We start from the raw sequence: 226,409 nt of genomic DNA on the forward strand, positions 1-226,409 counted from the left end.
GCATGGCCGCGGCTAAGCTCAACGTCTTCCACTGGCACCTGACGGACGACCAGGGCTGGCGCTTCGCCTCCAGCCATTATCCGAAGCTACAACAGCTGGCGAGCGACGGGCAGTTTTATACCCAGGAGCAGATGAAGCAGGTCGTACGCTACGCAACTTCGCTGGGGATCCGCGTGGTGCCGGAAATTGACCTGCCGGGCCACGGCTCGGCGCTGGCCGTTGCTTATCCGGAGCTGATGAGCGCTCCGGGGCCGTACCAGATGGAGCGCAGCTGGGGCGTATTAAAGCCGCTGCTTAACCCGGCTAACGAAGCTGCCTATAAGTTCGTTGATACCCTGATAGGCGAAGTTACCGCCATTTTCCCCGATGCTTACCTGCATATCGGCGGGGATGAAGTGGACGACAGCCAGTGGAAAGCCTCCGCTTCTATTCAGCAGTTTATGAAACAGCACCAGCTGGCGGACTCCCACGCGCTACAGACTTATTTCAACCAGCGGCTGGAGAAGATCCTCGAAAAACATAAACGGCAGATGATGGGTTGGGATGAGATTTATCATCCCGATCTGCCGAAAAATATTTTGATCCAGTCGTGGCAGGGGCAGGACTCCCTGGGCGCGATTGCGGCCAACGGCTACAAGGGCATCTTGTCCACCGGCTTCTACCTCGACCAGCCGCAGTCTACGGCGTATCACTACCGCAACGAAGTTCTGCCGAAGGGGCTGAACGGGGTCGATAAGTTAAGCGAATCCGACAGCGCCCAGAGCTGGTTCTTCAGCATGCCGCGCCTGAAAGGCAGCCCGGTAGAAGGCAGCTTTACGTTGGTGAAAAACGACGGCGGCTGGCGCGGATTTATCGACTTCAAAGGCAAGTCACGCCGCGAGGTACATGAAATAAAATGGCTCACCCCGACTCAGGCGACCTTTACGGTTGATACCTGGATGGGTGAGACGCGCCCGGTAGTCACGCTTGAAGGCGATAAGCTTGGCGGCTACTTCCTGGTCGGCAATGTGCGTTATCCGGCAACCGGGCAAAAGCTTGAGGGCGTGCCGGACGGTAAACAGCCGGCGGTGCCGACGGACGCGCAGATGAGCAACATCCTCGGCGGTGAAGCCGCGCTGTGGGCGGAAAACGTTATTTCTCCGCTGCTGGACATCAAACTTTGGCCGCGCACTTTTGCGGTGGCCGAGCGCTTATGGTCAGCTAAAGACGTTACTGACGTAGAGAACATGTATCAGCGTATGCAGGCGATTGACGCCTGGTCCACGGTTTCCGTCGGGCTACGCCAGCATACCGAGTCGGTGGTTCAGATGACTCGCCTGGCCGGTACGCCGGATATTATGCCGCTGCAAATTCTCGCTCAGGCAGTCGAGCCCGCGCAGTATTACACGCGCCAGCACCTCAAATTCCAGGCCGGGAATTACAACCATTTCGAGCCGCTAAACCGCTTTGCCGATGCGCTGGGGCCGGAAAGCGGGCAGGTTCGGGCGATTAACGGCTGGGTAGACAAGCTGATTGCCGACCCGGAAGACAGCAACAGCGCCGAAGCCTTGCGCCATATCTTTACCCGCTGGCAAAGCAATACCCCGGACGTGCTGGCGCTTATCGAAGGCAACTATGTGCTAAAACCGCTCAAACCGGTGGCCGAGGACGTAGATAAGCTGGCCGGGTTAGGCTTAAGGCTGACGGATCTGGTGGCGAAGCAGGGGTCGCTAAACAATGACGAACTGAAGGCTATCCAGACTCAGCTGGACGGTGCGGCGCAAACGCGTGATGAAGTGGTTATTGCGGCGGTTTATCCGCTGGAAAAACTGCTGCGTGCCGTCGTGAAGTAGGGGCAAAAAAAGCCCCGCAAAGGCGGGGCCAGAAGCAAAAGCGCTGCGGCGAATTAGCGGCGAACGGCGATGGCTTCGATTTCGATTTTCACGTCTTTTGGCAGACGAGCGACTTCTACACATGAGCGTGCCGGGAAAGTGGCTTTATGCTCGGTGAAGAACGCTTCATACGCGGCGTTTACGGTAGCGAAGTCGTTCAGGTCTTTAACAAACACCGTGGTTTTCACGATATCGCCCACTTTCAGGCCTGCGGACTCAACGATCGCTTTTACGTTTTCCAGAGACTGGCGCGCCTGAGCGGCTACGTCTTCCGGCACGTTGCCGGATTTTGGATCAACCGGGATCTGACCGGAAGTGATAATCATGCTGCCAAGATCGACGCCCTGGACATAAGGGCCGATAGCGGCCGGTGCGTTTTCCGTGCTAAGAGTGCGTGACATTCTTTCTCCTCAGTATTAGATACAAAGCTCGCGACCATTATAGGGATGGCCGCGAGCTTGTCATCAGACGAACATCAATCAACCAGCACAACGTGACGGGCGAACTCTTTTTCGCAATATTTGCACTTCAGACTGATATCGTCGGCACGTTGTTTAACCGCAAATGAAGAGGCAACCGGCTCGTTATGGCTGATGCAATTACTGTTCGGGCACAACAGCACTTTCTCAATGCGGTCCGGCAGGCTCGGGTTGCTTTTGCCAACCACTTCGTACTCGTCGATGCGGTTCACCGTCGCGTGGGGCGCATACAGCGCTAACTGGTTAACCTGCTCGTCGGTCAGGAAGGTATTCTCTATCTTGATCAAATCTTTACGGCCCAGCTCGCGGGACGGCAGGTTCAGGCCGATGGTGATACGCTGGTCGGTTTCGGTCAGTTTGAACAGCGTCAGCAGCTTAAAGCCCACCTGCGCCGGAATATGGTCGATAACGGTGCCGCGCTTGATGGCTTCAACCTGTAATTTATTATCGTGCGTCATCTTATTCTCCTCTCACTTAAACCAGTTCGCGATTCAAAACCAGCGCCAGTAGAGCCTGGCGGGCAAAAATACCGTTACCGGCCTGCTGGAAATACCAGGCATGCGGCGTGGCGTCTACGTCGGTGGTTATCTCATCCACGCGCGGCAGCGGGTGCAGCACCTTCATATTGGCGCGCGCGCCTTCCAGATCGGCGGCCCGCAGGATGAACTGCGCTTTCACGTTGGCGTATTCGGACGGATCAAGACGCTCTTTCTGCACCCGGGTCATATAGAGAATATCCAGCTCGCCAACCACGTCATCAATCGACTCGTGGCGGCTCCAGGCGATCCCTTTTTCATCCAGCATATCCAGGATGTACTGCGGCATTGCCAGCGCGTTAGGGGCGATAAAGTAGAAGCGGTTGCCGTTGAACTTCGCCAGCGCCTGGGCTAAAGAGTGCACGGTGCGGCCGTATTTCAGGTCACCAACCATGGCGATGTTCAGGTTTTCCAGGCGGCCCTGAGTTTCCTGAATGGTAAATAAGTCGAGCAGGGTTTGCGTCGGGTGCTGGTTGGCGCCGTCGCCCGCGTTAAGCACCGGAATATCGCCGGAGAACTCGGTTGCCAGGCGCGCCGCGCCTTCCTGCGGGTGGCGCATAACAATGGCGTCCACATAGGTGCTGATGACCGAAATGGTGTCGGCCAGCGTTTCACCTTTTTTACCCAGCGAGGTATTGCTGCTGTCGGAAAAACCGACGACCGACGCGCCGAGACGGTGAATCGAGGTTTCGAAGGAGAGGCGGGTACGGGTGGAAGCTTCAAAGAAGCAGCTGGCGATAACTTTATGCTTCAGCAGCTCCGGCTGCGGGTTAGCTTTCAGCTTCGCGGCTGTTGCCAGCACCAGTTCAAGTTCTTCACGACTGAGATCATTGATGGAAATGATGTGTTTTTTAAATAACGGGTTAGTCATGCTTCTCTCCTGTTCTCGGGCGACGGGCAAAAAAAAGCCCCTCAATGAGGGGCCTTAGCAATTTGGGAATGTAGAAATTCGATGCTGCAACGGGAAGAAAAACGCCCAACGGCGTCTGCTTTCAGACGACCTGGTGCGGCATTTTTTTGTACACAGTGGACCATGCTTCCTCCCGGCAAATTGTGGCGCATTATACGCGCGTCCGCGCACTCTGCAAGAGGCAAAATCACACTTTTTCGCAGCATTGCAATCGGTTGCTGCCGGGTTAATTCAGCCCGAGGGTTTGCATAATACGGCGATGAACCAGCGGCGTTTTGCGCACATCCCGCGGCGCAATCCACACCACGCTGCTGCCCGACACCACGCCCAGGATCTCCGTTATTGCGTGATGATCGAGTATTTTTGCCACCGCTCTGCCGTAGCCGGAGACGGTATGGATCATAATAAACTCGCTATTATGCTCAACGCTGATGACCATCTCGGCCACCGATCGCGCCGCGCTTGGCTGAGGCTGGGCCATGGGGTTCAGGGCATAGATCTTTTCTCCCTTCGCATTACTCCTTTTAATCACGCCCAGCAGCTTGAGTAGCCGGGAAACCGTTGACTGGCTGATAGCTTCAAAACCGTGCTGTTTTAAATCGCAGCGCAACTGCTCCTGGGAGCGGTAGCTTTTGTGGACGATTAACTGCTGGCACAGCTCAAGCTGCCGCTGTTCCTTTTCTGACGATACGCGGGAGATCCTCATCTCATTCACCATTTCTATAATTACAGGCGCGTTATGTTTACCGCATAAATAGATTTAACCTTTTGATAGAGCTTTGTTTTCTGACTGCGCCGAATGAAAATGCAGAGTTAAACGCCACATTTGTGGCGTTTAAGCGGTTCAGGCTATCTGTAATGCGCCACTCAGTATCAGTTTTAGCGTCCAGGCGGCGACGGCCAGGATAACGATGGCTATTGCGAATTCGTAACTTTTCAGCAAAGCCTGACCCTGGGTTTTTTTCTGCCACAAGAACACCAGTATTCCCGGCGTGAACAGCAATGAGCTGAGCAGCATTGAGTCGCCGGCTGCGTAGCAAAGCCAGAAGCCATAGAGTGTAGCCACCACGCCGAGAATAATGCCGCCGGTACGTGACTCTCCCTTGCCGTAGCGCTCGCCGGTCCAGGCCAGTTTCAGGCCGTAGGCCGCGCTGAACAGATAAGGCGGCAAAATGGCGGCCGTAGCGATGGAAAACAGCGCCTGGTAGCCCGCGGCATAGAACAAGGTGAGGATCAGGAACAGCTGGATCAGACCGTTGGTTATCCACAGTGAAAATGACGGCGAGTGGCGAGCATTCTCTTTGGCGAAAATCTTCGGAAATATTCCGTCAATTGCCGCAACCCTGGGTAGTTCTGCCGCGAAAAGCGTCCAGGCCAGTAATGCACCGGCGAGGGATAAAATCACGCCGCCAGCGACGAATTTAGCGCCCCAAACCCCGACCACGCTTTCCAGCACGCCCGCCATTGATGGGTTTTTCAACCCGGCCAGCGCCGCCTGGTCAAGCACGCCCATCGACAGCACGCTAACCAGAATATAAATCACCAAAACGCCGAGCAGGCCAATCACCGTTGCCTTGCCGATATCGGCTCGTTTTGCCGCGCGGGCGGAAACCACGGTCGCTCCTTCAATACCGATAAACACCCAGGTCGTGACCAGCATAATGCTTTTCACCTGCTGGAAAATTTCCGGCCGCGTGCCGTCAATCACCATCATGCGGCCCCAAAAATCGGCGGTGAACACGCCGATGCGGAAGGCAATCAGCACCGCGACGATAAACAGCAGCAGGACGGCAACTTTCACCACGGTGAGGATGGTATTGATATAGGCAGCTTCGCGCACGCCGCGCAGTACCAGAGCGTGAACCAGCCACAGTACAATTGACGCCCCGATGAATGACGGCAGGTTGTTACCGTCGCCGAACACCGGAATGAAGAAGCTCAGGGCGCTAAACAGCAGCACCGCGTAGGAGACGTTGCCGAGCCAGGCAGAGAACCAGTAGCCCCAGGCTGACTGGAAGCCGATAAAATCCCCAAATCCTGCTCTGGCGTAGCTATAAACCCCGCCGTCGAGATCCGGGCAGCGGGCGCTGAGATTCTGATAAATAAAGGCGAGACAGAGCATGCCTACGCCGGTGATTGCCCAGCCGATCAGCAGTGCGCCGGGTGAGGCAACTGAGGCAAAGTTTTGCGGCAGGCTAAAGACCCCGCCGCCGATCATCGAGCCAATAACCAGCGCTACCAGCGCGCTGAGTCCGAGCTTCTTCTCACTAGTTGCGGGCGCGTCTGTGGCGCCAGCATGGGTAACATCTGCCATTTTCCTATTCTCCCGCTGCGCTGGGCAGCACCTGGGTACAGCGGGCGGCAAGAAGGCTCCCACCGCCCGACGGCGTTACTCTCCGAGCGTGGCGACCATGACGGCTTTGATGGTGTGCATGCGGTTTTCCGCTTCGTCGAAGACGATGGAATGCCCGGACTCGAAGACTTCCTCGGTCACTTCCAGCCCTTTCAGGCCGTAGGCTTCTTCGATCTCTTTCCCGACTTTGGTGTGTTCGTTATGGAATGCAGGCAGGCAGTGCATGAACTTCACATTGGGATTGCCGGTTGCATCGAGGACGCTTTGATTAATCTGGTATGGCGTCATCAGGCTGACGCGCTCGGCCCAGGCTTCTTTTGGCTCGCCCATTGAGACCCAGACGTCGGTGTAGAGGAAATCAGTACCCGCTACCCCTTCCGCCACGCTGTCGGTCAGCGTGATGCGGCCGCCGGTCTCTTTGGCGATGGCGCGGCATTGCTCTACCAGGCCAGCCTCAGGCCAGAATGCTTTTGGCGCGACGAGGCGAATATCCATCCCCATTTTGGCCGCGCCGACCATCAGTGAATTCCCCATGTTGTTGCGGGCGTCGCCGAGATAGGCGAAGGACAATTCATTGAGTTTTTTGCCCGGCGCATGCTCCAGCATGGTCATCAGGTCGGCGAGGATCTGGGTTGGGTGGAACTCGTTGGTCAGCCCGTTCCACACCGGCACACCGGCGTACTCGCCCAGCTCTTCGACGATATCCTGGCCGTAGCCGCGATACTCGATGCCGTCATACATCCGGCCCAGCACGCGGGCGGTGTCTTTCATCGACTCTTTATGGCCGATTTGCGAGCCGCTTGGGCCGAGATAAGTCACCAGCGCGCCCTGGTCAAAAGCGCCAACCTCAAACGCGCAGCGGGTGCGGGTGGAGGTTTTCTCGAAGATGAGCGCAATGTTTTTACCGCATAGCGTTTTTTTCTCAGTACCCGCTTTTTTGGCGGCTTTAAGGTCGCGGGCGAGATCGATGAGGTACAGAATTTCTGCAGGTTTAAAGTCGAGTAATTTCAGGAAATTGCGATTTTTTAAGTTGATAGTCATTTTTGTTATCCTTTGAAAAAAGAGTTTGTTGACCCTCACCCCGGCCCTAAAAGGGAGAGGGGGAAATGCGGGCGACTCTGTTTTGTTCTCTTGTTTTATTCCCTCTCCCCTCAGGGGAGAGGGGCAGGGTGAGGGGCAATCACTATTCGCGAATCAGCGTGCCTTTCTCGCCCGCCAGAATCGCCGCCCCGTCCTCCAGCAAACCAATCCCGGCAATACCGTGGCAGCGGGTAACAAAGTCGCTACAGGCGGCAACCTTCGGCCCCATCGAACCGGCGTCGAAGGTCATCTTGTCCAACTCGGCGGGCGTTACCTGCATCAGCGGGCGCTGGTCAGGCGCACCCCAGTTCAGGTAAACCGCATCGGCATCGGTCAGGATCAGCAGGGCGTTGGCCTCTATCTGGCGAGCCAGCAGCGCGGCGGAAAGATCTTTATCAATCACCGCCTCGATGCCGTGGTAGCCGTCGGGTTTTTCCACCACCGGCACGCCGCCGCCGCCGTTACAAATAACCAGGTGATCGCGCTGAATTAGCGCCGTAATGGCATCGCTTTCCACGATGCGTTTCGGCTGCGGGGAAGGCACTACGCGGCGGAAATACTGGCCATCGGCTTTAACCGACCAGCCCTTATCGCGCACCAGGGCATCCGCCTGCTCTTTGCTGTAGACCGGGCCGATATACTTGGTCGGGTTGCTGAAGGCCGGATCCTGCGGGTCGACCTCTACCTGAGTCAGCAGCACGCTAACTTCGCGGTCCGGCAGATGATTTTTCAGCGATTGCTGAAGCATGTAGCCAATCATTCCCTGACTTTCCGCGCCGAGAACATCCAGCGGATAAGGACTAACGTTTTGATAAGCGCTGTTTTGCAGGGCCAGGAGGCCAACCTGCGGGCCGTTGCCGTGCACCAGCACCACGCGCCAGTTTTCGGTCAGTTGGGCGATGGTTTTGCTGGCCCGCTCGATATTTTTACGCTGCAGGTCGGCTTCCAGCGGCTCACCGCGTTTTAGCAAAGCGTTGCCGCCGAGGGCGACCACCAGGGTCGGTTTCAGTGTCATATACGGCTCTCCACTTAAATTCCGTCACGTTCCAGCGGGCAGCTCATGCAGCGTGCGCCGCCGCGCCCGCGGCCTAATTCGTCGCCAGGAATTGGCAACACGGTGATCCCGGCTTTGTCGTATTTTTCGTTGGTCCAGATGTTGCGCTCGTAGCCAATTACCACGCCCGGGCGGATGGTCAGCACGTTGTTGGCGTCATTCCACTGCTCGCGCTCGGCTTCGAAGGCGTCTCCGCCGGTGGTGATAAGCTTGACCTCGCTGATGCCCAGCGCCTGCTCGATGGCGTGTACGAGGCTGACTTCCTGATGGCGTTTAATACCGCCCTTGCCGTCCGGGGTGAGCGTCCAGCACTGCACGTCTTTGCGCACAACTTCCGGGTAGACGGAGAATGTGTCGACATCGAGATGGGTCATGACGGTATCGAGGTGCATGCAGGAGCGGTGTTTTGGCAGCTCAACCGCAATCACGCGGGTCGCCTGTTGATGTTTGAATAATGATGCAGCGAGGAACTCAACGCCCTGAGGTGTGGTACGCTCAGACATGCCAATTAATACTGAGCCGCGGCCAATCACTAATACATCGCCGCCTTCAAGCGTGGCGTGGTCGTAATTAATGTTTTCGTCGCCGTAATATTTAATGAAATTGCCGTCGGTAAATGCCGGGTGCCAGCGATAAATTGCCCTTAAATTATTTGTCTCGCGCTGGCGAGCTGCTTTAGCCATTGGGTTAATTGAAACGCCGTTATAAATCCAGCACGATGTATCGCGGGTGAATAAATGATTTGGCAGCGGCTTCATAATAAAGTCGGTTGCCGCATGAGTATCCACCACCATATTTTTAATCTGGGCTGGAATTTCTTCGTAAGTTAGCCCGCCGGAAAGGCGGCGGGCTAACTCGCGGTGCGGCATATCCGCCAGCCAGCCGCGCACGTCGGCGGCGAAGGCTGGCCCAAGACGGTAGTCTGAAACCTGAGTATTCAGCAGCCAGTCCCTGGCCTCTGTGATGTCCAGCGTTTGTGTTAGCAGGTCGGTTAGCAGCAATACCTCCACGCCTTCGCGGCGCAAGGTGTTGGCGAAAACATCGTGTTCTTCGCCCGCCCGCTCTACCGAAAGAACGTCGTCAAAAAGTAATTCCTGACAATTTGAAGGGGTAAGTCTTTTCAGACTGAGGTTTGGGCGATGCAGCATAACGCTGCGCAGGTGGCCTATTTCGGAACCGACATAATGCTTATCCATGACTATTCCCTTACATTATTTGAGGATGAGTTTTCCCATGGCGCAATTAATATTGCGTCGCAACTTAAATAATTCGGTTGGTTGTCTTCGGGGCGTATATTAGATTTTATTAAGCCGTTTAATGTGATCTTCATCACGCGATGACGGTGGGTTTTATTTCTCTTTTTATTATTTGATAAACGTCAGGAAATAGCTTTTATATTTATTTTGCTTACTGCATAACTACTCAATAAACAGCCTGATAATATCTCTGTTGTTAATGGTTTGTAATTGGTCATCAATTTAACTTAAGGTTATCGATTTGATTTTATTGTGTTTTTTATTTTTATGTGCATGGTTATGCACGTGGTGGTTTATTTAATCCTGAAAGATGGGGGAAACAAGAAATAGTTATTGTGATTTTTTCGTGGATACCCGGTTTGGAAACTGTGAGCGAGCAGGTTTTTTTCTTTTTACTTAACGGGAAACAACGGATTAGCGAAGAGGCTCAGCCTTGTTCAATTGAGGTTATGTCTTTTTACTGCATAAAAAATCCGGCCAGCGCAGCAGTTATGCAACATCTTTTGCAATAAACATGCGCTAAGAAAAAAAGCCCCTCAGACGAGGTGACGTCGGAGGGGCCAGGGAATAACCCTTAGAGCGAATAAATTATTCAGCCAGCGTGGCGACCATCACCGCCTTGATGGTGTGCATGCGGTTTTCTGCCTGGTCAAACACCACGCTGTGGGAGGATTCGAATACTTTGTCGGTAACTTCCATACCGCCGTGCAGGTCGTACTCCTGGGCCATTTGCTTGCCGAGCGTGGTCTGGTCGTCATGGAAGGCAGGCAGGCAGTGCAGGAACTTCACCTGCGGGTTGCCGGTGAGCGCCAGCATTTCGCCGTTGACCTGGTAAGGGCGAAGCAGGGCGATGCGTTCGGCCCACTTCTCTTTGGCTTCACCCATCGACAGCCAAACGTCGGTATAGATAAAGTCGGCACCTTTTACGCCTGCGGCAATATCTTCCGTGAGGGTGATTTTACCGCCGGTTTGGGCGGCCAGCGCTTTGCACTCTGCCACCAGATTTGCGTCGGGCCAGCAGGCTTCAGGGGCCACAAGGCGCAAGTCCAGCCCTGTCAACGCGGCGGCTTCCAGCATCGAGTTACCCATGTTGTTACGTGCATCCCCGGCGTAAACCAGCGTCATCTGGTGAAAGCTTTTCCCCGGCAGATGCTCCTGCATGGTCAATAAATCCGCCAGCAGCTGGGTGGGATGATATTCATTGGTCAGGCCGTTCCACACCGGTACACCGGCGTAGCTCGCCAGGGTTTCAACTATTTCCTGACCATAGCCGCGATACTGAATGCCGTCGTACATGCGTCCCAGCACCCGTGCGGTATCCTTAATTGATTCTTTATGCCCAATTTGGCTGCCGCTTGGGCCGAGATAAGTGACGCGAGCGCCCTGGTCAAAAGCGGCAACTTCGAAAGAGCAGCGAGTTCGGGTCGAATCTTTTTCGAAGATGAGCGCGATGTTTTTCCCAGTAAGTTGCTGAGTTTCAGTTCCTTTTTTCTTGTCGTTTTTCAGCTTAGCGGCCAGGGCCAACAGTTCATGGAGCTGGGCAGGCGTAAAATCGAGCAGCTTAAGAAAATTTTTCTGATAAAAGTGACTCATTTTTTCCTCGCATGGCAGAAGCCTTTATTGAATTAAAATTCAATTTATATGTATGAATATTCAATTGCAACCCCGAGCGTTAAAACTTTGCGATGAAAGGTGGAGGCAAACCCCGGCGTGTGTGAAAATGAGAGCATCTGCCGACTTATTTGAGGAAAGGGCCATGGCAAATCCAGAACAGCTGGAAGAACAACGCGAAGAAACTCGCTTAATCATTGAAGAACTGCTGGATGACGGCAGCGATCCTGACGCGCTGTACACCATCGAGCATCACCTTTCTGCAGATGATTTTGAAACCCTGGAGAAAGCGGCCGTTGAAGCTTTCAAGCTGGGCTATGAAGTCACCGATCCTGAAGAGCTGGAAGTGGAAGAGGGCGATACCGTCATCTGTTGCGATATCCTTAGCGAATGCGCGCTGAACCGCGAGCTGATTGATGCTCAGGTTGAGCAACTGATGAACCTGGCGGAAAAATTCGGCGTGGATTACGACGGCTGGGGCACTTACTTCGAAGATCCGAACGGTGAAGACGGCGAAGAAGGCGGCGACGAAGATCTTCTGGACGAAGACGACGACGGCGTGCGCCACTAAAAGTAAGCGGCGCAGCGGCATTCAGCCGCTGCGCTTCAGGATATCGCCATGAACTACCAGCAACTCCTCTCCCCCGTTAAGCAATTCCTGCACTGCCCGACTCCCGATGCGTGGACTGAAAAAGCCCGCCAGCCCGAAAATTTGCCGCTGCTGCTGACCGACCATATGGTCTGCGAACTCAAAGCAGCGCAAACCGCGATGCTGCTGATCCGCAAATATGTTGCCGATAAAGAAAGCTCGCAGGCGCTGCTGGCCTGGCTACAGCCTTACGAAGCCTTTACCTTCCGCGACGGCGACGAGCCGGACTTTCTGTCTATCCACAAAGGGATTGGCAAAAGCGTGATGCCAAAAACGCAAAGCCCCTGGGGGCAGCAGCTTATCGACAGCATGGTGCTGCTGATTAAAGAAGAGCTGCACCATTTCTGGCAGGTGCGGGAAATCATGATTGCCCGTAACATTCCGTACGTGAAAATTACCGCCAGTCGCTATGCTAAAGGTTTGTTGAGCGAAACCCGCACCCACGAACCGCTGATGCTGGTGGACAAGCTTATCTGCGGAGCCTATATCGAAGCGCGATCGTGCGAGCGGTTTGCCGCCCTGGCGCCGCACCTTGACGATGAGCTACAGCGTTTTTACCTGTCGCTGCTGCGTTCTGAGGCCCGTCACTATCAGGATTATTTAAGCCTGGCGGAGCAAATTGCCGGAAACGACATCAGCGAACGTATTGGTTTTTTTGGCGAAGTAGAAGCCCGGCTTATCCAGAGCCGCGACGAAGAGTTTCGCTTCCACAGCGGGGTGCCCGCAGAATAAGAAGGATGTTGTATGAACTGGACCCACGTCATTATTGCAGGCTATGTCGGCGCGACAATTGCCGTAGTGGTCGGCGTTTTTCGCAAGAAAGGCTGGGTGGGGAAAGCCGGTGCCGTCGCGATTGCGCTGGTCGCTATTATGGCGTGGAATATTTTTGACGTTAAATACCTGATCCCGCGTGAAAAGGCCGGATCTTCGCAGAGCGAGCTGGCCGGGCTTGATGCCGCGATGAACCAGATGCCGGTCTACCAGGTGCTGAAGGAGCAGGAACCGGCGCTGTGGATGTCTATCCGCCAGCAGGCGATTGAGATGCACAAGCAGGGGAAAACCGAGCAGCAGGTGATTGACACTATCCAGCCGCAAATCCTCGCCGTGGAGATGAAGCGTCTGCAAAATGCCGCCGATGAAAACGTGGTGGCGTTTATGCAAATCAATATGCAGCAAACGGCGATGGTGCAAAAGAGCAGCAACGAGGCCTGCTTCCGCTTCCTGTTCCCGGATGTGAAGGGCGGTATCAACTCGATGAGGCTTCTGCCGCGCGAGGTCACGATGCGCCGTATGGAAGTAGATGCCGCCATGATGCGCTCCGCCTACGGTCCTGAAAAACACACCGTAACCGACGCCGAGCGCCAGCAGGCCAGGCAGGATATCCAGCCGATAGTCCAGCAGCTGATGAAGCGCTACGGCGGCGATTTGCATCTGATGTCTGACCCGCACAAAGCGGTGGGCCAGGAGGGCATCGTCTGCGATCAGGTTCAGGAACTGTGGCGCAACGTTCTGCAACTGCCACCGGCCAGAGCGGCAGGCATTATTCGCCTGTCCGTAGCCGGGGAATAGCCTTCGGGCGCAGCACAAATCGCTTGAGGCTTGAACAGTAACGCGCTTATCGCTAAGGTAAGCGCGTTTTTTTACCTTCCTGGAACGCGCCATGATTACCATCGCCCTTATCGACGATCACCTTATCGTCCGCTCCGGCTTTGCCCAACTGCTTGGGCTGGAGGCGGATTTTCAGGTTGTGGCCGAGTTTGGCTCGGGCCGCGAGGCGCTGGCCGGGCTGCCGGGGCAGGGCGTTCAGGTCTGCATCTGCGATATTTCGATGCCGGACGTTTCCGGGCTTGAGCTTCTCGCCCAACTGCCGAAGGGCATGGCGACTATTATGTTGTCGGTCCACGACAGCCCGGCGCTGGTGGAACAGGCGCTTAACGCCGGGGCGCGCGGCTTTTTATCCAAACGCTGTAGCCCGGACGAATTGATTGCGGCGGTGCACACCGTAGCGACCGGCGGCTGCTACCTGACGTCGGACATTGCCATGAAGCTGGCCGCCGGACGGCAGGACCCGCTGACTAAGCGCGAACGCCAGGTGGCAGAAAAACTGGCCCAGGGCATGGCGGTGAAAGAGATCGCCACCGAGCTTGGACTGTCGCCGAAAACGGTACACGTTCACCGCGCAAATCTGATGGAAAAACTCGACGTCAGCAACGACGTAGCGCTGGCTCGCCGCCTGTTCGACGGCTGGTGATGCAGTCTTTCTTCTCGCGGCTGATAGCCGTTATCGCCAGCTTTTTTATCTTCTCCGCCGCGTGGTTCTGCCTGTGGAGCATCAGCCTGCATTTAGTGGTAAGACCCGAACTGGCGGTGCTGCTGTTTCCCTTTGGCCTGCGTCTGGGCCTGATGCTGCAATGCCCGCGTGGCTACTGGCCGGTACTGCTCGGTGCGGAATGGCTGATGCTGGGCTGGCTGGCTCAGGAAGTGGCGCTGGCGCACCTGCCGCTGCTGATGGCCGGGGGCGTGCTGACCCTGCTGCCCGTGGCGCTTATCTCCCGCTATCGCCACCAGCGAGACTGGCGGACTTTGCTGCGCCAGGGCGGAGCGCTTATCGCCGCCGCGCTGCTGCAATCTTTGCCGTGGATTGGGCGGGGGCATGAGTCCCTGAACGCCCTGCTGTTAACCCTGACCGGCGGCCTGACGCTGGCCCCGACCTGCCTGGTTATCTGGCACTATCTCACCAGCACCGTCTGGCAGCCGCTTGGCCCGGCGCTGGTTTCCCAGCCGGTGAACTGGCGCGGTCGCCATCTGATTTGGTATCTGCTGTTATTCGCCGTCAGCCTCTGGCTTCAGCTGGGGCTGCCCGCCGAGCTTTCTCGCTTTACGCCGTTCTGCCTTGCGCTGCCGATTATCGCCCTGGCCTGGCACTACGGCTGGCAGGGGGCGCTTATTGCCACCCTGATGAACGCCATTGCTTTAATCGCCAGCCAGACCTGGCACGATCACCCGGTCGATCTTCTGCTGTCGCTGCTGGCGCAAAGCCTCACCGGGCTGCTGCTGGGGGCGGGGATCCAGCGCCTGCGCGAGCTGAACCAGTCGCTGCAAACCGAGCTTGCCCGCAACCGCCGCCTTGCCGAGCGGCTGCTGGAAACCGAAGAGAGCGTGCGCCGGGAAGTGGCTCGCGAGCTGCACGACGATATTGGTCAGACGATCACGGCTATCCGCACCCAGGCCGGAATAATGAAGCGCCAGGCCCCGGAAAACGATGGCGTGAAACGCAGCGGGGCGCATATCGAACAGCTCTCGCTGGGCGTTTATGACTCGGTACGCCGCCTGCTCGGGCGGCTGCGACCGCGCCAGCTGGACGATCTCTCCCTCGAACAGGCGGTGCGCTCCCTGCTGCGCGAAATGGAGCTGGAAAGCCGGGGCATAGTCAGCCATCTCGACTGGCAAATTGACGAGCAGATGCTCAGTGAGGGGCAGCGCGTCACGTTGTTCCGGGTTTGCCAGGAAGGGCTGAACAACATCGTCAAACACGCCAGCGCCAGCGCGGTCACGCTCCAGGGCTGGCGCCAGGAAGAGTGGCTGATGCTGGTGATTGAAGATGACGGCAGCGGCCTGCCGCCCGGCTCGGGGCAGCAGGGCTTCGGGCTTCTCGGGATGCGCGAGCGCGTGACGGCGCTGGGCGGCACCCTGGCTATTTCCTGCACTCACGGCACGCGCGTCAGCGTCAGCCTGCCGTTGCGATACGTCTGAGGGGCGATGATGTTGAGTTTCCTGAAAGTACCGGCCAGCGCGCCTTTGCTGGGCGATAAAAATGAAATCGACGCCCGCTATCGCTACTGGCGGCGGCATATCCTGATAACCATCTGGCTGGGTTACGCGCTGTTTTACTTCACCCGCAAAAGCTTTAACGCCGCCGCGCCGGAGATCCTCGCCACCGGCGTAATGGAGCGCACCGACATCGGCCTGCTGGCGACGCTGTTTTACGTGACCTATGGCCTGTCGAAGTTTCTTTCAGGGATAGTCAGCGACTTCTCCAACGCTCGCTACTTTATGGGGCTGGGGCTGATTGCCACCGGCATCGTCAACATCCTGTTCGGCTTCTCGACTTCGCTATGGGCGTTCGCCCTGCTGTGGGCGCTTAACGCTTTCTTCCAGGGCTGGGGCTCGCCCGTTTGCGCCAGATTGCTCACGGCCTGGTACTCCCGCAGCGAGCGCGGCGGCTGGTGGGCGGTGTGGAATACGGCGCATAACGTGGGCGGGGCGCTTATTCCGATTATTATCGGTGCGGCGGCGATGAATTATGGCTGGCGCGTTGGGATGATGATTGCCGGCTGCCTCGCGATTATTGCCGGGCTGTTTCTCTGCTGGCGGCTGCGCGACCGGCCGCAAACCGTTGGCCTGCCCGCCGTGGGCGACTGGCAGCACGACGAGCTGGAAATGGCTCAGCAGCAGGAAGGCGCGGGGCTAACGCGCAAAGAGATCCTCTATAAATACGTGCTGGCGAACCCGTACATCTGGCTGCTGTCGCTGTGCTACGTGCTGGTGTACGTGGTGAGGGCGGCGATAAACGACTGGGGCAATCTCTATATGTCGGAGACGCTCGGCGTGGGGCTGGTCAAGGCTAACTCGGCGGTGACGATGTTCGAACTTGGCGGGTTTATCGGCGCGCTGGTTGCGGGCTGGGGGTCGGACAAGTTGTTTAACGGTAACCGCGGGCCGATGAACCTCATTTTTGCCGCCGGTATTCTGCTCTCGGTTGGCTCGCTGTGGCTGATGCCTTTTGCCAGCTACGTGATGCAGGCCGCCTGCTTCTTTACCACCGGCTTCTTCGTGTTTGGCCCGCAGATGCTTATCGGCATGGCGGCGGCGGAGTGTTCGCATAAAGAGGCTGCGGGCGCGGCAACCGGGTTTGTCGGGCTGTTTGCTTACCTCGGGGCATCGCTCTCCGGCTGGCCGCTGGCGAGGGTTATCGACATCTGGCACTGGAGCGGGTTTTTCGCGGTTATCGCCACCGCCGCCGGGATTTCGGCTCTGCTGCTGCTGCCGTTCTTAAACGCTCAGGCACCGCGTGCCGCCAGTGAAGCGTGATGCATCTCACCTTTTTGTGCCAAACAGGGCAAAACTAAGAAATATTCCCGGTTGCGCCTGGACGCTGTCTCAGGCCAGTTGACGCGCTGATTTCTACAATGCCTGCCATCAAGCAGGTATTCAAATCAGGAGTCATCCATGCTGGCCTTTTTAAACCAGGTGCGTAAGCCAACCCTGGATCTGCCGCTCGAAGTGCGGCGCAAGATGTGGTTCAAACCGTTTATGCAGTCGTACCTGGTGGTCTTCATCGGCTACCTGACGATGTATTTGATCCGCAAAAACTTCAACATCGCGCAGAACGACATGATCTCAACCTACGGGCTGAGCATGACGCAGCTGGGGATGATCGGCCTCGGATTCTCCATCACCTACGGCGTGGGCAAAACGCTGGTTTCTTATTATGCGGACGGCAAAAACACCAAGCAGTTCCTGCCGTTTATGCTGATCCTCTCCGCCATCTGTATGCTCGGCTTCAGCGCCAGCATGGGCGCTGGCTCGGTTAGCCTGTTCCTGATGATTGCCTTCTACGCGCTGAGCGGTTTCTTCCAGAGCACCGGCGGGTCGTGCAGCTATTCAACCATTACCAAATGGACTCCTCGCCGTAAGCGCGGCAGCTATCTGGGCATGTGGAACATCTCCCACAACCTCGGCGGCGCGGGCGCGGCTGGCGTTGCCCTGTTTGGCGCTAACTACCTGTTTGACGGCCACGTTATCGGGATGTTTATCTTCCCGTCCATTATCGCCCTGATCGTCGGCTTTGTTGCCCTGCGCTACGGCAGCGACTCCCCTGAGTCTTACGGCCTCGGCACCGCCGAAGAGCTGTTTGGCGAAGAGGTGAGCGAAGAAGACAAAGAAGCCGAAGATAATTCCATGACCAAATGGCAGATCTTCGTTGAGTACGTGCTGAAGAACAAAGTTATCTGGCTGCTGTGCTTCTCCAACATCTTCCTTTACGTGGTGCGCATCGGCATCGACCAGTGGTCCACCGTGTACGCTTTCCAGGAGCTGAAGCTCTCCAAAGAAGTGGCGATTCAGGGCTTCACCCTGTTTGAAGTGGGCGCGCTGGTGGGCACGCTGCTGTGGGGCTGGCTGTCGGACCTGGCTAACGGGCGCCGTGCGCTGGTTGCCTGCGTTGCGCTGGCGCTGATTATCGCCACCCTGGGCGTGTACCAACATGCCAGCAACCAGTACGTTTACCTGGCTTCGCTGTTTGCTCTTGGCTTCCTGGTCTTTGGCCCGCAGCTGCTGATTGGCGTGGCGGCGGTTGGCTTCGTGCCGAAGAAAGCTATCGGCGCGGCGGACGGCATCAAAGGCACCTTCGCCTACCTGATTGGCGACAGCTTCGCCAAGCTTGGCCTGGGCATGATTGCCGACGGCACGCCGGTCTTCGGCCTCACCGGCTGGGCTGGTACCTTTGCCGCTCTGGATGCGGCAGCGATCGGCTGTATCGTGCTGATGGCAATAGTCGCGGTATTTGAAGAGCGCAAAATTCGCCGTGAGAAAAAGATCCAGCAGCTTAAAATCGCTTAAGTGTGTTGTTGGTGACTTACTGCCCGGCATAACGCCGGGCTTTTTTATGCCTGCCGCCCGCCAGATTGCGCACAGGTCTGGCGTATTACTGAGGAAAGTGATTGCGGTATACTGCATGAAGTCCATGAAAAAATATTGCCGGTTGCTGACGGCAAAATAAGCTTAGGCAGTCGGGAATCTTACTTCATGATTTGGTTAATGTTGGCTACGCTGTGTGTGGTGTTTGTTGTAGGGTTTCGGGTGCTTACGTCTCATTCCCGGCGGGCAATTCGTCGGCTGAGTGAGCGGCTGGGGATCGATGTGGTGCCGGTTGAATCGATGATCGATCAGATGGGGAAAGCGCAAGGCGACGCGTTTTTGCAGTATTTGCATCGCCCCGATGAGTCTCATCTGCAAAATGCGGCTCAGGTCCTGCTTATCTGGCAAATCGTGATTGTGGACGGCAGCGATCAAAATTTACAGCAGTGGCACCGTAGGCTGCAAAAGGCCAGGCTGGCGGCTCCGGTGACCGATGCTCAGGTGCGCCTTGCGTTGGGGTTTCTGCGCGAAATAGAGCCAGACTGGCCGGAGATTAACGCCTTCCAGATGCGCTATAACGGTTATTTCCAGCCGGAAGACGGCGTACACTGGCTGCATTGATGCCAGCAGCCCGGCAGAACGTTGTTTTATATTAAAAGCGCTGTGATTACAGCGCCTTGAGCATAGTTACTTCGCAGTCCACATGCCCGGTACAGCCGAGCGGAGCAGGAATATGCTCGAACCCCAGATGCTCGTACAGGCCAATGGCTTCTTTCAAAAACGCCGTAGTTTCCAGATAGCAGCGGGTAAACCCTTCGGCGCGGGCAAACTCCAGCGCCTGTAACGCGAGCTTTTTCGCCAGCCCTTTACCGCGAACCACCGGCAAGAAATACATTTTTTGCAGCTCGCAGATATCCGGCTCGCTACATGACAGCGGGGCGACGCCGCCGCCTCCCACCACTTCGCCATCAATCTCAACGACCCAATAAGCATGCTGAGGCTTGCTATACAGCTGGTACAGCTCATCAAGGTTAGGGTCGGCAACGGTATAGCCTTTGTCGGCGGTCAGGCCGTATTCGGCAGAAACCTGACGAATAACCCGGGCGATGGCCGAATTATCTTCGGCGGTAATCCGGCGCAGCTGGAGCTTCACGTCAACCGGAGCAGTGGTGTTCATCATGTGACTCATAAGCTTAGGAAGGATAAAGGGAGTTAATAGCACTTCATGAAGTAGGGTGCAAGTTGCGCAAAAAAAACGCCCCGCACGGAGATGCGGGGCGGATAGAGCAGCTTAACGATTACAGGGCGGCGATAACGGCCTGCTGTTCAATCAGCTTAGCTTTGGCGTCTGCAAAACCTTCGAGACGCTCGCGCTCTTTGGCTACTACGTCAGCCGGGGCGCGGGCCACAAAGCCTTCGTTAGAGAGCTTGCCTTCGATTTTGCCAATTTCGATTTCGATTTTAGCCACTTCTTTAGCCAGACGCTCAATCTCAGCGGCTTTGTCTACCAGGCCTGCCATCGGGATCAGCAGTTCTGCGCCGTCGATAATTTTGGTCACGGAAACCGGGCCTTTATCGTCAACAGGCAGAATAGTGATGCTTTCCAGGCGAGCCAGGTTCTGCAGGAAGGTGCGGTTGTCGGTTACGCGACGAATCGCTTCATCGTTGCAGCCGCGCAGCAGCACTTCCAGGCGTTTACTCGGCGCGATGTTCATTTCGGCACGAATGTTACGCACGGCGGTGATGACATCCTTCAGCCATTCGGTATCGGCAAAGGCCGCTTCATCAACCTGAGAAGCATCATAAGCCGGGAACGCTTGCAGCATGATGGTATCGTCGGTGATGCCTTTCAGCACTTTCACGCGCTGCCAGATGGTTTCTGTGATGAATGGAATGATCGGGTGCGCAAGACGCAGCAGGCCTTCCAGCACGTTCACCAGCGTGTTGCGGGTGCCGCGCAGCTCGGCTTCAGTGCCGCCGTTCATGACCGGCTTGGTCAGCTCCAGATACCAGTCGCAGAACTGGTTCCAGGTGAACTCATACAGGATGTTAGCGGCGATATCGAAGCGGTAGCTGTCCAGCGCTTCGCGGTACGCTTTAACGGTGCGGTTGAACTCGGCCAGGATCCACCGATCCGCCAGGGAGAGCACCAGCTCGCCGCCGTTGAAGCCGCAGTCCTGCTCTTCGGTGTTCATCAGCACAAAGCGGCTGGCGTTCCAGAGCTTGTTACAGAAGTTACGGTAGCCTTCCAGGCGCTTCATATCCCAGTTGATGTCGCGGCCGGTAGAGGCCAGCGCCGCCAGGGTAAAGCGCAGGGCGTCGGTGCCGTGCGGCTCGATGCCGTTCGGGAATTGCTTCTCGGTGCGCTTGCGGATTTTCTCCGCCAGCTGCGGCTGCATCATGTTGCCGGTGCGTTTTTCCAGCAGGTCTTCCAGCGAAATGCCGTCAACCATGTCCAGCGGGTCGATAACGTTGCCCTTGGACTTGGACATCTTCTGGCCTTCGTCGTCGCGGATAAGGCCGGTCATGTAGACGGTCTTAAACGGAACCTGCGGCTTGCCGTCTTCATCTTTGATGAAGTGCATGGTCAGCATGATCATGCGGGCAATCCAGAAGAAGATAATGTCGAAGCCGCTGACCATCACGCTTGTCGGGTGGAAGGTGCGCAGCGCTTCGGTGTTTTCCGGCCAGCCCAGGGTGGAGAAAGTCCACAGGCCGGAGGAGAACCAGGTGTCCAGCACGTCTTCGTCCTGGTTCAACGCTACGTCGTCGCCCAGGTTGTTCTCGGCGCGAACTTCCGCTTCGTTGCGGCCAACGTAAACGTTGCCTTCCGCGTCGTACCAGGCCGGGATACGGTGGCCCCACCACAGCTGGCGGGAGATACACCAGTCCTGAATGTCGCGCATCCAGGAGAAGTACATATTTTCGTACTGCTTAGGCACGAACTGAATGTCACCTTGCTCAACGGCTTCTACAGCTACTTTTGCCAGCGGAGCGGTGCGCACGTACCACTGGTCGGTCAGCATAGGTTCGATAACCACGCCGCCACGGTCGCCGTAAGGTACGGTCAGGTCGTGAGGTTTGATTTCGTCCAGCAGACCCAGTTCGTCGAACTTAGCCACCACGGCTTTACGCGCGGCAAAACGTTCCAGCTTCTGGAATTCTGCCGGGATGTCGGACGCGTAAACGTCGGACTCTTCGCCGTTGGTATCAAACACTTCTGCCGCTTCGCGGATATCGCCGTCGAAGGTCAGAACGTTGATCATTGGTAACTGGTGGCGGCGGCCAACTTCGTAGTCGTTGAAGTCGTGCGCAGGCGTAATCTTCACGCAGCCGGTGCCTTTTTCCATGTCGGCGTGTTCATCGCCAACGATTGGGATGCGGCGGTTAACCAGCGGCAGGACGATGAATTTGCCAATCAGGTCTTTGTAGCGCGGATCTTCCGGATTAACGGCCACGCCGGTGTCACCGAGTACGGTTTCCGGGCGGGTGGTGGCGACAACCAGGTAATCTTTACCGTCAGCGGTTTTTGCGCCGTCGGCCAGCGGGTAGCGCAGGTGCCACATGGACCCTTTGGACTCGCGGTTTTCAACTTCCAGGTCGGAAATTGCGGTGCGCAGTTTCGGGTCCCAGTTTACCAGGCGTTTGCCGCGGTAGATCAGGTCTTCTTTGTACAGGCGAACGAACACTTCTTTCACCGCGTTGGACAGACCTTCGTCCATGGTGAAGCGCTCACGCTCCCAGTCTACGGAGTTACCGAGACGACGCATCTGACGGGTAATGGTGCCGCCGGACTCCGCCTTCCACTGCCAGATTTTTTCGATGAACGCATCGCGGCCGTAATCGTGGCGGGTTTTCCCCTCTTCGGCGGCAATTTTACGCTCAACAACCATCTGGGTCGCGATACCGGCGTGGTCGGTGCCCGCCTGCCACAGGGTATTTTTGCCCTGCATGCGCTGGTAACGGATCATGGTATCCATGATGGTTTGCTGGAAGGCGTGACCCATATGCAAACTGCCGGTGACGTTCGGCGGTGGGATCATGATGCAGAAGCTTTCCTGGCTGGTGTCGCCATTCGGTTTGAAGTAGCCCTGCTGTTCCCAGTGCTCGTAAAGCGGCTGTTCGATATCTTGCGGGTTATATGTCTTTTCCATTGTCTGCTATGTCGTTCCCGGCGGGGTGTAAGTCGCCGTAGTCAAGTGGAAACCAGCAACGCGATACGCTTTATAGCGTTCACGGGCCAGTTGTTTCTGAGTGTCTTCGTAAGGTACGAAGTCTATCACTTCCAGGAAAGCGGTGGCAAAATCTGCGAACTGCGGTAGCAGGCTAATCAGAATATCCCTCGGGGCGCTGCCGCGGCGCTGGGGCCATGCCAGTTCAACCGGCGCGCCGTAGCGCGGGCCTTCACCGGCAAGGTTATGCGGCACGAAGGCATGCGCATCGCGCTGCCAGAGCGCTTCATCGAGGCGAATCGCCTGTTGCTCGTCCTCACAGGCAATCAGCACTCGTTTACCGGCCCGAAATCCATCTGCAGCCAGCTCGCACACCAGCTGTTCAACGGCGCTCAGCCCTTCGGCGTGCGTGTCGTTGTCCAGCAGGTAAAACGTCGCGTTTTTCATGAGACCAGCTTTTTAAGTTGAATGTTGTTGCCCCTCACCCTAACCCTCTCCCCGGAGGGGCGAGGGGATCAAACAAAACTGCTTTATGCCCTCTCCCCAAAGGGGCGGGGGAAACAAACCGAATTGTTTTCCCCCTCTCCCTTCCAGGGAGAGGGCCGGGGTGAGGGTAAGTCTTACAAATTATTCTTCGCCGTTAAACCCGGAGCGGTTCAGCAGGAACTGAGACAGCAGGGCGACAGGGCGGCCAGTTGCGCCTTTTGCCTTGCCGGAACGCCATGCGGTACCGGCGATGTCCAGGTGCGCCCAGTTGTACTTGCGGGTAAAGCGGGACAAGAAGCAAGCCGCGGTAATCGCGCCGCCAGGGCGGCCACCGATGTTTGCCATGTCTGCGAAGTTAGAGTCCAGCTGATCCTGGTATTCGTCGCCAATTGGCAGACGCCACGCGCGGTCACCAGCCTGCTCGGAAGCGCTAATCAGCTCGTGAGCCAGCGGGTTGTGGTTGGACATCAGGCCGGTGATATGGTGGCCGAGAGCAATCACACACGCGCCGGTCAGCGTGGCCACGTCGATGACTACTTCAGGTTCGAAGCGCTCAACGTAGGTCAGCACGTCGCACAGGACCAGGCGGCCTTCGGCGTCGGTGTTTAACACCTCAACGGTCTGGCCGGACATGGTGGTCAGCACGTCGCCCGGGCGATAAGCGCGGCCGCCAGGCATGTTTTCACAGCCCGCCAGCACGCCAATCACGTTAATCGGCAGGTTCAGTTCGGCAACCATACGCATCACGCCGTAGACCGAAGCCGCGCCGCACATGTCGTACTTCATTTCGTCCATGCCTTCGGCAGGCTTGATGGAGATACCGCCGGAGTCGAAGGTCAGGCCTTTACCCACCAGCACAATCGGACGAGCGTCTTCAGAAGCATTGCCTTTATATTCGATAACCGACATCAGCGATTCGTTCTGAGAACCGGCCCCTACCGCGAGGTAAGAGTGCATGCCCAGCTCTTTCATCTGCTGCTCACCAATCACGCGGGTCACCACGTTTTTGCTGAACGAGTCCGCCAGCTGGCGCGCCTGGGAGGCGAGGTAACCGGCGTTACAGATGTTTGGCGGCATGTTGCCGAGATCTTTCGCTGCCTTAATGCCGGAAGCAATAGCCAGGCCGTGCTGAATCGCACGTTCGCCGCTGGTCAGTTCGCGGCGGGTTGGCACGTTGAACACCATTTTACGCAGCGGGCGGCGTGGCTCGGTTTTATTGGTTTTCAGCTGGTCGAAGCTGTACAGCGACTCTTTAGCCGTTTCTACCGCCTGGCGTACTTTCCAGTAAGTGTTGCGGCCTTTAACGTGCAGTTCGGTCAGGAAGCAGACGGCTTCCATCGAACCGGTATCGTTAAGCGTGTTGATTGTTTTCTGAATTACCTGCTTGTACTGGCGCTCGTCGAGCTCGCGCTCTTTGCCGCAGCCAATCAGCAGAATACGTTCAGACAGCACGTTAGGTACGTGATGAAGCAACAAGGTTTGCCCCGGTTTGCCTTCCAGCTCACCACGACGAAGAAGCGCGCTGATGTAGCCATCGCTGATTTTATCGAGTTGTTCTGCGATCGGGGACAGGCGACGCGGTTCAAAGACTCCCACAACGATGCAGGCACTACGCTGTTTCTCGGGGCTACCGCTTTTTACACTGAACTCCATGCACTACGCTCCTGAATCTTAAAGACAACGGCGGGGGCTACAGGCTAGAATTGCAAGCTTTCGTAACTCATCTCCGCTGTTGCGATGACTTCGTGTTAATCTTAACGAATGGATTTACGTTTTCTATTAGGTCTAAACATCGCCCTGTCAGGCGACTTCGCCAGGCTATCTAATCTTAGCGATGTTTTCGACGACTAAAGAGAATAAATGACGTATAAGCGATGAAACAAGCGATTTTCCTGCAAAAAGACTCGTTTCCACAGGCGTATTTAATGTGATTATCATAAGATATCTGGTTCGGGAGACGCTGAAGAGCCAACTGGCGATCCTTTTTATCCTGCTGCTGATTTTCTTTGCTCAGAAGCTGGTCAGGATCCTGGGCGCCGCGGCTGACGGCGAAATCCCGACAAACCTCGTACTTTCTCTGCTTGGATTAGGCGTGCCTGAGATGGCGCAGCTAATTCTTCCCCTGAGCCTGTTCCTCGGCCTGCTCATGACGCTTGGGCGTTTGTATACCGAGAGCGAAATCACGGTAATGCATGCCTGTGGTCTGAGTAAAGCAGTACTGGTAAAAGCAGCGATGGTTCTCGCACTCTTTACCGGCATTGTGGCCACGGTCAACGTGGCGTGGCTCAGCCCGTGGTCGGCACGCCACCAGGATGAAGTGCTGGCCGAAGCCAGAGCTAACCCCGGCATGGCGGCGCTGGCACAGGGCCAGTTCCAGACGGCGACCAACGGTGGCGCGGTGCTGTTTATCGAAAGCGTTCAGGGCAAAGAGTTCAAAGACGTCTTCCTGGCGCAGACCCGCCCGAAAGGGAGCACTCGTCCTTCGGTTGTGGTGGCGGACTCCGGCCAAATCTTCCAGCGCCCGGACGGCACGCAAATAGTTAAATTAAACAGCGGGACCCGCTTCGAAGGCACTTCGGCGCTGCGCGATTTCCGTATTACCGACTTTAAAGATTACCAGGCCGTGGTGGGCCACCAGGCGGTGATGCTTGACCCGTCCGACACCAGCCAGATGAGCACGTTGGATCTGTGGAAGAGCCCGGAGCCCGCGGCCCGCGCGGAGCTGCACTGGCGCCTGACGCTTATCATGTCGGTCTTTATTATGGCGCTGATGGTGGTGCCGCTCAGCGTGGTAAACCCGCGCCAGGGCCGCGTGTTGTCTATGCTGCCGGCGATGCTGCTTTACCTGGTGTTCTTCCTGCTGCAAAGCTCGCTGCGCTCCAGTGGGGCAAAAGAGAAGCTTGATCCGATGATTTGGCTCTGGACGGTTAATGTGGTTTACCTGGCGCTGGCCGTCGTGCTGAACCTCTGGGATACGGTAGCGATGCGTAAACTGCGCGCCCGCTTTAGCAACAAAGGAGCGGCTTAAATGTTTGGCGTACTTGACCGTTATATCGGTAAAACCATCTTAAACACCATCCTGATGACGCTGTTTATGCTGGTGTCGCTCTCAGGGATTATTAAGTTCGTTGACCAGTTAAAGAAAACCGGGCAGGGCTCTTATTCTGCGGCTGGAGCGGGGATGTACACCCTGCTCAGCGTGCCGAAAGATATTCAAATCTTCTTCCCGATGGCGGCGCTGCTTGGCGCGCTGCTGGGCCTGGGGATGCTGGCTCAGCGCAGCGAGCTGGTGGTGATGCAGGCTTCGGGCTTTACCCGCATGCAAATCGCCTCTTCGGTGATGAAAACCGCTATCCCGCTGGTGTTGTTGACCATGGCGATTGGTGAATGGGTTGCGCCTCAGGGCGAGCAGATGGCGCGTAATTACCGCGCACAGATGCTGCTCGGCGGTTCGTTGCTCTCCACCACGAATGCGATTTGGGCGAAAGACGGCCATGACTTCGTGTATATCGACCATGTGAACAGCGATACAGAAATTGCGGGGATCATGATTTACCACTTCAACGGCGAGCGCCGCCTGCTTTCCGTGCGCAATGCTGCGGCCGCGAAGTACGACGCCGAACATAAAGTCTGGCGGCTGTCACAGGTTGAAGAATCAAACCTGACCGACCCGAAACAAATCACCGGCTCGCAAACCGTGAGCGGCGAGTGGAAGACCAACCTGACGCCGGACAAGCTTGGCGTAGTGGCGCTCGACCCGGACTCGCTGTCGATAAGCGGCCTGTACGATTACATGAAATACCTGAAGACCAGCGGCCAGGATTCAAGGCGTTACCAGCTGAATATGTGGAGCAAGATTTTTGCCCCCGTATCGGTGGCGGTGATGATGCTGATGGCGCTTTCGTTCATCTTTGGCCCGCTGCGTAGCGTGCCGATGGGCGTGAGGGTGGTGACGGGGATTAGCTTCGGCTTTATTTTCTACGTGCTGGATCAGGTGTTTGGCCCGCTGAGCCTGGTGTACAACATCCCGCCTATTATCGGTGCATTGCTGCCTAGCGTGTCGTTCCTGCTGATAAGCCTGTGGATGTTGATGAAGCGCTCGGGCTAAGTTTTTACCCTCACCCTAACCCTCTCCCTATGTACGTTCCGGGGACATAGTAGACAGATGTTCGGGGACATAGTGAACACCTTTTAACATCTTTTACCCATGATGATCGACCGGTTCTTCAGGTCGATCATTCCCACTTTCGTGCTGTACCACCACACCTCATAACAACCGTCCTCACCGCTTTCCTTCAGCCCCACTCGCTCTCCCCTGAACGCTTTGCCCGCTTTCAGGCTGATACCTCTGATGCTCAGGCTTCCACTGATATCCACTTTTCTTACCGCCACGCCGTCATCGTACTCCGGCCCGGGAGCATCGCTTCTGTACTGTCTGGCCGAAGGCTGATAGCGCGAACCCGGGACCGCCATATTCAGTCCCTCATGCGGGCGTTCAAAGTTATAGACCTCCCGCCAGTGGTCAAATACCCGCTGGAGCTGGTCGCTGTCCGTGAACCATTTCCCCTGCAGAACCTCCGCCTTCAGACTGCGGTGAAAACGCTCGAGCTTGCCCTGCGTCTGGGGATGATAAGGCCGCGAGTGCCCCACCCGGATACCCTGACGCATCAGCCACAGCTCCAGCGCGGTCCAGGTCCCGGTGGTGTCTCCCCAGGGCGCCCCGTTATCCATGGTCATCCTCTCCGGCAGGCCATAGCGCTCAAACACCTTTGTCAGATGTGACTGCACGGTCTCACGCCGCTCGTTGTCGCAGTGCGTCAGGCAGAGTGAAAACCGGGAGTGGTCGTCCAGCAGCGTGAGGGGATGGCTGCGCCCACCGGCGAAGGGAAAGTGTCCCTTAAAATCCATCTGCCAGAGGGCGTTCGGCCTGCCGTGTTCGAAGCGACCGGCAGAGGGGATACCCGGCGGTACACCGGGTAGCAGGCCGTGACGGTGCATCAGGTTGTGCACGGTACTGACGGCAGGAAGGTGGTGCCCCTGCGCTTCCAGCCAGGCCTTAATCTTGCGGGCTCCCCAGCGGGGATGGGCCAGGTGTGCCTGCTGTAACAGGTCAGCCACCTGAGCGGCGGTGGCGTTGGGAGAATGATGGGGAGCCCGTGAGCGGTCAGCGAGGCCGGGAAGTCCGGCCTCGAGAAAGCGGCAAAGCCACTTATATCCGGTGGCGGGCGCGATGCCGAAGTGGCGACAGAGCGCCCGGATGTTAGCCCCGTCCTGCGAGGCAAAGTGAACAAACTCGTGACGTAATGACATGGTATCTCTCGCATCCCAGGGCATAAGCGACTCCGGAAGAGGGTTCTTATGCCGTAGTTGTAAGTGTCTACCATGTCCCCGAACAAGTGTTCACCATGTCTCCGGTATGTACACCCTAAAAGGGAGAGGGGATCTTCCTGAAAATACCTGTTCTTTCTTTTCCCCCTCCACTTAAAAATGGAGAGGGGATCTTGCTGATAACACGCTGTTTTTCTTTCCTCCCTCGCCCCTTTGGGGAGAGGGCCGGGGTGAGGGGAATTAGTGAATAAACATCACCGATACGCACAGCACCCCAACAATCAGCGTCAGCAGATTAGCCAGCGAACGCCACGGCTTGAGCGCGGGAACCAGATAAGTTGAAAGGGTGGGCATAATAAACAGGATCAGGGCGATAAGCGGCCCGCTGATGGCGTAAATCATCGCCAGCGCGTTCGGGTTGATGTAGCACACCACGAAGGTCACGGTAGAAATCAGCGCGATAGACAGCGCCCGGCAGAAAGCCCGGCTTTTGCTTACCCCCGCAGCCCCCAGCGTTGACTTAACAATCGCAGCCGCACCTTCAATAACCCCAAAATAGGTGCCAAGGAAAGACTTGGACATCGCTACCACGGCGACCACAAAGCCCGAAATGCCCAGCCATGCAGGCGTGCCCGGCACCATCGACAGCGCGGACAAAATCGTTACGCCCTGAGCTTTGGCCGCCGCAATTTCCTGAGCAGGAATAGACAGGAAGCAGCTGAAGACAAAGAACAGCACGCTGGCGCAAATCACAAAATAGGCCACGCGCATGATCTTCTTGCTGTTATGCATCGCGCCTTCGCCGTGGCTTTCACGCTGGGCGACGGCAAAGGTGGAGATAATTGGCGTATGGCTGAAGGCGAACACCATGACCGGAATCGACATCCAGATCTCACCCAGCGCGTGCCGGTCGAGGGTCAGCCCTTCGGTGAGCAATGACATATGCCAGCTGCCGGAGAGATAAACCGAGAGAAACAGGAAGTAGGCGATCAGCGGGAACACCAGGAAGCCCATCACCTTGATGGTGATTTGGCGGCCCATCAGGAAGATAAGGTTCAGCGCGGCGACCACGCCAAGACTGACCATCACCCTTGTGCCGGTGGTAATCGCCATATGCTTGGCCAACTGCTCCGTAAGGGAGTTGGTTATCGCCACCGCATAAATCAGGATAACGACAAAGAACGCCAGGAAATAGAGCCCGGTTATCAGGTTGCCGATGGTTTTGCCGTAATAATGGGTGACGGCGCTGGTAATGCCTCCGCTGCCCGAGGTTTTAGCCGACAGGATAAACTGGCATAGCGCCCGGTGTGGCCAATAGGTCAGCGGGTAGGCAATTAGCGCGGTGAGCAGGAGAACAATTGCCCCGGCGGAGCCGAGCTGAATGGGGAGGAAAAGGGTGCCTGCGCCAACGGCAGTACCATATAAGGCGAAACTCCACAAAGTTTCTTCTTTTGTCCAGAATTTACGCATTATCTAATTATTTCTTCTGACTGATTTCCAAAAACGGGCGTAATCTAGCACAAAATTGCCCCTGTGAGGCATGTGGCTGTTATTGCAGGGTTTATTACCCTCACCCCGGCCCTCTCCCTGGAAGGGAGAGGGGGAAATAAAGCTGAGGCTGCTCAATGGATTGGGTAGAAAGAGAAAATCCCCTCTCCCTTGAGGGAGAGGGTCAGGGTGAGGGGGGAAATTGCGAACTCTACCGTTTGCGGCCGCCCATAATACTCCCGAGCACCCCGCGAATAATCTGGTTAGTCACCTGCCGCGCCGCGCTCTTCGCCATGGTCTGTACTACGCCGTCGTGCTTACCGCCGCGCGGGCCGGTGGTGCCGAACAGAATATCCTTCAGCCCGCCAAAAACGCCGCCGTCCGCCTCTGCGGGCTGGCCCTGTACCGGAGGCGCACCTTGCTTGTCTCCGGCGGCCTGCACGCCCCTCAGTAGCATTTCGTAGGCGGAATCCCGGTCTATCACTTCATCGTATTTGCCGTAGAGCGGGGAGTGGTTCAGCAGGCCGTTGCGCTCGTCGTCGGTGACCGGCCCCATTCGCGAACAAGGAGCGATAACCATCGCTCGTTCAACTACCGTCGGGCTGCCTTTTGCATCCAGAAACGAAATCAGCGCCTCGCCGGTGCCCAGTTCCTGAATCGCTTTTTCCGTGTCGAACGCCGGGTTGGCTCGCATAGTCTGCGCCGCCGCTTTCACCGCCTTCTGGTCTTTTGGCGTGAAGGCTCGCAGCGCGTGCTGAACGCGGTTGCCGAGCTGGCCGAGCACCATGTCGGGAATGTCTGCCGGGTTTTGCGTCACGAAGTAAACGCCCACGCCTTTGGAGCGGATCAGGCGGATCACCTGCTCGATTTTATCCAACAGCACCTGCGGGGCATCGTTAAACAGCTGGTGCGCTTCGTCAAAGAAGAACACCAGTTTTGGTTTATCCAGGTCGCCCGCTTCCGGCAGTTGCTCGTAAAGCTCCGACAGCATCCACAGCAGGCTGGCGGCGTAGAGCTTCGGCATCTGGTAGAGCTTTTCCGCTGAGAGAATATTGATGATGCCTTTGCCGTTTTCGTCGGTGCGCATCCAGTCTTTAATCTCCAGCATCGGCTCGCCGAAGAAATACTCCGCGCCCTGCTGCTCAAGCGACAGCAGCCCGCGCTGAATGGCCCCGACGGACGCGCTGTTGATATTGCCGTACTGCGTCTGGAAGGTTTTTGCGTTGTCGCCCACGTACTGGGTGAGCGCCCGCAGATCTTTAAAGTCCAGCAGCGGCAGACCCTGGTCGTCCGAAACGCGGAAGATGATTTGCAGCACGCCGCTTTGTACCTCGTTGAGATCAAGCAGGCGCGCCAGCAGCAGCGGGCCAAGGTCGCAGATTGTGGCGCGCACCGGGTGGCCTTTTTCCCCGAAAATGTCCCACAGCACTACCGGGTTGCCGTGCGGCGACCAGTCGGTAACGCCTATATTGGCAAGCCTTGCTAGCAGCTTTTCTGACTCCGCGCCTTCTTTAGCTACGCCGGTTAAATCGCCCTTCACGTCGGCCATAAACACCGGCACGCCTATCTCTGAGAACGACTCGGCAAGCTTCTGCAAGGTGACGGTTTTCCCGGTGCCCGTCGCGCCGGTTATCAGCCCGTGGCGGTTGGCCATATTCGGCAGGATGTGCAGTTCTGTTTCTTTGGTTCTGGCGATCAGCAGTGGTTCAGTCATGAGCTTTTCCCTGGGGCAACATTTCTTCTTAAAGCATAGCCTTCCGCACGAATAGAGCATCGGGATCTTCTCATGTTTACCTCACCGGCCCGGCAAAGGGCTATGCTATGCAAACCGCTTAAAAAATACAGGGAGTGCTATGTCCAGATTCTTTTATGACGACCGCAAACAGCTGGTCAACGACGCCATCGAAGGCGTGATTATCAGTTCCCGCTACCGCAACCTGACCCGGCTGGACATTGATCCGGCCATCCGCGTAGTGGCGCGTAACGACTGGGATAAAAGCAAAGTGGCGATTATCTCCGGCGGCGGCTCCGGCCATGAACCGGCCCACGTTGGCTTTGTTGGCCGTGGAATGCTGACCGCCGCAGTGTGCGGGGACCTGTTCGCCTCGCCGAGCGTGGACGCGGTATTGAACGCGATTGTGGGCGTAACCGGCGACCGAGGCTGCCTGCTGATTGTGAAAAACTACACCGGTGACAGGCTCAACTTTGGCCTGGCCGGAGAGAAAGCCAAAAAACACGGCCTGAAGGTGGAGATGGTCATCGTCGGGGACGACATCTCGCTGCCGGACAACAAGCAGCCGCGCGGCATTGCCGGAACGGCTTTGGTCCACAAAATTGCGGGCTTTGCCGCCGAGCAGGGCAAAGCGCTGAGCGACGTGCGCGACATCGCCCAACAAGCCTGCAACAGCCTTGCCAGCATGGGCGTGGCGATGCAGACCTGTAACCTGCCGGGCAGCGACGAAGAAGAAGGCCGCATTAAAGGCGGCCACGTTGAACTTGGGCTGGGCATTCACGGGGAACCGGGCGCCAGCACCGTGGAGACGCAGAACAGCAAACAGGTGATTGCCACTTTGGCTAAGCACCTGCGCAAAGCCACCGGCCAGGAGAGCGACCTTGCGGTGCTGATCAACAACCTCGGCGGCGTTTCTTCCCTCGAGATGGCGCTCCTGACCAAAGAGCTTATGCACTCCGACCTTGGCCCACAAATTAAATACCTGATTGGCCCTGCGCCGCTGGTCAGCGCCCTGGATATGAAAGGTTTCTCGCTTTCCGCCATTAAACTCAACCCGGAATTTATTAAGGCGCTGGAGTCCGACGTTGAAACCGCCGGCTGGCAGCCGATGGTGAAATACCACAAGATGCCGGAGCAGAAGCAGAGCGCCATTCGCGAAGGTAGCGAAGTAAAAGCTTCTGCCAATGATGAAGTCAAAGCTCTGGTGGCGAGCGTAACCAGAACGCTTATCGACCAGGAAAACCACCTTAACGCCCTGGACGCCAAAGTGGGCGACGGCGATACAGGCTCGACCTTTGCCGAAGGCGCGCGCGACATCGCGAACCTGAACGAAAAAGGCAAACTGCCGCTTAACGACTCCGCCGCGCTGCTGGGGCTGGTGGGCGAGCGGCTGGCAACCGTAATGGGCGGCTCCAGCGGCGTGCTGATGTCGATATTCTTTACCGCAGCCGGGCAAAAAGTGGGCGAGAAAAAACCGCTGGCAGAGTCGCTGCTGTTTGGCCTGGAGCAGATGAAACGCTACGGCGGCGCGGACCTGGGCGACAGAACGCTGATAGACGCCCTGCAACCGGCGCTGGAAGCCCTGAGGGACAAAGACCTGAAGGCCGCTGCGAAGGCAGCAGAGAAGGGCGCGGACGACACGGCGAAGATGCAAAAAGCCAACGCCGGGCGCTCATCTTACGTGAACAGCGGCAACCTCGAAGGGGTGAAAGACCCCGGAGCCGTTGCCGTGGCGGCGGTATTTGCCGACCTGGTTAAATAACTGAAAAGGCTCCCTCGGGAGCCTTTTTTACATCAGAAATCTGACTTGAGTACCACGCGGTAGCGGGCTTTGCCGTCCCGTACATGCTGGATGGCTTCGTTGATTTTTGACATCGGGTACAGCTCGATTTGCGGCTGAACCTTCGCCCGGCCTGCCAGCTTCATCAGGGAGCGCAGTTCGTGCGGGGAGCCGGTTGCCGACCCGGAGATGCTGCGGTCTCCGGCAATCAGGGTGAAGGCCGGAACTTCGAACGGCTTCATTACCGCGCCAACGGTATGGAAGTTGCCGCCGTAGGCCAGCGCCTTGAAGTACGGCATCCAGTCGAGATCGACGTTTACGGTGTTGATAATCAGGTCGAACTGGCCTGCCAGAGCGGTTAACGCCTCCGGGTCGCGGCTGTTGACGACTTTATCTGCACCCATCGCCAGCACTTCTTCTTTTTTGGACGGGTTAGAACTGAACGCCGTTACCTCGCAGCCCATGGCGTGCAGCAGCTTGATGGCGATGTGGCCCAGGCCGCCGATGCCGATAACGCCCACGCGGCTGGTGGCGGTGATGTGGTGCATCAGCAGCGGTTTGAACACCGTGATGCCGCCGCATAGCAGCGGCCCTGCGGATTCGATGTCGATGGAGTCCGGCAGCGGAATGACCCACTGCCAGTCTGCGCGAATTTTATCGGCGAAGCCGCCGCGGTTCATAATGGTGGCGGTGCTGCCTTGCTGGCAGTTGATCTGGCTGCCGCTGATACAGGCGTCGCAGTGGCCGCAGCTGCGTGCCGTCCAGCCGATGCCCACGCGCTGGCCAACCTTCAGGCCTTTATTCTGCGCCGCTGAACCCAGGGCGTGTACGCGGCCAATCACCTCATGCCCGGCGACCAGCGGGTACTGCGAAAAGCCCCATTCGTTGTCGATCATCGACAAGTCCGAATGGCAGATGCCGCAATAATCGACCTTAACCTCTACATCTTCCGGCAGCAGATCGCCTGCGTCGAAATCCTGAAGCTCCAGCTCCGCACCGGCCTTTGGCGCGGCATAACTTTTGATAACAGACATTCGCTCATCCTCTGTGTTGGCACTGCAACCAGTTTAGAACATCTGGCGGGTGGGACCTGTTGGCGTGAAGTGCTGTGGGGGGAAATAGCTGGCCTATCGCCAAAATGCCCTGGGCCATTTTCCGCCGGGATGGCCGCTATTCAGCAAATATTTCCCTGCTCCTGCCGCGCGTAATGTGGGTTCTGCGAATTCGCAACGCGATGTTTTTATCCAACCACAGGAGTATCCACTATGGATTCACAATTTATTGGTTCGGTTATTAATGCCCTGCCGCTGGAACACATGATTGGCGGCCCCCTACAGGCCATGATCAAAGCACAGGTACAGGCCAGTAAGGCTTATGCAGACTTCCTGCTGTCCGTGTGTATTAAGAATGGTAAAGCGCAGTCCGTGCAGTTCGATTACGACGAAACCATCGTCGATGACAAAGGTGTTATCCAGGGTGTGGTGAAAAAAACCATGAGCATTCCGCTGATGGCGGCAATTTCACACCCTAACATCAGCATCGAAGAAGGCACCATCGACTTCGAACTGGAAGTGTCCCAGAGCGAGTCCAGCAACAGCAAAACCGAAGCGGATGCCTCGTTAGAAGCCTCCGTGGGCTGGGGGCCTTTCAGCGTCAAAGTCACCGGGCGCGTCTCCCATAAGTCTGAACAAACCCGCTCCACCGATACCCGTGCCAAGTACAGCATCCATACCCAGGTTAAACGCCAGCCGCCACCGGAAGCGCTGATGCGCGTCATCGACTTCCTGACCGATGCGGCGACGAAGCCTGCGGTAACGAAATCGGAGGCGGACAAAATCACCTCCAAAAATCTGGATCAGTATCCTGCAACGCCAACCGGCCAGGCCGACCCGGCCACGGCTAGCGGCGCTGGCACGTCGACAACGCCTTAAAACCTACCCTGAGGCTGCTTTGCAGCCTCATTTAACACGGAGCGAATTATGGCAATGAAAGATTGGCTGCGGGGGAACCGGGATAAAGGCGAAGGTGCCGACGCGCAAGCCGATGGCGCATCTCCGGAGGCGGAAGACGGCCAACAGTCTGCCGACCAGCCCGATGATTCTGACGAGCAGGCTGGGGGCACGCCTCCCGGAGGCGAGCCGCCTTCTATTCCGCCAACCGGCGGCACGGGAGGGATCCCCATCACGCTGGCGGACATCACCCGTGGGATGCAGCACGCGGCCTCGTCCGCTAACCAGCTGATTGCGCGGCAGTACATGCAGGCGCTGGAGCCGTTTTTTGAACTTGATGATGACGGCAAGCTTATCCCGAAAGCCATCGAAATGAAGCTGGACGAGCAGCATCACTTCCAGCTGCCGCTGGTTGCTCTGGCGACGCCACGGGGGCTGATGCTGGAAAAAATGAAGGTGTTTCTGACCGTGCGTACAGATGCCGTAGAGCAGCACGCCGAGTCAGGTACCTCCAGTGATGCGGTAAGTAAGTTCCACGTCAGCATGTCTCCGTCCAGCCGCGACGGCAGCCGGCGCGACAGCGGCCATGTGGACATAGAAATGCAATTCACCGTACTGGAACCACCGGAAAGCGTGATGCGCCTGATTGATGAATATACCAACCAGGTATTACCAAAACAGACTGAGAGGACTGAAAACAATGGCTAATCAACCAACAGCTACCGGCCAGGCCGGTGTGGATCTCATCAAATCTTTTGAAGGCTTGCGCCTGGCTAAATACAAAGACGCAGTAGGGAAGTGGACGATTGGTTACGGCCACCTGATCCTGGCGACGGAGGAGTACAACCGCCCGCTGACCGAGCAGGAGGCTGAAAACTTGCTGCGCGCCGACCTGGGGATGACCGAACGCGGCGTATGCCGACAGGTGAGCGTAGCGCTGAACCAGAACCAGTTTGATGCTCTGGTTGCCTTTGCGTTCAACGTTGGGCTGGGAAACCTGCAAAATTCCACATTGCTGCGCCTGCTGAACCAGAGCAACTACAGCGCTGCGGCGGAAGAGTTTCTCCGCTGGAATAAAGCAGGTGGCAACGTACTGGCGGGGTTAACCCGGCGACGCGAAGCCGAGCGTAAGCTGTTTCTTTCCCTCTAACCTTCCTGAAAGGAACAAACAATGAAAATAGTTATTCGTTGCTTGCTATTCGCTGGCCTTGCCATGAGCCTGATTTCCCCCTCGGGCTATGCTGCTCTGCAAAAATGTGAGGTGGCGGTCGAAGGTGCCAACAAGGCGCTGGAAGAAAAAGGGCTGCCGAAAATCAGGGACACCAAAACCCTGGCCGATCTGCTTCGCTATCTCAACGACCGCGCTGTTTTGCCTGCCCATTTTGTTACACGGGATAAAGCCATAAAAGAGGGATGGAGCGGTAAAGAGCAGGACAGCATCCGGACGGACTGGACTCGAAGCAAAACGGTGTTGGGCGGGGATTTATACACCGGAACCTTGCCCGAGAAAGGCCCCTGGTACAGTGCCGATCTCGACAGTGAGAGAGGCCTGCCTTCCCGGCGGCACCTCTTCTTTAACCCGGACAGCAAAGGGCGCTACCTCTCTACCAACAACAACGCCAGCGTTGTTGCACTCCCGCCCTGCGACTGATCTCTTCTGGCCTCAGCTTTGACTGAGGCCATCTGCTGATGAGGTGTGTATGGAGATAGTTAATCTTCAGGCAGTTATCAGCCAGTGCCTTGCCGCCCTTGCGGGGTTATTTGGCGGGCTTAGCGTCTCTTTTTTCTGGCAGCCGAAAAAGCTTCACCAGCATGGGCGCTTAATGGCCGGAATTATTATTGGCGCGATCAGCGTAAGCATGACGATTACCCTCGGCAGGTTGATCACCCGCTGGTTGGGGATGAACTTCAGCGACAGCGATATCGCAATGGGCATGGGTTATGTCATCGGAGCCTTTAGCGTCGGCCTGATTGCATGGCTTGCTAACTTTTTTAATCGCCGTGAGGGGCGGGACATTCTCGAAGTCGCCGGGGAATTAAAACGGGCGGCACGCAGTATGTCTGATAATTCACCACCTCCTCCAGCGGCCAATAAACCGGATCCCGAGGAGTGAATCATGGGCATGAAACTGCTGCTATGTGCTGAGATTTTTTTGAACATCACCATAGCTTTAATTATTTATGTGAGTGCATTAAACGGGCGAGCATTGACCCTTCCGCTATGGTGCCGTATTGGGTTGCTTATCACCGCGTTGGGTTTAATTATTCAATGCGGTGTTAATTTTACCTGGGTGGTATTTAATATCGCGATAATCAGGCAGAAGTTTCCTTTCTGGATTTTACAGGATGTTGGTATGGCGATTATCGCTTTTTATTACTATTGGCAAGTCTCTCTCAACAAGAAGTAAAATTTCCGGGTGGCATGTTGGCTGCCCGGAAAAATAACCCAGGCCATTTGTCTCTTTTTATCCGCCAACTGCCAAATATTCCACGCTGTATATAAATATTACTTTGAACCTGCGAATTCGCTTCATTCACTTTAATCGCAGGAGAAGAGTATGTTTAATCAATTCCGTTTTTATGGTTCTATTAAATCCTTATCTATTACTTCTGGCCTGGCTGTTTCATTATTTTTTACCTCAGCCGGTGCATGGGCGGTTAATACAGGTCTGGCTTGCACACTCCCGGCGGGGAATTTTACCGCGGCTAATTGGGTCAGTGCGCAGAAAACAGCTGCAACCAATAACAGCCATCTTGTTGAATGCCATATTGGCAAAGACACCACCTGGCTACAGCAGCGCACGGCGCAAAAGCAGGGTAATTGCGCAAAACAAGCGACGGCCTCAAGCTGGTCTGACGCGAACGCAATGTGGCAGTCGGTTGAGGCGGATATTAAGACATTCTGTGATAAGACTGTCGTTCCGTCCGGCGAGTCCCGCTATGTTATCAAAACCGACATGAAAGGCACCGGGGCGAAGGTGGGGGAAGTTTACAGCAAGACAAAAGGAAGCGCTGATATTGACGATACGCAGAGTGCCGTGACGGTGCTGGAACGCTACGGCAGCAATGATCAATGGTATATCCTGACCGGCTACCCGGTGCTTAAATAAAAATAAAGCCCCTTACACTGCGGTATAAGGGGCTTTTCCAGTTAATGAATGGGGTGTTTTACAGGCTCACTCATCTTCGCTATAGAGCATGGCTGCCTGAGTCCGGTTGGTGACGTTCAGGCGTCGAAAAATAGATTCCAGATGGGCCTTAACCGTCCCCGCGCTGATGTTCAGGCGGCGGCTAATTTGCTTATTAGATTCCCCCGCTGCCAGAAGCTTAAGTATTTCCCTCTGGCGGCCACTAAGCAAAGCGCTGGCGTCCTCGCTGCGGTGCAGATCGTGAAGGCTTTCGTGGGGAAAACAAAGTATTCCCATCGCCGCCGTTTGCAACGTTTGTGCGATGGTGGCTGGTGGAGCGTCGCGGCGAATGGCCGCGACAGCATGATGGCGAAGGAATTGCCGTAATTGAGTCGGCTGATATTTACTGACCAGCATCACCACCGGGATCGACGGTAATTGCTCTGCCAGTTCATCCAGGAGTCTCAGCCCCTCATTTTTATTTCCATCGCCATCCAGCAATATTAAAGAGGCGGGGAATTGACTTAAATTCAGGTAAATATCTTGTTGGCTGAATAATCCACGAATTTTTACTTCAGGAATAAAGGGTTTTAGCACGAATGCCATGCCTTCAATAAATATTGACTGCTTATCGATCATCAGAATGTGCATTGTTGTTGTTCTCCACAGAGGTGCAGGTGCTGAGTTTATTTCCATGAAGAGTATTCAATGCGTGGATAATAATGGTAGAGGCTGGTTGCCATAGGGCTTTTGGCAGATGATAAAACCTGGATAATGAAAGGTTAAATAATTGTTAAGGTGAAATATTATATATTCTTGATAAATGCATTGTCTTTTATTTTTAAATATATCTTTATCAAGCACGCCAGGATTAATCTCTAATTACCGATAGAGTGAATTAAAAATAATACACAACGTGCTGATGTTCAGCTTCGGGTAAGAAGCACATTCAGCCACTTTTCATCCCTGCCGGGGCGAACGTCCTGGGTTATCCATTGTTCGATGACGGCAACGGCGGGCAGGTCTGTCAGCAGTGCAGCCAGCCTTGCCTCGTCGATGTCCGTAAACGTGCGGCCTTCCTGCTCGCGCTCGCCTTCGCCATATTTAAATGAGAAGTACCAGATACCGCGCGGCTTTAAGGCTGCCGCCAGCTTATGCATTACGCCGGGCAGCTCCACAAAAGGTACATGCAGCAGCGAGGCGCAGCACCAGATGCCGTCGAACACTTCCTGCTCGTTTACTCCGGAAAAGGTCATCTGTTTTACCGGCAGGCCGCTGTGCTCCTGCGCCAGGGCGACCAGCTCGGGGGAGGCGTCGAAGGCTTCAACCCGGTAGCCCAGCTGTTTAAAGGCCAGCGCATCCCGGCCTGAACCGCACCCGGCGTCCAGCACTTTTGCGCGGGCAGGCAGGTGGCGGGTAAAGGCTTTATGCAGGGGAGATATATCGACATTGACCGTGCCGTCGAAGAAGGTCTGAGCGTGGGTCTGGTAGTAGTTTTGGCTCATCAGAATGTTGCCTCTGCTTCCGTTTCGGGTTTCCAGGTATGAAACGCCCGCTCGTTTTTTACCGCCTCCCAGTTTGCTTTAAGGAAGGCGAGGCGCTGTGCGGGGCTTTTACCGGTTTGCTGCACAATAGTCTGGTGCAGCGGAAGCTTACTCTGAATGAAAAATTCGTTCCGGGTGTTCAGCCGCTCCAGATAATTTATTTCTGCCAGGCGCGAAGATTTGCGGCTGTTACAGCTTTTGCAGGCCAGGACCAGGTTCCACACGCCGTTGATGTTCGGCACGTAACGCCTACCCGCCCACGGAATGAAGTGGTCCACGTCTGCGAGATGGCTATCGCCCGGTTTGATGCTTATCGGCCTGTAGCAATAGAAACAGGAGCCTTTCTGGTAGCCGTTGATGCTGTCCCGGCAACTGGTGATATTGACCCGGCGCTCGTTCACTTTGCTGAATAACAGGTTGTCTTCTGCGCTGTATTCTACGGCAACGAGGTTGGTGGAAATGCCCGCCGCCCAGGCGTGTTCGACAAGACGCCAGCGCGCTTCCGTCTCGATAATCAGGTTCTGGTACTGGTGGCGTTCGGTAAGCCGGTAGAAGTTATCCGTTAGCCGAATGCCTTTGTGGGTTTTACGCTCGTCCAGGAAGAAGCGTTTATCCAGCTCCGCGAAATTCACGTTGTGGAAGGCATCAATCACGTTATTGAAGCCGTCCCGCACTGTGGCTTCCTGGAGCGTGCTTAGAGTGACTTCGCCCCGGTTAAATTGCTCGCAGACGGCCAGATACTTGCTGCTGGCGGAGGTGATTTGCTTTGGGGCATTGAGCAGGTGCCTGCACAGGTGCTGGCTGAACGGGAGCGCCAGTGCTTCCAGGGTAACCAGGTCGCTGCCGGATTTATCAATCTCATACAGGGCGTGCGCGAGGGCGAATTTGTAAGATGCGACGTTCTTCCCAAAAAGGATAACGCCGCGCCAGTAGTTTTCGAGCGCACGATCGTGCTGTATGAAATCCATACGTGTCCTGTTACGGTTTGGCGATGCAAGGGAGTGGGTTTGAGAGCCCGTAACAGGATCACATAACAAATGAAAGCCGATGTAAACCGCAGAACGATAGATTTGCTGAATGTGTGAGGCGAAGGAGGCGCGAATCAGGCGGGACAGGGGGCGGCGCACAGCAGCGCTGAAAAATGCAGCACTTAACGCCACTTACGCGCCGCGCCGCTTGCATGGCGGCCAGCGACAGGTATAATCCACAACGTTTCCGCATACCCCTTCAGTGCCGAAGTGGCGAAATCGGTAGACGCAGTTGATTCAAAATCAACCGTAGAGATACGTGCCGGTTCGAGTCCGGCCTTCGGCACCATCGATATGCAAATGAAAGCTACCTACGGGTGGCTTTTTTTGTGTCAGAGCTCACTGAAATAAACTAAATAATTATATTATATCTGATCGTTCTTTTATGCTTATTGATTACTCTTTAATGTATTAAAAGGGACAATATTAAATATGGGCCTATCTCAGTTTGGAAAAGATTTTGATGTAAAGTTAAAAAACCAAAAAAGAATTAAAAATTTTATTCATTATTTCGAAGTGATTGGGAAAGTCATCCCAGTATTGATTTTTTTCTCAACTATATATGGTTCTTTTCAGCTTTTTAATTTTTCTAACCAGTATCATATTTCCTTCTTAGATTTGGCAAAATCAAACGTTATTTTTACCTATGGGATTTTGTTTTTTATTTTAACATCTGTGATTATATTTCTTCCATTTTCAGTTTTGATTTGGAATTTTTCCTTTGGTAATGCTGTATATAAAACGTTTATTAGAAGATCAAGGGTTGGTTTTTTAAGGAAGCATAAAGATTTTGCATTAATAATCCTTTGTTTTTTTGTTTCTTTATGGCCGTTGATCTTTATCATTGAAAATACTATGTGGTGGATAGTGCTATTTTTAATGATGCCATTATTTTTCGGTTTGTATGTAATTTTTTTTACTGGGAAGTCTAATTTTAACTTTAGGCATTTATCATTCTATAATGGATTAATTGAAAAATTAACAATTGTATTCTTTCTGTGCATACCAGTATTTCTAGGAATGTTATGCTTCTTGCTTTTCATTCAGATCTTTAAAAGATATTTGTCTGATGCGCCTGCTGCACTGGTTTTGTTCATAACATCACTGATTGTTTTTTCACTTTCGTATCTGGCTATTAAATCATCTATAACAAAGAAAACTACAGCTGTGGCGAAGGAGGTTTTGTTCGGTATAATAATTTTTGTGTTTTTTGTGTTATCTATACCACTAAATGATTTCATATCGGATAAAGTTGCAAAAACTGCTGGTCTTGGTTTTGAAGTAAGATGCTATCAGGCTGATGAAATAAAAAAGGCCAGTATTCCTGGTGAGTATGTAAAGAATACGTCAAATGAAAAAACAGCAAAAATATTTGTGGTTGCTAATATTGATGATATTTATTACTTGAGCATTAATGAACAGCCAGAGCAAAAAGCAACGCTAAGGTTTAAAAATAGTAATTTAATGCAGATATCCTGTCCTAAATAAATAATCAGGACTGTCTCTCACATAAATTGTGGAGGCAGTCCTGATAAATGCAATCAAGCCCCTTTCAACATATCAAACACAACCCGAGCAAATCCCTGAGCGATTTCCGGGTTGGAAAGATACTGGATCATCATCTCCTGCTGAGCATCGTTGCTGTCCATTACGGCATCATCAATGGCTTTGGGGAAGTCCCCAAGCATGGCTTGCTCGCGGGTGTTGTTGGCTATCTGGGTCATCACGGCCTTGTTTTCCGATAACTTATCCCGAACGGTAAAGGCATAGTTGATCATGTCTTTGTCGCTCAGGTTATCGGTGATAAACAGATCGTTCAGGCGTGCCAGAATGTTCGACAGAAACTCTTCTTTCTTGTCCTTCGGTTTTGCCGTGCCAATATCGTTGGCTGGGGTGATTTTGTACTCTTCTGCATCTTCCTGTAGCTTGAGATGCTGTTCGTGGAGCTTGGATAAACGGTAATGGCTCATCTCCACGTTACTTAAATCAATCTCATCTTCCTCTACACGTTGCTCATGCAGCAGAGGGCGAAGATGACGGGCAAACAGGCTGAGTTTCTCGAGGTCTTTGTCGTCGTAATCGACAATTTGCGACATAAACTCGTAGAAACGGACAAAGCTGCCGAGATCCTTTTTAAAGATATCCAGTTTGTCTTTTTCCTGCTTGCAGGCCTTAAAGCTATTTTCTGCGTTGGTGATCAGTACCGTATCGCCGGTTTTTTTGGTGCGCTCAAATATCTCTTTGGCCTGCACATACGCATCAATCGCTGAGGTATAGCGATGCTTCCAACGTTCCACCGCAGGTTTGCAGATATTGCTGATTGCCGCGTTGGATTTGTTTTTGGTGAAGAACGCCTCGCAGAATTGCTCCACTTCGTTCCACAGGAAAATACCGCTTGTGCGCAGCTTCTCATACAGCTCAAAAACCTGCTGCGGGTCGCTGACGTCGGTCAGTTCTGCCGTTTGGTAATAGGGCTGGAATGAGCCCAAAATTTCGTCCGGGTCGTTATAGAAATCGAGCACAAAGGTCCCGGATTCTTTCTTACCGGGATAAGTCCGATTAAGGCGTGAGAGCGTCTGAACGCATTCCACGCCACCCAGTGCTTTATCCACATACATGGCGCACAATTTAGGCTGATCAAAACCAGTCTGGAATTTGTTGGCGACCAGCATGACCTGGTAATCATCGCTATCGAACGCTTTACGCATATCCCGGCCTTTCAGCCCAGGATTCATGTTCGTTTCGGTAAACTTCTGGTTCAGCAGCGCGAGGCTGTTATGGTCGCTTTCAAAGAATTCGACCTCGCCGGAGAACGCAACCATGGCGCTAATCTTCTGGTACTTGTTCTCGGCGATGTATTTATCAAACGCCAGCTTATAGCGGACCGCGGCTTTACGTGAGCTGGTGACCACCATGGCCTTGGCCTGCCCGCCAAGCAGATGTGCGATATGCTTACGGAAGTGCTCGACGATGACTTTCACTTTTTGCGAAACATTATGGTCGTGCAGGGTGACCCAATGGTTCAGTCTGACCTTCGCTTTTTTGCTGTCCACTTCCCGATCCGGATCGTTCAGTTTTTGCAGGAGCTTATAGGCCACTTTGTAGTTGGTGTAGTTTTTCAGCACATCGAGAATAAAGCCTTCTTCGATGGCCTGGCGCATGGAATAAACGTGGAACGCTTCGGGTTTGTTGCTTTTTGAGGCGGGTTCAAGCGGGTTAGGGCGGCGGCCAAACAGCTCCAGCGTTTTGGCCTTCGGCGTGGCGGTAAAAGCATAGTAATTCAGGTTGCTGCTGCCTTTACGCGCGGCGACGGTGGCATCCAGAATATCTTCCGAAGACAGCTCTACATCGTCATCCGCCTCTTCTTTCATCAGCACTTCTTTCAGCTGCCGTGCCGTAGAGCCGCTTTGTGAGGAGTGTGCTTCGTCGGCAATCACCGCATATTTACGTTGCTTGAGGCTGACGCTGTTTTCAATCGCCTTTAATACAAACGGGAAGGTCTGGATGGTGACGATAATGATCGGCTGGGAGTTTTCCAGCGCGAACGCGAGCTTGTCAGATTTCGAGCCGTCGCCTTCTTTATTGTTGATGCGCCCGACTACGCCGTCCTGATGTTCAAACTGATAAATAGTGTCCTGGAGCTGATCGTCCAGCACCGTTCGGTCCGTCACAACAATCACCGAATGGAACTGCTTTTCGCCTTTCTCGTCGTGTAAGCGGGAAAGCTGATGCGCGGTCCAGGCAATCGAATTGGATTTACCGGAGCCCGCGCTGTGCTGAATCAGGTATTTATTGCCCGTGCCTTCTACAGTCGCGGCGGTGAGCAGTTTATTCACCACGTCCCACTGGTGATAGCGCGGGAAAATCAGGCTCTCTTTCTTGCCTTTCAGGCCGTTCCACTCTTCTTTTTCTTCTATTTGCAGGTGCACAAAGCTGGCAATAATTTTCAGCAGGTTGTCCGGCAGCAACACCTCATTCCACAGGTAGCTTGTGGCGTAGTCGTCTTCATTTTCCGGGATGTCGTTTCCCGCCCCGCCGTTATGCGTACCCTTGTTAAACGGCAGGAAGAAGGTTTTATCGCCGTCGAGTTTGGTGGCCATAAAAACTTCGTACTGGCTGACGGCAAAGTGCACCAGCGCTCCGCGTTTAAAGGTCAACAGCGGCTCGGGTTTATTGGTGCCGGGGTCTTTCGGCAAACGCGTTTTCTTATATTGTGTGATGGCGTTTTGCACTGTCTGCTTAAATTCAGACTTCAGCTCCAGCGTCGCAATTGGCAGGCCATTGACGAACAATACCAGGTCGATACGCCATTTCTTTGCCTTAACACCCGTTTCTTCAAATGCAACGTTCGACGCATGCGGACTGTAAACCAGCTCCGGCACGATGCGGCAGATATTCTGTTTATAGCGCGTCAGAGTTTCCGGATTAAGGTTATGTTCCGGCTTAAACTGGCACAGAGAAAAACGCGCATTATGGCTTTTGATACCATGACGCAGCACGCCGAGCGTACCGTAGGTACGAGAAAGCATATCGGTGGCGTTGATGTCTGCTTTTTTCAGCTGCGCCACCAGCGCATCGAGGAAATGACGCTCGGTGTCGGTAGGATAAATTTTGGCAAACTTCTCCCACTCCTGCGGCTGTGTGGTCTGCACAAAGGTCAGCGCATCCTGCGAGTACAGCGCACGTTCGCGATCGTAGCCTTCTGCTTTGTCGCAAATCCAGCCTTTTGCTTCCATCTGAGCAATCATCTCATTCTGGAAAATCAGCTCTTTGGTGCTGTCCATGCTCATGCGGTGGCCTCCTGAGGCTCCTCAACGTCCTGTTTATCCGGGGCAACCCAGTCACGGACGTCGATTTTTCCGGTGACGGCGGCGGAGATAAGGGCGGTACGGCGTTCTTGTAGTAAATCCACCCCTTCAAGAGCATTTTCAATTATACATTCATAAATATTACGCATATTATCAATATGATTATTGATTTCGATTTGCTCTTCGAAAGGAGGTATTAAAATAATTCCTTCCTTAATATTATCCTGGCCTATATTAGGATCTTTTCTTGTGCCAGCCGCATCTACCATCCAAAAAGGTCGGTAAAATTCATAATATTTATGTAAAAAATCTGGCAATACTCTTCCACACGGTAAAACACCACATACGGCTTGATTTATTGTAGATTCAAAGCGTAGGATAGCGTGCTTACCTATAGAACCCGCACCTCCATACATACCTAGCAGCACACTTCCTACCGGCAGAATCGAGCATGCTGTATCATTTACTGCTTTTGATGTAATCCTAATTGGCGTGTCGAAAAGCTCACCATTATTTAAATCTGTAGTCCTAATCCATGGAATATGACCATCTTCATAATAAATTTCAAATTTAGAAGTCGTTGGTGTTCCACCACTAGTAGTTCGACCGACCCATTTTAATTTAGTAACTCCCCAATGCTCCGGCACGTCCCCCAACCACTCAACACCAGAATCTTTCATCGGCACATCAGGGTTCAGCCCTTTGGTGACGGCATGGCTAATCACTGCCTGTCGTTTTTCTTTCAGAAGTTCAATCAGTTGCTGTTGCTTCTCGATCAGATTGTCGATTTTTGCGGTTTCGTGATCGAGGAATAAACATATTTTTTCTTGTTCTGAAAGCGAAGGGTTCGGCATTTCAATACACCCGAATGTTTCTGCTCTCACAACTTTTCTCAATCCAGTATAAAAAGGCTTTAACCCCTTAAATGAATCGATGTGTAAAAAGTAATAATATGCATAACTTGGTAAACATTTATCCATGCAACTATACACATTATAAGCACCAGTAATCATCCCGTCTTGTTCTGCAAGACCAATAGTTCTAGGTGTTTCATCAATATCAAATAAACAAAATATCAAATCACCAGCTTGCACTGACTGGTATGTATCAAAACTAGCAGGAATTTTCCCTTCTCCAGAAGATATATCACGAGGGACTACCCCATTCAGAGTTAATGAAAGAAGCTGAAACGAATTTGATAAATGTCCAACCAAGTTTCTTTTTAAAGAAAACATTCTTTTTGTTTTTTCTGTGGACCACTTTAGTGGAAGTTTATCCAACCACTTAACTCCAGACTCTTTATACTCCGGATACGCCTTATACTTAGCCATCAGGAATGTACCTCCTGCAGCAGCTTCATAATCTCGGCGCTGACCGCATCCAGATCGGCATCAATTTCTTCGAGCGGGCGCGGCGGCTGATAGACATAGAAATGGCGGTTAAACGGAATCTCATAACCGACAATCCCAACTTCACCATCTTTCGCATCGCGTTTATCGGCGTTGATCCAGGCGTCATTCACGTGCGGCAACACTTCCGCTTTGAAGTAGTTTTCGATCAGGTCGCTGGTAGACACTGCCGGGTTCAGCGGCACGTTTTCGTTATCACGCAGCTCGCCGTCTTGTTCGAACTCAACAACCTTGCCTTTGTATTCAAACGCACCGTACAGCGGCTGAGCGGCTTCTTTCAGCACCTTCTTCACCACCGGCTCAGCATCCGGTTTTTTGGTGGTGATGGCGTCGATAAACTGCTTGCTCTCTTTCGCGTCCAGCTTAACGCCAGCCGCTTTGATGGCCCCTTTCAGGGTTAACTGGAACTGGTTGAAGTCATTGCTCACCCGCGTTTTGCCACCCGCCTGCGTACCCAGAGCCGTCTGAATCTGCTGCGCTTTTTCCATCAAGGCGCACTGCGCCAGCCACAGTTTGCTGTCGAGCAGATCTTTAATCTGTTTCTCTTTCAGCTCGGCAAATTCGGCTTTGATGATGGCGCGCGCATCGGCTTCCAGTTCGGAGAAATCACCATAGGTCTCTTCCTGCCATTGGGCTGCGAACTCTTCATACAGACGTTCCATCGGTGCGCTAAACGGCTTCGGCGCAAAGCGCAGCGTCGCAATCGACTCATCCGTCACCTGAGCAGATAAACGCAGCGGGCGTTCAATGGTCAGGCGGCGATAGCCAAAGTCTGTGCTGTTAAAGATTTTGCTGGCGAAGGTTTTCGGCGCTTCGGTTTTGGTGGTGGTGGACTGGCGGCCACGGTTGGATTTTTGCTCGGCGGCTTTTTCCAGACACAGTTCTTCCAGAGTGGTGGCATCGACCACCTCAAACTCACCGAAGGTCTGCGTGATCAGCTTGATATCGTCTTCACCCATCAGGTTGCGCTTCGAACCCAGCGATTTACGCATTTTGCCGCACAGATTGGTGCCATCAATCAGCTGTACTTTGCCTTTACGTTCAAGCGCTTTCTTGTTGGAGAGGATCCAGACGTAGGTGGCAATGCCGGTGTTGTAGAACATGTCCGTTGGCAGCGCGACAATGCCTTCCAGCAAGTCGGCTTCCAGAATGTAGCGACGGATTTCGCTCTCACCGCTGCCCGCACCGCCGGTGAACAGTGGGGAACCGTTAAGGATAATCCCGATACGCCCACCGTTACTCACGGTGCCATCCGCATTGTGGTTGTCGCGCATTTTGCTGATCAGGTGCATCAGGAACAGCAGCGAGCCGTCTGAAACACGCGGCAGTCCCGGCCCGAAACGGCCGTTGAAACCTTTCTGTGAATGCTCGTCGTTAATCTCGCCTTCGATCTTCTTCCAGTCCACGCCAAACGGCGGGTTAGACAGCATGTAGTCGAACTGATCCTGCGGGAGCTGGTCGTTAGAAAGGGTGTTACCCAGTTTGATGCGGCTGACGTCCTGGCCTTTGATCAGCATGTCGGCTTTACAGATGGCGTAGGATTCCGGGTTCAGCTCCTGACCAAAGGCGCGCATTACCGCATTGGGGTTCAGCTCATGCACGTATTCCATGCCGGAAGAGAGGAAGCCGCCTGTACCTGCCGTCGGGTCGTAAATGGTGCGGATGATGCCGTCCTTAGACAAGGCTTCATCATCTTCCATAAAGACCAGAGAAGTGGTTAAACGCACGATATCGCGCGGGGTGAAGTGCTCCCCGGCCGTCTCGTTGGAGCTTTCCGCAAACCGACGGATTAGCTCTTCAAACACCAGGCCCATTTCATGGTTGGAAATCGCCTTTGGGCTGAGATCGGTGGTGGCGAATTTTTTCACCACTTTGTAGAGCAGATTAGCGTCTTCCAGCAGGCCAACAAATTCGCTGAACTTGAAGTGCTCGAAGATTTCGCGCGCATCCTTTGAGAACGACTGAATATAGTTCTCGAGGTTGGCTTTAATATCGTTTTGCCCCATCTTGCCGAGATCCATCGGGGAGGTGTTGTAGAACGACAGGTTATTGGTCGCGCGTAACAAAAGCTTCTCTTTGCCTTCTTCCGGCAGCGGGCTGGACTTCAGCTTTATAGCTTCTGCAACCACCGCGTCCTTACTCTCCGCCAGCACACACTCCAGGCGGCGCAGCAGCGTAAAGGGCAGGATCACGCGCCCGTACTGGGATTGTTTGAAGTCACCGCGAAGCAGGTCGGCAACGGCCCAGATAAAGGCCGCAGTCTGAGAGAAGTTTGTGTTAGTCATGAAAGTTACCAAAACAGTTGCAGTTATAGAGGAGGATTATACAGAGCCGCTACTCGTTCGCACGGCATTCCACCCCACCAGAAAAGGTCATTGAGCTTTTACTGCTCTATCTCAAACTCATCAAAAAGCTGCAGATCAACGTCAAGCAGCTCAACGGCATTGCTGCGGCGAATGCCGACGTTATTTTCAATCAACAGCTCGACCAGCCGCTCTCCGTCGATAAGCGTGATTGGCGCAGCCCCTGGGAAAAGCGCGGCTTCTGCGCACTTAGCGGCAAACTTACCGGTGGTAATCAGCGTGCCCCGAATGGCTTTATGGTAGGGAAGTGCCCCGCGTAGCTGGTCGATAAAAGGCCGCGTGATGGTGCCTTGCATGCGCTTGACCTGCACCACTTCAGTAATCGTGGTGATTCCGACCTGAACCTGGCCGACAACGTCGACGCCTTTATCGCCGGAGGCTTTGGTGACTTCAACCTGCTCGTAGCCCATCGCCTCCAAAAGCTGGCCGATAAGATGCTCGAACTTGTAAGGATTCATGGTGCTGATTTGCTCATGAAGCAGTTCTTTTTGCTTCTCGTTGTAGCGTTTGACCGCCTCCAGCAGCTCCTTCCGAGGATCTGTCTTGCGGGCCGGAAGCGCTTTCCCAAGCCACTGGCGGCCAGCGTCAGTTATCTGGTAACTCATGCCTTCGCGAGCGACCATTCCCCGATCAATCAAATTGTATAAACGGGAATAAAGCGTGCTTTTGATGGAGCTGGCCGAGGCAAACTTTGAGTGCTGATGCAAAAACGCCTGCCACTCAGGCAGCAAATCAGCACGTTTAGCCATTTCGCGGCCTGCCAGCAGTTCCAGAAGCTGCAGCAAACCTTCCTGATCGTCCAGGGATCGCAGAACTTTTTCATCACCTTTTAGAAAAAGTTTGCCGGTCTCTGTGGGCACCCAGGCACCCTCAGCCGTGGTTTCCATCAGGTCAAACTTTGGGAGGTTGAGAAACAGATAGCATCCGTAGCTGTGCCGTGGGTTTAAAATATGCTCGTCGGTATTCCAGATTGTCTGGGCTAAATCAGCATCTTCACCCTTGAGGCGGGCTTTAATCCAGCTATCCGGCTCTGACCAGTCCACAGGGTTTTGCGGCGTGCCTGTTTGCTCATGAATGGCCGTAATCATGTTCCGGACGAATTGCAGCTGGACCCCGGAAGTGGCTTTCATCATCGCGCTAGCCTGAGCATAAGTAGGAAAGAGTGGAGTGATGACTTTGTAGTTTTGCACGTTTATCCCTCAACGAACGAATTATCGCATCAGAGGATTATACGAGCCTTATTTATACATTTGATAGCACTGATAGTTGAGAGGAAAGTCTATTGAGATGTGGAAACAATCGGTTATGTTTCCACATAGTGAAAGGAATAGTGCTTATCTGATGCGTTTTGCCCGATCAACAATCACCCCTTTCTCCCCAACATATCGCTCAGGCCATATCCCAAAGGGATATACCTCAAGCTCTCCATGCACTCAATCTTTCACCGTCATGCCATAGAGTTTTCTACACTCAACAGCGAAAAGGGGCACAAAGCCCCTTTAGTGAACGCAAACATCAGAAAAAAATCACTGCTCCAGCAATTTCAAACGCATAACCAAAGGCAAATGATCGCTGACCGCAGGCCAGTTGATGCCTTTTAATTGCTGCTGCTTGCCTGTAGGCAGAAGGATCTCGGTAGTTTCCCAGCGTTGGCCTTTAAATGTCAGGATATGGTCGATGGCTGCGGCCGGGTTTATGGCAGGCCAGGTTCTGGCATCAAACTCAGGCGGCATCAGGCTTTGCCAGTAGCGCTGGAATCCCTGCATCACCGGGCTTCCGGATACATCGTTGAAATCGCCCGCGAGTATTTTTATCGACGTTTCAATGTTGGGGAAGGTGGAAGTGATATTCCCGGCTGCAAAGTCGTTGATAGCGTACATTTGCTGCATGCGTATGGCCGGGTCTTCCTGCCAGTCGAGATGGCTGGCGATGAATACTATTGGGCTGCTGAAACCGGGTTTTTGTACTTCGGTCGCCAGCATTATGCGCTGTTCTACTTTTGGCGATGGTAGCGGGAGCGCTTCGTGGCGGGTGATTGGGTATCGTGAAAGCACGGCTATGCCGTATTCCCCACCTTCAAAATCAATTGTTTTCCCAAACACACCGTACATGCCTGTCAGCTTTTTTAACTGCTCAAGCTGGTTAACGTCGCCGCTGCGTCGAGTGTTTTTATCCACTTCGCTCAGGGCAATGATGTCGGCATTTAAAGCTTTAATCGCCCTGGCTACGGCGTCGATTGTGCCAACTCGTACCGCCGCTATGTTGTAGGTGGCAACGGTAAGTTCTGGTGCTTTTGCTGATGGGTAGATTTTATTTGGGGTTCCGACTTTTCCAGGGGTGAGCACCAGCAATTCACTTTCTTTGGCCGCAGTTTGTTCAGCGGCGTAGCTGGCTGGAATAGAGCTGATGATTACCAGGCTGAGGATAATTTTCCCGGCAGCCAGTAAATGGCGGCTGGCGCTTTTTGGGTTCGGCGTTTTTGTTGTTCCTGATGTAGCGATTGTACGTAGTAATTCAGATTTCATAAACGGCATTCCTTCGCGATCTTATAATGGATGAATGGATATGGCTGGTCAGGGTAAACCAACCGTAAAGGGTGAATCTTTAATGACTTTCCGTCGCCCCATCTTTAACGTCGGGGCTGCATGTTTGTATCAAAGCTTCTCGGGGCTGGCGGTTATCGCCCTGGGTGGCGTATCTATCCGGCCAGATTTCACTCGGATGCACACCAAGCGCACCGGCAATTAAAAACTCGCCTTTAGGCCAGGGGCGTGTAAGCGCGTTCGCTAATGTTGAAGATGCCAGCCCGGCTGCTCGCGAAACGGCTGCCAGTGATGTTCCTTTTTTACGTAAACCCGCAATAATATCTGCCGAATGCCAATTCTCATTCATATCTCCCTCCACTTATTTATTTAACGGTTATTTCTTAGTGCGTGATCTAACTTAAAATAAATAAAATTGGCTGGATACTACGAAGAACGTAGCTTTATAGTTATGAGAGTCAAGTCGGTAAAAAAATCTTGGTCCTTTAAGTTATCGCTTCTTTTTACATGGCTAACTAATTGATGTTAAATGACTAATGTTTTTATGTTATCCGCTTTTTTATATCGTAGAATATTTACCGATCACAAGTTTTAAATTTATTTAAATGTCGTGTGGATGATTTTTATTATTGGATGCTTGAATAAATGGATTATTTTACCGATGTGAGTAAGTCATAGGATCTGCTCGTCATAATTAATAGTATGCGGGTGTTACTTATTATATGGGCTATGATTTTTCGCGATATATAACAAAGGTGAATGATTACGGATGTAGATATCACGTCCTTTACTTGTGATTCTTGATTGCGGCTTATTAGTTACTATTATCTGATTTTTTGCCATTTCAGAATAATCCCCCAGAAACTGGTTCCCTCTGCTGATTACGTGGTAGTACGATAAATGACCAATAATGCCATGCATAAAAGGGATTTTGAATGCCAGTTGATGGAAGGATAAAGCCTACATCGGGAACACCTATAGCACCCGGTGGAGTCAGGCAATTAACATTAGGTGAGATTGCATTAGCTAAGGCGCTTTACGGTTACAGCATTAATTACAACAAGGTTTGGGTGCATCGAGAAAGTTATCTTCCCTTCAATCTCCAGCCAGTCGATGTAGCCATGAGTCCTGATGGCGAAATGTGGTACAGGGAGGGTACTTATTCTCCCGATTTTTCTTTAGAGGCTGAGATACAGAAAAAACACCGATTCATGCATGAGATGATGCATGTATGGCAATCGCAGAAGGGGATGTTTGTCAGAACAAGGGGGATGTTCTCCAGACTTGCCGATTACAGCTACAGCTTAGATAAAGCTGATTTACTTCACTACGGGTTAGAGCAGCAAGCATCAATAGTCAGTGATTATTGGCTTTTATTTAATTATGGTCTATCTGTCCACAGCAATTTACATGAGTATCGTGACTATAACTCTGGTGAATCCGTTTATTCACTGATTTCAAGATACAAAGCGATTCTAAAAGGATTTCCCGGATGAGAAGAATAATTTATATGCTTCCTGTGGTTCTTGTTCTTGCGGGTTGCCCAGGCGGTAAACCGGCACCACATGCAAAATTTACTTATATTAATGGAGAAAGACTCTGTTTCAGCGTTGATAAAAATGATGTGTTGGATTATTACCGGGTAGAGTCAAACCAGGAGAAAGGATACACGATGGTAAAATATGATGAAGGGCTACACCTCTCATATCCTGATGATTGCATCAATGTTAAATGGAACTATGGTTATAGCTATACGGTTTCTTATGGCCTGAATAATGAAAACTATATACACCGATTCTTCATTGACAACAATGGACAGCTCACAAATATGGAGTATTAATAATGTCGTTACCGGCTTATTTATTTCTTTATGATGAAAATGGAATGCAAATTGTTGGTAATTGTATGGCACCCGGTAGAGAAGGAGCTATAGAGATTATGAACAGTAGCTACGGGGTAAGGCAAAGTGTTGATAGTTTTACAGGAAGTATGACGGGAACACGGCAACATGATGCTGTAATCTTGCATAAACAACTAGATAAAATCAGTCCTTACCTTGCTATAGCCGTGTGTGAAAGCAGACGTTTACAGAAGGCTGTTATCAAATATTATGAAATCATTGATGCCGGAATAGAGGCGGAAATTTATAATATCACACTCGATAGTGTTGTTATCTCTTCTGTAGATTTCACCCACGTATATTACCCTGGTAGCTCCACACCTAATATGCATGAGGTTATCGGTGTCAGGTTTCGTGGAATTGAATGGAATTATGTTAAAGGCAATATCAGATATGATGATGCATGGATGAAGCCAAAGAAAGAAGAATGAAAAGTGTGATAAAAATAAAATTATCCTCTCCTGAACAGGATCTCAGAGTATTAGTGGGGTGCTGTTCATTATTTCATTATCAAGTCCCTTTTATGTTGTTGATCATCGCCGCTCCAACACCTTCAAATGCATAATCAAACTCAATGCTTGGTAAAGATACCGTAGCCTCCGCTCTGTTCTATGTGGGGCAAGGTTAACGCCAGCGTTTAAAGCTCTCGCACCAGCCGGGCAGGGCTGCCAACATAAACCCCGGGCACCAGAATATCCTTCGTCACCACGCTGCCTGCCCCAACCACCGCGCCGCTGCATATATGCGCCGTCAGGATGGTACAGCCGCTGCCCAGGGTGACGTTATCCCCAAGGGTGATGGCTATCCAGCTCTCCGGGTTGGGGTCTGGCCTGCCGCTGCGGAACAGGTCGTTGGCGAAGGTGACGCCGTGGCCGATAAAGCAGTTCTTGCCGGTGGTGACGTTCTCGCACAGGAACGAATGGGACTGAACCCGCGTGCCGGAGCCGAGAACGCAGTTACGCTGTATCTCAACAAACGGCCCGACGAATACGCCGCTGTGCAGCGTGCATTCGTAGAGGTTAACCGGCTCAACAACCGTTACGTCGTCGCCTGCAATCACATCCCGGATGCCGCTTTTTAGGATTTTCATAAACGCCTGCCCTGGTTCACATAGTCGCGCCCATTAAACAAAAGTCCCGGCTCCGCAGCCAGGACTTTGTTGGCGGTTATTTGCTGTAAAAACGGTAGGTTGCGGTGTAGGGCACTTTCAGCGTTGCGCCAAAGGTGGCCGGGTCGCAGGCCGTTTGCCCGGTCACGCCGCCGTGGGTGTCCACGCGCTGGATGCTGCTCACGCTGGCGAACAGGCCCGGCTGCGGTTCAGCGCTGCCGGTCAGCAGCAGCCACGGGATCGCGCCTTTATCTTTCGCCGGGCGAGTGGCGCTTACCGTTCCGGCTACCACGCTGCCGTCCGTTGCCTGCCAGTGCGGGCCGTCAAAGTGTTTCGCGACCAGGTGCTTCAGGCCTTTGTCGCTGAACAGGTCCGCTTCCGGGGCCTGGAACACCCAGCTGCCGGTTTTCGCATCTGCGTCCGCCGCCGCGCAGCGGTAAATCTGCACGCCACGGGCATAAAGCTCGGTTTGCAGGTGCTCGCCTTTTGGCGCGTCTATGGAGGGGGCAGCCGCGTTTGCCAGGGCCGGTAAGCCGCTCACCATCAGCGTGAGGCAGGCCGCGCTTAAGAGGCCGCTTCTCATTGTGTGACTCCGCAAACAATACGTGCGCCGCCGCCGCCCAGCATTGCCGGGTGGTCTGAGTGGTTATCGCCCCCGGCGTGGACCATCAGCGAGTGGCCTTTAAGGTCGGCCAGCCGCAGGCGCGGGGCCAGCACCGGGTAGGTTGCCGTCCCGTCGCTGTCCACATACAGGGCCGGCAGGTCGCCGAGGTGGCCATTGCCCCACGGGCCTTCATGCTTCCCGGTATGCGCCGGGTCGAAGTGGCCGCCAGCCGCCAGGCCCGCCACCATTTTGCCGTCCTGCACTGCCGGGCCGCAGTTCGGGTTAGTGTGAACGTGGAACCCGTGGATACCCGGCGGCAGGCCTTTCAGGTTCGGGGTGAACAGCACGCCATACGGGGTGGCGTGGTATTCAACGGTGCCCGCCGGGGTGGAGGCACCGCTGGCGTCCACGGTGTTCATGGTTACGGTGGCTGCCTGCGCCAGGCCGGTACAGGCCAGGGCGGCAATACAAAGCGTCTGTTTTAGCGTTTTTAACATGTACATAGTTAACCCTGTATTTTTATCTGATGGTGCACAGAGACAGATGTCGCAACATTTTCTGCTGCGGTCTTATACGCCGCAGCCAGCTGGTTATAACAAACTGTTCTCACGCTTGTTTGATTGCTCTGATAGGTAAAATTGTGGCGTAAATATCAGCCTGAAGATTTTAAAAAATAATATTTTCATAAGGTTATCCTGCGGTCATGGTTGATTGGAGGATTATGTCTGAATGAAAATTTAAAACGGGTAAACAGAGATTCAGGGAAGTGAATATAGTCGTCTAACAATCGTTAAAAATAATGAAGCTGCTAAGCCGTGAATAAAGCATAGATGATTAAGCTGAGAGAGGCGTGCCCCGTCGCTTAAAGTAACGAGATTAACAAAAAGCTTTTTATTTTCATCAGGCTTTATATATCAGATATATCTGACGAGAAAAGGGTTGCTAAGCCCCACTGTATTAATGCTTACGGGAAAGTTTACTTTTTACTTCATAGTGGTGCTTTGGGTGTAAGTATGTGGATATAAGTAAACTAATAGAGCCATTTAGTCAGAATATTTTCCAGCTTTTCCAGGGACTTCGCATGCTTGCTGGCAGACATCTTGTTTATGTTCCTCAGTTTCCACTGCACGGCTGGCAGGTGCTGGATCTGGCTTTCAGGTGCTAACGCCCAGTCAGGTTTTCCATTTTTGAATGAGAGTAAGAAATCAAAATCCCGGTGGGTGAATTGCTCCTTCAGGGCGGACAACATCCTTTCCGGTATTACCGTTAGTTCTTCAAGCGCGACTTCGTTAAACGTCATGCCGTAAAACTCGTTCCTGAAGAGTTGTGAAATATCCTTCCATCGAGGGTCCAGAACTTCGGCGAGTGGGCGAGGGTGGCTTAGCAGATAAGTTATAAAACCATTGAATATAGAGCGGTCGATCCCCTGGCTTTCGAGCAACATTTTCACGTCGTAAAAATCTCTGGGGTGCTGGCGGTCTAATGCTGCACAAATTTTCCCACCGTACAGATCGGGAAGTGAGACGACCTGGATAGCGGCAAAGCCAAACTCATCTTCAACTGTTTCGACAATATCCCGTTCATCTGGCGGGTATAGCGTTCCACGTGCAACAGGGGAGACTTCAACTTTAATCTGTGCATCTTCAGAGCTAACAATAATGCGCATTTCATCCGAATTATTGGTTTGTAGAACTGCGTTCAGCCCGCTTTGGGTTTCCAGTATGGAGGCTATTCGCGAAAGGGCTTCTCTAACATGAGGCAGTGCCTCATCTCTATTTTCGAGAGGGATATATGCCAGATCAATATCGACAGAAAGTCTGGGAAAATTGCGGACAAACAGATTGATTGCTGTGCCGCCTTTCAGGGCAAAACAGTTTTCGAGAGCGACTACAGGCAAGGTTCGAACAAGAAGAGCGACCTGTCGGTAAAAAGGTGAACTCCTGTCCATATTAATTCTCCTTGTTGTAAAACGCCTCGGGGATCGTTATTTGGTAACGCTTATCCAGCTTCCCTTCGGGGATTACCTGTCTTTTTCCTGCGCCTAAATCGATATGCTCTCTCTCCAGCTTTTTACCCCAGGCATGCTGATAGTAATCAGCAAAAAACAGATACAGTCGCTTTGTCTGAACCGACTGGCTTACAGATAGCAGGTGCTGCACCTTGCGCGGGTTGAGATTGATCAACCCCTGAAACAATTCTGCGGCATGCTCAAAAGATATATTCCCCGGCACTGCGCTGAGTATTTCATAGGCCGCCAGCTCTGGCGTGCTGGCCGTGAGCGTTTTGCCGCTTACTTCGCATTTGGTCCGGTATTTTTCGCCAGGATTGGGTAGCTTCAGGCCGGAAATAATCAGCCATTCCACACCCGGAAATTCCCTGAACCATTTCGGCAGGGCTACGTTGCCTTCTACGGTCAGCCAAACCTGCTTCTGCGAAAGTTGCAGGTAATGCGAACGGCCCTGGTAAGAAAGGCTGCTCAAGCCCGCAAGGCGAACAGGGATGGAGAGCTGATGTTGCAGGCAAAAAACGGCATCGCTCCATTCCGGCTGCCGCCCCGCACGCGCATAGACACCGGCACGCAATTTGTTTAACCAGCCATTTTGCGCGTATTTATGTGCCAGTGACGGGCTGATGCCATGCCGGGTCATCCACGATTGCAGGACGAGATCTCCGGGCAGAAGATTTTGCAAAAGCCAGTTTAATTTTGACGACATAGATTAACTCTGGGTGCCACTAAATAAAAATAAGTAAACTCTTGCTGAAGTATTGTGTCAATCAGAAGTGCCGGTTGTCAGGCCGGTAATGTGAGGATGAGCAGAGTTGGTGGCTTGAAAAGTCAGGGCCGCTAAGCGGCCCCGATAAACAACACTAATTATTCCAGAGGCCGGGAGCCAATCAGCTTAGCGCTCTTAATCCACGCCACGGAACCCATCACCGCAATTGCCGTCAGCAGGATGTACTCCAGCGACATGGCGTACACGCCCTGAATGGCGTAGATAACCACGCTGATCACGTCGATGACTATCCACAGCAGCCAGTTTTCAACGTATTTACGCGTCATCAGCACCATGGCCGCAATGGAGAGGATCAACATTGCCGAGTCCCAGAGCGGGAAGGCGTCCGGCTGGAGCTGAGGCATTTCTACCGCCACGCCGAGGCTTTGCATCACGCCCACCGCAATGCGGGTCAGCACCGCGAATACCGGGTCGATAAAGAAGGTCATCAGGGCGATGGCGACGGCGCAAATCAGTGCCAGGGTTATAGCTTTGCTGCGCGGCAGCCAGCGGATTTTCAGCGCGGCTTCGTTGGCCTCGTTCTGGCGGCTCCAGGCGTACCAGCCGTAAAGGTTGGCGGCGAAGAAGAACACCTGTAACAGCAGGCTGGCGTAAAGCTGGATCTGGAAGAAGATCGCGGCAAAAAGCGTGACGTTAATCAGGCCAAACAGGTAGTTAATTATTTTCTCTTTGCTGGCAAACCAGATGCAAAGCAGGCCGAAAACGGTGCCGATGGCCTCAATCCAGGACAGCGCGTAGCCGCCTTCGCCGAGCGGGATGGTGACCATCACATTCTTAATGCTGAAGAAATCCATGATTACTGCTCCTGGCTGTCAAGGTAGAGCGCTTCGAGGGCGAGTAAGATCTCGCGGGATTCACCCTGCTGGCAGGTATGTTCCTGTTGCTGGTAGTTATTAATGCCTTCTTCCAGGCTGCCGCTGTGTTCAACCACCACGTTAAGCACCGAGGCAATACGCATTCCGCGCAGCGAGCCGACCACCATCAGCGGAGCGGTTTCCATGTCCGCCGCCAGAATGCCTTTGGCGGACCAGTACTGGTTAATCTCGTCTTCCCGCTCGGTGTAGAAGCTGTCGTGGCTGCGCACATAGCCGCAGTGGCTCGGGTAGCCCAGGTGTTTAGCCTGCCGCGCCATGTGGTGTACCAGGCCGATGTCCGCGCAGGCCGGGTAGCCGGGGTCGATGTACATCTTGCTGGTGCCTTCGTCGCGAACGGCGGCGGTGGCAATCACCAGGTCGCCGAGGCGAATATGGTTTTGCATCGCACCGCAGCTGCCGATGCGGATAAGGTTGGTGACGCCAATCTGGCGCAGCTCTTCCACGGCGATGGCGGTTGAAGGCCCGCCCATGCCGGTGGACATCACCAGGACTTCCACGCCCCGGAACCAGCCGCGCAGGGAGCGGTATTCCCGGTTACTGCCAAAGTCTTCCATGTTGTCCAGATGTCTGGCGACGTGTTCCACGCGTTTCGGGTCGCCCGGCAGCAGCGCATAACGGGCGTGCGTCATCTCCCGGCTGAGCCGGATATGGGGCTGGAGTTGGGTCATGGTGTTTTACCTGGTCGTAGAGCGAGCCATTTAAAAGGGCTCCGGGTTTATCGTTTTAGTTAATGTTCGGCGTGCTGGTGCAGGCGCTGCGGGTCAATAACCTGAATCTGCTCGCCGTTAATCGCGATAATATTTTCTTCCCGCAGTTCGGATAAAATCCGGTTAATACTGCGCGGCGCAACGGCGAATTGCTCGCTTAATTGCTGCTTGTTAATCACAATGCTTTGGGGCGTATTGCTCCCCATTTGCAGGAACTTTTGCCATAAAACCAGGCAAATACGCTGATGTAACGAATAAAGAATGTCTTCTCCGGCCTTTTTCGATAGCTGGTAATACTGGTGGCTAACGGCCTGTAATATTTTTTGATTAAAGTAGTTATCTAACGCCAGCCAGCGGCAAAAATCTTCCCGGGCTAAAACTAATAACGCCGCATCGCTAACCGCTTCCACCGAGCAGATGTACTGGCGCTGTTCGAATATCTCCAGTTCGCCCAGCATGTCGCCTTTTTTATAGCGCGCCTGGGAGTATTTGCGGCCATCGTCGGCGGTGGTAAATACGTCAATCTCGCCTTTTATTATCAGGTGAAATTCGTCGCATATTTCACCCTGGTGGAAAACTAGCGCCCCGCGGGGAAACTGCTTCAGCTGCCAGCTGCGTAAAATATCCAGGGGGCAATACTTCAACAGTTCGTACAGCACCGGGTCGCCGGTCACTCGTTCGATGACGCTTAGCCAGTCACTCTGCCTGCTCTCGCTTTTCATGCTGCTCAATATAAAATTTCCCGTCAAATAAGGACAGGACGCCCGTCCTGCGTTGCCAACAGATTAGCCTGAAAACTGCCAGCGGGATCTTAAATCGGCGTAACGGTCAGGACATTTGTCCCGGCCGGGTAAAAGCGGGAATAAGCAGGTTGCAGGTTTTTCGTACATACTCATTTTGTAGTTCACCCAATCCATTAACTGTTTATGATTTTAATCAAGGAGTTAACATGTCAGGTTGGTTCGACTTAAGCAAAAGCAGCGACGGGCAATATAAGTTCGTTCTCAAGGCCGGAAACGGCGAAGTCATTCTCACCAGCGAGCTGTATACAACGCGCAGCTCGGCGGATAACGGCATTGCCTCCGTGCGCACCAATAGCCCCTTAGATGAGCGCTACGACAGGAAGGTTGCCGCCAACGGTAAGTTCTATTTCAACCTCAAAGCCGGGAACCATCAGGTGATTGGCACCAGCCAGATGTACGCCAGCGAAGCCTCGCGCGAGAAGGGTATCGCCTCGGTGAAAACCAACGGTGGAACTGAAACGGTGAAAGACAACACTTAACGGTGATGCAAAGGGGCAGCACACGCCACCCTGGTGCCTTTGCGTGATGCTGCCCCGGCGAGGCCAGGGCTGGATAAATACCTGATGCCCACCGGAGCTGGCCCGTAATGAAAGTTGGCGTTCCTCTTGTTCCCTTCAGCCCTCCTGCCAGTGCCACGCAGGCTGCCAGCAGGCCTGGCCGCAACGCGCTTGAGCAGCAGATCGCGCAGATCACGGCTAAAACGGGGATGGTGCCCACCCATCTTCTGCCTTTGCAGCGCGTTGCCTCTGAATACAACTGCATCATCGGTATTCGCCCGGTAGATAAACTGGCGACGGACCTGATTGCGGCGGGGCACCCGACCAAGGGGTTCCATATCAAGGGGAAAAGCGCTTCCTGGGGGCCGCAGGCGGGGTTTATCTGCGTGGACCAGCGTTTCAGCAAACTGGAGCGCGACGTAGGCGAGCGCATAGCCAAATTCAACCAGCAAACGCAGTCCTGCATACGCGAAGGCTATGCGGCGGCAGTGCCGCTGGACGTCTCCCAAAGCCGCCTGCAAAGCCTGTTTCAGAACGGCATGCTCGGGCAATTCTCTGCCGAAGATGCAAAAGGCGTTTGCAGAGTCCGCTCCAGTGGGCCAAGCGGAGAGCATTATGAGTTTGAAGCGCAGCGGCTGCCGGGCCCCGGAGAAGCGCGTTATCGCATCCTGCACAAAGGCGTGCCGCTTGAGGTGCTTGCCCCGCATTCGCAGGCGCAAGCCTTCACCGCAGATTACGATTTAATGCTTATCGCCCCGCACGTCCGCGACCTGGGGCGGGAGGACAATTTGCAGGTGCCGGACGTCTCGCATCAGATCTTCCGCCAGCGGCTGGAAAACTACAGTAAGCTCCCACTTCACCCGGAGCTAAGGCGCGACTACGAAGACGCCTCCAGCTTCTACCGCAAGAGCGACGAAGAGATGGGCAACTCGTCGCAACGGGTACGGCATATGGTCGGCGTGATTAATCAGGCGCTGGTGGGCAAAGGCGAGCCGGTGGTCCACCACGCGACGGACAGCGCTAACCCGGTTACCGACCCGGAAAGTAATTACCCGGCAACCTTCGCTCTGCCCGGCAGGATAGGGCGCTTCAACGCGCTGTGCGTAATAGAGAACAAAGATGAGCTTGCGGAGCTGGTGATGCAGGCCAAAAACGCAGGCTACCATGTGCCGCTGAACCCGTTATGGGAGAAAGAAGTGCTCAGGGCCCGCAGCCCCCGTTTTGACGATGCGCGAGCCAAAGTCGAGGCGGCTTTGTTGGCAAGGCACCGTTGAGTTTTGCTACCTGAAGAGTGTTTGAGCTTGGTCGGGGCGAGCCAGTGCCGCCTGGAGACATCATTATCCCGATGTGCTAAAATTTAACCAACAACTGAGGGGTGTTCTATGGCCGAGATGATGCTCGAAAGTGTTGCAAACTATGTTAAAAAAATAGCTGAAGATCATGATGTTACACCAGGTCGTGATGACATAAGCCGTATGGCCGTTGCTATTACCGGCCTTGCTGACGATATTGTGGAGCTGGATGATGTGGAACAATTACTCGTTAATCTCAGAAGAAGGGGTGTGCTAACTAAAGCCGAGATTATTGAGATCCAGGGGCGTTATTTTAGTGAGCAAAGGCATTTTCGTAAGATAATTAATGCATGACTTTTGACCCCTTTGGTGACTTTACGAAAGCAGGATACCTCCAAAACGCTCTTCAGCTTAAAGAACCTGATGAGGTCAAAAGAGCGGAACATCTTGTTTTCGAGTTAAGTATTGAAGATGCACTCGCTTATTTGGCTGAGACGGAAGTCGTAAGCTACTCATCGATTCTTAAAGTCCACGAAATTCTTTTCTCAGATTTCTATCCCTGGGCGGGAAAAGATCGCAATGATCTGGTCCCGCATCTGGCCGTCTTTAAAGGCTCTCAGGATAACCCCCGTCATACTGTTTTTGAACGCCCCGATTCTATTCGCCGGGCGGCTGAATATGCGCTTTCTCTGGCAAGTAACCAGGCAAGCTTTCGTAACAAACCGGGTGAAGTCATGGGGCTACTGGCTTTTGCTCACCCTTTTCTTGACGGAAATGGTCGCACTATTCTGCTGGTATTTATGGAACTGGCTTTTCGGGCCGGATTTACCATCAATTGGTCGCAGACCAATAAAGATGATTATCTGCGGGCGCTCAGCAATGAGATCGGGGAGCCTTCTAAACGGCATCTGGATAGATATCTGCAACCCTTTGTCGTCAGTATTGCCAGCCGTGATAGCTGGCCGCAGATTATCGGCGGTATCAGAGGGCTGGATGGGTTGGACAAAGAAAATGTCTCATATGAAAGCCTGGATAATCCTGAAGTACAAAAGATTTACACGACTTATCGTGCCGGCTAAGCAGCCTTGCTATGTTTGACTGCAAACCACTTCTGCCTCGTTAAGGTATCCAGCTGTCCCAGGCTGGCTGCGGCGCAAGTTGCTCAACCAGGAAATCAATAAACGATCTGACCTTTGGGTTGCTGTATTTGCTCGGGAAGTAGAGGGCGTACAGCGCGTGGGTTTCATAGGTGATGATGCCGTCCAGCAGCAGGGGGGTGAGCTCATCTTTTTGAATATGGTCGCCAATCAGGTAAGTGGGCAGGTAGGCCACGCCCTGGTTTTCCAGCACCGATTTGAGCAATACCAGGCTGCTGTTCGCCTGGATGGGCGTGCGCATTTTTAACTGATGCTGCCGATCGTGTTCGTCGGTGGTTTTAATTAACGGCGTCAGCCCGGGGTAAACCAGGCAGTCGTGGGTCACCAGGTCGGTGCGTTTGCCCGGCATTCCTTTCTTGCTGAGATAGTCCGCGGTGGCGCAGTAGGCCCAGCGCACAGGGGCCAGCTTGCGCATGGCGTAATTTTGCGGCGGAGAGGTGGATATTCGCAGGGCGATATCAAAGTCGGATTCATTAAGATTAATAAAGTTATCGTTTAGGTCGATATAAAGATTTACATCCGGAAAATGCGCCCGATATTTATCCACAAGGTTGACCAGTCTGGCATAGCCGAAGGCAATAGAGCAGGTTATGCGTAATTCCCCCTGTGGATTGTTGTAATAACTGGATGTGGTATTCAGCGTATCGTCAAATTCCTTAATTAACTTATTAGCGCGGTTAAACAAATATTGCCCAGCATCGGTAAGCGTAATGCTGCGGGTGGTTCTTTTTATCAATGTAGTGCCCAGTAAATCCTCCAGCGCCGCCAGGCTCTTGCTCACCGCAGAAGGCGAGACGCTGAGCTGAGTAGCCGCTTCAGTCAGCCCCCCGCAGTCGATAATTTTGACGAAAACCTCAAGGTGTTTGAGTGAAATTGGCGCGCTCATTATTTCCTTTTACTCACAAGTGATTTGCGGAAATGGTATTAATTCCCCATACCAATCCAATTATAAAAGTGTAACTATTGAGTTGAGGTAAATAAAGAAGTTGGAAAATGAATTTTATACATCATTAGTGATTTACATCACAAAAGCCCCGGGGATTTAATTGCAGCAGTTGGTAATTGTGATTTTCGTCCCAGTTATTATTACTTTTATTGAGAAGGTATCCTTTATGTGGACACGCCTCGAACCCTACAAATCATCATTCGTTCTTTTATTTGCGCTTATTATCGGTGGCCTGCTGGGTATTTATGCCCCGTCTTACGCCATTAAATTACAGCCCATCGGGCAAATATTCCTCAATCTGTTGTTTATGATAATTGTGCCGCTGGTTGGCGTCAGCGTGATGTCTTCTATCGCGGGAATGACCGACCTCAAGCGGCTTGGCCGCATCATGGTGGTTATTTTTATTGTGTCCATCGCCATGGCGCTTATTCCTGCCGCGGGCATTGTGCTGCTGGCGCTCTGGTACAACCCGGCCCAGGGCGTGACTATCGATCTCTCCCACTCGGTTAAAAGCGGCGCGGGAGAGATGGATTTTGTCAGCATGGTGACCACCAGCGACTTCGTTGGCCTGTTTTCCAAGTCGAACATTCTGGCGCTGATCGTCATCGCTATTATCGCCGGGGTGGCGATTGGCCAGTCGGCGGATGCGGGCAAACGCATCGCCGCCCTGCTGCAAGATGCCAACACCGTTATCATGAAAATTGTCTCAATTATCATGAAGGTGGCACCAATTGGCCTGGGTTGTTACTTCGCTGCCACTATGGCGAGCCAGGACGCAGGGCTGCTAATGACCTTCGCTCGCGCAATCGGGCTGTTTATGGCCGCAACCCTTATCTACTACGTGCTGGGTTCCATTTTCTACTCGTGGATTGGCGGCGGAGTGCCGGCGGTGAAGGCCTTCTGGCGGCACGCTATTGAGCCTTCAGCGACCGCGCTGGGCACCTGCTCTTCGCTCGGTACGCTGCCGGTTACGCTGCGCGCGGGCAAGGCGATGGGCATCAATCCTGAAATTGTCGATGTCTCTATTCCGCTGCTGGTGAATCTCAATAAAGGCGGCGTAGCGATGATTGCCGCGCTGAAAATCGTCTTTATCTATTCGGTACTCGGCCTGCCGTTTACCAGCGAAACCTTCTTCCTCGCAATGCTGATTGCCGTGCTGTCCGCCATTATCGTTGGTGGCGTACCGGGCGGAGCCTTCCTCGGGGAAATCTTTATCGTCACCACGCTCGGCCTGCCGATGGAGGCCATCCCGCTGCTGGTGGTGCTCGGCACCATAACTGACGCACCCGCCACGCTCATCAACGTTATCCACGATCTTAATGCGGCACAAATTGTTGAACGCTTCGCCGGAAAGAAGTGCGGTGAACCCGCAGCAAGCGCCCCGCTGGCGGCAGATAGTCTCGCTGGTTAAGTCATCTGAATGGAATGAATTAAGGAAATAACGGGAGAATCTTATGAAAAAGAAAATGCATCTTGAAACCCAGCTGGTCACCGCAGGGCGTGAAAAACGCTATACCCAGGGCGCGGTAAACGCGGTAATTCAGCGCGCCTCTTCGCTGGTTTTTGACAGTGTTAAAGACAAAAAATTTGCCACCGCCAACCGGGCGAAAGGCGAGCTGTTTTACGGGCGCAGAGGCACGCTGACGCATTTTTCCTTCCAGAAGGCGATGACCGACCTGGAAGGCGGAGCCGGGTGCTCGCTTTATCCGTGCGGCGCGGCTGCGGTCACCAACGCGATTCTGGCCTTCGTCAGCGGCGGAGACCATATCCTGATGACCGGCGCGGCCTATGAGCCAACGCAGGACTTCTGTAATAAGATCCTGAGTAAATTCAATGTCTCAACGACTTACTATGATCCAATGATCGGAGCCGGGATCGCCGGGCTTATTCAGCCGAATACCCGGGTCGTTTTCCTGGAGTCTCCCGGTTCTATTACCATGGAAGTTCAGGACGTTCCCGGCATGATTAAGGCAATCCGCGCCGTTAACCCGGAAATTGTCATCATGCTGGATAACACCTGGGCCGCAGGCGTGTTGTTCCGCGCCCTGGATTACGGCGTGGATATTTCGATTCAGGCGGGAACCAAATACACCATCGGCCATTCGGACGGCATGCTGGGCACGGCGGTGGCCAATGAGCGTTGCTGGGATCGCCTGCGTGAGAACTCATACCTGATGGGCCAGACGCTTGATGCTGATACGGCGTATATGGCCGCCCGTGGCCTGCGTACGCTGGGCGTGAGGCTGAAGCAGCATGAGGAAAGCAGCATCGCGATTGCCCGCTGGCTGTCGGCTCATCCGCTGGTGGAGCGGGTGAATCATCCCGCGCTGGCCGAATGCCCGGGGCACCCGTTCTTCGAGCGTGATTTTTCCGGCAGCTCCGGCCTGTTCTCCTTTGTGCTGAAAAATCGCCTGTCGGACGAGCAGCTTGCCGGTTATCTCGATAATTTCACGTTGTTCCATATGGCGTATTCCTGGGGTGGGTTTGAATCGCTTATCCTGGCAAACCAGCCGGAAGAGCTGAACGAAATTCGCCCGGCCGGAAAGGTAGACTTCACCGGCACGCTGGTGCGTGTGCACATCGGCCTGGAAAACGTTGAAGAACTGATAGCCGACCTGGAAGCCGGTTTCGCCCGCATTGCCTGATTTCCCTTTTTCGCCGCCCACAGGGGCGGCTTTTCCTCCCGGGTTATTCCGCTATTCCCCTTCGTTTGGAATAAAATATTCGTGATTATGCTCACGCACATGGAATAAAATATTCCATACTATGCACAGCAGAACACACTAATGGATGTCCCGATGAAGATTAATTTAACCAAGCTGGTCACCGAGAGCCGCAACCCGGCGAGCGCGGCGATCGATACGCTGCCTACTTTAGAAATGCTTGCGGTTATCAATAACGAAGATAAGCAGGTGCCGCTGGCGGTGGAGGCTACGCTGCCGCAAATCGCGCAGGCGGTGGATAAGGTCGTTGAGGCTTTTGCTCACGGCGGCAGGCTTATCTACAGCGGGGCAGGGACTTCCGGGCGTCTGGGGATTCTGGATGCAAGTGAGTGCCCGCCAACTTATGGAACTCCGCGTGAGCAGGTCGTAGGGCTGATTGCTGGCGGCCATCCAGCCATTTTGCAGGCGGTAGAAAACGCCGAAGATAACCGGGAAATGGGCGAGCAGGATCTGCGTAACCTGGACTTTAACGCTCGCGATGTGCTGGTGGGGATTGCCGCCAGCGGCCGCACGCCGTATGTTCTTGGCGCGATGGCGTACGCAAAAAGCGTGGGCGCAACGGTAGCGGCTATCTCCTGTAATCCGGGCAGTGAAATGAGCCTGGCGGCGGACATCGCCATCGAGCCGGTTGTTGGCCCCGAAGTGGTTACCGGCTCTTCGCGCATGAAGGCGGGCACCGCGCAAAAGCTGGTGCTGAATATGATAACCACCGGCGCGATGATCCGCAGCGGCAAGGTGTACGGCAACCTGATGGTGGACGTAGAGGCGACTAACGCCAAGCTGCTCCAGCGGCAGGTCAATATCGTCGTGGAGGCAACGGAATGTACCCCGGAGCAGGCCGGGCAGGCGCTTAACGCCTGCAACCGTCACTGCAAAACGGCGATCTTCATGCTGCTTAGCGGCCTGTCAGCCGAAGCGGCGGGCGAGCTGCTGGCGAAAAACCAGGGCTTTATACGTAAAGCATTGCAGGGGATAAACGGATAGCTATGGCGAAAATCACCGGCTCGATGATTGAACAGATCCTGCGCCTGACGGGCGGCAGCGGCAACATCATACTGTGCGGCAACTGCATGACGAGGCTGCGCCTGACGCTTAAAGATCGCGATCTCGTGCAGCATGACGAGTTGAAGATCATCCCCGGCGTGCTGGGCGTGGTCAACGGCGACGATCAGCTGCAAATTATTCTTGGCCCCGGCAAAGCTCAAACCGCCAGCGAGCTGATGAACGGTATGCTGAAGTCGGGAGCCGTGAGCGAGCCGGAGAAAGCTGAAAGCGCCGATTTACAGGCACTAGCCAGCCAGAACAAAAAGCAGATGAAGGCAAAGCAGAACAGCGCGGTGCATAACTTCCTGACTAAGTTCGCCACCATTTTTACCCCGCTTATTCCCGGCTTTATTGCCGCCGGGCTGCTGCTGGGGATAGCGACCCTGCTGCAACAGACCCTGATTGTGGAAGGCGTTACGCCGGCGGCCTGGCTGCCGCAGCTGATCGCCTACATGAAAGTGTTCAGCATCGGGCTGTTTACCTTCCTGAGCATTCTTATCGGCTTTAACACCCAGAAGGCGTTTGGCGGCACCGGCGTGAACGGGGCGATAATCGCTTCGCTGTTTATCCTGCGCTACGTGCCGGAAGGCAAGGTGGGCTATTACGCGGGGATGGACACCTTCTTTGGCCTGGCTATCGACCCGCGAGGCAACATTATCGGCGTGCTGCTGGCCTGTATTCTCGGGGCGTGGATCGAGCGCCAGGTGCGACGGATGATCCCCGACAATCTGGATATGATCCTTACCTCAACAATCACGCTGCTCATCACCGGGGCGATAACCTTCGTGGCGATTATGCCGATAGGCGGCGAGCTGTTTAAAGGCATGTCGTGGCTGTTTATGCACCTCAACGGCAACCCGTTTGGCACGGCGGTGCTGGCGGGGCTGTTCCTGATCGCCGTGGTATTCGGTATTCATCAGGGCTTTGTTCCGGTCTATTTCGCGCTGATGGATGCCCAGGGCTTTAACTCGCTGTTCCCCATTCTGGCGATGGCCGGTGCGGGGCAGGTTGGCGCGGCGCTGGCGCTGTTTGCCCGCTCGAAGAAAGGCTCGGTGCTGCGCACGCAAATCAAAGGCGCCATTATTCCCGGCCTGCTGGGGATTGGCGAACCGCTGATTTACGGCGTAACGCTGCCGCGCCTTAAGCCGTTTATTACCGCCTGTATCGGCGGCGGCATCGGCGGGTTCTTTATCGGGCTGGTAGCCTGGCTTGGGCTGCCGGTGGGGCTGAATACCGTGTTTGGCCCGTCCGGGCTGGTGTCTATCCCGCTGATGACTTCCAGCCAGGGGATCTTCGCCGGAATGGCGGTTTACGTCGCCGGGATCTTTATTGCTTACGCTGCCGGTTTCGTGATGACCTGGTTCTTCGGCAGCAAGAACGTTGATTTAAGCTAAGCCGTTACGTTTTTGACGCCTGGCGCAGCGTAGAAGCAGACATAAACAGCTGCCGCCCGGCAAGCGCCGGCATTGGCTAAAACCTTCTAACACCTGCGCTTTCGTGCAGAACGAAGCGCGGATCGTGCCGCAGCCTGGAGGCATTTTTTCCATTGCTGGCCAGCGACTATCGATAGCCACTTTTTTTCTAATGACGGAAAGGCATTAGCGATAATTTTTTATTCTTTTATGGAATCGTTGCTGTTGGAAATACTGCTCTCTCCCCCGAGACAGGAGCAGGATCATGGCAGCAAAACGACACTCACTCTGGCTGGTAGCACTGGCCCTTATTGCCACTCAGGCCCACGCCGTGGACGTTACCGTGGCGTACCAGACATCCGCGGAACCTGCCAAAGTCGCCCAGGCCGACGATACTTTTGCCAAAGACAGCGGGGCGAAGGTGGAATGGCGCAAATTCGATAGCGGCGCAAGCGTGGTGCGCGCCCTGGCCTCCGGCGACGTGCAGATAGGCAACATCGGCTCCAGCCCGCTTGCCGTGGCCGCCAGCCAGAACGTGCCGATCGAAGTGTTCCTGCTGGCTTCCCAGCTAGGTAACTCCGAGGCGCTGGTGGTTAAAAAAGCGATTAAAACCCCGCAAGATTTGATAGGTAAACGCATAGCGGTGCCGTTTATCTCCACCACGCATTACAGCCTGCTGGCTTCCCTCAAGCATTGGGGTATTAAGCCGGATCAGGTTCAGATCCTTAATCTTCAGCCTCCGGCGATTATTGCCGCCTGGCAGCGCGGCGACATTGACGCAGCCTATGTCTGGGCGCCTGCGGTAAACGAACTGGAAAAAGACGGCACGGTACTGACGGACTCCGCTCAGGTAGGTAAATGGGGCGCGCCAACGCTTGACGTCTGGGTTGTACGCAAAGACTTTGCCGAGAAACATCCTGACGTGGTGACCGCCTTTGCCCGCGGCGCAATTGCGGCGCAGAAGGGCTACATCGATAACCCGGACCAATGGCTCAAGCAGCCGGATAACCTGAGCAAGCTGTCGCGCCTGAGCGGCGTGCCTGAAAGCGATGTGCCGGGGCTGGTGAAGGGCAATACCTACCTCACCGCGAAGCAGCAGGTTGAGCAACTCAGCGGGCCGGTTAATAAAGCAATTGTCGATACCGCGCAGTTCCTGAAAGAACAGGGCAAGGTTCCGGCGATTGCGCCTGATTACAGCCAGTTTGTGACCGACCGCTTCGTGAAGCCGCTGGCGCAGTAAACGGACAGGAGGCACGGCGATGTTACAGGTTTCGCATCTCAGCGCGGAGTACGGCGGCAAAGCGGTACTCGACGATATCAATCTGACGGTGGATGAGGGCGAGCTGCTGGTTGTGCTCGGCCCTTCCGGCTGCGGCAAGACGACGCTGCTTAATCTGATCGCCGGTTTTGCGCCTTATCACTCCGGCAGCATTACGTTGCAGGGGAAAACGGTTGAAGGCCCCGGCGCCGAACGCGGGGTTGTTTTTCAAAACGAAGGGCTGCTGCCGTGGCGCTCGGTGCTGCATAACGTCGCTTTTGGCTTGCAGCTTGCCGGGCAGGCTAAAGAGCAGCGTGAAGAGATAGCGCTCGACATGCTGCGCAAGGTTGGCCTGGAAGATAAAGCTAAGCGAGCCATCTGGCAGCTTTCCGGCGGCCAGCGGCAGCGGGTCGGCATTGCGAGAGCGCTGGCAACGAAGCCGCAGCTGTTGCTGCTGGATGAACCTTTTGGCGCATTGGATGCTTTCACCCGCGAGCAGATGCAGACCCTGCTGCTCAAGCTCTGGCATGAAAGCCGCCGCCAGGTGTTGCTGATAACTCATGATATTGAAGAGGCGGTGTTCCTGGCAACGGAGCTGGTGCTGCTTTCACCGGGGCCTGGGCGCGTGCTGGAAAGGCTACCGCTTGATTTTGGCCGCCGCTTTGCCGCCGGGGAACCGTGCCGCAGCATTAAATCCGACCCCGAATTTATCGCTAAACGTGAATATGTGCTGAGCCGCGTATTCGAACAGCGGGAGGGCTTCTTATGAGCGTTGTGATTCAGGATAAACCGGCTCGCCGCCGCCTTGCTTTGCGCTGGCCGCTCTCCCGCCAGCTTACTCTCAGCGCGGGCACGCTGGTTACGCTGGTGCTGCTGTGGTGGTGGGTAGCCGCCCAGCACTGGGTAAGCCCGCTGTTTCTGCCGCCGCCGGGGCAGGTTCTGGCGAAGCTGATTACCATCGCCGGGCCGCAGGGCTTTATGGATGCCACGCTCTGGCAGCATCTGGCCGCCAGCCTGGGTCGCATTCTTACCGCCCTGGCAGCGGCGGTGTTGATTGGCATCCCGGTGGGGATTGCTATGGGGCTTAGCACTACGGTGCGCGGCATCCTCGACCCGCTTATCGAGCTGTACCGCCCGGTGCCGCCGCTGGCCTATTTGCCGCTGATGGTGATTTGGTTTGGTATTGGCGAGACTTCAAAAATTCTGCTGATTTATCTGGCGATTTTCGCCCCGGTGGCGATGTCCACCATGGCGGGGGTGCGCAGCGCGAAACAGGTTCGTATTCGTGCGGCGCAGGCGCTGGGCGCTTCCCGTTTACAGGTTATCTGGCACGTCATTCTGCCTGGCGCACTCCCTGAAATTTTGACCGGGTTCCGCATCGGGCTGGGCGTGGGCTGGTCCACGCTGGTGGCCGCCGAACTTATCGCCGCCACGCGCGGGCTGGGCTTTATGGTGCAGTCCGCCGGAGAGTTCCTGGCAACCGACGTGGTGCTGGCCGGTATCGGCGTGATAGCCGTTATCGCATTTTGTTTAGAACTGGGGCTACGCGCATTGCAGCGCCGGTTAACCCCCTGGCATGGAGAAGGACAATGAGTGAAAAAGTGAACGTTAAGCCATTGGGGCCGTACATCGGAGCGCAGGTTAGCGGCGTGGACTTGACGCGCGGCCTGAGCGATAACCAGTTCGAGCAGATTTACCACGCGTTGATTCGCCATCAGGTGCTGTTTTTCCGCGAACAGGAAATTACGCCCTCGCAGCAGCGCGCCCTGGCCCTGCGCTTTGGCGACCTGCATATCCACCCGGTTTATCCGCATGCCGAAGGCGTGGAGGAGATAATCGTGCTGGATACCCACAACGACAATCCGCCGGATAACGATAACTGGCACACCGATGTGACCTTTATCGAAACGCCTCCGGCGGGGGCAATTCTTGCCGCGAAGCAGCTGCCGGAAACCGGGGGCGATACGCTGTGGACCAGCGGCATTGCGGCCTATGAAGCGCTGTCTGAGCCGTTTAAAAAGCTGCTTTCCGGGCTGGAAGCGGAGCATGATTTCCGTAAATCCTTCCAGGAATACAAATACGCCCATAACGAAGTCGAGCACCAGCGCTGGCGCGAGGCGGTAGCGAAGAACCCGCCGCTGCGCCACCCGGTTATCCGCACCCACCCGGTCAGCGGCAGGCAGGCGCTGTTCGTTAATGAAGGCTTCACCACCCGCATCGTCAACCTCACGGAAAAAGAGAGCGAAACGCTGCTCGGCTTCCTGTTCGCCCATATCACCAAACCCGAGTTCCAGGTTCGCTGGCGCTGGCAGCAGAACGATATCGCCATCTGGGATAACCGCGTAACGCAGCATTACGCCAACGCCGATTATCTTCCGGCTCGCCGCATCATGCACCGCGCCACTATCCTGGGCGATAAGCCTTTCTGGCGCGGCTGAGTTTCCTTTCTAGTCACTATACTTACCAAAAAATGAGGATGTGGTAAGCATAGTGACCATTTGTTTTTGGACATTAAGTGTGCTGGTCACTATAATTACCAAAAATCAAGAAAATGGTAATCACAGTGACCAGCGATAATATCCAGAGACGAAAAGCCGTTGTCTTTCCCTCCAATCAAAAGTCCCTGAAGCAGCTTGGCGAGAACATCAGGCTGGCCTGCCGTCGACGCAAATACACGCAAACTCTTATTGCAGAACGAACCGGGCTGAGTCGTTTAACTATTCGTAAAATTGAGCAAGGCGATCCCGGCGTCTCTATTGGTCATTACGTTATGGTATTAGGCGTGTTGGGGCTGGTGGGCGATTTAGAACAGGTCGCCCGGGATGATGAGCTGGGGCGTAAGCTTCAGGACTTAGCGTTGCTGAACTGACAAGGAGTCATCATGAGCAGAGAAACTTTTGTTTTTGCCGACTGGCAGGTGCTTTCTGAGCCTCTGTTAGTCGGGCGATTGCGTTCGGAGACGATTCGTAATGGAGAGCATTTTAGCTTTAGCTATGACAGCGAGTGGCTTAAATCGCCCTATGTACAGAAAATTGACCCAGATTTAGAGCTTTATCAGGGAGAGCAACACGGCCCTGATTCACATAATTTTCGTATTTTTCTCGACTCTTGCCCGGACAGGTGGGGAAAGCTGTTGATGAAAAGGCGGGAAGCTATCCTTGCGAAGCAGGAAGGGCGCCGCGTAAATATCCTCGGTGAAATTGATTATCTTCTCGGCGTACATGATTTTTATCGACAAGGGGCGCTGAGGTTTAAAACCGAGATGCAAGGTCCATTTTTGGATGCCAATGATCAATTAGCAGCCCCGCCATTCTCCTCGTTAAGGGAGCTTGAGTACGCGGCACAGCAGGTTGAGGATAACCGGGGCAGTGACGACCCGGATTATTTGAAGTGGCTTTATATGCTGATGTCGCCGGGTTCCTCATTAGGCGGTGCCCGGCCAAAAGCTAGCGTGGTTGATGAAACCGGTCAGTTATGGATAGCAAAATTCCCCAGTCGCTATGACGACTATAATATTGCCGCCTGGGAGTTTTTAACTTATCGCCTGGCGCTTGAGGCCGGTGTGGAAATGGCAGAGTCAAGAATAGAAAGATTTAATAGCCACCATCATACTTTCCTGACCAAACGTTTTGATCGTACCGTATCTGGCCGACTCCATTTTACCTCCGCCATGACGCAGCTTGGTTATTATGATGGTGAGTACGAAGCCAGTTACCTTGAACTGGCGCAGTTCCTCGTCGAAAAAGGGGAAAATACCAGGCAAGACTTAGCTCAACTTTGGCGACGTATAGTTTTTAATATCGCGGTGTCTAATACTGACGATCACTTGCGTAATCATGGTTTTATTTTTTGCAAAAATGGATGGTTGCTTTCACCAGCTTACGATATTAACCCCGTCACACCGGCGAAGGGGCTCCATCTTAATATTAACGACAGTGATAATAGTCTGGACTATGGCCTTGCTATGGAGGTTATTGATTTCTTTAGTTTAACTCGCTCAGAGGCGGATGAAATTAAAAATGAAGTTATCAGAAGCGTTAGCAAATGGCGTGATGTTGCAAATGCGCTGGGGATTAGCCGGGGAGAGCAAGAAATCATGTCCCCGGCTTTTAATGTTTAAAACGAAGGGTTAAGCCCGAACCTTCACCGCGACCAGTAAAGCCGTCAGCAGCATCAGGCTGCCGGAAAGCATCAGCGGTGCGAGCAGGCCGAGGTTGTCCAGCGCCAGGCCGCCAATTGCGGCGCCGCAGGTGTTTGCCAACTGAATGACGGCAACCTGAATAGATCCCGCTTTTTCCGCCTGGTCCGCAAGAGAACGGGTGATCCACGTTGACCAGCCCACCGGGACTAATGCAAAAGCCAGCCCCCAGACGATGGCGATTGTTGAGGCGACAACTTTATTTTCTCCCCACAGCACCAGTACAGCCGCGCTAATGGCGAGAATAAGCGGGGCGCAGGCCAGCGCCAGTTTCAAAGAGCGTTTTAATACCGGGGCGGAAAACGAAGTGCCGACGAAGCTGGCTATCCCGAAGCTCAGCAACACCAGGGTGAGGCCGTCGACGTCAAACCCGCTCAGGGTCATATAAATCGGGCGGATGTAGGTAAAGAACGAGAACTGCCCGGCAAAGGCCATAAAGATAGCCAGCATGCCCGCCAGCACGCCTGGGCGTTTTAGCAGGCCGAACATATTTTGCTTCTGTTGGGTGGACTCGCCCGGTAAGGACGGAAGCGCTTTCCACACCCAAATAATACAGGCCACGCCCATCAGCGCGGCGGCGTTGAATACGTTACGCCAGCCGATAATACCGCCGAGGAAACTGCCAAGCGGGGCGGCAATCACCAACGCTATAGACACCGCGCCAAAGATAACGGATAGCGCTTTTGGCACGGTACGCGCCGGAACCAGCCGCATGGTGAGCGAGGCGGACATCGCCCAGAAGCCACCGAGCGCCAGCCCCAGGCAGGCACGCCCCAGCAGAAGCAGCGAGAAGCTACCGGCAAATGAAACCAGCAGGCAGGAGAGGGTGAGCAGCACCGCAAACATCAGCACCACGCGGCGGCGGTCGGCGGTGCCAATAATATTGGTGACAAACAGGCTGGCGAACATCGCCACAAAGGCGGTAACGGTAACCGACTGCCCGGCAACACCTTCCGAAATCGACAAATCCTGCGCCATCGGCGTCAGCAGGCTGACCGGCAGAAATTCAACGGTAATCAGACAGGCTACGCAAAATGCGATGGAGAATACCGCCGACCAGTTGGGGCGGGTTATCGAATTGGCCGGGATGGCGTGGGGGGCGGTCTCATTCATCCTGAAATCCTGGTAAGTTTTGATAGCAAGCCGCTCAGTGTATCATCGCTTGCGCAACGCCTTTAACGATTTGGCAACTTTCCCCCTGGGCGAATCCGAAGATTGAAACCCACGCCCTCCTCAGTGAAACAAAAAACATACAAAATTAACAAAAAACACACAAAAATCCCAATGCTTATGTTGAGTGTAACCCCCTAAATAAGCGAGGCTTTAGGTCTTTTTCTCCTGTTATTCCGAATTATCGGCACGGTGCATTCTTAGGTCTTATTAAGACCGGGCTTATATAACATAAAGAATCAGCATCTATGACTTAATCAAAATTTGGATTAATTTACCCTCACTTCGTAAAACACCACGAATACTTAAAAATTTCATTTTATTTATTAAGGACAAGTTGTTCTGCCGGGCTTAATTAGAAGTCATGGAATTGCTTGCCTTTAATTTGATGAAATTTATGAGCTATTAAAGGACATTCCTACAGGATGTGGGAAGTGGGTTATTCGGCCTTGTCTGGCCGATAATGATTCAAACGGAATAATGAAGGATGCATTAACCGGATGTGCATTTTATAAATGAAGGAATACTCATGAAATTAAGCAAAATCGCCGCTTCACTGGTTGCCACTCTTGCCCTGGTTAGCGCTGCTGCTAACGCTGCCGATCCGGTAACCGTCAACGGTGGCACCGTGCACTTCCAGGGCGAACTGGTTAATGCCGCCTGTGCGGTAAGCACTCAGTCTGACGGTCAGGTTGTAAAACTGGGCCAGTACCGTACCGCTGCTTTCACCAAAGTGGGCGATACCTCTTCCCAGATCCCATTCAACATCGTGCTGACCGACTGCGATAGCACCGTTGCGGCCACCGCTTCCGTTGCCTTCTCCGGCCAGACTGATGCGACCGACCCAACTCTGCTGGCGGTTAACTCCGGCGGCAACGCGACTACCGCAAAAGGCGTGGGTATCGAGATTCTGGATCGTACTTCCAAAACTCTGGCACCAAACGGCTCTACCTTCTCTACCGCTCAGACCCTGAACGACGGCGAGAACACCATTCCGTTCACCGCGCGTTATAAAGCGACCGCAGCAACCGCGACCGCTGGTCTGGCAAATGCCGACGCTACCTTCGTAATGAAATACGAATAATCGGCGACGGTTGAAATCTCAGGGATGATTCAGCCTCAAGGAAGAGGCCTGCCCGACGCAAGCCCGGAGAGGACGATAATGATAAGGAAAATCCTGCTTCTGGTCATTCTGGCAGCGGCGAACCCGGCTCAGGCAAAGCGGGTGGTAGTTATCAACGGTGGTGATGTGCATATGCAGGGCGAGCTGGTTAACGGCGCCTGCGCCGTCGCGCCGGAAAGCCAGGAAATGACCGTGCAAATGGGCCAGTACCCAAGCAACGCTTTCAAAGATGTTGGCAGCTACGCGCCGCCCAGCATTCCTTTTACGCTCCGGCTGACCGACTGTCGCCCGGAGGTTTATGACCACGTTGGCATTGCGTTTCAGGGCTCAACGCCCGCCGAAGATCCTCAGGTCTTTCTGGCAACGTCCAGCGTGACCGGTAATGACGCCAGCAGCGGTATTGGCCTTGCGTTATTTGACCAACAGCAGCAACTGATTATTCCCAACAGCGAGCCGTCAACTTATTTGCCGATTACCACTCAGGAAATGAGTGTTCATTTCACCGCTCGCTATCGCTCGGTCTCTAAACATATGACGCCGGGAAATATTCGTTCTGACGTTTGGTTCACGCTGGTTTATCCCTGAATCAGCGTTTTTCCGTTCCTGGTTATTTTAATGGTATCTGTCGTGATGAACATATTATGTAAGGCCGCTTCGGCATTAACGCTTTCTTTAATGATGATTTCTTCTTATGCCCAGGCGGCCGGTGGTATTGCTCTTGGTGCGACGCGAGTTATTTATCCCGCCGATGCAAAGCAAACTTCTTTGGCTATTACCAATAGCGATCCTAAAGAACGCTTCCTGGTGAACTCCTGGGTTGAAAACGATCTCGGCCAGAAAGATAAAAGCTTTGTTGTTACCCCGCCGCTGTTTGTTAGCGAGGCAAAGAGTGAAAACACGCTGCGTATTATCTACGTAGGGCCGCAGCTGCCGGGCGATCGTGAATCCATCTTCTGGATGAACGTGAAGGCTATCCCGTCGGTGGATAAAAACAGCGTTGAAGGCAAGAACGTACTGCAACTGGCGATCCTCTCGCGCATCAAGCTGTTTGTTCGCCCTAAGAATCTTCAAATGCAGCCTGAAGATGCGGTGAAGCAAATCCGCTTCGCCCGCAGCGGGCAGTACCTGAAAATCAGCAATCCTTCGCCTTATTACGTTTCGCTGGTCAACCTGAAGCTGGGTAATGAAAAGCTTCCTAACACCATGGTTGCGCCGAAAAACAGCACTCAGGTTGTCGTGCCTTCGGGCGTGCAGGGGGCGGTTAGCTTCCAGACCGTAAATGATTATGGCGCAGTGACCAAAGCACAACCGGGCGTAATGCAGTAAAAGCCAGGCTGGCAAAGGGAAGCAGGGAAATGATCAAGACATCAGTCACGCGTAAAATTTTTACGCTCACGCCGCTGGCGGCAACCATCGTGGCATCGTTCTGGCCGGGGCTTAGCGCCGCTGAGAGCTACTTCAACCCGGCATTTTTGTCCGAGGATACCGCGACGGTGGCGGATCTCTCTCGCTTTGAAAAAGGCAGCCAGCAGCCTGCGGGCGTTTATCGCGTGGACATCTGGCGTAATGACGAGTTTATTGCCACCGAAGACGTGCGTTTTACTGCCGCAGAGCATAAAGACTCCACCGCTGAAGCGGTGAAATCCGGTGGCCTGACCCCTTGCCTGGATATTGAGTGGCTGAGGCGCCTTGGGCTGAATATGCTGGCATACCCTGAGCTGGCTAAGTTTAAGGCCGGAGAGTGCGTGCCGGTGACCGAGGCGGTGCCCGGCGCAGAAATCGGCTATGACTTCGCGCGCCTGCGGCTCAACATCAGCCTGCCTCAGGCTTCTCTGATCAACAGCGCCCGAGGCTATATTCCGCCGGATCAGTGGGATGAGGGCATCCCTGCCGCGCTGCTCAACTACACCTTTACCGGCAACCGCGGCACCTACGACGACAGCTATTATCTGAACCTGCAAAGCGGCCTGAATTATGGACCATGGCGTCTGCGCAATAACGGAGCGTGGAGCTACACCAGCGGCGACGGCCACCACAGCAACAGCTGGAAGAACATCAATACCACGGTTCAGCGCACTCTTATTCCGCTGAAAGGCGAGCTGGTCATGGGCGACAGCAACACCGGCAGCGACGTGTTCGACAGCCTCGGCTTCCGTGGGGCGCGCGTCTACTCTTCCGACAGCATGTACCCGGACAGCCTGCAGGGCTACGCGCCAACCGTGCGCGGGATTGCCCGCACCAACGCCAAAATCGTGATTCGCCAGAATGGCTATGTCATCTATCAGAGCTATGTGTCGCCGGGGGCTTTTGCCATCAGCGACCTTAACCCGACCTCCTCGAGCGGTGACCTCGAAGTCACCGTAGAAGAGAAAGATGGTACTCAGCAGAGATATACGGTGCCTTACTCCACCGTGCCGCTGTTACAGCGTGAAGGGCGCCTGAAATACGACCTGGTAATGGGGGATTTCCGCAGCGGTAATAGCCAGCAGGATAAGCCTTTCTTCACCCAGGGAACTTTGATTGCCGGTCTGCCCGATGGCTACACGGCCTACGGCGGGACCCAGCTTGCCCAGCGCTACACCTCTGTTGCGCTGGGGGCGGGTAAGAATCTCGGAGACTGGGGCGCTATCTCGCTGGACGTGACCCACGCCCGCAGCAAACTGGCGGATGACAGCGAGCATCAGGGCCAGTCTATGCGCTTCCTGTATGCAAAATCCCTTAGCGGCTACGGCACCAACTTCCAGCTGCTGGGCTACCGCTATTCAACCCGGGGCTTCTATACCCTCGATGACGTGGCTTACCGCAATATGGAAGGCTACGAATATGAGCTTCAGGACGACGGCAGCCACAGAAAAGAGCTGGTGGCGACCAGCTACCACAACCTGCGCTACAACAAAAAAGGGCGATTTCAGGTCAACATTTCCCAGTCGCTTGGTGATTATGGCTCGCTGTATGTTTCCGGCAGCCAGCAAACCTACTGGGGAACGGATCAGAACAACACCTGGTATCAGCTGGGCTACTCCAGCGGCTGGCGCGGCATCAGCTATTCGCTGTCATGGTCGTGGAGCAAGTCGCTTGGGCTTTCCGACACCAACCGTATCGTCGCGTTTAACCTCTCGGTTCCGTTTAGCACGCTGCTTGGTCACGGCTATTCACGGGATACGGCGCTGGATCGTGCCTACGCCACGCTGGCAACCAGCCGCAGCTCTGACGGTAAAAATACCTGGCAGAGCGGCATCGGCGGCACGCTGCTGGAAGGGCGCAACCTGAACTACAACGTCACCCAGGGACACGCCAGCAACAACGGTTATTCCGGCAGCGCCAACGCCAACTGGCAGGGAACTTACGGCACGGTAGGGCTGGGTTACAACTACGACCGCAACCAGCACGACGTGAACTGGCAGGCTTCCGGCGGGGTGGTGGGCCATGCTGACGGCGTGACCTTCAGCCAGCCGCTTGGGGACACCAACGTGCTGATTAAAGCCCCCGGCGCTTCCGGCGTGAGCGTGGAAAACCAGACAGGCGTCAAAACCGACTGGCGAGGCTACGCGGTCATGCCTTACGCCACGGTTTATCGCTACAACCGCGTCGCGCTGGATACCAACTCAATGGATAACCACACCGATATTGAGAATAACGTCAGCAGCGTGGTGCCGACGGAGGGTGCTCTGGTGCGGGCTACCTTTGATGCCCGTATTGGCGTGCGCGCCATTATCACCGTGAAACGTGGCGATCGCCCGGTGCCGTTTGGTTCCGTAGTACGGGAAGAGGGGAGCGGCGTCACCAGTATGGTTGGCGACGAAGGGCAAATCTATCTTAGCGGGCTGCCGCTGAGCGGCAAGTTGCTTATCCAGTGGGGTGACGGCAAAGGTTCTCAGTGCCGCGCTAATTACACTTTGCCGGAGGATAGCCTGAAACAGGCCGTCGTCATGGCGACCGCCACCTGCTCATAGCGCACGGCGAGATTCAGGAAGGTAAAGATGAAACTGAACAGTTATTTAACCGCTGCATTGCTGTTTGCCTGCGCGGCACCGGCCTCGGCTACGGTTTGCTCTAACGCCAACGGTACGGCGACCGATATCTCGTATGATTTGTCGGATAAATTTAATAGCAGCAATAACAACGTCGGGCAGATTGTCACCCTGGCAGAGAAATCGGGCCTTATTGGCGTGAACGCGATTTGCCCGAAAGGGACCTCGGGGAATACCACCAAGCGTAGCTATGTGACGGATTTGCCCATTCAGGAAGTGGTTGGTGGTTATAAGTATCTGAAGATAAATGACTATCTTAATGGCGGAATGAAGATCCACGACAGCTACGCCGGTGATTTTTATCCGCCGGTAGAGTACATGCAGATGGGTTCGCACCCTAACGTGTCGAAGAATAAGCCTTTTGGCGTCACGGACTCGAAGCTGGTATTTCGTCTAAAGGTCACCCGCCGTTTTATCAATATGGTGCCCATTCCTCGCCAGACGATGTTCCGTGTGTATGTGACGACGACCAATGCCGACCCGTTAAGCACGGTGGTTTACACCATCAGCTACAGCGGCAAAGTTGAGGTGCCACAAACCTGTGAAATCAACGCCGGGCAGGTGGTTGAGTTTGATTTCGGCAGTATTGGTGCCTCGTTGTTTAGCCAGGCAGGCGCGGGTAACCGCCCGCAAAGCGTTACGCCTCAAACCAAAACCATGGGCATTAAATGTACCAATATTGATGCGCAGGCGTACCTCACCTTGCGTCTCGAAGCCGAGAAGAGCAGCGGCAACATGATGGTATCGGACAACAGTGACCTGGGGTTTGTCATCTCAAATTCCAGCGGCACTCCGCTGACGCCAAACAATCTTGGCAGCAAGATTAACTTCCAGCTGGATGACTCTGCGGCCGCAAGAGTCGGCATTCGTGCCTGGCCGGTCAGCGTAACGGGTAAAAAGCCAACGGAAGGGCCGTTTACCGCTCGCGGCTATCTGCGTGTTGATTTTGACTAAGGAGCGGGCGATGAACAAAATGACTCTGGCCGGGCTGATGCTGGGTGCGTTGTTTATTAGCGCGGGAGCTAATGCCGATTCGCCGTTGGGTGAAATCAACGTTGAGCTGCGGGGGAATATTGTCGATTTTACCTGCGTGGTGGAAACCGGCAGCGATAATAAAACTATCCAGCTTGGCTCCTGGCCGACCAAACAGCTACGCACCGCCGGAAGTACCACTCAGCCAATGCCGTTTAACCTTAAGCTCACCGGCTGCCCGCCCGGCGGAACCGCGTCGATAACCTTTGCAGGGAAAGATACCGGCAGCGGCTTGCTGGCCCTGAACAGCGCCAGTACGGCAACCCATGTCGCCGTTGAGCTGCTTGATGAGGATAAAACGCGTCTGCTGCTGGATAAGGCCAGCAAAGAGAAACAGGTGGACGGGAACGGGGACGTGACGCTTAACTTTTGGGCCAACTATATTGCTACGGCCGATAACGCCGATGCCGGACGGGCCGATGCCGATGCGACTTTTATGATTACCTATAATTAGAGCTTTATCTCAATGTTTCCAAAAAATAACCGGGAGATGTTTTCCCGGTCTTTTCGCTTCCAGTGCGTCGTCGTCCCTTATAGCAGTTCATGCACCTTGGCATAATCAATAAGTTCGACGATTGAAGTGAGTCCAAGTTTAGAGAATATATTTGCCTTATGGGCGCTGATTGTTTTGTTGCTAAGCAATAATTGCTCCGCAATCTCTTTATTGGATAAACCATTTGCCAGATAGCGCAGCACCGTTACTTCACGGTTGGATAATGGCATATCATCCATCGTTCCTCTGCGGGATTTATGGCTGCTGATAAAATGCAGGGTTTCCGAAGGGAAAAAGGAGTAGCCCGAAAGCAACATTTCCACCGCATTAAATATATCATCTTGTTCTTTACGTTTACTCACGAATCCATTGGCACCGGCCTGAATAGCGCGCCCGGCGTAAAAGGATTCTGACTTTGAAGAAAGAAAGAGAATTTTGGTGTTTTCTTGTATTCCCTTGATTCTTTTGAGTAATGTAAAGCCGTCGGTATTGGCTGATTCAATATCAAGAATAACCAGATCCACCGGGTTTGCTCGCATATAGTCGATAACTTCCCGACCATCATCTGTTTTCAAAACAACATTGATATCTTTATTTCTTTGGAGCAGAACCTCTATCGACATTCTGACAATAGGGTGCTCGTCCATAATGATTACGGATGCCGGTTTCATTTTTTTTGCCTCGATTGTTTGGTAAAAAACATCGCGTTGACGCAGCGTCATTGGCAGCGAAAGTGATAAACAGTGAGTTGGCGGTTGCCGGTCTTTATGCGGGAACCTCCATGTTAATATTCAACATCTCCTTTTTGAATGCCTTTATTCAGAGCCGAAGGTGTCGTGCTCCAAATAACGTCACATTTAAATAATATAAATGCCCTGGCAAATATATAAATGTGATGAGGTGATTATACAGCGCAGTTCATGTGGGAAAAGTCTGATGTTCCTGGATGTAATCATTGCCCATATGAAATGCTGTGTAATTAATCACGTCATTTATAAATTGAATTAACGAACTTTGGTTTTAAGTTAAGTTGGATGAAAAGACTTTTTATTGCGGTAAAAATGACATTAAATTCCAAATGTTGTTGGTTTGTTCTGGATCAAAAATCGCAAAACGGCGCTGGAGGGGAAAAGTTGCTTCCAGGAATAGTTATAATTGTTACTAATTTGTTTATTTTTAACTCATTTGATACATGAAAATTAAGTAAATTCTTAAAATATCTTACGACTCAGTAGGTTAGTGCCATCAGCTTTGTAGCTTATTGGCAACAGAAATTTCATGCAGTAGGTGCAGTAATTTGCTGCGGTTACCCAGCGCCAGGCGCCCCAGTAAGACATTGAATCGATAAACGACGTGATGATAGGGCTTCTCCAGTAAAAGGGCGATGGATTTCAATGATTCCCCGCGGCTCAGAGCCAGCAAAAGTCCCCATTCTCTGAGGGAAAAGCGCGGCGTGCCATAAAGGGCGGCCAGATCGAGAAGAGTGCCGCCCAGAGCCTGCTTTAGCCGATTGGGCGGCAGACGGCGCTCGACAATCTGGCAGTCAACCGCGTAGCGCATAAACCGGGTAATTTCGGGTTTACGCAGGGCGCTCAGTAGAGTTATCTGGTGCTGCGGCGTGGAGATGTGCTGCTGGCGAATGGTTTCCAGCACCTCGAGCACGGGAGTCTCAAGGCTGTCGAGGTCGATAATGATTCGCGGGGCGGAAGATAGCGTCTGGTGCGTGACCACTTCCTCTATTGAGGGAGAGACCAGAGTGTGTTGATGATTGAAGAGTGTGCTGGTGATGGCGTCGCTGAGAAAGCAGTCGGTCGAAACCAGAATCACATCGGGCTTCTTTGGCTTGTGCGCTCCTGTCTGCTGCTCAAGGTATTCCAGTCGGTCAAAAAAAAGTGGCGCAGTGTAGCAGGAGGGGTTTAGAAAATAGTCTGTTTGACCCCGTCGGTGTTTATTTCTCCTCATAGCTGCGCACATAGAAGCTTTCACAACGACGACAAATCGGCGTGCAGCCAGCGTTCATATGGCCATAAGTAGCCTTGACCAAATCTTGCACCGGACTCGCGAGCCACCTCGAGATGAACAGCGTCTTCAATTCCTTCAATGATAATTTGCGCAGAGATGCCCTTACACTGGTTAACAAGCTGGCACAGTGCGGGCGAATGGTTGCTGAGTCTCCAGAACGCCTGCTTATCAATTTTCACACCGTCGGCTTCAATCCCGTAGTGGTAAAATGGCAAAACGGAATGTTCGCAAAGATCGTCGAGCCAGACTGCGATCCTTTGCTGGCGTAATTGCCCGATCCGTTCTCGCAGGCACAGCTTATGCCGCAATGAGAGTGAGTCAAAAAATGAGGCATCTTGTATTTCAATTGTTACCCATGGCGCGCATACATCAAGCAGTCGCTCGAAGTGCCGACTTTCGATCAGCGCCTCCAGCGGCAGATTAAGGAAGTATTTACCTGGTTTATACAGGGACTTTAGTTGCCCCACCTGATGGCAAAAGAGCGTCACTTTATCGGATGTCGGTAATTGCGCAAAAAACGCTTCGGGATCTTGCTGCGGGGCCAGGCGGCTCAGGACTTCGTAGCTAATAATTTGCCTGGAAAATAAATCAACGATCGGTTCAAGGCGCACTCCGTATATATGTTCTGGGGCAGATAATAAAATGTTATCACCAGGAGTATTTATCATTATTTTGTCGCTAATTGTGACAGTGATTACAGTATTGCTAAAGGAGCGACGAGCGAAAAGGAAGGCAAGGCAGTCATTTAGCTAAATTAAAGATGATTTTGAAAGGTATTCTCTCAGCGCTGTTAATGAGTGAATACCAGAGATGGCTTATTCCAGGCCGCGAAAGTTCGCAACCCTGCTGTGTGAAGGGGTAATGATTTTATTAATTAAGAATATTTCCCTGATCAAATAAGAAAACGCCTGGATAAATTATTCAGTCGAGCAGAAACGGTAAATTAAGTTTTATATAATTCATTAGCTTAAATTGATTCTTGATATTAAGTTTTTTCATAATTGATAGTCGTTTATCCCGAGCGGTGTTTTCATCAATATGCATAATAAATGCTGCATCTTTGAGGGTGTATCCGCAGGCCATTAACTTCAGTAATTCACGTTCCTGCATGTTGAAATGACGGGTGGCGCAGTAGTGGCAAATCGCCGCTGGTACCGGTAATGCATTTTTCTTACGCCGCTCGGGATCGACCCATGGCGCAAGCTTAAGCCGGACGTCATCGACTTCATCCTCGCGGTAAATAGACGGCAGCATGTACAGGCAGGGACGAAACATCAGTTTTTCCTGATCCCGCTTGCGGCAAATAAGAATAACCCGCTGCTGGCGCGTGGTTTGCGGGATTTTGTAGCAGTTTGCCGTCTGCCAATTATCATCGAGTGCGACAAAGACCAGGTCGGCAACGTCCTGATCCGCTAACGGTAAGAAATGATAAGTTTCGCTAAACTGGCGACAGAGTTGCTCAATAATAATTTTGATGCCATGCGCAAAATGGCTGTTTCGTTCACTGATGGCAACGGTAAGCATGTCTTTCCTCCGGACGGGGTGGGTCGTCTAAAAATCATAGTGAAAAAAACTCAGGTTATGAATGTGTTACGACTTAACCCCGCAGCCGTGGAGGATGAATTATTGCCAGGTCATTTCCTGGGGGTAGCAGAAAAAACGGCAAAGAAACGCTTTAGGTAAAGTTTTCTGCTGTTGCGCCGATGATTAAGACTTGTCTTACAGGGAATGAGAAGCAATGTTAAATCGAATCAAGATCGTCACAAGCTTACTGGTAGTCCTGGGGCTGTTTGGCATTCTACAAATAGCTTCCGGCGGGTTGTTCTTTAACGCGCTGAAGCAGGACAAAGAAAATTTCACCGTTTTACAAACTATCCGGCAGCAGCAGTTAACGCTGAACGGCAGCTGGGTTGCCCTGCTGCAAACCCGTAATACCCTGAACCGCGCCGGGATCCGCTATATGATGGATGCCAGCAAAATTGGCAGCGGCGCTACCGTAGAAGAGCTGATGGGTATCGCCAGCACTTCGCTCAAGCAGGCTGAAGTCGAGTGGGCCGCTTATGAAGCGTTGCCGCGCGATCCGCGTCAGAACGATGCTGCCGCTCAGGAAATTAAACGTAATTACGATATTTATCACGGCGCGCTGGCGGAGCTGATTCAACTGCTCGGGGCCGGGAAAATTAACCAATTCTTCGATCAGCCGACCCAAAGCTATCAGGACGGTTTTGAGAAGCAGTACGTAAATTATCTCCAGCAAAATGACCACCTCTATCAAGAAGCGGTGGACAGCAGCAACAGTTCTTACAGCATGGCTATCTGGATATTGATTGGCGTGCTGATTGTGGTACTGCTGGTGATTATTGTCGTCTGGCAGGGGATCCGCACCACGCTTATCTCTCCGCTGAATAGCCTGATTGCGAGCATTCGCCATATTGCCGGCGGCGATCTGGTTAGCAAAATCGACGTCGAAGGCACCAATGAAATGGGCCAGTTGGCCGACAACCTGCGCCACATGCAGAACGAGCTGGTGATAACCGTCGGTGAAGTGCGTAACGGGGCAAACGCTATATATAGCGGTGCCAGCGAGATCTCTATTGGTAACAACGATCTTTCTTCTCGTACCGAGCAGCAGGCGGCTTCTCTGGAAGAAACCGCTGCCAGCATGGAACAGCTGACCGCAACGGTTAAGCAGAATGCTGAAAATGCTCGTCAGGCAAGCCAGCTGGCGCTTAGCGCTTCTGAAACCGCACAGCGCGGCGGCAAGGTCGTTGATAACGTGGTTCACACCATGAGCGAAATTGCCGGGAGTTCTCAGAAAATCGCCGACATTATCAGCGTGATTGACGGCATTGCTTTCCAGACCAATATTCTGGCGCTGAACGCCGCCGTTGAAGCGGCCCGTGCCGGTGAGCAGGGGCGTGGTTTTGCGGTTGTCGCCGGTGAAGTTCGTAATCTGGCGCAGCGCAGCGCCCAGGCCGCTAAAGAGATTAAGACTCTGATTGAAGACTCGGTCAGCAAAGTGGATACCGGTTCAACCCTGGTTGAGAGCGCCGGGGAAACGATGGGTGAAATCGTTAATGCGGTCACCCGCGTGACCGATATCATGGGTGAAATTGCTTCCGCATCCGATGAGCAAAGCCGCGGTATCGACCAGGTTGGGCTTGCCGTTGCCGAGATGGATCGCGTGACTCAGCAAAACGCCGCGCTGGTGGAAGAGTCCGCCGCCGCTGCCGCTGCGCTGGAAGAGCAGGCCAGCCGCCTGACGCAGTCAGTCTCCGTGTTCCGCATCTCCCAGGAGCGTAAAGCTAAAGCACAGGAAGCTTCTGCGCCGAAGCTGGCCGGTGCGACGGCCGCACCGCGTAAAGCGGTTGCCGCTGCGTCTGACGATAACTGGGAAACGTTCTAATCCCCTTAAGCTAAAAAAGCCGCGGCGGTGCAAATCGCTGCGGCTTTTTCTTTTGTTTCTTACGGGAAACTCAGCGCTCGATAATTATTCTGCGGCTTTTGGCGCTTCGCGGTTTTCAAGTTCGCTCAGACGCTGCTCCAGCAGAGCCAGTTTTTCGCGGGTGCGCAGCAGTACCTGAGTCTGCACGTCAAACTCTTCACGGCTGACCAGGTCCAGGCGGGTAAGCTGAGACTGCAATACCTGGCGAACCTTCTTCTCCACGTCGTCCCCGAACTCACGGATCCCTTTCGGCATAGACTCATGAACCTGGCGGGCAATTTGTTCAATTTTTTTCGGGTCAATCATAGTGGCTTCCATTATCTGGGGGAGTAATTAGCCTAATTGTAATGCCTGATTGACAGGCGATAAACCGGAAATGTTGCCTGCGTAATCGTTGCCGACAAAAATGATTAGCGCTATAGTGAACCTGCTTATTCTCAGGGCGGGGCGAAACTCCCCACCGGCGGTAAATCAGCTTACGCTGAAAGCCCGCGAGCGCTTCAGGCTTTGCCTGAAGGTCAGCAGATCCGGTGTAATTCCGGGGCCGACGGTTAAAGTCCGGATGGGAGAGAGTAACGATCAAGTCAGGCTGAGGCCTGCCCGCGTTATTTTTTTAGCTCCTAAGACTGCCCTGATTCTGGTAACCATAATTTTAATGAGGTTTTTATTACCATGAATCAGACGCTACTTTCTGCATTTGGCACCCCGACAGAGCGCGTAGAGCATGCTCTTAATGCGCTTCGTGAAGGCCGTGGGGCAATGGTTCTCGACGACGAAAATCGCGAGAACGAAGGCGACATGATCTTCCCGGCCGAAACCATGACCGTTGAGCAAATGGCGCTGACCATTCGCCACGGCAGCGGGATCGTTTGCCTGTGCCTGACCGACGAACGCCGTAAACAGCTCGACCTGCCAATGATGGTCGAAAACAACACCAGCGCCTTTGGCACCGGTTTTACCGTGACCATTGAAGCCGCGCATGGCGTAACCACCGGCGTTTCCGCTGCCGACCGTCTGACTACCGTGCGCGCGGCAATTGCCGACGGCGCGAAGCCGAGCGATCTGCACCGTCCTGGGCACGTATTCCCGCTGCGCGCGCAGCCGGGTGGCGTGTTGACCCGCGGCGGCCACACCGAAGCAACCATCGATCTGGTTTCTCTGGCCGGTTTCAAACCAGCCGGCGTGCTGTGTGAATTGACCAACGACGACGGCACCATGGCGCGTGCGCCGGAGTGCATCGAGTTCGCCCGTAAACACAATATGGCCGTTGTGACCATTGAAGATCTGGTGGAATATCGCCAGGCTCAGGCACGCAAAGCCAGCTAAAAAATCAGGCCCGATCGGCACGGTCGGGCTTCTGCTTTCCTGCTTCGTTTCTCCCCCGTTACCGCGCTTTTCCCCTGTTCAAAATTTCTGATGATCTTCATCATGCTTATCTGAGTTCTTCCGCTAAAAATTGGGCGTAATCTGTGTTCATTAAATCTCTTTTAAGGACACCATCATGACAACCCAACGTATGCCCGCGCTGTTCCTTGGTCACGGTAGCCCGATGAACGTGCTGGAAGATAACCGCTATACCAGAGCCTGGGCGCACTTAGGCGCAACGCTGCCGCGGCCTAAAGCGATTGTGGTGGTGTCGGCTCACTGGTTTACCCGCGGAACGGGCGTCACGGCGATGGAAACGCCGAAGACTATCCATGATTTCGGCGGTTTCCCGCAGGCGCTGTATGACACACATTATCCGGCACCCGGCTCGCCGGAGCTGGCAGAGCAGCTTCGTGAGCTGCTGGCCCCGACGCCGGTTGCGCTGGACAAAGAAGCCTGGGGATTTGACCACGGCTCCTGGGGCGTGCTGATAAAAATGTACCCGGAGGCGGATATTCCAATGGTGCAACTGAGTATCGACAGCACAAAACCTGCGGCATGGCACTTTGAAACAGGCCGCAAACTGGCCGCGCTGCGTGACCAGGGCATTATGCTGGTGGCGAGCGGCAATGTGGTGCACAACCTGCGGACCGCGCGCTGGCATGGGGAAAACACTCCTTACCCGTGGGCGGAGTCGTTTAATCAATATGTGAAGGATAATCTGACCTGGCAGGGGCCTGCCGGGCAACATCCGCTGGTCAATTATCTTGAGCATGAAGGTGGCTCGCTGTCGAACCCTACGGCGGAGCACTTCCTGCCGCTGCTTTATGTTCTCGGCGCGTGGGACGGCAAAGAACCGGTGAGTATTCCGGTGGATGGTATTGAAATGGGATCGTTAAGCATGCTGTCGGTGCAGGTAGGCTAAGTAATAAAAAAGGCGCATAATTCGCGCCTTTTTAACGTTTATCGCCGGTTATTCGACGAAAATATGCGGGTAAAAGCGAGAAAGATCCTGGGTGATTAACTCGCGATCTTCGCGGATGCCAATCCCGGCTGGACTACCGTTGATTAGCCAGCTGCCGATAAGCGTGTAGCTGTCGCCAAATTTTGGTAGCTGATAGAACTCCTGCACTATCATGCCTTCTTCGCCGTACGGCCCGTCAACGCGCGCTATCTCCTGCCCGTTCTCGATTATCTTCACGTTGGCACCTTCGCGCGAGAAGATAGGTTTCACCACGTATTTTTCCATCTCCGGGTGATTATCTTCGGCAAAATAAGCCGCCAGCAGATTCGGATGGTTCGGGAACATTTCCCACAGCATCGGCAGCAGTGCTTTATTGGAAATAATGCTTTTCCACGCGGGCTCCAGCCAGCGTACGCCAGCGTCTTCCAACTTGGTGGAGAACATTTCGCGCAGCATGAATTCCCACGGGTAGAGCTTGAACAGGTTACTGATAACCTGATCCTGAAGATCGGTGAACTGGCCTTTTTCGCCAAGGCCGATCTCTTCCATATAAAGGAATTCGCTGGCAACTTCCGCCTCGGCCGCGCAATCCTGTAAATACTGGACGGTGCTGCGATCTTCTACCGTGTCCTGGCAGCAGGCAAAATGCAGAAGATTAAAACCGTGCTGCTGCTTGAGCTCGGCAAAGCGCTCGATCAGCTGTTCCTGCAGGCTGTTGAACTGGTCTGCCCCTTCAGGAAGCTTACCGGCCGCAACCTGATCTTCCAGCCAGATCCACTGGAAGAAGGCCGCTTCGTACAGCGAGGTAGGCGTGTCGGCGTTATTTTCCAGGAGCTTAGGCTCACCAACGCCGTCCCAGGCCAGGTCAAGACGTGAGTAGAGCGAAGGTTGCTGAGTACGCCACGACTGGCGCACGAACTCCCAGGTGTGTTTTGGAATACGGAAGCGGGCCATTAACTCGTCGCTGGCGACAACTTTATCCACCACCTTGAGGCACATTTGATGCAGCTCGGCGGTCACCTCTTCCAGACGCTCAACCTGAGCGAGCGTGAGCTTGTAATAAGCGTCTTCGCACCAGTAAGGCTCGCCGTACATGGTGTGAAAATTAAAGCCATATTCGTTCGCTTTTTCGCGCCAGTCCGGGCGCTCGACAATAGAGACTCTTTCCATGTCTATCAGCCGCCCATCGAGCGGCTTGTGCCGGAAGCGCTGCTGCGCTGCATGGTGGACTGCTTAGCAACCGACTCACCAAAGCCGCCGCGCGTTACGGTGGAGGTTGTCGCTGGCTTAGGGGCCATTGCGGTTTTTGGTACGCTGGCGGTGCGCCCCGGCGTTGCTGCGCCGTAGCTCTTACCGCTGGCATCGGCATATTTGCCGTAGGCCGGGCTGGCCGGGTTTTTCGAGGTGAACAGCGGCTGTTGAGCAAAGCCTGCGCCGCCGCCCATCAGGCGTCCCATCATGTAGCCTGCCATCAGCGGCATCCAGAAGCTGCCGCTTTGCTGAGGCTGGGCCTGAGCCTGGTTTTCACCGGCAAGGCTTGCCTGAGCCGGAGCTGGCTGGCACTGTCCTTCACCAAACTCGGCGATACATTCCTGGCGGGAAGCATACTTCGGCGCGGTGCGCTCGGCTTCCTTCAGGGCGTTGGTATAGGCGGTGGTGCATTCCGCGCTCTTGCCCGGGTTTGCCTGAGAGCAGTCGTCGGCGTTTTGATACATAGAGACGGTTTCGTCGCTCTGCTCACAACCCGCCAGCATAAAGACGGCGGTAACGGCCAGGGCTACCGGCGTTAAATGGCGTGCGTTCCAGCTTTTGCGGAACGATGAATGATTTATATTTTTTGTCCGTTTCATTGACTTAGTCCTGAGCCCAGTAGGTTTGGTGCTAAGGATAGGGGATGAATGGTCGAAATTGAAGCGATCAAGGCCTGTTGGCAGGGAATCTTTACGTTGCCTTACGTTCAGAGCGAAGGCAGAAAAAAAGGGGCGTGATTAGACGCCCCTTTTGTCGACATTCCGACGATTAATTAGCGAATGGGTTCGCTTTTTTACCGCTGGTTGCCGCCGCCGGTGTTGCGCGCGGAGCTTTGCTTGACGCTGCGGTTGTCGCAGAGTAACCGTCAGCGCGAGCATCCTGATCCGGGGTTTGTGGAGCAACGCTTTCGGCGGTAGTTGAAACTGGTTTGCCGAGTGCGCCGTTCAGAGCCACCAGATCCTGCTCGTTCAGCGTGCCGAGAGCGGATTTAATGTTCAACTGGTTAATCAGGTAGTTGTAACGTGCGCTGGAAAGCTGCTGCTTCGCGTTGTACAGCGTGGTGGTTGCATCCAGCACGTCCACGATAGTACGTGTACCCACCGAGTAACCCGCTTCCATCGCGTCCAGAGAGCTTTGGGCAGAAACCACGGCCTGTTTGTAGGCGTTAATGGTGCTGATGGACGCGTTCACGTTATTGAAGGAAGAGCGAACGGTCTGCACCACGCTGCGGTGCGCACTTTCAAGCTGCTCGCTGGCGCCAACAAAGTTGTACTGCGCCTGTTTCACCTTAGAGTTAACCTGGCCGCCCTGATACAGCGGCAGGGAGAAGCTCAGGCCTACTTTGTTCTGACCGTCATAGCTGTTGCCGTAACGGGTCTGGTCGCTGGTTTTAGAGCCGTTATAGCTGGTATTAGACACGCCGGTAGATGCGGTCAGGTTCAGCGTCGGCAGGTGGCCGTCTTCCGCCAGGCGAATCTGCTCGCGTGCCAGATCCTGGCTCAGGCGAGCCTGCAGCAGGCTGAGGTTGCGCTTCTCTGCTTCTTTCAGCAGGTTATTTACCGCATCCGGCTTGCTGGTTTTGAAACCGTCTACGTTCAGAGAGGCAAGGCTCAGGTAGTCGTTGCCGGTAACCTGACGCAGAGATTCAACGGCGTTGTCCAGGTTGTTACGCGCCGTCACTTCGTTGGCGAGCACGTTATCGTACTGCGCACGGGCGTTCTGCACGTCGGTAATGGCAACCAGGCCAACGTTAAAGCGCTGGGTGGTTTGATCAAGCTGGCGGTAAATCGCCTGTTTCTGAGCTTCGGTATAAGACAGTGCATCGATAGCGCTCAGAACATTAAAGTAGGCGGTGGCGGTACTCAGGATAAGCGCCTGCTGATCGGTCTGGAAGCTGACGTCCTGAATGCCAGCGCTTTTTTCCTGCAAAGTCAGCGCACGCCATTTCGACATATCGAAAATGGTTTGCGTCAGTTGCAGAGTCGCGCTGGTGGCATTGGAGTTAACGCCGTTTGAATCGCGGTAACCGCTGCCGTAGCCATAGTCTGCACCCAGACCAAGCTGTGGTAATAATGGACCGCGTGTTTCATTGATTTTTTCGAATGCGGCGTCACGGTCAGCGGCGGATTTACGCAGGTCCGGGTTGCTGGTGCGGGCCTGTTGGTAAACCTGCAACAGGTTTTCTGCCTGGCTCATGGCGCTGAAACCCGTTAGGCTCAGACCGATAAGAATGGGGAGCAGTTTCTTCATTTGCATTCCTTGTTGTGAAGCAGAATTATTTTGTTAACGCCGACAGGAGTCGAAAATGATTGCCGATTCTACAGATTCCGCCAGCCGGGCAGGTTGGCGTAAAGTGCCATCTACCTTAATTTTCACCAATCTACCACATCAAAATTGAAAGGGCAGTCGTGCGGGGTTGAAATCGCCCGGCCAGCGCCCATTTGCCATCAGGACATCATCTATGAATAAGTCAGTAAAGCCGACGGTGACTTTCGCCAAAAAGGATGTAGAAATTATTGCACGGGAAACGCTTTATCGCGGTTTTTTTTCGCTCGATCTTTATCGTTTTCGTCATCGCCTGTTTAACGGCGAAATGAGCGGGGAAGTTAAGCGAGAAATTTTTGAGCGCGGGCACGCGGCGGTGCTGCTACCCTATGACCCTGTGCGTGATGAAGTGGTGCTGGTTGAGCAGATTCGCATTGCCGCTTATGACTCCAGTGAAAGCCCGTGGCTGCTGGAAATGATAGCCGGAATGATTGAAGAAGGCGAAAGCGTTGAAGATGTCGCGCGCCGCGAGGCAGTAGAAGAAGCTGGCCTGGTTGTTGGCCGCACAAAGCCGGTGCTGAGTTATTTAGCAAGCCCCGGCGGCACCAGTGAAAGACTGTCTATTTTAGTTGGTGAAGTGGACGCCAGCCTGGCCGAAGGCATTCACGGCCTGGCGGAAGAAAACGAAGATATTCGTGTTCATGTGGTAAGCCGGGAGCAGGCCTACCAGTGTGTAGAAGAGGGGAGCATCGACAACGCAGCGTCGGTCATCGCTTTGCAATGGCTGCAACTGCATTATGAGCAATTAAGAAAAGAGTGGAATCACTGATTATGAAGCGCTATACCCCTGACTTCCCTGAAATGATGCGTTTGTGCGAAACCAACTTCGCACAACTGCGCCGCTTACTGCCGCAAAATGACGCAGCGGGCGAGACGGTAACGTATCAGGTTAATAGCGCCAGATATCGCTTAACTATATCAGAATCAACTCGTTACACTACGCTTGTGGAAATTGAGCAAACGCACCCAAGCGTTAGCTACTGGAGCCTGCCGTCTATGTCGGTCAGGTTGTATCATGATGCGATGGTGGCGGAAGTGTGTTCAAGCCAGCAGATCTTTCGCTTCAAAGCACGCTATGATTATCCGAATAAAAAGTTGCATCAACGCGACGAAAAGCATCAAATTAACCAGTTTCTTGCTGATTGGCTGCGCTACTGTTTAGCGCATGGAGCAATGGCGGTTCCGGTTTATACCTAGTTTTTTGGGGAGTAAGACGGCTAACGGCACAACGCCCTGAATAATGGATGGTATGTAAGTGTGCGTGAAACCTAAGGACACCATTTGGAAAGCCTGTTAACCCTTCCTGTGGCCGATGGGGGCCGGATCAGGATACTGCAAATAACCGATACTCATCTGTTCGCCGGAAAAGACGAAACGCTGCTGGGTATTAATACCTGGAAAAGCTACCAGGCGGTGATTGCCGCTATTCTTGCCGAACAGCATGCCTGTGACCTGGTGGTTGCAACCGGTGATTTAGCGCAGGATCATAGCGCGGAGGCCTACCAGCACTTTGCTGAGGGCATCTCCAGATTTTCTGCGCCCTGCGTTTGGCTTCCAGGAAATCACGATTTCCAACCTGCCATGTTCAGCGCGCTTCTGGAAGCGGGTATTTCTCCTGCCAAACGCGTGCATATTGGCGAGCACTGGCAAATTCTGCTGCTGGACAGTCAGGTCTTTGGCGTCCCGCACGGAGAGCTGAGTGATTATCAGCTGGAATGGCTGGAGCGCCAGCTTGCCGCTGCCCCGGAACGCCACACGCTGCTTCTGCTTCACCATCATCCGCTTCCGGCTGGTTGCAGCTGGCTCGATCAGCACAGCCTGCGCAACGCCGCCGCGCTGGATGCCGCACTTAAGGCCTGGCCGCAGGTTAAAACCCTGCTCTGCGGGCATATTCACCAGGAGCTGGATCTCGACTGGAACGGCCGCAGAATGCTGGCCACGCCTTCTACCTGCGTCCAGTTCAAGCCGCACTGCGCTAACTTTACCCTCGATACCATCGAACCGGGCTGGCGCTGGCTGGATCTCTATCCGGACGGGAGCCTGACGACCGAAGTGTGCCGCTTGCAGGGCTGCAAATTTAACCCGGATACGGCTTCCGAGGGTTATTGATGTCAGCTCTACTGTATTTACACGGGTTTAATAGCTCTCCGGCATCTGCAAAGGCGACCCGGATGCAGGCATGGCTTGCACAGCATCACCCGGAAATTGAGATGATCATTCCGCAATTGCCGCCCTATCCTGCGGATGCTACCGAGCTTCTTGAGTCGCTGGTGCTGGAGCGTGGTGGCGAGCAGCTTGGTATTGTCGGCTCCTCGCTTGGCGGCTACTACGCCACCTGGCTGTCGCAGTGTTTCACCCTGCCGGCGGTGGTGGTAAATCCTGCCGTTCGCCCGTTCGAGCTGCTGGTTGATTATCTTGGCAAAAACGAGAACCCCTACACCGGGCAGCAATATGTGCTAGAGTCACGCCATATTTACGATCTAAAAGTCATGCAGATTGACCCGCTGGAAGCGCCGGATCTTATCTGGCTGCTGCAACAGACGGGCGACGAGGTGCTTGATTACCGCCAGGCCGTAGCTTACTACGCGCTCTGCCGCCAGACGGTGGAACCCGGCGGCAATCACGCCTTTACGGGCTTCGAAGATTATTTCACACAGATTGTCGACTTCCTCGGCTTGAGCTGAGGCCAGCCGGCCGATTTCCTGTTTCGCTATCTGAATGAATAAACCATGACGCAATCCTATAATGCCGATGATATAGAGGTGCTCACCGGGCTTGAGCCAGTTCGCCGCCGCCCGGGAATGTACACCGACACCACTCGTCCTAACCATTTGGGTCAGGAAGTCATTGATAACAGCGTCGATGAGGCGCTGGCTGGCCACGCCAAGCGCGTGGATGTCATCCTGCACGCCGACCAGTCTCTGGAAGTTATCGATGACGGGCGAGGAATGCCTGTTGATATCCATTCCGAAGAAAAAGTCCCGGCAATTGAGCTGATCCTTTGCCGCCTGCACGCTGGCGGTAAGTTCTCGAATAAAAACTACCAGTTCTCCGGCGGCCTTCACGGCGTGGGGATTTCGGTGGTTAACGCCCTTTCCAAACGCGTTGAAGTGACCGTGCGCCGCGACGCACAGGTTTACAGCATCGCTTTTGAAAATGGCGACAAGGTGCAGGATCTGGAAGTGATCGGCACCTGCGGCAAACGTAATACCGGCACCAGCGTTCACTTCTGGCCGGACGAAAGCTTCTTCGACAGCCCGCGTTTCTCCGTTTCTCGCCTCAGCCACCTGCTGAAGGCTAAAGCCGTGCTGTGCCCGGGCGTGGAGATAACCTTCACCGACAAAGTCAACAATACCGAACAGCGCTGGTGCTATGAAGATGGCCTGAAGGATTACCTGTGCGAAGCGGTTGACGGCCTGATTACGCTGCCAGAAGCCCCGTTTATCGGCAACTTTTCCGGCGATACCGAAGCGGTAGACTGGGCGCTGCTGTGGCTGCCCGAAGGCGGCGAGCTGCTGACCGAAAGCTATGTAAACCTGATCCCAACTATGCAGGGCGGGACGCACGTTAACGGCCTGCGCCAGGGCCTGCTGGATGCGATGCGTGAATTTTGCGAGTACCGCAATATTCTGCCGCGCGGCGTGAAGCTCTCCGCCGAAGATATCTGGGAACGCTGCGCTTATGTGCTGTCGGTAAAAATGCAGGATCCTCAGTTTGCCGGGCAAACCAAAGAACGTCTCTCTTCTCGTCAGTGCGCCGCATTTGTTTCCGGCGTGGTAAAAGATGCCTTTAGCCTCTGGCTGAACCAAAACGTGCAGGCGGCCGAACAGCTTGCCGAACTGGCTATTTCGAGCGCCCAGCGCCGTATGCGCGCCGCTAAGAAAGTGGTTCGCAAAAAGTTAACCAGCGGCCCGGCTTTACCGGGGAAACTGGCCGACTGTAGCGCGCAGGATCTGAGCCGCACCGAGCTGTTCCTGGTAGAAGGGGACTCGGCGGGCGGCTCGGCCAAGCAGGCTCGCGATCGCGAATATCAGGCAATCATGCCGCTGAAAGGTAAGATCCTGAATACCTGGGAAGTCTCTTCCGACGAAGTGCTTGCCTCGCAGGAGGTTCACGACATCTCGGTGGCTATCGGGATCGATCCTGACAGCGAAGATCTTAGCCAGCTGCGTTATGGCAAGGTTTGCATTCTTGCGGATGCGGACTCGGATGGTCTGCATATTGCCACGCTGCTGTGCGCGCTGTTTGTACGCCACTTCCGCTCCCTGGTTAAGGGCGGGCACGTTTATGTCGCGATGCCGCCGCTCTACCGTATCGACCTCGGCAAGGAGGTTTATTACGCCCTGGACGAAGAAGAGAAGGCGGGCGTGCTGGAGCAGCTTAAGCGTAAGAAGGGCAAGCCGAACGTACAGCGCTTTAAAGGGCTGGGCGAGATGAACCCGCTTCAGCTGCGTGAAACCACGCTGGATCCGAACACTCGCCGCCTGGTGCAGCTAACCATCAGCGATGAAGACGACCAGCGCACGCTGGCAACCATGGATATGCTGCTGGCCAAAAAGCGCTCCGAAGACCGCCGTAACTGGCTACAGGAGAAGGGCGATATGGCGGATATAGAAGCTTAACGCTACCCTCGTTCGCTAAAAGGGATGGCTCAGGCCATCCTTTTTTATTTCGGCCTTCACGCCTCGATTTTTTCATGAGTAAAGAAGCCATCTCCGCTATTAATTATAATGATCTTAGTCATTCAATCGGGTGATTTTTTCATTGTCCAGACGAGTGTCATATTTATTGTATGATGTTTTTTTGCTGTTTGAATATACGTTCTATTATACATAAATAATAATATTCTTTCTTATCAATACACTATAATTTTTATTTTTAGTTTTTTATTATATGAATATAGGATATCTAATGTTTATATAAATATATGATGTGGCATATTCCTTTTTTCGTTAAATTAATATTTATTGCGAGCTTTAATTTTAAAATAGTGTCTATGCTGGTGGTGCTCGCCAATATTAACTTAACTTTCGATGAGGTTTATTATGGCTATTCGTAGTGTAGATATATTGTTTACTCCTGAATGGGATGTGTATGGGCAGTGGTATTCAGTTCTGTCAATTGTTATGAAAAATAACACCGGGAAAGCGCTGGAAGATCCCGAAATAAAAATTGAACTCGGGCAGGCTGCAACAGGTACACAGGATGTCGGGTATGTTTTTGAACAGGATGGTAAGTTCCTCACCGGTAACCTTGCGCCCAATTTATTGCCGGTAGAAGCGGGTGGTTCAGTGACTTTTAAAATCGGCCTGAATTTTAGCAGTGGGTTTGATGGTTCTTTCCCCGCTAATTATTGGGTAGACGGCGTGCTGGCTGAAGGTGGTTGCGGCAGCGGTGAGTTAGATGATGAGCCACCAACCCAGCCAAAATCCTTGAAAGAGACCAGCGTGACGGATACGACTATTGGCATTGCCTGGGATGCTTCAACCGACAATGTGGGTGTGGATCATTATGTAGTACATTATTCATCAGGTTCTGCCGATCATCAGCAGACAGTATCAAATACCCAGGCTTTGTTATCAGACCTGAAACCTGAGACATCGTATAAAATATATGTAGTCGCGGTGGATAAGGCTGGGAATAAATCAACAAAATCTTCTGAGATTAGTGTAAAAACGAAATCCAAAGTGGTTGATAATGAGCCACCAACAGTTCCCACGAATTTACGAACTGAAAATGTCAGTTCAACAAGTGTGGCATTGAAATGGAATCCTTCGAAGGATAATGTGGCGGTTGCGGGTTATACCGTGCAGTACACGGAAAAAGGTGGGCAGGCGAAAACGCTTGATAGCGATACAAACTCAGTAACGATTAGCGGATTAAAACCGGAAACGACTTACTCTATTAAAGTCCTTGCCTATGATGGCAGCAATAATAAATCTGCGTACAGCAATGCCTTAAATGTCACAACAGCAGAGGGTGGGAATGCAACGGTTCCTTATGCGCCGTATGTCGATGTTACGCTCTTTGCTAACTGGAATAGCACTCTTCCATCAATAAATACTGATTTTGTGAAAGATGCGCTGGCGTTAGGCGTTAAGAAATTCCACCTTGCATTCGTGGTTTATGACAGAACAACGGAGGATATCGTATGGGGTACGAGTTACTTCCCTCTCAGCAGTATTAAAAATACCGTTGATCTCATTAATGAGGGCGATGCCGAGGCTATTTTTGCATTTGGTGGAGCCAGCGGATTAGATCCTTCGGTTGAGCTGTCAGTCAGCGATCTGACAAAACTGTATGTCGATATCGCGAAGACATATGGCGTTCGTCATATTGATTTCGATTTTGAAACATACGGATTATACGATTACAGCGTAGCGTTCCCGGCTGCTATCGCAGCTAAAAAACAAGTGCCAGATTTAAACTTTAGTCTGACGCTGCCCGTGATGCCAAGTGGCCTGGTGGCTGAAGGGTTAACGATGATTAAAGATGCGAAAAACCGTGGTCTTGATGTCAGCGTGCAAATTATGGCGATGGATTACGGACAGAGTAATTCTGATATGGGTAATGCCGCCGTTCAGGCCGCAATCAGCACGAAAGATCAGCTGGCGAAAATCTACCCCGAGAAATCTGAGGCGGAGCTTTTCTCTCTGATCGGCGTAACGCCTATGCTGGGCCGCAACGATACCGCGCCTGAAACCTTCTTCCTTACGGATATCCCGACATTAACAGACTTTGCCAAAACAAACGGTATTGCGCTGATTGGTGCCTGGAGCCTGGCTCGAGACTTCCCTGCCGGGATGGACAGCCACGGCAACTCGCATAGCGAGCTGTCAACCTGCGCGCAGGAGCCAAACCAAACTGAGGAATATGAATTCCTGACAACCTTCCTTAAAAACCTGTCATAACTAAAAAACCCCATCTCTTCAGGAGGTGGGGTTTCTTCTCTCTGCGGCGTGTTACTTAACGGCTTCTTCAAGAATGCGGATATGAACTTCCAGCACGTCGTCTTTCACGCGGGCGCTGTGCTCCTTCATGTGCGTGGTCTGGAGGTGGGCTTCCAGATGCGCGATGGTTTCCCATTTCTCCAGCATGAAGATGGAATCCGGTGCGGTGGTCTGGAACGCTACCTGAGCGTTATGGTCCACCAGCGGCGCATAGCCGTGGCAACCTTCTTCCTGCAGCACGGTCGGAATAATCTTCTCAAATGCCGCGATGGTCGCCTGGCGATGATGTGAACCAGGACGAGTGCGAATTTCAGCAATCACTGTCAGCATGACTAACTCCTTATGTTATCCGGCCAACAGTTAAGCAAAAATCTCTGCCAGATGCTTGCGATATTCTGCGACATAATGTGGCACGTCTGGCTGTTTGATAACGTCGTTAGCGATAAAGGTCGGTAGACCTTCCATTCCCAGGAACTGGTTAGCTTTGTGGAACGGCAGGTAAACGCCGTCTACGCCAACGCCGTGGAAGAACTGATCTTTGTCGGTGAAAGCTTCCATCGGTGCGTTCCACGTCAGGGACAGCATGTAGGTTTTCCCCTGAATCAGGCCGCCGGAACCATATTTTTTTGAGGCGTCTGAACGAGTACGGCCGTCGCTGGCGTACAGAGAACCGTGGCCTTCGGTAAATACATCATCGATATATTTTTTCACGGTCCATGGAGCACCCATCCACCAGCCCGGCATTTGCCAAATCACGGTGTCGGCCCACAGGAATTTCTCAACTTCTGCTTTAACGTCGTATTCGCCGTCGGCGCGGGTCACCTGAACATCATGTCCGAGGTCGCGCAAATAGGTTTCCGCGACTTCAGTCATGGTGTCGTTAAGCTGGCCGTTTGAGTGGCCGAATTTTTTACCGCCGTTGATAATCAGTATGTTGCTCATCGTTAGCCCTTAAATAATTACGTTTGCCAATCATTATAATGAGAGTGGCGTCACGAAAAAATGGCTAAAATGTGCAAAGACTTTTGCTATTTGCGCAAAAATCGACACCGGAAAGCCTTAAGACCAGCTCAGCAGTACCCTGAATCCACCGTCCTGCGCATTGCCAAAGGCGGCATTCATGCCGTGCAGGGCGGCGATACGCTTAACGATGGACAATCCAAGACCGCTGCCGTTTTTTAACTGGCCCGGCGGGCGGAAGAAGCGCTGACCGAGCGACGCAAGGTGTTCCGGGCTAACGCCCGGCCCGTTATCGATAATCTCCAGCGAATTGCCCCGTAAAATAACCTGCACAATGCTGCCCGGAGGGCTGTAGCGCACCGCATTATCCAGAATATTGCGCAACATTAAGCCCAGCAGCAGCGGCTGCCCGCGGTGAATAACCGGCTCATTCTGCATCTTCAGCCTGATATCAACGCCTTCACGCTGGGCATTATGCCAGGCTTCCATCACGGCCTCCTGAAGTAGCGCCTGGAGTGATATCGACTGCACGTCGTTCAGCTCGTCTAGCGAGTCCAGGCGTGAAAGCGTCAGCAGCTGTTCTACCAGGCGGGACGCTCTGTCTATGCCCTGATGGAGATTAATCAGCGCTTGCTCTCTTACCGGAGCATCCTGTTCAGCAAGCTGCGCCACTTCTGCCTGTACCTTAAGGGCAGCCAGCGGGCTGCGAAGCTCGTGTGCGGCATCCGACGTAAAGCGACGCTCGCGCTGCATCAGTTCATTTGTTCGCTCAAAGAGTTGGTTTAGCGCTTCGGCCAGCGGTTTTACTTCCAGCGGTAAATCCGTTGTTTCCAGGCGAGTGGTGTCTCCCGGTGAACGGCGCTGAAGCTTCTGTGCCAGCCTGCTTAAAGGCGCAAGCTCTGAGCTGACTAACCAAATCAGCAGAATCAGCATTAACGGTAGGGCAATAAGCCAGGGAGCCAGTTGGGAAGAGACAATGTCCAGCGCCATCTCATCCCGGTAGTCCCACTCCTGGCCCACCACGATGCGGTAGCGGCCATCCTGCGTGGTTAGCCAAACCAGCCGCCAGAGATCGTCATCATTCGCCAATTGCCCATCGACAAATCCATCCCTGTGCCAGCTGTAAGTTAGCCCTTTGCCGCTGTCACCGTCGTTGAGTACCAGCCTGCCGTCGGCGCTAAAAATAGCGAAGGCAAGAGTGTCATCGTCCAGTTTTCCTCGATGTTTTTTTATCATGCTTTTGCTGCGTGGCAGCTGGGGTTCTGCGCCCGGCGTTGTGTCAAAATCCAGCACGCTTAATCTTTTGGCAAACAGCAGTTGTTGAGTATCAAAAAGCTTGTTCAGGGAGTGCCGGGCTTCATACCAGGCGGCGGTACTTGCCAGCGCCGCGGCAACAAGGGTGAGCGCAATAAAGCCAGCGGTAAGGCGGGTGCGTAAGCTTTTCGTCAGGGTTCTCAGCATGCATCACCCAGCGTATAACCGATGCCGTGGACGGTGCGAATAAAATGGCTGCCCAGTTTCTTGCGCAGGTGATGGATATGAACCTCCAGCGCATTTCGCGACACATCGTCGTCCCAGTTATAAAGTTTTTCCTCAATTAAGGTACGCGGGAGCACCCGGCCCGCATTGCGCATCAGCAGCTCAAGCAAAGCAAACTCTTTGGGTTTCAGCTGCAACGGTTCGCCGTTTAATGAGACGGTAAGATTGATAGGGGAAAGAACAACGCCGCCGTGGGTAAGTTCAGGCTGGGCATGGCCGTGAGCGCGGCGCACAAGCACCTGTAGCCGCGCCACCACTTCTGCCAGGGCAAAAGGTTTACACAGATAGTCATCCGCGCCGAGCTGAAGCCCTTCTACGCGTTCGTCCAGCGAATCCCTCGCTGTAAGAACCAGTACCGGCTCATTGCGCCCGTCTTTACGCCATGCTCGCAGGATATCTAAGCCGTCCATCCCCGGAAGGCTGAGATCAAGCACTACCGCATCATAAGGTGCCTGGCCAAGCGCCAGTTTTCCCTGCTGGCCGTCGCTAAACCAGTCGACGGCAAAGCCCATTTTGACCAGACCCGCTTTGATGCCATCTCCAATCAGCGGATCGTCTTCAATTAATAATATGCGCATGGCGAACTCCTTGTTGCTGCCTTTATGCGGTGAAGTAAATACCGGAAGCCGCGGGCTGTACAGCTCTAAAGCCAATGCCTTCGGGGCATGCCGCAAATTCGCAAGAAAAAGCATGTTTGATATGTGGGATTAAGATCTGGTTAAGATTTGCCTGGTTTAATGGGGCTACACAACCTAAGGAGAATACAATAATGAAAAAGACAGCAGCTATGTTCGCGATCGTTGCCTTAACCTCTGCCCCGGTATTTGCGGCGCAAACCGGCGGTGGTTTTGTGGACCCGAATGCGCAGGTGCAAACGCAGCCTGGGCAGCAGGGCGGTTTCGTTGGCCCGACCGGGAATAAAACCACCGTGAAGCAGGCAAAAAGCTTCTCTGACGACACCTGGGTTACTCTGACCGGTAAAATTGAACAGCGCATTGGCGGCGAGCACTATATCTTCCGCGATGCGACCGATAGCGTAAATGTGGACATTGACCACAAGCGCTGGAACGGCCTGACGGTTACGCCGCAGGACACCGTTGAAATTCAGGGCGAAGTCGACAAAGACTGGAACTCTGTTGAAATAGACGTAAAGCAAATTAGCAAAGTGAAATAAGGCCCGGCGCGCGGCCTTTGTTGACGCTCTGCCGCCGCGCATAAAGCTATTCATCTCTATGACTCGACAGGCCAGATAAGGTACTATCGGCGGCAATTACGCCGATTGTGGCCACAATCGGCTCGTCAGTTTGAGGATGAATGAGCAATGAGTGATTTGACTCATGATGGTGCTGAGCGTCTTGCGCTGCACGAATTCACGGAAAATGCGTATCTCAATTATTCCATGTACGTCATCATGGACCGTGCGCTGCCGTTTATCGGCGACGGGCTTAAGCCCGTTCAGCGGCGCATCGTCTATGCGATGTCGGAGTTGGGGCTAAGCGCCAGCGCGAAGTTTAAGAAGTCCGCGCGTACAGTTGGTGACGTACTGGGTAAATATCACCCGCACGGCGATAGCGCCTGCTATGAAGCCATGGTGCTGATGGCGCAGCCGTTTTCCTACCGCTACCCGCTGGTAGACGGGCAGGGCAACTGGGGTGCGCCGGACGATCCTAAGTCCTTTGCGGCGATGCGTTATACCGAGTCGCGCCTGTCAAAATATGCAGAACTGCTGCTCGGCGAGCTTGGCCAGGGCACGGTGGACTACATCCCGAACTTTGACGGAACGCTGCAGGAGCCGAAGATGCTGCCTGCGCGCCTGCCCAATATCCTGCTGAACGGCACCACCGGCATCGCTGTCGGTATGGCGACAGATATTCCTCCGCACAACCTGCGTGAAGTCGCTCAGGCTGCTATCGCGCTTATCGATCGGCCGAACACGACTCTCGAGGACGTGCTGGATATCGTTCACGGCCCGGATTACCCGACCGAAGCGGAAATCATTACCCCGCGCGAAGACATTCGCAAAATCTACCAAAATGGCCGTGGTTCGGTGCGCATGCGCGCTGTGTGGAAAAAAGAAGATGGCGATGTTGTCATCACTGCGCTGCCACACCAGGTCTCCGGCGCTCGCGTTCTGGAGCAGATTGCCAACCAGATGCGCGCTAAAAAGCTGCCGATGGTGGAAGACCTGCGCGATGAGTCGAACCATGAAAATCCGACTCGTCTGGTGATTGTGCCGCGCTCTAACCGCATCGATATGGAACAGGTGATGAACCACCTGTTTGCGACCACCGATCTTGAAAAAAGCTACCGCATCAACCTGAATATGATTGGCCTGGACGGCCGCCCGGCGGTGAAAAACCTGCTGGAGATCCTCAGCGAGTGGCTGGTTTACCGCCGCGATACGGTGCGTCGCCGTCTGAGCTATCGTCTGGAAAAAGTCCTTAAGCGCCTGCATATCCTCGAAGGTTTGCTGGTGGCGTTCCTCAATATCGACGACGTAATTCACATCATCCGCACTGAGGATGAGCCAAAGCAGGAGTTGATGTCCCGCTTTGAACTCAGCGAAACCCAGGCCGAAGCCATTCTTGAGCTGAAGTTACGCCATCTCGCCAAACTCGAAGAAATGAAGATCCGCGGCGAGCAAAGCGAGCTGGAAAAAGAGCGCGATCGGCTACAGGGCATTCTCGCTTCCGAGCGTAAAATGGATACCCTGCTGAAGAAAGAATTGCAGGCTGATGCCGATGCCTTTGGGGACGACCGTCGTTCCCCGCTGCGTGAACGTGGCGAAGCCAAAGCCATGAGCGAGCACGATATGGTGCCGTCCGAACCGGTAACAATTGTACTGTCGCAGATGGGCTGGGTTCGCAGCGCCAAAGGGCATGATATCGATGCCCCGGGCCTGAGCTATAAAGCGGGCGACAGCTATCTCGGCTCGGCAAAAGGTAAGAGCAACCAGCCGGTGGCGTTTATCGACTCCACGGGCAGAAGCTATGCATTAGATCCCATCACGCTGCCGTCTGCGCGTGGCCAGGGCGAGCCGTTAACCGGCAAGCTGACACCGCCGCCGGGTGCGACCGTTGACTATGTGCTGATGGCCGCCGATGAGCAGAAACTGCTGATGGCTTCTGACGCAGGGTACGGCTTCGTTTGTACCTTCAACGATGTTGTTTCACGCAACCGTGCAGGCAAGGCGCTGATATCGCTGCCGGATAACGCACGCGTGCTGCCGCCGCTGGAAATTCATAGCGCGGACGACATGCTGCTGGCTATCACCGCCGCCGGGCGTATGCTGATGTTCCCGGTAAGCGACCTGCCGGAACTGTCGAAAGGCAAGGGCAATAAGATTATCTCTATCCCGTCAGCCGAAGCGGCTAAAGGCGAAGATAAGCTGGCCCATCTGTTTATCCTGCCGCCGCAAAGTACGCTGACGCTTCACGTAGGCAAACGCAAAATTAAGCTGCGCCCTGAAGAATTGCAAAAAATCACCGGCGAACGCGGCAGACGCGGCACGTTGATGCGTGGTTTGCAGCGTATCGACCGGGTAGAAGTGGATTCCCCGGCGCGTGCGGGGGCTGGAGACAGCGAAGAATAATCCGGGGCGCGGCGGTATCTCTGCCGCCGTCCGGTGTGTTTTACGCTAAAGCCGGTATACTTATCAGCGGCTTCGGCTCATGAGGTAGTTATGTTAGCGATTGTTCGTTTTATCATTGTCGTTATTTACTGCATCCTGGTATGCATCTTTGGTTGTATTTACTGTCTGTTCAGCCCGCGTAATCCGCGCCATGTAGCAACTTTCGGTCACCTCTTTGGGCGCCTGGCGCCGGTGTTCGGCCTGAAGGTTGAAACCCGCTTACCGGCAGGTGCAGAAAACCATCCAACGGCGATTTACATCGGCAACCATCAGAACAACTACGATATGGTGACGGCGGCAAACATTGTTCAGCCGCCGACGGTGACGGTGGGTAAAAAAAGCCTGCTTTGGGTCCCGTTCTTTGGTCTGCTTTACTGGATAACCGGCAACCTGCTGATTGACAGGGATAACCGTGCGAAAGCCCACGGGACTATCGCTCAGGTTGTTGAGCAGATGCGAAAACGTAAAGTCTCCATCTGGATGTTCCCGGAAGGAACCCGCAGCCGCGGCCGTGGCCTGCTGCCGTTCAAAACCGGCGCATTTCACGCGGCGATAGCCGCCGGGGTACCGATTATTCCGGTGTGCGTTTCCAATACCAGTAATAAAATTAAGCTGAACCGCTGGAACAACGGTTTGGTGATTGTCGAAATGCTGCCGCCTATCGACACCAGCACCTACGGCAAGGATCAGGTGCGCAAGCTCGCTACCGACTGCCGCGAGCTGATGATGGCTAAAATCGATGAATTAAATAAAGAAGTCGCCGCGCGTGAAGCCGACGGCAAGATTGCAAAGAAACAGGCGCACTAAACGCCGCTTTTGGCGGTACGGTTTGTACCGCCTTACGTTATTCAGTTTTACATGGAGCAATTATGTCACTCAGTCGGCGTCAGTTTATTCAGGCATCCGGGGTCGCGCTTTGTGCGGGTTCGGTGCCGCTGAGGGCAAACGCGGCAGGGCAGCAGCAACCGTTACCGGTTCCTCCTCTTCTTGAATCCCGTCGCGGTCAGCCGCTTTTTCTGACGTTACAGCGCGCGCACTGGTCATTTACCGGTGGCGCAAAAGCTCCTGTCTGGGGGCTTAACGGGCGCTATATGGGCCCGACCATCCGCGTCTGGAATGGTGACGACGTGAAGATGATTTACAGCAATCGTCTACAGGAAAACGTTGCCATGACCATTGCTGGTTTACAGGTCCCCGGCCCGCTTATCGGCGGCGCAGCCCGCATGATGTCGCCTAACGTTGACTGGGCACCTGTTCTGCCGATTCGCCAGCGAGCCGCCACATTGTGGTATCACGCCAATACGCCAAACCGCACCGCGAAGCAGGTATATAACGGCCTGGCGGGAATGTGGTTGATTGAGGATGAAGTCAGCAAATCGCTGCCTATTCCTAACCATTACGGCGTGGACGACTTCCCGATTATTATTCAGGACAAACGCCTCGATAACTTTGGTGCGCCGGAATACCAGGAGCCGGGCAGCGGTGGTTTTGTTGGCGATACGCTGCTGGTGAACGGGGCGCAAAGCCCGTACGTTGAGGTTTCTCGCGGCTGGGTGCGCCTGCGTTTGCTTAACGCATCCAACTCGCGCCGCTATCAGCTACAGATGAGCGACGGCCGTTCGATGGCGGTTATCTCAAGCGATCAGGGCTTTTTACCCGCGCCGGTTTCCGTAAAGCAACTGTCGCTTGCGCCGGGTGAACGCCGTGAAATCCTGATAGACATGACGGAAGGCAAAGAGGTTTCGATAACCTGCGGGGAAGCGGCGGGCATTATGGATCGCATTCGCGGCTTCTTCGAGCCTTCGAGTATCCTGATTTCCACCCTGGTTCTGACGCTGCGGCCTACCGGCCTGCTGCCGCTGGTTACCGATACTCTGCCAATGCGCCTGCTGCCTGAAGAGATCCTCGGCGGTAACCCGGCGCGCAGCCGTGAAATCACCCTCGGCGACGATCCCGGCATTAACGGTCAGCTGTGGGATATGAAGCGTATTGATATTCAAACCCAGCAGGGCAGTTGGGAGCGATGGACGGTAAGAGCCGACACGCCGCAGTCTTTCCATATCGAAGGCGTAAGCTTCCTGATCCGCAACGTCAACGGCGCTTCGCCGTTCGGTGAAGATCGCGGCTGGAAGGACACAGTTTGGGTGGACGGCCAGGTTGAGCTGCTGGTTTATTTCGGCCAGCCATCCTGGGAGCATTTCCCGTTCCTCTACTCAAGCCAGACGCTGGAACTTGCGGACAGAGGCTCTATCGGCCAGTTGCTGGTTCAGCCCGCACCGTAGTTTTTACCCTCGCCCTACACCAGGCCTTTTCCTCCTCGCCCTTTAGGGGATAGGGCCGGGGTGAGGGGCAGATAAAATACCGAATATCCCTTCAAAAACTACTGCTATAAGGCGTATAATCGCCGCCCTCTGTTTATTTCTACATCATTTTTTCGGAAAACCTATGAGCGCCCAAAGCCTGATCCAGCCGGATCGCGAACTCTTTTCGTGGCCACAATACTGGGCCGCCTGTTTCGGTCCGGCGCCGTTTTTACCCATGTCCCGCGAGGAGATGGACGAACTCGGCTGGGACAGCTGCGACATCATTCTGGTTACCGGCGATGCCTACGTTGACCATCCCAGCTTCGGAATGGCTATCTGCGGCCGCATGCTGGAGGCGCAGGGGTTCCGCGTTGGCATCATCGCCCAGCCGGACTGGACCTCTAAACACGACTTTACGCGCCTGGGTAAGCCGAACCTGTTCTTTGGCGTAACCGCCGGGAATATGGACTCAATGATTAACCGCTACACGGCGGATCGTAAACTGCGCCATGACGATGCCTACACGCCGGATAACGTAGCGGGTAAACGCCCGGATCGTGCATCTCTGGTCTACACCCAGCGCTGTAAAGAGGCCTGGCGCGATGTGCCGGTGATCCTCGGCGGTATTGAGGCCAGCCTGCGCCGCACCGCGCATTACGATTACTGGTCCGATACCGTGCGGCGTTCGATCCTGGTCGATGCTAAAGCCGATATGCTTATCTTTGGTAACGGGGAACGCCCGCTGGTGGAAGTGGCCCACCGTCTTGCCAACGGCGAAGGGATCGAGGCGATTTGCGACGTGCGCAATACTGCGATCGTGCGTAAAGAGGCGATGCCCGGCTGGTCCGGCGTTGACTCCACGCGGCTCGATACGCCGGGCAAAATCGATCCGATCCCGCATCCTTATGGCGAAGATCTCCCCTGCGCGGAGGGCAACAAACCGCAGGAAAAAAAGGCCGATGAGGCTAAGCCCGTTACCGTACAGCCCCCGCGCCCCAAGCCGTGGGAAAAGACTTACGTCCTGCTGCCGTCTTTTGAAAAGGTCAAAGCCGACAAGGTGCTGTATGCCCACGCCTCGCGTATTTTGCATCACGAAACCAACCCGGGTTGCGCCAGGGCGCTGATGCAGAAGCACGGCGATCGCTATATCTGGATCAACCCGCCGGCGATCCCGCTTTCCACCGACGAAATGGATAGCGTATTTGCGCTGCCTTATCAGCGCGTGCCGCATCCTTCATATGGCAAGGCGCGCATTCCGGCCTACGAGATGATCCGTTTCTCAGTGAACATTATGCGCGGCTGCTTTGGCGGTTGTTCATTCTGTTCGATTACCGAGCATGAAGGCCGCATTATTCAGAGCCGTTCCGAGGACTCGATAATCAGCGAGATCGAAGCGATGCGCGACAGCGTGCCGGGCTTTACCGGCGTGGTTTCCGACCTTGGCGGCCCCACCGCCAATATGTACATGCTGCGCTGCAAGTCGCCGCGCGCCGAGCAAACCTGCCGCCGCCTTTCGTGCGTGTATCCGGAAATTTGCCAACATATGGAAACCAACCATCAGCCGACGATTGACCTCTATCGCCGCGCCCGTGACCTGAAGGGCGTGAAGAAGATCCTGATTGCTTCGGGCGTGCGCTACGACTTAGCCGTTGCCGACCCGCGCTACATCAAAGAGCTGGCTACTCACCACGTTGGCGGCTACCTGAAAATTGCGCCCGAGCATACCGAAGAAGGGCCGCTGTCGAAGATGATGAAGCCCGGAATGGGGAGCTATCACCGCTTCAAAGAGCTGTTTGATACCTATTCGAAACAGGCTGGCAAAGAACAATATCTGATCCCATACTTTATCTCTGCTCACCCGGGCACGCGTGATGAAGATATGGTGAATCTGGCGATATGGCTTAAGCAGCACCGTTTCCGCCTCGATCAGGTGCAGAACTTCTATCCTTCACCGCTGGCTAACTCCACCACCATGTATTACACAGGCAAAAACCCGTTGAGCAAGGTGAGCTACAAAAGTGAGGACATCGTAGTGCCGCGAGGTGACCGCCAGCGCCGCCTGCATAAAGCCCTGCTGCGCTATCACGATCCGGCTAACTGGCCGCTGATCCGCGAGGCGCTGGAAGCGATGGGCAAAAAGCATCTGATTGGCGGCCGCCGCGAGTGTCTGGTACCTGCGCCAACGCTGGATGAAATGCGGGAAGCCCGCAGGTATAACCGCAAGGCTCAGCCTGCACTCACAAAACATACTCCGGTTGCGCACCAGCGCCGCCCGGCAGGGCCAGGGAAACGGAAGCCAATAGCGAAGTAACGATAAGCTTTCATGCCGCTGTCATTTTTTTCTGCGACAAAGAGGGAATGGAATCCTTGCCCGCCAGGCTTGCTGTAAGATGTCTGGCGGCTCTCTTTGTTGAAATGAGAAATGAACATGTCCAATCCGCTTTATGTCTTTGACCTCGACCACACCCTCATTCATGGCGACAGCAGCACGGTCTGGAGCCGTTTTCTCTCCCGCGAAGGGCTGATTAAAGACGCTGATTACCTGGCTAAAGAGCACAAGCTAATGCTGGACTATCAACGTGGCGAAATGAACATCCATGAATACGTGGGTGTGACGCTCTCGCCGCTGGCGGGGATGACAATTGCCGATGTAGACAGCCTGGTGGCGCGCTGCGTGGAAACGGATATCCTGCCGCTGGTTTACCCTGAGGCAAAACGCCTGATCGAAAAAATGCACGCCCTGGGCCAGCAGATGCTGATTATCTCTGCCTCCGTGAGCCTGCTGGTTAAAGCGATTGCGCCGCGGCTCGGTATTCAGCATGCGATAGGCGTTGATCTGGCGACGGGAAATAATGCCTACACCAGCGTGATCAGCGGCGTGCCGAGCTATCAGGCGGGCAAAATAACCAGGCTGAAGGAGTGGCAGAACGCTCACCCGGAATACGGCGGCGAGCTGACCTTCTATACCGACTCCATTAACGATTTACCGCTGTGCCTGGAAGCCGATCGTGTGCTGATGGTCAACCCTTGCCAGAAGCTGGCGGCGCAGGGCGCTCGCTACGACTGGCAGACCCTGAACTGGTCTCTGTAGGAATGTGGGGCGCATTCCAGCCGCGCCCCGGCATTACGTTTTACTGCGGAGTAAACAGCGGCACGGGCTTGCCGGTAATATAGCGGCGGCGCAGCCAGGCGGAAATAGTGTCCATCGCCATGACCACGCAAACCAGAATCAGGGTGATAAACATCACCACATCCCAGTTCCACAGCCGCATATTCTCGGCATAAACCAGCCCGACGCCGCCCGCCCCAACAAAGCCCAGCACCGCGGCTGAACGCGTGTTGGACTCAATCTGGTACAGGCTGAGGGAAAGAAACGCCGGGAACGACTGAGTAAAGATCCCGAAGCGATGTTTCTGAACGCCAGCCGCACCCACGGCGGTTAATCCCCGGCTGGGAGAGCGTTCCACGGCTTCGTGGCCTTCGGCATATAGCCTGCCGAGCAGGCCGGTGTCCTGCACGACAATCGCCAGTACGCCAGCCAGCGGGCCAAGCCCAACGGCGCGCACGAAAATCAGCCCCCAAATCGCCATATCCACGCCGCGCAGCACGTCAAACAGGCGTCTCACCAGCAGCGCGACAATCCGTGCAACCGGCCCCTGCATAATATTGCGGGCGGCAAAAAACGACAGCAGCAGCGCCAGCACCGTGGCGGTGAGGGTCCCGGCGAAGACTATCGCCAGCGTAATGGCTATCTGCGAGAAGTAATAGGCAAACGGCCAGTTAATAAAATCATGCCAGACGAACATGCGCAGGAAATAGCGGCCCAGCTGAACCATACCGCTGAGGATCTGGCTGGAATCTATGCCGAAGGTGAAAAAGAACCACACGTAATAGCCGAGCACGGCCAGCGCCAGCAGCCCAATATTACGCAGATAGCGCCCCTGCATGCGGTACAGTTCGCGATGCTGCTCGCGGCTTTTTGCAATATCCGGTTTGATATGAGAAGCACTCATTTTTTCCCCTCCAGAACCCAGCGACGCAGCCGCCCGGACAGCACATCGAGGATTGAAACCACCACGATTATCAGCAGCAGGGTAATGCTCACCTGATCGTAGCGGTCGAGTTTGATATTGGTCATCAGCTCCTGGCCAATGCCGCCCGCGCCGACCAGCCCGAGGATGGTGGAGGAGCGAAAGTTAATTTCAAAGCGCATAAAGCTGTAGGAGAGGAAGATAGGTTTGACCTGCGGCCACAGGGCGAAGCGTATGCGCTGAATCGGCGTTGCGCCGCTGGCGACCAGACCGCGGACCGGCTTGTCGGAGGCGCTTTCAATGGCCTCGTAGAACAACTTGGTCAGGCTGCCGATGGTATGCAGGGCCAGCGCCAGAAAACCGGGTATGGCGCCGATGCCGAAGGCCATCACGAACATCACCGCCCAGGCGAGTTCCGGCATGGTGCGCAGGAACGCAACCGCCGCACGAACGCCAAAGCGTACCGCCGGTGGCGTCCAGGTGTTGCCCGCGGCGAGAAAGGCCAGCACGGCGGCAATACAAGTTGATATCAGCGTCGAAGCCAGCGCCAGCTGGAGCGTTTCCCAGATAAGAGGCAACTGGATAGGCAAACGGTAGCCCCAGTAAGCCAGCGAGCCTTTGGTGTGCACGTCGGCCAGCAGAACCGAAAGGTGCAGCGTCGGCAGAGTTTCGAACATGTAATCGAGAAAGTTCGGCAGAGACTGCCAAATGGTGGTCAGGCTAAACTCAGCGTAATGACCGGCGGTAAGATAAAGCCCTACCAGCAGTAGAGACCAAATCAGCGTGTCGCGTTTCTGGCGCATTCTGACCTGGCGATAGTAACGCTCAAATTCCGTATTCAACATCATCACTTATTATCCGGTTTGTTTCCGGCGACGGGTTGCCCCGCCCTGATAAAAAAGCACCCTGGCAGGCCGCCTGGGTGCGATTTTTATGCGGCTTGCTGTGATTAACGGGCGCTAACCAGCTCGCGCTTCATATCGATAATCTTCTGGAAGTCCGCCACGGAAGCCGGGCCGATGTGCTGGGTGCCGCCCATCGCCTTCACGAAGCAGGCGTGATCTTCTTTATCCAGTTTCTTCACCGCATCAACCACTTTGGCCTTGAAGTCAGCCGGCAGCTTGTTGCTCACCAGGATCGGGCCGTTCGGGATCAGAGGTGAAGTCCAGATAATGCGGATCTGCTTCATCAGGTCCGGGTGATCCATGCGGATCAGGCGGTTAAATGCGCCGGTAGTGTAGCCGTCGTTATAATCACCCACCATTGAAGCCCAGGTTACCGCGCCTGCGAACTGGCCGTTCAGCACGCCGAGGATGTCCTGCTCGTGGCCGCCTGAGAAGGTGACGCTGGAGAAGAAGTTGTTGTATTTGTTGTCCGGGGTGCCGCCGAGCTTCTGTTTAAACTCGTGGTTAGGGATAAGGTAGCCGGAAGTGGAGTCCGGATCGGCGAAGCCGAAAGATTTGCCTTTCAGATCTTCGATGGTTTTGTACGGGCTATCGGCCTTCACGATAACGACCGAATGGTAGCCACGAGATTGATCTTTATCGTCAACCGCGATGCCAACGATATCCACCGCTTTCGGGTCGTTCATATAGACCGATGCGTAAGAAGAAGGAGACATGCTCAGCACCAGGTCGACTTTACCGCCGATCAGGCCCTGAATAACGCCAGAGTAGTCAGAAGAGTTACGCAATTTAGTGTCGACATTCAGTTCCTTATCCATGAACTGCTTCACACACTGGTTATCACCAATTTGCTGGGTCGCATTCTGTCCGCCGAGGATCCCGAGGTTCAGTTCGCGCGGCTGGTCGGCAGCCATAGCGTGGCCCGCAATCACAAGGCCAGTAATCACTGCAGATAAACGTAATGCGCCAGTCAGTTGCTTTTTCATTATCATTGCCTGTGTTGTATCAATTGGAGAGAGAATTAATGCACTTGATTGATTTCATCGCCGTACAAAAGATGCAGCACGTCGTCCGTCAGCATCGAAGGATGACCGTCAAACACGATATTTCCTTTTGCAACCCCGATAACGCGGGTGCAGTACTCCTTCACCAGCTCGATGGAATGCAGGTTCACCATCACGCTGATGCCTTGCTCACACACTTCGCGCAGCACTTTCATGATGCGCTGGGTATTTTTCGGGTCTAGTGACGCAACTGGCTCATCGGCCAGTAAGATACTTGGGTTTTGCATCAAGGCGCGGCAAATGGCTACGCGCTGCATCTGGCCGCCGGAAAGATTTTCCGCACGCTGAAGTGCGTGCGGCAGCATGTTCATCCACTCGAGCAGGGAAATCGCACGGGCGAGGTCGGCTTCCGGGAAGACTTTGAACAGCGATTTGAGCGTAGAGGTCTGGCTCAGGCGGCCCAGCAACACGTTAGTCAGCACGTCGAGGCGGGGTACCAGGCAGAAGTCCTGGAAAATCATCCCGCATTCGGTACGCCACTGGTTCAGCGCGCGGCCGCTCAGCTTAGACACATCGTGCGGCATCCCGACTTCCGGAAAGCTGAGGATCTCGCCCGACGTGGCAGTATGGGTGCCGTTGAGAATATGTAGCAGGGTTGATTTCCCCGCGCCGGAGCGGCCAACAACGCCAACCAGTTCACCGGCATGCAGGTCGAAATTAATATCATGCAGCACGGTCTGGTGGGCGTTATAGGCTTTACTCAGGCTCTTTACGCTCAATACTTTACGGCCTGGTACAGGCGCAAACTGCGGCAAAGAATCGAGGTCAGTGTGGGTAACGACAGCAAGCGATCGGTTCATAACCATTCCAAAATGAGTTAGCGAAGCTGGCCCTATTTATCGTGGTGTTGTGTGACTTTTTGATTACGGCTAAAAGAACAAATAATGAACGCCGTAAAAATTCACTCAGCAGTCATGCTGTTGCGCTACTTGCCGGGGAGAGTGTGATATGCGAGGGAGGACAGGGCAGATAGGTGAAAAAGCCACCTGACGCAGTCTGTGCGAAAGGTGGCTTATTTATAGTCTAATCAACTAGATGGATGTTACGTCGAAGGTGTCCGGATCCGGCCCCAGGCGTTTTCCGCTGTCCAGCTTAGCGATTTCAGCAAGCTCTTCTTTGTCCAGACGGAAGTCGAAGACATCGAAGTTTTCGGCAATGCGTGAAGGCGTGACGGATTTCGGGATAACCACAAGGCCGCTATCGAGATGCCAGCGGATAACCACCTGAGCAGGCGTTTTGCCGTACTTATCCGCTAAATCACGAATAATTTTCTGGTCAAATACCCCTTCGCCACCCTGCGCCAGCGGGCTCCAGGATTCGGTCTGGATCTTGTGGGTCGCGTTCCAGGCGTGGAGCTGACGCTGCTGAAGTAGCGGGTGCAGCTCAATCTGATTGATAACCGGGCTGACGCCGGTTTCGTCGATCAGCCGCTGCAGGTGATTAATATTGAAGTTACACACCCCAATACTTTTCACCAGCCCCTCTTTTTGCAGTTCGATCAGGCTTTTCCAGGCTTCAAGATAATGGTCTTTGCTCGGCACCGGCCAGTGCAGCAGGTAGAGATCAACATAGTCCAGCTGGAGCTTTTTCAGGCTGTCTTCCAGCGCCTGACGAGGACGCTGCTGGTCGCTATTCCACAGCTTGGTGGTGATAAACAGCTCTTCACGCGCCAGCCCCGCGCCCTTAAGCGCAGCGCCAACGCCGTCTTCGTTTTTATAAGCGGCGGCGGTATCAATGGAACGGTAACCGACCTCGAGCGCGGCCTCGATAGCGGTCTTTACCTGGTCGTTACTCGCCTGCCAGACGCCCAGCCCAAGCTGCGGCATCACGTTCCCATCCTGGAGCTTAATCAGGGTTGGATGAGTCATATGTACCTCCTTAATGGTGCGAAAAACACCGGGCAAGCCCGGTGTAACATTTGCATTAAGTCTAGTAGAAACTCCGGCAACGAAAGACGGAACCTCGATTCTCTTAGCGTGCCGCTTCGTAAATACGGCGGCTAACGTCGAGAGTGATGTCCTGGCGTTCGCCGAGTTTGGTCATGCCTTTTTCTTCAAGTTTTACCAGCAGAGCAGGGATGGAGCTGCCGTCCAGACCGTAAGCGGACAGGCGGGTAGCGGTGCCCATTTTCTCGAAGAAATTGCGGGTTGCTTCAATCGCGGCATCAATACGTTCTTCTTCGCTGCCGGAAGTGATATTCCAGACGCGCTCTGCGTATTGCAGCAATTTGGCGTGCTTCTCAGCGCGCTTCTCGTTCATCAGAGAAGGCAGCACCACCGCCAGCGTTTGAGCGTGATCCAGGCCGTGCATTGCGGTCAGTTCGTGGCCCAGCATGTGGGTCGCCCAGTCCTGCGGCACGCCTGCGCCAATCAGGCCGTTAAGGGCCATTGTTGCCGCCCACATGACGTTGGCACGTACGTCGTAGTTTTCCGGATCTTTCAGCGCTTTCGGGCCATCTTCGATAAGCGTCAGCAGAATGCCTTCAGCGAAACGGTCCTGAACCTTGGCGTTAACCGGGTAGGTCAGATACTGCTCGATGGTGTGAACAAAGGCATCGACCACGCCATTAGCAACCTGCTTAGGCGGCAGAGTGTAGGTGTAAACCGGGTCAAGTACCGCGAATACAGGCTGCACGAAATCAGACATAAACGCCTGTTTGTCGCCGGTTGAGCGGCGGGAGACCACTGCACCTTTGTTAGACTCGGAGCCAGTTGCCGGTAGGGTCAGAACGGAGCCCATCGGGATAGCGCTTTTAACATCGTCACCGCGGGTCAGCAGAATGTTCCATGGGTCGATATCCTGAGGATAGTTAGCCGCCGCCGCGATGAATTTGGTGCCGTCCAGAACGGAACCGCCGCCTACGGCCAGCAGGAAAGTAATTTTTTCTTTACGGGCGATTTCGACCGCTTTCATCAGGGTTTCATAAGACGGGTTAGGCTCGATGCCGCCGAACTCCAGTACGTCGAGGCCTTTGAGGGCTTCATAAACCTGGTCCAGCACGCCGGTTTTTTTAACGCTGCCGCCGCCGTAAGTAATCAGTACGCGCGCCCCGGCAGGGATCTGGTCGCGCAGCTCTGCGAGGGAGCCTTTGCCAAACAGGATGCGGGTAGGAGTATGAAGATTAAAATTATTCATGAGGTGTTTCCCGTTGGTTAGATGAGTGACATTGCTAAATCTGATGGCAGCCATTGTGGTCTTCAGGAGAGTCTCTCTCAATGCATATTCCTGCCTTTGTCTTGCCTATTTCTCCATATGGCTGGAGAAACGGCGAAATTCATCGCACACTGTATCCCGGATGAAAAGCGCCGTGGAGAGCCTGGACATGAACCGCAAAGCCGTCTGCTTACAGCTGACAGAAAAAATTAATGAGCTGATTTTAAAAGAAAAGAGTGAAAACTTTTTTGATGGCGTACGCCTGATGTACGGCAGTAAGCCCATGGTGCGCACTCCGGTAATGTACGACCCGGGCATTGTTTTTCTCTTTTCTGGTCATAAAACGGGTTATCTCAATGACCGCGTTTTCCGCTACGACGCCAACGAATATCTGCTGCTGACGGTGCCTTTACCCTTTGAATGCGAAACTTTTGCCACGCCGGAAGTGCCGCTGGCGGGAATGCGTATAAAGGTTGATATCCAGCAGCTCCAGGATTTGCTGATGGATATTGGCGAAGACGATTTGTTTCATCCTCAGTCCTGTTCGGACGGGATCAACTCCGCCGTGCTTTCGGAAGAGATTCTCTGTGCCGCCGAGCGACTGCTGGACGTTCTTGAACGCCCGCTTGATGCGCGAGTTCTGGGTAAACAGATTATCCGCGAAATTCTTTACCATGTTTTGACAGGGCCAAGCGGCGGTGCGCTTCTGGCTCTGGTAAGCCGCCAGACGCACTTTAGCCTGATAAGCCGCGTGCTGCGCCGCATTGAAAACCAGTACACCGAGAACCTGTCGGTGGACCAGCTTGCCGCGGAGGCGAACATGAGCGTCTCGGCGTTTCACCATAATTTTAAGTCCGTCACCAGCACCTCGCCGCTGCAATACCTGAAGAGCTACCGGCTGCATAAGGCCCGGATGCTGATGCTGCATGACGGCATGAAAGCAAGCGCGGCGGCTATTCGAGTGGGCTACGAGAGTGCTTCTCAGTTTAGTCGGGAATTTAAGCGCTATTTTGGCGTCACGCCGGGAGAGGATATGGCGCGGATGCGGGTGAGTTAAGAATGAGAGGCGGAGCGAATAAAAGGGCCTTATCCGCTCTGGTTAACCGGGTTATGCGGCGCTAACTTTTTTTTTCAGCACCACAAACAGGGTGCCGACGAGGCCGAAAATCAGCAGGGCGACCGGCAGGATCATCAGGAAGGTCATTACCTGGTCTTCATGGCGCTTCACGAACGGGATCATGCTCAGGGCGTAGCCCAGGCTAATTACCACGCCCACCCACAGCAGGCCGCTCAGCCAGTTGAAGAACTGGAAACGACGGTTGCTGAGGCCGGAAATGCCCGCCATGGTTGGCAGCAGGGTGCGTACAAATGCCAGGAAGCGGCCAACCAGCAATGCCAGCAGGCCGTGGCGGTCAAACATTTGTGTCGCGCGCTGGTGGTATTGCGTCGGGAGCTGATGCAGCCAGCCTTTTACGGTTCGGGTATTGCCGAGCCAGCGGCCCTGCAAGTAGCTCAGCCAGCAGCCCAGGCTTGCGGCAACGGTCAGAATAACCAGCGTCGGAACAAATCCCATTACCCCTTTCGCTATCAGCGCACCCGCGAGCAGCAACAGGCTATCTCCCGGTAAAAACGAGGCGGGAAGCAGTCCATTTTCCAGAAACAGCGTTGCGAACATAACGCAATAAACAACACCAATAACGTGGGGGTCGGCCAGCGCGGCAAAATCGTGATGCCAGAGCGCCTCGACAATATTTTGTATAACAGCCATGGGTATTCCTGTGGAACCGCTTATTGAGCTTGCCTGAGTATTGCACCCGCAACTTAGGCTCACCTTAATTTCTACACATTGTACCGCTAAAATGCCTGCGACACCTTGATCCCAGGCTCAACAAAACGCCGATGATGGCAAAAAAATGCTCCACGTTGGCCGCAGGGCGGAAAAATCAGGCTATACGCTGGAAACCTGCCGCCAGATCGGCAATCAAGTCGTCCACGTTTTCGAGCCCAATATGGAGGCGAACCAGGGTGCCGCTGAAGTCTACTCCGCCTGCGGGGCGGATCTCCGCCAGCTCATCGGGCTGATTAGCGAGAATAAGCGATTCATAGCCGCCCCAGGAATAGGCCATGCTGAAATAGTCGAAGTGATTGAGATACTGTTCATACTCAGCGTCGCTCAGCCGTTTTTTCAGCACAAACGAAAACAGGCCGCTGCTGCCCGTAAAGTCTCGTTTCCAGTATTCATGTCCTTTACTGCCCGGAAGCGCCGGGTGGTTCACTCTTTCTACCTGAGGATGCTGCGCCAGCCATTCGGCGACTTTCAGGCTGCCTTCATGGTGCTGGCGCAGGCGAACGCCCAACGTGCGTATTCCCCGGCTGGTCATATAGGCGGTATCTGCATCCACCATTTGCCCCATCAGATAGGCGTTTTCGCGAAGCTGGTCCCAACATCGGGCGTTTGACACGGCGGTGCCGACCATCGCATCGGAGTGGCCGATTAAATATTTCGTGCCCGCCTGAATAGAGATATCGATACCAAAGTCGAGGGCTTTGAACAGCACGCCTGCGGCCCAGGTGTTGTCGATCATAATAATGGCTTCGGGCGCAACACGTCTGACGGCCTGGACAATCGCCGGGATATCGTAGACTTCCATGGTGATAGAGCCGGGGGACTCAAGAAACACGATTTTGGTGTTGGGCTGAACGAGGCTCGCAATAGCCGGGCCAATTTCCGGATCAAACCAGGTGGTTGAGACGCCGAGCTTAGAGAGGATTTTGCTACAGAAATCCTGGGTGGGTTCATACGCCGTGCCGGTGACCAGAATGTGATCGCCCTGTTCAACAAAGGCCAGAATGGTGTTGGCGACGGCGGCGGCTCCGCACGGGAACAGCGCGCATCCGGCACCTCCCTCAAGTTCGCACATCGCTTCCTGTAGAGAAAAATGGGTCAACGTACCCCGGCGGCCATAAAACAGCTCGCCTTTCGCGCGGTTGGCGGTGGCCTGTTTTTTGGCCTCAACGCTCTCAAAGACCAGAGAAGAAGCGCGTTGAATAACGCTGTTAACCGAACCCTGGGTAAATTTCTTGCTGCGCCCGGCGTTCACCAGCGCCGTTTCGATGTGCTTTTTCGCCATTTTTTATACCCCGTTTAACCATCTGGATGTCTGGACGTAAATTAACACAGAATGGGCAAAGGGCATCATGGCGTTTTTTCAGGTTGGCTAAAAAAGTCATCATTTCGCCAACCGGCCGCTTTTCCTGCGTAAGCTCAAGGAATGACTCAACAAATTCGGGCACTCTGCAAATACTAATGAGAACGACTATCAATTCGATAGTTTTTTGATATATTAGTCTCAGTTTTGACATTTATTTCTCGCTGGAGCGTAAGACGTGACGAGTAACCTGATGCAGACGGATCTGTCCGTTTGGGGCATGTACAACCATGCTGACATCGTAGTTAAGATAGTGATGATTGGCCTGATTCTGGCCTCCGTTGTCACCTGGGCAATCTTCTTTAGCAAAAGCGTGGAGCTGATTACCCAAAAACGTCGCCTCAAGCGCGAACAACAGCAGCTGGCTAACGTCCGCTCTCTTAACGAAGCGAGTAGCGCGGCGGAAGCTTTCGACAGCAAAAGCCTCAGCACTCTGTTAATCAATGAAGCGCAGAATGAGCTGGAACTCTCCGCCGGCGTTGAAGATAACGAAGGCATTAAAGATCGTACCGGCTTCCGTCTTGAACGCCGCGTTGCGGCCGTCGGGCGCCATATGGGGCGCGGGAACGGCTTCCTGGCGACCATCGGTGCGATTTCCCCGTTTGTCGGCCTGTTCGGCACCGTTTGGGGCATCATGAACAGCTTTATCGGTATTGCCCAGTCACAAACTACCAACCTGGCTGTTGTTGCGCCGGGGATCGCAGAAGCGCTTTTGGCAACGGCAGTTGGCCTGGTAGCCGCTATTCCGGCGGTTGTTATCTATAACATCTTCGCCCGTATGATAGGCAGCTACAAAGCTACGCTAAGCGACGTTGCGGCGCAGGTTCTGCTGCTGCAAAGCCGTGACCTCGATCTGGACGGCAACGCACAGCCTCGTCCGGTGCGTAACGCCCAGCAACTGCGTGTAGGTTAATGCCCCATGGCAATGCGTCTAAACGAAAATCTCGACGACAATGGTGAAATGCACGAAATTAACGTCACGCCGTTTATCGACGTAATGTTAGTTCTGCTGATCATCTTTATGGTGGCAGCGCCGCTGGCAACGGTGGATGTGAAGGTTAACCTTCCGGCTTCAAGCAGCCAGCCGCAGCCGCGCCCGGAAAAACCGGTTTACCTGTCGGTTAAGGCAGACCATTCGATGTTTATCGGTAACGATCAGGTAAGCAAAGAGTCGATGGTTAACGCGCTGATAGCCGCAACGGAAGGCAAGAAAGACACCACTATTTTCTTCCGTGCGGATAAAACCGTGGACTACGAAACGCTGATGGACGTAATGGATACGCTGCACCAGGCGGGGTATCTGAAGATTGGTCTGGTAGGCCAGGAAGTCACGAAGGCGAAGTAACAGTAGCGTCCCTCTCCCTGCCGGGGAGAGGGTTTTAATCTACAGCGTCGAGCTTTTCCACGTCTTCTCAGCTAAACCCCGGGTAATAGAAAGCGTCTCGGTTTCCTGCTCTTTCAGGCGCTGGTAATGGCCCTCCAGCCGCTTCAGGATCTGTTCTTTAAGCCTGGGTTGGCCGCTAAGAATCTCTTCCAGCACCGCGCCGTACACCTCTTCTTTAACCCGCCACGGGTAAATCTCACGACGATTCATCCATTTAAGGTCAACCAGCGCCGAAGTAATATCCGTTACCTTTTGTGTATTACGGGTAATATTTTCATTCTTAAGGCGTACCAGTATTGCCATATTTTTACTTAACGTAAATTGATGGTCTTTATTCTCGTCGGCGTTGATTAATACCGGCTGATTTTTATCAGGTTGTGCCATGACATTAATCCTCAATGGAATAGCATAACGGCCAGGGTTTTTCCTGGGTCATTTGATTAACCCAAATTTCCTGTTGCTTACCGTTAACCAGCGCTGTTTTATCTTCAATGAGCATCTGTAAATCGGCGGCGCTAAAAAGCTCTTTTTCTACCAGTTCTTCCATCAGGGCGTGCAGCGCCTCAATCCTTACCGCACAGAGTAAGCGTTCTTTTATATGGCGATCGGTTTCTTCAAGCAGGCGGTTCTTAGCCTGCCCGGCGTAATGGCTGCCGCTAAGGATGGTTTTTTCCAGCGTTAAAATCTTATCCTGAACGACTTGCGGCGTGTTACTATTTTCTGATTCTGCAGGGAGCGTTGACGGTGCAACGACAGGATAGCGCCGTGGTAAGAAGTGTTCAGGCAGCATCGCATGCGATCCTTTGATATCGGGTTCAATATTCAGGTTCAGAGATGCGCGGTATGATGCCTCAAATCTAAAATAAAAAAAACAGGAGTTTCTTATGCACAGCATATTTTATTCTATTGTCACAATTTTGATTTTGTTATGCGCGGTGCTGGTAATGCGCAAGGAATTTAGTTCGCCTGATAATAAAAAGAAAAATGGCTCCGGGAAAATAGAGCCAGTGTCCAGTAGCGAAGAGCGTGAGGATTATTTTGGCATGTTGATGTCAAAAATTACCCCCAGCTATTACTGGCGTATTAATAGTGAGTATATAGATTTCACGCATGCCACTATTAAAAAGATGCGCATCGAAGAACTGACTTCACAGCCAATTTTATTTAGTGCTCAACGCCGCTGCAGCGATTTAAACTCGGCGGTGTACAAATATTATGACAATATCAAAAAGCGCTGCGCCGAAGGCGAAGAGGTGCCGCTGACGGATATCGAAGTGCTTAACCTGCGTCAGTGCTTTAATGAGTTCAGCCGCGAAGCTTACCCTGAGCTGGTAGCGCTGGTTTGGCCGCAGTATCAGCGCCCGGAGATAGACCTCGCGAGCATTTAAGGCTTTGGCACGGCAAGGTGGGGCGGGCACAACGTTAGCCTCACTATTGTTAACCTGAATTCGCTATACTGGCGCTCTTTTTGGATTTCCAGACAGGACATTATGGAACGTTTTATTGAGAATGCGATGTACGCCTCGCGCTGGCTGTTGGCCCCGGTTTACTTCGGTTTGTCGCTGGCGCTGCTTGCCCTGACGATTAAGTTTTTCCAGGAGATTATTCACGTTATCCCGAATATCTTCTCGATTGCGGAAGCCGATTTAATTCTGACGCTGCTCTCGCTGGTGGATATGGCGCTGGTCGGCGGCCTGCTGGTGATGGTGATGTTTTCGGGCTATGAGAATTTTGTCTCCACGCTGGATATCTCGGAAGGGAAAGAGAAGCTTAACTGGCTGGGGAAAATGGACTCCGGCTCGCTGAAGAATAAAGTGGCGGCGTCGATTGTTGCTATCTCTTCCATCCATTTGCTGCGCATTTTTATGGACGCCAAAAACGTGCCGGACAATAAGCTGATGTGGTACGTGATTATCCACCTGACGTTTGTGCTGTCGGCATTTGTCATGGGCTATCTCGACAAGCTTTCCCGCAGCGCCAAATACTAGTTTTAATGCCCCTGCGATTACCTGGCAGGGGCCATCCACTCTCCAGAGCTCCACGCCAGCATCGCGCCATAGCATCCAGCAGGCCGCTTTGGCCACAGGATTGTGGCGACGTTCGGCAATCTGAAAATCAGGCTTCCGGCGAAAGCGAGCCCTGTGAAGCGCCCTGGTAATAGGCCAGCGCCACCATCAGCGACTGCACCAGGCAAAGGGTTGCGGACTGGGAGCGGAAGGCGTCCACCTGGGCTTCCTTTACCACAAAGCACAGGTCGCTAAAGGTGGCGAACGGGCTTATCTGGCTGTCGGTAATCACTATCTGGCTCGCGCCAGCCCTGGCGGCAATTTCGCTGACCATCAGCGTCTCTTCGGCATACGGTGAGAAGCTAATCGACACGACAATGTCTTTTGCCTTCACGCGGTTGACCTGTTCACGCAGCATGCCGCCCAGTCCGTCGAGCAGGACTGCACGGCATTCAAGGTGGCTAAGGGCATAAGTCAGGTAGGCCGCCACGCTGAACGAGCGGCGCAGGCCGACAACGTAAATGGTGTCGGCTCCGGCTAGCAGTTCAACCGCACGCTGTAACATTTCTGGCTCGGTTCGGGCGGCCAGCTGCTGTAGCGCCTGAGCGTTCGAGCGGGCGAATTCCTGCAAAATATCCAGCGGCGTCTCCGGCACCGTTTCACTCCCCAGTTCACGGAACAGGCGCGCCCGGTCGGTGTAGCTTGCCGTCTCTTCCACCAGGTTCATGCGGAACAGCTGTTTCATTTCATTGAAGCCGCTGAAATCAAAGGCATTGGCAAAGCGGATAAGCGTAGAAGGCGGTACTTCAGCCCTTTCTGCAATGGTCGCCACGGTATCGAAAGCCACGCTGTTGGTATTATCCAGCACGTAGCGGGAAACCTGCTGAAGCCTTTTACTCAGGCTTTCATAGCGGTCGCGGATCTGCTGCTGAAGCTCGCTCAGGGTATTCGCCGTGGTCAATTTGCCTTCCTCAAAAATGTTTATTGAAACGTATTTAAGCGCAGTCACGCGCAAAATGAAACAGATGCACCGGCGGCTGTCGGGCCTGAAAATCTTCCGTTCACCACGTCTGTGTATATCGGCAGCGAGTTAACATAAAAACGGAGTGTTGATCACAATAATCAATATTTGTTTTATTTCAACTTAAAATGGAATATTTGTTTCATATACAGTGTTCAGGTGATCAACATAACAGCGAGAGGGTAGAGATGGAGACGGTAGCGAATTTTATTCACGGTGAAAGCGTTACGGGCGAAGGCCAGCGCGTTCAGGCGATCTTCAACCCGGCGACCGGCGCGCAGATTCGTCAGGTGGCGATGAGCACCGCCAGGCAGACGGAGCAGGCTATTGCCGCTGCCCAGCAGGCGTTCCCCGGCTGGGCGAGACAGTCTCCACTGAAGCGCGCTCGCGTCATGTTTCGCTTTAAAAGCCTGCTTGAGCAACATATGGACAGCCTGGCGCGACTCATCAGCGAAGAGCACGGCAAAGTTTATTCAGACGCGGTGGGCGAGCTAACGCGCGGCCTTGAAGTGGTCGAATTTGCCTGCGGCATTCCCCATCTGCAAAAAGGCGAGCACTCGGCAAACGTAGGCACCGGCGTTGACAGCAACTCCCTGATGCAGCCGCTCGGCGTGTGCGCCGGGATAACCCCGTTTAACTTCCCTGCGATGGTGCCGATGTGGATGTTCCCGATTGCGCTGGCAACCGGAAACACCTTCGTGCTCAAGCCTTCAGAAAAAGATCCTTCGCTGGCGGTGCGGCTGGCGCAGTTGCTGAAAGAGGCCGGGCTACCGGACGGTGTGTTTAACGTTGTGCAGGGCGATAAAGTAGCGGTAGACGTACTGTTAACCGACCCGAGAGTGCAGGCGGTCAGCTTTGTTGGCTCAACGCCCATTGCGGAATATATCTACCAGACAGCCTCGGCACACGGTAAGCGCTGCCAGGCGCTGGGCGGGGCCAAAAATCACTGTATTTTAATGCCGGATGCGGACATGGATATGGCTACCAGCGCGATTATGGGGGCGGCCTATGGCGCCGCCGGTGAACGCTGCATGGCGCTCTCCGTAGTGGTAGCCGTCGGGGATGAAACCGCAGATGAGCTTTGCTCGCGCCTTGAGCAACAGATTGCCACTCTGCGGGTCGGACCGGGCCTGGGGCAGGAGCCTGAAAACGAAATGGGGCCGCTGATTTCCGCACCGCACCGCGCTAAAGTTCTCGGCTACATTGATAGCGGTGAGGAGCAGGGGGCAACGCTGCGCGTTGACGGCCGCGGCCTGAAGCTGGCGGGTAACGAAGGCGGTTACTTCGTTGGTCCTACGCTTTTCGATAACGTCACGCCTGAAATGACCATCTATAAAGAAGAGATCTTTGGCCCGGTGCTTTGCGTGGTGCGGGCGAAAGATTATCACAGCGCGCTGGGGCTGATTAACAAACACGAATACGGCAACGGTACGGCGATTTTCACCCGCGATGGCGGCACCGCAAGGCGTTTCTGCGAAGAAGTTCAGGCCGGTATGGTGGGCGTTAATGTGCCGATCCCGGTACCGATGGCGTTCCACAGTTTTGGCGGCTGGAAGCGTTCAATCTTCGGGCCTCTGAACGTTCACGGCAGCGACGGCGTGCGCTTCTATACGCGTATGAAAACCATCACCGCTCGCTGGCCGGAAAGCAGCCAGCAGCAGGGTTCCGCATTCTCGATGCCAACGCTTGGCTGACAGGAGGAAAGATGACAACACAACGCATGACCATGGCGCAGGCGCTGGTCAGGTTCTTAAACCAGCAATACGTTGAAATCGATGGCGAAGAGCAGCCCTTTATCGAAGGCGTGTTGACCATTTTTGGGCACGGCAACGTGCTCGGTATTGGCCAGGCGCTTGAGGAAGAGCCCGGCCACCTCAGGGTGCACCAGGGCTGCAATGAGCAGGGCATGGCCCACATTGCTACCGGATTTGCCAAACAGCACCGGCGCCAGCGTATTTATGCCGTGACTTCGTCCGTAGGGCCCGGGGCGGCAAATATGGTCACTGCGGCGGCAACGGCAACCGCGAACCGCATTCCGCTGTTGCTGTTGCCGGGGGATATTTACGCCAGCCGCCAGCCGGACCCGGTGCTGCAACAAATTGAGCAGTATCATGATCTTAGTATCAGTACCAACGACTGCTTCCGGCCCGTTTCACGCTACTGGGACCGTATTAACCGCCCGGAACAGCTGATGAGCGCGATGTTAAGCGCTATGCGAGTGCTTACTAACCCCGCTAATACCGGCGCGGTTACAATTTGCCTCCCGCAGGATGTTCAGGGTGAAGCGTGGGATTATCCGCAGAGCTTCTTTGAAAGACGTATTCACCATATTGAGCGACGCCCGCCGGATGAATACCGCCTGCATACCGCGCTGGAGCTAATAGCCAGCAAGCGCAGGCCGCTGGTGATTTGCGGCGGGGGGGTTCGCTACTCCGGCGCGCATCGGGCGTTTCAGGAATTTGTTGAAAGCGCAGGATTCCCTTTTGCCGAAACCCAGGCGGGTAAAGGCGCAATTGTAAGTGAACACTTACTTAACCTTGGCGGCCTTGGCGTAACCGGCGGGCTTGCCGCTAACCGGCTGGCTCCCGAGGCGGATTTAATCATCGGAGTGGGGACAAGGCTGACAGATTTCACCACCGGTTCAAAGTCGCTATTTGCCCCGGATGCGGAATTTCTGCTGCTCAACGTCGCCGAGTTTGATGCGCTGAAGCTGGACGCCACGCCTCTGCTGGCCGATGCTCGTGTCGGGCTTGAACGCTTAACGGCGGGCCTGCGTGAAGCGGGCTACCGCTCGGCCTGGCGGGGTGAAGTTGAGAAGGCGAAAGCAGAATGGAACGATGAGTGCCAGCGGCTATGGTCGCGCAGCTGGCGGCCCGGCGAAGCCCCCGAAGTGGCCGGGCATCTCGATGCTGAGTTGCAGGAATACAGTGAAGCTCTGGGGACTTCATTAACGCAGACCCGCGTACTTGGGTTAATCAATCAGCATATTGAAGACGATGCTATCGTGGTGGGCGCGGCAGGCTCGCTTCCCGGTGACCTTCAGCGGCTCTGGCAGGTAAAAACGCCGGACAGCTATCATCTGGAATATGGTTATTCCTGCATGGGTTATGAGGTTGCCGCTGCCGTTGGCGCAAGGCTTGCCAGGCCGGAGCAGCCGGTTTATGCGATGGTGGGCGATGGATCTTATCTGATGCTGCATTCCGAGCTGCAAACGGCGGTGCAGGAGGGGATTAAAATTACCATTCTGCTGTTTGATAACGCCGGTTTCGGCTGCATCAACAACCTGCAAATGGGGCATGGAATGGGTAGTTTTGGCACCGAAAATCGCCATCGCTGTGCGAAAAGCGGGAGGCTGGACGGCCCGCTGGTGAGAGTGAACTTTGCCCAAAATGCCGAAAGCTACGGCTGCAAAGCCTGGCGAGTCAACGACGAGTTTGAACTGTTGGCCGCTCTGGAAGCCTCCCGGCACCACCCTGGCCCGACGCTGTTGGACATCAAAGTGCTGCCAAAAACCATGACTCATGATTACGAAGCCTGGTGGCGTACCGGCGATGCGCAAATAGCGCGTTCTGATTCGATAACTGAGGCGGCAGGCCAGACCCTGGAGCAGCTGAAACACGCCAGGCAGTATTAATCCCCCCCATTCCGCCAGAAATTCTGGCGGAATATTCATTTCATTAACCCTTCCTCTATAAGGGACTTCCCCTGGCGTATGCGCTCTCACTCGCAGATCCCCACACTGGCGCTGTTCTTATTCGCAAAATGTTGTGATTTTGATAGCAAAACACAGCCGATAAATAACCAAAATGTTAACCTCTGCGCAAAAATGAAACTTTCACTCTGCATTGAAATGAAATAAATGTTTTATTTAGGGCGTCGTTATCCAGCTGCAAACGGAGCCGGGGGACCCGGCGCATAACCCAACAGCTATGCCAATATCGGGAGTTGCTATGTTTAACATTGCTTTACTCGGAGCGGGCCGAATCGGCCAGATCCATGCCGCGAATATTGCTGCCCACACGCATTCCACCCTCTGGTCGGTTGTCGATCCTAATGAAGAGAACGCCTCACGTATTGCCGGCAAGTATCAGACTCGTCGGCAAAGCGTGGATGAGGCCATGGCCGACCCGGAAGTTCATGCGGTGCTGATTGCTTCAGCCACCGACACCCACGCAGACCTGATTGAACTGGCGGCAAAAAACGGCAAAGCCATTTTCTGTGAGAAACCCGTTCACCTTGATCTCGCCCGCGTGCGTGACTGCCTGAAAGTGGTGAAGGAGCATAACGTTCCTTTGTTCATCGGCTTTAACCGCCGATTTGATCCGCAGTTCCGCAAGGTCAAAAACGAAGTTATTCAGGGGCGCATCGGCAAGCCGGAATCGCTGCTGATTATTTCGCGCGATCCTTCTCCGCCGCCCGCTGAATATGTTCGTGTTTCCGGCGGCATGTTCCGGGATATGACCATCCACGACTTTGATATGGCGCGCTTCATCATGGGTGAAGAACCTGTGTCTATCTACGCCCAGGGCAGTAACCTGGTGGACCCTGCTATCGGCGCGGCTGGCGATATCGACACCGCCTTTATCGTTCTGAAATACGCCTCCGGCGCGCTGGCCACCATCGTTAACAGTCGCCGCTCGGCCTATGGCTACGATCAGCGTCTTGAGCTGCATGGCGTGAACGGCCTGCTCACGGCGGGGAATATCCTGGAAAACCAGGTGCAGCATTTTAGCGCCAGCGGCTGCAACAGCGCGCTGCCGGAACACTTCTTCCTCCAGCGCTACAAAGATGCCTACGCCGCCGAGTGGCAGCATTTTGTTGCGGTACTGCGCGGTGAGGCCAAACCCGAGTGCAGCGGCGATGACGGTGAACGCGCCCTGTACCTGGCCGATAAGGCGCTGGAGTCTCTGCGTAGCCAGCGCGAAGTTGCTTTGTAAGCTCCGAAGACCCTACACACATAAGAGAGAGAATAATGAAAAAGCTCATCCTCGCCGCCCTCATCGCCCTGACCACCACTTCGGCATTGGCCGAAAACGAGCAGATTGTTTTTAGTACCCCGAACCTGGCAATGCCGTTTGAGGTTCATATGCAGCGTACTGCGGTCAAAGCCGCCCAGGATATGGGCGTGAAATTGCAGGTGCTGGACAGCCAGGGCAGCTCGCCGAAGCAGGTGGCTGACCTGGAAAACGCCATTACCCGCGGCGCACAGGGATTTATTGTTTCGCCTAACGACGTTAATGCGGTGTCCAGCGCGGTAGGAGAAATCCAGGACGCGAAGCTGCCGGTAGTCACGCTAGACCGCTCGGTTGTCAGCGATAAAAAAGTTCCGCACTTCGGGGCGAACAACTACAAAGGCGGCCAGGCGGTGGCGGACTTTGTGAAATCCAAATTCCCCAACGGAGCGGAGATTATCCTGCTTACCGGCCAGCCTGGCTCCTCTTCCAACATCGAACGTACTAAAGGGATACGCGACGGCCTGAAAGCGGGCGGTGATAAATACAAGATAGTTGCCGATCAAACGGGTAACTGGATGCGTTCCGAAGGGATGCGCATTGTTGAAAGCGTGCTGCCTTCTCTGCCGAAAAAACCTCAGGTGATCCTCTCGGCTAACGACGATATGGCGCTGGGGGCTATCGAAGCGCTGAAGGGGCAGGGAATGAAGCCGGGCGAAGTCATGGTTACCGGCTTTGACGCCGTACCGGAAGCGCTGGCGCGAGTGCGTGATGGCTGGCTGGCGGCAACGGCCGATCAGCGCCCGGGTTTTGCGGTGAAAACGGCGATGAGCCAGCTGGTGGCCAATATCCGCGAGAAAAAGGAGATCACCGGGGCGGACTACGCGCCGACCATGATCACCAAAGATAACCTCGATCAAGCAGAGCGTATCGGCGAAGCCGGTCAATAAGCCTGACCGCGCCCGCCGTCCGGCGGGCGCTACAGAGGAGCAGTCTGATGTCGCAACCCTTATTAAAAGTGACCGACCTGGCGAAAAGTTTCTCCGGCGTGTGGGCGTTGACCAGCGCCCAGCTCACCGTCGGGCAAGGCGAAATTCATGCCCTGCTCGGGGAGAACGGCGCGGGAAAATCCACGCTGCTAAAAGCGCTGGCCGGAGCGCAGCCGCAAACTCGCGGTGAAATCTGGTTTAACGGGGAAGCGCTTGCTCTGGAGGATTCGCCGGTAGAGCGCCAGAACAAGGGCATTATTACCATTTACCAGGAGTTTAACCTGCTGCCCAACATGACGGTGGCGGAAAACATGTTCCTTGGCCGGGAACCGCGCCGCCGCAACCTCATTGTTGATAGCAAAGCGGTAAACCAGGAAGCGCAGGTCATTCTGGACTATTTGCAGCTCAACGTTGCGCCCACTACCGCCGTTGCCCGTCTTAGCGTGGCGCAGCAGCAGATGGTGGAGATTGCCCGGGCGCTGACGCTTAACGCCAAACTCATCATTATGGATGAGCCTTCTGCTGCACTTAGCGACAGTGAAGTTGAAAGCCTGCATCGCGTGGTTCGTGAACTCAAAGGGCGCGGGGTCAGTATTATCTACGTGACCCACCGCCTGCATGAAGTGTTCCAGCTGTGCGACCGCTTTACGGTGTTTCAGGATGGGCGCTTCACCGGCAGCGGCGAGGTTGCCGGAACCAACGTCGAGCAGATCATTCGCCTGATGGTTGGCCGCGACGTGGTGTTTAACCGCCGTGATTCCAGCCTTACCCACCATGAAGATAAGCCCGTTCGCCTGTCCGTGAAGGGGTTAAGCCGGGAGAAGCCGCCGCTCGACCCGCACGGCATCGCGCTGAAAGATATCAGCTTCCGTGTTCACGCCGGGGAAGTGCTTGGCATTGCGGGCCTGGTGGGGGCGGGAAGAACGGAAGTGGCCCGCTGCCTGTTTGGGGCGGACAAATTTACCACCGGCAGCTTTGAGCTGGACGGCAAGCCCTACCAGCCGCAAAACCCAATGCATGCCTTAGACCAGGGCATCGCTCTGGTACCGGAAGATCGAAAAAAGGAGGGCGCGGTGCTGGGGCTGTCTATCCGCGACAACCTGACGCTTTCCAGCCTGTCATCGCTGCTGACGTGGCGCTATTTCGTTAGCCCGCGCAAGGAAGATGCGCTGATTGAGGCTTACCGCCAGGCGCTGCAAATCAAGATGGTTAACGCCGAACAGGAAGTGCGAAAGCTCTCGGGCGGCAACCAGCAAAAGGTCATTCTGGCACGCTGCATGGCGCTTAACCCCAGGGTGCTTATTGTCGATGAACCCACGCGCGGCATCGATGTAGGAACTAAATCGGAAGTTCATCAGGTGCTTTTCGACATGGCTAAGCAGGGCGTGGCGGTGATCGTTATCTCTTCCGATCTGCCGGAAATTCTGGCGGTATCCGACCGGATAATCACCCTGAGCGAAGGGCGTATAACCGGCGAACTGCACGGCGACGACGCCAACGAAGAACGGCTGATGACCATGATGGCCATCAACCATAGCGCCTTAAGTGCCGCATAACGGGGGAGCCCATGACGCAAATAATTTCCAAATCCGAGACCCCAGCGAAGAAGGCTTCACGCTTCGATCCAATTGCTTTCTTCGAACGCTTCGGGGTGCTGATCTTTATGTTCCTGCTGCTGATCTTCTTCCAGTCGCAGAACAGTAACTTCCTGACTGAACGTAATATTTTCAACATCCTTACCGAAGTTTCTATCTACGGGATCATCGCGGTTGGCATGACTTTTGTGATCCTGACTGCGGGGATCGACCTGTCCGTTGGCTCTATCCTGGCCGTCTGCGCGATGACCGCGGCTTATGTTATCAAAGGTGACAACTTTACCACCGTCGATCCCAACGCATGGGGCGGCTTTAGCTGGCTGCTGGGGCTTGGGATCTGCCTGGCGCTGGGCACGGTTATCGGCTTCCTTCACGGCCTGGGCGTAACCCGCCTGCGCCTGCCTCCCTTTATTGTCACCCTCGGCGGCATGACCATCTGGCGCGGCCTGACGCTGGTCATCAACGACGGCGCGCCGATTGCGGGCTTCGACCCAGGCTACCGCTGGTGGGGACGCGGCGAAATGCTGGGGATCTCAATCCCAATCTGGATCTTCGCCATTGTTGCCGTTCTGGGTTATCTGGCGCTGCATAAAACCCGCTGGGGGCGCTTTGTGTACGCCATCGGCGGCAACCCGGAGGCCGCTCGCCTGGCCGGGGTCAATGTTAAGCGTGTGCTGGTCAGCGTATATGTCCTGATTGGCTGCCTTGCCGGGCTGGCGGGCTTTGTACTCAGCGCCCGTTTGGGCAGCGCTGAGGCGGTGGCCGGGATCTCCTTTGAGCTACGAGTAATCGCCTCGGTTGTTATCGGCGGAACCTCATTGATGGGCGGATACGGGCGGATCAGCGGCACCATTATCGGCGCGATCATCATGGGTATCCTGATCAATGGCCTGGTGCTGATGAACGTTTCTGCTTACTACCAGCAGATTATTACCGGGCTGATCATCGTGCTGGCGGTAGCGTTTGATACTTACGCCAAGAACCGTCGCGGCGCGCTTTGAGGAAGGGTCAATATATGAAACAGGTCAGAATTGGGTTAATCGGCACAGGCTACATCGGTAAAGCCCACGCCATCGCCTATGCCCAGGCGCCGACGGTATTTGATTTACAGGGCGAGCTGGTACGCGAAATGGTGGCTGAAGTGACGCCCGAGCTGGCGGCAAAACGCGCCGCGGCATTTGGTTTTAACCGCTCTACCGGCGACTGGCGCGAGCTGGTAGCTGACCCAAATATCGACGTGGTGGACATCTGTTCACCGAACCATCTGCATAAAGAGATGGCGCTGGAGGCTATCCGCCACGGCAAACACGTCTATTCGGAAAAGCCGCTGGCGCTCAATGCCCGTGACGCAAGGCTGATGGTGGATGCTGCGGATCTCGCTGGGGTAAAAACGCTGGTGGGCTTCAACTATATGAAGAACCCGACCGCGCAGCTGGCAAAGCAGATAATCGAGCGCGGCGAAATAGGCGAAGTCATCCACTTTTACGGGACGCATAACGAAGATTACATGGCCGATCCGCTTTCGCCGATCCACTGGCACTGTTTTAAAGAGACCGCGGGTCTCGGGGCGCTTGGGGATCTGGCCGCGCATATTGTCAATATGGCGCAATACCTGGTCGGCGATATTCGTGAGGTGTGCGGCGACCTGAAGATTGTTGTGCCGCAGCGCCCGGCTTCTGCGGGCAGTAGCGAAATGATCGCCGTCGAAAACGAAGATCAGGCCCATGCCCTGGTGCGGTTTGAGGGCGGTGCGCAGGGCGTTATCGAGACTTCACGCGTGGCAAGCGGCCGAAAAATGGGGCTGACGTGGACGATAACCGGCACCAAAGGCGCGATTAGCTTTACCCAGGAGCGCATGGCGGAGCTAAAGCTCTATCTGCAAAGCGATCCTGAAGGTCGGCAGGGCTTTCGTACTCTGCTGACCGGCCCGGCTCACCCGGATTACGGATCGTTCTGCATGGGGGCCGGGCACGGCATCGGCTTTAACGATCAAAAAGCCGTTGAAGTGCGTGACCTGATCGACGGCATTGCTGCCGGTAAGCCGCTGTGGCCAGATTTTGAAGAGGGCTGGAAAGTCTCGCGCATCCTCGATGCTATCGCCCTGTCTCACCGCCAGGGTCGCTGGGTAAACGTATCTGACATTGTTTGAGGACGAAGCATGAAACAAAAGCAGTTGGATCTGATTTGCATGGGGCGGGTCGCGGTAGATCTCTACAGCCAGCAAATAGGCGCGCGGCTGGAGGATGCCAGCAGCTTTGCTCGCTATCTTGGCGGCTCCTCCGGAAATGTGGCATACGGCACGGCGCGGCAGGGGCTTAAATCGTCAATGCTGGCGCGCGTTGGCGACGAGCACATGGGGCGTTTTTTACGCGAGGAACTTAGCCAGGTCGGCTGCGATACCAGCCACTTGATTACCGACAGCGAACGGCTGACGGCGCTGGTACTCCTTGGGATTAAAGACAGGGATACCTTCCCGCTGATTTTTTACCGCGACAACTGCGCGGATATGGCGATTACCGCCGACGACTTCAGTGAGGACTACATTGCATCTTCCCGCAGCCTGGCTATCACCGGCACGCACCTTTCCAACCCGCGCACCCGTGAGGCAGTTCTGACCGCATTGAATTATGCGCGGCGAAACGATGTGCGCACTGTGCTGGATATAGATTACCGCCCGGTGCTTTGGGGGCTGACTTCTCTGGGGGACGGCGAGACGCGCTTTGTCGCCGCTGAGCAGGTCACGCAGCAGTTACAGTCAGTGCTTCATCTGTTTGACGTTATCGTCGGCACGGAAGAAGAATTCCACATCGCTGGCGGCTCAACCGACACGCTGGCCGCTCTGAAAAATGTACGCGGGACCACTGAGGCAACGCTGGTTTGCAAGCGCGGGGCGCAAGGTTGCTCGGTGTTTATCGGCACTATCCCCGCCTCGCTGGACGGCGGCATCAACGTCAGCGGCGTGCGCGTGGAAGTACTCAACGTACTGGGCGCGGGGGACGCATTTATGTCCGGGCTGCTGCGCGGCTATCTCAATGACGAAGGCTGGGAGCAGGCCTGCCGCTACGCCAATGCCTGCGGGGCGCTGGTGGTTTCGCGCCACGGCTGCGCGCCCGCAATGCCGAGCAAAATAGAGCTGGATGATTATCTGGCGCGTGAGCACCAGGTTCCACGCCCCGATCTTGATGCTCGCCTGAACCACCTTCACCGCGTAACAACCCGCCGTCGCCAGTGGCCTGAACTCTGCGTCATGGCTTTTGACCACCGCAGCCAGCTTGAAGAGATGGCGCTCAAAAGCGGGGCCGACCTGCGGCGCATTCCGGTTCTCAAGCAGCTTATTTTGCAGGCCAGCCGCGAGGCCGCCGGGCTTGCAGAGCTGGAAGGGAAAGCCGGGCTGCTGTGTGACGGTACCTTTGGCCAGGACGCGCTTAACTCGATTACCGGAGAAGGCTGGTGGATTGGCAGGCCGATAGAGCTGCCAGGCTCCCGTCCGCTGGAGATGGAGCACGGCAACATCGGCTCTCAGCTCATCAGCTGGCCGCAGGAACACATCGTCAAGTGCCTGGTGTTTTTCCACCCGGAAGACGCCCATGCCCTGCGGCTTGAACAGGAACAGAAAATTGCCGAGGTCTATCGCGCCTGCTGTCAGTCCGGCCATGAGCTGCTGCTGGAGGTGATTCTGCCTGCCGATATGCCGCGCAGCGACGAGCTGTACCTGCGGGCCATTTCGCGTTTTTACAATCTCGGCATTTACCCGGACTGGTGGAAACTCCCGCCGCTTTCCAGCGATGGCTGGGCGGCGCTGAGCAGGCTGGTAGAACAGCGCGACCCGCACTGCCGTGGCGTAGTGATCCTCGGTCTGGATGCCCCGGTGGAGGTGCTGAGTGAAGGCTTTAATGCCGCCGCTGGCTACCCAATAGTTAAAGGCTTCGCGGTTGGGCGCACGCTGTTCGGCGAAGCGTCTCAGGCCTGGTTAAAACGAGATATCGACGATGCGCAGCTGGTGGCTCGCATCCGGGACAATTACCTGCGGCTGATCGCCCTGTGGCGCGAGCGCGGACTGAATCAACATTAAGGAGAGCATCATGACCGTGCATTTAGGCATTAACCCGCTGACCTGGACCAACGACGATCTTCCTTCTTTGGGGGCCGATACGCCGCTGGAAACCTGTCTCAGCGAGGGAAAAGAAGCGGGGTTTGAAGGTTTTGAACTGGGAAATAAATTCCCACGCGAGGCCGGTATTCTGGGGCCGATTCTCCGCAAGCATGATTTAAAACTGGTCTCTGGCTGGTATTCAGGCCGCCTGCTAGAACGCTCTGTTGAACAGGAAATAGAGGCCGTGCAGCCGCACTTAACGCTGCTGCGTGAGCTGGGCGCGAAGGTGCTGGTATTTGCTGAAGTTTCTCATTGTATTCACGGCGAGCAGCAAACGCCTGTTCACCTGCGCCCGCGTTTCCCGGCTGAGCGCTGGGGAGAGTACGGCGAGAAGCTCACCGAATTTGCTCGCTATACGCAGCAGCAGGGCGTGCAGATTGCCTACCACCACCATATGGGAACGGTGATTGAAAGCGCCGAGGACGTGGATAATCTAATGCTTCATACCGGCCCGGAAGTTGGGCTGCTGCTGGATACCGGCCATTTGACCTTTGCCGGAGCCGACCCGCTTGCCGTGGCCGAGCGCTGGCTCTCCCGCATTAACCATGTGCACTGCAAAGACGTGCGCGCGGCGGTGCTGGCAGATGTGAAAAACCGTAAAACCAGCTTCCTCGACGCGGTGCTGAGCGGCGTATTTACCGTACCTGGCGACGGCAGCGTTAACTACCCACCGATTATGGCTCTGCTGAAAAAACAGGGTTATCAGGGCTGGCTGGTGGTTGAGGCCGAGCAGGATCCTGCTGTTGCACATCCGCTCACTTACGCGCGCCTTGGCTACAATAATTTGAGCCAGCTGGCACGCCATGCCGGGCTGATTTAAGGAGGGGAAATGTCCAGATTACTTTCTCGCGGGCAACTGCCGGGCCCTAAAGGGCAAACTCAGCGGATTACGCCTGAAAGCGCGGGATGGGGCTACGTCGGTTTTGAAGTCTACCAGCTACGCGAGGGTCAGCGGCTGGACCTGCCTGCGGTAGAAGAAGAGCGCTGTCTGGTGCTGGTTGCGGGGCACGCCACTATCGATACGCCGCTTGCTCGTTTCCCCGAAATTGGTGACCGCATGAGTCCTTTTGAGCGCCGTAAGCCCTGGGCGGTTTACGTGACATCCGGCGAGGCGATTAAGGTTGAGGCGCTTACGCATCTTGAGCTGGCGGTGTGCTCGGCGCCGGGTAAAGGGACTTACTCCACGCGGCTTATCGCCCCGCAGGACATTGACGCCGAAGCCCGCGGCAAAGGCCATAATCAGCGTTATGTGCATAACATTCTGCCGGAAGATAAACCGGCAGACAGCCTGCTTGTGGTGGAGGTTTACACCAATGAAGGCTGCACCAGCTCGTACCCAAGCCACAAGCACGATACCGATAATCCGCCAAATGAAACGTATCTCGAAGAAACTTATTATCATCGCCTGAACCCACCGCAGGGCTTCTGCATGCAGCGTGTATACACTGACGACCGCACGCTCGACGAATGTATGGCCGTGTACGACAAAGATGTAGTAATGGTGCCCAAAGGTTACCACCCTGTTGCTACTATGGCCGGGTACGACAGTTATTACCTCAACGTAATGGCCGGGCCGGTGCGCAAGTGGATGTTTAGCTGGGAGAAAGATCACGCCTGGGTGAACAGCGACGCGTATGGGGAAAGGTAGAATGTGTTGGGCGTGATGTCTGTCTGCACTGTGTTTAGTAAAAAGCATGCCGGGCTACCGGCATGCTTTTATCTTTCATTCTGTCTATTTTTTGATTCCCAGTTTTGTAGCCTGGGATGCGACCTCATCATAAAGTGACTCAAATTTGTGGTCATAATAAGGACCGTAGTCGGTGTTGGGATCGTCATGTTTATGTGATGCGTTATTACCGATGGCAAAGCTTCCATCTTCTTTATCTACTATCCATGCGCCGCCGCTGGCGCCTGACTCATAAGGGTTATCGGACATTGCCGCAACCCCATCCTCTACACCAGCGTTATGCCCCTTAACTTTCTGCAAAATTTTACCATCTGAGTAGTTTGATGGATAACCTATGGCATACAAATGGTCATGTTTAAAACCTATTTCCGCCCCTATCCAGCTAGTCAGAGTTTCGGTCTCGGTTATAATAAAACCGTAATCGACTTTTCTGTTTGTGTCTTCTCCTTCACCTACGACCCAGGAGTCACGAGTGGCTGCTGAGATACCATAAATAATGCCTTTTTCTTTGCCTTTGCGGTAGCCCTGGTGGAATTTAAAGTTGGTATAATACTCCCCTGTTTCTTTATTCCTGATGCAGTGGGCTGCCGTCAATAGAACATTTGGGGCAACAAATTGCGCAGAGCAACGATGCTCACCGCCATCACCTTCAGTAAAATAGAGTACCCCGGCAGTGTTAAAAGGGTACTCATCGACGTCAGCTTCTGATGGAACACCTGTTTTTGCTGGTGTCCGGGCGGCGTTTTTGGATGGGCCAGGTTTTGCTATTATTTTAGGGCTAACTAGCTGAGTTTTTTTCCTTTTTCATTTTATCTATTTCTTGCTCTGTAATTTCTGGTGCTTCCATAGGTGTTGCTTTTTTTAATCGCTCTTCAGTCCAGTACTCTTTTGTTTTGGCGAGGTCATCTTTAGAGAAAGATATAATGCTATTGCCGTTTTTATTGATGATATTTTTTTGAACGGCCTCGGCCAACTAAAACTCAATAATTAGTTATCTTAATATATGCTGTAGAAAATAACTCTGAGTGGTTTTTTTAAGTTGTATGAAATATTCTTTGATGAATGAATTGAATATTGGGAAATATATCTCGCGTGTAGATTATGGCCGCGTTTGCTGCCGTTCAGTTTAAACGAAGCGGCACTGCACAAAGCCTGGGATGCAGGTGTATGATAAAGCTTCCTCTGTCAGGTTAATTTCAACGTGCAGACGACAATTATCGTTACCTTTGCCGCCTGCCTGTTATAGGTTGGATACATGCATACAGTAACACCAGATAGTGATGCGCCTTTTGGGACGTTGTTAGGCTATGCCCCGGGCGGCGTAGCGATTTACTCTTCTAATTACGGCAGCCTCGACCCGCGAAACTACCCCGAAGATGCCGAGTTCCGTAGCTACATCGGCAACGAATACATGGGCCACAAATGGCAGTGCGTTGAGTTCGCACGCCGTTTCCTGTTTCTGAACTATGGCTTTGTGTTTACCGACGTTGGCATGGCGTGGGAAATCTTCTCTCTGCGCTTTTTACGCCAGGTAATCAACGACAATATTCTTCCGCTTCAGGCGTTTGCTAACGGCTCTAAACGTGCGCCTGAAGCCGGCGCGCTGCTTATCTGGCAGAAAGGCGGTGAGTTCGATGAAACCGGGCATGTAGCCGTTGTTACCCAGCTTGTGGGGAATAAAGTACGCATTGCCGAACAGAATGTCATTCACGCCCCTCTACCTGCCGGGCAGCAATGGACGCGCGAGTTGACCCTGGTTGAGCAGGACGGCCTCTACACCCTGCAAGATACCTTCGAGGATACCTCGATTCTTGGCTGGATGATCCAGACTGAGGATAGCGAACACAGCCTTCCACAGCCCGATATTGGCGGAGATGCGTTAAAAATTGGCGGCGCTCGCCTGGCTAATAAACGGCAGTTCGACGGTAAATGGCTGAATGAAAAAGATGCTTTACAGCGGGCTTATATCGGGGCGAATGGCCACTTTATTAATAAAGATCCCTGCCAGTATTTCACCATTACCGAAACCGCAGAGCAGGAGCTGATTAAGGCGACCAACGAGCTGCATCTGATGTACCTCCATGCAACGGATAAAGTGTTGAAAGACGATAACCTGCTGGCGCTTTTTGATATTCCGAAAATCCTCTGGCCGCGCCTGCGGTTGTCCTGGCAGTGGCGTCGGCACCAGATGGTTACCGGGCGCATGGATTTCTGTATGGATGAGCGCGGGTTGAAGGTTTATGAGTACAACGCCGATTCTGCTTCCTGCCATACCGAAGGTGGATTGATCCTCGAAGAGTGGGTGAAAACGGGCTATCGCGGAACCGGACACAACCCGGCGGAGGGGCTGCTTGAAGAGCTAACGGGTGCATGGAAGCACAGCAGTGCCAGGCCGTTTGTTCATATTATGCAGGATAACGACTCCGAGGAAGATTACCACGCCCTGTTTATGCAGCGTTCGCTGATGCAGGCCGGGTTTGACACCAAAATCTTGCATGGTCTCGGCGAGCTGAGCTGGGATGCTGCGGGGCAGCTTATTGATAGCGACGGGCGGCCGGTCAACTGCGTATGGAAGACCTGGGCGTGGGAAACGGCCATCGAGCAAATTCGTGAGGTAAGTGAAACCGAATATGCGGCGGTACCGATACGCACCGGGCATCCTCAGAACGAGGTGAGGCTGATTGACGTGCTGCTGCGCCCGGAGGTGCTGGTGTTTGAGCCGCTGTGGACGGTTATTCCGGGAAATAAAGCTATTCTGCCGGTGCTGTGGCAGCTGTTCCCGAACCACCGTTACCTGCTGGATACCGACTTCGAAGTCAATGAGCTGCTGGCAAAAACCGGCTATGCGGTAAAACCGATAGCCGGGCGCTGTGGGAGCAATATCGACCTTATCAGCCACCACGATGAACTGCTGGATAAAACCAGCGGCAACTTTGTGGATCGCAAGAATATTTACCAGCAGCTGTGGTGTCTGCCAAACGTAGACGGCAAGTATATTCAGGTATGCACCTTTACCGTCGGCGGAAGCTACGGTGGCACCTGCCTGCGCGGGGATGATTCGCTGGTGATTAAGAAAGAGAGCGATATCGAACCGCTGATTGTGGTGAAGGATAAGCAGTAACCGGTTGTCGGAACAGGGGTAATAGAGCCAGGAGGGGCGACTGCACCGCAGGCGTTTATCAAGATAAATGTGCGGTAGGCTAGCGCCCTGAACCTCCAGACAGGTGAACGATTATGTTAATAACCGCACCGAAGGTTAATTATATGTAAAGTTTTTAGGATGTTTAAGGTAGAAACCTTCATTCGAAAGGCGTTAAGATTCGCCTAAGTTTCTCGGAGAATCACTATGAATGAAAATTCCTCCCGCCGCACCGGTTGGCTGGGTATCTACTGTCTGTTTTTGTCAATCATCCTACTGGCGTTCAGCCTGGCCTTTATCATTGGGGGTATTAAATTAGCCTCCTTAGGGGGTAGCTGGTATTTTCTGATTGCCGGTATTGTGTCTTTAATTTCCGCAATACAATTTTTCCGTCGTAAATCCTCAGCAGTTATGGTCTTCGCTCTGGTATTTGCAGGGACCCTGCTTTGGTCTTTATACGATGCCGGAATGGATTTCTGGCCGCTGGTGTCACGTTTGATGGTACCCGCAGGCCTGCTGCTGTTGGCTGCTGTCGCGTGGCCTGGGCTGCGTAAATCTGAAGGGAAAAAGGCCCGTGCCAAAGGGGCGTACGGCGTTTGTGCAGTATTAATCATTGGTATAGGCGCGACCTTTATTCAAATGTTTCAGCCTCATCCGACGGTGGCATTTAAAGGGGAAGAGTTACCTTTGGTGCCGGTAAATAAGGGCCAGCAACAGCAAAACTGGGATCATTACGGTAATACAGCGGGGGGGAGCCGATTTGTTGCTCTCGATCAGATTAACCGCGATAATATTCAACAGCTTAAGCCTGTCTGGACCTATCACACCGGTGATATTCCTTTAAGCCCGGATGGTAATGGTGCTGAAGATCAGCAAACGCCATTACAGGTCGGCGATCGTGTATTCCTTTGCACGCCGCACAATAACGTCATTGCAGTTGATGCAGATACCGGGAAAGAGATCTGGAAAGCTGAAATTAATGCGAAATCCGCTATCTGGATGCGGTGTCGTGGTCTCGCTTATTTTGATGCTACCAAACCGGTCGCAAAACCTACGATTTCAGGTTCTTCCCCTGTTATTGAACCTAAAGTCGCCTCGGGTGCAGCTTGCCAGCGCCGTATTCTGATGAACACCATCGACGATCGTCTGATTGCGCTCGATGCTGATAACGGCCAGTACTGCCCTGATTTTGGCCATAACGGCACCGTTAGTCTTTTAGAGGGTATGGGGAAAGCGGACGATCCGAGCTATGTCGTGACTTCAGCACCGACACTTGCCGGTACAACCGTGGTGGTCGGTGGGCGCGTGGCTGACAACGTCAGCACAGACATGCCAGGCGGTGTTATCCGTGGTTACGACGTGATTACGGGAAAACTGCGCTGGGCGTTTGATGCCCGTAATCCTGATCCAAACCATGTTCTGAAGCCTGGTGAGCAATACATGCGCAGCTCCGCTAACTCCTGGGCTCCTATGTCCTGGGATGCGGACATGAACACCGTATTTATCCCAATGGGAAGCTCGTCTGTTGATTTATGGGGCGCAGATCGTATTCCTGAAGACCATAAATACGCCACGTCGATACTGACGCTGGACGCCACTACCGGCAAAGAGAAATGGGTTTATCAAACGGTCCACAATGACCTTTGGGATTTTGATATTCCCATGCAGCCGAGTCTGGTGGATTTCCCTACGAAAGAGGGTAATAAACCCGCTGTTGTGGTCGGTACGAAAGCCGGACAAATTTTTGTCCTGGATCGTCTGACGGGTAAACCGTTGACCGAAGTTCGTGAAGTGCCGGTCAAAAAATCAGATATTCCTAACGAGCAATATTCCGCCACGCAGCCGAAATCGACCGGGATGCCACAAATCGGGGCTGAAACGTTAAAAGAATCGGACATGTGGGGAGCTACGCCGTTTGACCAGCTAGCCTGCCGTATCAGCTTTAAATCTATGCGCTATGACGGTCTCTACACCGTGCCGGGCACAGATGTATCACTGAGCTATCCGGGCTCTCTTGGCGGTATGAACTGGGGAGGTCTTTCTACCGACCCGAACAATCACTATATCTTCGTGAACGATATGCGGCTGGGGCTGTGGGTTCAACTGATTAAGCAGGATCCGCAAAGCGCGGTAGCGAACACGGGTGGCGAAGCGGTCAATGCGGGAATGGGGGCCGTTCCAATGAAAGGAACGCCGTATTCCGTGAATAAAAATCGCTTTATGTCACCGCTGGGCATCCCGTGCCAAAAACCGCCGTTCGGTACGCTCTCTGCCATTGACTTGAAAACCCAAAAAGTTGTCTGGCAGGTACCTGTAGGCACAGTGCAGGATACGGGGCCATTTGGTATAAAAATGCGGATGAAAATGCCGGTGGGTATGCCAACTCTCGGAGGTACTTTGGTGACTCAGGGCGGACTGGTGTTTATCGCTGGTACGCAGGATTACTATCTACGAGCCTTCAATTCCTCAACAGGCGAGGAAGTCTGGAAGGCTCGCTTGCCGGTGGGGAGCCAGGGGGGACCCGTCAGCTACGTCTCACCGAAAACGGGTAAACAGTATATTTTAATCTCAGCGGGAGGGGGACGTCAGTCACCGGATCGCGGTGACTATGTGATTGCCTACGCTCTTGACTAAGTGATAAAAAAATCATTACCCACCTCCCATGGAGGTGGGTGTCAGATGATACGAGTACAAAAACGTCGGGAACGTTTTTGAACAGCGCTTGCGCTGGCCCGCAGGGTGGGTATCAGGTTCAGGCGAATAATTGAACTTGTTCGATAAAGAGTCCATACGCCAGAAAGCAAAAAACCAGCCCGTAGGCTGGTTTTTCTAAATAGTGGTGCCCGGACTCGGAATCGAACCAAGGACACGGGGATTTTCAATCCCCTGCTCTACCGACTGAGCTATCCGGGCAACGGGGCGCATTAAACCGTAAACCCTATTCCGCGTCAATCGCTTTGTTGCATAAGGCCGTTCGTTTGCATGATTTATGTGCTGGCTGTTACAGAGTTCAGGTTGAACCTGCCGAAAGAAGGTGCCATGATTGCGCGAATTTTCTTATCCACCACGGGGCGCTTTGATGTTCACTCTCAATTCCCACGCATCTTTCGGGATAGCGCTCGTCCGTGCAGTTATTTCCTTCCGAAGTCCCTTGCTCGCCATGCGGTGAGGGCAACGTATGCTCGCTGCAGGACAACAGTAAAATCAGGGCTGACCTGGTTTTACTGATGTCTGGCGGTCGGAGTGGACTCACACCCTAAGACCTTCAGAACGCCTTCACCGGGGAACTTTCCCTTTGCCGTGCCGGTTGGCACTCACTCATCCTTGAAGACGGGGATTTGTGCTTATGAAATCATTGAAAATTGCCGCAAGCCACGACGTGGTGGCATTACTCTCAACTCATCGCGAAGTGGTCACGCTTGCCGATACCGACTTTACCGATGTTGCGGCAGTTGTCATCTCCATTGCGGACAGCCGCAGTGGCATTCTGGCGCTGTTGAAGCGAACCGGCTTTAATCTGCCGGTATTTATCTTCAGCGAGGGCATTGTGGAAGAGCTGCCCGAAGTTACGGGCGTGATTAGCGGTAAAGCACAGGATTTCCTGGAGCTGGAAACCGCGGCCAGCGACTATGAAGAAGACCTGCTGCCGCCGTTCTTCAACACCCTGAGCAAATATGTGGCGATGGACAACAGCACTTTCGCGTGCCCCGGCCATCAGCACGGTGAGTTCTTTAAAAAACATCCGGCTGGCCGCCAGTTCTTCGATTTCTTCGGTGAAAACGTATTTCGCGCCGACATGTGTAATGCCGACGTCAAGCTGGGCGACTTGCTGATCCATGAAGGTTCTGCCAAACACGCGCAGAAGTTTGCCGCAAAAGTCTTCCATGCCGATAAAACCTACTTTGTTCTGAACGGGACATCGGGCGCGAATAAAGTGGTGACCAATGCGCTGTTGACGCGCGGGGATTTGGTGCTGTTTGACCGCAACAACCATAAATCAAACCATCATGGCGCATTGATTCAGGCCGGAGCGACGCCGGTTTACCTGGAAGCCTCCCGCAATCCATTTGGTTTTATCGGCGGGATTGATGCCCACTGTTTCGAAGAAAAACATCTGCGTGAGCTGATTGCAGAAGTCGCACCGGAACGTGCAAATGAGGCCCGGCCATTCCGCCTGGCGGTTATCCAGCTTGGCACCTACGACGGTACAATCTACAACGCGAGGCAGGTGGTGGATAACATCGGCCACCTGTGTGACTACATCCTGTTTGATTCAGCGTGGGTGGGCTATGAGCAGTTTATTCCGATGATGGCGGACTGCTCGCCGCTTCTGCTTGAGCTGAACGAGAACGATCCGGGAATTTTTGTGACCCAGTCGGTTCACAAGCAGCAGGCCGGTTTCTCGCAGACTTCGCAGATCCATAAAAAAGATAACCATATACGCGGGCAGGCTCGTTTCTGCCCGCATAAGCGGCTGAATAACGCCTTTATGCTGCATGCTTCAACCAGCCCGTTTTACCCGCTGTTTGCCGCGCTGGACGTGAACGCCAAAATTCACCAGGGCGAAAGCGGGCGCCGTCTTTGGGCTGAATGCGTGGCTCTGGGGATTGAAGCGCGCAAGGCGATCATCGCTAACTGTAAGATGATCAAACCGTTTATTCCGCCGGAAGTCGCGGGGCGCCCGTGGCAGGATCATCCAACGCAAACGATAGCCCAGGAACGTCGTTTCTTTAGCTTCGAGCCGGGCGAGCGCTGGCACGGATTTGAAGGCTATGCGAAGGATGAATACTTCGTCGATCCCTGCAAGTTGCTGCTCACCACGCCGGGGATCGATCCGCAAACGGGTGATTACACCGAATTTGGCGTACCGGCGGCGATCCTCGCTAATTATCTGCGTGAAAACGGGATTGTGCCGGAAAAAGCCGATCTCAATTCTATTCTGTTCCTGCTTACTCCGGCCGAAAGCGCCGAGAAAATGGCCCAGTTGGTGGCAATGCTGGCCCAGTTTGAGCAGCATATTGAGGACGACACGCCGCTGGCGGACGTGCTGCCAACCATCTATCAGAAATACCCGGTGCGCTACAAGGGCTACACGCTGCGCCAGCTCTGCCAGGAGATGCACGACCTGTACGTCAGCTTCGAGGTGAAAGAGCTGCAAAAGGCTATGTTCCGCAAGCAGAGCCTGCCGAAAGTGGTTATGAACCCGCAGGATGCGAATATCGAGTTTATTCGCGGCAACGTCGAGCTGGTGCGCCTGAGTGAGTCAGAAGGGCGCATTGCTGCCGAAGGCGCTCTTCCTTACCCGCCTGGCGTGCTGTGCGTGGTGCCGGGAGAGGCGTGGGGCGGTGCGGCGCTGCGCTATTTCCTGGCGCTGGAAGAGGGCGTGAACATGCTGCCGGGCTTCTCGCCTGAGCTACAGGGTGTGTATAGCGAGACGGATGCCGATGGGATTAAGCGGCTGTATGGGTACATGTTGAATTAAGAGGAAATTGCCCCTCACCCCGGCCCTCTCCCCAGAGGGGCGAGGGGGTAAACGAGCTTCCAGAAGATCCCTCTCTCCAGTGGTGCGAGGGGGCAAACTTGCTCCCAGAAGATCCCCTCTCCCTTTTAGGGAGAGGGTTAGGGTGAGGGTAACGTTCTGGACTATCGCCGACGGTAGCTCTTCTGCGCGGTATTCACCTTATAAAGATAATGGCGAGACTCAGCAGAAGGATGGCGAGTGGTCAGCGTCTGGTAAACGTCGCCCGGATCCATGCTGTTGATCAGATTAAACGCCTGAGTCTTATCGTTTGAGAACACTCTAAGCACGCTGCCCGCGCCGCCGTTATAGGCGGTAATCACCGCATAGCGGCGTGAGGTCGGGTTATCAATCTGCCCCAGATAGCTGTTCTGCAAAATCGCCAGGTAAGCGGTGCCGGTATCGATGTTGCTCTCCGGGTCGAACAGATAGCTGCGGCTCGGTTTACCCCATTTCCCCTGCGCTTTAAACACATCTACCCCGGCGCTGTGCTGAACAACCTGCATCAGGCCCAGTGCGTCCGCGTGGCTCACCGCATAAGGGTTAAAGCTCGATTCGGTCTGCATGATTGCCAGAATCAGCGACTCATCCACGCCGTATTTCTTCGAGGCTTTGCGCACCATGCCGATGTATTTATGGGCACGTTTATCGAGGTGGTTTGGCACCAGGTTAATGGTAACGCTATACACGATTTTCAGGCCGGTACTGCGGCTCTGAAGACGAGTTTTTAGCAGGTAGTCGGCAAATTTCGACGCGCGACCTTCCCAGCGAATAGGCTGCCCGGTGTTGTCCACCACCTGTCCGTAAAGAAATGGCTCTTTGGAGATAAGCACGTCGTTGGCGTCGGAATAGAGGTCGATAGAACCCGGATCGTCGCCCATCAGCAGGGTGGTAATGATGGCCTGGCGCAGGTGCGCAGCCGGGTCAGTTCCCGCAATGGTTTCAACGGTAATCGTACCTTCGTCGAAGTTAATGTGGCTGCGGGTCAGGTACTGATCGGTATATTTGACATAGTCTTTAGGACCGGCGATCAGCACCTCTTTCATGCCCCAGATATTTTCGATGTTGTTGGCAAATTGCCCCATCAAAATATCAAACCCGTTGGTGTCCTTTATATAAGCTTCGTTATAAGAATCACCGTCTCTTTTACTGGAACAGGAGATGAGTAACGGAGCCACGAGGGCCAGCGCGAGAAGTTTTTTCATCATTCCGTGTATGCGTGTTGTGTTTGCAAAAAGAGGCCGACGGTTACTGTTTTTCCGGCGGGGTAAAGCCTTCGATGTGGACGTCTTTCCCTTCAAACAGGAAGTTGACCATCTCGTTTTCCAGCTCTTTACGGTGTTCCGGGTTCATCATGCTCATCTTTCTTTCGTTGATAAGCATCGTCTGTTTAGTCTGCCACAGCGCCCAGGCTTCTTTAGAGATTTCGTTATAGATTCGCTTGCCCAGCTCGCCAGGGTAGAGTTGGAAATCCTGGCCTTCAGCATCGCGCTGCAGGTAAGTACAAAAAATAGTTCTGCTCATTATTAATCCTCTTCTGCGGCTCGGACGGGCGCTATAGCGACCGGTTCGACGCGTAATTGTTGTAACAGGCGCTCCACGGGAGCAGCCAGTCCGACGGATGGCGGCTGGGCTAAGTTATACCAGAGAGCCGCTCCTTCATCCATGCAGCCGCCCGGCGACGACACCGGAAGCCACATAGGCACAATATCCAAATGGAAATGGCTGAAAGTATGGCGGAAGGCGGTTAGCTGGGTGAGATTATCCGATGGAATTCCCCGCTGTTCCAGCCAGTTATGCAGCGCCTGCTCGTCCGTAAATTGCGGGAAGCAGAACAGCCCGCCCCACAGGCCCACGGCAGGGCGCTGAGCGAGGAAGACCTCGTCGCCCTGTTGCATCATTAACATATAGCCAGTGCGCTCGGGCAGCGTAACCTTAGGTTTTTTGCCGGGATAGTTGGCCCAGCTATGGTTGGCGTAAGCCATGCAGCCGTTGCTCAGGGGGCAAAGCTCGCATTTCGGTTTTGAGCGAGTGCAAACCATCGCCCCCAGGTCCATCATCGCCTGGTTAAACTGGCTAACGCCTTTGGCCGGCGTTACCTGCTCGCTGATTTCCCACAGGCGTTTTTCAACATCTTTTTTGCCCGGCCAGCCCGAAACGGTATAGCAGCGAGCCAAAACGCGCTTAACGTTGCCGTCCAGAATGGGGAAGTGTTTACCCAGCGAAAGCGAAAGAATCGCTCCGGCTGTAGAACGCCCAACGCCCGGGAGGTCGGCTACTTCGTCATAGGTTTCCGGGAACACGCCACCGTGTTTATCGGCAACCTGCTGCGCGGCTTTGTGCAGATTGCGCGCACGAGCGTAATAGCCCAGGCCGGTCCACAGGTGCAGCACCTCATCCAGCGGAGCGTTGGCGAGGTCGGTAACGGTTGGGAAGCGCGCCATAAAGCGTTCAAAGTAGGGGATAACCGTCGCGACCTGCGTTTGTTGCAGCATCACTTCCGAGAGCCAGACTTTATAAGGCGTTTTTTCCTGCTGCCACGGCAGAGTTTTGCGCCCATACTTGTGGTACCAGTCGAGTACCTGTTGGGCAAATTGAGGCGCTTGCATCGTCAATGCTGGGCATCCGGCAAAGGGTGAATAAGGCTGCCGATTCCAGCACAGAGCGTTAAAGCTGTAAACCGGAACTTTCCTGTGCTTGCTTCTCATGCTTAACTTTGGATAATGCCCGTTTCCCGAACACTAAGCGAAGCGTTAACGAAATCATGAAGAATGACGTCATTTCACCGGAATTTAATGAAGAAGGCCGCGTGCTGCGCCGTATCCGCAGCTTTGTCCGTCGCCAGGGGCGTCTGACGAAGGGCCAGCAGCATGCGCTGGATAACTACTGGCCGGTGATGGGCGTTGAGTTCCAGGCCGAACCAGCCGATTTTGGCACCCTGTTTGGCCGTGAAGCGCCGGTCACGCTGGAGATAGGCTTTGGTATGGGAACTTCGCTGGTGGCGATGGCGCAGGCGAACCCGATGCACAACTACCTCGGAATTGAAGTGCACTCGCCGGGCGTGGGCGCCTGCCTGAGCACCGCGCATGAAGCTGGCGTAGAGAACCTGCGCGTAATGTGCCACGATGCGGTAGAAGTGCTGGAAAACATGATTCCTGACAATTCTCTGACCATGGTTCAGCTGTTTTTCCCTGATCCATGGCACAAAGCGCGCCATAATAAACGCCGTATCGTTCAGGCTCCGTTTGCCGACCTGGTGAAACGCAAGCTGAAGCTGGGCGGCGTGTTCCATATGGCAACCGACTGGGAACCTTATGCCGAACATATGCTCGAAGTGATGTCCTCTATCGAAGGGTATAAAAACCAGTCGGAGAGCAACGACTACGTACCGCGTCCGGACACGCGACCGGTAACCAAATTTGAACAACGTGGCCATCGTCTTGGCCACGGCGTATGGGACTTAATGTTCGAGAGGGTGAAATAATGGCAAAGAATCGTAGCCGTCGTCTGCGTAAGAAAATGCATATCGAAGAGTTCCAGGAACTGGGTTTCTCTATTGCCTGGCGCTTCCCGGAGGGCACTTCCGAAGAGCAAATTGATAAAACCGTGGACGAGCTGATCGCCGAAGTCATTGCGCCAAACAAACTGGCGTTTGACGGCAGCGGTTATCTGGCCTGGGAAGGGCTGGTGTGCATGGAAGAGATAGGCAAATGCACCGAAGAGCATCAGGCGCAAATTCGTAAATGGCTTGAAGAGCGCAAGCTCGAAGATATTCGCATCAGCGATCTGTTCGACGTCTGGTGGGATTAAGCATTAGCAAAAAACAGGCTGGTTAATTAACCGGCCTTTTTTTCAGGAGCTGAATTTTCAGGAGAAAACATGATCCGTAAGCTTCTTTTAGGCGCGCTGCTGGTAACCGCCGCCTCGGCGCACGCAGACTATCAGTGCAGCGTGAACCCGCGTGATGACGTGGTTATCAGTCCGCAGTCCGTTCAGGTCGTTGGCGAGAACGGTAATCTGGTTATTGCCCCTGACGGTAGCGTTCAATTCAACGGCGCGCAGAAAACGCTGAACGCCGCCCAACGCCAACAGGCGCTGAATTATCAGAAATCTCTGCGCGCGGATCTTCCGTGGATCGATAACGGCGCTCGCTCGCGGGTGGAGAAAAGCCGCATCGCGCTGGACGGCATTATTGCTAAAGAGGTGGGCGAAAGCAGCAGCATGCGCGGCCGTCTGACCAAGCTGGATGCTCAGCTCAAAGAGCAGATGAATCGCATTATCGAACGCCGCCAGGATGGTTTGACCTTCCACTATAAAGCTATCGATCAGGTGCGGGCGGATGGGCAGCAGCTGGTGAACCAGGCGCTGGGCGGGATTTTGCAGGACAGCATTAACGAAATGGGCGCGCAGGCGGTTCTGAAGGGCGGCGGTAACCCGTTGCAGGGCGTGCTGGGTAGCCTGGGCGGGCTGCAAACCGCTATTCAGAAAGAGTGGAATAATCAGGAAGCGGATTTTCAGAAGTTCGGTAAAGATGTGTGTGACCGTGTGATCACCCTCGAGCAGAGCCGCAAGGCGCTGGTGAGCGGGCTTAAGTAATTCAGAGGCCGGCTCTCTCCCGGCCGGTTCCAACATGGCGGCTGTTCGGTTTACCCGCAGAACTGAACTCCGCCTTTTCAGTTATCCTGGCTTATCCGCTAAGCATGGCTTTGTAACAGACATATCGACAATATAAGAACCAACACTTTTTCCCGTCAGCGCAAAAGATAAAAAATGGAATCCCGCTTCCTGCGATTTATTAATATTTTCTTTTTATTGGTTTCTGTATCTAATAATCGTGATTATTAGAGAGCGTTTATCTGGTTAATGGGCTGTAGTCACATTATTCATCTTTGATGCTGGGATAATGCGGCAAATTCACATAACTGGAGAATTAAAATGAAGTTTTTTGGAAAAATAGCGCTTCTCACAGTAGTTATGGGGTTCAGCGGTGCAGCCCTTGCTTTGCCTCATGTCACTATTTTGGCAACCGGCGGCACTATTGCCGGAGGCGGTGATTCGGCAACGAAATCTAATTACACCGCCGGTAAAGTCGGCGTAGAGAATTTGGTTAACGCGGTACCGCAGCTAAAAGATCTGGCGGTGGTGAAGGGCGAGCAGGTCGTTAATATCGGTTCGCAGGATATGAACGATCGGGTCTGGCTGACGCTGGCGAAGAAAATTAACACCGACTGCGATAAAACCGATGGATTTGTTATTACCCACGGTACGGACACGATGGAGGAAACCGCCTATTTCCTCGATCTCACGGTGAAATGTAATAAGCCGGTGGTTCTGGTAGGCGCGATGCGTCCGTCGACCTCGATGAGCGCCGATGGCCCATTTAACCTCTATAACGCGGTGGTCGCGGCCGTTGACCCGCAGTCTGCCAACCGTGGGGTGATGGTCGTAATGAATGATACCGTGCTGGATGGGCGTGACGTCACCAAAACCAGTACTACGGATGTTGCGACGTTCAAGTCCGTCAACTTTGGTCCGCTGGGCTATATCCATAATGGCAAAATTGACTATCAACGCACCCCGGCGCGTAAGCACACAACGTCCACGCCGTTTGACGTATCGACGCTGAGCGAGCTGCCGAAGGTGGGTATTATCTATAACTATGCTAATGCCTCTGACCTGCCGGTGAAAGCGCTGGTGGACGCTGGCTATGAAGGGATCGTTAGCGCCGGTGTAGGCAACGGTAACCTGTATAAGACCGTGTTCGATACTCTTGCGACCGCCGCGCACGAGGGGACCGTTGTGGTTCGCTCATCGCGAGTGCCGACAGGTTACACCACCCGTGATGCGGAAGTGGATGATGGGAAGTATGGTTTTGTCGCCTCTGGTTCGCTGAACCCGCAAAAAGCCCGCGTGCTGTTGCAGCTGGCGCTGACTAAAACCAAAGATCCGAAGCAAATTCAGGAAATGTTTAACCAGTACTGATCCGTACGCCCGCCCTGGCCGTTCAGCCAGGGCATCACAGGAAGAGGTTACTCGGCAAGGAACAGCTCAAGCAGGGAGTTTAAAAACAGCTTCCCGTGCTCGGTTATCTGCCAGTACTCATCCGTTTCAGTCATATAGTTTTTCGCCATCGCCTCATCCAGCTGCGGGCGAATTGTCGCTTCATCCAGCCCGGTATACAGCGTGAATTCGCTGCGAGGCGCGGCTTCCAGCAGGCGGAAGCGGTTCATAAAGAACTCAAACGGCTTATCTTCCAGCGCCACGTCGTGCTGGCGATCGAGATATTTCCCTTCCATATAGCCGCGAGGATGGCGAGTTTTGGCGGTACGCATAATACGCCCATCCGGGAACGTCACTTTGCCGTGAGCGCCGCAGCCGATGCCGAGATAGTCACCAAAGCGCCAGTAATTCAGGTTGTGCTGGCACTGGTAGCCCGGTTTTGCATAGGCCGAGGTTTCATATTGCCGGTATCCCGCAGCGGTTAACAGCTTGTCGCCCTGCTCGAAGATATCCCACAGCGCATCGTCATCCGGCAATTTTGGCGGCCGTGAGCTAAACAGCGTATTCGGTTCAATCGTCAGCTGATACCAGGAAAGGTGTGGGGGATTCAGTTCAATCGCCTGGCGCAAATCGTCCAGTGCTTCTTCCAGAGACTGGTCCGGCAGGCCGTGCATCAGGTCCAGGTTAAAGCTGCGCAGGCCGAGACCGCTGGCAAGGTTTGCCGCTCTTTTCGCTTCACCTGAGTCGTGAATGCGCCCGAGGCGTTTTAGTTTCGGCTCGCTGAAGCTCTGCACGCCGATGGAAATTCGGTTCACGCCCGCTTTCTGGTAGCCAACAAAGCGGTCTGCTTCTACCGTGCCCGGGTTGGCTTCCATGGTGATTTCCGCGTCATCTGCCAGTTTTAAGCGCGAACGAACGCCGTCCAGCAACATCTGCATGGCCTCGCTGGAGAGCAGGCTTGGCGTACCGCCACCGATAAAAATGGTCTTTATTTCACGCCCTTGTGCCAGCGGCACATCGCAGTCCAGGTCACGTAGCAGATGGCCAACGTATTCTTCGTGCGGCACGTCGCCCTTTAGCGCGTGGGAGTTGAAGTCACAGTACGGGCACTTCTGTACGCACCAGGGGATGTGAATGTAGAGACTCAGGGGTGGCAAATTAGCCATTACGCATTGCTTCCAGTAACAGTTTCAGCGCTTGCCCACGATGGGAAATCGCGCTCTTTTCTTCGCGGGTCAGCTCCGCCGCCGTTTTACCTGCGGACGGAACATAGAAAATAGGATCGTAGCCAAAGCCGCCCTGGCCTGCCGATGTCTGAGCGATAACGCCCGGCCAGCTGCCGTGGAACACCAGTGGCGTTGGGTCTTCGGCGTGGCGCATATACACCAGCACGCAGTGGAACTGAGCCTGGCGTTTATCGTCGGGTACATCTTTCAGGGCAACCAGCAGCTTCTCGAGATTCTGCTGGTCGGTTGCCTCTTCGCCCGCATAGCGTGCGGAATAAATGCCCGGCGCGCCGCCCAGCGCGTCCACCGCCAGGCCGGAGTCGTCGGCAAGCGCCGGTAGCCCGGTAACTTTAGCCGCATGGCGAGCCTTCAGAATGGCGTTCTCAATAAAGGTCAGTCCGGTCTCTTCCACCGACTCTACGTTCAGCTCGGTTTGTGCCACCACATCGAGGCCAAAATCCGCCAGCAGGCTGGCGAGTTCACGCACTTTACCGGCGTTCCCGGTAGCTAATACGACTTTTTGCATAGCGAATCCTGTATTTATTCGAGGGGTTCAATCAATGCCGCGACTTCCGTCGGGATTTGCTGCGGGCCAATAATTTTAACTTGTTTATGGCGGCCAAGGTCACCTTTCTCTATCACCACCTGGCCTTTAGCGACCCGGAACTGCTTTGCGAGGAACTTCACCAGGTGGGCATTGGCCTGCCCGTCAACCGGCGGAGCGGTGATGGCGACTTTTAATTCGTCGCCATGCACGCCAACCAGGCTGTCGCGGCTGGCCTTCGGCTGAATATACAGCCTTAGCACCAGCCCGTCGGGCAGTTGAGTCACTGGACTCAAAGCGCGTACCAGAGACCCGGGAACAGATCCATACCGAGGTAGTTCAGCGCATAGAGGATAAGAATGACCACCATTGCCGAGAAGTCGATGCCGCCCATGGCAGGCAGAATACGGCGGATTGGCGCCATCATCGGCTCGGTCAACTGCATCAGCACATATTCAACCGGGCTGCGGCCCTGGCTTATCCAGCTCATCAGAGAGCGGATAATAATCACCCAAAATACCAGCGTACCGGCGGATTTCAGCAGCGACAGCACGCCGATGACTAAATTAAACGGATCCAGCGAAAGGCCGCCGGACTGAATCAGCAGCAGAATCGGGTACTTCAGCGTGGTGAGAATAAAAGCCACCAGCAGGGACGATGTATCAATCGGCCCGATTGACGGAATAACGCGGCGCAGCGGCCCGATAACGGGCTGGGTAATTTTTACAATAAATTGGGCAAACGGATTGTAGAAATCACAGCGCGCCCACTGCATCCAGATGCGGATAAGCAGCACCATTACGTAAAGCTCAATCAGGGTTTTGACCAGGAAAGTCAACGTTAGCATGGTGTTCCTCAAAAATGATGGTGATTAACGAGCGGAATAATCCCGCGCGCCGAAAATAGCGGTTCCAATGCGCACCATGGTGCTGCCTGCGGCTATCGCGGCTTCCATGTCATCGGTCATGCCCAGAGATAATGTATCTACCGTTGGGTAACGGTGTTTAAGCGCTTCGCAGGCCTCCGCCATCTGGCGGCAGACGGCAAACTGGCGCTCGTAATCGGGTTCCGGAGCCGGGATGGCCATCAGCCCCCGCAGCGTCAGGCCCGGCAGGGCAGCGACTTCTGCTGCCAGCTGTTCCAGCTCGCTTAACGCGATGCCGGACTTGCTCTGCTCATCGCTGATATTTACCTGAATCAGCACATTTAAAGGCGGCAGGTTTGGCGGGCGCTGCTCGCTTAAGCGGCTGGCAATACGCAGCCGGTCAACGGTATGGCACCAGTCAAAATTCTCCGCCACCAGGCGACTTTTATTCGACTGCAACGGCCCGATAAAGTGCCACTCCAGCCCTTCAACGCCCTGCTCAGCAAAGTGGTGAATTTTATCCACGCCTTCCTGAACATAGTTTTCGCCAAAGGCAGAATGCCCCGCCGCAATCGCTTCTGCGATGGCGCTCGCAGGCTTGGTTTTGCTTACTGCAAGCAGAGTAACTTCTTCGGGGGATCGGCCGCAGCGTGCCGCAGCGGCTGAGATCTTCCCGTGAACCTGTGCCAGATTGTGCGCTATCTCATTCATGATCGTTGGAGAGTGATATGGATATCGAAGAAATTGTGGCCCTTAGTGTAAAGCATAATGTCTCCGATCTACACCTGTGCGCGAGTCAACCGCCGCGCTGGCGAAGATGTGGCAGGCTGGAGCTATGTCCGGAAGCGGCCCCTGAGGTTGAGTCGCTCCTTAATATCTGGCTTGCCGAAGAGCAGCGGCGGCAGCTTGAACAAACAGGGCAGCTTGATTTTGCCCTCACGCTTGAGAGCGGTCTCCGCCTGCGTGCTAACGCTTTTCGCCAGCGTGAGGGGTACTCTCTGGCGCTTCGCCTGCTGGCATCATCCTGCCCGTCTCTCGAAGAGATTGGCACTCCGGCGCTTGTTGCCCGACTTTTACAGGAGCAGGAGGGGCTTGTGTTGGTCACCGGCGCGACGGGGAGCGGCAAGTCCACCACGCTTGCGGCAATGATCCAGCATCTGAATCACCACGCTGATTACCATGTTTTAACGCTCGAAGACCCGATTGAATTTATTCACTCCTCCGCCAGATGCCTTATCCAGCAGCGCGAGCCAGGAAGCCACTGTGAGAACTTTGCGGCCGGGCTTAAGGCCGCTCTGAGGGAAGATCCCGACGTTATCCTGCTGGGTGAACTGCGGGACAGCGAAACCATTCGCCTCGCACTTACCGCTGCCGAAACCGGGCATCTGGTATTAGCCACTCTGCACACGCGCGGAGCTACGCAGGCGGTTGAGAGGCTGGTTGACGTTTTCCCGGCCGAAGAGAAAAGCCTGATTCGCACCCAGCTTGCCGGCAGCCTGAAAGCGGTGCTGGCGCAGAAACTGGTAGCCGCCAGCGGCGGCGGAAGGGTGGCGCTGTACGAACTGCTGGTGAACACCCCCGCAGTGGCTAATTTGATACGCGAAGGTAAAACCCATCAGCTACCGGGCGCGCTGCAAACCGGCCAGCAGCACGGCATGCAGAATTTTTCCCAAAGCGAGGCGCAGCGGCAGCGTGAAGGAAAAATTGCTGAAGATGACCGGGCAGTCGGCGGGCTATGGGAGAAGACATTTTGAACGCTTTTATTGCTTTTGTGTGTATTGGTGTGTATTTTGGTTATCGTTCTGGAGGTCAGCATGACTTCCGCTGAGCTGATAAAGGAATTGAAGGATGCAGGTTACGAACCCGTCAGGCGTTCGGGAGGCAGCCACTGGATCTGGTGGTCGCCTGATACCGGAAAAACGTTCCCGATCCCTCATCCCAAAAAGGATTTGCCCATCGGTACTGTCAAATCCATTCGTAAAATGGCGGGTATTTAGCCTGCCGCTGCCGGAGGTTGATGATGTTTTTTTCTGTTGGTGTGGAGTTACCCGCAACTGAAAACGAAGCGTTTGGCCTGGTTGTACCCGCGTTATGCAACGATGATTTTGGCTGCGTGTCGGCGGCAGATACCCAGGCTGATATTGCGCCGATGGTGCAGGATGCGGTGCTGTCGATTGCCGATTTAATGGTGGAGAGCGGAAAGGATATTACTCAGCTCCGCGATGCCGGGCCTTTTGCTTATGCGGCAAACCCGGACTACGCCTACTGCACCCAGTGGTTACTGGTCGATGTGGATTTGTCTGCGCTGGAAGGGAAGCAACTGCGGCTAAACATTATGCTGCCGGACGCGCTGCTGCGGCGTATTGACTCCCGGGTGAAGCAGCCTTCATCAGGCTACCGGGACCGCAGCCATTTTCTGGCAATTGCCGCGAGGCATGAACTGCAGAGCGCAGGTAACGACGCGCCCGACAGGTAAACCCGTTAAGGGTTATATTCAAACCAGCTTTCGAGAATGATAACGGCGGAAGCCGAGTCGATGCTGCCTTTGTTCAGCGCACGAAAACCGCCGTGCTCAAACAGCCCGGCGCGAGCCTCTACCGTGCTCAGGCGCTCATCCTGCAATGAAACCTTAACGCCAAAGCGGCCATGCAGGCGGTTTGCGAACTTACGTGCGCGCGCCGTAAGCGGCTGTTCGGTGCCGTCCATATTCAGCGGCAGGCCAACCACGACTTCTTCCGGCTGCCACTCTTTCAGAATTTTTTCTACCGCGTTCCAGTCCGGCGTGCCGTCCTGAGCTTTTAGCGCGGTTAACGGGCGGGCGGTGCCGGTAATTCTCTGGCCAATGGCTACGCCGATGCTTTTGGTGCCAAAATCGAAGGCCATCAGGGTTCCGCTGCTCATCAGGCGTGCCCCGCTTCGTTTGGCATATTGTGGATGTCGATACCGATAAGGCGAGCTGCCTCGCGCCAGCGTTCGGCTATCGGGGTGTGGAACAGGATTTCCGGAGCTGCCGGGGCCGTTAGCCACGAATTCTCCAGAATCTCCTGCTCAAGCTGGCCTTTCTCCCACGAGGAGTAGCCCAGCGCCACCATCACTTCTTTCGGTTGCTTAGCGGTGCCGAGCGTCTCAAGCACATCACGAGAGGTGGTAATCACCGTGTCGTCTGAAATACGAATGCTGGAGCCAAACGAGTCCGGCGTAGAGTGCAGAATAAAGCCGCGGTCTTCCGCCAGCGGGCCGCCGATAAACACCGGTTTGTCGAGGCGAATACTACTGTCGCGCGGTTCAGGTTCGATTTTCAGCTTTTCGAGAACGCCTTCAACCTGAAGGTTTTCCAGCGGCTTATTGATGATAATCCCCATCGCGCCTTCATCGTTGTATTCGCAGATATAGACTACGGAGCGCTTAAATAAGGGGTCCTGGAGAGCCGGCATGGCAATAAGAAAGTGATGCTGTAAATTCATTGTCAGAGGTTCTGATCCCGGTTGAAAAAGCGGCAGTGGCTGCGCGAAGAGTGCTCAGTTTATCACTAATGAAGGAGTGCGGGCTACCCGGCCGGCCGCTGAGCCGTAGCGAGTTAAGCGGCGGGCGGCAAGGCGCCCGCCGTCACGCTTAGTTAGCCAGGCGCTTTTCGATGGCGTCAAACAGCATGCCGGTAATAGAAACCGGGAACTCCGCTTCGATTTCGCGAATGCAGGTCGGGCTGGTGACGTTAATTTCGGTCAGGCGGTCGCCGATGATATCCAGGCCAACAAAAATCAGGCCCTTCGCTTTCAATGTCGGTCCAACGCGGCGGGCGATTTCCCAGTCGCTTTCGGTCAGCGGGCGAGGTTCGCCGCGGCCACCTGCGGCCAGGTTACCGCGAGTTTCGCCGCCCTGCGGAATACGTGCCAGGCAGTATGGAACCGGCTCGCCGTCCACTACCAGTACGCGTTTGTCGCCGTCTTTAATCGCCGGCAGGTAATTCTGCGCCATGCAGTAGCGGCTGCCCAGCTCTGTCAGCGTTTCTGCAATCACGCCGATATTTGGGTCATCCTGCTTCACGCGGAATATTGACGCGCCGCCCATGCCGTCCAGCGGTTTCATGATGATGTCGCCGTGCTGCTGCCAGAAGGCTTTAAGCTGCGCCTTGTTGCGGGTGACCAGCGTTTCCGGGGTCAGGTCAGCAAACCAGGCGGTGAACAGCTTTTCGTTACAGTCGCGCAGGCTCTGCGGCTTGTTGACGATCAGGGTGCCTTTTTCTTCAGCGCGCTCAAGGATGTAGGTGGCATAGATAAATTCGGTATCGAACGGCGGATCTTTGCGCATCAGGACAACGTTCAGGTCGGCCAGGGCGATGTCCTGCTCGGTGCCGAACTCGTACCATTTATCGTAGTTTTGCTCGATGCTAAGCAGCCGGGTGCGGGCGCGCGCTTCGCCGTTGTTCAGATACAGGTCGGCCATTTCCATATAGTGCAGCTCATAGCCGCGACGCTGCGCTTCCAGCAGCATAGCGAAGCTGGAGTCTTTTTTGATGTTGATGTGTGCGATGGGGTCCATCACGATGCCGAGCTTGATCATTGTTGTTCTCCTTTAGCCCAGGTCGCCAAAGCGCACCTGCAAGGCGGTAATGGCGGTGAGCGCGGTGGTCTCAGTACGCAGAACGCGCGGTCCCAACAGAATATCAGTAAATTGATGGTTCGCGGTCATGGCAATCTCATCGGCGGTTAAGCCGCCCTCCGGGCCAATCAGCAGGCGTACCCGCTCTACGGGCTGCGGCAGGGTATTAATACTGGCGCTGGCGCGCGGGTGCAGGTTGAGCTTCAGCGCGTCATCTTGCTCGGCGCACCAGGCGTCCAGCTCCATCGCGGGGCGTACTTCAGGCACCCGGTTGCGGCCACACTGCTCGCAGGCGGCGATGGCGATTTTCTGCCACTGCTGAAGCTTTTTATTCAACCTTTCGGCATCCAGTTTTACCCCACAGCGTTCGGAAAACAATGGGGTAATCACGTTGACGCCCAGCTCGACGGCTTTCTGGATGGTAAATTCCATCTTTTCTCCACGCGACATCACCTGGCCCAAATGCAGCCAGAGCGGCGATTCGCGGTCGTCCTCGCTGGCGGCAAGCACTTTCACTCGAACGGTTTTTTTATCCGCCTGAACTATCTCAGCGTCAAATACCTGGTTACTGCCGTCGAACAGTTGAACGGCCTGCCCGGCGCCCATGCGCAGTACGCGGCCAACGTGGTTAGCGGCGTCTTCGCAAAGCGCAATATCCTCGCCGACGGAAAGGGGCTCAGGGTGATGGATGCGGGGTATACGCATGGTTTATAAGATCCGAATGCAGAGGCAAACATGTTTCAGCCTCTCTATGCAAAGAGAGGCAAGATTGCACGGTAATAGAAGATGACCGCTAGTGTAGGTTAGCTGTTTCGCGCCTGGCAAGCCCGCAGCACATATGGGTTATGGTTACCCTGAACTTTGGCAATACGCTCGTCGCGTTCGCATTCCCAGTCGGTGACCGGATAGCGCTTATCCCAGGCCTGGAACAGTTGGGTCTGCTGGCGTGAAAGTGAGAGCTGGTACTGGTCACGCATGTAGAAGTAGGTGCGGGCGATGGCGCCGCGTGCGCGTTCCGGCGGCTCGGCAACTTTATCTTTAAAATCAACCTTCATTGCGCACTGGCCGTACTGGCCTTCGCCGCCGTTCCACTGGCTGTACATAAAGTTATTTCTGTCGGCGTTCACCTCGCCTACTGCGGGTTGCAGGTTGTGCATATCGCTTTCAATCTTGCGGTATACCGGGTCTTTACCGCAGTTTTTACGCCCGCCATCCTGCCAGCATTGCAGCAGGTGGCCGAACTGCCAGGCCGGCATGACGTGTTCCCATTCAATACGCGTGGCGCGGTTTTCATTTTTCCGCACCTTATACCCGCACGATTCAAGATCGGGGACGCCTTTTTTACCCTGCCAGCTAATTTTGCAGCCGCAATAGAAATCGCCCGGTGCGTCGGCATTAACCTTAACGCCGGCCGTTTTGGCCTGTGAGAAGCTATTGATACCCGTGCTGAATGCGGAGAAAGAGCTGATGGCTGCAACGAATGCAACAGCCAAAGAAAATTTGCGAGACATTTCCAGAATCCTTGCTAAAACGTGTCCGCACCCTACCTGATCGTTTATCCAGTTTCAATCAGTGAGGGCGGAAAATTTTTCTGGAATAGTTATTAATTACAGTGAGTTGTAACATCAGGCTTTAACAATTGACCACAGCGCGTACAGCGATATTCGGCTTCGCCACGCAGCACGCGGTTATGGCGGCGTACGGTGAGCTGATGCTGCTGGCAGGGGCAACGATAGGGGAAGGTGTTCTTGCGTACCGACTCGACTTCAAACTGGTGGGTGCGGCGAGCCGGAACGCCGAGCACGGTTTCCATCATCCACTTCCACTCTTTGCCGTGCGGCGCGACGCGGCCAAAATGCTTCCAGACCAGCAGGTGAGCAAGCTCATGAGGCACCACTTCCTCAACAAAAGCCTGTTGGTTTTCCATCAGCAAAACGGGATTGAGGCGGATTTCATAGCTTTCGAGCCACGCGGTACCTGCCGCGGTTCCACGCTGCTGATACACCACTTTGGGTTCGGGGTAGCTACGGCCCAGATGCGAGTTCGCCTGCTGGAGTTTTTCTCGCAGGCAGCGCATAACGGCCTGCTGAATGGCAATGGGGAGTCGGGGGGCTTTCATAGCGGCAGAGAATAAAGTGGGTGGAGGCAAGGTGCAAGCCCCTCTCGTGGAGGAGAGGGGCAGGTAAAACTTAGTTGTGGGCGCCAATCTCGCGCAACTTACGGCCTTTCATCAGGTTACGTTCAATGTGCTCCAGAGAGACATGCTTGGTTTCCGGAATCAGCCACAGTGTCAGGACAATAAAGAACAGGTTGAGCGCCCCGTAAACCCAGAAGGTGTTGGCGTTGCCCAGCGTATTCAGCATGGTCAGGAAAGTAGCCCCGACAATCATGTTGGCAATCCAGTTGGTGGCGGTGGAGCAGGTGATACCGAAATCGCGGCCTTTCAGCGGCTGGATTTCGGAACACAGTACCCAAATCAGCGGGCCAGCGCTCATAGCAAAACCAACGATAAACATCAGCAGCATGGCAATAGCGAAGTATTGCGCGCCCTGGGAGTGAATGCCGATGTGCATCATCGTGCCCAGCACGCCCATACCCACGGCCATGACCAGGAAGCCCAGAACCAGCGTAGGTTTACGGCCCCAGCGGTCAACCAGACCAATGGCAATAAAGGTCGCCAGGACGTTAATCAGGCCGACGATGACGGTGCCCCACATTTGCTGGGTGGTATTCGCAAAACCGGCGATTTCGAAGATCTTCGGCGCGTAATACATGATGACGTTCATGCCGGTGAACTGCTGCATTACCTGCAACAGCACGCCGAGGAATACCGCGCGGCGGAAGTTGGAGTTGTCTTTAAATAGCGCCCAGCCGCTCTGTTTTACCTTCAGGCTTTCGCGAATTTCTTCCAGCTCTTTTTTCGCTTCTGCGCTGGTGTCTCGCAGGCGCAGCAGCACGCGTTCGGCATCGTGGAAGCGGCGTTTAGCGGCGAACCAGCGCGGGCTGTCCGGCAGGAAAAATACCCCAACCAGCAGCAACAGGGCAGGAAGGGTGATAACGCCCAGCATCCAGCGCCAGGACTCGGTGTAGCTGAACGCCGTATCTGAAAGATAAGCGCCGAGAATACCGATGGTAATCATCAACTGGTACATCGAAATCATGCTGCCGCGTATTTTTTCCGGCGCTATTTCTGACAAGTACAGCGGCGCGGTGTAGGACGCAACGCCTACCGCCAGGCCAAGCAATACGCGTGAGACGATTAATACTTCGGTGTTGGGCGCAAAGGCGGAGCAAAGAGAGCCGACGACAAACAGCACCGCGCCAATCATCAGGCTGTATTTGCGGCCTAGTTTGAAGGAGAGCCAGCCGCTGCCGACCGCGCCGACGGCTGCGCCGAACATCATTGAGCTAACGACCCATTCCTGAGTGTGGGAAGTTATCTGGAAATCTTTAGCGATAAACGGCAGGGCACCGGCAATCACGCCGATATCAAGGCCAAACAGCAGCCCGGCGAGCGCCGCCAGGAAGCAGACAAAAAAGGTCATGCTCTTATTGGAACGCTTTTGTTTTTGATAGTCAGGCATAACGCCCTCCAGGTGGATTATTCAGATTTGACGCTGATAAGGGTAGGCCAGCGGCGGGCAAAAGTGTGTGATGATAATCACAGCTATGTAATCGGTTACACTGATGCTGATGATTAAAAACCGGGTGCTAATCGTCAAAACATAGAGTTAATGGCGACTAAAGCCAACGTTATGGTTAAAAATAAGCTTAATCTGAAGTGTTATGTAACAAATGATGTGCCTTCCCTGAGCGCATGGCGAATTGAACGATAAAAGTCTTTATCTGCAAATGTAATCGGTTTCAATTTTCGTCAAATGAGGGAGGATTCAGGAAAAATACAGAGGGTTTAAGCGAGGGCAGAAAAGTAAAAGGCCAGCATTAGCTGGCCTTTAAAGTGCGGAGCGCAGGCGGATTATTTCAGGCCAGCAGCTTCACGCAGCAGGGCGGCTTTGTCGGTTTTTTCCCAAGGGAAATGTTCGCGACCAAAGTGACCGTAAGCGGCGGTTTCTTTGTAGATCGGGTGCAGCAGATCCAGCATCTGGATAAGGCCGTATGGGCGCAGGTCGAAGAATTCACGCACCAGCAGGGTCAGCTGCTCGGTAGAGATTTTCTCAGTACCGAAGGTTTCCACCATGATGGAGGTCGGTTCTGCTACGCCGATAGCGTAGGAAACCTGAATTTCACAGCGGTCCGCAAGGCCAGCAGCCACGATGTTTTTTGCTACATAGCGAGCAGCATATGCCGCAGAGCGGTCTACTTTAGACGGATCTTTACCGGAGAATGCACCGCCGCCGTGACGAGCCATGCCGCCGTAGGTATCAACGATGATTTTACGCCCGGTCAGGCCGCAGTCGCCCATCGGTCCGCCGATAACAAAACGGCCGGTTGGGTTGATGTGATATTTAGTAGAAGCATTCAGCCACTCGCCCGGCAGCACAGGTTTGATGATTTCTTCCATCACCGCCTCCTGCAGGTCTTTCAGCGCAACGTCTTCTGAGTGCTGAGTAGACAGAACAACCGCGTCAATACCGACGATTTTGCCGTCGTCGTACTGGAAGGTTATCTGGCTTTTTGCATCAGGACGCAGCCACGGCAGGGTGCCGTTTTTACGCACTTCAGCCTGACGCTGCACCAGACGGTGAGCATAGGTAATTGGCGCAGGCATCAGCACGTCGGTTTCGTTGGTGGCATAGCCAAACATCAGGCCCTGGTCACCGGCACCTTGCTCCAGCGGATCGGTACGGTCAACGCCCTGGTTAATATCCGGAGACTGCTTGCCAATCGCGCTCAGTACCGCGCAAGAGTTGGCATCAAAGCCCATATCAGAATGCACATAGCCGATTTCACGCACGGTTTTGCGGGTGATCTCTTCGATGTCTACCCACGCGCTGGTGGTGATTTCGCCGCCAACCAGAACCATGCCGGTTTTTACATAAGTCTCACAGGCAACGCGCGCTTTAGGATCCTGCTCGAGGATAGCGTCAAGTACCGCGTCGGAGATTTGGTCAGCGATTTTATCAGGATGCCCTTCAGATACAGACTCGGACGTAAAAAGGTGCTTAGCCATATTTTCTTCACCCTAAGAGGAATTATTTAGTTCAGGCTGCTGCTCTGCGCCGCTAAGGCGGCGAGATGAACCAACCCGGGAACTTATTGCCGCAGATTGAAAAACAGGCAGTCTAACAGTTAATCAGTATAGATGGATTAACATCTGGACGGCCATTTTAGATTATTCAATCGGCAGATAGCCAGATTTTTTTAGAACAACGGCAATATGTGATAAATCTTTAGTGGAAAGGATTGCTGACATTGCTGGCAATTTACGCATTTTTGCTTTGCTTTTTACCCCTGATATCGGTATAAAGCGGCGCGCGCGGCTTAATCAAAAGCACACAAAATTTGTGTTGCCCACTTCCAGCCGGGTTGAGCAATTATTTAGAGCCTGTCCGCTACAGTGCTCACAGCTTTAGCTTGTCGCATACCCAACAACGTATGCGTGGAGGTGACTGGATTAATGAACCGCCGTCTTTCGAACAACCTGGCATGCCGTCCTGGCGTGCGTATGCTCCTCGCAGCCTGCATCTCATGTTTTCAACCTTGCCGATGTTGTACCCATCTCGGCGCTTCTCAGGATCCCCGGGCCGGTGTTTGACGTTCCGTGGTTGCTGAACAAGGGCGCTCTTGTTTAACAAGAGTTTTCTCGTGGTTTCGCCGACCTGTCATACAGTGTTCGGTTACGTGTTTTACAATGATATGAAAATGAAACCGGTCGCACAGCTATGCTGTCAGCGTCTTATGCTGGCAATGCGTGCTGTTAATGGGTTGTTATTGCAGGATACCCCTGCGATAGTAGTCAACTGTTTTGCACATTCGACAAAATTTGAGGTTCGCCATGACTGACAAAATCACTTCTGTTTCGGGTTCGTCAGTGGGCGAGCAAGATGTACACCGTTCCATTCAGGAGGTTGCCATGAGCTCCGAGGAAGCCAGTAAGATGTTGCGTACTTATAATATTGCCTGGTGGGGTAATAACTATTATGACGTCAACGAGCTGGGCCATATCAGCGTATGCCCGGATCCGGACGTTCCGGACGCTCGTGTCGATCTTGCCGAGCTGGTAAAAGCTCGCGAAGCTCAGGGCCAGCGCCTGCCTGCGCTGTTCTGCTTCCCGCAGATCCTTCAGCATCGTCTGCGTTCAATTAACGCGGCTTTCAAACGCGCTCGTGAGTCTTACGGCTATCAGGGCGACTATTTTCTTGTTTACCCGATCAAGGTAAATCAGCACCGCCGTGTGATTGAGTCACTGATTCATTCCGGCGAGCCGCTGGGCCTGGAAGCGGGTTCTAAAGCAGAGCTGATGGCTGTCCTGGCGCATGCAGGGATGACGCGCTCCGTTATCGTGTGTAACGGTTATAAAGACCGCGAATACATTCGGCTGGCGCTGATCGGTGAGAAGATGGGCCACAAGGTCTATCTGGTTATCGAGAAGATGTCCGAGATTGGCATCGTGCTGGAAGAAGCAGAACGCCTGAACGTGATCCCGCGCCTTGGCGTGCGTGCGCGCCTGGCTTCTCAGGGCTCCGGCAAATGGCAGTCTTCAGGCGGCGAAAAATCTAAATTTGGCCTGGCGGCCAATCAGGTTCTGCAACTGGTGGAAATCCTGCGCGAACGCGGCCGCCTGGACAGCATTCAACTGCTGCACTTCCACCTCGGCTCGCAGATGGCGAATATCCGCGACATCGCGACCGGCGTTCGTGAATCCGCACGTTTCTACGTTGAACTGCACAAGCTGGGCGTTAACATTCAGTGCTTCGATGTGGGCGGCGGCCTGGGCGTGGACTACGAAGGGACGCGTTCTCAGTCCGACTGTTCGGTGAACTACGGCCTGAATGAGTACGCCAACAACATCATATGGGCTATTGGCGATGCCTGCGAAGAGAATGGCCTGCCGCACCCGACGGTGATTACCGAGTCTGGTCGTGCCGTAACCGCCCACCACACCGTGCTGGTTTCCAATATCATCGGCGTTGAGCGTAACGAATATACCGAAGCTACGCCGCCGGCTGATGACGCACCGCGCGCGCTGCAAAGCATGTGGGAAACCTGGCTGGAAATGCACCAGCCTGGCACACGCCGTTCGCTGCGTGAATGGCTGCACGACAGCCAGATGGATTTGCACGATATCCACGTTGGTTACTCCTCCGGCGCTTACAGCCTGCAAGAGCGTGCCTGGGCCGAGCAGCTCTACCTGAACATGTGTCACGACGTGCAGAAGCAGCTCGACCCGAGCAACCGTGCACATCGCCCGATTATCGACGAATTGCAGGAGCGCATGGCGGACAAAATGTACGTCAACTTCTCGCTGTTCCAGTCGATGCCGGATGCGTGGGGTATTGACCAGCTGTTCCCGGTGATGCCGCTGGAAGGGCTGAACCATGCGCCAGAACGCCGTGCTGTGCTGCTGGATATCACCTGCGATTCCGACGGCGCAATCGACCACTATGTGGACGGCGACGGGATAGCGACCACGATGCCAATGCCGGAATACGACCCTGAGAACCCGCCGATGCTGGGCTTCTTCATGGTCGGCGCATACCAGGAAATTCTGGGCAACATGCACAACCTGTTCGGTGATACCGAAGCGGTGGACGTGTTCGTGTTCCCTGACGGCTCGGTAGAAGTTGAGCTGTCTGATGAAGGCGATACCGTGGCGGATATGCTGCAATACGTGCAGTTGGATCCGAACAAGCTGCTGACCCAGTTCCGCGATCAGGTGAAGAACACCGACCTTGACGACGCGCTGCAACAGCAGTTCCTCGAAGAGTTTGAGGCGGGTCTTTACGGTTATACGTATCTGGAAGACGAGTAAGTTAGCCCGGACGAGCTCCCGCTACCGGGGGCTCGTTTTTTAAATATCCAGCACCAGATTTTGGGTAATCTCATCCCGAAGAGTCGGGAAAACGTGGTTTTCTTCGGCTATTTCCGGCCAGCGTCGCACTTCATTAATAATGCCATCAATTATCTTGTTGGATTTACGCGGGGTTAGGCTGCCTATCAATTGGCCTACGCTCAACAAATCCTCACGAGTAAAATTGTCGCGTTTACCGGCAATGGTCATCTGATGTTTGTCTACCCAGGGCGAGCCCGGTTTATAACTGTAGGCAATGTCATAAGCCGGAGCCAGGACCCAGCGAAAGTCATCATCTACTAAAAATGCCGTGTTTTTGGTGTGATCGTCATGGTTGCGGGCAATAACATTGAACACCATACGCCTGAATATTTGTTCCTGCTCTTTGTTTGACAGCGCTAATTTTCGGGCCACGGCCAGAAGCTCTTCGTAGCTGTAATAACCGGGTTTTTTGAAGTCAGCGTGATCCATACCGCATAGTGTTAAGACATGGTATTTCTGGTTTTCTTCTCGATCGAAACGGCGGGTCATAAAATGACTACGACCATTTTCGGCCAGAATTTCGCAGGGGGACATGTTGATACCACAACCCGTCGCCATTAACGAGTAGCTGTATTCCATCAGGCCAAAACCTTTAGGATCGCCAAATGTTTCCGTATTGGTATTGTGTTCCGTAACACCATCAAATTTTAATAAATAATGCTCAAATCCGGCAGGAGTATCCACCTGTCCGGATAAAATCTGGGTTCTGTCTTTGTTCACCGCAATGACGGCTTTCGGCCTGGCTCCACCTGCTGATGTTCCTACCTGCAATAGGTGGGACATCGCGTTTTGTTCGTTTGCGGTAATATCAACATGGTTACGATCGTTCAGAACTTTTTGCGCCAGTTCGACGAGCGCAGGCAGTTGGAGCGCGTCACCGTTATTTTTTGGGAGTTGGATGGCATTCTGATACTCCAGCGCGCCCATTCCTCGTGTGCCGGTATAAAGCAACCTGTCCAGTGCGCCAAATTGTGATTTGTCCAGTCCTTGCCGCGCCAGCCAGCTGTTTATCAAGGCGTTACCGAAGTCATCGGGCAATGAGTCGGCAAACACCGAGGGGAGGCCCCGATAGGTTTCAAAAGACAGTGAGGGAAAATTTTGTGGTGCTTTCGTCAAGGGCATGTGTAAAGGTGATAATGAAAAGCCTTCTGCTACCCACGCGGCATCATACTCAAAAGATACCCACGGTGAATCTTCCGTAATGGCCAGGGTTCCTACGTCAACCCCGGAGAACTGAACCTTGCAAGCCTGGGTAATCATCGTTATTCCCCTGTTTTGAGTTTTTTTCGCCGCTCCATCATGCTGCGGATTTTGATCATTTGCGCTGATGTTGACGCTGCTTTTTTACCTGTCGGGGAAACCTGAGACCATACTTCTGCCGGGCGTATAGTGGGGGAGGGGATCAGGTGATTAAAATTATCCAGCAGCTGTAGTTCGCGAAGAACGGCAATAAATATTAGTAAGTTGCATGAGCCCGTTTTTAGTGAGCGGTAGGTCTTTGGTGTTATTCCTATCCGCTCTGCCAGCATGAGCTGGGTTATTTTCATTGTTTTGCGGCGAGCTTCTATTCGGGTGAACAGCATCCCGGCCAGAGCACTATCAGTCAGCGTTTTCGAAAATTCTTTCATGGGTCAAATTCTACCTTTCAATGGCGTTTTATGCCTATTTTAGGTAGTTTACTACTCTTTTTTTAAGTGTGCTTATTTATTGTTTGAGGGGTAGTAGATTACCCTTTAATGATTGTTTTTGGTGCTTGAGGGTAAAATATTACCTTTTTTTGTGCTGCACCGTGTTTCGAATCATACTCTCTTCATCTATTGAACCCTGACCCGATTGCGGCGATAATCCGCACAATATAAGCAGTACCGAATCCAATCCCTTCCTCGTCGGGTTTAACGACGCGGAGGGGATTTTTTTTGATATCGACTAACCCCAACCGAGAGGTCAGACAATGAGCACCTTAGGCCACAAATACGATAACTCCCTGGTATCTAATGCCTTTGGTTTTTTACGTTTCCCGCTGAACTTCCAGCCGTACGATAGCGATGCGGACTGGGTTATCACCGGCGTTCCGTTTGATGCGGCAACCTCCGGTCGCGCGGGTGGTCGTCACGGCCCGGCAGCGATTCGTCAGGTATCCACTAACCTGGCATGGGAAGGCAACCGCTTCCCGTGGAACTTCGACATGCGCGAGCGCCTGAACGTTGTGGACTGCGGCGACCTGGTATATGCCTTCGGCGATGCCCGCGAGATGAGTGAAAATCTCCAGGCTCACGCCGAGCGTCTGCTGGCTTCCGGCAAGCGTATGCTCTCCTTCGGTGGCGACCACTTTGTGACTCTGCCGCTGCTGCGCGCCCATGCTAAGCACTTCGGTAAAATGGCGCTGGTGCATTTTGATGCCCACACCGATACCTACGCTAACGGCTGCGAGTTCGACCACGGCACCATGTTCTATACCGCGCCAAACGAAGGCCTGATCGATCCGAACCACTCCGTGCAAATCGGGATCCGTACCGAGTTTGATAAAGACAACGGTTTTACCGTGCTGGACGCGGGCCAGGTTAACGATCGCGGCGTGGACGATATTCTGGCGCAGGTTAAGAAAATCGTTGGTGATATGCCGGTTTACCTGACCTTCGATATCGACTGTCTGGACCCGGCATTCGCTCCTGGCACCGGCACGCCGGTTATCGGTGGCCTGACGACCGACCGCGCTCTGAAGCTGGTACGCGGTCTGAAAGATTTGAATATCGTCGGTATGGACGTTGTGGAAGTGGCCCCGGCCTACGACCAGTCTGAAATCACTGCCCTGGCCGCCGCTACCCTGGCGCTGGAAATGCTGTACATCCAGGCCGCTAAAAAAGGCGAGTAAACCTTACGCGCTAATTGCTGCTGCGCGATGCATGCGCAGCAGCAACATTCCTCCCGCCAGCAGGGTAATAACCTGCGATACAACCAGCACCGAAAAACCTGAACTGACCGACCCTACCGATTTCATCACTATCCCCATCAGCAGCGGAATAAAGGCCGCGCAAATGTTGCCGATCCCATTGATTACTCCATATGCACTACCGACCGCTTCCCGTGCGGCATGATGCTGGATTACCGCTGGAATGGCGGCACCCTGTAGCCCCCAGAAGATATTCGCTGAGAGCATAAACAGCGCAAGCCATGATGGCTGGTGGCTCAGCATCAGCGCGATAACGGACAGTGCGGTCAGCAAGCCGCCCACCACAAATAGCACTGGCGCTTGTTCCGGGCGCATCTTGTCGAGCAGTACCCCGCCAAGGAATTTAGAGCCCAGACTCAGCAGAAAAGGAATGGCCGCTAACATTCCCGTCGCATGCAGCGAGAAGTGGTGCTCATCACGAAGCCACGCGGGCAGCCAGGCGCTGCTGCCCCAGAGATAACTTAACGTGGCAATTTCAACCAGCAGCGTCCACCCCAGCAACGGCGTTTGCCAGGCAAGCGTAAATGTCTGCACGATCCCCGGTTTTTTCATCCTCGCCGTACTGCGTGGAGCAGGCAGGAACCGCCAGATTAACCCGCCACCCAGTACCAGATTCATTACCGCCAGGGCATAAAACGAACCGGCCCACCCCAGATGTGTCATCAACCAGGTGACCAGCGGAAAGCCCACGGCCAGCCCGAGAGAGACGCCCAGGGCGGTAACAGCATTGGGTTTTCCGATCTCTTCAGCCTTGAAGTTATCGCTGATAAAGCGCGTTTTTAGCGAAAAAAGTGGCCCTTCAGCAATGCCCAGAACCCCGCGTGCGATGAGCATTCCCATTAGCGAGCCCAGAAGCGGAGAAATTGCGCAAACCACAGCCCAAATCGCAATACTGCTTAATAATCCCTGCCGATATTGTAATTTGCTTTCGATAACCGGAGTTAATAACAAAGCTGAAAAACCATAACCCAGGAGAAAGAAGGTCATCAGCATCCCCTGTAACATTCTGTTTTCATTTAGCTGAAAATGTTCGGCAAATTCCGGATTTAAAATCATTACCGAAATATTTATCCGGTCGATGTAGGAAATAATAATAAGCAGCAGTAGTGCTATTGTGCCTTGCCATCTTGCCGTCATCATGCCCGCCTTATATTCTGATTTATTTATATTTTTATGAGTGTGATTATCACGATGCTAAAATGATTCACCTGTGAAACTCATTGTTTATAAACAATAAAATTAAAATTTGTTTCATGGGTGAAACATTCTCCATTTCCGTTAATTTCTTTTTAAGAAGGAATTGGAAAATAAGTCAATATTTTTTATTAAAAAGTACAGGGCGCTAATAAGGCTCATCAGTCACGCCTGAAGAATGAAATTTTCATATTTCTGCATTTTTTCGTGATCGCTTGCACAGATAGATAATTAAAACCCCTTTCATTAACAAATGGTTCACAAATCAGCTTGACGAAAACGTCATCGCTTTTATATTGACCGTATTAAATAAGAAACAGAGTTTCATATATGAAACAAAAGCCTGGAGGATCGTGATGAGCTGGATAGGCGTATGTGACGCAGAGCAAGTACAGGAAGATTTCCCTTTTAGCGGCAATGTCGAAGGTAAAGAGATCGGCGTTTATTTGATTGACGGTGAATATTACGCCCTGGAAGACGTATGCCCCCATGCTTATGCGCTGCTGAGCCAGGGCTTCGTTGAGGACGGTAAGGTGGAGTGCCCGCTGCATGAGGCGGTTTTCGACGTAAAAACCGGCCAGTGCCTGCACGGCCCCGGCGGACGCAATCTGAACCGCTTCCCGGTTCGCATAGTTGAAAACCAGATCCAGATTACCTTTGTCGAGGAGACCGTGGCATGAGCGATACCCTGAACTTCAACCCGGCGCTGCCGGAAAGCCGTCAGTTTACCCCTCCGGCAGAAGGCGGTAACGGTGCCATCCATAAGCCGGGTGATTACCAGAACCTTATCTGGCAGACCCGCAGCCGCGTCCCGGAAAACTGGGAAGTGAACCTTATCGCCACGCTGGAAGATCTCTTTGAGCAGGGAGTGGAAACCTTACCGGAATTGGTCAAGGGGCTGAACGCGGTGCGGATGCACGATCTACAAGGCGAGCCGTGGAACGAAGCCAGCTTCCAGGCATTCTTACAGGTTAACGGCTATTGAGGGCAATGCGATGACGACTACCGTACAACACTATCTTGATAAAGGTCTGCGTGGCCTCTGGTATCCGGTACTGGCAAGTTGGGAAGTGCAGTCTGCGCCGGTTGGCATTACCCGCCTGGGCGAGCAGATTGTGGTCTGGCGGAATAAAGATGGCCAGGTTCAGGCCCTGGAAGACCGTTGTCCACACCGTGGCGCACGTTTGTCGATGGGCTGGAACCTCGGCGACCGTATTGCCTGCTGGTATCACGGCCTGGAAGTGGCGGGAAACGGCGAGGTGAAAGATGTGCCTGCCGTGGACAAATGCCCGCTGGTTGGCCAGCAGTGCGTGCGCAGTTACAACGTGCAGGAAGCGCATGGCGCCATTTTCCTGTGGTTTGGCGTAACGGCGGAACAGCAGCCGGATGAGCTGACCTTCCCGGATGAGCTGGCGGACGGCGAAACCTACAGCAACTTCCTGTGTACTGCCGCATGGCAATGCAATTACCAGTACGCGCTTGAAAACGTTATGGACCCGATGCACGGCACCTATCTGCACTCATCTTCACACTCAATGGCGGAAGGCGATCGCAAGGCAGACATGGTGCTCCAGCCCACCAAAACCGGCTTTATCTTCGAGAAAAAAGGCCAGACAGGCGTTAACTTCGATTGGGTTGAATTGGGCAACAGCGGCGCTTTATGGATGCGCCTGTCGATTCCTTACAAGAAGCGCTTTGGGCCGGGTGGGCACTTCTTTATCGTCGGTATGGTGGTGCCGGAAGATAACGACAACTGCCGCGTCTTCTTCTGGCGTATTCGCCGCGTGCAGGGCTGGCAGCGCGATATGTGGCGCTTTATGTACCGCAACCGTCTGGAAAAACTGCACTGGGAAGTCCTGGAGCAGGACCGCGTGGTGCTGGAAAGCATGGCGCCGAATGCCCGCGAACATGAATACCTCTACCAGCACGACGTCGGTCTATCCCGCCTGCGCCGTATGATGCAAAAAGCGGCCAGAGAGCAGCTGGCTCTCCGTGAAGAATCGCAGGGAGCGGCTTGATGAACGGGCTGTTGAGCGGAAAACGTATCGTCGTGACCGGTGCCGCTCGCGGGCTGGGCTATCACTTTGCTAAAGCCTGCGCGGAGCACGGCGCAGCGGTGGTGATGTGCGACATCCTGGAAGGCGAACTGGCTGAGAGTGCGCACGGGCTCAGTGCACAGGGGTATTCGGTTGCCTCCCACGTTATCGATCTGGCCGATCCGCGCTCTATTGAGCAGGTATTCAACGCGATTGGTGCTGAAGGGCAGATTGACGGACTGGTGAATAACGCGGCGATGGCAACGGGCGTCGGCGGCGTAAACATGCTCGATTACGATCCCGATCTCTGGGATCGCGTGATGAACGTGAACGTCAAAGGCACCTGGCTGGTGACGCGCGCTGCGGTGCCGCTTATGCGCGAAGGGAGCGGGATTGTAAATGTTGCTTCTGACACCGCACTGTGGGGCGCGCCGCGCCTGATGGCCTATGTTGCCAGCAAAGGCGCGGTGATTGCCATGACGCGCTCGATGGCGCGTGAGCTGGGTGAGAAACGTATTCGTATCAACGCCATTGCGCCTGGGTTAACCCGCGTCGAAGCGACGGAATATGTCCCCGCCGAGCGCCATCAGCTGTACGAAAACGGGCGGGCGTTAACGGGTGCGCAATTGCCGGAGGACGTCACCGGCAGCGTGGTCTGGCTGTTAAGCGATCTGTCGCGGTTTATTACCGGGCAGCTGATTCCGGTCAACGGTGGTTTTGTCTTTAACTAACGGGTGAAGCGATTATGGCAAACGATCAGGAAGTGAAGTATCTGGTGCCGGGGCTTGAGCGCGGGCTACAGCTGCTGCTGGCCTTCGGCGAGCAGCATCGCGAACTGACCTTTGCCGAGCTGCACCGGCTGGTGGATATGCCGAAAGCAACCGCCTACCGCGTGGTGCAGACGCTGGAGTACATGGGTTTTCTGGAGCGTAATACGCGCACTAATACCTTCTCGCTGGGCATGAATGTGCTGCGGCTGGGCTTTGAGTACATCGCCTCGCTGGATGTGGCGCAGGTGGGCCAGCCGGTGATTGAACAGCTGCGGGACATCAGCCAGTGCAGCAGTCATTTGGCTATTCGGGACGGGCGGGACATCATCTACATCGCTCGCGTCAGCGCTGCCGGTTCGCGCATCAATCAGGTCAGTATTGGCACCCGTTTACCCGTGCACTGCACGTCGCTGGGGCGCATGTTGTTAACCGATATTTCTCGCGCTGACTTTGAACAGTTGTTCCCGCACGTGCGCTTGCCTGGCAACACGCCCGGGCAGCTTCACGACCGCGAAGCCCTGTGGCAGATGGTGCAGCAGGACAAAGCCCGCGGCTATGTGATCGGCGAATCTTTCTTCCGCCACGGTATCTCCTCCATTGTTTATCCGGTGTATGACCGCAGCGGGCGTGTAGCAGCGGTAGTCAGCATTCTCGTGCCGTCGGAAGAGATCCCGCAAACGGACCGTGAACGTCTGCAAAACGACGTTCGTCTGGCGGCCGATAAAATTTCTGGCTTCTTAGGTTATTTGTCACAGGCCAGCTAAATCAGTGAGTTAACGTCAGGCGCTTAACTGCGTCGGGCATGTTTTACGCCCAATTTGGGCCAGATGAGGCAACGAACGATGAGTATAACCGGAATTGAAAAGCTGGAATTTGGCGTTGATAACCTGACGCACTGCGCCAAATTTATGCATGATTTTGGCCTGGCGGGCGATGCTGACGGCCGGTGCTTTACCACCTTAAGCGGCGCGCGCGTGGAGCTAAATGCAATTGATAGCCCGGATCTGCCGCCTGCGTTTGAAGCAGGCAACACCCTGCGACGCATGACCTGGGCGGTCGCCACGAAGGCAGACCTGGATGCCTTGCGTCCGAAGCTGCAATCCCAGCCCGGTTTTTGCGAAGTTGACGGTGCGCTGGAGTGCCTCGACCCAAATGGCATGACCCTGCGCGTGCAGGTGAGCCAGCAGAAGCCGGTTGACCTGATTGTTGAACCCATTAATCAGTGGGGCGACGTGCGCCGCGTTGATACGCCGAGCCCGGTTTACGGGAGCGCCCAGCCAATCAATGTTGGCCACGTTGTGTTCTTCGTCGAAGAGCTTGCTGAGGTAGAGAAGTTCTACCGCGAAGTACTGGGCTTTGAGGTTTCCGATCGCTACATCAATCGCGCCGTGTTCCTGCGCTGCGGCGTGCGCGGCGGCCATCACAATCTCTTCCTGTTGCAGCTGCCAAACCGCAAGCGCGGGCTCAACCATGTGGCCTTTACCGTTCGTGATATTCACGAGGTGATCGGCGGTGGGATTGCGATGAACAAAAATAACTGGAGCACCTTTATTGGACCCGGGCGCCATCCGGTTTCCTCAGCCTATTTCTGGTACGTCAACAGCCCGACGGGCGGCGCATTTGAGTATTACACCAACGATGATTACCTGACCGAAAACTGGCAGCCGCGCGAGCTTGAGCACTCTCTGATCTCCTTTACAGAATGGGCGGTGGAAGGCGGAATCGACCATGACACCCGCCGCCAGCAGAAAAAGCTGGAGGCGGTATGACGTCGCGCATTGTCATTATTGGCGGCGGCCAGGCGGGCGGCTGGGCGGCAAAAACGCTGCGTGATGAAGGTTTTCAAGGCGAGATTTGCGTAGTGGCGGAAGAAGAGTGGGATTTCTACGAGCGCCCGCCGCTCTCCAAAGCTTCGCTGCTGGAACCCGATGCCGCGCTGCCGCGCCTGTTTTCTGAAGAGGCACAAAGCGCGCTGAACCTGACCTGGTATCGCCCTTTGCGCGCTGAATCCATCGATCGTGATGCGAAAAGGGTGCGTTTAAGCAACGGCGAGTCTCTTGGGTACAACATCCTCTTGATCGCCACCGGAGGGCGGGCGCGTCTACCGGGTGAAGCATGGATGAACCATCCTCAGGTCTACACTCTGCGCCACTGGCGGGATGCTCAGCGCCTGAAAGCGCGTCTGGCCGAAAGCAAAACGCTGGCGATTGTCGGCGGCGGCTGGATCGGCCTGGAGATTGCTGCCTCCGCGCGCAAAAGCGGCGTGGTGGTCACGGTGTTCGAACAGCAGGCTGCGCTGTGCATGCGTTCCGTAAGCGGTGAGGTTTCTCAGCGATTAGCCGCAATCCATCGCGAGCAGGGCGTGGATATCCGTACCGGCTGCGGCCCGCTGGAGCTTGAGGGTAATAACGGTCTGCCGGTCATTTACTGCGGCGGTAAACGTGAAACCTTCGACGCCGTTGTGGTTGGGATCGGCGTCGATCTCAATCTGGAACTGGCGCGCGACGCAGGGCTTAAAACCGAACGCGGGATTGTCGTTGATGCGCAGGGCCGCACATCCGATCCTTTCATCTTTGCTGCGGGCGATGTGGCGCAGCACCATCATTTCGGACTGTGCATTCAATCATGGGCATTTGCCCAGAATCATGCGGTGGCGACGGCCAAAGCGATGCTTAACCCGGATGCGCCGGGCTACGACGACGCGCCGTGGCTGTGGTCGGATCAATATCAGCACAATATCCAGATCCTCGGTATTCCAGACTCGGGCAGCAAAACGGCTATACGTGAAGATTCGCTGTTCTTCTCGCTGGATGAGAACGGGCGACTGACTCAACTGGTGGCGTTTAATGATGCGCGCACGGTCAAGCTGGCGAAACGCTGGATGGCGGCGGGGCGGGACTTATCGGACGTGCCGCTTACCGACCCGACTTTTTCATTGATGTCATTGCGATAGCAAACCCGTACCCGTAGGGGGACACATGACCACATTTGAGACCAACACCGCGCCCGTTGAGGCCAGCGGTGAGGGCACCCGTACGCCTGAAGGTGCCGTACGCTGGGCTATTCCGCTGTCGCTGCTGGCCTGCGTACTGCTGGCGTTTTTCGACAAAATCAGCATTGCGGCGCTATTTTCCGATAGCCATTTCCAGCAGGCGATGGGCATTGATTTTGATACTACGCGCCTTGGCATTCTGATGAGTGCCTTCCTGCTCAGCTACGGCTTTTCGTCGGTCTTTTTAAGCGGGCTGGGGGACAAAATTGCGCCGCTGCGCCTGCTCACCGGAATGATGGCGGTATGGTGCGTGCTGATGGTGGCGATGGGCTTTACCCACAACTACACGTTAATGATTGTGCTGCGCATCCTGCTGGGCGTCGCGGAAGGACCGCTGTTCCCGCTGGCGTTCGCTATTGTTCGCCATAGCTTCCCGCAGCATTTGCAGGCGCGTGCAACCATGCTGTGGCTGTTAGGTACGCCGGTGGGCGCGGCGATTGGTTTTCCGCTTTCCCTCTGGCTGCTTAACACCTTCGGCTGGCAGAGCACCTTCTTCGTGATGGCGCTGCTTACCGTGCCGGTGCTTGTCTTTGTGCGTATCGGCCTGCGCGGGATCCGCCTGGAGGCTAAACCCACAACATCACAGACTTCGCAGGATGAGCGGCGAGCAGCCCGGCGTGAGCTGTTTGTCAGCCCGCACTTCTGGATTATCTGCATCTTTAACATCGCGTTTCTCACCTACCTGTGGGGCATAAACGGCTGGCTGCCCGGCTACCTGATTAAAGGTAAAGGAATTCATCTTGAGCATGCGGGCTGGCTGTCGTCGATGCCATTTATCGCCATGCTGGCAGGCGAGATTATTGGCGCATGGCTCTCGGACCGGGTCGATAAACGCGCCGCCGCCTGTTTTATTTCAATGGCAGGAGCGGCTATTGGGCTGGTGGTGGTCATGCACCTTGATACTCCGCTGGCCGTGATTGCGGCGATGGGCTTTAGCACTTTTATGTGGGGCACCGGAGCCCCCAACATTTTCGCCTTGCTGGCGAAGGCTACTCACCCACGGGTAAGCGCCACGGCGGGCGGCATCTTCAACGGGCTGGGAAACTTTGCGGGCGCGCTGTCGCCAGCGGTGATGGGCGCATTAATTGCTTTCACCCACAGCATGGATTCCGGGCTGATTTTTCTGGCGGTGATGGCGGCGGTGGGCTGCGTCCTGTTACTGCCGCTGCTGCGACGTTACTGAGGAGAGTGTCATGACTGATTCAACCATAACTGCAAAACCAGGCATTAAACCTGAACACCTGACGATGGAAGAGTGGGTCGAGTCGCGCATTGCGCGCTTCGAAGGCCGTAAATATGACTGGAACGCGCTGAAGTTTCAGGCCGATTTCGATCCGAAATACCGCCGTGCGCAGATGCGTTACATCGGTACGGGGGCGACGGGGGTGGCGAGTGATACCAACACCGTTCAGGCGGAGCACTTTACCTTCTCTACCATGGTGCTGCCATCGAAGTGCGAAGGACCCCTGCACCTGCACGATGATGTGGAGGAAGTCTTCTTCATGCTCAAAGGGCAAATCACCCTGATGATTCAGGATGGCGATAACTACACCGAAACCGTGCTGCGCGAGCGCGATCTTATTTCCGTGCCGCCGGGTATCTATCGCGGGCTGTTTAATCACGGTGAAGAAGAGGCGCTGATGTGCGTGATGCTCGGTACTCAGAAGCCGCATATCCCAACCTACCCGGAAGATCATCCGCTATCAAAAGTGAAGCGGAACTAGGGGGGCGCTATGACGGGGTTTCGTGAACAGGGAAGCGGCATTCCGCTGATGTTACTGCATGGCATCAGTTCAGGCGCAGCTTCCTGGCATAAGCAGATGTCGCTGAAAGGTTTTCGCGTGCTGGCGTGGGACATGCCCGGTTACGGCGAAAGCCCAATGCTGGCGGTTGAGCCTGCGAATGCCGGGGATTATGCCGAGGCGCTGGCCGCGATGCTCGACCGCGCTGGCATCTGGCGGGCGGTGCTGGTTGGCCATTCTCTGGGCGCGCTGGTCGCCAGCGCGTTTGCCGCGAAGTACCCGGAGCGCGTACTGCATCTGGTGTTGGCGGATGCCGCTCAAGGATACGGCCAGGCCGCGGCGGAACAGCGCGAGCAGGTGTGGCGCAGCCGTGAGCAACAGATGGCGCTCGGCGGTGAAATTCTGGCGCAAACCCGGGCCGCGAAGCTGCTGCGCCCCGGCGCGAGTGCGGAAGATATCGCCACGATAGCGGCGGGGATGCGCAAGCTTAACCCCGATGGCTATCTGGCCGCTGCCTGGATGCTGGTACACGACGATATTCACGGTTGGCTGAAGCGTTACTCCGGTGCGTTTGAAGTCTGGTGCGGTGAGCAGGATGCCATCACGCAGCTGGAGCTGGTACAGGGGTTGGCGCTGCGTTATGGCATGCCGTTTATCGTCATTCCGCAGGCCGGGCACGCCAGCTATATCGATAACGACGCGTTTTTTAACCAACAGCTTTTACGCATTAACGAAGAGGTGCGCGATGAATGCACAAATTGACGGGCGCGTAGCGGTAGTCACCGGCGGTTCTTCCGGCATTGGCTTTGAAACGCTGCGCCTGCTGCTGGGTGAAGGGGCAAAAGTCGCCCTCTGTGGCCGCGACCAGGACCGGCTCGCCAGCGCGCATGCGGCGCTGCAAAACGAATACCCCAGCGGGGAGATTTTCTCTTATCGCTGCGATGTGCTGAATGCTGATGAGGTACTGGCGTTTGCAGATGCGGTGAAATCTCGCTTTGGCGCGGTGGATATGCTGATTAACAACGCCGGGCAGGGCTATGTTGCGCACTTCAATGAGACTCCGCGTGAGGCATGGTTGCAGGAAGCCGGGCTCAAGCTGTTCGGCGTCATCAACCCCGTTCAGGCGTTTCAGCCGCAGCTGGAGCAATCGGATATCGCCTCGATTACCTGCGTGAACTCACTGCTGGCACTCCAGCCGGAGGAGCACATGATCGCCACCTCTGCGGCCCGTGCGGCGTTGTTGAACATGACACTTACGCTTTCAAAAGAGCTGGTGAGCAAAGGCATTCGGGTGAACTCAATTCTTCTTGGCATGGTGGAGTCCGGGCAGTGGCAGCGTCGCTTTGAAAATCGTGCGGATAAAAGCCAGAGCTGGCCGGAGTGGACGGCAGATATTGCCCGTAAACGCGGTATTCCTATGGCCCGCCTGGGCAAGCCGCAGGAGCCTGCCCAGGCGCTGCTGTTCCTGGCCTCGCCGCTGGCCTCGTTTACCACGGGTGCCGCGCTGGACGTTTCCGGCGGTTTTTGTCGCCATCTGTAAGGAAGCATCATGAAAAAGATCATGTTAATTGGCTATGGGGCAATGGCGCAGGCGGTGATTGAGCGCCTGCCTGCTCAGGTTTCCATCGGCTGGATTGTGGCTCGTGAATCTCACCATGCCGCGATCCGATCGCAGTTTGGTGGTGCGGTGGAGGCGCTGACCTCGCCGATGGAGTGCGCTGATACGCCCGACCTGGTGCTGGAGTGTGCCAGCCAGCAGGCGGTGGCGCAGTACGGCGAAGAGATTTTGCGTCGAGGCTGGGATCTGGCGGTGATCTCTACCGGCGCGCTGGCAGATAGCGCGCTGGAACAACGCCTGCTTAATGCGGGCGGCAACCTGACGCTGCTCTCCGGCGCCGTGGCAGGTATAGATGGGCTGGCTGCGGCAAAAGAGGGCGGGCTTGAACGAGTGACCTATCGGTCGCGCAAAAGCCCGGCAAGCTGGCGCGGCAGCTACGCTGAGCAACTTATCGATCTTAATGCAGTATCTGAAGCGCAGGTTTTCTTTGAAGGCAGCGCCCGTGAAGCGGCGCGCCTGTTTCCGGCTAACGCCAACGTTGCTGCGACCGTGGCGCTCGGCGGCATTGGGATGGATGACACCCGCGTACAGCTGATGGTTGACCCGGCCACGAAACGCAATACCCACACGCTGCACGTCGAAGGGGGGTTTGGTGAGTTTCATCTCGAGCTGAGCGGCCTGCCGCTTGCCAGCAATCCGAAAACCTCCACTCTGGCGGCACTCAGCGCGGTACGCGCCTGCCGCGAACTGGCAAAGCGCTGAGGAGCTACGATGGAAGAGTTGAATATTTTTATTGGCGGGCAGTGGCGGCGCGGCGGCGGTAACTTGCTGCAAAGTTATTTTCCTGCTGATGGTTCGCTTAACGCCACGCTGAACGCAGCAAGTCTGGAAGATCTGCAGGATGCTATTGCGGCCGGAGAGCGCGCATGGCGCGATCCTGCATGGCGAAATAGTCTGCCTCACAACCGCGCGAAGATCCTGCACAGGGTGGCGGATCTGATTGAGTCTCGCCTCGATGACCTGGCGCGCATGCAGAGCCGCGATAACGGTAAACCTCTGGCGGAAGCGCGCGGGCTGGTGATGAGCGCGGCGGGAACTGCGCGCTATTTTGCTGCTGCCTGCGAGCTGCTGGAGGGTGAATTGCCCACGCCACGGCAGGCTGACTTACTGACGCTAAGCCGCTATGAGCCGCTTGGCGTGGTGGCAGCGATTACGCCGTGGAATTCGCCGATTGCCAGCGAAATGCAAAAAGTCGCCCCGGCCATTGCAGCCGGTAATGCGGTGATCCTCAAGCCCGCCGAAGCCACGCCGCTGATGGCGCTGGAGCTGGCGCGTATTTTTGAACAGGCCGGGCTGCCTGCCGGGCTGCTGAGCGTATTGCCGGGCAAGGGTTCGACGATCGGCGATGCGCTGGCACGTCACCCTAAGGTACGGAAGATCTCTTTTACCGGTGGCACCACCACAGGCCGCCATCTGGCGCACGTAGCGGCAGAAAAGCTTATTCCTGCCTCGCTCGAACTGGGCGGTAAATCCCCGACCATCGTTTTGGAAGATGCTGATATTGAGCAGGCCGCACGCGGGATCTGCTACGGCATTTTCAGCTCGGCAGGACAGGCATGCATCGCCGGTTCACGCCTGTTTATTCATGAAAGCGTTTATCCGCAACTGATGGCGCGCCTGTTGGAAATCACTCGCGGGCTGCGCATCGGCCATCCCTTCACTGACGGCGTGCATATGGGGCCGTTGATTAACGAGAAGCATCGTCAGAGCGTACAGGAGTACGTTGAACTGGCGAAGCGTGAGGGGGGCCGCGTGCTATGCGGCGGGGAGATCCCTGCCGATCCGCAATTGGCAACCGGCAGTTTCTTCCAGCCTACGATCGTTGAAGGGCTGAGGAATAACGCCCGCGCCTGCCAGGAAGAGATCTTCGGCCCGGTGCTGGTCGCCATGCCTTTTAGCGATGAAGCGGCGTTGATTCGCGAGGCTAATGACTCGGTTTACGGCCTTGCGGCAGGTATCTGGACGCGGGATACCGGTCGGGCTCTGCGCCTGAGTGAGAAGCTGGAAGCAGGCACGGTGTGGATTAACACCTACAAAGTCTTTGCAATTTCGACCCCGTTTGGGGGCTTTAAAGAGAGCGGTCTGGGCCGCGAAAAGGGCATTCAGGGGCTGAAAGCCTGGATGCAGCAAAAGAGCATTTATCTGGCGACGGGCAACGGCGTCAACCACTGGTGCGACTGATAAAAGGGTGAGCAATGAGTGAAATGATAACCGTCGGCGACGCCATCGCCAGAACGCTGGAGCAGTATCAGGTTGATGCCATTTATGGCGTCATCTCTATTCATAATTTGCCGATAGCGGATGCGGTGGGGCAGCGGGGTAATATCCGCTTTGTTCCGGCACGTGGTGAAGCTGGCTCTGTGACTATGGCCGATGCCCACGGGCGTTTTTCCGGCCTGGGCGTGGCGCTGACGAGTACCGGTGCTGGCGCAGGTAACGCGGTTGGCGCGCTGGTTGAGGCGATGAATGCCTGCACGCCGCTGCTGCACCTGACCGGCCAGGTGGAGAAGGCCTGGCTTGATGCCGATACTGGCTTTATCCATGAAACCCGCGACCAGCTGACCTTCCTGAAGGCCAGTTCAAAGCGCGCGTATCGCATCAGCAATGCCAACCAGGCGATGGCAATATTGCACAAAGCCATTCAGGAGGCGCAGACGCCGCCGTGCGGGCCGGTTTCTGTCGAAATCCCGATTGATATTCAGAGCGCAAAAATCCCGCTGTCCCTGGTGACGGTCCCGGTGAAACCAACTCAGGTTTCAACTGTTGATACAGCGGTTGTCGATACGCTCTGGGCTCAGCTAAAACAGGCCAAACAGCCGCTACTCTGGCTGGGCGGCGGGGCGCTGGGAAGTGCTGTCGCCGTGGAAAAACTGGCGGATGCAGGGATCACCGTTATCTCCAGTACCCATGCGCGCGGCGTGCTGGCGGACGGCCATCGTGCCAGCCTGCGTGCGTTCCATAACTCGCCGTCGGTTGAGGCACTCATCGCGCAGTGCGACTTTACGCTGGTGGCCGGTTCACGCCTGCGCAGCAATGAAACCCGCTCCTGGACGCTTGAACTGCCGCATCCACGCGTGCAGGTTGATATCGATCCAGCGGCGGCGAGCCGTAACTATCTTATGGATAATACGCTTGTGGCTGATTGTTCTGCGCTGCTAGCCGCTCTGGCGGATAAAGCACAGGGGCGTGAATGGGGCAGCGCCCGGTGGGATGCTCAGGTGCAGGAGGCGGTTGCAAAAGCGGATCAGGGGCTGCGGGAACAGTGCGGTGCTTATGCGAAGCTCAACGATGCTATTGAGAAAGCATTACCGGCGGACGGCCTGCTGGTTCGCGATATCACCGTTTCCGGCAGTCTGTGGGGCAGTCGCCTGTTCCGTGCTCACGGGCCATTGATGAACATCCATTCCCTGGCGGGGGCTATCGGTATGGGCCTGCCGATGGCCATTGGCACCGCAATTGCTAATCCACAACGTAAAGTGGTGGGGCTGGTCGGTGATGGCGGGCTGAGCCTGAACCTGGGGGAACTGGCGACGTTGGCACAGGAGAAAGCCAACGTCACGCTGCTGGTGATGAACGACGGCGGTTACGGCGTGATGCGTGGCATTCAGGATAAGTATTTCGGCGGGCGGCAGTATTATAACGAACTGCATACGCCGGACTTTACCCTGCTGGCGCAGGCGATAGGATTACAAGCCTGGAGTGTGGAGCGGGCCGAGGATTTTGATGCGGTGATGACGGAGGCTCTGGCGATGCCGGGACCTTCGGTGGTGGAAGTGCGAATGGGGCAGATTGGCGCGCTGAAGTTTGCCGGGCCGCCGCAGAAGACGCTTTACTGAGCACTGCGCCGTGCTGCCAACCTGACTTTCTCCCCGTACGCTCGGGGAGAAAGCAGGCAGATATTCAGGGGCAGGGTGAACTCGTTGCAATATCATAAAGGAGGCAAATATGCCTCCTGCTTAATTACTGAATCCCGTCCGCCGCCATGCGGTCGCGAATGTGCTGAGCGCGTGCCGCCGAGGCCGGATGATCGTCCAGCATCGAGCTTTGGCGACCTTCGTCCAGCTTAGCCAGCTTCTCAAAACTGGTGGCGAGACCAAGCGGATTAATACCGCGCTTGCGCAACAGATCGTAAGAGTAGTCGTCCGCTTCTGATTCCTGGCGCTGAGAGAACTGAGCGTTCACCAGTTTTTCGCCTAAATCCCCCAACTGAGATTGTGACAGGTTGCCGATTACGCCGCCTGCCGAAGCCGCCGCCACGCGAGCCGCGTTAGTGCCGAGCGCGACCTGCATACCCTTCTTCACGTGGCCAAGCGCAACGTGCCCCATTTCGTGGCCAATCACCGCTTCGACTTCGTTGTCGTCCATCATATCCATCAGGCCGCTGTAAACCCGGATGCAGCCGTTAGCCATGGCGAAGGCATTCACGTCTTTGGTGACGTATACCTTGTAGTTCACCGGCAGTCCGTTGATGTTGTCCCCAAGCGCGGAGGCAATCTTGTTCAGACGCTGGGTATAAGGGCTGTTTGCCGGAGCGAGAGTGGCTTTGCTGTCCTGCTGCTGGCAGGCTTCGTCGCTCAGGGCCTTCACCTGGGCGTCGCTTAAAGTGTAGGCCTGGAATGCTTCGGCCCCCGAGGTCAGTAGCCCGTTGGAATCCATTCCCTGGCAGCCGCTCAGCAGGGCAGCGACGCTCAGGCTCAGTAATATTGGGCGCATCTTCATGGCCATTTTCCTTTCTTTATAATAGGTAAAAACAGAGTCGGATTTACCGCAGGCGGGGCGGCTCCAGACTTAGTATAAAGAAGAATAAATGGCCTGCGCATCAGGTTGCGCAACTTGCGAGCGTTATCCAGAGATTTCTTACCCTGTCAACGGCACGCCGCATGTACATGACCATTCCCCTGGTGTACATTGTTGTCACATTTTCGGGCGTAGCCCATAACGCATCGTAGTCAAGGCGCGATCTTCAACCATCCGATCTGGAGTCAAAATGTCCTCTCGTAAAGAGCTTGCCAATGCTATTCGTGCGCTCAGCATGGACGCAGTACAAAAAGCCAAATCCGGTCACCCGGGTGCCCCTATGGGTATGGCCGACATTGCCGAAGTCCTGTGGCGTGATTTCCTGAACCATAACCCGCAGAACCCGTCCTGGGCCGATCGCGACCGCTTCGTGCTGTCCAACGGCCACGGTTCTATGCTGATTTACAGCCTGCTGCATCTCACCGGTTATGCCCTGCCGATTGAAGAACTGAAAAACTTCCGTCAGCTGCACTCCAAAACCCCGGGTCACCCGGAAGTGGGCTATACCGCCGGTGTAGAAACCACTACTGGCCCGCTGGGTCAGGGCGTTGCGAACGCGGTCGGTATGGCTATCGCTGAAAAAACGCTGGCAGCGCAGTTCAACCGCCCGGGTCACGACATCGTGGATCACTTCACCTACACATTCCTGGGTGATGGCTGCATGATGGAAGGCATCTCTCACGAGGTTTGCTCCCTGGCCGGTACCCTTAAGCTGGGTAAACTGGTCGCGTTCTACGATGACAACGGCATCTCCATCGACGGCCACGTTGAAGGCTGGTTCACCGACGATACCGCTAAACGCTTTGAAGCCTACGGCTGGCACGTTGTGCGCGGCGTAGACGGCCACGATGCCGACGCTATCAAACGTGCGGTAGAAGAAGCTCGCGCGGTAACCGACAAGCCATCCCTGCTGATGTGCAAAACCATCATCGGTTTCGGCTCCCCGAACAAAGCGGGTACTCACGACTCCCACGGCGCGCCTCTGGGCGACGCAGAGATTGCGCTGACCCGTGAAGCGCTGGGCTGGAAGCACGCTCCATTCGAAATTCCTTCTGACATCTATGCTCAGTGGGATGCGAAAGAAGCGGGCCAGGCCAAAGAAGCGGCCTGGAACGAGAAGTTCGCCGCTTATGCTAAAGCCTTCCCGCAGGAAGCCGCTGAATTCACTCGCCGTATGAAGGGTGAAATGCCGGCGGACTTCGACGCGAAAGCGAACGAATTCATCGCTAAGCTGCAGGCTAATCCGTCCAAGATTGCCAGCCGTAAAGCGTCCCAGAATGCTATCGAAGCCTTCGGCCCGCTGCTGCCAGAATTCCTGGGCGGTTCTGCTGACCTGGCTCCGTCTAACCTGACCCTGTGGTCTGGTTCTAAAGCTATCAACGAAGATACCGCCGGGAACTATATCCATTACGGCGTGCGTGAATTCGGTATGACCGCTATCGCCAACGGTATCTCCCTGCACGGTGGCTTCCTGCCGTACACCTCTACCTTCCTGATGTTTGTGGAGTATGCCCGTAACGCGGTGCGTATGGCCGCGCTGATGAAGCAGCGCCAGGTGATGGTTTACACCCACGACTCCATCGGTCTGGGCGAAGATGGCCCGACTCACCAGCCGGTTGAGCAGGTTGCTTCCCTGCGCGTAACGCCTAACATGAGCACCTGGCGTCCGTGTGACCAGGTTGAGTCTGCGGTAGCGTGGAAATACGGCGTTGAGCGTCACGATGGCCCGACTGCGCTTATCCTCTCCCGTCAGAACCTGGCTCAGCAGGATCGTACCGAGCAGCAGTTGAAAGACATCGCCCGCGGCGGTTACGTGCTGAAAGATTGCGCTGGTCAGCCAGAGCTTATCTTCATTGCGACCGGTTCCGAAGTTGAGCTGGCCGTTGCCGCATGGGATCAGCTGACTGCCGAAGGCGTCAAGGCCCGCGTGGTTTCCATGCCGTCCACCGACGCGTTCGACAAGCAGGATGCCGCTTACCGTGAGTCCGTGCTGCCGAAAGCCGTTTCTGCTCGCGTAGCCATCGAAGCCGGCATTGCCGACTACTGGTTCAAATACGTTGGCCTGAACGGCGCTATCGTTGGGATGACGACCTTCGGTGAGTCTGCTCCAGCAGAATTGCTGTTCGAAGAGTTTGGCTTCACCGTTGAGAACGTGGTGAAACAGGCTAAAGCGATTCTGTAATCAGTCTCGTCAGATAAAGGGGTCGCTTCGGCGGCCCTTTTTTATGCCAATTATTCCATGATTGTGCTGTTCGTTATTCCACCGCTGCCTTTATCCGTTGCAGTTATTCCACTAAAACTGTGACGTGCGTCAGAAGTTGGTGCGACCGTAATGGGGTATCGTTCCTTTTATTCCCGCTTTGGCTTAACATAGCTGAAGCGTTTCAGTCGAATAAATGTTCGACAATTAAGCAAACAAGTGCAGTTTCATGAGTGCGAGGATTCCCCTCGGGCGGTTGCTGGATTACTCTGTCAGCCACTTAATCCCAGGGATTCTGGCAGGAGAGATATGACCGTACGCATCGCTATTAATGGCTTCGGTCGCATTGGGCGCAACGTGGTACGTGCTTTGTACGAATCTGGTCGCCGTGCGGAAATCACCGTGGTAGCAATCAACGAACTGGCGGATGCTGCGGGTATCGCGCATCTGTTGAAGTACGACACCAGCCATGGCCGCTTTGCGTGGGACGTGCGCGAAGAGCGTGACGTCCTGTTTGTCGGCGATGACAGTATTCGCCTGCTGCATGAGCCCACCATTGAGGCGCTGCCGTGGCGTGAACTGGGCGTTGATATCGTGCTGGATTGCACCGGCGTGTTCGGCTCGCGTGCCGATGGCGAAGCTCACCTGGCCGCAGGTGCGAAAAAGGTGCTGTTCTCGCATCCCGGCGGTAACGACCTCGACGCCACCGTGGTCTTCGGGGTTAACCATGAGCTGGTGGAAGATAACCATCGCATCGTCTCCAATGCCTCCTGCACCACAAACTGCATTATTCCGATTATTAAACTGCTGGATGATTCCTTTGGCATCGAGTCCGGGACGGTAACCACCATTCACTCGGCGATGCACGACCAGCAGGTTATTGACGCTTATCATCCCGACTTACGGCGTACCCGTGCGGCAAGCCAGTCGATCATTCCGGTGGATACGCGTCTTGCGGCCGGTATTACGCGTATTTTCCCACAGTTTAATGACCGTTTTGAGGCCATTGCGGTACGCGTACCGACGATAAACGTCACGGCGATTGATTTAAGCGTCACGGTGAAAAATTCAGTAAATGCCTGTGAAGTCAACCAGTTGCTGCAAAAAGCGGCGCGAGAAGCATTTCATGGTATAGTTGACTATACGGAATTACCGTTGGTCTCGACTGATTTTAACCACGATCCGCACAGTGCCATCGTTGACGGCACGCAAACGCGGGTCAGTGGGCAACATCTGATTAAAACACTAGTCTGGTGTGATAACGAATGGGGCTTCGCCAACAGGATGCTCGACACCACGTTGGTTATGGCTCAATGGATTTCAGGTAAGGCGCAGGTTGCGTCTGCAAAACTTTAAGAATCAACGAGAGGATTCACCATGTCTGTAATTAAGATGACCGATTTGGATCTGGCTGGTAAACGCGTTTTCATCCGTGCCGATCTGAACGTGCCGGTTAAAGACGGGAAAGTCACCAGCGACGCGCGTATTCGTGCTTCTCTGCCGACCATTGAACTGGCTCTGAAACAGGGCGCAAAAGTCATGGTAACTTCTCACCTGGGTCGTCCGACCGAAGGCGAGTACAACGAAGAATTCTCTCTGCTGCCGGTTGTTAACTACCTGAAAGACAAACTGTCTAACCCGGTTCGCCTGGTCAAAGACTATCTGGATGGCGTTGAAGTTGCCGAGGGTGAGCTGGTTGTTCTGGAAAACGTTCGCTTTAACAAAGGCGAAAAGAAAGACGACGAAGCGCTGTCCAAAAAATATGCCGCTCTGTGTGACGTATTCGTAATGGATGCCTTTGGCACCGCACACCGCGCGCAGGCTTCTACCCATGGTATCGCTAAATTTGCTGACGTTGCCTGTGCAGGCCCGCTGCTGGCAGACGAACTGGAAGCGCTGGGCAAAGCTCTGAAAGAGCCGGCTCGCCCAATGGTTGCTATCGTTGGTGGTTCTAAAGTTTCTACCAAACTGACCGTGCTGGACTCCCTGTCCAAAATTGCTGACCAGCTGATCGTTGGCGGCGGTATCGCTAACACCTTCGTTGCAGCCCAGGGCCACAACGTAGGTAAATCCCTGTATGAAGCAGACCTGGTTGATACTGCCAAAGAACTGCTGACCCGTTGCGATATTCCGGTTCCTACCGACGTGCGCGTAGCGACCGAGTTCTCCGAAACCGCAACCGCGACCCTGAAATCTGTTGCTGACATCAAAGATGAAGAGCAGATCCTGGATATGGGCGATGTTTCCGCTGAGAAACTGGCTGAGATCCTGAAAAACGCAAAAACCATTCTGTGGAATGGCCCGGTTGGCGTGTTTGAATTCCCGAACTTCCGTAAAGGTACCGAAATCGTTGCTCGCGCTATCGCCGACAGCGAAGCCTTCTCTATCGCAGGCGGCGGCGACACTCTGGCGGCTATCGACCTGTTCGGTATCGCAGACAAAATTTCCTACATCTCTACCGGCGGCGGCGCATTCCTCGAGTTCGTGGAAGGCAAAGTTCTGCCAGCAGTAGCGATGCTCGAAGAGCGCGCTAAGAAGTAATTGTTACGGGCAGGGTTTCCTGCCCGTTGATTTATTGCCGCCCGGCAAGCATCAGGACGGCGATTCAATTTTTCCAAGGCCTACAGGACACATCCACATGTCTAAAATTTTTGATTTCGTAAAACCAGGTGTTGTAACCGGTGACGACGTACAGAAAATCTTCCAGGTAGCAAAAGAGAACAACTTTGCTCTGCCAGCTGTTAACTGCGTCGGTACCGACTCTATTAACGCCGTACTGGAAACCGCTGCGAAAGTTAAATCTCCGGTTATCGTTCAGTTCTCTAACGGCGGTGCTGCTTTCATCGCTGGTAAAGGCGTGAAAACTGATGTTCCACAGGGTGCTGCCATCCTGGGTGCTATCTCTGGCGCACACCACGTTCACCAGATGGCTGAGCATTACGGCGTGCCGGTCATTCTGCACACCGACCACTGCGCTAAGAAACTGCTGCCGTGGATCGACGGCCTGCTGGACGCCGGCGAAAAACACTTCGCTGCTACCGGTAAACCACTGTTCTCTTCCCACATGATTGACCTGTCCGAAGAGTCTCTGGAAGAAAACATCGCAATCAGCTCTAAATACCTGGAACGCATGTCCAAACTGGGCATGACCCTGGAAATCGAACTGGGCTGCACCGGCGGTGAAGAAGACGGCGTGGACAACAGCCACATGGACGCTTCTGCTCTGTACACCCAGCCAGAAGACGTTGACTATGCGTACACCGAGCTGAGCAAAATCAGCCCGCGTTTCACCATCGCTGCTTCCTTCGGTAACGTACACGGCGTGTACAAACCGGGTAACGTGGTTCTGACTCCAACCATCCTGCGCGACTCTCAGGACTATGTTTCTAAGAAACATAACCTGCCGCACAACAGCCTGAACTTCGTATTCCACGGTGGTTCCGGTTCTTCCGCTCAGGAAATCAAAGACTCCGTAAGCTACGGCGTTATCAAAATGAACATCGATACCGACACCCAATGGGCAACCTGGGAAGGTATTCTGAACTACTACAAAGAAAACGAAGCTTACCTGCAGGGTCAGCTGGGCAACCCGAAAGGCGCCGACCAGCCGAACAAAAAATACTACGATCCACGCGTGTGGCTGCGTTCAGCCCAGGCTTCTATGATCGTTCGCCTGGAGCAGGCATTCAAAGAGCTGAACGCGGTAGACGTTCTGTAATTTGAGCCAATAAATGCTTCGGTAAAAACCCGCTACGGCGGGTTTTTTTATGTTCAAATAAAATCATAATAATTGCAGTTATTTTTAATTTTATTTTCATTATTTCATTTAACTTGTGCAAATTTACCGCAATAAATATAAAACCTCATTATCAATAACAAGTTACTTACATTTATATGAATTTATTATCTCCATAAATTTATTTTATCTGCGATATTTAGGTTGACCTTAATCATATAAATTGCAAATTTAAAAATCATAACTCATTGTTTTTAATTGGTTAGTTGTCATTCGTGTGCTTCTTATACAATAACCGGTTGAGCATTTGCGAGTCGCAGCACATAACATCCAGGAGGGAATTCGTAAGATCGCCGCCATTGATAACTTATTAGGCATGGCGCTTTATGGACAATATGACATTACCTAAAACACAGCACCTGGTTGTATTTCAGGAGGTGGTCAGAAGTGGTTCATTTGGTTCCGCGGCTAAGCAGCTGAGTTTGACTCAGCCTGCGGTAAGCAAAATCATCAGCGATATGGAAGCGTTGTTCGGGATGGAACTCATTATCCGCAAGAATACCGGCGTGAAGCTCACCGAGGCGGGAAAGATACTGCTCGGGTATTCGGAGTCGATTACGCGTGAAATGCGTAATATGTGTGATGAAATGAACTGCCTGGTGGGTAATGGCTCAGTGGATGTTTCATTCGGCTACCCTTCGCTTATCGGCTTTACCTTCCTGCCGGGCATGGTTGAAGCCTTCAAAGAGCTTTACCCTCATGCAGAAGTATCGATGTTTGAAGCGCAGCTCTCTTCCTTCTTACCGGCGATACGCGACGGGCGGCTGGACTTCGCTATCGGTACCCTCAGCGACGAGATGCTGCTACAGGACCTGCATATTGAGCCGCTGTTTGAGTCCGAGTTTATTTTGGTGGCCAGCCGAACGCGAACGCGCGGCGGCGCGATGACGCTACGCTCATTGAGCCATGAGCAGTGGGTGTTGCCTCAAACCGAAATGGGCTACTACAGCGAACTCCTGACCATCCTGCAAAAAAATAATATTACCCGAGATAAAATAATTAAAACCGACTCCGTTGTTACTATCTATAACATGGTGCTTAAAGCCGGGTTCCTGACCATTATTCCACGCGACATGATAGCGCCTTTTGGTTCTCAGCAATTTATACAGGTTCCGCTAACCGACGAATTACCTACAGCACGCTATGCAGCAGTCTGGTCTAAAAATTATCGTATAAAAAAATCAGCTTCAACTTTGGTTGAATTAGCCAGAGCGCATTCCGTGCGCAGTCAGGCTCAATTTAATAAATTAACGGTGGTGGCTTAGTAAAAAAACTACCCGAATCGTTTTAATTGATTAATTAACCCAGGACGGCAAATTTATTTTATTTGCCATCTCTAATATTTTTTATTGTTTTGTTATACAGAGGTCAACATGCATATCGACAACGAACTTCCTGTCACCATTAACGACGTTCTGGAAGCTAAAAAAAGAATTTCTGGCTACGTGTATAAAACAGGGATGCCGCGTTCTAATTATCTTAGCGAATGCTGTAAAGGTGACATCTATTTAAAATTTGAAAATATGCAGCGCACCGGCTCGTTTAAAATGCGGGGCGCATTTAATAAGCTTAGCTCGCTCAGTGAGGAAGAAAGAAGCCGCGGTGTCGTAGCTTGCTCGGCCGGCAATCATGCCCAGGGTGTTTCCCTGTCGTGCGCGCTGCTCGGGATTAATGGCAAGGTGGTGATGCCAAAAGGCGCGCCTAAGTCGAAAGTAGCGGCCACTACCGACTATTCAGCACAGGTCATTATTCACGGCAATAACTTTAACGAAACTATCGCTAAGGTCAGCGAAATTGTTGAGATGGAAGGGCGCATTTTCATTCCGCCGTATGACGATGTAAAAGTCATTGCCGGGCAGGGTACTATTGGCCTGGAAATACTTGAAGATCTTTATGACGTCGATAACGTGATTGTGCCTATCGGCGGCGGCGGCCTGATTGCCGGTATTGCGGTGGCGATTAAATCCATTAATCCAACAATTAATATCATCGGCGTGCAGGCAGAAAATGTTCACGGCATGGCTTCATCATTCCGCTGTGGAGAAATAACCGCCAATCGAAGCGCCAGCACTTTGGCTGATGGCTGCGATGTCGCTCGCCCGGGTAATTTAACTTTCGAAATCGTTAAAAAATTAGTAACTGATATTATTTTAGTCAGTGAAGAAGAAATCAGAAACAGCATGGTGGCGCTCATTCAGCGCAATAAAATTGTAACCGAAGGGGCGGGAGCTCTGGCCTCTGCCGCATTATTAAGCGGCAAGCTTGATCATTATATTAAAGGTCGGAAAACGGTCAGCCTTATTTCCGGCGGGAACATCGATTTGTCTCGCGTCTCTGAAATTACCGGCACCGCGGAAGCCTGCCTGAACTAACTAAGGATCTTCATTATGAGTAATGCAGAAACAACCCTTGTTGGCCAAAAAGACACCTCCCTGTGGCGTAAATCCGACACCACCTGGACGCTGGGTCTGTTCGGCACCGCCATTGGTGCCGGGGTACTGTTTTTCCCTATCCGTGCGGGTTATGGCGGCCTGATACCTATCCTTATCATGCTGGTTCTGGCCTACCCGATAGCCTTCTTCTGCCACCGCGCGCTGGCTCGCCTGTGCCTTTCCGGCAGTAACCCTTCGGGGAACATCACCGAAACGGTTGAAGAGCATTTTGGTAAAACCGGCGGGGTGGTTATCACCTTCCTGTACTTCTTCGCAATTTGCCCGCTGCTGTGGATTTATGGCGTCACCATTACCAACACCTTTATGACATTCTGGGATAACCAGCTTCAGCTGGCACCGCTTAACCGCGGGCTGGTTGCGCTGGTGTTGCTGATGCTGATGGCGTTTGTCATCTTCTTCGGTAAAGACCTGATGGTGAAGGTGATGAGCTATCTCGTGTTTCCGTTTATCGCGAGCCTGGTGATTATTTCCCTGTCGCTTATCCCTTACTGGAACTCTGCGGTTATCGATCAGGTTAACCTCAGTGAGATAGCTTTAACCGGCAATGACGGAATACTGGTAACGGTGTGGCTCGGTATATCCATCATGGTGTTCTCCTTCAACTTCTCGCCTATCGTCTCTTCGTTTGTGGTGTCTAAGCGCGAAGAGTATGAGGCGGATTTTGGTAAGCAATATACCGAGGATAAATGTTCCAAAATCATCTCACGCGCCAGCATGCTGATGGTTGGGGTGGTGATGTTCTTTGCTTTCAGCTGCCTGTTCACGCTGTCGCCGGAGAATATGGCCGAAGCGAAAGCGCAGAATATCCCGGTGCTTTCCTACCTTGCGAACCACTTCTCTTCTATGTCCGGCTCTAAGTCCACCTTCGCGACCGTGCTGGAATACGGGGCATCAATCATTGCCCTGGTAGCGATTTTCAAATCCTTCTTCGGCCATTACCTCGGCACGCTGGAAGGGCTTAACGGCCTTATCCTGAAGTTTGGTTATAAGGGTGACAAAACTAAGGTTTCCCAGGGCAAGCTCAACCTGGTCAGTATGGTGTTTATCATGGGGTCGACCTGGGTTGTGGCCTACGCCAACCCGAACATTCTTGACCTGATTGAAGCCATGGGCGCGCCGATTATTGCCGCTCTGCTCTGCCTGCTGCCGATGTACGCCATTCGCAAGGTCCCGGCGCTGAGTAAATATAAAGGCAGAACCGAAAACATATTTGTCACCGTTATCGGCATGCTGACGATTCTGAATATTGTATACAAAATATTGTAATTAACCGTCATTGGCTCAGGATGAGTGAACGTTAAGATGAATGAATATCCGGTAATATTAACCATAAACTGTGGCTCATCTTCGGTTAAATTTTCCGTGCTGGATGAAATATCCATGGAGCCACTATTAACGGGAATTTGCGAAGGGATTAATACCGAGTCTGCCTCGCTGACTGTTAATAACGGAGAGTCAGTGAGGCTGGCTCATTCCGATTATGAAGATGCGCTGGCGGCCATTGCCCTGGAACTTGAAAAGCGTGACCTGATTAAAAGCGTGGCCTATATCGGCCACCGCATTGCGCACGGCGGGGCGATTTTCGGCGAGTCGGTACTGCTCACGGATGACGTTGTTGAAAAAATTCGTGAAGTCTCGCCTCTCGCGCCGCTGCACAATTATGCCAACCTCAGCGGCGTGGCCTCGGCCCGGCAGCGATTTCCCGGCGTGCCGCAGGTCGCGGTGTTTGATACCAGCTTCCACCAGACGATTAGCCCGGAGGCCTATCTCTACGGCCTGCCGTACCGCTATTTCGAGGAGTACGGCGTCAGGCGTTATGGGTTCCACGGAACCTCCCACCGCTACGTTTCCATCCAGGCCGCTGAGTTGCCTGAGCTGAAAGGAGCCGCACCGGGTCTGGTTATCGCTCATCTTGGGAACGGCGCATCGGTTTGCGCAGTTGTGGAAGGGGAAAGCGTTGATACCTCGATGGGCATGACGCCGCTGGAGGGGCTTATCATGGGCACCCGCTGCGGCGACGTGGACTTTGGCGCGATGGTGTGGCTGGCAAGGCAAACCGGGCAATCGCTGGATGACCTTGAGCAAGTGGCAAACACCGAGTCAGGGCTGCTGGGACTTTCGGGTATCTCTTCCGATCTCCGGGCGCTGGAGAAGGCCTGGCGAAGTGGCGACGGCAGAGCACAGCTGGCGATCGATACTTTTGTTCACCGCATCGCCAGAACGATTGGCGGGCATGCCACTTCATTGCCGCATTTTGATGGCTTAATTTTCACCGGCGGCATCGGTGAAAACTCCGCGCTTATTCGCAGCCTGGTGATTAAACATTTACGCGTATTCGGTATTGAACTGGACGAAGAAAAAAACGCGCGGCCTAATTCCGACGGCGAACGGGTTATTTCAGCCGAAGGCTCTGCGGTGCTGTGCGCGGTAATTCCTACCAATGAAGAAAAAATGATTGCTCTTGATGCCCGGCAATTGGGCAAAGCATCTCGCTTAGCGGAATTCGCTTAATCTCATTTGTGGTACAGAGGATAGAATTAATGAAAGTGGATATTGATATTTCCCATGATAATTATGCTCATGCCTGGCAGCAATTCCGCGGAGAGAGCTGGCAGCATGAAATTAACGTTCGGGATTTTATCCAGCAAAACTATACGCCGTATGAAGGCGATGACGCATTTTTGTCGGGCGCTACGGCGGCCACTACGGCACTGTGGGAAAAGGTCATGGAAGGCATTCGTGTTGAAAACGCCACCCATGCGCCGGTGGACTTTGACAGCAATGTCGCCACTTCAATTACCGCTCACGCTCCCGGCTATATTATTCAGGAGCGTGAGAGGATCGTTGGCCTGCAAACGGATAAGCCGCTAAAGCGCGCGCTACATCCTTTTGGCGGCATCAATATGATCAAAAGCTCGTTTGAAGCCTACGGCCGCAAAATGGACCAGCACTTCGAGTATCAGTTTACCGAGCTGCGTAAAACCCATAACCAGGGCGTATTCGACGTCTATTCGCCGGATATTCTGCGCTGCCGCAAGTCCGGCGTGCTGACGGGATTACCGGACGGCTACGGGCGCGGGCGCATCATCGGCGATTATCGTCGCGTTGCGCTATACGGCATCGGCTATCTGGTTCGCGAGCGTGAGCTACAGTTTGCCGACCTGCAGCAAAAACTTGAGCGCGGTGAGGATCTGGAGGCGACTATCCGCCTGCGTGAAGAGCTGGCGGAGCACCGCCACGCGCTGCTGCAAATTCAGGAGATGGCCGCCGGTTATGGCTTCGATATTTCGCGCCCGGCTGGCAATGCGCAGGAGGCTATTCAGTGGCTCTACTTTGCCTATCTGGCGGCGGTGAAGTCTCAGAACGGCGGGGCAATGTCGCTTGGGCGCACGGCGAGCTTTATCGATATTTATATTGAACGCGATATTAATGCTGGCCTGCTCAACGAACAGCAGGCGCAGGAATTAATCGACCACTTCATTATGAAAATCCGCATGGTGCGTTTCCTGCGTACGCCGGAGTTTGATTCCCTGTTCTCCGGCGACCCTATCTGGGCGACTGAAGTGCTGGGCGGAATGGGGCTCGACGGGCGCACGCTGGTGACCAAAAGCGCCTTCCGCTACCTGAATACGCTTTACACTATGGGGCCTGCACCTGAGCCAAACCTGACTATCCTCTGGTCCGAAGCGCTGCCGAAGGCGTTTAAGGTGTACGCCGCCAGGGTGTCCATCGAAACCTCGTCATTGCAGTATGAAAACGATGACCTGATGCGCAGCGACTTTGCCAGCGATGACTACGCGATTGCCTGCTGCGTAAGCCCGATGATTATTGGCAAGCAAATGCAGTTCTTTGGCGCTCGTGCCAACCTCGCGAAAACCCTGCTGTACTGCATCAACGGCGGGATGGATGAAAAGCTGAAGATCCAGGTTGGGCCTAAAACCCCGATGCTGCTCGATGATGTGCTGGACTACGACAAGGTGATGACCAGCCTCGATAGCTTTATGGACTGGCTGGCGGTGCAGTACGTTACGGCGCTTAATCTTATCCACTACATGCACGATAAATACAGCTATGAAGCTTCGCTGATGGCGCTGCATGACCGGGATGTTTACCGCACCATGGCCTGCGGCATCGCCGGGCTTTCGGTGGCGGTGGACTCGCTGTCGGCTATCAAACACGCGGTAGTGAAGCCGGTGCGCGACCATACCGGGCTGGCGGTAGATTTTGTCATTGAGGGCGACTATCCGCAGTACGGCAATAATGACGACCGGGTGGACGCCATCGCCTGCGATCTGGTTGAGCGCTTTATGAAGAAAATTCAGGCGTTGCCAACCTACCGCGGCGCGGTGCCGACTCAGTCTATCCTGACCATCACTTCGAATGTGGTTTACGGGCAAAAAACCGGCAACACGCCGGATGGCCGCAGAGGTGGAACGCCGTTTGCTCCCGGCGCTAACCCGATGCACGGGCGTGATACTAAGGGCGCGGTCGCTTCTTTGACCTCCGTGGCGAAGCTGCCGTTTAGCTACGCGAAAGATGGGATTTCGTACACCTTTTCCATCGTGCCTGCTGCGCTTGGCAAAGATGACTCGATTCGTCGCCTGAACCTCGTGGGGCTGCTTGACGGCTATTTCCATCACGATGTCAAAACGGAAGGCGGCCAGCACCTGAACGTTAACGTGATGAATCGTGAGATGTTAATGGATGCCATCGAACACCCGGAAAATTACCCGACGCTAACTATTCGTGTTTCCGGCTACGCGGTGCGGTTTAACGCCTTAACGCGCGAACAGCAGCAGGATGTTATTTCCCGAACCTTTACCCGGGCGCTGTAAGTCACCCATAAGCCCGGGCTCAGGCCCGGGTTTTCCCTTCTTTTGCTGCATTAACACTCAATTTGCAATCAATTTTGTGACCTGTTTGGCACATTCATGCGTTTTTGTTTACCCTTTACGGTCTGTGCTGCGTCTCCTGGCGTAGAAACTTTTCAGACAAGGAACAGTAAATGGAAGATCTCAACGTAGTAGACAGTATTCATAATGCCGGAGGATGGCTGGCGCGAAATCAGGAGCTCCTGCTGAGCTACGTGGTTAACATCGTCGCCGCCATCGCCATTCTCATTATCGGGATGATTATTGCCCGCCTGATATCCAGCACGGTAAACCGCCTGATGCTGGCCCGGGGCATCGACAGCACCGTAGCCGACTTCCTTTCCGCGCTGGTGCGCTATGGCATTATCGCCTTCACGCTGATCGCGGCCCTGAGCCGGGTCGGGGTGCAGACCGCATCGGTCATCGCGGTGCTGGGTGCTGCGGGTTTGGCCGTTGGCCTGGCGTTGCAGGGTTCGCTGTCCAACCTTGCGGCTGGCGTACTGCTGGTGACCTTCCGTCCGTTCCGGACCGGTGAGTATGTTGACCTCGGCGGGATCGCCGGAACCGTACTCAACGTACAGATTTTTTCTACTACCATGCGTACCGTTGACGGCAAAATCGTGGTGGTGCCGAACGGTAAAATTATTGCCGGCAACATCATCAACTTCTCCCGCGAACCGGTGCGTCGTAATGAATTTATTATTGGCGTTTCCTACGATGCTGACATCGATCAGGTTAAGAAGATCCTTACCGACATCGTTAGCCGTGACGAGCGCGTGCTGAAAGATAGAGATATCACGGTGCGCGTTAACGAACTGGGGCCTTCTTCGGTGAACTTTGTGGTGCGCGCCTGGAGCAAGAGCGGCGACCTGCAAAACGTCTACTGGGACGTGCTGGAGCAAATTAAGAAGGGGCTGGATGCCAACGGCATCGGCATTCCTTACCCGCAAATGGACGTACACGTTCGTAAAACCAACGAAACTGAAAACGCGTAATCCTCAGGGCCGACATTTGTCGGCCTTTCTTTTACCTTTCAATATTAGCTTCCCTTATTGGTGATTAAAATTAACAATTTCCTCTAATAATAATTGCGCATTACACTCCCGGTCAGTGATTGATAATTTGAGGGTGGTTAGCGTGTTATCTTATTATTTTCAGGGGGTTGCACTTGGGGCGGCGCTAATACTGCCGCTGGGGCCGCAGAATGCTTTTGTGATGAATCAGGGCATTCGCCGCCAGTATCACCTGATGATTGCCTCGTTGTGTGCGCTGAGCGATATCATCCTGATTTGCGGCGGGATCTTTGGCGGTAGCGCCATTCTGATGCAGTCTCCGTGGCTACTGGCGCTGGTGACCTGGGGCGGCGTGGCGTTTCTGCTGTGGTACGGCTGGGGCGCGCTTCGCACGGCGATGAGCAACAACCTTGAGCTTGCTTCGGCGCAGGTCATGAAGCAGGGACGCTGGAAAATTGTGGTCACCATGCTGGCGGTGACGTGGCTTAATCCGCATGTCTACCTCGACACTTTTGTGGTGCTGGGCAGCCTTGGCGGCCAGCTTTCGGAAGAGCCAAAGCGCTGGTTTGCGCTGGGCACGGTTAGCGCCTCGATTATCTGGTTCTATGGTCTGGCTATTCTCGCCGCCTGGCTGGCTCCACGCCTTCGCACCGCGAAAGCGCAGCGGATTATCAACGGTGTGGTCGGGCTGGTGATGTGGTTTATCGCCTCTCAGCTGGCGTGGGACGGCGTGCAGCATATCTCGGCGCTGATGGGCTAATTCGCCTTTATCCGATAGACAAGTTACTATTTCAGGCTAAGCTTGCTGGCAGACGCCGGGAGTTTATTTTCCGGCGTAATCACAGTGGAACGTAGCACGGAGGAGTTACAGTGAAGTTTAAAATTTTAGCATTAGCCGCAATGATGGGATTAGGTTCTGTATCGGTTCAGGCGGGCGAGCTGCCTAACGGCCCTCACGTAGTCACCTCCGGGACAGCCAGCGTTGATGCAGTGCCTGATATCGCCACGCTTGCTATCGAAGTGAATGTGTCCGCTAAAGATGCCGCTTCCGCCAAGAAACAGGCCGACGACCGCGTTGCGCAGTATCTTGGCTTCCTGCAGAAAAACGGCGTTGAGAAGAAAGACATCAACGCGGCTAACCTGCGCACTCAGCCAGAATATGATTACCTGAAAGACGGTAAAACCCAGCTGAAAGGCTACCGTGCGGTACGCCAGGTTGAAGTGACTTTGCGTCAGTTGGATAAAATGAACGAGCTGCTGGACGGTGCATTGAAGGCCGGTTTGAACGAAATCCGCTCCGTATCTCTGGGCGTCTCTCATCCTGAAGAATACAAGGATAAAGCGCGTAAAGAAGCCATCAACGACGCAACCCGTCAGGCTAAGCTGCTGGCCGAAGGCTTCAACAGCAAGCTGGGTTCGGTGTACAGCGTGCGTTATCACGTTTCTAACTACCAGCCAGCGCCGATGGTACGCATGATGAAGGCGGACGCGGCAGCGCCGGTTTCCGCTCAGGATACCTATGACCAGCAGACTATTCAGTTTGATGACCAGGTAGACGTAGTGTTTGAGCTCCAGGGCGCGCAGGCTCCTGCTGCCCAGTAAGACGTTACCCTCTCCTTAACGGAGAGGGTTGTTTTTATTCCATATCCTGGCGCAGCACTTTGTGCCCATACTCCAGCAGGGCATCCGTCACGTTACGCATCATGCGGCTTTCCGGCGCAAAACGGTGCCAGTAAAGCATGCGGCGCTGCAACAGCCCAGGCGTTAAGTCGATCAATTCTCCGCTATTCAGCTCTCTCTCAATCTGCAAATGTGGGATCATGCAGCAGGTTGTGCCCTGGCGTGCCAGCTGCACGAACGCTTCCGAAGAGTTAACGATGTGGCACGGTACGCTACCCGGAGACAGGTCAAAGTTCTGCTGTAAAAAGGCCTGATGCATATCGTCGAGGTGGTCAAACGCCACCGCCGGAGCCTTCAGCAGCGCGGAGCGCGTCACGCCGTTGGGGAAGTAGCGCTCGGCAAAATCTTTTGAGCCGACAAACAGATAATCCAGCGCGCCGAGGCGATCGACCAGGCAGCTCGGCAGCGGCTGAGGCTGAATAGAAACCGCGCCAACCACTTCGCCGCGGCGCAGCCGCTCCTGGGTTCGGGTTTCATCTTCAACCTGAAGATTCAGGCGGATAGGTGAGTCGGCAAGCACCGGCGCCAGAGCCGGAAGCAGCCAGGTTGCCAGGCTGTCGGCGTTAACCGCCAGGGAGAGCAGCAGCGGCGTGGAGCCGGTTTGCTCGTCGCCCAGCCACTCTTCTTCCAGCAGCTCAACCTGGCGCAGCAGGGCCAGCAGTTTCTGCCCTTGCTCCGTCGGGCGGGGCGGCACGGTGCGCACCAACAATGGCTGGCCGAACATCGTTTCCAGTTGCTTAATACGTTGTGATACTGCCGACTGAGTAATGCACAGCTTCTGCGCCGCGCGCTCAAATCCTCGTTCACGAATTACCGCATCCAGCGCCTGCAGCGTTCTGTAGTCCGGGCGTTTCATTGTTGTTCACTTACTCCTGATTTCGTCGTGCGAGCACTATGACATAAATTTGCCGTTGATTCAGACCAAATCAGCAAACGCTGGGGCAGCCCGAACGTGATGACGCCAGCATTGCCGCAATCCCGGGGACATTTTCCCGGCGCATGCTCTATAATGCGCGTCAGTTTCCACATCACAGGCATAAAATTATGACGCAGGATGAACTGAAAAAAGCAGTCGGATGGGCAGCACTCCAGTACGTGCAGCCGGGCACCATTGTTGGCGTAGGCACCGGCTCAACCGCCGCGCACTTCATTGATGCTTTGGGCACTATCAAGCACCAGATTGATGGCGCCGTTTCCAGCTCCGACGCTTCCACCGCGAAACTGAAAAGTCTCGGCATCACCGTTTTTGACCTCAACGAGGTTGATTCTCTTGGGGTCTATGTTGACGGCGCGGATGAAATCAACGCCCAGATGCAGATGATCAAAGGCGGTGGCGCAGCCCTGACGCGTGAAAAAATCATTGCCTCGGTTGCGGATAAGTTTATCTGCATCGCGGACTCATCCAAGCAGGTGGATATTCTCGGCAACTTCCCGCTGCCGGTTGAAGTGATTCCCATGGCGCGCAGCGCCGTTGCTCGCGAGCTGGTTAAACTGGGCGGCCGCCCTGAATATCGCCAGGGCGTAGTGACCGATAACGGCAACATAATCCTTGATGTACACGGCCTGAGCATCATGGAGCCGATTAAGCTGGAAAATACCATCAACGGTATTCCGGGCGTGGTGACCGTGGGGCTGTTTGCCAACCGCGGGGCGGATGTTGCCCTGATAGGCACCGCCGATGGCGTGAAAACCATCGTAAAATGATCTGACCGGGGCGCGTCCTGCGCCCCAAAAAACCGTATAAAAAATGACAAATTATTTTAACGGCAAATTTGGTGACATATATCACATTCTGGTAACAGTGCTGTGATTCGTTCCTGGTTCTCTCTCGCTACCAGCATTTTATTCTGACTCCCGCCCCGTTATTCCTTCTCGCCAGCATGGCGACGCAATCGTTCATATTGCCCCGCACGTAGATTTTGATATTTTGACAGAAGGGTAACTTATAGGCGGTGGCGCATCACCGCCTAGGCATTAACACAACAGCACTAAAAATAGGGTCGGGAAATGGCAAAAGTATCACTGGAAAAAGACAGAATTAAATTCCTGCTGGTTGAAGGCGTACACCAGAAAGCGGTGGATAGCCTGCGTGCAGCCGGATACACCAATATTGAGTTCCACAAAGGCGCGCTGGATACCGAAGCGCTGAAAGAGTCGATCCGTGATGCACATTTCATTGGCCTGCGTTCCCGCACTCATTTGACCGAAGAAATCTTTGCAGCGGCTGAAAAGCTGGTGGCCGTCGGCTGCTTCTGCATCGGGACTAACCAGGTTGACCTTGAGGCTGCCGCTAAGCGCGGTGTGCCGGTGTTCAACGCCCCGTTCTCTAACACCCGTTCCGTTGCTGAATTAGTCATTGGCGAACTGCTGCTGCTGCTGCGCGGTATTCCAGAGGCTAACGCCAAAGCGCACCGCGGCGTGTGGAACAAGCTGGCCGTGGGTTCTTTTGAAGCTCGTGGCAAAAAGCTGGGGATTATCGGGTATGGTCACATCGGTATTCAGTTGGGGATTTTGGCTGAATCTCTGGGCATGCATGTCTTCTTCTACGATATTGAAAACAAGCTGCCGCTGGGCAACGCGACTCAGGTTCAGCATCTCTCCGACTTGCTGAATATGAGCGATGTGGTCAGCCTGCACGTACCGGAAAATGCTTCTACTAAAAATATGATTGGCGCAAACGAACTGGCGCTGATGAAACCGGGCGCGCTGCTGATTAACGCTTCGCGCGGCACGGTGGTGGATATTCCTGCTTTATGCGGCGCGCTCGCCAGCAAACATCTTTCCGGCGCGGCAATCGACGTATTCCCGACCGAACCGGCAACCAACAGCGATCCGTTTAACTCTCCGCTGTGCGAGTTTGACAACGTTATTCTGACTCCGCACATCGGCGGTTCTACTCAGGAAGCGCAGGAAAACATCGGTCTCGAAGTAGCGGGCAAGCTGGCGAAATATTCTGATAACGGTTCAACGCTGTCTGCGGTTAACTTCCCGGAAGTTTCTCTCCCGCTGCACGGAGGCACAACCAGCCGCCTGCTGCACATCCATGAGAACCGCCCGGGGATTTTGACCGCAATTAACCAGATTTTCGCCGAGCAGGGTATTAACATCGCCGCACAGTTCCTGCAAACCACGTCGCAGATGGGCTATGTCGTTATTGATATCGATGCATCGGAAGAAGTGGCTGAAGGGGCGTTGAAGTCAATGAAAGCGATTCCGGGCACCATCCGCGCTCGCCTGCTGTACTGATTTATCGCTAAGCCTCTTCCTCCCGTGGGGGAGAGGCTGTCACCACTGCCACAGGCGCGAAGGCGTCACCACGGCAGGCAAAGGAATATCCCACTCTTCGGCCGGTAATTCGGCAACTTGCTGGCAATCGTGCGCCAGGCCAACCGGATACAGACCGTGCTGCCGCCAGTTTTGCAACGTGCGATCGTAGAATCCTCCCCCCATGCCCAGCCGCTGGCCTTTGGTATCAAAGGCGACTAAAGGCGCAATCAGTACGTCCAGCTTATTGAGCGGCAGAACGTCGCGAACATCCAGCTTTGGCTCAAGAATTTTCAGACGGTTCCGCACCAGTTCGCCGTGCGGCGTATAGCGCAGAAATAGCAGATTTCCCGGGCTGAAAGGGTGAAGAACCGGGAGGTAAACCTCTTTTTCGGCCTGCCATAAAGCCTGAACCAGCGGCCCGGTATCCAGCTCGCCATCAAAGGAAAGAAACAGCGCCACGGTATGCGCACGGACAACCGGCTCAAACGCCAGCATGCGTTCAGCAGCCTGTAAGGCAAAGGTTTTTTGTTCAGCGGGAGTGAGCGCCCGGCGTTGTTGCCGGATGGTTTGGCGAATGTCCTGACGTTGCGTTGAGAATAACGAGATATGCGTCATGATGGCCGGGTAGTAAAGAGGGAATCTCCGAGATGCCGCCGCAGGCTGTAACCCTTGAACCCTTGGTTCAAGGTGAGTGTGTCGTCATGGTCTTCAGGCTTCTCGGACGGACCGAGCATGCTCACCGACCGCGGAGCGCCACACTCTTGTGGTATGAAATATCGGCTCAGGGGACTGGCCCGCTTGCAAACATCTCAGAGAAATTTTGTCTTCGAAGTTACTCTACCATAGTCAACTGCGAAGTGTTATTCAAACTTTGGACCCTGTCGGTCTGCGATGCGACCCTGTTCAAGCAGCGCTTGTTCAATGGTCTGCTGTAGCATCCGAATACGCTCTTCCATGTTGGCGGCGTAGTCACGGGTTTTCGACTTTTCCTGAGCCAGCTCATAGCAGATGTTTAACGCCGCAATGAACACCAGCTGCTCGGTATTTGTGACTCTAGTGCGAACTTTTAAATCTTGCAACCGCTGATTCAGCTCTTCCGCAGCCTGATTCAGCGCATCCTGTTGTTCAGGCGGACAATTCACGCGCAATGAACGACCGAAAATTTGAATATCGACTGGTTGTGCAGACATGCTACCTTCCTGCTGTTTACTCGCCTGCCTTAACGCTACCGGTCGCGGTAACGGAAGGGGCGCCACTATAGCTATCCCGATATTAAGATACAAGCCCTTTTCTGGTATCTGCGGGGGTCCTGGTGGTAGCATAACACACACTAATCCTGCCAACGACGACGAATGCGCATGTCTATACAGAACACGATGCCGGGCTACGACGCAGTAAGCCAACTTTTGAACGAACAAGGTGTGGGCCTGACGCCTGCGGAAATGCACGGCTTAATCAGCGGCATGCTGTGCGGCGGCAATAAAGACAGCAGCTGGCAAGCGCTGCTGCATGACCTGACCAATGAAGGTCTGGCCTTTAGCCAGAACCTCGCCGACGCCCTGCGCCAGATGCACGGCGCAATTGGCGACGCGCTGGAAGATGACGGCTTCCTGTTCCAGCTCTATCTCCCTGAGGGTGATGATGCCACGGTGTTTGACCGCGCGGATGCGCTGTCCGGCTGGGTGAACCATTTCCTGCTGGGTCTTGGCGTCACGCAGACCAAGCTTGATAAAGTCACCGGCGAAACCGGGGAAGCTATCGACGATCTGCGTAACATCGCTCAACTGGGCTATGACGAAGATGAAGACCAGGAAGAGCTTGAGATGTCGCTGGAAGAAATCATTGAGTATGTGCGCGTTGCCGCGCTGCTCTGCCACGATACCTTTACTCGCCCGGTGCCAACCGCGCCCGAGGTTCGCAAGCCAACGCTCCACTAATCTTAACCGTGTCAGGAGATGTGATGAATCAGCAGGAGTTTCTCCGTCGCCGTCAGGCGTTACTGGCTAAAATGGCTCCGGCCAGCGCTGCGATTATTTTCGCGGCTCCCGAGGTTACACGTAATGCCGATAGCGAATATCCGTATCGGCAGAACAGTGATTTTTGGTACTTCACCGGTTTTAACGAGCCGGAAGCCGCGCTGGTGCTGATTAAAAGCGACGCCTCGCATAACCATAGCGTGCTGTTTAACCGCGTGCGGGATAAAAATGCTGAGATCTGGTCTGGCCGTCGGCTTGGCCAGGAGAATGCGCCGCAGAAGCTGGGCGTCGACCGCGCGCTGGCGTTTGCCGAGATTGGTGAACAGCTGCACCTGCTGTTAAACGGGCTGGATGTGGTTTACCACGCTCAGGGTGAGTACGACTACGCAGATAATCTCGTTTTTGCCGCGCTGGATAAGCTACGTCGCGGTTCGCGCCAGAATCTGTCTGCTCCTGCCAGCCTGACCGACTGGCGGCCAACGGTTCATGAGCTTCGCCTTTTCAAATCAGAAGAGGAGATCGCCGTTATGCGCCGCGCCGGTGAAATTTCTGCGCTTGGGCATACCCGTGCCATGCAGACCTGCCGCCCGGGGATGTTTGAATACCAGCTTGAAGGCGAAATCCATCACGAATTCAACCGCCACGGCGCTCGTTACCCGTCTTACACCACCATCGTCGGCAGCGGCGAGAACGGTTGTATCCTGCATTACACCGAAAACGAAAGCCAAATGCGCGACGGCGACCTGGTGCTGATTGATGCCGGCTGTGAATACCAAAGCTACGCCGGAGACATCACCCGTACCTTCCCGGTTAACGGCAAATTCAGCCCCGCGCAGCGTGCGGTTTATGACATCGTTCTCGAATCTCTTGAAACCTCGCTGAAGCTATATCGTCCCGGAACGACCATGCAGGCTGTCACCGCGGAAGTGGTGCGCATTATGGTGAAAGGGCTGGTGAAGCTGGGCATCCTGAAAGGGGATGTTGAAAAGCTTATCGCCGATAACGCTCATCGCGCCTTCTTTATGCATGGCCTGAGTCACTGGCTGGGGCTGGACGTTCACGACGTCGGCTTCTACGGTCCGGACCGCTCCCGCGTGCTGGAGCCGGGCATGGTTATCACCGTTGAGCCTGGCTTGTATATCGCGCCGGATGCGGACGTGCCTGCTCAATATCGCGGTATCGGCATCCGTATTGAAGACGATATCGTCATCACCGCTGACGGCAATGAAAACCTGACCGCCAGCGTGGTGAAGTCCGCCGATGATATCGAAGCGCTGATGGCGGCGGCACGCCAACAATGAGCGTAATTATCGTGGGTGGTGGAATGGCGGGCGCGACGCTCGCCCTGGCTATCTCCCGGCTGACTAACGGCAAGCTTCCTGTGCACCTGATTGAAGCGGTTGCGCCGGACTCGGCCGCGCATCCGGGTTTTGACGCCCGTGCCATCGCGCTGGCGCAGGGCACCTGCCAGCAGCTAAACCGCATCGGTATTTGGCCCGCTATCGCAGACCGTGCCACGGCAATTAAAACCGTGCACGTTAGCGATAAAGGACATGCGGGCTTTGTCACGCTGGAAGCGGAAGATTACCAGATTGACGCTCTCGGGCAGGTGGTAGAGCTGCACGATGTTGGGCTGCGTTTATTTGCTTTGCTGCGTAAGGCCGCTGGCGTAACGCTGCATTGCCCGCAGCGCGTTACGTCGTTTACCCGCGAGGCGGATGGCGTCAACGTGGTGCTCGACAACGGTCGTGAGCTGCACGGGCAACTGCTGGTTGCTGCCGACGGCACGCGCTCGGCGCTGGCCGCTCAGTGCGGCATCGTCTGGCGGCCGCAGAGTTATCAGCAGGTTGCGGTGATAGCCAACATCACTACTTCTGAACCGCACAATGGCCGTGCTTTTGAGCGTTTTACCGAACACGGGCCGCTGGCGATGTTGCCGATGTCCGACGGGCGTTGCTCGCTGGTCTGGTGCCATGCGCTTGAAGCGCGAGCCGAAGTAGAAAGCTGGAGCGAGGCCGAATTTTGCCAACAGCTACAGCGGGCCTTCGGCTGGCGGCTGGGCCGTATAACCCATGCTGGCGCGCGCCATCACTATCCGCTGGCGCTGACTACGGCTTCTCAGTCGGTTTCTCATCGTCTTGCGCTGGTCGGCAACGCTGCACAAACGCTGCACCCGATTGCCGGACAGGGGTTCAACCTCGGCCTGCGCGACGTTATGTCGCTGGCGGAGGAGCTGACGGCGGCACACGTAGCCGCTCAGGACGTTGGCAGTTTTGAGGTGCTTACCGGCTGGCAGCAGCGCAGGGCCGCGGATAAAGCGGCAACTATCGGCGTGACCGACGGGCTGGTTCAGCTTTTTGCGAACCGCTGGGCGCCGCTGGTTGTTGGCCGAAATCTCGGCCTGATGGCGATGGAACATTTTACTCCGGCACGAGACGTGCTGGCTCAGCGCACCCTTGGCTGGGTTGCGCGTTAAAGGAGAGTCAATTTGCAAAGCGTTGATGTGGCCATTGTTGGCGGCGGTATGGTGGGGCTGGCCGTAGCCTGCGGGCTTCAGGGCAGCGGCCTGCGCGTCGCGGTAATCGAAAGCCACCTTCCGCAGCCGCCTGCGCCCGATGCCGCTCCTGCGCTGCGGGTGTCGGCGATTAATGCGGCCAGTGAAAAACTTCTTGCTCATCTGGGTGCCTGGCCGAAGATCCTCGAGCGGGCCAGCTGCTATCACGGGATGGAAGTCTGGGACCGGGACAGCTTCGGGCAAATTGCCTTCGACGATAAAAGCTTTGGCTTCAGCCATCTTGGCCACATCATCGAGAATTCGGTTATTCACCATGCGCTTTGGCAGCGCGCCGAGCAGTGCTCGGACGTTACGCTGATGTCTCCGGCAGACATTCAGCAGGTCGCATGGGGCGAAAACGAAGCGTTCCTGACCCTGAAAGACGGCGCAATGCTTACCGCAAGGCTGGTCGTCGGCGCTGACGGTGCTAACTCCTGGCTGCGCAATAAGGCCGATATTCCGCTGACTTTCTGGGACTATCGCCACCATGCGCTGGTCGCCACTATTCGCACCCATGAGCCGCATCAGGCCGTGGCGCGGCAGGTGTTCCACGGCGACGGCATCCTGGCATTTTTGCCGTTGTCCGACCCGCACCTGTGCTCAATTGTCTGGTCGCTGTCGCCGCAGGAAGCCCAACGCATGCAGCAGGCAACGGATGACGAGTTTAATCAGGCGCTCTCCGTCGCCTTCAATATGCGCCTCGGCCTTTGCAGCGTCGAAAGCGAGCGTCAGGTCTTCCCGCTGACGGGCCGCTACGCTCGCAGCTTTGCCGGGCATCGCCTCGCGCTGGTTGGCGACGCGGCGCATACCATTCATCCGCTGGCCGGGCAGGGGGTAAACCTCGGCTTTATGGATGCAGCAGAGCTGATTGCCGAAATTCGCCGCCTGCACCGAGAAGGGAAAGACTTTGGGCAGCACCTGTATCTGCGCCGCTATGAGCGCAGCCGCAAGCATAGCGCGGCTGTAATGCTCGCCAGCATGCAGGGGTTCCGGGATCTGTTTGCCGGAAACAACCCGGCGAAAAAGCTGCTGCGTGATATTGGCCTCAAGCTCGCCGATACGCTGCCGGGTGTAAAACCGCAGCTGATCCGTCAAGCGATGGGGCTGCAAGATTTGCCTTCCTGGCTACGTTGAATCTCTAAGTGATAACCTCGTCACATTTCCCTTCCCGATGACCGGGGAGGGAGCATTTCCCCTCGTTTGAAATATTCTAATCTCAGGGCAAATCTCGGATTACATTTTCTAATCTTACGATTTTAGAGATGTAGTGATTTTGTTTCTGAAATGGTCGTAAATGTTAGCCAGTGCTAAATTCCGCCTCAAATACCTGCTGTTAATGTGGAGCTTATCGCATTTTTACAGTGAATAACTCTGCACACTTCCTCTTCCATTTTGGTCATAAGCTAATGCAATGACCGCTTTTCGCTTATGGTTTACGCCTCCGTTCGGTGGTAAGTTCAGGGCAAAGGTAACGTTTGCGTCGCTATCGGGGAACGGTGGCGGTGCCGGGTTTCGTCTGACGGTTGGCAAAGCCAAATCCGCTTTGCAACCAGATGGTTAAAGAGGAAAAGATGACTCAACAGACCCCCTTATTTGAACAGCATACGCTGTGCGGCGCGCGCATGGTTGATTTCCACGGTTGGATGATGCCGCTGCACTACGGCTCGCAAATTGATGAACACCACGCCGTGCGCACCGACGCCGGTATGTTCGACGTTTCCCACATGACCATTGTCGATCTTCGCGGCAGCCGCACCCGTGAATTCCTGCGTTATTTAGTCGCCAACGACGTAGCCAAGCTGACCCAGCCGGGCAAAGCACTCTACACCGCAATGCTTAACGCTTCCGGCGGCGTTATTGATGACCTGATTATCTACTTCCTGACCGAAGACTATTTCCGCCTGGTGGTGAACTCTGCAACCCGCGAAAAAGATCTCGCCTGGATTAACCAGCACGCGGAACCGTTTGGCGTGTCCGTTACCGTGCGCGACGACCTCTCGCTGATTGCCGTGCAGGGGCCAAATGCTAAGGCAAAAGCCGCTACGCTGTTGAGCGAAGAGCAGCGTAAAGCCGTGGAAGGCATGAAGCCGTTCTTTGGCGTGCAGTCCGGCGACTTGTTTATCGCCACCACCGGTTACACCGGCGAAGCGGGTTACGAAATCGCGCTGCCAAATGAAAAAGCAGCCGAGTTCTGGGCGCACCTGGTAGAAGCGGGTGTTAAGCCTTGCGGCCTGGGCGCGCGCGACACGCTGCGTCTTGAGGCGGGCATGAATCTTTACGGCCAGGAAATGGATGAAGGCGTTTCTCCGCTGGCCGCCAACATGGGCTGGACGATTGCCTGGCAGCCGGAAGATCGTGATTTTATCGGGCGCGAGGCGCTGGAAGCCCAGAAGGCAAACGGCACCGAGCAGCTGGTCGGTTTAATCATGACCGAAAAAGGCGTATTGCGTAACGAGCTGCCGGTACGCTTTACCGACGCTCAGGGCAACGCCCGTGAAGGTTTTATCACCAGCGGAACCTTCTCGCCGACGCTTGGCTACAGCATTGCGCTTGCCCGCGTCCCGGCAGGTATTGGCGAAACGGCGGTGGTTCAAATCCGTAACCGCGAAATGCCGGTCAAAGTCACTAAACCTATTTTTGTTCGCGCCGGTAAGCCGGTTGCGCTTTAAATTTTAAAATCAGGTATCAGGAGAGAACAATGAGCAATGTGCCGAACGAACTGAAATACAGCAAAGAGCACGAATGGCTGCGTAAAGAAGCCGACGGTAGCTACACCGTGGGCATCACCGAACATGCGCAGGGCCTGCTGGGTGACATGGTCTTCATCGACCTGCCTGAAGTGGGCGCTACCGTTTCCGCAGGAGACGACTGCGCGGTTGCCGAGTCTGTTAAAGCCGCCTCCGACATTTATGCTCCAATCAGTGGCGAAATCGTTGCGGTTAACGACGCACTGAGCGACAACCCGGAGCAGGTGAACAGCGAGCCTTACGGCGCGGGCTGGATTTTCAAAATCAAAGCCAGTGACGAAGCGCAGGTTGCCGCGCTGCTGGACGCTTCTGCTTACGAAGCGCTGTTAGAAGACGAGTAATTTTTAACCCCTCTTCCTTCGGGGAGAGGGGAAAACACTTCAGGAATCACCGCTCATGACCCAGTCTTTACGTCAGCTAGAGAATCACGAAGCGTTTATCGACCGCCACATTGGCCCGAACGCACAGCAGCAGCAAGAGATGCTGGACACCGTAGGCGCGCAGACGCTCAACGAGCTCATCGCCAGCATCGTTCCGCAGGATATCCAGCTTGCCGAACCGCCTCAGATTGGCAGCGCTGCTACCGAATTCGCCGCGCTGGCTGAATTAAAAGCCATCGCAGGCCGCAATAAACGTTTCAAAACTTACATTGGCATGGGTTATACCGCGGTTCAGACGCCGCCGGTGATTCTGCGTAATATGCTGGAAAACCCGGGCTGGTACACCGCCTACACGCCTTATCAGCCGGAAGTTTCCCAGGGCCGTCTTGAAGCATTGCTGAACTTCCAGCAGGTGACGCTGGACTTAACCGGGATGGATATCGCCTCGGCCTCGCTGCTGGACGAAGCTACCGCCGCCGCCGAAGCGATGGCGATGGCTAAGCGCGTCAGCAAGCTGAAAAACGCGAACCGCTTCTTTGTGGCTGCCGACGTGCATCCGCAAACGCTGGACGTGGTGCGTACCCGCGCTGAAACCTTCGGCTTTGACGTCATCGTTGATGATGCGGCTAAAGTGCTGGATCACCAGGACGTGTTCGGCGTGCTGTTGCAGCAAGTTGGCACCACCGGCGAAGTTCACGACTACAGCGCCCTGATCGCCGAGCTGAAGCAGCGTAAAGTTGTGGTTAGCGTGGCGGCAGACTTTATGACTCTGGTGATGCTGACCGCTCCGGGCAAACAGGGCGCGGACATCGTGTTCGGCTCTGCCCAGCGCTTCGGCGTGCCTATGGGCTACGGCGGCCCGCACGCGGCATTCTTCGGCGCGCGCGACGAGTTTAAACGCTCCATGCCGGGCCGTATTATCGGCGTATCCCGCGATGCCGCTGGCCGTACCGCTCTGCGTATGGCAATGCAGACTCGCGAGCAGCACATTCGCCGCGAGAAAGCGAACTCCAACATCTGTACCTCTCAGGTGCTGCTGGCGAACATTGCCAGCCTGTATGCCGTATTCCACGGCCCGGCTGGCCTGAAACGCATCGCCGGTCGTATTCACCGCCTGACCGATATTCTGGCAGCCGGCCTGCAACAGAAAGGCCTGGTCCTGCGCCATAAACACTGGTTCGACACGCTGTGTGTAGAAGTCGCCGACAAAGCCGCGGTGCTGGCTCGCGCTGAAGCGCGTGAAATCAACCTGCGCAGCGACATTCATAACGCCGTTGGCATCACGCTGGACGAATCAACCACCCGTGAAGACGTGGCGGCGCTGTTCGACGTGCTGCTGGGCGATGCTCACGGCCTGGATATCGACAAGCTGGATCGCGACGTTGCCAACGACAGCAACTCGATCCCGGCCCCAATGCTGCGCGATGACGAGATCCTGACTCACCCGGTATTCAACCGCTACCACAGCGAAACGGAGATGATGCGCTACATGCACTCTCTGGAGCGTAAAGATCTGGCGCTCAACCAGGCGATGATCCCGCTCGGCTCCTGCACTATGAAGCTGAACGCCGCCGCGGAAATGATCCCAATTACCTGGCCGGAATTCGCCGAGCTGCATCCGTTCTGCCCGGCAAACCAGGCTGAAGGCTACCATCAGATGATCGCCCAGCTTTCCGACTGGCTGGTTAAACTGACCGGCTACGACGCGCTGTGCATGCAGCCGAACTCCGGTGCGCAGGGCGAATACGCTGGCCTGCTGGCTATCCGCCGCTACCACGAAAGCCGCAACGAAGGCAGCCGTAATATCTGCCTGATCCCAAGTTCCGCACACGGCACTAACCCGGCGTCTGCCCAGATGGCCGGCATGGAAGTGATCGTGGTGGCCTGCGACAAGCAGGGCAATATCGACCTGGAGGATCTGCGTGCTAAAGCCGAGCAGGCGGGCGAAGCGCTTTCCTGCATCATGGTGACTTACCCGTCCACCCACGGCGTGTACGAAGAAACCATCCGCGAAGTGTGCCAGATTGTTCACCAGTTCGGCGGCCAGGTTTACCTCGATGGCGCGAACATGAATGCTCAGGTCGGGATCACCACGCCGGGCTACATCGGCGCGGATGTTTCGCACCTCAACCTGCACAAAACCTTCTGTATTCCGCACGGCGGCGGCGGCCCTGGCATGGGCCCTATCGGCGTGAAGGCGCATCTGGCTCCGTTTGTTCCGGGCCACAGCGTGGTGCAAATTGAAGAGATGCTGACCCAGCAGGGCGCGGTTTCTGCGGCCCCGTTCGGCAGCGCATCGATTCTGCCAATCAGCTGGATGTACATCCGCATGATGGGCGCAGACGGCCTGAAGAAAGCGAGCCAGGTTGCTATCCTGAATGCTAACTACATTGCGACCCGCCTGAAGTCGGCCTATCCGGTGCTGTATACCGGTGCCAACGGTCGCGTGGCTCACGAATGCATTCTGGATATTCGTCCGCTGAAAGAAGAGACCGGTATTAGCGAGCTGGATATCGCCAAACGCCTGATCGACTTCGGCTTCCACGCGCCAACCATGTCGTTCCCGGTTGCGGGTACGCTGATGGTTGAGCCGACAGAGTCCGAAAGTAAAGTCGAGCTGGACCGCTTTATCGCCGCGATGCTCTCTATCCGCATCGAAATCGATCGCGTGGTGGCAGGCGAGTGGACGCTGGAAGATAACCCGCTGGTGAACGCCCCGCACACTCAGGACGAAATCGTTGCCGAGTGGGCGCACCCGTATACCCGCGAGCTGGCGGTATTCCCGGCAGGCCACGGCAACAAATACTGGCCGACCGTTAAGCGCCTGGATGACGTTTACGGCGACCGTAATCTGTTCTGCTCCTGCGTGCCGATGAGCGAATACGAATAGTTTTTACAGATGAATCAAGGGCACTCCGGTGCCCTTTCTTTTTTCTACAGGGGGTCAAATGGGCGTAGCTTTAGTGACCGGCGGCAGTCGCGGTATCGGCAAAGCCACCTCGCTTCTACTGGCGCAGCACGGCTATAAAGTCGTGGTTAACTATCTTCGTAATAAGCAGGCTGCGGACGATGTGGTCAATGCGATTATCGCTAATGGTGGTGAAGCGCTGGCGCTGCGTGCGGACATTGCCGACGAGCTTCAGGTGATGGCTATGTTTGCGGAAATAGACAACGCTTTTGGGCCGTTAACCGCGCTGGTGAATAATGCCGGGATCCTGTTTCAGCAATCTACCATTGAGAACTTGACCGCCGAACGTATTAACCGCGTTATGGCGACCAACGTGACGGGCTATTTTCTCTGCTGTCGCGAAGCGGTGAAGCGCATGGCTTACCGGCACGGCGGAGAAGGCGGCTCGATTGTTAACGTTTCTTCTGCGGCGGCGCGTTTAGGCTCGGCTGGAGAATATGTTGATTATGCAGCATCAAAAGGCGCTGTAGATACGCTGACTACAGGGCTGGCGGTCGAAGTTGCCGCTCAGGGCATTCGCGTTAACTGCGTGCGGCCTGGGTTTATTTATACCGAAATGCATGCCTCCGGCGGAGAAGCTGGCAGGGTGGATCGGGTGAAAACAGCGCTTCCAATGCAGCGAGGCGGGCAGCCTGAAGAAGTCGCCGAGGCTATTGCCTGGTTGCTTAGCCGTAAGGCTTCCTATGTGACCGGGACGTTCATTGATGCCGCAGGCGGAAGATAACTCGCTACGCCAGAAGAGGGTGAGACTGGCGTAGCGCGTGGTTTATTGCTTGCTCATACTGTCTTTAGCCATACCGTCTTTGGCCATGCTGTCTTTACCCATAGCGTCTTTGCTCATGCCGTCCTTCTTCATGCTTCCTTTGGGCATGCAGTCTTTTTTCATGCCGTCTTTATTCATATCGCCTTTACAGGTATGGGTCATTTTGCCCATTGAGTCCTTCGCCATATTATCTTTGCTCATTGAGTCGGCGGCATTTGCACCGGCAATACCAAACAGCATGGATGAGCACAGCAGGGCAGCGTAGATCTTTTTCATGATGTATTTCCTTGTAATGATGATGGGGTCATTGCTTATTAACTACCGCCGAACCAGTTATAGCCCTGGTCTTCCCAGTAGCCGCCGGGGTAGCGATTAGTGACTTCAATAACCTGAATATGTTTCGGGTTCTTGTAGCCGAGTTTGGTTGGAATACGCAGCTTCATCGGGTAGCCGTATTTGCGCGGCAATATCTTGCCGTCCCACGTCAGGGCAATAAGCGTTTGCGGGTGCAGGGCGGTCGCCATATCAATGCTGGTGTAATAGTCATCCGCGCATTTGAAGCTGACATATTTAGCTCTAAGGTCCGCGCCAATTCCCTTCAGAAAGAGAGCGAAGGGAACGCCGCCCCATTTGCCGATGGCGCTCCAGCCCTCGACGCAAATATGGCGGCTAACCTGGCTGACCTGTGCCATCTGGTGAAGCTGCGCCAGCGTCCAGGGGCGCTTATCGCTGATTAACCCGGCCAGCTCAAGGCGGTAATCATCGCCGTTAATATCGGGAGCTTCGTCCTCGCCGTAGAAGGCATTAAATGGAAAATGTGGGTCAATCATGCTTTCCGGGTAAACCGGAGCCAGCTGGCTACCGTTAAATAACCAGGCTTGAATACGGTCGTTAAAACGTGAAATTTTGTTCAGGGAGCTTTCTACTTCTGCGTTGTCGCTAATATCGCAGCCGGTGAGCATGGCGATACCGCCGAGGGTCAGCCCCTGTTTTAAAAAACGGCGGCGGCCTTCCTGAGTCAGTTGTTTATTAATGAGCTGCGTCGCTTCTTTCAGAAATTCATTTTTATCGCTCATATTTTTTCCTCAGCGGCCACGAAGCATGGCTAATAACGTGCGCGGCACCAGCGCCACCATCACCAGGTGAATAACCACAAAGCCAACCATTGCCGACATGGCGTAAAAATGGATGAAACGCGCATTGTCGTAACCCCCGAGCAACTCCCGCAGCAGTGAAAATTGCACCGACTTCCAGATAACGAGGCCGGAAATAACCAGCAGCAGGCTATCGGCGATAACGAATAAATAGGCGGCTTTTTGCACCATGTTGTAATGGCTGAGGTCGGCGTGGGCTAATTTCCCGCGCAGCGCCGCCAGGGCATCCCGCAATAATTCACCGGGCGATAAGGGCCAGTATTTTTGCCTGAAGCGCCCGGTAGCGATATTGCACAGCAAATAAACCAGACCGTTGACAGCAAATAACCACATCCCGGCAAAATGCCACTGCAACGCGCCGCCCAGCCAGCCGCCAAGCGTTAGCGCGTTGGCAAACTGAAAATCAAACAGCGGGGAAGCGTTATAAATTCGCCAGCCGCTGGTCACCATAATCAGCATCGCCAGTGCATTCAGCCAGTGGCAGAGCCTTAGCCATAAAGGGTGAACGACCGTTGGGGCGGTTTGCAGCGTTGAGCTTTCCATCGTCCGGCTTCCTCATGATTCGATGAAGCGAGTATTGGCCGAATTTGTTCCCGGTTGCCTCACGCAAAGTTAAATTAAATGTGACAACTTAACCGCCGCGAGTTGTGTAAACTTTGGCTAAGCCAGGCGTGCAGGAGTAGAAGATGTGAATCAGGCAAAAAAAATACTAATCGTGGAAGACGACGAGAATATCGCCGAGCTTTTACAGCTTCACCTGCGGGAAGAAGGTTTTGAAATTGTGCACGCCGCAGACGGAAACCTCGGGCTGGAAAAGCTCCGGCAGGGCGGCTGGGATGCGCTGATCCTGGATTTAATGTTGCCCGGCGTGGACGGGCTTGAGATTTGCCGTTTTGCCCGCAGCATGACGCGCTACACGCCGATTATCATGATAAGCGCTCGTTCCAGCGAAACGCACCGTGTGCTGGGCCTCGAGCTGGGAGCCGACGATTACCTCGCCAAACCGTTTTCCATGCTGGAGCTGGTTGCTCGCGTGAAAGCGCTGTTTCGCCGACAGGAAGCGATGAGCCAGAACCTGCGGCTTGATGCGGGTACGCTGACTTTTGGCCCGCTTTCTATTGACCCGCTGGCGAGGGATGTCCGCCTCAACCAGCAGCCCGTGGAGCTGACGCCGCGCGAGTTCGACCTGCTCTACTTCTTTGCCCGCAATCCGGACAAAGTCTTCTCGCGCCTGAACCTGCTAAACCAGGTCTGGGGCTATCAGCACGAAGGCTATGAACACACCGTCAACACCCATATAAACCGCCTGCGCATCAAGATTGAAGAGAACCCTGCGGAGCCGAATTTTATTCGCACCGTATGGGGAAAAGGCTACAAATTTACCGCCCAGCTACGTGAGTAACCTATGCGAATTCTTACGCTTTCCCGGCGCCTGACGCTGGTTTTTGCCGTGCTGTTATTAACCGCCTGCACCTTCCTCGGCTGGCTGCAGGTGCGAACCAGCACGCAGTACAGCCAGGCGGTTATCCAGCAACTTTCCGGCGACCTTGCTCAGCACATTAACCAGAGCTACCCGCTGCTCGGGCAGGACGGGCTGAATAAAGACTCGGTGCGCACGCTGTTCGACCACCTGATGGCCGTGAACCCCAGCGTGGAAGTTTATCTGCTGGATAAGCAGGGCAATATCATCGGTGATGCCGCGCCCGACGGGCATATTAAGCGGCATCAGGTTGACCTTGCCCCGCTCCAGGCCGCGCTGAACGGAGGCAAGTTCCCGCTTTACGGCGACGATCCTCGTAGCCTTGAAGGTCAAAAGGTCTTCAGCGTTGCGCCGATGCTGCGCGACGGCAAGCTTGAGGGCTACCTGTATGTGGTCCTGCTCGGAGAAACCTATAACCAGCTGGCAAACAGCGCCCAGTTTGATGCCGTCCTGAAGCTGAGCCTGCTGTTGATTGGTCTGGTCTGCGTGCTGGGGCTGGTGGTTGGCGGGCTGGCCTTCCGCTGGATAACCCGCCCTTTGCGTGAACTTTCTCGGCACGTTAAAGCGCTGGAGGCGGGCGGCATGGCAGAGATGCAGGCTATGGCCGCGCTGCCGCAAAGTACCGCCGGAGATGCTGACGAACTGGCTCAGCTGCGCCACGGGGTGATTGCTATGGCGGGGCGCATATCGGAGCAGTGGCATAGCCTGACCCAGCAGGATCAGCTGCGGCGCGAGTTTATCGCCAATATCTCTCACGACTTGCGTACGCCGCTTACTTCCCTGCACGGCTATCTCGAAAGCCTGTCCGTGATGTCGGCTACCCTGAGCGAAGCGGATAAAAAACGTTATCTGGATATCGCCCTTGCTCAGAGCCAGAAGGTCGGTGCGCTGGCGCAGTCGCTGTTTGAGCTGGCGCGGCTGGAATATGGCGTGGTGAAGCCGCATAAAGAGAGCTTCTCTCTTAGCGAGCTGTTGCAGGATGTTTTCCAGAAGTTTGAGCTTCCGGCCCAGACTCGTCAGCTGGAACTATTGGCCGATATTCAGCCGGGATTGCCGCTAATTGAGGCGGATGTCAGCATGATTGAACGTGTTCTGACTAATCTGCTGGATAACGCCATTCGCCACACGCCGGATAAAGGCGTGATTGCCGTGCGGCTGTGGAAGGAGCTGGATAAAGTGATGGTCCAGGTCAGCGACAGCGGGCCGGGTATTCCGCAGGAGCTAAAAGAAGGGCTGTTTGTCCGGCCGTCGATTGTGAATCAATCCCGCCTCCGGGTCGGCGGACTGGGGCTGATGATCGTGCGCCAGATGCTACAGCTGCACGGCAGCGATATTGCGCTGGTAGACTCGCCGCAGCGCGGTGCCTGCTTCCGGTTTGGTCTGCGTGTCTAAAAAATGGGGCGCCTGAGCGCCCCAACTTTTAAAGTTTCTCGCCGTTGCTGGCAATCACTTCTTTGTACCAGTTAAAACTCTTCTTACGGGAGCGGGACATATCGCCGGTGCCGTCGTCGTGTTTATTCACGTAGATAAAGCCGTAGCGCTTGCTGTACTGGCCGGTGGTGAAGGACACGCAGTCTATGCAGCCCCACGGGGTGTAGCCCATCAGATCCACGCCGTCGTAGGTGACCGCTTTTTTCAGTTCTTCAACGTGAGCGCGCAGGTAGTCGATGCGGTAGTCATCATTGATTGAGCCATCGGCTTCCACTTTATCGTAGGCACCAAAGCCATTTTCCACGATAAACAGCGGCTTCTGGTAGCGCTCATACAGTTCGCACAGCGCGTAGCGCAGGCCAACCGGATCAATCTGCCAGCCCCAGTCGGAGGCTTTAACATGCGGGTTCGGCACGCTGCCCTGGAAACCTGAAAGCGCATCGCCGCTGCCGCCTTCGGCCTGCACGGCATTAGTCATGTAGTAGCTGAAGCCCAGATAATCGCAGACGCCTTCGCGCAGGATTTCTTCATCACCGGCTTCCATTTTGATATTGAACTCGCGGCGTTCCCATTCGTTCAACACATAGGACGGGTAGTAGCCGCGCAGCTGAACGTCGGTAAACACGTAGCGCTCGCGCATAGATTCCTGAGCGTACATCTGGTCTTCCGGCTTGCAGGAGAATGCGTAAAGCGGAACCATTGCCAGCATGCAGCCGATTTGCATCTCCGGGTTAATGCGGTGGCCAATTTTTACCGCCATGGCGCTGGCCACAAACTGGTGATGCAGCACCTGGTACATCACTTCTTCCGGGTTGTCGTGTTCGGTATAAACCACGCCGGAGCAACAGTAACCAAACAGCGGTGCGCGCCAGTTGCGCTGGTTGTTGATCTCGTTGAAGGTCATCCAGTATTTCACCTTACTCTTATAGCGCTCGAACACGACTTCGGCGAAGCGAACAAAGAAATCAACGACTTTACGGTTTGTCCAGCCGCCGTATTCGGTGACCAGATGGTGCGGCATTTCAAAATGGGAGAGGGTAATAACCGGCTCGATGTTGTACTTCAGCAGTTCATCAAACATCTCGTCGTAGAACTTCAGGCCTTCTTCATTAGGCTGCTGCTCGTCACCGTTTGGGAAAATGCGCGTCCAGGCGATGGAGGTACGGAAGCACTTGAAGCCCATCTCGGCGAACAGCTTGATGTCTTCTTTGTAGCGGCCATAGAAATCAATGGCTTCATGGTTAGGGTAATATTTACCCGGCTCAACCTGCTGGGTTATTTCTCGCGCCACGCCGTGCGCGCCGCCGGTCAGTACATCACAGATGCTCGGGCCTTTACCGCCCTGGTTCCAGCCGCCTTCAACCTGGTGCGCGGCAACAGCGCCGCCCCATAAAAAGTCCTTCGGTAACTTCAGTTGTTTCATAATATTTCATCTCACCGTTAGCGCTGAAAATAATGTGCGACAGCGCACATTTCGACGCCGAGTTAATAATCTCTGACGTCGAGTCTAACAAATGAAAAATGATTGTCACGATATAACAAATAACAGCAAATGTGATTTGTCACAAATAAAAAACAGGATGTTTTTTACAACATTCTTTTCGCCAGTCGGCGGCCAATTGTTTCGAGAATATAAATCACGGGGATTTGTGTGGTGATATCGTACACGCCTGCGATGCGCACCGGCGGAATATGCCAGGAGATATTAAAGTCGGCAAGTTTCGCCAGCGAGGAGTTTTCGTGGCTGGTTATCGACATCACTTTGCAGTGATGCAGGCTGAACTGGCTGGCGAAGCGGAGGATCTCTTCGGTTTCGCCGGAAACCGAGAGTACAATCGCCAGCGCGTTGCGTGCCATATCATTGGTTACCGGGAAATAAGGATCGTCGATGTGGTTACTGAATTTACCGACGTTAGAGAAAAAGCGTGCGCCATATTTAGCTAATGCGCCAGAAGTACCAGCGCCGACAAATATAATACGCTCTGAAGCACAAATTATATCTACCGCATGGTCGATAAGATTATCAAACTCTTCATTGTTGGTACTTTTGAAAAAGCTAATAATTTCGCTGCTGCCGAAATTAGCAGGTTGCGATTCGCTTTGCTCCAGGAATAATTTAAAACGGACGCGGAATTCAGAATATCCTTCACAATTAAGCTTGCGGCAAAAACGCAGCACGGTGGTGGTGGAAACGCCCGCGGCGTCCGCCAGCTCACGGATAGTCATGTACATCACTTTGTCTTTGTTTTTAATGACAAAGTTATACACTAACATTTCCAGGCCGTTCAGCCTGGCAATTGCCGCGTGGGTAAACATACTCTCTCTTCCTGCAAATGTGTTTCTTGCCAACGGCCCGGGCTAAAGCAGCCAGCCTTTTTCCTGCGCCTGATATAAATGGCGCTCGATATGTTGCCATAATTCCGGCCAGCTTTCTCCCACCTGTGCGTTTCGGGTTAATACCTGTTGCAGCGAAATATTGTTCTCGCGCCAGCTTTGGCCTTCGTTATGCAGATTCAGCAGGATAGGCAAAATACGATCCAGCGCGCCGGCAAAGCGTGCATCCGGGCTTGTGCCCGCTTCGTACTCTTCCCAAAGCGCAAGAAATTGTGGCCCCTGAGGGGCGGGCAATAAACCAAACAGGCGGCGTGCGGCGGCGGCTTCTTTCTCCGCTATGGCTTCGCGGGCGGCCAGGTCATAGACCAGCACGTCGCCCACGTCTATCTCGACGATGTCGTGCAGCAGCGCCATCTGAATCACGCGCTGGATATTAACTTCTGCCGCTGCGTAAGGTGCCAGGCTCATGGCGGCAACCGCAAAGTGCCAGCTGTGCTCGGCGGAGTTTTCGTGCCGTTCATGACCAATAATCCGCGTACGGCGCTGGACCAGCTTGAGTTTGTCTATCTCCATCAGGAAGTGGATAACCGCGCTCATTTCGCCAAATGCCTGCTGCATCATGTTTTTTCCCTGTGTTTTTAACCATCGCTGGAGTGTAAAAGAAATCACTCCGGCTGACGAATCACGGCGGTAGCCGGTGCTCACATATTTATTTTAGCTTACAGGTGTTCACTGGAATCATTCTCAGTTAGGCTAGTGATGCTGCGTTATTATTCTTAATATCCGGGAGGAGCCAGATGGCTCACAAACCACTTATCGCACATGGATATTCTCTGGCTGAGGAAGTAGCCAACAGCATCAGTCACGGTATCGGGCTGGTGTTCGGCATTGTTGGTCTGGTGCTGCTGCTGGTTCAGGCGGTGGACGCCAACGCCAGCGCAACGGCAATCACCAGCTACAGCCTGTACGGCGGCAGCATGATCCTGCTGTTTCTGGCCTCCACGCTGTAC

214 protein-coding genes, 2 tRNA genes, 1 other RNA gene, 2 pseudogenes and 1 riboswitch (2 of these 220 cut by a window edge) are annotated in these 226,409 nt (G+C 54.4%); of the genes and pseudogenes, 127 read left to right on the forward strand and 92 right to left on the reverse strand.

Features of this window, described 5'->3' with window-relative positions:
- A protein-coding gene (locus tag ACG1VR_RS02370; protein ID WP_395490125.1) for a beta-N-acetylhexosaminidase crosses the window boundary here: on the forward strand, positions 1–1,832 show its 3' portion. The gene continues 559 nt to the left of window position 1, outside the view; only the last 1,832 of its 2,391 coding nucleotides appear in the window; its start codon lies off the left edge, out of view; its stop codon occupies positions 1,830–1,832.
- Between the two features lie 53 nt (positions 1,833–1,885).
- On the opposite strand, the gene ridA is transcribed toward ACG1VR_RS02370, so the two are convergent.
- The 9 genes from ridA to argF (ACG1VR_RS02415) form a co-directional block, all read right to left on the reverse strand.
- Positions 1,886–2,272, reverse strand: coding sequence for a 2-iminobutanoate/2-iminopropanoate deaminase (gene ridA, locus ACG1VR_RS02375; RefSeq protein WP_016538337.1), 387 nt, complete (start codon positions 2,270–2,272; stop codon positions 1,886–1,888).
- Positions 2,273–2,346: 74 nt separating this feature from the next.
- Complete coding sequence (gene pyrI / locus ACG1VR_RS02380) at positions 2,347–2,808, reverse strand: aspartate carbamoyltransferase regulatory subunit (protein WP_016538336.1); 462 nt, start codon at positions 2,806–2,808, stop codon at positions 2,347–2,349.
- Positions 2,809–2,824: 16 nt separating this feature from the next.
- Positions 2,825–3,757: an aspartate carbamoyltransferase gene (gene pyrB, locus ACG1VR_RS02385; RefSeq protein WP_016538335.1), complete on the reverse strand. Its 933-nt coding sequence runs from the start codon at positions 3,755–3,757 to the stop codon at positions 2,825–2,827.
- A gap of 265 nt (positions 3,758–4,022) precedes the next feature.
- On the reverse strand, positions 4,023–4,502 hold the full coding sequence (locus ACG1VR_RS02390; RefSeq protein ID WP_039898848.1) for an arginine repressor: 480 nt from the start codon (positions 4,500–4,502) through the stop codon (positions 4,023–4,025).
- 138 nt (positions 4,503–4,640) lie between these two features.
- Positions 4,641–6,110 (reverse strand): arginine-ornithine antiporter, encoded by a 1,470-nt coding sequence (arcD, locus tag ACG1VR_RS02395; protein WP_016538333.1) that lies wholly within the window; start codon positions 6,108–6,110, stop codon positions 4,641–4,643.
- A 75-nt stretch (positions 6,111–6,185) separates the two neighbouring features.
- The gene (argF, locus tag ACG1VR_RS02400) at positions 6,186–7,190 is read right to left on the reverse strand and encodes an ornithine carbamoyltransferase (protein ID WP_395490126.1); all 1,005 of its coding nucleotides are present in this window, start codon (positions 7,188–7,190) and stop codon (positions 6,186–6,188) included.
- 142 nt (positions 7,191–7,332) lie between these two features.
- Entirely contained in the window at positions 7,333–8,244 is a 912-nt protein-coding gene (locus tag ACG1VR_RS02405; RefSeq protein WP_395490127.1) for a carbamate kinase, read from the reverse strand.
- Between the two features lie 14 nt (positions 8,245–8,258).
- Positions 8,259–9,479, reverse strand: coding sequence for an arginine deiminase (gene arcA, locus ACG1VR_RS02410; protein ID WP_039898845.1), 1,221 nt, complete (start codon positions 9,477–9,479; stop codon positions 8,259–8,261).
- A gap of 648 nt (positions 9,480–10,127) precedes the next feature.
- Positions 10,128–11,132, reverse strand: coding sequence for an ornithine carbamoyltransferase (gene argF / locus ACG1VR_RS02415; protein WP_395490128.1), 1,005 nt, complete (start codon positions 11,130–11,132; stop codon positions 10,128–10,130).
- A gap of 163 nt (positions 11,133–11,295) precedes the next feature.
- Here argF (ACG1VR_RS02415) and rraB point away from each other — a divergent pair, with 163 nt between their 5' ends.
- From rraB to ACG1VR_RS02455, 8 genes are all read left to right on the forward strand, one after another.
- Positions 11,296–11,721 (forward strand): ribonuclease E inhibitor RraB, encoded by a 426-nt coding sequence (gene rraB, locus ACG1VR_RS02420; RefSeq protein WP_395490129.1) that lies wholly within the window; start codon positions 11,296–11,298, stop codon positions 11,719–11,721.
- Between the two features lie 48 nt (positions 11,722–11,769).
- A complete protein-coding gene (locus ACG1VR_RS02425) occupies positions 11,770–12,531 on the forward strand; it encodes a tRNA isopentenyl-2-thiomethyl-A-37 hydroxylase MiaE (protein ID WP_395490130.1) in 762 nt (253 codons plus the stop codon).
- 12 nt (positions 12,532–12,543) lie between these two features.
- A complete protein-coding gene (locus tag ACG1VR_RS02430) occupies positions 12,544–13,368 on the forward strand; it encodes a hypothetical protein (RefSeq protein ID WP_016538324.1) in 825 nt (274 codons plus the stop codon).
- Between the two features lie 91 nt (positions 13,369–13,459).
- A complete protein-coding gene (gene uhpA, locus ACG1VR_RS02435; RefSeq protein ID WP_395490131.1) occupies positions 13,460–14,050 on the forward strand; it encodes a transcriptional regulator UhpA in 591 nt (196 codons plus the stop codon).
- Complete coding sequence (gene uhpB / locus ACG1VR_RS02440; protein WP_395490132.1) at positions 14,050–15,552, forward strand: signal transduction histidine-protein kinase/phosphatase UhpB; 1,503 nt, start codon at positions 14,050–14,052, stop codon at positions 15,550–15,552. The genes uhpA and uhpB overlap by 1 nt, the downstream gene beginning before the upstream one ends.
- A 9-nt stretch (positions 15,553–15,561) precedes the next feature.
- The gene (locus ACG1VR_RS02445; protein WP_039898842.1) at positions 15,562–16,890 is read left to right on the forward strand and encodes an MFS transporter; all 1,329 of its coding nucleotides are present in this window, start codon (positions 15,562–15,564) and stop codon (positions 16,888–16,890) included.
- A gap of 138 nt (positions 16,891–17,028) precedes the next feature.
- Positions 17,029–18,420, forward strand: coding sequence for a hexose-6-phosphate:phosphate antiporter (gene uhpT / locus ACG1VR_RS02450; protein ID WP_279048903.1), 1,392 nt, complete (start codon positions 17,029–17,031; stop codon positions 18,418–18,420).
- Positions 18,421–18,606: 186 nt separating this feature from the next.
- Positions 18,607–19,059 (forward strand): DUF1198 domain-containing protein, encoded by a 453-nt coding sequence (locus ACG1VR_RS02455; protein WP_016538319.1) that lies wholly within the window; start codon positions 18,607–18,609, stop codon positions 19,057–19,059.
- A gap of 46 nt (positions 19,060–19,105) precedes the next feature.
- Here ACG1VR_RS02455 and ACG1VR_RS02460 read toward each other — a convergent pair whose 3' ends face one another.
- From ACG1VR_RS02460 to pepA, 4 genes are all read right to left on the reverse strand, one after another.
- Positions 19,106–19,618 (reverse strand): GNAT family N-acetyltransferase, encoded by a 513-nt coding sequence (locus ACG1VR_RS02460; protein WP_395490133.1) that lies wholly within the window; start codon positions 19,616–19,618, stop codon positions 19,106–19,108.
- 118 nt (positions 19,619–19,736) lie between these two features.
- The gene (locus ACG1VR_RS02465; protein ID WP_395490134.1) at positions 19,737–22,592 is read right to left on the reverse strand and encodes a valine--tRNA ligase; all 2,856 of its coding nucleotides are present in this window, start codon (positions 22,590–22,592) and stop codon (positions 19,737–19,739) included.
- 6 nt (positions 22,593–22,598) lie between these two features.
- Positions 22,599–23,057, reverse strand: a complete 459-nt coding sequence (locus ACG1VR_RS02470) for a DNA polymerase III subunit chi (protein ID WP_016538316.1) — start codon at positions 23,055–23,057, stop codon at positions 22,599–22,601.
- A gap of 180 nt (positions 23,058–23,237) precedes the next feature.
- Complete coding sequence (gene pepA / locus ACG1VR_RS02475) at positions 23,238–24,749, reverse strand: leucyl aminopeptidase (protein WP_016538315.1); 1,512 nt, start codon at positions 24,747–24,749, stop codon at positions 23,238–23,240.
- Between the two features lie 274 nt (positions 24,750–25,023).
- On the opposite strand from pepA, the gene lptF reads away from it, so the two are divergent.
- Positions 25,024–26,124 carry an LPS export ABC transporter permease LptF gene (gene lptF, locus ACG1VR_RS02480; RefSeq protein ID WP_016538314.1) on the forward strand — a complete coding sequence of 367 codons (1,101 nt, stop codon included), beginning with the start codon at positions 25,024–25,026 and terminating at the stop codon, positions 26,122–26,124.
- Entirely contained in the window at positions 26,125–27,204 is a 1,080-nt protein-coding gene (lptG, locus tag ACG1VR_RS02485; RefSeq protein WP_016538313.1) for an LPS export ABC transporter permease LptG, read from the forward strand.
- A gap of 83 nt (positions 27,205–27,287) precedes the next feature.
- Here the strand turns inward: lptG and ACG1VR_RS02490 are convergent, their stop codons facing one another.
- The 3 genes from ACG1VR_RS02490 to ACG1VR_RS02500 all read right to left on the reverse strand — a co-directional run bounded on the left by ACG1VR_RS02490 (position 27,288) and on the right by ACG1VR_RS02500 (position 31,626).
- Positions 27,288–28,430 (reverse strand): IS481 family transposase, encoded by a 1,143-nt coding sequence (locus tag ACG1VR_RS02490; protein WP_395488908.1) that lies wholly within the window; start codon positions 28,428–28,430, stop codon positions 27,288–27,290.
- A gap of 234 nt (positions 28,431–28,664) precedes the next feature.
- The gene (locus ACG1VR_RS02495; protein WP_172568936.1) at positions 28,665–29,894 is read right to left on the reverse strand and encodes an amino acid permease; all 1,230 of its coding nucleotides are present in this window, start codon (positions 29,892–29,894) and stop codon (positions 28,665–28,667) included.
- 229 nt (positions 29,895–30,123) lie between these two features.
- Complete coding sequence (locus ACG1VR_RS02500; protein WP_395490135.1) at positions 30,124–31,626, reverse strand: helicase HerA-like C-terminal domain-containing protein; 1,503 nt, start codon at positions 31,624–31,626, stop codon at positions 30,124–30,126.
- A 139-nt stretch (positions 31,627–31,765) separates the two neighbouring features.
- Between ACG1VR_RS02500 and ACG1VR_RS02505 the strand changes: the two genes are divergently transcribed.
- Positions 31,766–33,406, forward strand: coding sequence for a dihydroxyacetone kinase subunit DhaK (locus ACG1VR_RS02505; RefSeq protein WP_395490136.1), 1,641 nt, complete (start codon positions 31,766–31,768; stop codon positions 33,404–33,406).
- Between the two features lie 32 nt (positions 33,407–33,438).
- Here ACG1VR_RS02505 and ACG1VR_RS02510 read toward each other — a convergent pair whose 3' ends face one another.
- Positions 33,439–34,458: an NAD(P)-dependent alcohol dehydrogenase gene (locus ACG1VR_RS02510; RefSeq protein ID WP_016538309.1), complete on the reverse strand. Its 1,020-nt coding sequence runs from the start codon at positions 34,456–34,458 to the stop codon at positions 33,439–33,441.
- 231 nt (positions 34,459–34,689) lie between these two features.
- On the opposite strand from ACG1VR_RS02510, the gene ACG1VR_RS02515 reads away from it, so the two are divergent.
- The 7 genes from ACG1VR_RS02515 (at position 34,690) to ACG1VR_RS02545 (ending at position 38,483) form a co-directional block, all read left to right on the forward strand.
- Entirely contained in the window at positions 34,690–35,355 is a 666-nt protein-coding gene (locus tag ACG1VR_RS02515; RefSeq protein ID WP_395490137.1) for a DUF2589 domain-containing protein, read from the forward strand.
- 48 nt (positions 35,356–35,403) lie between these two features.
- A complete protein-coding gene (locus ACG1VR_RS02520) occupies positions 35,404–36,081 on the forward strand; it encodes a DUF2589 domain-containing protein (protein WP_395490138.1) in 678 nt (225 codons plus the stop codon).
- A complete protein-coding gene (locus tag ACG1VR_RS02525) occupies positions 36,074–36,523 on the forward strand; it encodes a lysozyme (RefSeq protein WP_395490139.1) in 450 nt (149 codons plus the stop codon). Before ACG1VR_RS02520 ends, ACG1VR_RS02525 begins: the two co-directional genes overlap by 8 nt.
- A 21-nt stretch (positions 36,524–36,544) precedes the next feature.
- Entirely contained in the window at positions 36,545–37,024 is a 480-nt protein-coding gene (locus ACG1VR_RS02530) for a ribonuclease (RefSeq protein ID WP_395490140.1), read from the forward strand.
- A 49-nt stretch (positions 37,025–37,073) separates the two neighbouring features.
- Positions 37,074–37,487, forward strand: a complete 414-nt coding sequence (locus tag ACG1VR_RS02535; RefSeq protein ID WP_395490141.1) for a hypothetical protein — start codon at positions 37,074–37,076, stop codon at positions 37,485–37,487.
- A 3-nt stretch (positions 37,488–37,490) separates the two neighbouring features.
- Positions 37,491–37,781 (forward strand): hypothetical protein, encoded by a 291-nt coding sequence (locus tag ACG1VR_RS02540; RefSeq protein ID WP_395490142.1) that lies wholly within the window; start codon positions 37,491–37,493, stop codon positions 37,779–37,781.
- 150 nt (positions 37,782–37,931) lie between these two features.
- Complete coding sequence (locus ACG1VR_RS02545; protein ID WP_395490143.1) at positions 37,932–38,483, forward strand: RNase A-like domain-containing protein; 552 nt, start codon at positions 37,932–37,934, stop codon at positions 38,481–38,483.
- Positions 38,484–38,549: 66 nt separating this feature from the next.
- On the opposite strand, the gene ACG1VR_RS02550 is transcribed toward ACG1VR_RS02545, so the two are convergent.
- The 3 genes from ACG1VR_RS02550 to ACG1VR_RS02560 form a co-directional block, all read right to left on the reverse strand.
- Entirely contained in the window at positions 38,550–39,152 is a 603-nt protein-coding gene (locus ACG1VR_RS02550) for a DNA-binding response regulator (protein WP_395490144.1), read from the reverse strand.
- 275 nt (positions 39,153–39,427) lie between these two features.
- A complete protein-coding gene (locus tag ACG1VR_RS02555; protein ID WP_395490145.1) occupies positions 39,428–40,006 on the reverse strand; it encodes a class I SAM-dependent methyltransferase in 579 nt (192 codons plus the stop codon).
- On the reverse strand, positions 40,006–41,013 hold the full coding sequence (locus tag ACG1VR_RS02560) for an HNH endonuclease (RefSeq protein ID WP_395490146.1): 1,008 nt from the start codon (positions 41,011–41,013) through the stop codon (positions 40,006–40,008). The genes ACG1VR_RS02555 and ACG1VR_RS02560 overlap by 1 nt, the downstream gene beginning before the upstream one ends.
- A gap of 264 nt (positions 41,014–41,277) precedes the next feature.
- Between ACG1VR_RS02560 and ACG1VR_RS02565 the strand changes: the two genes are divergently transcribed.
- Positions 41,278–41,362 (forward strand) — tRNA-Leu (locus ACG1VR_RS02565).
- A 143-nt stretch (positions 41,363–41,505) separates the two neighbouring features.
- On the forward strand, positions 41,506–42,561 hold the full coding sequence (locus tag ACG1VR_RS02570) for a hypothetical protein (RefSeq protein WP_395490147.1): 1,056 nt from the start codon (positions 41,506–41,508) through the stop codon (positions 42,559–42,561).
- Between the two features lie 53 nt (positions 42,562–42,614).
- Here the strand turns inward: ACG1VR_RS02570 and ACG1VR_RS02575 are convergent, their stop codons facing one another.
- The 6 genes from ACG1VR_RS02575 to ACG1VR_RS02600 form a co-directional block, all read right to left on the reverse strand.
- On the reverse strand, positions 42,615–45,863 hold the full coding sequence (locus ACG1VR_RS02575; RefSeq protein WP_395490148.1) for a type I restriction endonuclease subunit R: 3,249 nt from the start codon (positions 45,861–45,863) through the stop codon (positions 42,615–42,617).
- Positions 45,860–47,212, reverse strand: a complete 1,353-nt coding sequence (locus ACG1VR_RS02580) for a restriction endonuclease subunit S (RefSeq protein WP_395490149.1) — start codon at positions 47,210–47,212, stop codon at positions 45,860–45,862. Before ACG1VR_RS02580 ends, ACG1VR_RS02575 begins: the two co-directional genes overlap by 4 nt.
- Positions 47,212–49,575 (reverse strand): N-6 DNA methylase, encoded by a 2,364-nt coding sequence (locus tag ACG1VR_RS02585; protein WP_395490150.1) that lies wholly within the window; start codon positions 49,573–49,575, stop codon positions 47,212–47,214. Before ACG1VR_RS02585 ends, ACG1VR_RS02580 begins: the two co-directional genes overlap by 1 nt.
- 98 nt (positions 49,576–49,673) lie before the next feature.
- On the reverse strand, positions 49,674–50,843 hold the full coding sequence (locus ACG1VR_RS02590; RefSeq protein WP_395490151.1) for a restriction endonuclease: 1,170 nt from the start codon (positions 50,841–50,843) through the stop codon (positions 49,674–49,676).
- A gap of 336 nt (positions 50,844–51,179) precedes the next feature.
- Positions 51,180–52,178 (reverse strand): endonuclease/exonuclease/phosphatase family protein, encoded by a 999-nt coding sequence (locus ACG1VR_RS02595; RefSeq protein ID WP_395490152.1) that lies wholly within the window; start codon positions 52,176–52,178, stop codon positions 51,180–51,182.
- Between the two features lie 79 nt (positions 52,179–52,257).
- On the reverse strand, positions 52,258–52,545 hold the full coding sequence (locus tag ACG1VR_RS02600; protein ID WP_395490153.1) for a helix-turn-helix domain-containing protein: 288 nt from the start codon (positions 52,543–52,545) through the stop codon (positions 52,258–52,260).
- Positions 52,546–53,131: 586 nt separating this feature from the next.
- Between ACG1VR_RS02600 and ACG1VR_RS02605 the strand changes: the two genes are divergently transcribed.
- From ACG1VR_RS02605 to ACG1VR_RS02615, 3 genes are read left to right on the forward strand one after another with little or no spacing between them, the layout of a single operon-like run.
- Positions 53,132–53,692 carry a type IV secretion protein Rhs gene (locus ACG1VR_RS02605; protein WP_395490154.1) on the forward strand — a complete coding sequence of 187 codons (561 nt, stop codon included), beginning with the start codon at positions 53,132–53,134 and terminating at the stop codon, positions 53,690–53,692.
- A complete protein-coding gene (locus ACG1VR_RS02610) occupies positions 53,689–54,036 on the forward strand; it encodes a putative T6SS immunity periplasmic lipoprotein (protein WP_395490155.1) in 348 nt (115 codons plus the stop codon). Before ACG1VR_RS02605 ends, ACG1VR_RS02610 begins: the two co-directional genes overlap by 4 nt.
- A 2-nt stretch (positions 54,037–54,038) precedes the next feature.
- A complete protein-coding gene (locus ACG1VR_RS02615) occupies positions 54,039–54,527 on the forward strand; it encodes an Hcp family type VI secretion system effector (protein ID WP_395490156.1) in 489 nt (162 codons plus the stop codon).
- 206 nt (positions 54,528–54,733) lie between these two features.
- Here ACG1VR_RS02615 and ACG1VR_RS02620 read toward each other — a convergent pair whose 3' ends face one another.
- The 8 genes from ACG1VR_RS02620 to ACG1VR_RS02655 all read right to left on the reverse strand — a co-directional run bounded on the left by ACG1VR_RS02620 (position 54,734) and on the right by ACG1VR_RS02655 (position 60,916).
- Positions 54,734–55,186 carry an acyltransferase gene (locus tag ACG1VR_RS02620; protein ID WP_395490157.1) on the reverse strand — a complete coding sequence of 151 codons (453 nt, stop codon included), beginning with the start codon at positions 55,184–55,186 and terminating at the stop codon, positions 54,734–54,736.
- Positions 55,187–55,262: 76 nt separating this feature from the next.
- Entirely contained in the window at positions 55,263–55,787 is a 525-nt protein-coding gene (locus ACG1VR_RS02625) for a DUF3455 domain-containing protein (RefSeq protein ID WP_395490158.1), read from the reverse strand.
- A complete protein-coding gene (sodC, locus tag ACG1VR_RS02630) occupies positions 55,784–56,311 on the reverse strand; it encodes a superoxide dismutase [Cu-Zn] SodC (RefSeq protein ID WP_395490159.1) in 528 nt (175 codons plus the stop codon). Before sodC ends, ACG1VR_RS02625 begins: the two co-directional genes overlap by 4 nt.
- Positions 56,312–56,838: 527 nt before the next feature.
- Positions 56,839–57,756, reverse strand: a complete 918-nt coding sequence (locus tag ACG1VR_RS02635; RefSeq protein ID WP_395490160.1) for a nucleotidyl transferase AbiEii/AbiGii toxin family protein — start codon at positions 57,754–57,756, stop codon at positions 56,839–56,841.
- Position 57,757: 1 nt separating this feature from the next.
- Positions 57,758–58,522 (reverse strand): type IV toxin-antitoxin system AbiEi family antitoxin, encoded by a 765-nt coding sequence (locus ACG1VR_RS02640; protein WP_395490161.1) that lies wholly within the window; start codon positions 58,520–58,522, stop codon positions 57,758–57,760.
- A gap of 158 nt (positions 58,523–58,680) precedes the next feature.
- The gene (pnuC, locus tag ACG1VR_RS02645) at positions 58,681–59,397 is read right to left on the reverse strand and encodes a nicotinamide riboside transporter PnuC (protein ID WP_395490162.1); all 717 of its coding nucleotides are present in this window, start codon (positions 59,395–59,397) and stop codon (positions 58,681–58,683) included.
- Positions 59,398–59,399: 2 nt separating this feature from the next.
- A complete protein-coding gene (locus tag ACG1VR_RS02650; RefSeq protein ID WP_395490163.1) occupies positions 59,400–60,146 on the reverse strand; it encodes a nucleoside phosphorylase in 747 nt (248 codons plus the stop codon).
- A gap of 59 nt (positions 60,147–60,205) precedes the next feature.
- On the reverse strand, positions 60,206–60,916 hold the full coding sequence (locus tag ACG1VR_RS02655; protein ID WP_395490164.1) for a Crp/Fnr family transcriptional regulator: 711 nt from the start codon (positions 60,914–60,916) through the stop codon (positions 60,206–60,208).
- 218 nt (positions 60,917–61,134) lie between these two features.
- Between ACG1VR_RS02655 and ACG1VR_RS02660 the strand changes: the two genes are divergently transcribed.
- The 4 genes from ACG1VR_RS02660 (at position 61,135) to ACG1VR_RS02675 (ending at position 63,856) form a co-directional block, all read left to right on the forward strand.
- Positions 61,135–61,467 (forward strand): YegP family protein, encoded by a 333-nt coding sequence (locus tag ACG1VR_RS02660; RefSeq protein ID WP_172568956.1) that lies wholly within the window; start codon positions 61,135–61,137, stop codon positions 61,465–61,467.
- 107 nt (positions 61,468–61,574) lie between these two features.
- Complete coding sequence (locus ACG1VR_RS02665; RefSeq protein WP_395490165.1) at positions 61,575–62,759, forward strand: anthrax toxin-like adenylyl cyclase domain-containing protein; 1,185 nt, start codon at positions 61,575–61,577, stop codon at positions 62,757–62,759.
- Positions 62,760–62,867: 108 nt separating this feature from the next.
- A complete protein-coding gene (locus tag ACG1VR_RS02670; protein ID WP_016538266.1) occupies positions 62,868–63,131 on the forward strand; it encodes a hypothetical protein in 264 nt (87 codons plus the stop codon).
- A complete protein-coding gene (locus ACG1VR_RS02675) occupies positions 63,128–63,856 on the forward strand; it encodes a Fic family protein (RefSeq protein WP_016538265.1) in 729 nt (242 codons plus the stop codon). The genes ACG1VR_RS02670 and ACG1VR_RS02675 overlap by 4 nt, the downstream gene beginning before the upstream one ends.
- Positions 63,857–63,896: 40 nt before the next feature.
- Here the strand turns inward: ACG1VR_RS02675 and ACG1VR_RS02680 are convergent, their stop codons facing one another.
- Positions 63,897–64,820, reverse strand: a complete 924-nt coding sequence (locus tag ACG1VR_RS02680; protein ID WP_395490166.1) for a LysR family transcriptional regulator — start codon at positions 64,818–64,820, stop codon at positions 63,897–63,899.
- A 226-nt stretch (positions 64,821–65,046) separates the two neighbouring features.
- On the opposite strand from ACG1VR_RS02680, the gene ACG1VR_RS02685 reads away from it, so the two are divergent.
- The 10 genes from ACG1VR_RS02685 (at position 65,047) to ACG1VR_RS02730 (ending at position 75,437) form a co-directional block, all read left to right on the forward strand.
- Positions 65,047–66,291 (forward strand): dicarboxylate/amino acid:cation symporter, encoded by a 1,245-nt coding sequence (locus tag ACG1VR_RS02685; protein ID WP_395490167.1) that lies wholly within the window; start codon positions 65,047–65,049, stop codon positions 66,289–66,291.
- A gap of 43 nt (positions 66,292–66,334) precedes the next feature.
- Positions 66,335–67,525 (forward strand): cystathionine beta-lyase, encoded by a 1,191-nt coding sequence (gene metC, locus ACG1VR_RS02690; protein ID WP_216376679.1) that lies wholly within the window; start codon positions 66,335–66,337, stop codon positions 67,523–67,525.
- A gap of 153 nt (positions 67,526–67,678) precedes the next feature.
- Positions 67,679–68,587 carry an N-acetylmuramic acid 6-phosphate etherase gene (murQ, locus tag ACG1VR_RS02695; RefSeq protein WP_395490168.1) on the forward strand — a complete coding sequence of 303 codons (909 nt, stop codon included), beginning with the start codon at positions 67,679–67,681 and terminating at the stop codon, positions 68,585–68,587.
- A gap of 2 nt (positions 68,588–68,589) precedes the next feature.
- Complete coding sequence (gene murP / locus ACG1VR_RS02700; RefSeq protein ID WP_279051046.1) at positions 68,590–70,041, forward strand: PTS N-acetylmuramic acid transporter subunit IIBC; 1,452 nt, start codon at positions 68,590–68,592, stop codon at positions 70,039–70,041.
- A 283-nt stretch (positions 70,042–70,324) separates the two neighbouring features.
- Positions 70,325–71,299, forward strand: coding sequence for a taurine ABC transporter substrate-binding protein (gene tauA, locus ACG1VR_RS02705; RefSeq protein WP_016538259.1), 975 nt, complete (start codon positions 70,325–70,327; stop codon positions 71,297–71,299).
- Between the two features lie 19 nt (positions 71,300–71,318).
- Entirely contained in the window at positions 71,319–72,086 is a 768-nt protein-coding gene (gene tauB, locus ACG1VR_RS02710; RefSeq protein WP_016538258.1) for a taurine ABC transporter ATP-binding subunit, read from the forward strand.
- Positions 72,083–72,910 carry a taurine ABC transporter permease TauC gene (gene tauC, locus ACG1VR_RS02715; protein ID WP_016538257.1) on the forward strand — a complete coding sequence of 276 codons (828 nt, stop codon included), beginning with the start codon at positions 72,083–72,085 and terminating at the stop codon, positions 72,908–72,910. Before tauB ends, tauC begins: the two co-directional genes overlap by 4 nt.
- The gene (gene tauD / locus ACG1VR_RS02720) at positions 72,907–73,755 is read left to right on the forward strand and encodes a taurine dioxygenase (protein ID WP_016538256.1); all 849 of its coding nucleotides are present in this window, start codon (positions 72,907–72,909) and stop codon (positions 73,753–73,755) included. The genes tauC and tauD overlap by 4 nt, the downstream gene beginning before the upstream one ends.
- Positions 73,756–73,880: 125 nt before the next feature.
- A complete protein-coding gene (locus ACG1VR_RS02725; protein ID WP_265439875.1) occupies positions 73,881–74,186 on the forward strand; it encodes a helix-turn-helix transcriptional regulator in 306 nt (101 codons plus the stop codon).
- 12 nt (positions 74,187–74,198) lie between these two features.
- Complete coding sequence (locus ACG1VR_RS02730) at positions 74,199–75,437, forward strand: type II toxin-antitoxin system HipA family toxin (protein WP_395490169.1); 1,239 nt, start codon at positions 74,199–74,201, stop codon at positions 75,435–75,437.
- Positions 75,438–75,446: 9 nt separating this feature from the next.
- Here ACG1VR_RS02730 and nepI read toward each other — a convergent pair whose 3' ends face one another.
- On the reverse strand, positions 75,447–76,628 hold the full coding sequence (gene nepI / locus ACG1VR_RS02735; RefSeq protein ID WP_016538253.1) for a purine ribonucleoside efflux pump NepI: 1,182 nt from the start codon (positions 76,626–76,628) through the stop codon (positions 75,447–75,449).
- Between the two features lie 586 nt (positions 76,629–77,214).
- Here nepI and fimA point away from each other — a divergent pair.
- The 6 genes from fimA (at position 77,215) to sfmF (ending at position 83,325) form a co-directional block, all read left to right on the forward strand.
- The gene (fimA, locus tag ACG1VR_RS02740; RefSeq protein ID WP_016538252.1) at positions 77,215–77,769 is read left to right on the forward strand and encodes a type 1 fimbrial major subunit FimA; all 555 of its coding nucleotides are present in this window, start codon (positions 77,215–77,217) and stop codon (positions 77,767–77,769) included.
- 78 nt (positions 77,770–77,847) lie between these two features.
- Positions 77,848–78,393, forward strand: coding sequence for a type 1 fimbrial protein subunit FimI (fimI, locus tag ACG1VR_RS02745; RefSeq protein WP_395490170.1), 546 nt, complete (start codon positions 77,848–77,850; stop codon positions 78,391–78,393).
- A 45-nt stretch (positions 78,394–78,438) separates the two neighbouring features.
- Positions 78,439–79,134, forward strand: a complete 696-nt coding sequence (gene fimC / locus ACG1VR_RS02750; RefSeq protein WP_115586328.1) for a type 1 fimbria chaperone FimC — start codon at positions 78,439–78,441, stop codon at positions 79,132–79,134.
- Positions 79,135–79,163: 29 nt separating this feature from the next.
- Positions 79,164–81,761: a fimbrial biogenesis usher protein gene (locus tag ACG1VR_RS02755; protein ID WP_395490171.1), complete on the forward strand. Its 2,598-nt coding sequence runs from the start codon at positions 79,164–79,166 to the stop codon at positions 81,759–81,761.
- Positions 81,762–81,788: 27 nt separating this feature from the next.
- A complete protein-coding gene (gene fimH / locus ACG1VR_RS02760; RefSeq protein ID WP_016538248.1) occupies positions 81,789–82,793 on the forward strand; it encodes a type 1 fimbria D-mannose specific adhesin FimH in 1,005 nt (334 codons plus the stop codon).
- A 19-nt stretch (positions 82,794–82,812) separates the two neighbouring features.
- Complete coding sequence (gene sfmF, locus ACG1VR_RS02765) at positions 82,813–83,325, forward strand: fimbria assembly protein (RefSeq protein ID WP_371810766.1); 513 nt, start codon at positions 82,813–82,815, stop codon at positions 83,323–83,325.
- Positions 83,326–83,402: 77 nt separating this feature from the next.
- On the opposite strand, the gene fimZ is transcribed toward sfmF, so the two are convergent.
- From fimZ to fimW, 4 genes are all read right to left on the reverse strand, one after another.
- On the reverse strand, positions 83,403–84,035 hold the full coding sequence (gene fimZ / locus ACG1VR_RS02770; protein ID WP_039899435.1) for a fimbria biosynthesis transcriptional regulator FimZ: 633 nt from the start codon (positions 84,033–84,035) through the stop codon (positions 83,403–83,405).
- Positions 84,036–84,609: 574 nt separating this feature from the next.
- Entirely contained in the window at positions 84,610–85,191 is a 582-nt protein-coding gene (locus ACG1VR_RS02775; RefSeq protein WP_244878518.1) for a DNA-binding response regulator, read from the reverse strand.
- Between the two features lie 155 nt (positions 85,192–85,346).
- Entirely contained in the window at positions 85,347–86,054 is a 708-nt protein-coding gene (locus ACG1VR_RS02780; RefSeq protein WP_016538242.1) for an EAL domain-containing protein, read from the reverse strand.
- Positions 86,055–86,307: 253 nt separating this feature from the next.
- On the reverse strand, positions 86,308–86,910 hold the full coding sequence (gene fimW, locus ACG1VR_RS02785) for a fimbria biosynthesis transcriptional regulator FimW (protein WP_016538241.1): 603 nt from the start codon (positions 86,908–86,910) through the stop codon (positions 86,308–86,310).
- A 214-nt stretch (positions 86,911–87,124) separates the two neighbouring features.
- Here fimW and tsr point away from each other — a divergent pair, with 214 nt between their 5' ends.
- Positions 87,125–88,792 carry a methyl-accepting chemotaxis protein gene (gene tsr / locus ACG1VR_RS02790; protein WP_395490172.1) on the forward strand — a complete coding sequence of 556 codons (1,668 nt, stop codon included), beginning with the start codon at positions 87,125–87,127 and terminating at the stop codon, positions 88,790–88,792.
- 84 nt (positions 88,793–88,876) lie between these two features.
- On the opposite strand, the gene ACG1VR_RS02795 is transcribed toward tsr, so the two are convergent.
- Positions 88,877–89,137: an accessory factor UbiK family protein gene (locus ACG1VR_RS02795; protein WP_039898836.1), complete on the reverse strand. Its 261-nt coding sequence runs from the start codon at positions 89,135–89,137 to the stop codon at positions 88,877–88,879.
- A gap of 123 nt (positions 89,138–89,260) precedes the next feature.
- Positions 89,261–89,409, forward strand: a riboswitch (FMN riboswitch).
- Between the two features lie 94 nt (positions 89,410–89,503).
- Between ACG1VR_RS02795 and ribB the strand changes: the two genes are divergently transcribed.
- Together ribB and ygiD are read left to right on the forward strand one after the other, a co-directional pair.
- Complete coding sequence (gene ribB / locus ACG1VR_RS02800; protein ID WP_016538237.1) at positions 89,504–90,157, forward strand: 3,4-dihydroxy-2-butanone-4-phosphate synthase; 654 nt, start codon at positions 89,504–89,506, stop codon at positions 90,155–90,157.
- A gap of 175 nt (positions 90,158–90,332) precedes the next feature.
- The gene (ygiD, locus tag ACG1VR_RS02805; protein ID WP_039898833.1) at positions 90,333–91,121 is read left to right on the forward strand and encodes a 4,5-DOPA dioxygenase extradiol; all 789 of its coding nucleotides are present in this window, start codon (positions 90,333–90,335) and stop codon (positions 91,119–91,121) included.
- 48 nt (positions 91,122–91,169) lie between these two features.
- Here ygiD and ACG1VR_RS02810 read toward each other — a convergent pair whose 3' ends face one another.
- From ACG1VR_RS02810 to tolC, 3 genes are all read right to left on the reverse strand, one after another.
- A complete protein-coding gene (locus ACG1VR_RS02810) occupies positions 91,170–92,330 on the reverse strand; it encodes a glutathionylspermidine synthase family protein (protein WP_016538235.1) in 1,161 nt (386 codons plus the stop codon).
- A 5-nt stretch (positions 92,331–92,335) separates the two neighbouring features.
- On the reverse strand, positions 92,336–93,010 hold the full coding sequence (locus ACG1VR_RS02815; protein ID WP_016538234.1) for a DUF1190 family protein: 675 nt from the start codon (positions 93,008–93,010) through the stop codon (positions 92,336–92,338).
- Positions 93,011–93,179: 169 nt separating this feature from the next.
- Positions 93,180–94,661, reverse strand: coding sequence for an outer membrane channel protein TolC (gene tolC, locus ACG1VR_RS02820; protein ID WP_039898832.1), 1,482 nt, complete (start codon positions 94,659–94,661; stop codon positions 93,180–93,182).
- Between the two features lie 211 nt (positions 94,662–94,872).
- Between tolC and nudF the strand changes: the two genes are divergently transcribed.
- From nudF to ACG1VR_RS02850, 6 genes are all read left to right on the forward strand, one after another.
- On the forward strand, positions 94,873–95,505 hold the full coding sequence (gene nudF, locus ACG1VR_RS02825) for an ADP-ribose diphosphatase (protein WP_016538232.1): 633 nt from the start codon (positions 94,873–94,875) through the stop codon (positions 95,503–95,505).
- A 2-nt stretch (positions 95,506–95,507) separates the two neighbouring features.
- Positions 95,508–95,933: a DUF1249 family protein gene (locus ACG1VR_RS02830; RefSeq protein WP_016538231.1), complete on the forward strand. Its 426-nt coding sequence runs from the start codon at positions 95,508–95,510 to the stop codon at positions 95,931–95,933.
- Between the two features lie 84 nt (positions 95,934–96,017).
- Complete coding sequence (cpdA, locus tag ACG1VR_RS02835) at positions 96,018–96,845, forward strand: 3',5'-cyclic-AMP phosphodiesterase (RefSeq protein WP_039898831.1); 828 nt, start codon at positions 96,018–96,020, stop codon at positions 96,843–96,845.
- On the forward strand, positions 96,845–97,420 hold the full coding sequence (gene yqiA / locus ACG1VR_RS02840; protein ID WP_016538229.1) for an esterase YqiA: 576 nt from the start codon (positions 96,845–96,847) through the stop codon (positions 97,418–97,420). Before cpdA ends, yqiA begins: the two co-directional genes overlap by 1 nt.
- 45 nt (positions 97,421–97,465) lie before the next feature.
- Complete coding sequence (parE, locus tag ACG1VR_RS02845; protein ID WP_216376706.1) at positions 97,466–99,358, forward strand: DNA topoisomerase IV subunit B; 1,893 nt, start codon at positions 97,466–97,468, stop codon at positions 99,356–99,358.
- Positions 99,359–99,781: 423 nt separating this feature from the next.
- On the forward strand, positions 99,782–101,647 hold the full coding sequence (locus ACG1VR_RS02850; protein WP_395490173.1) for a fibronectin type III domain-containing protein: 1,866 nt from the start codon (positions 99,782–99,784) through the stop codon (positions 101,645–101,647).
- Between the two features lie 51 nt (positions 101,648–101,698).
- Here ACG1VR_RS02850 and ACG1VR_RS02855 read toward each other — a convergent pair whose 3' ends face one another.
- The 4 genes from ACG1VR_RS02855 to qseB form a co-directional block, all read right to left on the reverse strand.
- The gene (locus tag ACG1VR_RS02855) at positions 101,699–102,016 is read right to left on the reverse strand and encodes a putative quinol monooxygenase (RefSeq protein ID WP_016538227.1); all 318 of its coding nucleotides are present in this window, start codon (positions 102,014–102,016) and stop codon (positions 101,699–101,701) included.
- 30 nt (positions 102,017–102,046) lie between these two features.
- Complete coding sequence (locus ACG1VR_RS02860; protein WP_016538226.1) at positions 102,047–102,628, reverse strand: NAD(P)H-dependent oxidoreductase; 582 nt, start codon at positions 102,626–102,628, stop codon at positions 102,047–102,049.
- Positions 102,629–102,745: 117 nt separating this feature from the next.
- Entirely contained in the window at positions 102,746–104,107 is a 1,362-nt protein-coding gene (gene qseC / locus ACG1VR_RS02865; RefSeq protein ID WP_395490174.1) for a quorum sensing histidine kinase QseC, read from the reverse strand.
- Entirely contained in the window at positions 104,101–104,763 is a 663-nt protein-coding gene (gene qseB / locus ACG1VR_RS02870; protein ID WP_039898829.1) for a quorum sensing response regulator transcription factor QseB, read from the reverse strand. Before qseB ends, qseC begins: the two co-directional genes overlap by 7 nt.
- A gap of 191 nt (positions 104,764–104,954) precedes the next feature.
- Between qseB and ACG1VR_RS02875 the strand changes: the two genes are divergently transcribed.
- The 6 genes from ACG1VR_RS02875 (at position 104,955) to ACG1VR_RS02900 (ending at position 113,210) form a co-directional block, all read left to right on the forward strand.
- Entirely contained in the window at positions 104,955–105,359 is a 405-nt protein-coding gene (locus ACG1VR_RS02875) for a YgiW/YdeI family stress tolerance OB fold protein (RefSeq protein ID WP_016538223.1), read from the forward strand.
- Positions 105,360–105,506: 147 nt separating this feature from the next.
- Entirely contained in the window at positions 105,507–107,777 is a 2,271-nt protein-coding gene (gene parC / locus ACG1VR_RS02880; protein WP_016538222.1) for a DNA topoisomerase IV subunit A, read from the forward strand.
- Between the two features lie 90 nt (positions 107,778–107,867).
- Positions 107,868–108,623, forward strand: coding sequence for a 1-acylglycerol-3-phosphate O-acyltransferase (locus ACG1VR_RS02885; protein ID WP_016538221.1), 756 nt, complete (start codon positions 107,868–107,870; stop codon positions 108,621–108,623).
- Between the two features lie 62 nt (positions 108,624–108,685).
- The gene (gene ftsP / locus ACG1VR_RS02890) at positions 108,686–110,098 is read left to right on the forward strand and encodes a cell division protein FtsP (protein ID WP_016538220.1); all 1,413 of its coding nucleotides are present in this window, start codon (positions 108,686–108,688) and stop codon (positions 110,096–110,098) included.
- Between the two features lie 163 nt (positions 110,099–110,261).
- On the forward strand, positions 110,262–112,430 hold the full coding sequence (locus ACG1VR_RS02895; protein ID WP_279051106.1) for a YgiQ family radical SAM protein: 2,169 nt from the start codon (positions 110,262–110,264) through the stop codon (positions 112,428–112,430).
- A gap of 117 nt (positions 112,431–112,547) precedes the next feature.
- A complete protein-coding gene (locus ACG1VR_RS02900) occupies positions 112,548–113,210 on the forward strand; it encodes an HAD family phosphatase (RefSeq protein WP_039898828.1) in 663 nt (220 codons plus the stop codon).
- A gap of 40 nt (positions 113,211–113,250) precedes the next feature.
- On the opposite strand, the gene phnE (ACG1VR_RS02905) is transcribed toward ACG1VR_RS02900, so the two are convergent.
- The 6 genes from phnE (ACG1VR_RS02905) to yqhD all read right to left on the reverse strand — a co-directional run bounded on the left by phnE (ACG1VR_RS02905) (position 113,251) and on the right by yqhD (position 119,254).
- The gene (gene phnE, locus ACG1VR_RS02905) at positions 113,251–114,132 is read right to left on the reverse strand and encodes a phosphonate ABC transporter, permease protein PhnE (protein WP_016538217.1); all 882 of its coding nucleotides are present in this window, start codon (positions 114,130–114,132) and stop codon (positions 113,251–113,253) included.
- Positions 114,129–114,998 (reverse strand): phosphonate ABC transporter, permease protein PhnE, encoded by an 870-nt coding sequence (gene phnE / locus ACG1VR_RS02910; protein WP_016538216.1) that lies wholly within the window; start codon positions 114,996–114,998, stop codon positions 114,129–114,131. The genes phnE (ACG1VR_RS02905) and phnE (ACG1VR_RS02910) overlap by 4 nt, the downstream gene beginning before the upstream one ends.
- A gap of 101 nt (positions 114,999–115,099) precedes the next feature.
- Positions 115,100–116,041, reverse strand: coding sequence for a phosphonate ABC transporter substrate-binding protein (gene phnD, locus ACG1VR_RS02915; protein WP_039898827.1), 942 nt, complete (start codon positions 116,039–116,041; stop codon positions 115,100–115,102).
- Between the two features lie 35 nt (positions 116,042–116,076).
- Positions 116,077–116,919 carry a phosphonate ABC transporter ATP-binding protein gene (gene phnC / locus ACG1VR_RS02920; RefSeq protein WP_395490175.1) on the reverse strand — a complete coding sequence of 281 codons (843 nt, stop codon included), beginning with the start codon at positions 116,917–116,919 and terminating at the stop codon, positions 116,077–116,079.
- A gap of 231 nt (positions 116,920–117,150) precedes the next feature.
- Positions 117,151–117,987 carry a 2,5-didehydrogluconate reductase DkgA gene (gene dkgA / locus ACG1VR_RS02925; RefSeq protein WP_016538213.1) on the reverse strand — a complete coding sequence of 279 codons (837 nt, stop codon included), beginning with the start codon at positions 117,985–117,987 and terminating at the stop codon, positions 117,151–117,153.
- 103 nt (positions 117,988–118,090) lie between these two features.
- Positions 118,091–119,254, reverse strand: a complete 1,164-nt coding sequence (gene yqhD / locus ACG1VR_RS02930) for an alcohol dehydrogenase (protein ID WP_172568978.1) — start codon at positions 119,252–119,254, stop codon at positions 118,091–118,093.
- Positions 119,255–119,441: 187 nt separating this feature from the next.
- On the opposite strand from yqhD, the gene ACG1VR_RS02935 reads away from it, so the two are divergent.
- On the forward strand, positions 119,442–120,329 hold the full coding sequence (locus tag ACG1VR_RS02935; RefSeq protein ID WP_172568979.1) for an AraC family transcriptional regulator: 888 nt from the start codon (positions 119,442–119,444) through the stop codon (positions 120,327–120,329).
- Between the two features lie 51 nt (positions 120,330–120,380).
- Here ACG1VR_RS02935 and yghB read toward each other — a convergent pair whose 3' ends face one another.
- A complete protein-coding gene (gene yghB / locus ACG1VR_RS02940) occupies positions 120,381–121,040 on the reverse strand; it encodes a DedA family general envelope maintenance protein YghB (protein ID WP_016538210.1) in 660 nt (219 codons plus the stop codon).
- Between the two features lie 175 nt (positions 121,041–121,215).
- The gene (gene metC / locus ACG1VR_RS02945; RefSeq protein ID WP_395490176.1) at positions 121,216–122,403 is read right to left on the reverse strand and encodes a cystathionine beta-lyase; all 1,188 of its coding nucleotides are present in this window, start codon (positions 122,401–122,403) and stop codon (positions 121,216–121,218) included.
- Between the two features lie 256 nt (positions 122,404–122,659).
- Here metC (ACG1VR_RS02945) and exbB point away from each other — a divergent pair, with 256 nt between their 5' ends.
- Both exbB and exbD read left to right on the forward strand, forming a co-directional pair.
- Positions 122,660–123,394 carry a tol-pal system-associated acyl-CoA thioesterase gene (gene exbB / locus ACG1VR_RS02950; RefSeq protein ID WP_216376721.1) on the forward strand — a complete coding sequence of 245 codons (735 nt, stop codon included), beginning with the start codon at positions 122,660–122,662 and terminating at the stop codon, positions 123,392–123,394.
- Between the two features lie 6 nt (positions 123,395–123,400).
- On the forward strand, positions 123,401–123,826 hold the full coding sequence (exbD, locus tag ACG1VR_RS02955; RefSeq protein ID WP_016538207.1) for a TonB system transport protein ExbD: 426 nt from the start codon (positions 123,401–123,403) through the stop codon (positions 123,824–123,826).
- 39 nt (positions 123,827–123,865) lie between these two features.
- On the opposite strand, the gene ACG1VR_RS02960 is transcribed toward exbD, so the two are convergent.
- Positions 123,866–124,249, reverse strand: a complete 384-nt coding sequence (locus ACG1VR_RS02960) for a cytoplasmic protein (protein WP_395490177.1) — start codon at positions 124,247–124,249, stop codon at positions 123,866–123,868.
- Positions 124,250–124,253: 4 nt separating this feature from the next.
- Entirely contained in the window at positions 124,254–124,655 is a 402-nt protein-coding gene (locus ACG1VR_RS02965; protein WP_395490178.1) for a hypothetical protein, read from the reverse strand.
- 94 nt (positions 124,656–124,749) lie between these two features.
- On the opposite strand from ACG1VR_RS02965, the gene ACG1VR_RS02970 reads away from it, so the two are divergent.
- Together ACG1VR_RS02970 and ACG1VR_RS02975 are read left to right on the forward strand one after the other, a co-directional pair.
- A complete protein-coding gene (locus ACG1VR_RS02970; RefSeq protein WP_172568981.1) occupies positions 124,750–125,253 on the forward strand; it encodes an ESA_00282 family adhesion-associated protein in 504 nt (167 codons plus the stop codon).
- Positions 125,254–125,355: 102 nt separating this feature from the next.
- The gene (locus ACG1VR_RS02975) at positions 125,356–125,853 is read left to right on the forward strand and encodes a TIGR00645 family protein (RefSeq protein WP_016538203.1); all 498 of its coding nucleotides are present in this window, start codon (positions 125,356–125,358) and stop codon (positions 125,851–125,853) included.
- A gap of 127 nt (positions 125,854–125,980) precedes the next feature.
- Here the strand turns inward: ACG1VR_RS02975 and ACG1VR_RS02980 are convergent, their stop codons facing one another.
- Positions 125,981–126,832 (reverse strand): MurR/RpiR family transcriptional regulator, encoded by an 852-nt coding sequence (locus tag ACG1VR_RS02980; protein WP_039899431.1) that lies wholly within the window; start codon positions 126,830–126,832, stop codon positions 125,981–125,983.
- A 248-nt stretch (positions 126,833–127,080) separates the two neighbouring features.
- Between ACG1VR_RS02980 and ACG1VR_RS02985 the strand changes: the two genes are divergently transcribed.
- From ACG1VR_RS02985 to iolB, 10 genes are all read left to right on the forward strand, one after another.
- Positions 127,081–128,586 carry a CoA-acylating methylmalonate-semialdehyde dehydrogenase gene (locus ACG1VR_RS02985; RefSeq protein WP_395490179.1) on the forward strand — a complete coding sequence of 502 codons (1,506 nt, stop codon included), beginning with the start codon at positions 127,081–127,083 and terminating at the stop codon, positions 128,584–128,586.
- 11 nt (positions 128,587–128,597) lie between these two features.
- On the forward strand, positions 128,598–130,526 hold the full coding sequence (gene iolD / locus ACG1VR_RS02990; RefSeq protein WP_395490180.1) for a 3D-(3,5/4)-trihydroxycyclohexane-1,2-dione acylhydrolase (decyclizing): 1,929 nt from the start codon (positions 128,598–128,600) through the stop codon (positions 130,524–130,526).
- 316 nt (positions 130,527–130,842) lie between these two features.
- Positions 130,843–131,829 carry an inositol 2-dehydrogenase gene (iolG, locus tag ACG1VR_RS02995; protein WP_395490181.1) on the forward strand — a complete coding sequence of 329 codons (987 nt, stop codon included), beginning with the start codon at positions 130,843–130,845 and terminating at the stop codon, positions 131,827–131,829.
- Positions 131,830–131,864: 35 nt separating this feature from the next.
- Positions 131,865–132,794: a sugar ABC transporter substrate-binding protein gene (locus ACG1VR_RS03000; protein ID WP_227318110.1), complete on the forward strand. Its 930-nt coding sequence runs from the start codon at positions 131,865–131,867 to the stop codon at positions 132,792–132,794.
- Between the two features lie 47 nt (positions 132,795–132,841).
- Positions 132,842–134,389 carry a sugar ABC transporter ATP-binding protein gene (locus ACG1VR_RS03005; protein WP_016538196.1) on the forward strand — a complete coding sequence of 516 codons (1,548 nt, stop codon included), beginning with the start codon at positions 132,842–132,844 and terminating at the stop codon, positions 134,387–134,389.
- Positions 134,390–134,400: 11 nt separating this feature from the next.
- Positions 134,401–135,429 (forward strand): ABC transporter permease, encoded by a 1,029-nt coding sequence (locus tag ACG1VR_RS03010; RefSeq protein WP_172568986.1) that lies wholly within the window; start codon positions 134,401–134,403, stop codon positions 135,427–135,429.
- 14 nt (positions 135,430–135,443) lie between these two features.
- Positions 135,444–136,577, forward strand: coding sequence for a Gfo/Idh/MocA family protein (locus ACG1VR_RS03015; RefSeq protein WP_016538194.1), 1,134 nt, complete (start codon positions 135,444–135,446; stop codon positions 136,575–136,577).
- Positions 136,578–136,616: 39 nt separating this feature from the next.
- On the forward strand, positions 136,617–138,500 hold the full coding sequence (iolC, locus tag ACG1VR_RS03020) for a 5-dehydro-2-deoxygluconokinase (protein ID WP_395491048.1): 1,884 nt from the start codon (positions 136,617–136,619) through the stop codon (positions 138,498–138,500).
- Positions 138,501–138,510: 10 nt separating this feature from the next.
- The gene (gene iolE, locus ACG1VR_RS03025) at positions 138,511–139,401 is read left to right on the forward strand and encodes a myo-inosose-2 dehydratase (RefSeq protein ID WP_395490182.1); all 891 of its coding nucleotides are present in this window, start codon (positions 138,511–138,513) and stop codon (positions 139,399–139,401) included.
- Positions 139,402–139,410: 9 nt separating this feature from the next.
- Positions 139,411–140,229 carry a 5-deoxy-glucuronate isomerase gene (iolB, locus tag ACG1VR_RS03030; RefSeq protein WP_395490183.1) on the forward strand — a complete coding sequence of 273 codons (819 nt, stop codon included), beginning with the start codon at positions 139,411–139,413 and terminating at the stop codon, positions 140,227–140,229.
- 84 nt (positions 140,230–140,313) lie between these two features.
- Here the strand turns inward: iolB and ACG1VR_RS03035 are convergent, their stop codons facing one another.
- Both ACG1VR_RS03035 and ACG1VR_RS03040 read right to left on the reverse strand, forming a co-directional pair.
- Positions 140,314–141,039: a trypsin-like serine peptidase gene (locus ACG1VR_RS03035; RefSeq protein WP_395491049.1), complete on the reverse strand. Its 726-nt coding sequence runs from the start codon at positions 141,037–141,039 to the stop codon at positions 140,314–140,316.
- Between the two features lie 7 nt (positions 141,040–141,046).
- Positions 141,047–141,241, reverse strand: a complete 195-nt coding sequence (locus ACG1VR_RS03040) for a hypothetical protein (RefSeq protein ID WP_395490184.1) — start codon at positions 141,239–141,241, stop codon at positions 141,047–141,049.
- A 282-nt stretch (positions 141,242–141,523) separates the two neighbouring features.
- On the opposite strand from ACG1VR_RS03040, the gene gss reads away from it, so the two are divergent.
- Positions 141,524–143,389: a bifunctional glutathionylspermidine amidase/synthase gene (gene gss / locus ACG1VR_RS03045; RefSeq protein ID WP_395490185.1), complete on the forward strand. Its 1,866-nt coding sequence runs from the start codon at positions 141,524–141,526 to the stop codon at positions 143,387–143,389.
- A gap of 225 nt (positions 143,390–143,614) precedes the next feature.
- Complete coding sequence (locus ACG1VR_RS03050; RefSeq protein ID WP_395490186.1) at positions 143,615–146,041, forward strand: glucose/quinate/shikimate family membrane-bound PQQ-dependent dehydrogenase; 2,427 nt, start codon at positions 143,615–143,617, stop codon at positions 146,039–146,041.
- A 203-nt stretch (positions 146,042–146,244) separates the two neighbouring features.
- Here ACG1VR_RS03050 and ACG1VR_RS03055 read toward each other — a convergent pair.
- Positions 146,245–146,320 (reverse strand) — tRNA-Phe (locus ACG1VR_RS03055).
- Between the two features lie 433 nt (positions 146,321–146,753).
- Between ACG1VR_RS03055 and ACG1VR_RS03060 the strand changes: the two genes are divergently transcribed.
- Positions 146,754–148,889, forward strand: a complete 2,136-nt coding sequence (locus ACG1VR_RS03060) for an ornithine decarboxylase (protein ID WP_395490187.1) — start codon at positions 146,754–146,756, stop codon at positions 148,887–148,889.
- A 161-nt stretch (positions 148,890–149,050) separates the two neighbouring features.
- Here ACG1VR_RS03060 and mltC read toward each other — a convergent pair whose 3' ends face one another.
- Genes mltC through mutY form a run of 3 tightly spaced genes read right to left on the reverse strand, consistent with a single transcriptional unit; the run spans position 149,051 to position 151,540 of the window.
- Positions 149,051–150,130: a membrane-bound lytic murein transglycosylase MltC gene (mltC, locus tag ACG1VR_RS03065; RefSeq protein WP_115586331.1), complete on the reverse strand. Its 1,080-nt coding sequence runs from the start codon at positions 150,128–150,130 to the stop codon at positions 149,051–149,053.
- Between the two features lie 43 nt (positions 150,131–150,173).
- Positions 150,174–150,449, reverse strand: a complete 276-nt coding sequence (locus tag ACG1VR_RS03070; RefSeq protein ID WP_016538178.1) for an oxidative damage protection protein — start codon at positions 150,447–150,449, stop codon at positions 150,174–150,176.
- Positions 150,450–150,451: 2 nt separating this feature from the next.
- On the reverse strand, positions 150,452–151,540 hold the full coding sequence (mutY, locus tag ACG1VR_RS03075) for an A/G-specific adenine glycosylase (protein ID WP_039898818.1): 1,089 nt from the start codon (positions 151,538–151,540) through the stop codon (positions 150,452–150,454).
- A 149-nt stretch (positions 151,541–151,689) separates the two neighbouring features.
- Between mutY and trmB the strand changes: the two genes are divergently transcribed.
- The 4 genes from trmB to ansB all read left to right on the forward strand — a co-directional run bounded on the left by trmB (position 151,690) and on the right by ansB (position 154,907).
- Positions 151,690–152,409: a tRNA (guanosine(46)-N7)-methyltransferase TrmB gene (gene trmB, locus ACG1VR_RS03080; RefSeq protein ID WP_016538176.1), complete on the forward strand. Its 720-nt coding sequence runs from the start codon at positions 151,690–151,692 to the stop codon at positions 152,407–152,409.
- The gene (locus ACG1VR_RS03085; RefSeq protein ID WP_016538175.1) at positions 152,409–152,735 is read left to right on the forward strand and encodes a YggL family protein; all 327 of its coding nucleotides are present in this window, start codon (positions 152,409–152,411) and stop codon (positions 152,733–152,735) included. The genes trmB and ACG1VR_RS03085 overlap by 1 nt, the downstream gene beginning before the upstream one ends.
- A gap of 69 nt (positions 152,736–152,804) precedes the next feature.
- The gene (locus ACG1VR_RS03090) at positions 152,805–153,521 is read left to right on the forward strand and encodes a DUF2884 domain-containing protein (protein WP_172568995.1); all 717 of its coding nucleotides are present in this window, start codon (positions 152,805–152,807) and stop codon (positions 153,519–153,521) included.
- Positions 153,522–153,860: 339 nt separating this feature from the next.
- Complete coding sequence (gene ansB, locus ACG1VR_RS03095; RefSeq protein ID WP_395490188.1) at positions 153,861–154,907, forward strand: L-asparaginase 2; 1,047 nt, start codon at positions 153,861–153,863, stop codon at positions 154,905–154,907.
- Between the two features lie 47 nt (positions 154,908–154,954).
- On the opposite strand, the gene hemW is transcribed toward ansB, so the two are convergent.
- The 5 genes from hemW to ACG1VR_RS03120 are packed head-to-tail and all read right to left on the reverse strand — an operon-like array spanning position 154,955 to position 158,271.
- Positions 154,955–156,091 carry a radical SAM family heme chaperone HemW gene (gene hemW, locus ACG1VR_RS03100; RefSeq protein WP_016538172.1) on the reverse strand — a complete coding sequence of 379 codons (1,137 nt, stop codon included), beginning with the start codon at positions 156,089–156,091 and terminating at the stop codon, positions 154,955–154,957.
- A complete protein-coding gene (locus ACG1VR_RS03105; protein ID WP_172568997.1) occupies positions 156,084–156,677 on the reverse strand; it encodes an XTP/dITP diphosphatase in 594 nt (197 codons plus the stop codon). The genes hemW and ACG1VR_RS03105 overlap by 8 nt, the downstream gene beginning before the upstream one ends.
- Before the next feature lie 14 nt (positions 156,678–156,691).
- Complete coding sequence (gene yggU / locus ACG1VR_RS03110) at positions 156,692–156,991, reverse strand: DUF167 family protein YggU (RefSeq protein ID WP_039898816.1); 300 nt, start codon at positions 156,989–156,991, stop codon at positions 156,692–156,694.
- Positions 156,988–157,542 carry a YggT family protein gene (locus ACG1VR_RS03115; protein WP_016538169.1) on the reverse strand — a complete coding sequence of 185 codons (555 nt, stop codon included), beginning with the start codon at positions 157,540–157,542 and terminating at the stop codon, positions 156,988–156,990. Before ACG1VR_RS03115 ends, yggU begins: the two co-directional genes overlap by 4 nt.
- Positions 157,543–157,566: 24 nt before the next feature.
- Entirely contained in the window at positions 157,567–158,271 is a 705-nt protein-coding gene (locus tag ACG1VR_RS03120; RefSeq protein WP_016538168.1) for a YggS family pyridoxal phosphate-dependent enzyme, read from the reverse strand.
- 17 nt (positions 158,272–158,288) lie between these two features.
- Here ACG1VR_RS03120 and ACG1VR_RS03125 point away from each other — a divergent pair, with 17 nt between their 5' ends.
- The 3 genes from ACG1VR_RS03125 to ACG1VR_RS03135 are packed head-to-tail and all read left to right on the forward strand — an operon-like array spanning position 158,289 to position 160,036.
- A complete protein-coding gene (locus ACG1VR_RS03125) occupies positions 158,289–159,314 on the forward strand; it encodes a type IV pilus twitching motility protein PilT (RefSeq protein WP_395490189.1) in 1,026 nt (341 codons plus the stop codon).
- Between the two features lie 60 nt (positions 159,315–159,374).
- Positions 159,375–159,557 (forward strand): type II toxin-antitoxin system HicA family toxin, encoded by a 183-nt coding sequence (locus tag ACG1VR_RS03130; protein ID WP_395490190.1) that lies wholly within the window; start codon positions 159,375–159,377, stop codon positions 159,555–159,557.
- 23 nt (positions 159,558–159,580) lie between these two features.
- Complete coding sequence (locus tag ACG1VR_RS03135; protein ID WP_039898815.1) at positions 159,581–160,036, forward strand: type II toxin-antitoxin system HicB family antitoxin; 456 nt, start codon at positions 159,581–159,583, stop codon at positions 160,034–160,036.
- A gap of 5 nt (positions 160,037–160,041) precedes the next feature.
- Here the strand turns inward: ACG1VR_RS03135 and ruvX are convergent, their stop codons facing one another.
- The 8 genes from ruvX to metK all read right to left on the reverse strand — a co-directional run bounded on the left by ruvX (position 160,042) and on the right by metK (position 167,290).
- Positions 160,042–160,461 (reverse strand): Holliday junction resolvase RuvX, encoded by a 420-nt coding sequence (ruvX, locus tag ACG1VR_RS03140; protein WP_016538164.1) that lies wholly within the window; start codon positions 160,459–160,461, stop codon positions 160,042–160,044.
- Complete coding sequence (locus ACG1VR_RS03145) at positions 160,461–161,024, reverse strand: YqgE/AlgH family protein (RefSeq protein ID WP_016538163.1); 564 nt, start codon at positions 161,022–161,024, stop codon at positions 160,461–160,463. The genes ruvX and ACG1VR_RS03145 overlap by 1 nt, the downstream gene beginning before the upstream one ends.
- A 148-nt stretch (positions 161,025–161,172) precedes the next feature.
- Entirely contained in the window at positions 161,173–162,120 is a 948-nt protein-coding gene (gene gshB, locus ACG1VR_RS03150; protein ID WP_395490191.1) for a glutathione synthase, read from the reverse strand.
- A gap of 12 nt (positions 162,121–162,132) precedes the next feature.
- Positions 162,133–162,864 (reverse strand): 16S rRNA (uracil(1498)-N(3))-methyltransferase, encoded by a 732-nt coding sequence (gene rsmE / locus ACG1VR_RS03155; protein WP_016538160.1) that lies wholly within the window; start codon positions 162,862–162,864, stop codon positions 162,133–162,135.
- 98 nt (positions 162,865–162,962) lie between these two features.
- On the reverse strand, positions 162,963–163,670 hold the full coding sequence (endA, locus tag ACG1VR_RS03160) for a deoxyribonuclease I (protein ID WP_016538159.1): 708 nt from the start codon (positions 163,668–163,670) through the stop codon (positions 162,963–162,965).
- A gap of 92 nt (positions 163,671–163,762) precedes the next feature.
- Positions 163,763–164,278: a SprT family zinc-dependent metalloprotease gene (locus ACG1VR_RS03165; RefSeq protein WP_071704115.1), complete on the reverse strand. Its 516-nt coding sequence runs from the start codon at positions 164,276–164,278 to the stop codon at positions 163,763–163,765.
- A gap of 70 nt (positions 164,279–164,348) precedes the next feature.
- Positions 164,349–165,743 carry a sugar porter family MFS transporter gene (locus ACG1VR_RS03170; protein WP_016538157.1) on the reverse strand — a complete coding sequence of 465 codons (1,395 nt, stop codon included), beginning with the start codon at positions 165,741–165,743 and terminating at the stop codon, positions 164,349–164,351.
- Between the two features lie 392 nt (positions 165,744–166,135).
- The gene (metK, locus tag ACG1VR_RS03175) at positions 166,136–167,290 is read right to left on the reverse strand and encodes a methionine adenosyltransferase (protein WP_016538156.1); all 1,155 of its coding nucleotides are present in this window, start codon (positions 167,288–167,290) and stop codon (positions 166,136–166,138) included.
- Between the two features lie 737 nt (positions 167,291–168,027).
- On the opposite strand from metK, the gene ACG1VR_RS03180 reads away from it, so the two are divergent.
- Both ACG1VR_RS03180 and speA read left to right on the forward strand, forming a co-directional pair.
- Positions 168,028–168,123, forward strand: a complete 96-nt coding sequence (locus tag ACG1VR_RS03180; RefSeq protein ID WP_395491050.1) for a hypothetical protein — start codon at positions 168,028–168,030, stop codon at positions 168,121–168,123.
- Entirely contained in the window at positions 168,116–170,092 is a 1,977-nt protein-coding gene (speA, locus tag ACG1VR_RS03185; protein WP_016538154.1) for a biosynthetic arginine decarboxylase, read from the forward strand. Before ACG1VR_RS03180 ends, speA begins: the two co-directional genes overlap by 8 nt.
- Before the next feature lie 39 nt (positions 170,093–170,131).
- Here speA and ACG1VR_RS03190 read toward each other — a convergent pair whose 3' ends face one another.
- Together ACG1VR_RS03190 and ACG1VR_RS03195 are read right to left on the reverse strand one after the other, a co-directional pair.
- Positions 170,132–171,433: a type II toxin-antitoxin system HipA family toxin gene (locus tag ACG1VR_RS03190; RefSeq protein WP_016538153.1), complete on the reverse strand. Its 1,302-nt coding sequence runs from the start codon at positions 171,431–171,433 to the stop codon at positions 170,132–170,134.
- 2 nt (positions 171,434–171,435) lie between these two features.
- Positions 171,436–171,801, reverse strand: coding sequence for a helix-turn-helix transcriptional regulator (locus ACG1VR_RS03195; RefSeq protein ID WP_016538152.1), 366 nt, complete (start codon positions 171,799–171,801; stop codon positions 171,436–171,438).
- A 323-nt stretch (positions 171,802–172,124) separates the two neighbouring features.
- On the opposite strand from ACG1VR_RS03195, the gene speB reads away from it, so the two are divergent.
- Entirely contained in the window at positions 172,125–173,045 is a 921-nt protein-coding gene (speB, locus tag ACG1VR_RS03200; protein WP_016538151.1) for an agmatinase, read from the forward strand.
- A gap of 3 nt (positions 173,046–173,048) precedes the next feature.
- Here speB and ACG1VR_RS03205 read toward each other — a convergent pair whose 3' ends face one another.
- Positions 173,049–174,260, reverse strand: a complete 1,212-nt coding sequence (locus ACG1VR_RS03205) for an MFS transporter (protein ID WP_395491051.1) — start codon at positions 174,258–174,260, stop codon at positions 173,049–173,051.
- A 413-nt stretch (positions 174,261–174,673) separates the two neighbouring features.
- On the opposite strand from ACG1VR_RS03205, the gene ACG1VR_RS03210 reads away from it, so the two are divergent.
- The 14 genes from ACG1VR_RS03210 (at position 174,674) to ACG1VR_RS03275 (ending at position 187,371) form a co-directional block, all read left to right on the forward strand.
- A complete protein-coding gene (locus ACG1VR_RS03210; protein ID WP_039898812.1) occupies positions 174,674–174,997 on the forward strand; it encodes a non-heme iron oxygenase ferredoxin subunit in 324 nt (107 codons plus the stop codon).
- On the forward strand, positions 174,994–175,302 hold the full coding sequence (locus ACG1VR_RS03215; protein ID WP_016538147.1) for a recombinase-like helix-turn-helix domain-containing protein: 309 nt from the start codon (positions 174,994–174,996) through the stop codon (positions 175,300–175,302). Before ACG1VR_RS03210 ends, ACG1VR_RS03215 begins: the two co-directional genes overlap by 4 nt.
- Positions 175,303–175,312: 10 nt before the next feature.
- Positions 175,313–176,335 (forward strand): aromatic ring-hydroxylating dioxygenase subunit alpha, encoded by a 1,023-nt coding sequence (locus ACG1VR_RS03220; RefSeq protein ID WP_016538146.1) that lies wholly within the window; start codon positions 175,313–175,315, stop codon positions 176,333–176,335.
- Positions 176,335–177,084 carry an SDR family oxidoreductase gene (locus ACG1VR_RS03225; RefSeq protein WP_395490192.1) on the forward strand — a complete coding sequence of 250 codons (750 nt, stop codon included), beginning with the start codon at positions 176,335–176,337 and terminating at the stop codon, positions 177,082–177,084. Before ACG1VR_RS03220 ends, ACG1VR_RS03225 begins: the two co-directional genes overlap by 1 nt.
- 14 nt (positions 177,085–177,098) lie before the next feature.
- Positions 177,099–177,887, forward strand: coding sequence for an IclR family transcriptional regulator (locus ACG1VR_RS03230; RefSeq protein ID WP_395490193.1), 789 nt, complete (start codon positions 177,099–177,101; stop codon positions 177,885–177,887).
- A 78-nt stretch (positions 177,888–177,965) separates the two neighbouring features.
- Positions 177,966–178,892 carry a VOC family protein gene (locus ACG1VR_RS03235; protein ID WP_395490194.1) on the forward strand — a complete coding sequence of 309 codons (927 nt, stop codon included), beginning with the start codon at positions 177,966–177,968 and terminating at the stop codon, positions 178,890–178,892.
- A complete protein-coding gene (locus ACG1VR_RS03240; RefSeq protein WP_395490195.1) occupies positions 178,889–180,076 on the forward strand; it encodes an NAD(P)/FAD-dependent oxidoreductase in 1,188 nt (395 codons plus the stop codon). The genes ACG1VR_RS03235 and ACG1VR_RS03240 overlap by 4 nt, the downstream gene beginning before the upstream one ends.
- Positions 180,077–180,101: 25 nt before the next feature.
- The gene (locus ACG1VR_RS03245; protein WP_395490196.1) at positions 180,102–181,358 is read left to right on the forward strand and encodes an MFS transporter; all 1,257 of its coding nucleotides are present in this window, start codon (positions 180,102–180,104) and stop codon (positions 181,356–181,358) included.
- Positions 181,359–181,368: 10 nt separating this feature from the next.
- Positions 181,369–181,899, forward strand: coding sequence for a cupin domain-containing protein (locus ACG1VR_RS03250; protein ID WP_172569011.1), 531 nt, complete (start codon positions 181,369–181,371; stop codon positions 181,897–181,899).
- A 9-nt stretch (positions 181,900–181,908) separates the two neighbouring features.
- Positions 181,909–182,679: an alpha/beta fold hydrolase gene (locus ACG1VR_RS03255; protein WP_395490197.1), complete on the forward strand. Its 771-nt coding sequence runs from the start codon at positions 181,909–181,911 to the stop codon at positions 182,677–182,679.
- Entirely contained in the window at positions 182,663–183,457 is a 795-nt protein-coding gene (locus tag ACG1VR_RS03260) for an SDR family oxidoreductase (RefSeq protein ID WP_395490198.1), read from the forward strand. Before ACG1VR_RS03255 ends, ACG1VR_RS03260 begins: the two co-directional genes overlap by 17 nt.
- Before the next feature lie 9 nt (positions 183,458–183,466).
- On the forward strand, positions 183,467–184,237 hold the full coding sequence (locus ACG1VR_RS03265; protein WP_172569014.1) for an aspartate dehydrogenase: 771 nt from the start codon (positions 183,467–183,469) through the stop codon (positions 184,235–184,237).
- 9 nt (positions 184,238–184,246) lie between these two features.
- On the forward strand, positions 184,247–185,716 hold the full coding sequence (locus ACG1VR_RS03270) for an aldehyde dehydrogenase (RefSeq protein ID WP_395490199.1): 1,470 nt from the start codon (positions 184,247–184,249) through the stop codon (positions 185,714–185,716).
- A gap of 14 nt (positions 185,717–185,730) precedes the next feature.
- Positions 185,731–187,371 (forward strand): thiamine pyrophosphate-binding protein, encoded by a 1,641-nt coding sequence (locus ACG1VR_RS03275; protein WP_395490200.1) that lies wholly within the window; start codon positions 185,731–185,733, stop codon positions 187,369–187,371.
- Between the two features lie 124 nt (positions 187,372–187,495).
- On the opposite strand, the gene ACG1VR_RS03280 is transcribed toward ACG1VR_RS03275, so the two are convergent.
- The gene (locus ACG1VR_RS03280) at positions 187,496–188,254 is read right to left on the reverse strand and encodes a M48 family metallopeptidase (RefSeq protein ID WP_395490201.1); all 759 of its coding nucleotides are present in this window, start codon (positions 188,252–188,254) and stop codon (positions 187,496–187,498) included.
- A 268-nt stretch (positions 188,255–188,522) separates the two neighbouring features.
- On the opposite strand from ACG1VR_RS03280, the gene tkt reads away from it, so the two are divergent.
- From tkt to ACG1VR_RS03340, 12 genes are all read left to right on the forward strand, one after another.
- Positions 188,523–190,514, forward strand: a complete 1,992-nt coding sequence (gene tkt / locus ACG1VR_RS03285) for a transketolase (protein ID WP_016538133.1) — start codon at positions 188,523–188,525, stop codon at positions 190,512–190,514.
- Positions 190,515–190,841: 327 nt separating this feature from the next.
- The gene (epd, locus tag ACG1VR_RS03290) at positions 190,842–191,888 is read left to right on the forward strand and encodes an erythrose-4-phosphate dehydrogenase (protein WP_016538132.1); all 1,047 of its coding nucleotides are present in this window, start codon (positions 190,842–190,844) and stop codon (positions 191,886–191,888) included.
- A 21-nt stretch (positions 191,889–191,909) separates the two neighbouring features.
- Complete coding sequence (gene pgk / locus ACG1VR_RS03295; RefSeq protein WP_016538131.1) at positions 191,910–193,073, forward strand: phosphoglycerate kinase; 1,164 nt, start codon at positions 191,910–191,912, stop codon at positions 193,071–193,073.
- Positions 193,074–193,170: 97 nt separating this feature from the next.
- On the forward strand, positions 193,171–194,250 hold the full coding sequence (gene fbaA / locus ACG1VR_RS03300) for a class II fructose-bisphosphate aldolase (RefSeq protein ID WP_016538130.1): 1,080 nt from the start codon (positions 193,171–193,173) through the stop codon (positions 194,248–194,250).
- 404 nt (positions 194,251–194,654) lie between these two features.
- Entirely contained in the window at positions 194,655–195,593 is a 939-nt protein-coding gene (gene tdcA, locus ACG1VR_RS03305) for a transcriptional regulator TdcA (RefSeq protein WP_016538129.1), read from the forward strand.
- A gap of 108 nt (positions 195,594–195,701) precedes the next feature.
- Entirely contained in the window at positions 195,702–196,700 is a 999-nt protein-coding gene (gene tdcB, locus ACG1VR_RS03310) for a bifunctional threonine ammonia-lyase/L-serine ammonia-lyase TdcB (RefSeq protein WP_016538128.1), read from the forward strand.
- A gap of 15 nt (positions 196,701–196,715) precedes the next feature.
- Positions 196,716–198,047 (forward strand): threonine/serine transporter TdcC, encoded by a 1,332-nt coding sequence (tdcC, locus tag ACG1VR_RS03315; RefSeq protein WP_016538127.1) that lies wholly within the window; start codon positions 196,716–196,718, stop codon positions 198,045–198,047.
- Between the two features lie 36 nt (positions 198,048–198,083).
- Complete coding sequence (gene tdcD, locus ACG1VR_RS03320) at positions 198,084–199,292, forward strand: propionate kinase (RefSeq protein WP_395491052.1); 1,209 nt, start codon at positions 198,084–198,086, stop codon at positions 199,290–199,292.
- A 29-nt stretch (positions 199,293–199,321) separates the two neighbouring features.
- A complete protein-coding gene (gene pflB, locus ACG1VR_RS03325; RefSeq protein ID WP_395490202.1) occupies positions 199,322–201,616 on the forward strand; it encodes a formate C-acetyltransferase in 2,295 nt (764 codons plus the stop codon).
- 170 nt (positions 201,617–201,786) lie between these two features.
- Positions 201,787–202,647: a small-conductance mechanosensitive channel MscS gene (mscS, locus tag ACG1VR_RS03330; protein ID WP_016538124.1), complete on the forward strand. Its 861-nt coding sequence runs from the start codon at positions 201,787–201,789 to the stop codon at positions 202,645–202,647.
- A gap of 142 nt (positions 202,648–202,789) precedes the next feature.
- A complete protein-coding gene (argO, locus tag ACG1VR_RS03335; RefSeq protein WP_039898807.1) occupies positions 202,790–203,425 on the forward strand; it encodes an arginine exporter ArgO in 636 nt (211 codons plus the stop codon).
- 110 nt (positions 203,426–203,535) lie between these two features.
- The gene (locus ACG1VR_RS03340; protein WP_039898806.1) at positions 203,536–204,267 is read left to right on the forward strand and encodes an oxidative stress defense protein; all 732 of its coding nucleotides are present in this window, start codon (positions 203,536–203,538) and stop codon (positions 204,265–204,267) included.
- A 34-nt stretch (positions 204,268–204,301) separates the two neighbouring features.
- Here the strand turns inward: ACG1VR_RS03340 and argP are convergent, their stop codons facing one another.
- Positions 204,302–205,201, reverse strand: a complete 900-nt coding sequence (argP, locus tag ACG1VR_RS03345) for a DNA-binding transcriptional regulator ArgP (protein WP_016538121.1) — start codon at positions 205,199–205,201, stop codon at positions 204,302–204,304.
- A 188-nt stretch (positions 205,202–205,389) separates the two neighbouring features.
- On the opposite strand from argP, the gene rpiA reads away from it, so the two are divergent.
- Positions 205,390–206,049, forward strand: coding sequence for a ribose-5-phosphate isomerase RpiA (gene rpiA / locus ACG1VR_RS03350; RefSeq protein ID WP_216376760.1), 660 nt, complete (start codon positions 205,390–205,392; stop codon positions 206,047–206,049).
- Positions 206,050–206,352: 303 nt separating this feature from the next.
- The gene (serA, locus tag ACG1VR_RS03355; RefSeq protein WP_016538119.1) at positions 206,353–207,591 is read left to right on the forward strand and encodes a phosphoglycerate dehydrogenase; all 1,239 of its coding nucleotides are present in this window, start codon (positions 206,353–206,355) and stop codon (positions 207,589–207,591) included.
- 39 nt (positions 207,592–207,630) lie between these two features.
- Here the strand turns inward: serA and ACG1VR_RS03360 are convergent, their stop codons facing one another.
- From ACG1VR_RS03360 to zapA, 3 genes are all read right to left on the reverse strand, one after another.
- Positions 207,631–208,227: a 5-formyltetrahydrofolate cyclo-ligase gene (locus ACG1VR_RS03360; RefSeq protein WP_395490203.1), complete on the reverse strand. Its 597-nt coding sequence runs from the start codon at positions 208,225–208,227 to the stop codon at positions 207,631–207,633.
- A 20-nt stretch (positions 208,228–208,247) separates the two neighbouring features.
- Positions 208,248–208,431: non-coding RNA, 6S RNA (gene ssrS / locus ACG1VR_RS03365), on the reverse strand.
- 41 nt (positions 208,432–208,472) lie between these two features.
- Entirely contained in the window at positions 208,473–208,802 is a 330-nt protein-coding gene (gene zapA / locus ACG1VR_RS03370; RefSeq protein ID WP_008461599.1) for a cell division protein ZapA, read from the reverse strand.
- 168 nt (positions 208,803–208,970) lie between these two features.
- Here zapA and ACG1VR_RS03375 point away from each other — a divergent pair, with 168 nt between their 5' ends.
- The 9 genes and pseudogenes from ACG1VR_RS03375 to ACG1VR_RS03415 form a co-directional block, all read left to right on the forward strand.
- The gene (locus tag ACG1VR_RS03375) at positions 208,971–209,549 is read left to right on the forward strand and encodes a YecA family protein (RefSeq protein ID WP_395490204.1); all 579 of its coding nucleotides are present in this window, start codon (positions 208,971–208,973) and stop codon (positions 209,547–209,549) included.
- Between the two features lie 23 nt (positions 209,550–209,572).
- A complete protein-coding gene (pepP, locus tag ACG1VR_RS03380; RefSeq protein WP_016538115.1) occupies positions 209,573–210,889 on the forward strand; it encodes a Xaa-Pro aminopeptidase in 1,317 nt (438 codons plus the stop codon).
- Positions 210,886–212,064, forward strand: a complete 1,179-nt coding sequence (gene ubiH, locus ACG1VR_RS03385) for a 2-octaprenyl-6-methoxyphenyl hydroxylase (protein WP_395490205.1) — start codon at positions 210,886–210,888, stop codon at positions 212,062–212,064. Before pepP ends, ubiH begins: the two co-directional genes overlap by 4 nt.
- Positions 212,065–212,076: 12 nt before the next feature.
- Complete coding sequence (ubiI, locus tag ACG1VR_RS03390; RefSeq protein WP_172569026.1) at positions 212,077–213,276, forward strand: FAD-dependent 2-octaprenylphenol hydroxylase; 1,200 nt, start codon at positions 212,077–212,079, stop codon at positions 213,274–213,276.
- Between the two features lie 437 nt (positions 213,277–213,713).
- Complete coding sequence (gcvT, locus tag ACG1VR_RS03395; RefSeq protein ID WP_395490206.1) at positions 213,714–214,811, forward strand: glycine cleavage system aminomethyltransferase GcvT; 1,098 nt, start codon at positions 213,714–213,716, stop codon at positions 214,809–214,811.
- A 29-nt stretch (positions 214,812–214,840) separates the two neighbouring features.
- Positions 214,841–215,230 (forward strand): glycine cleavage system protein GcvH, encoded by a 390-nt coding sequence (gene gcvH / locus ACG1VR_RS03400; protein WP_016538111.1) that lies wholly within the window; start codon positions 214,841–214,843, stop codon positions 215,228–215,230.
- A 55-nt stretch (positions 215,231–215,285) separates the two neighbouring features.
- Positions 215,286–218,159, forward strand: a complete 2,874-nt coding sequence (gene gcvP, locus ACG1VR_RS03405; RefSeq protein ID WP_395490207.1) for an aminomethyl-transferring glycine dehydrogenase — start codon at positions 215,286–215,288, stop codon at positions 218,157–218,159.
- Between the two features lie 58 nt (positions 218,160–218,217).
- Positions 218,218–218,961 carry an SDR family oxidoreductase gene (locus tag ACG1VR_RS03410; protein ID WP_265439330.1) on the forward strand — a complete coding sequence of 248 codons (744 nt, stop codon included), beginning with the start codon at positions 218,218–218,220 and terminating at the stop codon, positions 218,959–218,961.
- 45 nt (positions 218,962–219,006) lie between these two features.
- Positions 219,007–219,066: pseudogene (locus tag ACG1VR_RS03415) on the forward strand (hypothetical protein); the annotation flags it as partial.
- Positions 219,067–219,069: 3 nt separating this feature from the next.
- On the opposite strand, the pseudogene ACG1VR_RS03420 reads toward ACG1VR_RS03415, so the two are convergent.
- From ACG1VR_RS03420 to ACG1VR_RS03430, 3 genes and pseudogenes are all read right to left on the reverse strand, one after another.
- A pseudogene (locus ACG1VR_RS03420) lies at positions 219,070–219,276 on the reverse strand (pentapeptide MXKDX repeat protein); the annotation flags it as partial.
- A gap of 38 nt (positions 219,277–219,314) precedes the next feature.
- Positions 219,315–220,076 carry a molybdopterin-dependent oxidoreductase gene (locus ACG1VR_RS03425; protein ID WP_395490208.1) on the reverse strand — a complete coding sequence of 254 codons (762 nt, stop codon included), beginning with the start codon at positions 220,074–220,076 and terminating at the stop codon, positions 219,315–219,317.
- A 9-nt stretch (positions 220,077–220,085) separates the two neighbouring features.
- Positions 220,086–220,697: a cytochrome b/b6 domain-containing protein gene (locus ACG1VR_RS03430; RefSeq protein ID WP_395490209.1), complete on the reverse strand. Its 612-nt coding sequence runs from the start codon at positions 220,695–220,697 to the stop codon at positions 220,086–220,088.
- Between the two features lie 145 nt (positions 220,698–220,842).
- Here ACG1VR_RS03430 and ACG1VR_RS03435 point away from each other — a divergent pair, with 145 nt between their 5' ends.
- Both ACG1VR_RS03435 and ACG1VR_RS03440 read left to right on the forward strand, forming a co-directional pair.
- Positions 220,843–221,556 carry a response regulator transcription factor gene (locus tag ACG1VR_RS03435; protein WP_216376772.1) on the forward strand — a complete coding sequence of 238 codons (714 nt, stop codon included), beginning with the start codon at positions 220,843–220,845 and terminating at the stop codon, positions 221,554–221,556.
- Positions 221,557–221,559: 3 nt separating this feature from the next.
- A complete protein-coding gene (locus tag ACG1VR_RS03440; protein ID WP_395490210.1) occupies positions 221,560–223,026 on the forward strand; it encodes an ATP-binding protein in 1,467 nt (488 codons plus the stop codon).
- 28 nt (positions 223,027–223,054) lie between these two features.
- On the opposite strand, the gene ACG1VR_RS03445 is transcribed toward ACG1VR_RS03440, so the two are convergent.
- The 3 genes from ACG1VR_RS03445 to ACG1VR_RS03455 form a co-directional block, all read right to left on the reverse strand.
- A complete protein-coding gene (locus ACG1VR_RS03445) occupies positions 223,055–224,488 on the reverse strand; it encodes a 6-phospho-beta-glucosidase (protein ID WP_395490211.1) in 1,434 nt (477 codons plus the stop codon).
- A gap of 164 nt (positions 224,489–224,652) precedes the next feature.
- Positions 224,653–225,381, reverse strand: a complete 729-nt coding sequence (locus tag ACG1VR_RS03450; protein ID WP_016538101.1) for a MurR/RpiR family transcriptional regulator — start codon at positions 225,379–225,381, stop codon at positions 224,653–224,655.
- 42 nt (positions 225,382–225,423) lie between these two features.
- On the reverse strand, positions 225,424–226,017 hold the full coding sequence (locus ACG1VR_RS03455) for an HD family hydrolase (RefSeq protein WP_216376787.1): 594 nt from the start codon (positions 226,015–226,017) through the stop codon (positions 225,424–225,426).
- A 179-nt stretch (positions 226,018–226,196) separates the two neighbouring features.
- On the opposite strand from ACG1VR_RS03455, the gene ACG1VR_RS03460 reads away from it, so the two are divergent.
- Positions 226,197–226,409, forward strand: partial view of a hemolysin III family protein gene (locus tag ACG1VR_RS03460; protein WP_016538099.1) — the start only. It continues 441 nt past the right edge of the window; 213 of the gene's 654 nt are visible here — the first part of the coding sequence; the start codon lies at positions 226,197–226,199; the stop codon falls past the right edge of the window.

It is taken from the genome of Cedecea davisae (assembly GCF_044095835.1).
GTDB lineage: Bacteria > Pseudomonadota > Gammaproteobacteria > Enterobacterales > Enterobacteriaceae > Cedecea > Cedecea davisae.

Excerpts from the sequence above, each read along its gene's own strand:
- ridA (WP_016538337.1), bottom strand. The coding sequence starts at position 2,272 with ATGTCACGCACTCTTAGCACGGAAAACGCACCGGCCGCTATCGGCCCT.
- pyrI (WP_016538336.1), bottom strand. The coding sequence starts at position 2,808 with ATGACGCACGATAATAAATTACAGGTTGAAGCCATCAAGCGCGGCACC.
- pyrB (WP_016538335.1), bottom strand. The coding sequence starts at position 3,757 with ATGACTAACCCGTTATTTAAAAAACACATCATTTCCATCAATGATCTC.
- ACG1VR_RS02390 (WP_039898848.1), bottom strand. The coding sequence starts at position 4,502 with ATGAGGATCTCCCGCGTATCGTCAGAAAAGGAACAGCGGCAGCTTGAG.
- arcD (WP_016538333.1), bottom strand. The coding sequence starts at position 6,110 with ATGGCAGATGTTACCCATGCTGGCGCCACAGACGCGCCCGCAACTAGT.
- argF (WP_395490126.1), bottom strand. The coding sequence starts at position 7,190 with ATGACTATCAACTTAAAAAATCGCAATTTCCTGAAATTACTCGACTTT.
- ACG1VR_RS02405 (WP_395490127.1), bottom strand. The coding sequence starts at position 8,244 with ATGACACTGAAACCGACCCTGGTGGTCGCCCTCGGCGGCAACGCTTTG.
- arcA (WP_039898845.1), bottom strand. The coding sequence starts at position 9,479 with ATGGATAAGCATTATGTCGGTTCCGAAATAGGCCACCTGCGCAGCGTT.
- argF (WP_395490128.1), bottom strand. The coding sequence starts at position 11,132 with ATGAGTCACTTTTATCAGAAAAATTTTCTTAAGCTGCTCGATTTTACG.
- rraB (WP_395490129.1), top strand. The coding sequence starts at position 11,296 with ATGGCAAATCCAGAACAGCTGGAAGAACAACGCGAAGAAACTCGCTTA.
- ACG1VR_RS02425 (WP_395490130.1), top strand. The coding sequence starts at position 11,770 with ATGAACTACCAGCAACTCCTCTCCCCCGTTAAGCAATTCCTGCACTGC.
- ACG1VR_RS02430 (WP_016538324.1), top strand. The coding sequence starts at position 12,544 with ATGAACTGGACCCACGTCATTATTGCAGGCTATGTCGGCGCGACAATT.
- uhpA (WP_395490131.1), top strand. The coding sequence starts at position 13,460 with ATGATTACCATCGCCCTTATCGACGATCACCTTATCGTCCGCTCCGGC.
- uhpB (WP_395490132.1), top strand. The coding sequence starts at position 14,050 with ATGCAGTCTTTCTTCTCGCGGCTGATAGCCGTTATCGCCAGCTTTTTT.
- ACG1VR_RS02445 (WP_039898842.1), top strand. The coding sequence starts at position 15,562 with ATGTTGAGTTTCCTGAAAGTACCGGCCAGCGCGCCTTTGCTGGGCGAT.
- uhpT (WP_279048903.1), top strand. The coding sequence starts at position 17,029 with ATGCTGGCCTTTTTAAACCAGGTGCGTAAGCCAACCCTGGATCTGCCG.
- ACG1VR_RS02455 (WP_016538319.1), top strand. The coding sequence starts at position 18,607 with ATGATTTGGTTAATGTTGGCTACGCTGTGTGTGGTGTTTGTTGTAGGG.
- ACG1VR_RS02460 (WP_395490133.1), bottom strand. The coding sequence starts at position 19,618 with ATGATGAACACCACTGCTCCGGTTGACGTGAAGCTCCAGCTGCGCCGG.
- ACG1VR_RS02465 (WP_395490134.1), bottom strand. The coding sequence starts at position 22,592 with ATGGAAAAGACATATAACCCGCAAGATATCGAACAGCCGCTTTACGAG.
- ACG1VR_RS02470 (WP_016538316.1), bottom strand. The coding sequence starts at position 23,057 with ATGAAAAACGCGACGTTTTACCTGCTGGACAACGACACGCACGCCGAA.
- pepA (WP_016538315.1), bottom strand. The coding sequence starts at position 24,749 with ATGGAGTTCAGTGTAAAAAGCGGTAGCCCCGAGAAACAGCGTAGTGCC.
- lptG (WP_016538313.1), top strand. The coding sequence starts at position 26,125 with ATGTTTGGCGTACTTGACCGTTATATCGGTAAAACCATCTTAAACACC.
- ACG1VR_RS02490 (WP_395488908.1), bottom strand. The coding sequence starts at position 28,430 with ATGCCCTGGGATGCGAGAGATACCATGTCATTACGTCACGAGTTTGTT.
- ACG1VR_RS02495 (WP_172568936.1), bottom strand. The coding sequence starts at position 29,894 with ATGCGTAAATTCTGGACAAAAGAAGAAACTTTGTGGAGTTTCGCCTTA.
- ACG1VR_RS02500 (WP_395490135.1), bottom strand. The coding sequence starts at position 31,626 with ATGACTGAACCACTGCTGATCGCCAGAACCAAAGAAACAGAACTGCAC.
- ACG1VR_RS02505 (WP_395490136.1), top strand. The coding sequence starts at position 31,766 with ATGTCCAGATTCTTTTATGACGACCGCAAACAGCTGGTCAACGACGCC.
- ACG1VR_RS02510 (WP_016538309.1), bottom strand. The coding sequence starts at position 34,458 with ATGTCTGTTATCAAAAGTTATGCCGCGCCAAAGGCCGGTGCGGAGCTG.
- ACG1VR_RS02515 (WP_395490137.1), top strand. The coding sequence starts at position 34,690 with ATGGATTCACAATTTATTGGTTCGGTTATTAATGCCCTGCCGCTGGAA.
- ACG1VR_RS02520 (WP_395490138.1), top strand. The coding sequence starts at position 35,404 with ATGGCAATGAAAGATTGGCTGCGGGGGAACCGGGATAAAGGCGAAGGT.
- ACG1VR_RS02525 (WP_395490139.1), top strand. The coding sequence starts at position 36,074 with ATGGCTAATCAACCAACAGCTACCGGCCAGGCCGGTGTGGATCTCATC.
- ACG1VR_RS02530 (WP_395490140.1), top strand. The coding sequence starts at position 36,545 with ATGAAAATAGTTATTCGTTGCTTGCTATTCGCTGGCCTTGCCATGAGC.
- ACG1VR_RS02535 (WP_395490141.1), top strand. The coding sequence starts at position 37,074 with ATGGAGATAGTTAATCTTCAGGCAGTTATCAGCCAGTGCCTTGCCGCC.
- ACG1VR_RS02540 (WP_395490142.1), top strand. The coding sequence starts at position 37,491 with ATGGGCATGAAACTGCTGCTATGTGCTGAGATTTTTTTGAACATCACC.
- ACG1VR_RS02545 (WP_395490143.1), top strand. The coding sequence starts at position 37,932 with ATGTTTAATCAATTCCGTTTTTATGGTTCTATTAAATCCTTATCTATT.
- ACG1VR_RS02550 (WP_395490144.1), bottom strand. The coding sequence starts at position 39,152 with ATGCACATTCTGATGATCGATAAGCAGTCAATATTTATTGAAGGCATG.
- ACG1VR_RS02555 (WP_395490145.1), bottom strand. The coding sequence starts at position 40,006 with ATGAGCCAAAACTACTACCAGACCCACGCTCAGACCTTCTTCGACGGC.
- ACG1VR_RS02560 (WP_395490146.1), bottom strand. The coding sequence starts at position 41,013 with ATGGATTTCATACAGCACGATCGTGCGCTCGAAAACTACTGGCGCGGC.
- ACG1VR_RS02570 (WP_395490147.1), top strand. The coding sequence starts at position 41,506 with ATGGGCCTATCTCAGTTTGGAAAAGATTTTGATGTAAAGTTAAAAAAC.
- ACG1VR_RS02575 (WP_395490148.1), bottom strand. The coding sequence starts at position 45,863 with ATGAGCATGGACAGCACCAAAGAGCTGATTTTCCAGAATGAGATGATT.
- ACG1VR_RS02580 (WP_395490149.1), bottom strand. The coding sequence starts at position 47,212 with ATGGCTAAGTATAAGGCGTATCCGGAGTATAAAGAGTCTGGAGTTAAG.
- ACG1VR_RS02585 (WP_395490150.1), bottom strand. The coding sequence starts at position 49,575 with ATGACTAACACAAACTTCTCTCAGACTGCGGCCTTTATCTGGGCCGTT.
- ACG1VR_RS02595 (WP_395490152.1), bottom strand. The coding sequence starts at position 52,178 with ATGAAATCTGAATTACTACGTACAATCGCTACATCAGGAACAACAAAA.
- ACG1VR_RS02600 (WP_395490153.1), bottom strand. The coding sequence starts at position 52,545 with ATGAATGAGAATTGGCATTCGGCAGATATTATTGCGGGTTTACGTAAA.
- ACG1VR_RS02605 (WP_395490154.1), top strand. The coding sequence starts at position 53,132 with ATGCCAGTTGATGGAAGGATAAAGCCTACATCGGGAACACCTATAGCA.
- ACG1VR_RS02610 (WP_395490155.1), top strand. The coding sequence starts at position 53,689 with ATGAGAAGAATAATTTATATGCTTCCTGTGGTTCTTGTTCTTGCGGGT.
- ACG1VR_RS02615 (WP_395490156.1), top strand. The coding sequence starts at position 54,039 with ATGTCGTTACCGGCTTATTTATTTCTTTATGATGAAAATGGAATGCAA.
- ACG1VR_RS02620 (WP_395490157.1), bottom strand. The coding sequence starts at position 55,186 with ATGAAAATCCTAAAAAGCGGCATCCGGGATGTGATTGCAGGCGACGAC.
- ACG1VR_RS02625 (WP_395490158.1), bottom strand. The coding sequence starts at position 55,787 with ATGAGAAGCGGCCTCTTAAGCGCGGCCTGCCTCACGCTGATGGTGAGC.
- sodC (WP_395490159.1), bottom strand. The coding sequence starts at position 56,311 with ATGTACATGTTAAAAACGCTAAAACAGACGCTTTGTATTGCCGCCCTG.
- ACG1VR_RS02635 (WP_395490160.1), bottom strand. The coding sequence starts at position 57,756 with ATGGACAGGAGTTCACCTTTTTACCGACAGGTCGCTCTTCTTGTTCGA.
- ACG1VR_RS02640 (WP_395490161.1), bottom strand. The coding sequence starts at position 58,522 with ATGTCGTCAAAATTAAACTGGCTTTTGCAAAATCTTCTGCCCGGAGAT.
- pnuC (WP_395490162.1), bottom strand. The coding sequence starts at position 59,397 with ATGGATTTCTTCAGCATTAAGAATGTGATGGTCACCATCCCGCTCGGC.
- ACG1VR_RS02650 (WP_395490163.1), bottom strand. The coding sequence starts at position 60,146 with ATGACCCAACTCCAGCCCCATATCCGGCTCAGCCGGGAGATGACGCAC.
- ACG1VR_RS02660 (WP_172568956.1), top strand. The coding sequence starts at position 61,135 with ATGTCAGGTTGGTTCGACTTAAGCAAAAGCAGCGACGGGCAATATAAG.
- ACG1VR_RS02665 (WP_395490165.1), top strand. The coding sequence starts at position 61,575 with ATGAAAGTTGGCGTTCCTCTTGTTCCCTTCAGCCCTCCTGCCAGTGCC.
- ACG1VR_RS02670 (WP_016538266.1), top strand. The coding sequence starts at position 62,868 with ATGGCCGAGATGATGCTCGAAAGTGTTGCAAACTATGTTAAAAAAATA.
- ACG1VR_RS02675 (WP_016538265.1), top strand. The coding sequence starts at position 63,128 with ATGACTTTTGACCCCTTTGGTGACTTTACGAAAGCAGGATACCTCCAA.
- ACG1VR_RS02680 (WP_395490166.1), bottom strand. The coding sequence starts at position 64,820 with ATGAGCGCGCCAATTTCACTCAAACACCTTGAGGTTTTCGTCAAAATT.
- ACG1VR_RS02685 (WP_395490167.1), top strand. The coding sequence starts at position 65,047 with ATGTGGACACGCCTCGAACCCTACAAATCATCATTCGTTCTTTTATTT.
- metC (WP_216376679.1), top strand. The coding sequence starts at position 66,335 with ATGAAAAAGAAAATGCATCTTGAAACCCAGCTGGTCACCGCAGGGCGT.
- murQ (WP_395490168.1), top strand. The coding sequence starts at position 67,679 with ATGAAGATTAATTTAACCAAGCTGGTCACCGAGAGCCGCAACCCGGCG.
- murP (WP_279051046.1), top strand. The coding sequence starts at position 68,590 with ATGGCGAAAATCACCGGCTCGATGATTGAACAGATCCTGCGCCTGACG.
- tauA (WP_016538259.1), top strand. The coding sequence starts at position 70,325 with ATGGCAGCAAAACGACACTCACTCTGGCTGGTAGCACTGGCCCTTATT.
- tauB (WP_016538258.1), top strand. The coding sequence starts at position 71,319 with ATGTTACAGGTTTCGCATCTCAGCGCGGAGTACGGCGGCAAAGCGGTA.
- tauC (WP_016538257.1), top strand. The coding sequence starts at position 72,083 with ATGAGCGTTGTGATTCAGGATAAACCGGCTCGCCGCCGCCTTGCTTTG.
- tauD (WP_016538256.1), top strand. The coding sequence starts at position 72,907 with ATGAGTGAAAAAGTGAACGTTAAGCCATTGGGGCCGTACATCGGAGCG.
- ACG1VR_RS02730 (WP_395490169.1), top strand. The coding sequence starts at position 74,199 with ATGAGCAGAGAAACTTTTGTTTTTGCCGACTGGCAGGTGCTTTCTGAG.
- nepI (WP_016538253.1), bottom strand. The coding sequence starts at position 76,628 with ATGAATGAGACCGCCCCCCACGCCATCCCGGCCAATTCGATAACCCGC.
- fimA (WP_016538252.1), top strand. The coding sequence starts at position 77,215 with ATGAAATTAAGCAAAATCGCCGCTTCACTGGTTGCCACTCTTGCCCTG.
- fimI (WP_395490170.1), top strand. The coding sequence starts at position 77,848 with ATGATAAGGAAAATCCTGCTTCTGGTCATTCTGGCAGCGGCGAACCCG.
- fimC (WP_115586328.1), top strand. The coding sequence starts at position 78,439 with ATGAACATATTATGTAAGGCCGCTTCGGCATTAACGCTTTCTTTAATG.
- ACG1VR_RS02755 (WP_395490171.1), top strand. The coding sequence starts at position 79,164 with ATGATCAAGACATCAGTCACGCGTAAAATTTTTACGCTCACGCCGCTG.
- fimH (WP_016538248.1), top strand. The coding sequence starts at position 81,789 with ATGAAACTGAACAGTTATTTAACCGCTGCATTGCTGTTTGCCTGCGCG.
- sfmF (WP_371810766.1), top strand. The coding sequence starts at position 82,813 with ATGACTCTGGCCGGGCTGATGCTGGGTGCGTTGTTTATTAGCGCGGGA.
- fimZ (WP_039899435.1), bottom strand. The coding sequence starts at position 84,035 with ATGAAACCGGCATCCGTAATCATTATGGACGAGCACCCTATTGTCAGA.
- ACG1VR_RS02780 (WP_016538242.1), bottom strand. The coding sequence starts at position 86,054 with ATGATAAATACTCCTGGTGATAACATTTTATTATCTGCCCCAGAACAT.
- fimW (WP_016538241.1), bottom strand. The coding sequence starts at position 86,910 with ATGCTTACCGTTGCCATCAGTGAACGAAACAGCCATTTTGCGCATGGC.
- tsr (WP_395490172.1), top strand. The coding sequence starts at position 87,125 with ATGTTAAATCGAATCAAGATCGTCACAAGCTTACTGGTAGTCCTGGGG.
- ACG1VR_RS02795 (WP_039898836.1), bottom strand. The coding sequence starts at position 89,137 with ATGATTGACCCGAAAAAAATTGAACAAATTGCCCGCCAGGTTCATGAG.
- ribB (WP_016538237.1), top strand. The coding sequence starts at position 89,504 with ATGAATCAGACGCTACTTTCTGCATTTGGCACCCCGACAGAGCGCGTA.
- ygiD (WP_039898833.1), top strand. The coding sequence starts at position 90,333 with ATGACAACCCAACGTATGCCCGCGCTGTTCCTTGGTCACGGTAGCCCG.
- ACG1VR_RS02810 (WP_016538235.1), bottom strand. The coding sequence starts at position 92,330 with ATGGAAAGAGTCTCTATTGTCGAGCGCCCGGACTGGCGCGAAAAAGCG.
- ACG1VR_RS02815 (WP_016538234.1), bottom strand. The coding sequence starts at position 93,010 with ATGAAACGGACAAAAAATATAAATCATTCATCGTTCCGCAAAAGCTGG.
- tolC (WP_039898832.1), bottom strand. The coding sequence starts at position 94,661 with ATGAAGAAACTGCTCCCCATTCTTATCGGTCTGAGCCTAACGGGTTTC.
- nudF (WP_016538232.1), top strand. The coding sequence starts at position 94,873 with ATGAATAAGTCAGTAAAGCCGACGGTGACTTTCGCCAAAAAGGATGTA.
- ACG1VR_RS02830 (WP_016538231.1), top strand. The coding sequence starts at position 95,508 with ATGAAGCGCTATACCCCTGACTTCCCTGAAATGATGCGTTTGTGCGAA.
- yqiA (WP_016538229.1), top strand. The coding sequence starts at position 96,845 with ATGTCAGCTCTACTGTATTTACACGGGTTTAATAGCTCTCCGGCATCT.
- parE (WP_216376706.1), top strand. The coding sequence starts at position 97,466 with ATGACGCAATCCTATAATGCCGATGATATAGAGGTGCTCACCGGGCTT.
- ACG1VR_RS02850 (WP_395490173.1), top strand. The coding sequence starts at position 99,782 with ATGGCTATTCGTAGTGTAGATATATTGTTTACTCCTGAATGGGATGTG.
- ACG1VR_RS02855 (WP_016538227.1), bottom strand. The coding sequence starts at position 102,016 with ATGCTGACAGTGATTGCTGAAATTCGCACTCGTCCTGGTTCACATCAT.
- ACG1VR_RS02860 (WP_016538226.1), bottom strand. The coding sequence starts at position 102,628 with ATGAGCAACATACTGATTATCAACGGCGGTAAAAAATTCGGCCACTCA.
- qseC (WP_395490174.1), bottom strand. The coding sequence starts at position 104,107 with ATGCTGAGAACCCTGACGAAAAGCTTACGCACCCGCCTTACCGCTGGC.
- qseB (WP_039898829.1), bottom strand. The coding sequence starts at position 104,763 with ATGCGCATATTATTAATTGAAGACGATCCGCTGATTGGAGATGGCATC.
- ACG1VR_RS02875 (WP_016538223.1), top strand. The coding sequence starts at position 104,955 with ATGAAAAAGACAGCAGCTATGTTCGCGATCGTTGCCTTAACCTCTGCC.
- parC (WP_016538222.1), top strand. The coding sequence starts at position 105,507 with ATGAGTGATTTGACTCATGATGGTGCTGAGCGTCTTGCGCTGCACGAA.
- ACG1VR_RS02885 (WP_016538221.1), top strand. The coding sequence starts at position 107,868 with ATGTTAGCGATTGTTCGTTTTATCATTGTCGTTATTTACTGCATCCTG.
- ftsP (WP_016538220.1), top strand. The coding sequence starts at position 108,686 with ATGTCACTCAGTCGGCGTCAGTTTATTCAGGCATCCGGGGTCGCGCTT.
- ACG1VR_RS02895 (WP_279051106.1), top strand. The coding sequence starts at position 110,262 with ATGAGCGCCCAAAGCCTGATCCAGCCGGATCGCGAACTCTTTTCGTGG.
- ACG1VR_RS02900 (WP_039898828.1), top strand. The coding sequence starts at position 112,548 with ATGTCCAATCCGCTTTATGTCTTTGACCTCGACCACACCCTCATTCAT.
- phnE (WP_016538217.1), bottom strand. The coding sequence starts at position 114,132 with ATGAGTGCTTCTCATATCAAACCGGATATTGCAAAAAGCCGCGAGCAG.
- phnE (WP_016538216.1), bottom strand. The coding sequence starts at position 114,998 with ATGATGTTGAATACGGAATTTGAGCGTTACTATCGCCAGGTCAGAATG.
- phnD (WP_039898827.1), bottom strand. The coding sequence starts at position 116,041 with ATGAAAAAGCAACTGACTGGCGCATTACGTTTATCTGCAGTGATTACT.
- phnC (WP_395490175.1), bottom strand. The coding sequence starts at position 116,919 with ATGAACCGATCGCTTGCTGTCGTTACCCACACTGACCTCGATTCTTTG.
- dkgA (WP_016538213.1), bottom strand. The coding sequence starts at position 117,987 with ATGACTCATCCAACCCTGATTAAGCTCCAGGATGGGAACGTGATGCCG.
- yqhD (WP_172568978.1), bottom strand. The coding sequence starts at position 119,254 with ATGAATAATTTTAATCTTCATACTCCTACCCGCATCCTGTTTGGCAAA.
- ACG1VR_RS02935 (WP_172568979.1), top strand. The coding sequence starts at position 119,442 with ATGAACCGCAAAGCCGTCTGCTTACAGCTGACAGAAAAAATTAATGAG.
- yghB (WP_016538210.1), bottom strand. The coding sequence starts at position 121,040 with ATGGCTGTTATACAAAATATTGTCGAGGCGCTCTGGCATCACGATTTT.
- metC (WP_395490176.1), bottom strand. The coding sequence starts at position 122,403 with ATGGCGAAAAAGCACATCGAAACGGCGCTGGTGAACGCCGGGCGCAGC.
- exbD (WP_016538207.1), top strand. The coding sequence starts at position 123,401 with ATGGCAATGCGTCTAAACGAAAATCTCGACGACAATGGTGAAATGCAC.
- ACG1VR_RS02960 (WP_395490177.1), bottom strand. The coding sequence starts at position 124,249 with ATGGCACAACCTGATAAAAATCAGCCGGTATTAATCAACGCCGACGAG.
- ACG1VR_RS02965 (WP_395490178.1), bottom strand. The coding sequence starts at position 124,655 with ATGCTGCCTGAACACTTCTTACCACGGCGCTATCCTGTCGTTGCACCG.
- ACG1VR_RS02970 (WP_172568981.1), top strand. The coding sequence starts at position 124,750 with ATGCACAGCATATTTTATTCTATTGTCACAATTTTGATTTTGTTATGC.
- ACG1VR_RS02975 (WP_016538203.1), top strand. The coding sequence starts at position 125,356 with ATGGAACGTTTTATTGAGAATGCGATGTACGCCTCGCGCTGGCTGTTG.
- ACG1VR_RS02985 (WP_395490179.1), top strand. The coding sequence starts at position 127,081 with ATGGAGACGGTAGCGAATTTTATTCACGGTGAAAGCGTTACGGGCGAA.
- iolD (WP_395490180.1), top strand. The coding sequence starts at position 128,598 with ATGACAACACAACGCATGACCATGGCGCAGGCGCTGGTCAGGTTCTTA.
- iolG (WP_395490181.1), top strand. The coding sequence starts at position 130,843 with ATGTTTAACATTGCTTTACTCGGAGCGGGCCGAATCGGCCAGATCCAT.
- ACG1VR_RS03000 (WP_227318110.1), top strand. The coding sequence starts at position 131,865 with ATGAAAAAGCTCATCCTCGCCGCCCTCATCGCCCTGACCACCACTTCG.
- ACG1VR_RS03005 (WP_016538196.1), top strand. The coding sequence starts at position 132,842 with ATGTCGCAACCCTTATTAAAAGTGACCGACCTGGCGAAAAGTTTCTCC.
- ACG1VR_RS03010 (WP_172568986.1), top strand. The coding sequence starts at position 134,401 with ATGACGCAAATAATTTCCAAATCCGAGACCCCAGCGAAGAAGGCTTCA.
- ACG1VR_RS03015 (WP_016538194.1), top strand. The coding sequence starts at position 135,444 with ATGAAACAGGTCAGAATTGGGTTAATCGGCACAGGCTACATCGGTAAA.
- iolC (WP_395491048.1), top strand. The coding sequence starts at position 136,617 with ATGGGGCGGGTCGCGGTAGATCTCTACAGCCAGCAAATAGGCGCGCGG.
- iolE (WP_395490182.1), top strand. The coding sequence starts at position 138,511 with ATGACCGTGCATTTAGGCATTAACCCGCTGACCTGGACCAACGACGAT.
- iolB (WP_395490183.1), top strand. The coding sequence starts at position 139,411 with ATGTCCAGATTACTTTCTCGCGGGCAACTGCCGGGCCCTAAAGGGCAA.
- gss (WP_395490185.1), top strand. The coding sequence starts at position 141,524 with ATGCATACAGTAACACCAGATAGTGATGCGCCTTTTGGGACGTTGTTA.
- ACG1VR_RS03050 (WP_395490186.1), top strand. The coding sequence starts at position 143,615 with ATGAATGAAAATTCCTCCCGCCGCACCGGTTGGCTGGGTATCTACTGT.
- ACG1VR_RS03060 (WP_395490187.1), top strand. The coding sequence starts at position 146,754 with ATGAAATCATTGAAAATTGCCGCAAGCCACGACGTGGTGGCATTACTC.
- mltC (WP_115586331.1), bottom strand. The coding sequence starts at position 150,130 with ATGAAAAAACTTCTCGCGCTGGCCCTCGTGGCTCCGTTACTCATCTCC.
- ACG1VR_RS03070 (WP_016538178.1), bottom strand. The coding sequence starts at position 150,449 with ATGAGCAGAACTATTTTTTGTACTTACCTGCAGCGCGATGCTGAAGGC.
- trmB (WP_016538176.1), top strand. The coding sequence starts at position 151,690 with ATGAAGAATGACGTCATTTCACCGGAATTTAATGAAGAAGGCCGCGTG.
- ACG1VR_RS03085 (WP_016538175.1), top strand. The coding sequence starts at position 152,409 with ATGGCAAAGAATCGTAGCCGTCGTCTGCGTAAGAAAATGCATATCGAA.
- ACG1VR_RS03090 (WP_172568995.1), top strand. The coding sequence starts at position 152,805 with ATGATCCGTAAGCTTCTTTTAGGCGCGCTGCTGGTAACCGCCGCCTCG.
- ansB (WP_395490188.1), top strand. The coding sequence starts at position 153,861 with ATGAAGTTTTTTGGAAAAATAGCGCTTCTCACAGTAGTTATGGGGTTC.
- hemW (WP_016538172.1), bottom strand. The coding sequence starts at position 156,091 with ATGGCTAATTTGCCACCCCTGAGTCTCTACATTCACATCCCCTGGTGC.
- ACG1VR_RS03105 (WP_172568997.1), bottom strand. The coding sequence starts at position 156,677 with ATGCAAAAAGTCGTATTAGCTACCGGGAACGCCGGTAAAGTGCGTGAA.
- ACG1VR_RS03115 (WP_016538169.1), bottom strand. The coding sequence starts at position 157,542 with ATGCTAACGTTGACTTTCCTGGTCAAAACCCTGATTGAGCTTTACGTA.
- ACG1VR_RS03120 (WP_016538168.1), bottom strand. The coding sequence starts at position 158,271 with ATGAATGAGATAGCGCACAATCTGGCACAGGTTCACGGGAAGATCTCA.
- ACG1VR_RS03125 (WP_395490189.1), top strand. The coding sequence starts at position 158,289 with ATGGATATCGAAGAAATTGTGGCCCTTAGTGTAAAGCATAATGTCTCC.
- ACG1VR_RS03130 (WP_395490190.1), top strand. The coding sequence starts at position 159,375 with ATGACTTCCGCTGAGCTGATAAAGGAATTGAAGGATGCAGGTTACGAA.
- ACG1VR_RS03135 (WP_039898815.1), top strand. The coding sequence starts at position 159,581 with ATGTTTTTTTCTGTTGGTGTGGAGTTACCCGCAACTGAAAACGAAGCG.
- ruvX (WP_016538164.1), bottom strand. The coding sequence starts at position 160,461 with ATGAGCAGCGGAACCCTGATGGCCTTCGATTTTGGCACCAAAAGCATC.
- ACG1VR_RS03145 (WP_016538163.1), bottom strand. The coding sequence starts at position 161,024 with ATGAATTTACAGCATCACTTTCTTATTGCCATGCCGGCTCTCCAGGAC.
- gshB (WP_395490191.1), bottom strand. The coding sequence starts at position 162,120 with ATGATCAAGCTCGGCATCGTGATGGACCCCATCGCACACATCAACATC.
- rsmE (WP_016538160.1), bottom strand. The coding sequence starts at position 162,864 with ATGCGTATACCCCGCATCCATCACCCTGAGCCCCTTTCCGTCGGCGAG.
- endA (WP_016538159.1), bottom strand. The coding sequence starts at position 163,670 with ATGTCTCGCAAATTTTCTTTGGCTGTTGCATTCGTTGCAGCCATCAGC.
- ACG1VR_RS03165 (WP_071704115.1), bottom strand. The coding sequence starts at position 164,278 with ATGAAAGCCCCCCGACTCCCCATTGCCATTCAGCAGGCCGTTATGCGC.
- ACG1VR_RS03170 (WP_016538157.1), bottom strand. The coding sequence starts at position 165,743 with ATGCCTGACTATCAAAAACAAAAGCGTTCCAATAAGAGCATGACCTTT.
- metK (WP_016538156.1), bottom strand. The coding sequence starts at position 167,290 with ATGGCTAAGCACCTTTTTACGTCCGAGTCTGTATCTGAAGGGCATCCT.
- ACG1VR_RS03180 (WP_395491050.1), top strand. The coding sequence starts at position 168,028 with ATGCGTGCTGTTAATGGGTTGTTATTGCAGGATACCCCTGCGATAGTA.
- speA (WP_016538154.1), top strand. The coding sequence starts at position 168,116 with ATGACTGACAAAATCACTTCTGTTTCGGGTTCGTCAGTGGGCGAGCAA.
- ACG1VR_RS03190 (WP_016538153.1), bottom strand. The coding sequence starts at position 171,433 with ATGATTACCCAGGCTTGCAAGGTTCAGTTCTCCGGGGTTGACGTAGGA.
- ACG1VR_RS03195 (WP_016538152.1), bottom strand. The coding sequence starts at position 171,801 with ATGAAAGAATTTTCGAAAACGCTGACTGATAGTGCTCTGGCCGGGATG.
- speB (WP_016538151.1), top strand. The coding sequence starts at position 172,125 with ATGAGCACCTTAGGCCACAAATACGATAACTCCCTGGTATCTAATGCC.
- ACG1VR_RS03205 (WP_395491051.1), bottom strand. The coding sequence starts at position 174,260 with ATGACGGCAAGATGGCAAGGCACAATAGCACTACTGCTGCTTATTATT.
- ACG1VR_RS03210 (WP_039898812.1), top strand. The coding sequence starts at position 174,674 with ATGAGCTGGATAGGCGTATGTGACGCAGAGCAAGTACAGGAAGATTTC.
- ACG1VR_RS03215 (WP_016538147.1), top strand. The coding sequence starts at position 174,994 with ATGAGCGATACCCTGAACTTCAACCCGGCGCTGCCGGAAAGCCGTCAG.
- ACG1VR_RS03220 (WP_016538146.1), top strand. The coding sequence starts at position 175,313 with ATGACGACTACCGTACAACACTATCTTGATAAAGGTCTGCGTGGCCTC.
- ACG1VR_RS03225 (WP_395490192.1), top strand. The coding sequence starts at position 176,335 with ATGAACGGGCTGTTGAGCGGAAAACGTATCGTCGTGACCGGTGCCGCT.
- ACG1VR_RS03230 (WP_395490193.1), top strand. The coding sequence starts at position 177,099 with ATGGCAAACGATCAGGAAGTGAAGTATCTGGTGCCGGGGCTTGAGCGC.
- ACG1VR_RS03235 (WP_395490194.1), top strand. The coding sequence starts at position 177,966 with ATGAGTATAACCGGAATTGAAAAGCTGGAATTTGGCGTTGATAACCTG.
- ACG1VR_RS03240 (WP_395490195.1), top strand. The coding sequence starts at position 178,889 with ATGACGTCGCGCATTGTCATTATTGGCGGCGGCCAGGCGGGCGGCTGG.
- ACG1VR_RS03245 (WP_395490196.1), top strand. The coding sequence starts at position 180,102 with ATGACCACATTTGAGACCAACACCGCGCCCGTTGAGGCCAGCGGTGAG.
- ACG1VR_RS03250 (WP_172569011.1), top strand. The coding sequence starts at position 181,369 with ATGACTGATTCAACCATAACTGCAAAACCAGGCATTAAACCTGAACAC.
- ACG1VR_RS03255 (WP_395490197.1), top strand. The coding sequence starts at position 181,909 with ATGACGGGGTTTCGTGAACAGGGAAGCGGCATTCCGCTGATGTTACTG.
- ACG1VR_RS03260 (WP_395490198.1), top strand. The coding sequence starts at position 182,663 with ATGAATGCACAAATTGACGGGCGCGTAGCGGTAGTCACCGGCGGTTCT.
- ACG1VR_RS03265 (WP_172569014.1), top strand. The coding sequence starts at position 183,467 with ATGAAAAAGATCATGTTAATTGGCTATGGGGCAATGGCGCAGGCGGTG.
- ACG1VR_RS03270 (WP_395490199.1), top strand. The coding sequence starts at position 184,247 with ATGGAAGAGTTGAATATTTTTATTGGCGGGCAGTGGCGGCGCGGCGGC.
- ACG1VR_RS03275 (WP_395490200.1), top strand. The coding sequence starts at position 185,731 with ATGAGTGAAATGATAACCGTCGGCGACGCCATCGCCAGAACGCTGGAG.
- ACG1VR_RS03280 (WP_395490201.1), bottom strand. The coding sequence starts at position 188,254 with ATGAAGATGCGCCCAATATTACTGAGCCTGAGCGTCGCTGCCCTGCTG.
- tkt (WP_016538133.1), top strand. The coding sequence starts at position 188,523 with ATGTCCTCTCGTAAAGAGCTTGCCAATGCTATTCGTGCGCTCAGCATG.
- epd (WP_016538132.1), top strand. The coding sequence starts at position 190,842 with ATGACCGTACGCATCGCTATTAATGGCTTCGGTCGCATTGGGCGCAAC.
- pgk (WP_016538131.1), top strand. The coding sequence starts at position 191,910 with ATGTCTGTAATTAAGATGACCGATTTGGATCTGGCTGGTAAACGCGTT.
- fbaA (WP_016538130.1), top strand. The coding sequence starts at position 193,171 with ATGTCTAAAATTTTTGATTTCGTAAAACCAGGTGTTGTAACCGGTGAC.
- tdcA (WP_016538129.1), top strand. The coding sequence starts at position 194,655 with ATGGACAATATGACATTACCTAAAACACAGCACCTGGTTGTATTTCAG.
- tdcB (WP_016538128.1), top strand. The coding sequence starts at position 195,702 with ATGCATATCGACAACGAACTTCCTGTCACCATTAACGACGTTCTGGAA.
- tdcC (WP_016538127.1), top strand. The coding sequence starts at position 196,716 with ATGAGTAATGCAGAAACAACCCTTGTTGGCCAAAAAGACACCTCCCTG.
- tdcD (WP_395491052.1), top strand. The coding sequence starts at position 198,084 with ATGAATGAATATCCGGTAATATTAACCATAAACTGTGGCTCATCTTCG.
- pflB (WP_395490202.1), top strand. The coding sequence starts at position 199,322 with ATGAAAGTGGATATTGATATTTCCCATGATAATTATGCTCATGCCTGG.
- mscS (WP_016538124.1), top strand. The coding sequence starts at position 201,787 with ATGGAAGATCTCAACGTAGTAGACAGTATTCATAATGCCGGAGGATGG.
- argP (WP_016538121.1), bottom strand. The coding sequence starts at position 205,201 with ATGAAACGCCCGGACTACAGAACGCTGCAGGCGCTGGATGCGGTAATT.
- rpiA (WP_216376760.1), top strand. The coding sequence starts at position 205,390 with ATGACGCAGGATGAACTGAAAAAAGCAGTCGGATGGGCAGCACTCCAG.
- serA (WP_016538119.1), top strand. The coding sequence starts at position 206,353 with ATGGCAAAAGTATCACTGGAAAAAGACAGAATTAAATTCCTGCTGGTT.
- ACG1VR_RS03360 (WP_395490203.1), bottom strand. The coding sequence starts at position 208,227 with ATGACGCATATCTCGTTATTCTCAACGCAACGTCAGGACATTCGCCAA.
- zapA (WP_008461599.1), bottom strand. The coding sequence starts at position 208,802 with ATGTCTGCACAACCAGTCGATATTCAAATTTTCGGTCGTTCATTGCGC.
- ACG1VR_RS03375 (WP_395490204.1), top strand. The coding sequence starts at position 208,971 with ATGTCTATACAGAACACGATGCCGGGCTACGACGCAGTAAGCCAACTT.
- pepP (WP_016538115.1), top strand. The coding sequence starts at position 209,573 with ATGAATCAGCAGGAGTTTCTCCGTCGCCGTCAGGCGTTACTGGCTAAA.
- ubiH (WP_395490205.1), top strand. The coding sequence starts at position 210,886 with ATGAGCGTAATTATCGTGGGTGGTGGAATGGCGGGCGCGACGCTCGCC.
- gcvT (WP_395490206.1), top strand. The coding sequence starts at position 213,714 with ATGACTCAACAGACCCCCTTATTTGAACAGCATACGCTGTGCGGCGCG.
- gcvH (WP_016538111.1), top strand. The coding sequence starts at position 214,841 with ATGAGCAATGTGCCGAACGAACTGAAATACAGCAAAGAGCACGAATGG.
- gcvP (WP_395490207.1), top strand. The coding sequence starts at position 215,286 with ATGACCCAGTCTTTACGTCAGCTAGAGAATCACGAAGCGTTTATCGAC.
- ACG1VR_RS03410 (WP_265439330.1), top strand. The coding sequence starts at position 218,218 with ATGGGCGTAGCTTTAGTGACCGGCGGCAGTCGCGGTATCGGCAAAGCC.
- ACG1VR_RS03425 (WP_395490208.1), bottom strand. The coding sequence starts at position 220,076 with ATGAGCGATAAAAATGAATTTCTGAAAGAAGCGACGCAGCTCATTAAT.
- ACG1VR_RS03430 (WP_395490209.1), bottom strand. The coding sequence starts at position 220,697 with ATGGAAAGCTCAACGCTGCAAACCGCCCCAACGGTCGTTCACCCTTTA.
- ACG1VR_RS03440 (WP_395490210.1), top strand. The coding sequence starts at position 221,560 with ATGCGAATTCTTACGCTTTCCCGGCGCCTGACGCTGGTTTTTGCCGTG.
- ACG1VR_RS03445 (WP_395490211.1), bottom strand. The coding sequence starts at position 224,488 with ATGAAACAACTGAAGTTACCGAAGGACTTTTTATGGGGCGGCGCTGTT.
- ACG1VR_RS03450 (WP_016538101.1), bottom strand. The coding sequence starts at position 225,381 with ATGTTTACCCACGCGGCAATTGCCAGGCTGAACGGCCTGGAAATGTTA.
- ACG1VR_RS03455 (WP_216376787.1), bottom strand. The coding sequence starts at position 226,017 with ATGCAGCAGGCATTTGGCGAAATGAGCGCGGTTATCCACTTCCTGATG.